We start from the raw sequence: 230,686 nt of genomic DNA on the forward strand, positions 1-230,686 counted from the left end.
AGCGCCAGATTGACCGCGGTGGTGGACTTGCCTACCCCCCCCTTGCCGGAAGCAACCACGATGATGTTGCGAATGCCCTGCACGGCATTGAGGCCCTGCGCCCGCGGCATGCTGGCGACGTCAATCTCCAATGCCCAGTCGATGCGGGAGGCGCCGGTGGCGCTGCGCAGCCTGGCATCGTAGTTCTCTTTGAGCTGATCGAGCAGCGAGAGACCGGCAAACGGCAATACCAGCCGGATAGTAAGCCCCTGACCCTGATTGATGATCTCGCGAACGAATCCGGCATCCACCAGCTCCTTGTGCCAGCCTGCTGGCTTAAATTCGGCGAGGATCTGTTTTACTGAATCAATCACCATTAACTCCTCATTATCTTGTCATTATCTTGAGGTGAACGGTTACCGCACACAAATCAGTGGCTTGCCTGCCATCGTAACAGCAGGTGCTGCCAAGGTTGGCATAGCCACAACCCTAGGCAGGCTACCCCCAATTCGGGTAACATGCACGGCACTCTATCATCCCAACAAGCACATCAAGAACGTAATATGGCAACTGATCCTCGTAAAATGCTGGTAACCTGCGCCCTCCCCTATGCCAATGGCTCCATCCATCTTGGCCACATGCTGGAACATATCCAGGCCGATATCTGGGTTCGTTATCAGCGAATGCGCGGTCATCAGGTGCACTTCATCTGTGCCGATGATGCCCACGGCACCCCGATCATGCTCAAGGCACAGCAAATGGGGATCACCCCGGAAGAGATGATTGCCGCTGTCTCCAAGGAGCACCAGGCCGATTTCGCCGGGTTCAACATCAGCTTTGACAACTATCACTCCACCCACAGCGACGAAAACCGCGAGCTGGCGGAGTTGATCTACGGCCGCCTGAAAAATGGTGGCTTTATCAAGAGCCGCACCATCTCCCAGCTGTTCGATCCGGAAAAATCCATGTTCCTGCCGGATCGTTTCGTCAAGGGTACCTGCCCCAAGTGCAAGTCTCCGGAGCAGTATGGCGACAACTGTGATAGCTGCGGCGCCACCTACAGCCCAACCGAGCTGATCGATCCGAAATCTGCCGTCTCCGGCGCGACTCCGGTAATGAAGGACTCCGAGCACTTCTTCTTCGACCTGCCACAGTTTGAAAAATGGCTCTCTGAGTGGGTGCGCGGCTCCGGCGCCATTCAGGAAGAGATGGCCAACAAGATGCAGGAGTGGTTCGAGAGCGGCCTGCAGCAGTGGGACATCACCCGCGACGCCCCCTACTTCGGTTTCGAAATTCCCGGCGCCCCGGGCAAGTACTTCTACGTCTGGCTGGATGCCCCCATCGGTTACATGGCTTCCTTCAAGAACCTGTGCAACAAGCGTGGCGACATCGACTTTGACAGCTACTGGAAAGCGGACTCCGACGCCGAGCTCTACCACTTCATCGGTAAAGATATCGCCTACTTCCACTGCCTGTTCTGGCCGTCCATGCTGGAAGGTGCCAACTTCCGCAAGCCGACCAAGGTCAACGTACACGGCTATGTGACCGTCAACGGCGCCAAGATGTCCAAGTCCAAGGGCACCTTTATCAAGGCATCCACCTACCTGAACCACCTGGATCCGGAGTGCCTGCGTTACTACTACGCCGCCAAGCTCAACAGCCGCATCGACGATCTGGACCTGAACCTCGAAGATTTCGTGCAGCGGGTCAACGCTGACGTGGTCAACAAGCTGGTTAACCTCGCCTCCCGCAACGCCGGCTTTATCGCCAAGCGTTTTGGCGGCAAGCTGGCGGCGACCTGCGCCGAACCCGAGCTCTACGCCGAATTCGCCAATGCCCGCACCGCCATTGCCGAGGCTTATGAGAGCCGCGAATTCAGCCGCGCCATCCGCGAAATCATGGCGCTGGCCGACAAGGCCAACCGCTATGTGGATGACAAGGCGCCCTGGGTTATCGCCAAGCAGGAAGGTGCTGACGCCGAGCTGCAAGCGGTTTGCTCGGTCGGCATCAACCTGTTCCGCGTGCTGATGGCCTACCTCAAGCCCGTCATGCCGCTGCTGGCCGAGCGTGCCGAAGCCTTCCTGGCCGAAACCCTCAGCTGGGATGGCATCGAGATGCCGCTGGTCGATCACACCGTTGCGCCGTTCAAGGCCCTCTTCTCCCGCATCGAGCCGGCGAAGATTGAAGCCATGATCGAGGCCTCCAAGGAAGACCTGGCCAAGGAGCAGGCACCGAAAATGAGCGGCCCGCTGGCTGATGACCCCATCAGCGAAACCATCACCTATGACGACTTCGCCAAGATTGACCTGCGCGTGGCGCTGATCAAGAAGGCCGAAGCGGTACCGGAAGCCGAGAAGCTGCTCAAGCTGCAACTGGATATCGGCGGCGAGACCCGTCAGGTGTTTGCCGGCATCAAGTCCGCTTACAACCCGGAAGATCTGGAAGGCAAGCTGACCGTGATGGTGGCCAACCTGGCGCCGCGCAAGATGCGTTTCGGCATGTCCGAAGGCATGGTGCTGGCCGCAGGCCCGGGCGGCAAGGATCTCTGGATCCTGGAGCCACAGGAAGGCGCCCAGCCTGGTATGCGCGTCAAGTAAGCATATCGCTGACTGCGACCACAGCCAGATAGAGAAGAGAGGCCAAACAGCCTCTCTTTTTTTGTCTCACCTGTTTGGCCTGGATAGTTTTTGTAGATGCTGGTCGCGGATGACGTCCGCAGATTGCGGTCTCGGGGCTATCCACAACAGGGATTCGCGGGCGATACATTTTGTTCTGAATACCTGACCAGCCGACTTGGCATGTCATTCATGTTGTGGCCTGCCAGCATCGCCAGTTTGAGCGCCACCAGCTCCGCCTGCTGGCAGTCCAGTTGACGCAAACGGGTGGTGATCTTCCCCTTCAACTGCTGCCGCAGTTTCGCCTGCTTGCGGGTGTTCCCCTGCTCTGCTCGCAACCTCCGCCGCCATTGACGCCAATCCTGCAACTGGCCGAGTCGCTCCTGCCAGTGAGTCAGGGTGCTCAACCAGCCGGGATCCCCACTCCCCAGATCCAGCAACAGTTCCACGCCATAACGGGCCTGCTTGATCTCGAGGCGCAGCCGATGCCAGCGGCGCAACTGTTGCTGACGGGAGCTGGCAGATTTCCCAACGCAGGGAATAGGTTCATCGAGAGCGCCCTGCGCCTCATCAAGGCGCAGGGCCAGATGCTGCTGATAGAGGAACGCCAATGCCCACGCATCCTGCACCTGCGCCACCGCAGCAAGCCAGCGGGCCAGTCGCCGCGACAACAGGGGAACGCGAATGGCCGATTTGTGGGTATTACCAGTGCTGGCAGGCGGCTTGCCAAAACGCTCGGCGTAGACCTGAGCATCCCGCAGCGCCGAGAGCCGCCCGACCGAGCGCAGCAGACGCCGCTCCAGCTCGGGATGATAGGTGAGTGGCCGCCACAGGGCGAGCAGCGCCAGCAGGCGGCGCGCCGCGATACGGTAGCCATGCACGGCCGATTCGCTGGCCTCTTCACGCACCGTCCGCGCTGCCTCCTGATAACGGGCGACCCAGCTTGTTGCCTGAGTCAGCAACAGACCTTCCTTGTCAGCGTCCATCTCATCTCCGCCCTTTCAGTTGGTGTGAAAGCCCTGACCGGTGGGCGGCAGCGCCTCTTCATACTCCATCCGGGTCACCCTGGCGGTGCGCGGGCCATGCTCCAACCAACCCAGCATCATCTGCACCCCCTGCGCGGGGCCGCTGATGAGGATCTCCACCGAGCCATCCTCCAGGTTGTAGGCATGGCCCCGCAAACCCAGTTGCAGGGCCCGCTCGCGGGTGAAATAGCGGAATCCCACCCCCTGCACCTGCCCCCACACCCGAATGACAAACGATTGCTCTCCCATTTCTCACACCTTCTGCTTAAGAAAAAAATTCCCGAGACGATAATGTGCCCGACACTCTATCTCTGCAGGATGCAGCTCCATTATGAAAGAAGTTAAATTCCGGTGGGTTGACCGCTATCTCATTCACCTCACCATCAGTGAAAAATTCCATATCGCGTTCTGGTTACCTCTCTTCATCATCGCCTTTCTCAGCTGGTATATGCTGGCGGCCAGCCATCAGCAGGAGATCTCCCTGCGGGTAGCGCAGTTGCAACAACGGGTCGAAACCACGGCGCAGCTGGTCAGCCAGCAGCCCACTCTGGTATTGCCTGCTGATCTGCATCTGACCCGGCAAGGCAGCAGCGGGTTGCAGCAGCAAGGAGATCACTACCTCTTTAGCGCGCCAGCGGGTCAGGCGGGCTACGTCACCGGTGATCTCGATACCGGCAACCTCTCCATGTGGGAGGGTCAGGGCTCGACCCTGCTCCTCATCGGCGCGCTGGCCGCCCTGATGGCGCTGGTGATCCACTACATGATGACCTTTGTCTCCGGTGCGCTCTACTCCACCAACAAGGCGCTGCAAACCGTGGCGGACGGGGATCTCACCTTCCGACTCAACTTCTTCCCGGTGCGGGACGAGTTCTCCACCCTGGCGGGCAGCATCGATCGCTTTACCGACCGCCAGCACCAGATCGTCAAACTGGTGGAGGAGTCTGCCGAAGCGCTGACCATGGCCGCCGACGAGTTTCGTGACCATGCCCGCGAAGGCGAGAGCATGGCGCGTTCCCAGCGCCAGCACATGGATTCGCTGGCCACCGCCATGGAGCAGATGTCGGCGGCGATCCGCGAAGTAGCTCGCAATGCCAACGACACCCTGCAGCAGACCCGTCAATCGAGCGAAGAGGCAGCCAATGGCGCCAACCGGGTGGCTCGCACCATCGAAGCGATCCGTACTCTGGCCGACGAGATTGGCAACGCCTCCGGCGCTGTCGAGCGGCTCACCCACAATGCCAACCGCATCAACGAGGTGGTCAACGTCATCAACGCCATCTCCCAGCAGACCAACTTGTTGGCCCTCAACGCCGCCATCGAAGCGGCCCGTGCCGGTGAGCAGGGTCGTGGCTTTGCAGTGGTAGCTGATGAGGTGCGTACCCTCGCCAGCCGTACCCAGCAGGCGACGGTGGAGATCCAGCAGATGATCGAAGAGCTGCAGACCGGTACCGGGGCGCTAAACGAGATCATGGAAAAAACTGTAGGGCGTGCCGCCAGCAGCCAGCAGCTCATCAGCGAGGTGGGGCTCGATATCGAGAAGCTGAGCAACCACAGCGATGCGGTACTGGAGATGAGCACCCAGATCGCCACCTCCAGCGAGGAGCAGAGCTCGGTCGCCGCCGAGATCACTCACAATCTGGATCAGGTACGCCATGAGGCGGCGCAGGTGGAGGAGTCTGCCAGCGCCTCGGTAGCCGGTACGCAGGGACTTAAAGCCACCGCCAGCGAGCTGACCCAGGCACTCAAGGGGATCACTCTCTGACGCTGCCGAATAGCATCCGGAAACAAGAAGCAATAAGAAAAGAGGCCACCCATTGGGTGGCCTCTTTGTCTTTATGGATAGTGACCATGAATGATAGCGACCAATTGCTATGCCGGCTGGCAGTCCCGCTCAGGATTGCAGCAAACTCAGGGCCGCATTGGGGCGACTGTTTGCCTGACTCAAAATCGAAGCACTCGCCTGCTGCAAGATTTGGGTGCTGACCAAGCGCGCCGATTCCACAGCCATATCGGCATCCCGGATCCTTGAGCGGGCAGCGCTGAGGTTCTCATTGGCATTGGCCAGATTGCGTACCCGTGAATCCAGCGCGTTGGCTTGGGCACCGAGCCGAGCGCGCTGAACCCCCAGCTGTTTCATACCCACATCCAGAGTTTTGATGGCCCTGCTGGCGTTGTCTTCACTAAGAACATCAATATTATCAACGGTATATTTCTTCTTGTCCTCTTGATAAAAGCCAAGCGCATGCAAGCTGGATCCCTGCATATCAATATTGGAATACTTGTCGCCTGATGAGCGCAGCTCCATCTGACCGATATACGTCGTCGATGTAACATCGGGTAACAGAGAGCTCAGAGAGGAACTACTGATCACCGGAGGCGCCGGTGGTGCTGGTTGCGGAGGGGGGGTTGTGCCATTGGCCAGCGCAAGGCTGTTGCCCTGAGCGCTATGCATGGTCAATGAATTGCTGGCGGGATTGCTGTTGTTGGAGGCACTCACATAAAAACCCAGACCTGCCGATTGCGCAGTACTGTTGATGCGTTGAACCACGGTTGCCATGATGGCACTATTTTTTGCTGTCGGATTGACCGGATCCCATCCGGTCATATCAATGCCTGTGGTCAAATCCACAGAGTGACCCGCTACATCGATATAGGAGGGTAATGCGGATAAATCGACCGCGGAGGCGACAGAAAATGGCAGTTGTTGCGCTTGTACCGGCCCCTGATTATTGGGAAAGGTGGTGCCATTAATATCTGCCACGAACGCTTCCAGGGTTGAATAGTCCTTGTCAAAAGTGACGCCATTAAGGGTGATAGGCTGAGATGAAAGCTTGAGATCAGCAATGTCATACGCCCCTGGCTTGCTTCCTGCCGGACTACGCGCTCGCCACTCCATCTCCCCCAGATTTTTGGTCTGGGCATTGAGATCGGTAATGACGGTATTCTGTCCTGCATAGGCACCGACCAAGAAGATACCTTCGTAACTCCCCGCCAGCAGGTCCTGTCCGGCAAACCGGGTACCTGTGGCAATCCGGTCCATCTCCAACTGCAGTTGCTTGAACTCAGCATTCAGGGCTACGCGATCCTCTGCCGTATTGGCACCGCTTCCCGACTGCAGTGCCAGGGTGCGCATCCGCTGCATCAGGTTCACCGACTCATCAAGCGCCCCATCGGCGACGTTGATCACCGAGATCCCATCATTGGCGTTGCGAATAGCGGTGTTGGTCCCGTTCACTTCACTGGTGAGGCGATTACTGATCTGCAAGCCTGCTGCATCATCAGCGGTACTGTTGATGCGCAAGCCGGATGAGAGTCGTCGATATACCGAATCCAGCGTGTTGGATGATTGACCAAGATGGCGAGAAGCATTGAGGGCAGAAATATTTGTAGCGATGGAGAGGAACATGGACAGCTCGATACAGGACAGATTCAAAATGGTCTCCCCCACTATCGACATCATCAAATGACTCTTTAGCGAAAATCACTATAAAGTAAGGTTAAAACGCTTTATTGACTAAATTGCGTACACATAACGACCAACACTGAACAAAAAACAAGCATAACCAACTGTGGCATATAAGATAAACAGCGTGAAACGCCAACATTGAGATTCTGCAAACCTTGCATATGCAACACTCGGGCGTTGTCCAGATGTACAACTCGTCACTCTGCCATATACCAGCAAAGGCTGGCTTAGCCGCACTATTGCACATAGAATGTGGCCCCTTTTCTTTCTACCATCGGCAAACATCCATGAGCGCTTCCATCTATCTCGTCAAAGGCCGCGAAAAATCCCTGCTGCGTCGCCACCCCTGGATCTTCTCCAAGGGGATTGAGCGGGTTCAGGGCAACCCCATTGACGGCGATACCGTCGAGATCTATGCCAACGATGGCAAGTGGCTCGCCCGTGGCGCCTGGTCAGGCAGCTCCCAGATCCGTGCCCGGGTCTGGACCTTCGACAAGGATGAGACCGTCGATCTCGACTTCTTTATCCGTCGTCTCAAATATGCGCAGGAGTCTCGCGATCCGCTGATCAAGCGTCAGGGCCTCACCGGTTATCGCCTCTGCGCCGCCGAATCCGACGGCCTGCCGGGTCTGACCATCGACCGTTATGCCGATTTTCTGGTGTGCCAGATCCTCTCTGCCGGCGCCGAGTTCCAGCGTGAGCTGATAACGCAAGCACTGCGTACCCTCTACCCCGTGTGCAGCATCTATGAGCGCTCCGATGTGGCAGTGCGCAAGAAGGAAGGGCTGAAAGAGCGCACCGGCGTCATCTATGGCGAGACCCCGAACGAGCCGGTGGTCATCGAGGAGAATGGCGGCGTCAAGATCCTGGTAGACATTCGCAACGGCCACAAAACCGGTTTCTATCTGGATCAGCGGGACAACCGTCAGGCTGCCGCCAAGTACACCGAAGGCAAGCGGGTGCTCAACTGCTTCTGCTACACCGGCGGTTTTGGCGTTTATGCCCTCAAGGGCGGCGCCAAGGAAGTGGTCAACGTCGATCTCTCCCAGAATGCGCTGGATATCGCCCGCCAGAATGCCGAGCTGAACGGGCTGGATACCAGCAACACCCAGTTTGTCCGTCACGACGTCTTCAAGCTGCTGCGTGAATATCGCGAGAAGGGCGAGAAGTTCGATGTCATCGTGCTGGATCCGCCCAAGTTTGCCGAGAGCAAGGCCCAGCTGCTGGGTGCCTGCCGCGGCTACAAGGACATCAACATGCTGGCGTTCCAGCTGCTGGCGCCGGGTGGCGTGCTATTGACCTACTCCTGCTCCGGCCTGATGGAGCAGAGCCTGTTCCAGAAGATCGTCGCCGATGCGGCGCTCGATGCCGGTCGCGATGCCCAGATCCTGGAGCTGCTCTCCCAGGCCTCCGATCACCCTATCGGTACCGCCTATCCGGAAGGCTTCTACCTCAAGGGTCTGGTGGTGCGCGCCCGCTGATCGGCAACCACCCTCCCCTTGTGATCAATCAGGCCCCTTGCGGGCCTGATTGTTTTGCCCGCGCCGTATAGGACTGAGCCTGACGCTCGCCCCGATGACCACCCTCTCTGCTTTATGGGTGTTCTCTCTCCTCCTCTTTCCCTGCCTGCGTCCCACGTCTTTATCTGTTTAAATTTCTTTGCACAATAACTGCACATTTATGATTTAAATCACACCCGTATGACTCTCTTTTCCGTAGTGTGATCCCGCCTGCGGCAGCCAAGCCGAGGCAACCGACCCATCAGGATTGATGGACGGTACAACAACAAAAATCGATGTCAGGCCAAGCTGAACATCACAAGGGATCCCGATATGAATCAATCATTGCCGCTGTTAACGCCGCTGCGGGGCATCGCTGCCCTGATGGTGGTGCTGTTCCATGCCCGATTATTACTCTTTCCCCAGTGGATGGAGCCGATCGCAGGCCACACCCAACTCATCGAGAACGGCTACCTCTGGGTCGATCTGTTCTTTATTTTGAGCGGCGTGGTGCTGGCCCATGTCTATGGGGAGGCCTTCACCCGCACACCCCGCACCGTGAGCTATGGCCGTTTTCTCTGGCTGCGGCTGACCCGCGTCTACCCCCTCTACCTGGTAACCCTGCTGTTGCTGGTCGGCTGGGAACTTTACAAGGCGCAGCACGGAGTAGGCTTCTATGCCGGCCCCTTGTTCAAGATGTGGGAGTGGGAAGGGATGCCGCCTTTCGGTTCGCCCTTCACGCCAGCCGAAGCGCTGCCCAGCGCCTTACTGCTGCTGCAGGTGGTAACCGATCACGGGTTGACCTGGAACTTCGCCGCCTGGTCGCTCAGCGTAGAGTGGATCAGCTACCTATTGTTCCCGCTGCTTATCCCGCTGGCGGTGACCCGCAGTCGCTGGAGCCATCTCGCCCCCCTGCTGGCGCTGACGGTGCTGGCCTTTATCGTACACAGTCGCGGCACCCTGGATGTCACCAGCGGGGCGCTGGCGGTGGGACGCGGGGTGAGTGAATTTGTGCTCGGCCTCTGGCTGCTGCCGAGGGTGAAGGCCGCGAAAGGCTCGCCCATGATGAAGCATGATCTGCCGCTCTTGATCGCCTTTGTGCTGCCCTTCGCGCTGATGCAGTTCACCATGACGCCGCAGCTGACACTGCTGCTGATCAGCTCCTACGTGCTGCTGATCTGGATTTCAGCCGCCCAGGGGGAGCGCCGGAGTCCGCTGCTGCGCCTTTTGGATAGCCGCTTCACCAACTGGCTGGGGGATCTCTCCTACTCCATCTACCTGCTCCATGCGCTGGTACTGCTCACCGGCTGCGAGCTCATCCACTATCTGGCGCCGGGGCTCACCGAGTGGTGGTATGCCCAAACCAATCCGCTATTGGGGGTAGTGGCAACCTTGCTGATGCTGGCAGTGCTGATCAGCCTCTCTGCCTTGAGCTACAACCTGCTGGAGCGACCACTACAACGGCGCCTGCGCCGCTGGGGCAAGTCACGGCAACCGGCGCTGGAGCAAGCCGGATAAGCTAATCTCGCCCTGTCTGGATGAGTTGACGGTTTTATGCCAACTCATCCAGTACCAGTTCATCCAGATTGCTCATCACCCAGGCGCTCGGGTGCTGGCTAAATCCGAGCTTGGGGTAGTACGCCACCGCCTGCGGTGCGGCCAGCAGGATCAGCTTGCAGCCCGGCTGCAATTGCAAAAACGTCTCGCGAATAAGGGCTTTGCCAATCCCCTGCCCCTGCACTGACTCGGCCACCGCCAGATCCGAGAGGTAGCAACAAAAACTAAAATCGGTCACCGAGCGGGCCACCCCGACCAGGGTCTCGCCCTGCCAGGCGGTGATCAGCAAATTGGCGTTATCCAGCATGCCCTGCAGGGTGGCCGGATGGTCCAGCGGCCGTCTCGCCCCCAGCGAGGTCTGCGCCAACAACGCCGCAAACTGTGCCGTGGTGATGGGGTGGTTAACCAAAAATGTGGTGGTCACTAAGCTCTCCTCCGCGGGGTTGTGGTTGCACGCGCTGTTGCACTTTGACGTTCTCTTTGCTGCATCTGTACTGCAATCAATCAGCCAGCGCCGGATCCAGCCCGATGACTGGCAAGTGCGGGCAATTCCCTGCTGTTTATGTGAATTCCTGTTCGAACCCCAAGGGGCAAATGTGGCATAATGCCCCGTCCTGTGGCCCTTGGCGGGGCTGCGCTGGCGCACCTTGTCGCCCTTTTCTTCCCCGTCCGGCCTGGCGGTCCTTCATAACTGCCAGTCATCGCTGCCCCTGTTGGCACCGAGGCCACCCATATTTGCGGCTTCTTGTCTTCCTCTCTACAAGGCCGCCCATTGACCAAGACGGCTCCACAGAGCCTCTGCTCTGTTTGCAAATAAAAGGGGTAAGTATGTCTTCCATTCGTCTGACCCAATACAGCCACGGCGCTGGCTGCGGCTGCAAAATTTCTCCCAAGGTACTCGACACCATCCTCAAGAGCCAGATCCCGGGCTTCAACGACCCGACCCTGATCGTTGGCAACAGCAGCAAGGATGACGCGGCCGTGGTCGATATCGGCAACGGTCAGGGCATTGTCTCCACCACCGACTTCTTCATGCCCATCGTCGATGACCCCTTCACCTTTGGCCGCATTGCCGCCACCAACGCCATCAGCGATATCTATGCCATGGGCGGCAAGCCCATCGTTGCCATCGCCATCCTCGGCTGGCCCATCAATACCCTGCCAGCCGAAGTGGCTCAGCAGGTGATCGACGGCGGCCGTCAGGTGTGCCACGAAGCGGGTATTTCGCTGGCCGGTGGCCACAGCATCGATGCCCCCGAGCCCATCTTCGGCCTCGCGGTGACCGGTATTGTGCCTCTGAATGCCATCAAGCAGAACGACACCGCCAAGGAGGGTGACACCCTCTACCTGACCAAGCCCCTCGGTATCGGTATCCTCACCACCGCCCAGAAGAAGGGCAAGCTGAAGCCTGAACACGAGCAGCTGGCCCCCAACGCCATGTGCACCCTCAACAAGATTGGTCAACGCTTTGCCGAGCTGCCGGGTGTGCACGCCATGACCGACGTGACCGGTTTTGGTCTGGCGGGCCATCTGCTGGAGATGTGCGAAGGATCTAATGTCAGCGCCCGCCTCGACTTCAAGGCGCTGCCGCTGCTGGATGAGGTGGATTACTACCTGAGTGAGGGCTGCGTCCCGGGCGGGACCCTGCGCAACCACGACTCCTACGGCCACAAGCTCGATGCCATGGACGATCGCACCCGCAACATCATGTGCGACCCGCAAACCAGCGGCGGCCTGCTGGTCGCCGTGGGTAAAGAGAGCGAAGCCGAGCTGCTCGCTATCGCGCAAGAAGCTGGCCTTACGCTCTCGCCCATCGGCCAGATCAAGCCCCTTGAGGGCTCCCGCTTTATCGAGATTGTCCAATGAGTGAATTGCCACTGGCCACGGACTACGCCCAGATTTTTTTAGGCGATGTGCCGTTGATTGATGTGCGCGCCCCCATCGAGTTCAAGGAGGGGGCCTTCCCCTGCTCGACCAGCCTGCCCTTGATGACAGACGATGAGCGCGCCCAGGTGGGGACCTGCTTCAAGAAGCAGGGTCAGGCCGCCGCCATTGAGCTTGGACACAAGCTGGTGGGGGGAGCTGTGCGTGCCGAACGACTCGAAGGCTGGCTGGCGCAGTTGCGCAAGCAGCCCGATGCCGTGCTCTACTGCTTTCGCGGCGGCCTGCGCTCGCAAACCGTACAACAGTGGCTGGCTGATGCGGGGGTGACTCGACCCCGCGTCGCCGGAGGCTACAAGGAGCTGCGCCGTTTCCTGATCGACACCCAGGACAAGGCCTCTGCCGAGTGTCGCTGGACTGTGCTGACCGGCATGACCGGCTCCGGCAAGACCCACATGCTCGATCAGGTGGCCCAGGCGCTCGATCTGGAGGGACATGCCCATCACAGGGGCTCGTCGTTTGGTCAGCTGCCCGGCGGCCAGCCGAGCAACATCAATTTTGAAAACAACATGGCCATCGAGCTGCTCAAGCGCCGCCATCAGGGCGAGCATGCCTTTGTGGTCGAAGATGAGAGCCGGCTGATTGGCCGCTGCTGCCTGCCCCTCTCCCTCCATGAGGCCATGAGTCAGGCACCGCTGGTGGTGGTAGATGTACCGCAGATCGATCGCGCCGAGCAGATCCGCGAAGATTACGTGCACGATCTCTGGCTGCGCTATCAAGCCATGTATGGCCAAGAAGCCGGTTGGCCGCTGTTTGCCGCCTACCTCACCGATGCGTTGGCCCGTCTCAAGCGCCGTCTTGGCGATCAGGCCCACCGCGAGCTGGATGCCCTGATGCAGACCGCCCTCACCGAGCAGGAAAAGAGCGGCGATACCGGACTGCATCTGGCCTGGATCACGTTGCTGCTGACCCGATACTACGACCCCATGTATCTCTACCAGCTTGGCAACAAGCAGGAGCGCATCGTATTCCGCGGTGACAAACAGGCCTGTCTCGACTATTTCGCCGAGCAGCATGCCAGCGCGCTGCGCGGCTGACCCATCCCAAGCGAGGAACTCTATGTTGAAATTCGAGGTGATCCCGGTCACCCAGTTCGCCCAGAACTGCTCCCTCATCTGGTGTGACGAGACCCATCAGGCCGCCCTGATCGATCCGGGCGGCGAAGCGGACAAACTGCTGGCGGCCATCGCCAAACGCGGCCTGACCCTGACCCACATCCTGCTGACCCACGGTCATCTGGATCATGTGGGTGCCGCCGCCGAGCTGCGGGAAAAGACCGGCGTCGCCATTACCGGCCCCCACAAGGAGGACGCCTTCTGGCTCGACATGCTGCCCCAGCAGAGCCAGATGTTCGGCTTCGCCCATACCCCCGCCTTCACGCCGGATCGCTGGCTTGAGCAGGGTGACAAGGTGCAGGTTGGCCAGTGCGAACTGGATGTCTACTTCTGCCCCGGCCACACCCCGGGCCATATCGTGCTGCTCTCCCAAGCCGAGCAGCTCGCCTGGGTTGGCGATGTGCTGTTTGCCGGCAGCATCGGCCGCACCGACTTTCCCCGTGGGGATCACGGTACGCTGATCAAGTCGATCACCGAGACCCTGCTGCCGCTGGGGGACGAGATCGTCTTTATCCCGGGCCACGGCCCCAGCTCCACCTTCGGTCGCGAGAAGGTGAGCAACCCCTACCTGACCCAGCCTATCTGGTGATCAAAAAAGGCAGCGGTGTTAGCCGCTGCCTTTTCTTCTCTGCTCTCTTTTTCATTCTCGACTCCTGCCATCCGGCCAGCCACGTCCCACCAGCGTTCCCCATTTCGGCATGCCCATTTGTCTCTTTCGCCCAATAAAAATCCCCACCCGAGGGTGAGGATTGATTTATGGGTGCAACCGTCTGGTGGCTTATTGTGCCAGCAGGTGACCGACCAGCTCATGACGCCACCCTTGCAGCAACATCGGCTTGTCGCTGCGGGCCCGCTCTTCGTTGTTCATCCGCCAGCTCCAGGTGAAGTACTGGTGAATGATCTTCTTGCTGGCAATCAGCTCGGGCGGAATATTGCTCGCCTTGGCCTTCTCTTCCACCATGGCTTTGATGCGCTTGAGCTCGGCCTTGTACTGGGGGAAGTCCACCAGCCGGCGAATGGGCTCGGGCCAGCTGTCAGGATCGCTCTGCTGCGCCTTGGCGACGATATCGAGCATCCGCTTGCCGTGGATCTTGATCTCGATGGGCGAGAGGCCGAGCTCGTTGAGATCCCGCAGGGAGGCAGGACGACGCTCTGCCACCTTGAACAGGTGCAGCTCTTTGACCACGAAGTTCAGAGCCAAATCGCGGCGCACCGCCTCTTGCTGGCGCCAGGCTGCCAGTTCACGCAGGATGGCGAGCTCGCGGCGACCCAGTTGCCAGGCGTTGACGATTTCAAGATATGCCTGACGGGGATCGCTACCCTGGGTCTTGCGGGCGGAGTGGTTCTGACACTCCTGCTCGAACCAGGCAAACTTGCCGCTTTCCCGCAGTTTGGCCATCACCTTCTCGTAGAGCGGCATCAGGTAGAAGACATCCGCTGCCGCGTATTCAAGCTGACGTGGCGTAAGCGGGCGGGCCAGCCAGTCGGTGCGCGCCTGATCTTTTTCCAGCTCGACCCCAAGGAATTCGTTCACCAGCGCACCAAAGCCGACCGAGACGCCGTAACCGAGAAAGGCGGTAGCCAGCTGGGTATCGTGCATCTGGTTGGGCAGGTGGCCCGCCTGATGCTGGATAAGCTCCAGATCTTCGCCAGAGGCGTGCAGGATGGCGATCTGCCCTTCCTTGCCCAGTCGTTGCCAGAGGGCGGAGAGATCCAGCGTCAGCGGATCCAGCAGCGCCAGATGCTCGCCGTCATAGATCTGGAACAGGCCAAGCTGGGGGTAGTAGGTACGGGTGCGAACGAATTCAGTATCGATAGCCAGGGGAACGTCGGCCAGAGAAGCGAGATACTGCTCAAGTTCGGCTTGCTGAGTGATAAGTTGATAGTGCATCTGTGCCTGCGCGGTTGATCAGGGCCAAAAAGAAAAAACCGTGGGATGACCCACGGTTTTGCATAACGACGGTGCTGGTTTGCAGAGGCTTCTGCAGCCGCAGTCCGGTTATTGCTTGGCAATCTCCTCGTCGCGCAGTACGCGCCGCAGGATCTTGCCCACATTGGTCTTGGGAAGTTCGTCACGAAATTCTACCAGTTTCGGCACCTTATAGGCAGTCAGATGTTTGCGGCAGTGGGCAATAATCTCGTCCTCCTGCAATTTTGCATCTTTCTTGACCACAAAGATCTTCACCAACTCGCCGGAGACCTTGTGTGGTACACCGACAGCGGCCACTTCCAGCACTTTCGGGTGCAGGGCAACGACATCTTCGATCTCGTTCGGATAGACGTTGAAACCGGAGACCAGGATCATGTCCTTCTTGCGGTCAACGATCTTGAAGAAGCCCTGCTCGTCGCACACCGCGATATCACCGGTACAGAGCCAGCCATCCTGCATCACTTCGGCGGTCGCCTCGGGACGCTGCCAGTAGCCCACCATCACCTGCGGGCCGCGCACCTGCATCTCGCCTGGGGTGCCGAGGGCGTGGATCACCTGACCGTTGTCATCCACCAGCCGGATCTCGGTAGAGCAGACCGGCAGACCGATGGAACCGTTGTAATCAGTCAGATCGTAGGGGCAGACGCTCACCAGTGGCGAACACTCGGTCAGGCCATAGCCTTCCAGCAGCGGGGTATCGGTCAGTGTCTTCCACTTCTCCGCAACCGCGCGCTGCACTGCCATGCCGCCGCCGATGGTGAGCTTGAGCTTGTCAAAGGCGATCCCCTGAAACTCTTCGTTGTTGACCAGCGCATTGAACAGGGTGTTGACCCCGGTAATACAGGTGAAGGGGTACTTCTTGATCTCTTTGACAAAGCCTGGGATGTCGCGCGGGTTGCTGATCAGCAGGTTGTAACCACCGATGCGCATAAAGAGCAGGCAGTTCACGGTCAGGGCGAAGACGTGATAGAGCGGCAGCGCGGTGACCACGAACTCCTTGCCGCGCTCCAGCATGGGGCCGTAGACGCCGAGGCATTGCTCGACGTTGGCAATCATGTTGCGATGGGTCAGCATGGCCCCTTTGGAGAGGCCGGTGGTGCCACCGGTGTACTGCAGGAAGGCGAGATCGTCGTTGGTGATCTCCGGCTTGATGTACTGCAGGAAACGCCCCTTGGAGAGGGCCTGACGCATGGTGGTGGCGTGGGGCAGATTGTATTTCGGCACCAGCTTCTTGACGTACTTGACCACGAAGTTGACCAGGGTGCCCTTGGCCAGCCCCAGGTTGTCACCCATCCGGGTCAGGATAACGTGCTTGATCGGGGTGTCGTAGACTACTTTTTCCAGGGTATGGGCGAAGTTGGAGACGATGACGATGGCTTTGGCACCGGAATCTTTGAGCTGATGCTCCAGCTCGCGCGGGGTATAGAGCGGGTTGACGTTGACCACGATCATGCCGGCGCGCAGGATGCCGAACACGGCGATGGGGTATTGCAGCAGGTTAGGCATCATCACCGCAACCCGATCCCCTTTCTCCAGCTTCAGCTCGTTTTGCAGGTAGGCAGCAAAGGCGCGGGACTGCTCTTCCAGCCGGCGGTAGGTGATGGTTTGGCCCATGTTGACGAAGGCGGGCTGATCGGCAAACTGGGTCACCGAGGATTCGAACATCTCGACCAGGGAGCTGTATTGGTCTGGATTGATCTCGGCGGGGACCCCTTCCGGATAACGTTTCAGCCAGACTCTTTCCACAAACTTCTCCTGCATAACTAGCACCTGTGCGCTCACTGTGTTGCCTCCGTCCCGGTTCACATCCATTTTAATCGGTTGTTTTAAGCTGATGCTCTAATGCCGCACATATTTACACAGCGCAACATCAATTAACAGCAAATTAACAACAGAAAAATGTGAGGGAGAAAACAAACCTGGAATTATTGAAAGCTGGCGATTCTACCGAACTTGACAAAACTTTACGATACAAACGGCCGTATCAACCGAATTTTCCATATGAAAATGGTGGTTTCCACCCAATATGACCCGCTCGATCTGCTGGAAGGCATCCTGACGGGCCTGCCATTGGGCTTCAAGCGCAGCAAAGCCCTGTTCCCCCTGAATCAACAGCACCGGACAACGGATAGCCGCCATCAGTGCACGAGCTTGTCCTTCGCTCATTCTCAGGGGCGACAGATCCCGCAAGCGGGGGTCGCTGCGCCAGTGCCAGCGCCCTGCCCGCTCTTCAAGCTGCCGTTCACAGATAAGACGCGCCGCCTGCGGCGTGATATCCGCCACCTTGCAACGGGCGGCGACAGCCTCATCGATGGAGGCAAAGCCGTTGGCACTGCGCTCCCGGGTGCGACTACGGTTTAAAATCGCACGTCGCAGCTGGGCAGGTACCTCCTCATCGGGCTGACTGAGCGGGCCCAGCCCCTCCAGCATGATCAACCGCTCCACCTGTTCGGGAAACACCCCGGCATAGGCGGATGCGATCAGCGCCCCGAGGGAGTGACCGAGCAGAGTGAAACGCGACCAGCCCGCCGCCTGCACGATCTGGTAGAGATCGTCCAGCCAGTCGACAAAGACATAGGGGGTGGCTTTGTGATCGGAGTGACCGTGCCCCGGCAGATCGACACAGATGAGGTGAAAATCACCCAGATGCGGCGCCAGCGGCAAGAAGCTGGCACTGTTGTCGAGCCAGCCGTGCAGGGCAATCAGCAGGGGTTTGCCCTGCTGAGCCTGACCCGCGAGTTGATTCTCAAGCAGGGCCACCTGCCGACCATCTGCCAAGGTGAGCAGACGTTCGTGCAGAGTGCTTTTGATGCTGTTGATCATGGCAAGCCTTAACGACGCAGCGGCCGTCTCGGCCAGAAGGGATCATAGAAGGGGTCGTAGAAGTAGGGGTCCATATAGCGCACCTCCACCTCCTTGACTGGCGGCCACAGCTTGCTGCCAGTCACATTGAGCACCGAGAAGCGGTACTTGTGCTCGCCAATCTGGCTATCCACCGGTTGGCCTATGGTGCCAAGCACTGTCAGGCTGCGCCCCTTGGCGTAGAGGGTCGGATCGACAAAACCCTTCATGATGGCCAGAAAACGGCCCGGGCTCTGTTCGGTCTGCTCCGGCACACCATTGGACTTGAGCGGCAGATAGACCACTTCAATAACGCTCTGATCCGCCTTGTTGTGCACCGCCGAGATAACACCGCTCCAGCGGGCCGGTTTGCCCTCCATCCCGCCAAGGGCGGGTTGATAGGCCACCAGCTGGTTTTCGGGCTCATAGGCCAGCTCCTTGGGGACCGAGCTGCAGGCCCCGAGCAGCAGAGCCAGCGCCCCGACCACCATCCCGCGTTTCATCATGTCGCTTCTGCTATTACGCATCATGTCTCTCTCCTGTTGCCAGCGTGGCCCGTCGGGCCACCCGCTTGTGTTGCAGCTGATGATCGGCAAGAGCGACATGACGTCAGTGCTCCTGCCCTTATTCGCGACCCGGCAGTTTTTTCCAGGTCACCTTGTCACGCAAATAGACCGGCGTCGCCTGCTCCACCGGCACCGCCTCCCCCGCCAGCCAGGCGGCGCGGGCCAGCGGCAGCATGTCCTCTGCCGCCGGGAAGCGCACCTGACTCTCCGCCAGCTCATCGGCCAGACCACTCAGGGTCTCGCCATAGGTTTCAAAACCGGTGCCGACGCAGGTCACCCTACCCGCCAGCTTGCCACGGGCGTCAACCAGCGCCGCGGGATCGCTCACCACCTCGTCCCCCACCAGCTGCATGCGGCCATCGATCAGCTCATAGCGGCCGAAATAGACCTCGTTCATCCGCGCATCGATGGCGGTCAGCACCTGCTCGGCGCCATCCAGTCGATAGGCGCCTTGCGCCATAGCGGCCAAGGTCGAGATGCCAATCAGCGGCACACCCGCACCAAACGCCAGACCTTGCGCCACACTGATGCCGATCCGCACGCCAGTAAAGGAGCCCGGGCCGCGACCGAACGCAATGGCATCGAGGTCACTCAAACTTATCCCGGCATCCTCTAACACAGCCTGAACCATGGGCAGGATTTTTCGGGTGTGATCCCGTGGCGCCTCCTCCCAGCGGGAGAACAGCTTGTCACCCACCAGCAAGGCGGCGGAGCAGGCTTCGGTGGCGGTATCAACGGCCAGGATCTTCAACTCGTTCATGCTTTCCAATCTCTATAAAATCAGTCAATTACATAACCGGCAAGCGAGATACGCTCACCCGTTGTTCAAATCTGTTAGCTGGCGGTACACTTATTCACCGCGTTCAGTGCGATCGAAAAAACGCCCCAGCGTTCCCAACTCCCGGGTACGGGGGATGGCGGGCAGACTCTTGATAAAGGTGGCGCCGTAAGGTTTGTTGACCATTCGTGGATCACAGATCACCAGCACCCCGTGATCACTGCGATCACGAATAAGCCGCCCCACCCCCTGCTTGAGGGCAATCACCGCTTTGGGCAACTGCAGCTCGGCGAAGGGATCACCCCCCTTGAGCTTGCAATCATCCACCCGCGCCTTGAGCAGCGGATCATCGGGGCTGGCAAACGGCAGCTTGTCGATGATAACACACGACAACGCCGCCCCTCGCACGTCGATCCCCTCCCAGAAGCTACTGGTCGCCACCAGCACGGCGCGGCCATTCTCGACAAACTCCTTGAGCAGCCGCTGCTTGTTGTCCTCCCCCTGCAACAAGACGGTTCGGCCAATCTCCCGGCGCAGCACCTCGGCCACCTGACGCATCACCTGATGACTGGTACAGAGGAAGAAACAGCCCCCCGGCGTCTTGTTGATGAGCGGGATCATCAGATTGGCCAACTGCTCGCCACGACCAAAGGCGTTGGGCTCGGGCAGGAAACGCGGCACGCAGAGCCGCGCCTGCTCGCCATAATCAAATGGACTGTCGAGGATCAGCTCAGCGCTGCCCGCCAGCCCCAGCTCGGCTTTGAAGTGATCAAACCGCATATCCACCGTCAGGGTGGCGGAGGTGAAGACCCAGGCCACTTCCGGTCTTTGCACCTCGGCACTGAATCGCTCGGCCACCGATAGCGGCGTCAGATTGAGGGTGAAATGAAGCCGTGAGCAATCGTACCAGTAGGAGAAACCGGTCTGGTTGACCGCCAGCACTTCACCCAGGCGGGTGCGCAGTTCACTGATCCGTTCGAAGGCGTGATCCAGCTGCTCGCCCCGGCCGAGAGCGAGTTTCAGCACCTCGTAGCAGAGCCCGATGGCGTCGTTAAGACGAGCCAGAGCCTGCCCCCAGAGCGGCTGGCGCAGCATGTCGCGGGTATTACCGCGACCGCCATCCACCCCGAAGGCGAGACGCAGATCCTGACTGGCGATAGCGAGCCGGTCCGCCGCCTTGCCGAGCTGGGCCATGTCGTGGGCCTCGGCCCGATAGGCCAGCTGGATATCCTGCGCAAGATCCTGAATCGTTCGGCTGCCTACCGACTTGCCGAAGTAGTTGGTGGCGATCTCCGGCAGCTGGTGCGCCTCGTCAAACACATAGACTTGCGCCTCCGGCACCAACTCGCCAAATCCGGTGTCTTTCACCGCCATATCGGCGAAGAAGAGGTGATGATTGATCACCACCACCTGGGCATCCATGGCGCGGCGTCGAGCCACCACCAGATGGCAATCATCGTAATAGGGGCAGTCGCGACCGAGACAGTTATCGTTGGTGCTGGTGACGTGGGCGAGGATCTCGGCGTTCTCCTGCAACCCCGGAATATCCCCCACATCGCCGTTATCGGTGGCGGTGGACCAGGATTTGACCTTCACCAGATCGTTCAGGATTTCAGGCTTTTGCAGATGGGATTCGCTCAAGAGCCTGTTCATCCGCTCGATGCAGAGATAATTGCTGCGCCCCTTGAGCAAGGCCACCGGCGGGGTGTAGGAGAGCGCGCCGGTAATGGTCGGGAGATCCCGATAGAAGAGCTGCTCCTGCAGGTTCTTGGAGCCGGTACTGATCACCACCCGCTTGCCGGACTCCAGCGCAGGCACCAGATAGGCATAGGTCTTGCCGGTACCGGTTCCTGCCTCAACCAGCAGACGGCCACCACTCTTGATGGCGCGCGCGACCGCTTCGGCCATCTCCAGTTGGGGAGCGCGGGCTTTGAAACCGTCGATATGGCTGGCCAGAGGGCCATCTGGCTTGAACAGGGTCTGGATGGTCAAAAGGGCGTCCCGCAGCAAAAGCGGCCATTATGCCAAAAGCGCGGCAAAAGCGGGACAGATAATCTGCCTAGACGAACAGATCGATCTGATGCTCGGGATCCGGCTTGTGATCGCCTTCCTCCGCCTTGGGCTGATCACGCTTGGCGGGCGTGCTATACGCCTGCTGGCGCTGCTGGGAGTCACTGTTGTCAGTGCTGGTCTTGCGCAGCTGGTGCTTTTTGCTGATCTGGTTCACTTCCCGCTTGATCTCTTCGCTGCCGGGCGCAGCAGGCGCCCGGGGCAAAATGGGGAACAACAGGTCCTGGCTGGGCATGATGGCTACTCCTGCAGGGGTTATTGTCTAGTTATCGACCAGAAAACCGTTTTCGCCACTTTAATCGATCAAATCACGATTTCGGGTTGCATTTTCTGTCAAGGCAGGTAGTTTAAATCAGGCGTCAATTACGACATTTGATTTTGTAAAGGATTGATTACATGAAGTTCACCACCCTGAAGACTCATCACCATCATCATCCCGACTAGTCTTTCAGGAGGTTGACTGCTGGAAGACACTTAACTGGTGACTTCCAAAAGGACCGCAAGATTCATAAACCCTCGGAAGCACCCACTTCCGAGGGTTTTTTCGTTTTTGACTAGAAGGAAATCGAGCAAATGGAAACACAACGTCTGCGTATCGCCATGCAAAAGTCCGGTCGTCTGAGCCAGGACTCCCAGGCCCTGTTCAAGAGCTGTGGCCTCAAGATCAACCTGCGCGAGCAGCGCCTTATCGCCCATGTCGAGAACATGCCCATCGATATCCTGCGGGTTCGTGATGACGACATCCCGGGGCTGGTGATGGAAGGGGTGGTCGATCTTGGCATCATCGGCGAGAACGTACTGGAAGAGGTGCAGCTTATTCGCGCCTCACAGGGCCTGCCGTTCGAGGTCAAAACCCTCAAACAACTCGATTTTGGCGGCTGCCGCCTCTCGCTGGCGGTGCCAGAAGATGTGACCTACACAGGGCCAGAAAGCCTGGCCGGCAAGCGCATCGCCACCTCCTACCCCGGGCTGCTCAAGCGCTTCTTTGACGAAAAGGGGCTCGGCTTCAAGAGCGTGATGCTGGGCGGCTCGGTGGAAGTGGCACCCCGTGCGGGTCTGGCCGATGCCATCTGCGATCTGGTCTCCACCGGCGCGACCCTGGAGGCCAATGGCCTCAAAGAGGTAGAGGTGATCTACCGCTCCAAGGCGGTGCTGGTTCAGGCCCCCAACCCCTTGTCTGATGCCAAGCAGAAGCTCATCGACAAACTGCTGCCCCGCATTCAAGGGATGCAGCAGGCCCGCGAGAGCAAGTACATCATGCTGCACGCCCCCAAAGACAAGCTCGATGCCATCACCGATCTGCTGCCGGGTGCCGAGCGCCCCACCATCATGCAGCTGGCCGGTGACACCAATCAGGTTGCCTTGCACGTCGTCTCCAGCGAGACCCTGTTCTGGGAGACCATGGAGCAGCTCAAGGCCCTCGGTGCCAGCTCCATTCTGGTGCTGCCCATCGAAAAGATGATGGAATAAGGAAGGGACATCATGCAGACCCTGATCTGGAAGACCCTCTCCCCCGCCCAGCAGGCCGATGTACTGACCCGGCCCGCTCTCAATGACGAGGCCGATATTGGCGCCGTGGTGCGGGATATCATCGCTGCGGTGCGCAGCCGTGGCGATGAGGCCCTGCGCGAGCTGAGCCTGCGCTTCGAGCGCGCCCCCCGTGAACAGTTGCGTGTTAGCGAGGATGAGATTGAAGCCGCCTGCGCGCGGCTGGATGGCGGCATCAAAAGCGCCATTGAAGCAGCGATTGCCAACATTCGTACCTTCCACGCCGCGCAAGTTCAGCCGGTAGTGCGGGTGGAAACCCAACCCGGGGTGGTGTGCGAGCTGCGCACCCAGCCCATCAGCCGGGTCGGCCTCTATGTGCCGGGGGGCAGCGCGCCGCTCCCCTCCACCGTGATGATGCTGGCCATTCCGGCGGCTATCGCCGGTTGCCGTGAAGTGGTGCTCTGCACCCCGTCCCCCGCCAGCGACGAGATCCTGTTTGCCGCCCGCGCCTGCGGGGTCGAGAAGGTGTTCGCCATCGGCGGCGCCCAGGCTATCGCCGCCATGGCGTACGGCACAGAAAGCATTCCCAAAGTGGACAAGATCTTCGGCCCAGGCAACGCCTATGTGACCGAAGCCAAGGGGCAGGTATCCCGCGACTGGCGCGGCGCCGCCATCGACATGCCCGCCGGCCCCTCCGAGGTGCTGGTGATTGCCGACGAGAGCGCCAATCCGGCCTTCGTTGCGGCGGATCTGCTCTCCCAGGCCGAGCATGGCCCCGACAGTCAGGTCGTGCTGGTGACCACCTCGCCGCTGCTGGCCGATGCCATCGCAGGGGAAATCAAGAGCCAGTTGGCCAAGTTGAGCCGCCGCGATATCGCCGCGCAGGCGCTCGGCAGCAGTCTGGTGATCCTCTGTGATGACCTGGCCGAGGCGTGTGCCATCTCCAACGCCTATGCGCCGGAGCACCTGATCGTGCAGACCCAGGCACCTCGCGATCTGCTGGATAAACTGGAGAACGCCGGTTCCATCTTTCTTGGCCAGTGGACGCCCGAGTCGGTTGGCGATTACGCCAGCGGCACCAACCACACCCTGCCCACCTATGGCTATGCCCGCACCTGCTCCAGCCTTGGCCTCGCCGATTATCAGCGCCGCTACACGGTGCAGGAGCTGAGCGCCGAAGGCATTCGCGGCCTTGGCCCTATCGTCGAGCGTATCGCCCAGGCCGAAGGGCTCGATGGCCACAAAAATGCCGTGACGCTGAGATTGAACGCCCTGGCCGCCGCGCCCCAACCAACAGCACAGCAGAAGGAATTGTCATGAACATTGCCAATCTGGCGCGCCGCGTGGTGCGGGCCCTCACCCCCTATCAATCCGCCCGCCGCATCGGCGGCAAGGGCCACGTCTGGCTCAACGCCAACGAGGCACCGCAGGCCTATCCCTTCACCATCGAGGGGAGCCGCCTCAACCGCTACCCCGAGTGCCAACCGGCCGAGGTGGTGAACGGCTATGCCGCCTACGCCGGGGTCAATCCCGATCAGGTGCTGGTGAGCCGCGGCGCCGACGAGGCCATCGAGCTCTTGATCCGCACCTTCTGCGAAGCGGGTGAAGATCAGATCCTCATCTGCCCGCCCACCTACGGCATGTACGCCATCAGCGCCGAGACCTGTGGCGTTGGCATCGTCGAGCAGCCGCTGACCGCCAGCCGCCAGCCGGACTGGCCCGCCATCGCCGATCGCCTCAGTGACGTGAAGCTGGTGTTTCTCTGCTCCCCCAACAACCCCACCGGGGATCTGGTGGGCCGCGACGGCCTTATCGCCCTGCTGGAAAAGGCGCGGGATCGCGCCATCGTGGTGGTGGATGAGGCCTATATCGAGTTCTGCCCCGAGGCGTCCGTAGTGGACCTGCTGGCCCGCTTCCCCAATCTGGTGGTGACCCGCACCCTCTCCAAGGCTTTTGCCCTGGCGGGGATCCGCTGCGGCTTTACGCTGGCAAGCTCCGAGGTGATCGCCATGCTGGCCAAGGTGATCGCCCCCTATCCCATCCCCGAGCCCATCGCCCAGATCGCGGCGCAGGCACTCTCCCCCATGGGGCTGGAGCTGATGCGCGAGCGAGTAATAGAGCTCAACAAGCAAAAAGCCACTTTCAAGGCAGAGCTGGCAAAGCTTGCCTGCGTAAGGGAAGTGTTCGAAGACAAGGGCAACTTCGTGCTGGTGCGCTTTGTGGATGGCGCCACCGTCTTTGCTGCCATGAAGGCCGCCGGCATCATACTGCGGGATTTCTCGACCAAACCCGGCTTGGATAACAGCATTCGCGTCACCATCGGCTATCAGGGCGAGATGGATGCCGTGCTGGCGGTACTGCGTGACCAGCCCTCTCCCACTTTGTAAAACAAGGATGTAGCGATGAAGACCCCGTTTTTGTTTATCGACCGCGACGGCACCCTGATTGAAGAGCCGGTGACCGACAAGCAGGTGGATAGCCTCGCCAAGCTGCGCTTCGAGCCCATGGTCATTCCGGTGCTGCGCGAGTTGCAGGCCGCCGGCTACGTGCTGGTGATGGTGACCAATCAGGATGGGCTGGGCACCGCCAGCCTGCCGCTGGAGAACTTCCAGCCACCCCACGACCTGATGATGCACCTGTTTGAATCGCAAGGGGTGAAGTGGGAGCAGGAGTTGATCTGCCCGCACTTCCCCACCGACGGCTGCAGTTGCCGCAAGCCCCACCTCGGGCTGGTGAAAGAGTACCTCGCCTCCGGTCGCATCGACTTTGCCAACTCCTTCGTGATTGGTGATCGCCAGACCGACCTGCAGCTGGCCGAGAACATGGGCATTGGCGGTATTCGCTACCACCCGCAGGATCACAACTGGCTCGCCATCCGTGATCAGCTGCTCTCCAAAGGACGAGTTGCCGAAGTAGAACGTTACACTAAAGAGACCCGCATCCAGGCGGCAGTGGATTTAGACAAGAGCGGCGGCAACCAGATCGCCACCGGCATCGGCTTCTTTGATCACATGCTGGATCAAATTGCCACCCACGCCGGTTTCCAGCTCAAGCTGAACGTCAGCGGCGATCTGCATATCGACGATCACCACACGGTAGAGGATGTGGGGCTGGCACTCGGTCAGGCGCTGCGTCAGGCCCTTGGCAACAAGCGCGGTATCGGCCGCTTCGGCTTTGTGCTGGCGATGGACGAGGTGCAAGCGGTGATCGATGCGCGCCCGCTGACCGAGCAGGAGGTGAGCACCGCGCTGGATCTCAGCGGTCGCCCCTACTTCGTATTCGACTGCCCGAGCGGCTTTGGCCGCGACAAGGTGGGCGAGATGGCCACCGAGATGGTGCCCCACTTCTTCCGCTCGCTGTCGGACGCCATGGCCATAACCCTGCAGATGAAGGTGGGCAGCGGCAACACCCACCATCAGGTGGAGGCGCTGTTCAAAGGCTTTGGCCGCGCCCTGCGTCAGGCTATTCGGGTGGAAGGGAGCGAGCTTCCCTCCAGCAAGGGAGTGCTGTGATGGATGTGAGCAAGCAGAAGCTGGTCATTATCGATACCGGCTGCGCGAATCTGGCCTCGGTCAGAATGGCGTTCGAGCGCCTCGGCGTGCGGCCGCTGGTCTCAAGCGTGGCGGCCGATATCGAGCAGGCGGACAAGCTGATCCTGCCCGGTGTCGGCACTGCGGTGGCCGCCATGAAAAACCTCAATGAACGGGGACTGGTGCCCCTTATTCGCGCCGCCAAGCAGCCGCTGCTGGGCTTTTGCCTCGGTATGCAGATGCTGGCGGAGGCCTCCGAAGAGAGCATGAGTGCCGATGGCAGTAAAGGCGATCTCATCGACTGCCTTGGCATAGTGCCGGGCAAAATCCGGCTGATGGAGGTCGGTAATCTGCGCCTGCCCCATATGGGCTGGAACCAGATTGAGCATGACGAAACCCATCCTCTGCTCAAGGGGATCCCGAGCGGCAGCTACTTCTACTTCGTCCACTCCTATGCGCTGGAGGTAACCGAAGCGACGCTGGCGACCTGCGACTACGGCCAGCCGTTTACCGCCATCGTCGGTGGGGTTGCAGAGCACAGCAACTTCTTCGGCGCCCAATTCCACCCGGAGCGCTCAGGCGCATCCGGTGCCCGTTTGCTGCAAAATTTTCTGGAGCTGTGACTAGCATGATCATTCCCGCAATTGACCTTATCAACGGTCAGGTAGTTCGCCTCTATCAGGGGGACTACCAGCAGAAGACCGAATACAGCAGCAGCCCGCAGGCCCGCTTTGACGAATATGTCTCCCAGGGGGCGGTGCAGCTCCATCTGGTGGATCTGGACGGTGCCAAGGATGCCAAGGCGCGCCAGCTGCCCCTGCTGACCCAACTGCTGTCAGCCACCGAAGCGCCTGTGCAAGTCGGTGGCGGCGTGCGCACCGAACAGGATGTGGCAGATCTCTTGGCCGCCGGTGCCAGCCGAGTGGTGATTGGATCCACCGCCGTCAAATCCCCGGATCTGGTGGCGAGCTGGATGGAGAAATACGGCCCCGAGCAGATCGTGCTGGCGCTGGACGTCAATATCGATGCACAGGGCAATCGCCATATCGCGGTAGCAGGCTGGCAGGAGAACAGCGGTGTGACCATCGAGGAGCTGATCGAGCGCTTCCTTCCCGCCGGGCTCAAGCATGTGCTCTGCACCGACATCAGCCGTGACGGCACCCTGGCTGGCACCAACGTCGAACTCTATCGGGATCTCTGTGCCCGCTACCCGAGCGTCGCCTTTCAGGCCTCCGGCGGCATTGGCGGCATCGCGGATATCGAGGCGCTCAAGGGCTCCGGCGTCAAGGGGATCATCCTTGGCCGCGCACTGCTGGAGGGCAAGTTCTCGGTGGGTGACGCCATCGCCTGCTGGCAAGCCCCTGCAGCCGACACAACAGGAGGCAACTGATGCTGGCAAGACGCATTATCCCCTGCCTCGACGTGAAAGATGGCGTGGTGGTCAAAGGGGTGCAGTTTCGCAATCACGAGGTGATGGGCGGTATTGTCGAGCTGGCGCGCCGCTACGCCGAAGAGGGCGCTGACGAGCTGGTGTTCTATGACATCACCGCCTCCAGCGATGCGCGGGTGGTGGACAAGAGCTGGGTGAGCCGGGTAGCGGAAGTGATCGATATCCCCTTCTGCGTCGCCGGTGGCATCAAAAGCGTGGAAGACGCCCGTCAGATCCTCGAATTTGGCGCCGACAAGGTCTCCATCAACTCTCCGGCGCTGGCCGACCCGACCCTTATCAGCCGACTGGCCGAGCGCTTTGGCGTGCAGTGCGTGGTGGTGGGCATTGACTCCTACTTCGACGCCGACACGGGCCACTATCAGGTCAAACAGTTTACTGGTGACGAGAGTCGCACCCGCATCACCGCCTGGCACACCCTCGATTGGGTGCAGGAGGTGCAAAAGCGCGGCGCAGGCGAAATCGTGCTGAACGTGATGAATCAGGACGGCATGCGTCAGGGTTATGATCTCGACCAGCTCAAGCTGGTACGCAGCGTCTGCAAGGTGCCGCTGATCGCCTCCGGCGGCGCCGGTGCCATGGCACACTTTCGCGATGCCTTTACCCTCGCCGATGTGGACGGGGCGCTGGCCGCCTCTGTGTTCCACAAGGGCCTTATCCCCATTCCCGAACTGAAACGCTGGCTGAAAACCGAAGGAGTCGCCATCCGTGAATAACTTCTCTGAAAATGCACAAACCACCGCCAGCGCGCGCCCTCTTGCCGAGCAGCTCGACTGGGAAAAATGCGATGGCATGATCCCCGCCATCGTCCAGCATGCCGCCAGTGGCGAGGTGCTGATGCAGGGCTTTATGACCCGTGAGGCACTGGAAAAGACCCAGACCACAGGTCAGGTCACCTTCTTTAGCCGCAGCAAACAACGGCTCTGGACCAAGGGTGAAAGCTCGGGCAATGTGCTCCAACTCGTGGCCATCAGCACCGACTGCGATCAGGACTCTCTGCTGATTGCCGCCAACCCCGTCGGTCCCACCTGCCACAAAGGGACGACCTCCTGCTTCCATGGTCACCCACTGCCGCCCCTCGGTTTTCTGGCAGAGCTGGAGCAGATACTGGCTTCTCGCAAAGGGGCCGATCCGGCCACCAGCTACACCGCCAGCCTCTATGGCAAAGGCACCAAGCGCATCGCCCAGAAGGTCGGTGAGGAAGGTGTCGAAGTGGCGCTGGCCGCCATGGCCAAGGATCGGGAGGAGCTCATTAACGAATCCGCCGATCTGCTCTACCACCTGACCGTGCTGTTGCAAAACGAAGGGTTGGGATTACAGGATGTGGTACAGCGGCTTTATAAGCGGCATAATAAATAAACTGATAATAAAGCCGGGTTATCCCGGCTTTACTCATTTAAGATAAAAAGAACGCTCAACTAAAATTCTATATATAGACATATCATCCTCTAATTCCGACAAGATCATTCTTACCCAATCATTTTCTTGAAAACCATATTCACCTTCCTCCGTCAAAATATCAACCATGATTTTCCTAATATCAATCTCCCCATGATTAATAGAGCGCATCCAATGATATGAATTAATCAAAAAGTGATCAACATAGATATATCTTTTATCTGTAGCCCCTTTAGAGATATAATCGGGCTCAACATCAACACACTCAGCGTCAGTTATTATATAAGTATGTAATTTGGTTCCATACATGTTCATCTTCAGTTTAAATTCATCAACATCAAGTCTGAAATTTACAACATCACTGTAAAAGTTAGTATCGACCTCATTCAAAGAGATCAAGAAAAGTAACAGCGGAAGATTTAACTCTCTTTCATCTGAATAACTTAATAAGACTATTTTTAATCTATCCAACACAAGAGTAGTCAATCTCAGGTTTAGCGAGAAATGCTCAAACATCATCGTAACGAAATCAGTTAGTGAAGCGTTTTTCTTAAAACATGGCCATATGCCATCCATATTAACACTGAGTAATACAAGTTCATTTTCTATAAAATTCTTCAATGAATCTGAGTTTAAAATGAACCTTCTATGAAAAAATCTACTTAGGTAATGTTGAGCGTTAAACCCTTCTCCATATATGGCTTTAACTGAATGCTGCAACTGCTCGGTATCTGTTGCCAGCACAAATACCACCCTGGGAATATCAAAAATATGCTTGATAGTCTCCAGCATTTCCACAGCATAGGAAGGACGACAACGATCAAGCTCATCTATCAAAATAAATGCGGGATAGTCCAGTTCTCCTTCACTTAAACCAACAGCACCTTCCACCCATTGCCGTATCTCTTGTTTAAGATACTGGATAGATTCATAACGCTCTTTCTGATTACTGCATAAGGCATCTACCAGCTGATTGGCATCATCCCCTTCCAGAGAAAAATCATCTTCTTCCAATCCAGCCTTCTTGATTGCCGCTTTCAACGCCAGTTTGCCGCCAACCTTAAATAATCCAAGCAGCCGCTGACGCATTCCTTCTGGAATCGGGTTTTCTTTTCCCGCAATCATTTTTAACTGGTCGATAATCGATGAAATAACCGTCAATAAAGGATCATCGGAAAAGTCTTGCTGCCAGGCATCGATATAGACGGTGGGATAGTGCGCTTTCAGCTCCATATACCAGCGCTTGATAAACCAGGTTTTTCCCGCCCCCCATTCGGCATTGAGGTTAAGCACATAGTTGCGTTGCTTGCCTTCGGCGGCGAGGTAGTTGGTCAGAAATTCGGCATAGCGGGCGCGATCCAGCCGGTCGGCACTCAAGATCTCTTCGCTACCCGCAATGGCCCCCGGCCCGTCCCACTGAACTGCGTCATTCCAATTAAACGGTGCCACTACCATCTCGTATCTCTCCATATTGCGTTGCTGGAGATGATATCAGGGACACCGAGGAAATAGTTTGACTAAAGACCTATTCGTTACCCTTTTTGCCACTCGGGGAGGTTTATTTAGCTGTTGTTCAACTTCTCTGTCGAGAGCCGATGATACGGGGTCGATACATGGTGGCAAGCTATCTCAACAACCATGGACTCAACTGATTTCCTTTGATTTGCTAAGAGGTTACAACCATGTGACATAACGCAGAACCTGCGGAAATAAATGAGAAATATGCCGTGAAGAGTGCTTAATTTAAAGCAGTTGATGCACGTTGGCCTCGCGTTCAGCCAACCCATCACAGCGACCCAAGGATGGCCAACTTCATGAAGGATGAACCCTTCTCCACCCGATTGCAGCACGAGCTGGATCACCTCAGATCCATCTTTAACGAGATGGGGGCTTACCTCTTTACCAAGGATCTGGATGGCCGTTATATCTATGCCAATCAGGCTGTGCTGGATCTCTTTGGTTGTACCCTGGCCGAACTGCAAGGCAAGGATGATCGCGCCTTTTTTGACCTCGACTTCTCGGAAGATCTGAGACGAAATGATCGTCAGGTGCTGGAGCAGCAGGTCGCCATCGCCCGGGAGGAGATCAACTACCTCAAACCCACGGGAGAGAAACGGGTCTACTGGAGCGTGAAAAAGCCGATGTACGACCGGGATGGCACGCTGATCGGTCTGTGCGGCATCTCCACCGATATCACGGAACACAAGCTGATTGAGGCCCGTATGGCCGAGCAGCATCAGTTGCTGGAGATCATCCTGGCCAACGTGGATGCCCATATCTATATGAAGGACAGCCAGCACCGCTTTCTCTACGTCAATCAGAAGGTGTGTGCCCTGCTCGGTTTACCCGCCGAACAGATCATCAACCGCAGCGATAATGAGCTGTTCTCCCCACACGGAGCCAACCAGCTGTGGCAGCTGGACAACCGGGTGTTCGAAACGGGTGAGCTGCAAGCCGGTGAAGAGTCACTGACCGATACCGAAGGCAAGCAACATTACTACTGGTCTGTCAAAGTCCCCTTCAAGCTGGCTGATGGTACCCCCACCCTGATCGGTATCTCCTCCGATATCACCGAGCTGCACCAGCTCAAGGAACAACTGCAATATCAATCGGTTCGTGACAGCCTCTCCGGACTTTATAACCGCCGTTTCTTCTTCGAGGTGTGCGAAAAGAACCTGAGTATGAACATGCGCCACCACCTCACCTCGGTGCTGATGGTGCTGGATGTGGATCAGTTCAAGTGCATCAACGATCGCTTCGGTCACCCCTCGGGGGATAGCGCGCTGGTGCATCTGGGCAGGGTGATGCAATCGGTGCTGCGCAGCGAAGATGTGCTGGCCCGCATCGGCGGTGACGAGTTTGCCATCTTGCTGCCCAACACCACCCTCTTGGCCGCCGCATCCCTGGCCGAGCGGCTGCGCCTGCAGGTGATGCAAAGCCCACTGCCCCTGCCCGATGGGGAGAAGCTGGTTATCACCATCAGCGCCGGACTGGTGGAAAATGGCGAAGGGGAGCTGATGGAGAGCCTCTACGCCCGCGCCGATCAGATGCTCTATCAGGCCAAACAGAGCGGCCGCAACTGCGTCGCCTGCAAGGCTCCCTAGCCACACAACGGGAGGGCCAGCAGCCCTCCAGACCTCTTGTATCTCCCTCCTATGAATGGCTGTGCTGGCTCCTTACGAACAGGCGGCTACCCCAACTGTTTGCGCAGCACGAATTTTTGCACCTTGCCGGTCGAGGTCTTCGGCAGCGGGGTGAAGATGATGCGTTTGGGGGCCTTGAAGTGGGCCATCTGCTCCCGGCAAAAGGCGATCAACTCCGCCTGGGTAGTCACTCGCCCCTCTTTCAATTTCACGAAGGCGCAGGGCACCTCCCCCCACTTCTCATCGGGCATGGCGATCACCGCCGCTTCGTCCACATCGGGATGGCGATAGAGCACATCTTCCACCTCCAGACTGGAAATGTTCTCCCCGCCGGAGATGATGATGTCCTTGGATCTGTCCTTGATCTCCACATAACCATCCGGGTGCCATACCGCCAGATCGCCACTGCGAAACCACCCCTCCGTCATCGCCTCGGCGCTGGCCGCCGGATTTTTCAGATAGCCTTTCATCACCACATTACCGCGCAGCACTATCTCCCCCATGGTTTTGCCATCTTTGGCTACCGGCTCGCCAGTGACCGGGTTGATGACCCGCATCTCCCCCTGAAGAGGCGACGCAACCCCCTGGCGCGCCTTGAGGCGGGAGAGCGCCGTGGCATCCTGCCCTTGCCAGCTTCTTTGCGGTTCGCACAACACGCAGGGGCCATAGGTTTCGGTCAGGCCATAGACGTGGGTCACGGCGATCCCCATCGCCTCCATGCCGGCGATCACGGTGGCGGGAGGCGCAGCGCCAGCGGTCATCACCTTGATGGGGTGATCCAGTCCCTGCTTGAGCGCCGGATCGGCATTATTGAGCATATTGAGCACGATGGGCGCTGCGCAGAAGTGGCTCACCTTGTGCTCGTGCAACGCCTCATAAATGGCGGCCGCCTGCACATGACGCAGGCAGACGCTCACCCCGGCGGTGGCCGCCAGCGTCCAGGGGAAACACCAGCCGTTGCAGTGAAACATCGGCAAGGTCCAGAGGTAGACGGGATGTTTGGGCAGCTCCCAGGAGAGTACGTTGTTGATGGCGTTGAGGTGAGCGCCGCGATGGTGATAGACCACACCCTTGGGGTTGCCGGTAGTGCCGGAGGTGTAGTTAAGGGAGATGGCCTGCCACTCATCCTCTGGCAACCAGCCGGGTTCATCGCCGTTACCAGTGGCAATAAAGGCCTCATAGGTCAGTTCACTGACAAGCGCCCCTTCCCGGTAGAGGGGATCGTCGATGGCGATGACCAGCGGTTGGCGCTCCAGCAGATCCAGCGCCTTGCGCACCACGGCGCCGAACTCCCTGTCCACCAGCACCACCTTGCTCTGGGCATGCTGGAAGATAAAGGCCATCGACTCGGCATCGAGCCGGGTATTGATGGTGTTGAGCACGGCGCCGCTCATGGGCACCCCGAAGTGGGCTTCAAACATCGCCGGGATATTGGGCGCAACGATGGAGACGGTATCCCCCTCCCCGATACCGCTAAGCCGCAGGGCCGAGGCCAGCTGGCGGCAACGGCGGGCGGTCTCGCCCCAGCTCTGGCGCAGCGGGCCGTGGATCAGCGCCGGATAGTCGGGATAGACCCGCTCCGCCCGCCCCAGAAAGCTGATGGGGGTCAGGGCCTCGAAATTGGCGGCGGTTTTGGCAAGGTCGCGCTCATAGATGTTCTGCACTGTCATCGGATTCCTTCCTCACAGGTGGCACAAAACGGGCAGTTTCGGGATGATTCAGAGATCAGACAGCGACATAGGCATCCTGCCCGTCACTGGTCTCTTATGGGGATGACAGCCTAACAGCGAGCCTGCGGCGACAGGTATTAGCAAAACGTCTTAGACAGGGGCAGCCTGCTGCCAACAGGGGTTCCCTGTTTTCGTTGCAAAAAATATTTCGTTACTGGAAAGCGTGCCATTTTTTTCACAGGCTGTTTTTGGCGAATAACGAAAAATGACGATAGTGGAATATTATTCCGTCAAAGCTGCCTTATATGTCATTTCATTCATCTCGGCACGCACTATTTTCATGACCTTTATTTAAGGCAAGCTGCGTAAAACGAAAGCTGAAATAGTTATTGCATAATAACTTTTATTTCATATCAGCTGTTAAATCCATGGAAAATAAATTTTGTGAGCCATCCCATAAAGCGAGCATGGCACCATGTTCATCCAGCCGCGCACGGGTTACGGTTACAACGTGAAACAATCTACCGGATGTCCAATATCAGGCCAGATTTCTCGCCAATCACTACGCAATACACAGTGAATTTGCGTACCTTGGATGTATGACGCAGAAACCCTATCGACCCGATATTCCGCCGAGCCCAAACCTGCTTTATCAAGGAGCATTTTATGTGTGCCGTGCCGAATACCACACCACGCAGACAATTTCCTACTGCATTTACCATTCTGTTTCTTATTATGTTGCTGGCCATTGCGCTGACCTGGATAATTCCGGCGGGCGCCTATGCCAAACTCTCTTATAATCCGGCCAGTGAAAGCCTGATGGTCAATAGCCCACAGGGGGAAATAAGCCGACTTCCCGCAACCCAGGATGCCCTGGCAAAACTCAATATCAATATTGCGGTAGAGCAATTTACCAACGGCACCATCCGCAAGCCCATCGCCATTCCCGGCACCTATGCACGGCTGGAGCAAGCGCCCAAGGGGCTCGGTGACGTGGCAGTCAGCATGGTCAAGGGCACCATAGAGGGGGCGGATATCATCGTCTTTATTCTGGTGCTCGGGGGGCTGATCGGCGTCATCAACAAGACAGGTGCCTTCAGTGCAGGGCTGGTGGCGTTGTCGCGCAAGACCCGGGGCAACGAGTTCCTGTTTGTGGCGCTGGTCTGCTTCGTAATGGCGCTGGGAGGCACCACCTGCGGACTGGAGGAAGAGGCGGTCGCCTTCTACCCCATACTGGTGCCCATCTTTCTGGCGCTCGGCTATGACTCCATCGTCTGCGTAGGGGCCATCTTCCTCGCCGCCTCCATGGGCACCACCTTCTCCACCATCAATCCCTTCTCGGTGGTGATCGCCTCCAATGCCGCTGGCATTCCCTTTACCGAGGGGCTGATCTTTCGCGCCATTGGCTGTCTGGTGGGTACCCTGGTGGTGATCGGTTATCTCTACTGGTACTGCAAGAAGATCAAGGCCAACCCGGCCTTCTCCTACACCTATGAGGACAGAGAGAGCTTTCGCGCCCGTTTTCTCAAAGAGGGCTCTATGGACGAAGGGGTGCCCTTCACCCTGCGCCGCAAGATCATTCTGACCCTGTTTATCCTCGCCTTCCCGCTGATGGTGTGGGGCGTCTCCATGGCCGGTTGGTGGTTTCCGCAGATGGCAGCCTCCTTCCTGACCATCGCCATCATCATCATTTTTATCTCGGGTCTCAAAGAGAAAGAGGCGGTCGAGGCCTTCACTCAGGGGGCGTCGGAGCTGGTGGCGGTGTCGCTCATCATCGGGCTGGCACGGGGGGTCAATCTGGTGCTGGATCAGGGGATGATCTCGGACACTATTCTGGCCTACGCCTCCGATCTGGTCTCCGGCATGCATGGCGCCGTGTTCGCGGTGGCGCAGATGCTGGTGTTCACCCTGCTGGGGCTGGTGGTGCCCTCCTCCTCGGGGCTCGCAGTGCTCTCCATGCCCATCATGGCGCCGCTGGCGGATACCATCATGATCCCCCGCTATATCGTGGTGTCGGCCTACAACTGGGGGCAATACGCCATGCTGTTCCTGGCTCCCACCGGACTGGTGCTGGTCACTCTGCAGATGCTCGGCATCCAGTTCAACAAGTGGGTCAAGTTCGTGCTGCCCATGGTGGGCTTTGTGCTGGGATTTGGCGCCCTGATGCTGGTGGCGCAAGTGATGTTGGCCTGATGGGCCTTTGATACATGAGTGACAACACCCCGAGCCTGGCGAGGGGTGTTCTTTTGCCAGCCTTAGTGACGCACACGCCCCTGCTGGTGGAAGCAGTAGAGCTTGAGGCTGATGTCGGCGATATCGGCGGGAAGCTCCTCTCCCTGCTCGGCCAGGGGCCGGTAGAGGGATGAGAGCAGACGTTCGGCCTGCTGCACCGTGATGATGTTGGCCTGGATGGCCGGGGTGATCCAGCTGGGTAACATTGACATATCTCCCCCTCGTTGATCCGGTGATCTCGGGTGAACCTCTTCATATCAGGTCTTACGCGGTTGTCTGCCGACCCGTTCACCCTTTGCTTCACTCAATCAAAGCAAAATGCTTGCCGTGATCTCTTATCGGCCAACATCCGATGGGGCTGGAGCCATTTATCAACCACTTGCGTGGCCATCTCAAAGAACAGCGCGCCCGTTCAAAACCTATCCCTTGACCTGCCACCGCCAACGCCTTGCCACTCTGGCATTCTGCTCACCGCCCGCCTTGCAAATTGCGACTCGAATTGCTCCTTATCACACAAGCAAAGCCCGCCATGCGCCGGAAACTGGTCACTTTTAGTTCGTTGTCGCCAAAGTCAGACACTTTTTTGTGGTGGCTATTTTTTGACCTTGCCAGCGCCTGTCGCAGGCCCATCCCCCTCGCCTTGTCCAGCCAACCGGTTGTGACAAGATGGCGCCAGATTGGAACAGCCCGGATGGGTATGCAGGAGAACAACAAGATGAACAGATCCATGATGGCAGGTATCGGTATTGGCATCGCCTCGGCCCTGGCGCTCTCGGCCGCGGCCAGCGGCTCCCTCTTTACACCCCAGCCCACCTTTGCCGAGGTGATCGCCAGCAAGCCGATCACCGAGACAATCAAGACTCCCCGACAGGAGTGTCGCAACGTCACCGTGACTCACCGCAAGCCGGTACAGGATGAGCACAAGATCCTCGGCACCGTGGTGGGCGCAGCGCTGGGTGGCGTGGTCGGCCACCAGTTTGGCGGTGGCAGCGGCAAGAAGGTGGCCACCGCAGCCGGGGCAGTCGCGGGTGGCTATGCCGGTAATCAGGTGCAGGGCAATATGCAGGCGGGCGATACCTACACCACCACCGAGCAGCGCTGCAAGACCGTGCAGGATACGAGCGTCAACACCATAGGTTATGACGTGACCTATCGCCTCGCAGGTCAGGAGGGGGTGATCCGCATGAAGCAAGCCCCGGGCGCCACCATTCCGGTCAAAGATGGCAAATTGGTGATCGACCAGCCAAAAGTGTGATTTCTCCTGACCGCACTCAGCAGCAGGCCCGCCTCTTTCGAGGCGGGCCTGTGTTTTTGGGCGGCTTGATTTCCTTTTTTCAAATAACGGCACGCACCACTCACGGCACCCGAACTATCACCCTTTGCAGCACTTCTTCACCGCCCGTACCACGTTCTGATAACCGGTACAGCGGCAGAGGTTGCCCGACAGCCCGCGGCGGATCTCCGCATCGGTCAGCGGACGGCGTTCGGTCTTGTCGAGCAAGGCGGCGCTCGCCATCACGAGGCCCGGGGTGCAAAAACCGCACTGCACCGCCCCCTCGTCGATAAAGGCCTGTTGCACGTCGGAGAGCTCATTGCCTTTGCGCTCCCCCTCCACGGTACGAATGGATTTGCCATCGGCCCAGACCGCCAGAAAGAGGCAGCTGTCGATAGCGGTGCCATCCACCCGCACGGTACAGGCGCCGCACTCACCGACACTGCACCCCTCTTTCACGCTGATAAGCCCCTGCCCGCGCAAAAAGTGGAGCAGCGACATGGTGGGCGGCACTGCATAGGAGTAAGGCTTGCCGTTGATCTCGCACTGGATCTCCACTGCGGGACAGCTTTGCGGTTGCATCATAGGATCTTGCCTCCGGCACGTTCGACTGCGCAGGCGACCACCCGCTGCGCCAGGGTTTTGATAAGGTGCAGGCGAAACTCTTTCTCCGCCCGCCAGGAGGATCGCGGCGCCACATCGGCTACCACCGCCTCGGCAATCGCTGCCAGTGTGGCGCGAGTCAGGGGTTGCCCTTCGGCCGCCGCTTCCGCGTGCGGGGTGCGCACCGGAGTCGGTGCCGCCACCCCATAGGCCAGCCGCAGACTCTTGAAGTGATCATCCTCAATCTGGCAATAGGCGGCGCAGCCGATGGTGGCGATATCCATGGCATCGCGCATGGCGTATTTGAAGTAGTGGGAGCCCACATGAGGGTGCGAGTCCGGGGCAAAGTGGAATGCCACCAGGATCTCCGCCGGTTGCAGCGCCACCTTGCCGGGACCGGTGTGAAAACCGGCGATGGGGATGCGGCGTGTGCCATCGGGCCCGGCAATCTCCAACTCAGCCTCAAGCGCGACGGTAGGCGCCGCCGAGTCGGCACTGGTGGCGCCGTTGCAGATGTTGCCGCCATAGGTGGCGACGTTGCGGATCTGCGGGCCCGCGATGGTGGCGGCCGCCTCGGCCAGCATCGGCAGGCGGCGCTGCACCAGTTCGTTCTCGATGAGCTCGGTAAAGGTGGTGCCGGAGCCGATGCGGATCGACCCATCAGGCAACTCGCTTACCCCTTTGAGCTCGGGCAAGTCGTGAATATCAACGATATGGCGATAGGCGGCGTTGAGGTGATGCAGCTGGATCATCACATCGGTGCCACCGGCCAAGAGACGCGCCTCGGGGTCAGCCTGACGCAGGGCGACCGCCTCGGCCACACTGTGCGCCTTGTAGTAACGGGCAATATCAAACATGGTGTTGCTCCTCCCCTGATCCCTCGCCAATCAGACCCGCCGCGACAAACTCCCGAAACAGGGTTTTGGGGGTGATAGGCAGCTCGTTGATGGCGACGCCGGTCGCCATGCGAATGGCGTTACGGATCGCCGGGCCCGGCGAGATGATGGGCGGTTCCCCCAGGGATTTGTGACCATAGACCGACTGGGGCTCATAGGTCTGCACGAAATCGCACTCAAGCTCTGGCAAATCCAGCATGGTGGGGAACTTGTAGTCGAGCAGGTTGGGGTTGCGCACCACGCCGCTCTTGGCGTCGATGATCATCTCCTCGAACAAAGACCAGCCGATCCCCATCCCCATGCCGCCATGCACCTGCCCCTGTGCCAGCTGCGGGTTGAGGATCTTGCCCGCATCGTGCAGGTTGAGGATGCGATTGATGGTCACCTTGCAGAGATCGATGTCGACACTGAGATCGACGAAGGTGCAGCCAAAGCTCGGTGGGTTGGTGGTGGTCTTGTGGGAGACCTCCGAGGTGATCTGGCCGCCGATGGTGAGGTGGTAGTAGGCGTTGACCGACACCTCGGCGACGCTGATCAGCACCTTGTCCGGCGCACCCGCCAGCACCACGTAGCCGTCGATCAGGGTGAGCGATCCCACATCCTGATGGCAGAGCTGGGCCGCCAGCGAGAGGATGCGGGCCCGCAGTTGCAGCGCCGCCTGATGGATGGCGGGGGCCGCCACATAGCTCTGGCGCGAGGCGAACGAACCCGGATCGTAGGCGGTGATGTCGGTATCCTGGGTCGAGATGACCCGGATCTGCTCAAACGGAATGCCTAACGTCTGGGCCGCCATCTGGGCAAAGACGGTGTCCGATCCCTGTCCTATCTCGGTGGCGCCGATCTGCAGATTGACGGTGCCATCCTGATTGAGCAGCATGCGGGCGCCGGCAATTTCGACCCCCACCGGGTAGGTGTTGGATCCATAACTGAAACAGGCCACCCCGATGCCGCGCCGCACCCGACTCGCCGGATCCTGTGCCAGACATTCGGCATTGAGCCGCTCCCACTGGAACTGCTCGCCGCCCCGGCGCAGACACTCGGGGAGCCCTGCGCTGTAGATGGTCTTCTGGTTGACCTGATTGACATCCCCCTCGCGGGCCACGTTGGCGATGCGAACTTCGAGCGGATCCAGACCCAGCTCGGCGCAGGCGTCATCCAGCATGCATTCGAGGGCAAACACCACCTGGGGCGCGCCGTAACCGCGCATGGCGCCGGCGGTGGGCAGGTTGCTGTAGAAGGTTTTGGCGTCGTAGCCAAAGGCGCTGCGCGGATAGAGGTAGCTTATCTTGTTGGCGCCGGCACTGGCGATGGAGTGGCCGTGGGAGGCATAGCCGCCGGTGTTGGAGAGCACATCGAGCTGATACCCCTTGAGGGTGCCATCCCGGTTGATGCCGAGGGTGCCGTCGATGGCAAAGCCGTGGCGGGTGCGGGAAGCAAAGAAACACTCCTCCCGGCTCAAGGAAACCTTGACCGGCACGCCGCCAAGCTTGTAGCTCAAAAATGCCGCCATCGGCTCTTCCAGCACATCCTGCTTGTTGCCAAAACCGCCTCCCATGTAGGGCTTGATCACCCGCACGCTCGACCAGGGCAGGCCGAGGGACTTGGCCACCCGGCTGCGCACAATCTGGGGGATCTGGGTGCTACTGACCACGATGATGTGGTCCGGCTGATCCATATAGGCGTAGCAGGTCACCGTCTCCAGATGGCAGTGCTGCACCACCGGCGTCCGGTAGTGCCCCTGAAACTGCAGATCGGCCGAAGCGATAGCATGCTCCGGGTCATTAGCACGAAGCTGGCTTTGGCGTAGCAGATTGCCGCTCGGGTGGATGGGATAAGCACCGTCGGCCAGCGCGCTTTGGGCATCCGTCATCACCGGCAGCGGCTCGTAAGTCACCTTGACCAGGGCGGCAGCCTTCTCGGCCACCAGCGGATCCCGGGCCACCACGATGGCGACGCCATCGCCGAAGTGGCGTACATGGTCGGTGAGCAGACGGCGGTCTTTCACGTCCCGTTTCGCCTCATCGAGAGACCAGGCGTGACCGGCGGTGCGAAAACAGGTGGTGGGCACATCTTCATGGGTAAACACGGCTTCGACCCCGTGCAGGGCCAGCGCTTCGGTCGCATCAATGGCAAGCACCTTGCCGTGGGCAATATTGCTGCGCACGTACTTGGCGTGGCGCATCCCGAGCATGATGTTGTCATCGGTATAGCGAGCGCTGCCGGTCACCTTGGCCTCGGCATCCACCCGCTTGAGCGGTAATCCTATGGACATATGCAAGTCCTTTTTCGAATGGAAAAATCTGGAACCGGCATAAAAAACAGCAAGATATGCGCCTGTTTCCCGCCATCGTCAGGAGAATGGGGAGAAGTGTGAAGGGGATCCCATCTAGCCCGCTTTTGTTGGCCCGAAGCGACAAGCCAAGCGTGGCCCCTTAGCAAACGGGGCCCGTCGGCGGTGAAAAAAGCGGCAGAGCGAGGAGAGCAAGGGTGGGAGCCTATCAATCTGGTAGGAGGATTTATCAAAATGGTATCGCGATGCCCCCCAACTGCGGAGACGGCCGAGGCGTGATAGCCAGCGTGGGCGGGCTGAGCGCCGCAAACATAAGCAGATATAAAAATGGGGCCGCCAGTGCGGCCCCAAACGGGCGGGTTATCCCTAAATAGCCCACCCCCCAGCATAAAAGAGTACCAGTGCCAGGGCGATGATCACGGTGCCGACGTTGAGCTTGTGCCACTCCTTCGAACAGATGCGGCCGATCACCAGCGAGCTGAAGCCAAGCATGATGCCGGTCACGATATTGCAGGTGAGCACGATAAAGACCGCGCACACCAACCCGGACATGGCACCGACCGAATCGTTGAAATCGAGCTTGGTGACGTTGCTCAGCATCAAGAGCCCTACATACATCAGGGCTGGTGCGGTGGCATAGGCGGGCACCAGATAGGAGAGCGGCGAGAGGAACAACATCAGCAGGAAGAGGCCGCCCACCACAGTCGCGGTGAGGCCGGTTTTGCCTCCCGCCGCCGTGCCCGCTGCCGATTCGATATAAACGGCAGCCGGTGCCGCCCCCACAAGGCCGGAGAAGATGCTGCTGACCGAGTCGGCACTGAGCGCCTTGCCGCTGTTGATAATGTGACCCTCCTTATCGAGCAGGTTGGCCTGCCCCGCCACGGCGCGAATGGTGCCGGTGGCATCAAATACCGCGGTCATCACCAGCGCCAGCACGCTGGGCAACACCAGCGGCGAGAGCGCCCCCATGATATCCAGACTGAAGATCAGGGACTTGCCCTGATCGTCCGAGAGGCTAGGCAGGGCGAACAATCCCTGATACTTCACCGCCGGATCGAAAATGAGACCAAAGATGGAGATGGCGATAATCACCAGCAGGATCCCCCCCGGTACTCTCAGCTTTTCCAGCCCGAAAATCACCGCAAGGCCGATCAGGGACATGATGACCGGCATGGAGGTAAAAGCCCCCAGCGCCACCGGCAGTCCCTCCAGCGGGTTCTTGATCACCAGCCCCACCCCGTTGGCGGCGATAAGCAGCAGAAAGAGACCGATCCCGATGCCGGTGCCGTGGGCAATCCCCATCGGCAGGTTGTCGAGGATCCAGCTACGCACCCCGGTCACCGAGATGGCGGTAAAGAGTACCCCCATCAGGAAGACGGCCCCCAGCGCCACCGGAATGGGGATCTGCTGCCCCAGCACCAGACTGAATGCAGTAAACGCCGTGAGGGAAATGGCGCAACCGATGGCCATCGGCAGCTTGGCCCAGAGCCCCATCAAGAGCGAACCGAACCCCGCTACCAGACAGGTGGCGACAAATACGGCGCCGGGGGGAAAGCCCGCCTTGCCGAGCATGCTCGGCACCACGATCACCGAGTAGACCATGGCAAGGAAGGTGGTGAGGCCCGCCAGCACCTCCTGTCTGACGTTGCTGCCCCGCTCGCTGATCATAAAGTAGTGATCAAGAGCCGTGAGCGGCTGTTGCTTTGCTGCGCTCTGGCTGGCGTCATCATTGGCCAGCTGTTCCACGCTGTTTGTCCTGCTGTTTGCTTGGGTCATACCCAACTCCTTCACACGCGCCTGAATGTTCCATGACGAAATGGCGACAGGATCTGCGGGTCTGCCTCGCGCCAGTCTGATGAGAAACAGGCGATGGTGGCAGAGGATGCGACAGACAGACCAGGGCAGGCAGCCTTGACTCAAACGTTTGCCTTGCTGGTCAAAAAACCGGGCCATTTCACGTTCTATGCGGGGAGATCCCCTGTGGTGCGGCAAGACTGGCCTCCTTTTGGGTACGCCAGCCGCCGTATTCGTTGGGGCTGCGCCGCGGCAGCCCACTACAAGCCCTACCCCCGTTCATGCACCAGTTGGCCATCCACATAGGTGCGATAAATGGATCTGTCATCCCCCAGGGTCAACAGCACAAAGAGCTTGTCCCGCAGGGTGGTGGAGTTGTCATAACGCAGTTGCTGCAGCGGGGTGGCGACCGGATCGAGCACCACGAAATCCGCCTCCTTGCCTACCGCAAAGCTGCCGATCTTCTCATCCAGCCCCAGCGAATGGGCACCGCCCAGGGTGGCTAGATAGAAGGCCTGATAGGCCGAGAGCCGCTCGCCCTGCAACTGCATCACCTTGTAGGCCTCGTTGAGGGTCTGCAGCATGTTGAAGGTGGTACCGGCGCCGATGTCGGTGCCCATCCCCACTTTCACCTGCTTGCGCCACGCCTTGTGCAGCTTGAAGAGGCCGCTGCCGAGATAAAGGTTGGAGGTGGGACAAAACGCGATAGTGGAGTTGGTCTCTTTCAGACAATCCCACTCCTGCTCTTCCAGATGGACGCAGTGGGCAAACACGCTGTTGTGGCCGGTGAGGCCGTGCTGGTGATAGACATCGAGATAACCCTTGTGCGCCGGGAAGAGGGATTTGACCCAGGCGATCTCGTCCTTGTTCTCGCACAGATGGGTGTGCAGATAGGTGGTGGGAAACTCTTCGCGCAGTCGCCGCGCCATCGTCAGCTGCTCGGGTGTCGAGGTGGGTGCAAATCGTGGTGTGATGGCATAGAGCAGTCGACCATTGCCGTGCCAGCGCTCGATAAGCTGCTTGCTCTGCACATAGCTGCTCTCGGCGGTATCGAGCAGATAGTCGGGCGCGTTGCGATCCATCATCACCTTGCCGGCGATCATCCGCATGTTGATGCGACTGGCCGCCTCGAACAAAGCATCCACCGACTCGGGGTGAACGGTGCCAAACACCAGCGCCGTGGTAGTGCCGTTACGCAGCAACTGCTTGATAAAGAAGGTGGACATCTCGCGGGCATACTCGAGATCGTTGTAACGCCGCTCGGCCGGGAAGGTGTGGCAGTTGAGCCACTCCAGCAGTTGCTCGCCATAGGCCCCCACCATCTCGCTCTGGGGATAGTGAATGTGGGTATCGACAAAGCCCGGCACTATCATCTTGCCGCGGTAATCGCGCACCCGCACCTCGGCCGGAATGCGATCTTTCCCCTCCTCCCACTCACCGAACCAGTCGATGCAGCCGTTGCGAATGATCAGCAGACCATCCTCGATAAGACGAGCGTTGGACTCAATCTCCTCGGGCTGATCCACCACCCGGGTGATGTCGAAGAAGCTGCCGCGCACGGCTTTGACGGAGTTGTCGTATTTCATACCTCGTTCCCCTACTTTTTTATTGTTCTGTTGTGACCATCAAACCCGTTCGATCTGGACGACGGCGACTGGTTTGGCATCGGCCAGAGCCTCTTCATCACGGCGGTTCGCGGTGCTGACAGGACGGGCGGTGAAAGTCACATCCGGTTTGTCGCTCAGCTGGATCACCTCCACCGCCTCGGCATCCTTGATGGCCGCCTTGCGTTTGCGGCTTTGCGGCAATACCAGATTCATGATGATGGCGGTGATGCCACCGGCACAGATGGGGTTCTCCACCAGCATGTAGATACCCGCCGGCAGCACCTTGAAGACGTTCGGGTCATAGGAGACACCAAGCCCAAGCCCCAGCGAGGTGGCAACAATCAAGGTCTCCCGCCGATCGAAACCGTGGCTGATGATGATGCGACCACCGGCGATGGCGATCATGGAGAACATGATGACCATGGCTCCCCCCATCACAGGTGACGGTATGGTGGTAAAGAAGCGCCCCACCACAGGGAAGAGCCCCAGCAGCACCAGAATGACGGCAATAAACTTGCCTACATGACGTGAGGCCACCCCGGTCATCTGGATCACCCCGTTGTTCTGGGCAAAGGTGGTGAGTGGCAAAGAGCCGAGGGCCGAGGCGATCACCGAGACCAGACCGTCCGCCAGCACACCGCCGGAGAGCCGTTTTTGAAATTCAGGCCCCTGAATATCCCGGTGGGAGACCATGGCGGTGGCGGTGATATCCCCCACCGCCTCCAGCACGCTCAACAGATAGATGGTGCCCGCCAACATAAAGGCGTGAAAGTCGAAGGAGAAACCGTACTTGAACGGGATCGGCACCGTAATAAGCGGCAGGTTCTCAAGGGCGGAGAAATCCACCATGCCGAGCATCAGGGCCACCGCATAACCCACCATCAGACCGATGGCAATGCCGCTCATCCGCAGCAGCGGGCTTCGGCTGCAGTTGAAGGCGACGATGACACAGAGCACCAAAAGCCCCAGCCCGATGTGCTCGTATTTGCCAAAGGTGCCGCTGCTCATGGCGGAGAAGCCGCCGCCAAAGTCGATGATCCCCACCTTGATAAGGCTCAGGCCAATCATCAGTACCACTACACCGCTCACGGTCGGGGTGATCACCCGCTTGAGGTAGGGCAGCACGAAGGAGGAGCCCATCACCAGAAAGGCGCCGACAAAGGAGACCCCGAGCAGGGTCGAGACAATCAGCTCCTCATGGATGCCATCTTTTTTCATGGCGCCGCCCAGGGCGATCATCACGGTGACGAAGGAGAAGTTGACCGACTGGATGGAGAGCAGCCCCGAACCGATGGGGCCATAACGGTTCACCTGCAGCCAGGTGCCGATACCGGAGGCGATCATCGCCATGGAGACCAGATAGGCGGTGATCTCGGTAGAGAGGCCCAAGGCGCCGCCGACGATCAGCGCCGGGGTCACCATGGGGACAAAAATAGCCAGCAGATGGGTCACTGCTCCCATCAGGGTTTGATAAAACGGAGGTTTGTCTTCCAGCTCGTAAATGAGATCCGAGTGCTTGCGTGTTGTTTTAGACATCATGTTTGTCCCATCACACAGAATGTAGGCGGAGTACTCATTCCGCCGTCAGGCGCTGGGGGCGAGCTGGCGCCCGCCCCTCACCTTTTCTTTTGTTATACCGACACGTTTTGCTCCAGCTTGCCCAGCTCGCGCAGGATCTGCTCCGGCGTGAAGTGCCACTTGCGCAACCAGACACCACAGGCGTCGTGGATGGCGGTGGCGATGGCAGGCGCGGCGCCATTGACCCCGATCTCCGAGATGGACTTGGCGCCGTAAGGGCCGACCTTGTCGTCACTCGGTACCAGGAAGGCCCGAAAATCGCGCGGAATATCGCCAATCTTGGGCGCGCCATAGCTCTTCAGATCCCGGGTGAGCGGAATGCCCTTGCCGTCGTAGCAGATCTCCTCGGTCAAGGAGTGACCGATGGCCCGCATGGTCGCCCCGTAGATCTGGCCGAGCGCCAGCTCCGGGTTGATGGGGGTGCCACAGTCAAGCAGGGCGTAGAACTTGTCGAGCCGGATCTCGCCGGTTCTGACGTTGACCGCCACCTCGGCGAAGTTGGCCCCATACGGGAAGGCAAGCTCCGAAGTGATGTAGCTGGCAGTGCCCACCAGAATGCCGAAGCCGGTACCTGTCTCCGCCTTGTGGGCCAGCTTGGCGAGGCTCACCTCCCCCTGCTTGCCGCGCACGATCCCCGGGTGAACCAGCTCTACGTCTTCGACCGGCTCGCCCAGCATGGCGGCGCCGTGGAACAGGATCTTAGCCTTGAGGTTCTCGGCCGCCATCTTGGCCGCGTTGCCGGAGAAGCAGGTACCGGACGAGGCGTAAGCCCCCTTGTCGAATAGCGCATGGTCGGTATCGCCAGAGATGACGTGCACATCGCTGAGCGGGCAACCGAGCACCTCGGCGGTCAGCTTGGCTACCACGGTATCGAGGCCGGTGCCGATATCGGCGCCACCGGAGTGGACGATAAAGGTACCGTCCGATTCCAGCTTGACCATGCAGTTGGCCTGATCGATATCCGGGATCCCCGATTTTTGCATGATGATGGCGACGCCACGGCCGATGCGCCAATCCCCGTCAGCGGGTTTGGGGCTATCCCAAGCAATCAGTTCGCGACCCTGTTTGAGGATGGGCTCGAGGGCGCAGCTGGCCGCATGGGGCACCGAGGTAGGCATCTTGCCCTCGCCGATGGCACCCAGCACCTTGAGGATGTCCCCTTCGTGCACCCGGTTGTGCTCCACCATGTCGAGCTGATCGATGCCCAGTTTCTCGGCAAGTTCGGCAATCGCCATGGTCAGGGCAAAGTTGCCCTTGGGCGCGCCGTAACCCTGATAGGCCCCGGTCGGACAGATGTTGCTGTAGTAGGTGTTGACGGTAAAGCGCACGTTGTCGCACGGATAGAGCGGCAGGGAGAGCGCCGGGCCATTGCTTGGCACCGTCAATGAGTGGTTGCCGTAAGGGCCGGTGTTGGCACGAAAATCCATCTCGATGGCGGTGATGGTGCCATCTTTCTTGGCCCCCACTTTCACCTTCACCTTGGCCACATGGCGGGAGGTGTTGCTGATGAACTCCTCTTCACGGGTGTAGCGGAAGGTAACCGGACGGCCTGTGACCTTGGTCGCCCAGGCGCACACCTCTTCCAGCAGGATATCCTGCTTGGAGCCAAAGCCGCCCCCTACCCGCTCCTTGATCACATGCACCTGGTGCTGCTTCATGCCGACGATGCGCGCCACCTGACGGCGCACGTGCCACGGCACCTGAGTGGAGGCGTGGATCACCAGACGATCGCCATCCATGTAGGTGAAGCAGATGTGTGGCTCGGTCGGGCACTGCTGGGCCTGGGTCGATTCGTAGGTGCGCTCGACAATCTCGTCCGCCTCGGCAAAGCCTTTGGCCACATCGCCGATCTGGCCATGGACGCTGGCGGCCAGGTTCTCGTGCGGGCGGGAACCGATGGGGAAGTTGATGATCATGTGCTCGTCGCCGCGGCGCACCGAGCAGGCGTTCTGCTGCTCCAGATCCGCCGGTGCCCCGGCCATGTAGACGATGGGCTCGTCGTGCACCAGCGGTGCATTGGGGGCCATCGCCTCGTCAATGCTCATGACCGCCGGCAGCACTTGATACTCGACCTCGATGAGCTTGAGCGCGGCCAATGCGATGGCTTCGCTCTCGGCCACCACGGCGGCCACCCGGTCACCTACGTGACGCAGCTTGCGGCCAAACATGCGGCGATCCAGCGGTGACGGCTCGGGCGCACTCTGGCCACCTGGGGTGTAGTAGATATCCGGGCAGTTGAGGTGAGTGATGACATGCACCACCCCCGGCATGGCTTCGGCGCGGCTCACGTCGAGCTTGGTGATCACCGCATGGGGATGGGGGCTGCGCAGCATCTTGATGACCAGCGCATCCTCGGTGACCCGATCCTCCACGTAGCAGGGTTTGGCCTGTACCATCTTGGCGGCGTCAACCTTGGGGCAGCTCTTGCCGATGTGGCGCAGGTCGTCACGAAACTCGGGGGCAATCTGGCACAGATAATCGGGATCCTTCATCCGTGAACTGGCAAGCTCGATGGCCTGATAGAACTGCTGGTAGCCGCCGTCCCGGTGAAAGAGGCCCGAGAGGGCATCGTCGATTTGATCACGGGTGGGCTCGGGGTGGCGATCAAGCAGGTCGGTGACGATGAGCGCCGCAGCCGGATCGTTGTAGCCGGACTGCACCACCCCCACATCTACCATCGCCTGCTGTACCAGACTGAGCTGGTTCCAGCTGCCCAGCGACTCGGCGGTGCGCACCTGCGCCCCATCCAGTTGTGCGGCGATCAGCAAGGAGGCGTTGATCACCTTGCCGTTGAAGAGAATGGCATCGGAGCCGGCAAAGCCAAAACCGTCGTCGCTGTTGCGCACCGAGTGCATCCGGCACTGGTTGAACAGCACCCGCTGGGCATTCTCGCCAGCCGGGGTGATGACGGTGCGCAGGGCACCGTTCAGTGTGAAGTTGAGTTCCATCATGCCTGTACCTCCTGCTGCTGGCACTCGACCAGCAGATCCGCCACCACTACCCCGCTGATATAGCGCTTGTAGGTCACGCTGCCGCCGAGATCCTCGCGCGGTGCAACCAGCTCGCCCACGGCCGCCTCCAGCGCGGCATCGTGCAGATCGCGGCGCTCCACATCACGCAGGCGCATCGGCTGCGGCGTAACACCAGCAACGGCGACCCGCATCTCGCCAAGGGCATCAAGGGCCACCGCGGCGGTCATCACCGTCAGACCGTCGGCGTTGCGGCTGATGCGGCGAGTGGCGCAGCGCAGCGCGGGCTCCGGCAGCACCACCCCCAGTACCAGCTCCTTGCGCTGGCCCGCCAGATAGGCATCGATGGGTTGCAACTGATTGTTCTCCAGCACTACCACGGCTTCGAGTACCAGCAGTACCGGCAACAGCGGGGAGTCCTGCTGCTGGCAGGCAATTTCGCCGCCAAGGGTGGCCTGATTGCGCACATGGCGGGAGTAGACAAACCCCAGCGCCTCGCACAGGGCGGCCGGGGTACGGGGGTCATCTTTGAGGGCTTGCAGGGTGACGGTGGCGCCGATGTGGAGTTGACCGTGCTGTTGCTCAATCTGGCCAAGTCCGAGCTTGTCCAGCGAGATGGCGACCTTCTTGTCGGTGCGGGTCGGGGCTGCGTTGAGCTTGCTGCCGCCCCCCATGTAGACGGCGTCGTTGCCAAAGCGGGCCTTGAGTTCCAAAGCCTGACCCAGTTGTTCGGGTCGGAAGAATTGCTCAATCATGTGTCGTCCTTACTCTTGCAGCCCGCCGCCGGGGAGATCCACAGGGCGGGCAATCCGGTCCAAAACTGTGGAGGGTGGCCCTAGGCCAGCTGATCCATCCGTTGCCACAGGCGGCTCGCCACCTTGCTGGCCTGCTCATAAATGGGCGCGACATCGAACGGGAACTCGCGGTCCTGATAGACCATGCGCCCCTCCACCATCACGCTGTTGACGCTGTTCGATCCCATACCAAAGGCGAGATGGCCACCGAGGTTGCGCGGCGCCAGCGGGGTCGGCGCGTCGTAGTCGCAGATGGTGAGGTCGGCCTTGTAGCCTAGCTCCAGGCGGCCAAATTTGGCGCCGAAGTTGCGCTCCAGCAGGGTGTTGCCGTTCCAGAGGAAGCGGGCAAAGCTGTCGGGCCACAGGGCGCCGCCGGCATCCTTGTGTTTGAAGTAGGCGAACTTGAGCTCTTCGAGCATGTCGGAGCCGATGCCATCGGTACCGAGCGCCAGATTGCGATACTCCGGCAGGTGCCTGTTGTAGCCCACATGGTTGTTCATGTTGGAGCGGGCGTTATGCACCAGGAAGGCATCGCGGCTGTTGAGTAGCTCGATGTCAGCCGGGCTCAGGTAGATGCCGTGGGCGACAAGCGACTTGCTGTCGATAAGACCAAACTCGTCCAGCCGGGCGATGGGTTCCTTGCCATAGTGGTGGTGACCGTGGGCCATGTCGTAGCGGTCTTCCGCCACATGGATATGCAGACCGCGACCGGTGACCTGCACCGCTTCGCGCAACATGGCTAGCCCCTCGTCGGGCACGGTGAAGGGGGCGTGGGCGCCGATATGGGCCTCCACCAGATAGGGTTCGTTCCCCTTGGCCTTGGCCGCATCGATCTGTTGGGCGAACAGGATGTTCTCCTCCACCCCGGCCTGCAGCTCGGCGAGACCGCCGTTGCGATCCGTGGTCTCGAAGCAGGTCATGCCGCGCAGACCCGCCTCCACAAACCCTTTGCGCAATACATTCAACGAGCCCTTGATGAAGTTGGGCGAGGCGTGGTGGTCGATCACCGCGCTGCAGCCGCTCTTGATCGCCTCCAGCGAGCAGATGAGGCCGCTGTAGTAGAGGGACTCTTCATCGAGCGCCCGATCGAGCCGCCACCAGAGGTTTTTCAGGGTGGAGATAAAGTCCGGGCAAGGGGCGATATTGGCCATGATCCCCCGCGACAGGCCGGAGTAGAAGTGGTTGTGGGCACAGACGATGCCCGGCATCACCAGCTTGCCCCCCATCTCCCGATAGTTGGCCTCCGGGTAGAGGGCCCGCAGATTGGGCCCCACCGCTTTGATAAGCGATCCTTCGATGGCGATATCCACCCCTTCCAGCACCCGGGTCGGCTCCAGCTGGACAGCGGTGACGTTCTTCAGAATAAACATGGTTTGCTCCTTCGCTTATTCGTGGTTCGCTCAGGCCTCGACGGCCCCCAGCAGGTAGTGGTGATGAGCATGGACATGGCTGATGATCCGGCACATGTCGCCAAGGGCCGCTGGCGCATCCTTGATCCGGCTCTGGGCATCTATGGTCAGGCGATAGGTCTCGCCATCCTGACGCACCCGTAGTTCGCCACCGTCAGCCAGATAGAAACCGGGGTTGCGGCTGTTGTCGAAGTCCTCGGGCAGGCTGAAGATGGTGACCTTGTCCTGATAGGGCTTGCCCTGCCACGGGCAGAACTGGGCGCAGTTGCCACATTCGTTGCAGTAGGCATCCAGGTGCAGGGTCTGGAACTGGTCTTTGAAGCCCGGCACCGCGATGGCGACGTTGGCCCGGTTGGGGCAGACATCCACGCACTTGCTGCAGAGGTAGTTGCACTCGAGGCAACGGTGCGCCTCTTGCGCCACGAAGGCATCGCGCTCGTTCTTGTCAACCATGGTGACGGCTATGCTCCCCTTGCGGCGGTAGATCTCATCCTTGCCCGACGGCTGGATGGTCACTTCACTCTGCTGGCTGGCGATATGCTCGCGAGAGAGCACCAGATCCGCGGCGCGGCGGGCACCACCGATGGCACCGACGATCGAGGATGGGCCGCTCTGCACGTCACCGATCAGGAAGACGTTGCGACGGCTGGTTTCGCCGGTCTGGCTATCCACCTCGGGCCAGCCATCGTTGCCAAGAGGAATCCCCATCGCTTTGAGCACCTCGCAGTCAGGCTGCTCGCCGATGGCGGTGATCAGGGCATCCATCTGCATCACTTCGGTCTGCTCGGTAGGCACCGGACGGCGGCGGCCCTGCTCGTCAGGATCCCCCAGCGCCATCATCCGCACGGTGAGCTTGCCATCTTTGTCAAAGCGCTCCGGATTGGTGAGGAAGCAGAAACGCACCCCATCCTCCACCGCTTCCAGATACTCCTCGCGATAGGCGGGCATCTCTTTTTCGCTGCGACGGTAGATAACGGTCACATCGCTGACACCGGGCACCTTGAGGGCAGCGCGGGCACAGTCCATGGCGGTGTTGCCGGCACCGATCACCGCCACATGGCGGCCCAGCGGCAGCGGTTTGCCCTGATTGAAGCTGCGCAGGAAGTGGAAGGATTTGTAAATCCGCTCGTGACCCCCCTCGAGGCGCATGCCGCCATTCTTGTCGGCACCGATGCCAACGAAAACATAGCTAAAGCCCTGGGCATGCAGCTTGTCGACGGTGAGCGCCGGATCGCAGCCAAACTCGAACTTGACCCCGTGGGCGGCGACAAAGTCGATGTCATGCTGGATAAGTTCGGCCGGAATGCGGAACTCGGGGATGATGTGCTTGACCACGCCACCGGCGTCCGCTTCGCGCTCGAACACGGTGACCGGGTGACCGGCGCGGGCCAGGAAGTAACCGGCGGAGAGACCGGCCGGGCCGGCGCCAATGACCGCCACCGGATGCTTGTCACCACTGCCTGCCGGTTTGTGCCAGCGGGCCTTGTACCCTTCCCAGCCGCGCTCCAGCGCCACTTTTTTCAGCTCGCGGATGTTGAGCGCGCTGTCGTAGTCGAGACGGGTGCAGTTGTACTGGCACTGGTGATCACAAATATGGCTGGTGATGGCGGGCAAGGCGTTGCGCTGATAAATCAGCTCAAGGGCTGCCACATACTCCCCCTCGCCCATCAGGCGAATGTACTCTGGGATATCCTGATGCACGGCGCAGGCGGTGACGCAGGGCGCCACGTAGCAGTCGGTCAGCGGCAGGCCACCACCCACTTCGATGCGATCCTCGGACTTCCACTCCTTCTGGGTGTAATCCATGGTGAGCGCCTTGGCGGCAAGCGCCTCCAGCTTAGCCACGTCCACCTGAGTCATGCCCCAGCTGTCAGAGGCGTCGATCTCTTTGAGGCACTCAATCTGGCGCAGGTAGCCACCCGGCTTGAGCAGATCGGTGGCCATGGTGATGGGACGGATACCGGTCTCGAAGATCTCGGCGATGTTGAACTTGCTGGCACCGCCCGAGTAGGAGATGGGCAGCTTGCCATCGAAGGCGCGGGACAGCACGGCCGCCACGTTGATGGAGAGCGGGAACAGCGCCCGGCCGGACATATACATCTCATCCCCTGGCAGCGCCCCTTTGCGGTTGATGGTGCCAAGGGTATTGGTGAGCTTGACCCCGAAGGTGAGCCCCTTCTCGGCTCCCAGCGCCATCAGACGGGTCAGCATCGCCTTGGCCTGATCCAGCTTGAGGTCGTGATCGAACGACTCTTCGCTCAGACCAATGTAATCAAAGCCACAGGTATCGAGGATCTCGCGCACCCGCGGGTAGCCCAGCAGGGTCGGGTTCAGTTTGACGAAGGTGTTGAGCCCCTTCTCTTCCAGCATGTAGCGGCAGATGGCCTCAATCTCGTTCGGCGGGCAGCCGTGCATGGTGGAGAGGGTGACACCGTGCACCAGCTCGGCCGGGATGCGATCCACCAGCTGTTGCAGACGATCGCTGCGCGCCCCCAGCCCCAGCTCGGCGATAAACTGCTCGTCGGCCACCAGCTCGCGCAGCACCTGCTGGTACTCGGCAAACTTCGGACTTTGGCTTGCATCCATCAGGCTGTGGATAAACTGCTGCATCGGTGGCTGTTTGATGCCATCGAGGTTGTACCCCACGCTCATGTTGAAGATGAAGGACTTGGCCTCTCCGTCGAGCCGCGGGTCGAACACCTCTTCTAACAGGTAGAGGGCAAACCAGGCTTTAAGATACTCGTCAAATGCCTTGGGCAGGGTGAACTCGGTAGACCACTCGGTGTTGAAGCACTCGTCTTCGGCGTCGATGCAGGGCTTTTCCAGTTCGAGACGGTCCAGGATCTGCACCGTCTTGAGCTCGATAAAGCGCCCGCCGGTCAGCCAGGAGGTGACGATGTTCTGGGCCAACTGGGTATGGGGGCCGGCTGCCGGGCCAATGGGGGTCTCGCAGGTTTCACCGAACACCTTGATCTTGCGCTCGTCCTGCTTGCGATAGAATTGCGCGGCGGGAATACCGAAAATGCTCTGACTCTCTTTATATTCCGCGAAAATACGGATCAGCAGATTCTTGAACGGAACGGGTCGCATAATATCGCCCATGGCTATCTCCTTGCAGCTGTTCTGCCCATTGGCAGCATGAATAAATGGGGTATCCCGCACGGGCATTACCCCTTGGCAAGGAGAAGAGCAACTATCAGGCCACTACAGTTACAAAACGAGCTACAAAACTATTTTTTAGGGTAAAAGCGTGAGACAGCTCCAATTAATGATGAGAAATTACGATGTCACCATTATGGGTATTGCGAGTAGTTATCAATCACTATGAAATTTACTTGATGAGCTGATTAAAAAGAGCTCGCCCTATCAGATCAAGTGCGAGAAATATCACTTTGATACGCCATTTATCTCCCCGTTATCTTTTTAAACAGGGTTATTTCGTGGGCTCGCTCTCATTTTCAAGAATGCCCCCCAGCAGCGCCTGATAGCGCTCCGGGGTATCCACATCAAACAGGATGGCGGGGCTGTCGACTGGCACCATACGGTGCGGATGCCCTTGCAACCAGCGCCGTACCGACGACTGCACCGGGGCCGCAGCCAGCTCGCGGGCAAGGGATTTTGGCAGCAACACCGGATGGCCCGCCTCCCCCAGCCAGGTGGGAAAGAGTATCTCACAGCCCCGTGCCTGCCAGAGCTGTTGATAGACATCGCGCGGGATACAGGGGAGATCCCCGTGGCTGATAAAGAGGTAGTTAGCGTCACTGGCCGCCAGGGCGCAGCGGATGGAGCTGCCCAGCCCCTGCCGATAGTCGGGGTTGTGGACGACAGCAATATCCGGCCGTGATCCGTAGCGCGCTTGAAGTTCCTCGCCACGATGGCCCACCACCAGAATAACGCGCTGACAAAAAGCCAGGGCATTTTTGAGACTTGCATCAAGCATTGTCCCCTGGCAATAAGGTAGCATCATTTTCCAAGTACCCATTCGGGAAGATAAACCCGCCGCCGTTATTATACAGTCACACTGCACTTGTTCCTGGCAACGTTGTTTTCCACTCCCTTCGATATTTATTTTGGTCGTCATTATGTCGCTACCACACGTTGTTGCTGTCGCATTTCCAGATATAGATCCACTATTAAACTCGCTCACCCAAAATATTGATAGCCATACCACCTTAATTAGCCTTTGCGGGGCCGGTGGAAAAACCAGCACTCTGTTCTGGCTGGCGGAATATTTTTATAAACAGGGTAAGAGGGTGCTAATTACCACCACCACCCGGATGTTTCTGCCTGCCCCGTCACACTATCGGGAATTGATTATCGAGACAGATCCCGTTCGTCAACTTACCCGTTGTCAGGCGCTACCGGATGAACCGACCCTGGTCGCCCTGTTCAGCCATATCGATCAGGCCAGCGGCAAGGTGGCGGGCCCCACGCCCCAGCAGATTGATCTCATCAAGGGGCAGCAGCGCTTCGATCTGATCCTGGTCGAGGCGGATGGCGCCAATCACAAGTTATTGAAAGTGCCCGCTTTGCACGAACCTTGCATTCCCCAGAGCAGTGATTGGGTGATCGCCCTGACAGGCGGCGCCATGGTGGGTGCCAAGGCCGACCCGCAGCAGATCCACCGCTGGGCAGAGCTTCAGGCCCTGTGCGGGATAGAGGCCGATGACCCCCTCGACTGGGCCCTGTTTCACCAGCTGCTCTCCCACCCCGAGGGGCTGTTCAAAGGCACCCCGGCCAGGGCGCGCCGGATCTGGTTTATCAATGGGGATTATCAAAATGAGGCGTCGTGGCTCGATGAATTGATAAAGCTGCATAGCCGCCACCCCGAGCTCCATGCCATCTGGCAGGGGGCGGTTCGCGAGCCACAGCCCATTCGCCTCGCACTCGGTTACTTCGCTCAGGATGAGGCACAGCCGCCTCACCCATGATGGTTTAAGGATAAGAAGAGGTACCTTATGAATCTGTTTGCACACGCAGCCCGACTGGAACAGGAGAACATTCCCTTTGCCATGGCCCAGATCATCGAGAGCCGTGGCTCCACCCCCCGCCATCAGGCCCAGATGCTGGTAATGGCCGATGGCCAGATCCTCGGCACCATCGGCGGCGGCATGATCGAGCGGCTGGTGATCGAGGAAGCGATGGCTGCCATTGCCGAGCGCAAGCCGCGCATCTTCCACGGCCGGATGGCGCGCAACGGTGAGCATGCGGTCGGGTCGGATTGCGGTGGTGCCATGTCGGTCTATATCGATGTCTATGGTCTGCGACCACGGCTGGTGCTCATTGGTGCCGGCCACGTCAACCGGGCTGTGGCCCATGCCGCGGCGCCGCTCGGCTTTGATGTCCATGTAGGGGATTGCTTCGAGGGGAGCCTCAACCCTGACCTCTTCCCCGCCGGTACCCATCTGATGCAGGCCGATACCATCAGCGCGGTGATCGAGAAACTGGCCATCGAGCCCGCCAACTTCGTCATCATCGCCACCAACCATCAGGACAAGGAGGCGCTGGATCGCCTCATCAGCCGTCCCCTCGCCTATCTGGGGCTGCTCGCCAGCAAGCGCAAGGTGCAGACCTTCACCCAGGCGCTGCGCCAGCAAGGGGTGAGCCAGGAGCAACTGCAGCAGCTGCACGCCCCCATCGGTTACAACATCGGAGCCGAAACCCCCGAGGAGATCGCCATCAGCATCCTCGCCGAGCTGCTGCAGGTGAAAAACGGCAAATCGGGTGGGCTGATGCAGGACGATGTGCGGCTCAAGCGGGATCAGCTGGTGGTGATGCGCGGCTCCGGCGATATCGCTACCGGCGTCGCGTTGCGGCTGCACAATGCCGGTTTCAAGGTGGTGATGCTGGATCTCGACAAGCCCACGGTGATCCGCCGCACCGTCGCCTTCGCTCAAGGGATGTTTGACGGCGAAACCAGTGTAGAGGGTGTGCGCGCCAAGCGGGTCGAGAGCGTTGAGCAAGCGTTCGAGCAGCTGGATCGGGGCATCATTCCGCTGCTGGTTGACCCCGACTGCACCACCCTCGCCGAGCTCAAGCCCCACTATCTGGTAGATGCCATCCTCGCCAAGCAGAATCTCGGCACCCACAAGGAGATGGCCCCCATTACGGTGGCCCTTGGCCCGGGGTTTGAGGCGGGGCGCGACTGCGATGCGGTCATTGAGACCAACCGCGGCCATCATCTGGGCCGGGTCATCTATCAGGGCCCCGCCCAACCCAATACCGGCATTCCCGGGGTGATCGAGGGGCACTCCGCCCGCCGGGTGGTGCGTGCCCCCGTCGCCGGGGTGATGAAGAGCATGATCAAGCTCGGTGATCTGGTGCAGGAGGGCGATGTGATCGCCCATGTAGGTGACACCCCCATTATCGCGCCGCTCTCCGGCATGGTGCGGGGGCTGCTCAGCGATGGCATCGAGGTGACCGTCGGCTTCAAGATCGGTGACATCGACCCCAGAGGCGAGCGCGCCGATGCCACCACCGTCTCTGACAAGGCACGCGCCATCGGCGGCGCCGTATTGGAAGCCATGATGCATCTGGCCCAGCGCCGATAACGGCTCTTCGCGTCCCTCTTCAGCACCAAGTTCAGCACCAAGCAAAAGCCCCACCATGATGGTGGGGCTTTTTTCCGCCTGTCGGTTGATGCAGCTCCTTTACATCAGGGGAACCTGCATCACGACCGGGTTCGTTGCAATCGCCAGGCTCGCACCGCCAGCACAACCAGAGTGATGGCGGTGAGCGGCAACACAAAACCGGTTAGCGCTGCACTGAACTGACCTTGCAGCGGACTGGACGTGGCGTGGAGGATCAGCCAGCAGGTGTAGCCGATGTAGTAGGCCAGAAACAGCGCCCCTTCCCAGCGGGCGATGGTGTAACCGGTAAAGAAGATGGGCAGGCAGGCAAGCGCCACCGCAATCATTACCGGAATATCGAACTGAAGGGCGGTGGCCGACACTTCAAGCCCACCGGGAGTGACGATGGAGGTGAGCCCCAGCACGCAGAGGATATTGAAGATATTGCTGCCCACCACGTTCCCCACAGCGATATCCCGCTCCCCGCGCAGGGCTGCGACGATGGAGGTCACCACTTCGGGCAAGGAGGTACCGGCCGCCACTATGGTCAAGCCGATGATCAGATCGCTCACCCCGAAGTAGTGGGCAATCTCAACCGCACTGCCAACCAGCAGACGGGAGCCGAGGATCAGCAGACCCAGACCTGCGGCAATAAAGAGCAGATTGCGCAACCAGTTGCCCGCCGTACTCGCTTCACGGGTACCAAACTCCTGCTCGTACTCCGCCTGCACCGCTTTATTTTCCCGTCGACTCTGGACAAAGAGAAACACGGTGTAGGCGATGATGCCGGCAAACAGCAGCGCCCCTTCCAGTGGCGCAATACGGCCATCGTAGCCCAGCAACAACACCAGAAAAGAGACCACTATCATCAAGGGAACGTCGAGACGTACCAGTTGCTGGGAGACGGTCAACGGTACGATCAGTGCCGAAATACCTAAAATAAACAGCACGTTGAAGATATTGCTGCCAACCACGTTCCCCACCGCTATCCCTGCCTGCCCCTCGAGGCCAGACTGGATGCTCACAGCCAGCTCGGGAGCACTGGTCCCAAAGGCCACTATGGTCAATCCCACCACCAGTGGCGATATCCCCATCATGGTGGCGAGGCGAGATGCGCCCCGCACCAGAGATTCGGCCCCCACAACCAGACACACCAGGCCTACAGCCAACCACACCAGCGTCATCATACGGTCTCATCCTTGCCGTTAGGTTCGTTGAAATAATCACAATAAATCAGATACCTGTGCTCCAGCACAGTCAGACCACGCCATTGTAACTAGGGGCTGGTCCCCTGTCGCGGGCTCTTTTGAGTGCCGTTTATCGTAGCACTGGCAGCTCAGTCACCACTCAACCCTGCTTGATACGGGTTTCCCCCGCCACCGACACCACAGAGCGCTTGCCCTTGCGGCTGATGACGAGAAGCGCCAGCACGATAAGGGCAATGCCGCTCCCCTCCACCGGCCCCGGATTTTCGCCCAGCAGCCACCAGGAGAGCAGCACGCCGCTCACCGGCACCGCCAGGGTACTGAGACTGGCGATACCCGCCGGCAGTTTTTTCAACACAAACAGCCAGAGACTCCAGGCAATGGCGGTGGCAAAAATAGCGCTATAGGCCAGCGCCCCCATCACGTAGGGCTGCCAGTCGATGGGGCGCTCCGGCACCAGCGCGGCCACCAGCGTCATCACCAGGGTGGCGTAGATCATCTGCCAGGTGGTGAGGGACATCAGATCCACCCCAGGATGGCGGGCATACATCCGTTTGGCGATGATGGCGCTGATCCCCCAGCTGATGCCGGAGAGGATCGCCAACAGCGCACTCTTGAGGGACTCAAGATGCAGCAACCAGGGCTGGATCACCAGCAGCAGGCCGCAGGCGGCCACCCCGACCGCCAGATAATGTAGCTTGCGCATCCGCTCGCCGAGAAAGAGCGCCGCGAAGATCACCACCCAGAACGGCATGGTGTAGCTCAGAATAGCCACCTTGCCCGCCCCGCCGCTGATCAGCGCCCACTGGGCCAACCCCACCATGCCGCAGGTCTGGAACAGGGCGATGGCGAGGGTATAGCGAAACGGGGTGGGTTTGAGATAACGCCGCCCGCGCAGGGCCAGTACCAGCAGCAGAACCAGAGACCCGCACAGGCAGCGCAGGGCGGTGAACTCGAAGGCCCCCGCGTAGAGCATCACCTGCTTCATCACGATCCAGCTGTAACTCCAGATGGCGGTGAGCAGGATCAATCCCACCAACGCCGCCATATTGATCTTTCCACTCATCTCTCACCACGCATAGCTCTGCCTTTCGCCTTTTGTTCCGATGGGCCAACCCTTATCGGGGTGGCTATCTTACCCCTGTGCTGGCGGGCTGCCCACGATCTATGGGAAATCGACCTCAGCAACAGTAGCGCCCGAGCCAAAAACATCAGGGGGCCAAGGCCCCCTGTCTATCACCCCGTCATCGCGTTGCACGCTACAGGCTGATCACGGTACCGGTCTTGCCAGCGATCCCCTCGGCTGCCTTTTCCAGCAGGGTGATGAGGGATTTTCGCCCCGGCAGAGATGTGGCAAACGAGAGCGCCGCCTCCACTTTGGGCAACATGGAGCCCTTGGCAAACTGTCCCTGTGCAATAAAGCTGTTGGCATCGGCCACGCTCAGGGTATCGAGCCACTGCACATCGGGTTTGCCGAAATTGATGGCGACTTTCTCTACCGCGGTAAGGATGATCAGCATGTCGGCATCAATCAGTTCAGCCAGCCTCGCACTGGCCCAATCCTTGTCGATCACCGCACTGGCACCGCGCAGGTGATTGCCCTCGCGCAGCACCGGAATGCCGCCGCCACCGACGGTGATCACCACCTGACCGGCGGCCAGCATGGCAGAGACAGTCTCCTTCTCGATGATATCTACGGGTTTGGGAGATGCGACCACTCTGCGATAGCCACGGCCGGCATCCTCTTTGAGCCGCTCGCCCTTGGCCATCAGCGCCTCGGCCTCCTCCTTGCTGAAGAAGCCGCCGATGGGCTTGCTCGGGTCAAGGAAGGCGGGATCGTTTTTATCCACCTCAACCTGGGTCACCAGAGTGGCAACCGGCTTGTGGATGCCGCGTTCCAGCAGGGCTTCACGCAGGGCATTTTGCAGGTCATAACCGATATAACCCTGACTCAGGGCCACGCAGACCGACATGGGCAGATGGGGGGATTTGGGCTCGTAGCGAGCCGCCACCTCGAACGCCTGCTGAATCATCCCCACCTGCGGCCCGTTGCCGTGGGTCACCACCACCTCGTGCCCCTGGGCGATCAGGTCGGCGATAGTGTGCGCCGTGCTCTGCACCGCCTTCATCTGCTCGGGCAGGTTGTTGCCCAGCGCATTGCCCCCCAGGGCCAGTACGATTCTCTGTTTCATCTTGATATCTCCAGTGATGGGACAAGCCGGCGCAATACCGGCCCACCTTTCGTTGTTCACATAACCTTGCTGCTCTGCCTGTTTCGAACGGGTTGTCAGCCTGCCACGGTGGGGCAAGGGGAGTGCAGATCCGGCGCCAACGCCGGATCAAAGGGCGCTCTGGCCAAAAAGCTGCCATGCCCCCGTTGCCCGGTAAATTCGCCGTCGCGAGCGACTATCTCGCCGCGACTGAGGGTCATCCTGATCTGGCCGGGACAGCGCATCCCCTCATAGGGGCTGTAGTCGCCGTTGTCGTGCAACTGTTGATGGGAAATCAGGGTCTCGCCACGGGGATCCATCAGCACCAGATCGGCGTCGGCCCCCGGTTGCAGATTGCCCTTGCGCGGCCAGAGGCCAAACAGGCGCGCCGGGTTGGCGCTGGTGAGGGCCACGAAGCGTGATGGCGAGATGCGCCCTCCGAGCACCCCGTGGGCAAACAGCAGCAGCATCCGGTTCTCGACCCCGGGCAAGCCGTTGGGGCAGCGGCTGAAATCGCCGCCCGAGAGGGTCATGCGCTGGGCGTGGGAGAAGTTGCAGTGATCGGTCGCCACCGTGTCGATATCGCCAGCTGCGATGCCGACCCACAGCTTGTCCTGCTCGCGGCGCGAGCGCAGCGGCGGGCTGAGCAGATAGTCGACTCCGTTCTCCCGGTAGTAGCAGGAATCATCCAAAAGCAGATATTGCGGGCAGGTCTCCACCCAGACCGGCTGACCCTGACGACGCGCCAGTTTCAGATACTCCAGTCCCAAGCCATTGGAGAGGTGGACGATATAGAGCGGCGCATTGCCAGCGAGCCCCGCCAGATTGATCATCCGGGCCACCGCCTCGGCTTCGCACTCCAGTGGGCGGCTTTGCGGGTGATACCAGGGTTCATGGTGACCGGCGGCCAATAGGGCCGCGCGGCGCGCCGCGATGGCGGCATCGTTCTCGGGATGGACGGTAGCAAGCGCCCCCACCTCCTTGAGGCGGGCCAGGGCGCGCAGCACGTCATGGTCCCCCAGCTTGTACTGGTAGGTGAGGTAGAGCTTGAAGCTGCTGATCCCCTCCTCCTGCACCATGGCGGCCATCTCGTCGAGGATGGCGTCATCCACATGCTGGATCACGCCGTGAAAGCTGTAGTCGATCACCGCCTGATCGGCGGCGTAGTCGTGATAGCGGGCCAGCTGGTGATGCAGATTGCACCGCGCCGGGCCAAATCCCATGTGGTCGATGATGGTGGTGGTGCCACCACAGGCGGCGGCACGGGTACCGCTGAAAAAGTCATCGCAACTGCGGGCAATCCCGACATCGATGTTGAAGTGGGTGTGGACGTCGATGCCACCCGGCATTACATAGCCGCCGCTGGCATCGATCACCTCGGTTTCGCTATCGGGCTGGATAGCGGCGGCGCGGGCGCGGATCACCCCGTTCTCGATCAGCAGATCCTGACGATATTCACCCTGTGCATCGACCAGCACACCGTTTTTGATCAGCCGTTTCATCCCCACCACCTCGAATGCTTTTTGCCTTCAAACAGCAAGGCCCCGCCTCAATGGAGACGGGGCACTTGCAACAGCCGTGCGGCGATGGCAGTCACCACCCGGCAGACCCCTTACTTGTCCAGCTCGGCCAGATAGAGCATGGGGATCACGGCGTACATGGCGGCGCACTTGACCAGATGCTCTTTCCAGGTCTTCTCGTTCGGTGCGTGGGCCTCCGGCTCTTTACCTGGGCCAAAACCGATGACCGGAATGCCGTGGCGACCCATGATGGAGACCCCGTTGGTCGAGAAGGTCCACTTGTCTACCACCGGCTCCTTGTTGAACAGCTCGCGATAAGCCTTGGAGAGGGTTTTGACGGTGATGTGATCCTCTTCCACCTTCCAGGTCGGGAAGTAACACTCGGTCGGGTAGACCAGACCGGTATAGGCCGGACGATCGTACTGATACATGGAGACCTCGGCACCGGCGGCTTGCACCGCTGGCAGGGCGCGGATCTCGTCGAGCGCCCCTTGCCAGGTCTCGCCCCAAGTCAGACGACGGTCGATGGAGATGGCGCAGCTGTCCGCCACGGCGCAGCGGCTTGGCGAAGTGAAGAAGATCTCGGAGACGGTCAGGGTGCCCTTGCCGAGGAAGTCATCGTTGCCAAGGTTTTGGCTCAGCTCCTGCAATTCACCGAGGATCGGGCCCATCTTGAAGATGGCGTTATCACCGCGCTCCGGCGCGGAGCCGTGGCAGCTCACCCCCTGCACTTCCACACGGATCTCCATGCGGCCGCGTTGGCCACGGTAGATCTGGCAGTCGGTAGGCTCGGTACTGACCACAAACTCGGGGCGGATCTTGCTCTGCTCGATGATGTACTGCCAGCAGAGACCGTCGCAGTCCTCCTCCTGCACGGTACCGGTCACCAGCAGGGTGTACTGATCTTCCAACCCCAGATCCTTGATGATCTTGCCCGCGTAGACCATGGAGGCCATGCCGCCTTCTTGGTCAGATGCACCGCGGCCACCGATGATCTCGTGATCTTCCATCCCCTCATAGGGGTCGAAGGTCCAGTTGGCGTGGTTGCCGACCCCCACGGTATCGATGTGGGCATCCATGGCGATCAGGTGCGGGCCGTGGCCGATATAGCCCAGCACGTTACCCATGGGGTCGATCTCGACCTTGTCAAAACCAACCTTCTCCATCTCCTGCTTGATGCGCAGCACGACGCGCTCTTCATCGCAGCTCTCGCTCGGGATGGCGATCATGTCGCGCAGGAACTGACTCATCTCGGCCTTGTACTGGTAGGCCTTCTCCAACACCATTTCAAACGGAATTTGCTTGCTCATTGTGATTCTCCATAACAACTGAGAGTGCGCGGCCTGTTCGTCGGCAGCGCCCTGTGCCCGTTACCGCACCCCATTGGCGAGGCGCGATCAATGCTTCAATTCGTGTCTCTGCTCTGGCGGGAGAGTTAGTCGCAGGCAGGATGCTTGCCTTCCCACACCACTTCCCGGTAGTGCTTCACATCGGTGTCCCCTTCGGTGTTGATGATCAGCACGACCGAGTTGCTATCCAGCCCGAGACGCGCCATCAGCGCCGCGCAATCCGGGTGGTGACGCACTGCCGCCAGCACGCCTGTACCGACCGAGCCGGATTCGCCGGAGATGATGCGCGGATCATTGCCAAGAGGGTTGCCGAGCACTCTCATCCCCAGCGCCGACACCTTGTCGTGGCAGGAGATAAACTGGGTGGTGCAGCTTCTGAGCAATGGCCAACCGAGGGGATTGGGTTCGCCGCAGGCAAGACCGGCCATGATGGTGCGCATGTCGCCCCCCACGTTGACCATCTCCCCCGCCACGCCAGAGCGGTAGATGCAGTCGGCCTGATCCGGCTCGACCACGATGCTGTGCAGGTTTTTCGCCCCGAAGCAGTCCACCAGATAACCGAGCACCCCGCCCGCCAGCGCCCCGACCCCGGCCTGCAGCAGCACATGGGTCGGCTGCTTGATGCCCATATCCTGCATCTGCTCGACCGCTTCGTCGGCCAGGGTGGAGTAACCCTGCATGATCCAGGTCGGGATCTTGGTGTAACCCTCCCAGGCAGTGTCCTGCACTATGTGCCAACCGCGCTCTTCGGCCATCTTCATGGTCAGGCGCACGGTGTCGTCGTAGTTCATGTCGGTGACGATGCACTCGGCACCGAGATTGAGAATGTGATCAACCCGCTCCTGGGCAGAGCCCTTGGGCATGTAGACCACCGCATGCTGACCCACCTGCTTGGCGGCCCAGGCAACGCCACGACCGTGGTTGCCATCTGTGGTGGTGGCGAAGGTCATCGGCTCCTTGATGGTGCGTTTGATGAGATCGAAAGAGAAATCCTCGATGGCCACCCCGTATTTTTCACAGAGCAGGTTGGCAATGGCGTAGACGCCACCCAGCATTTTGAAAGCGTTGAGGCCAAAGCGCTTTGACTCGTCCTTGACCAATATATTTTTTACCCCGATATAGGCGGCCAGATCTTTCAGGTCGCACAAGGGGGTCGGCTCATAACCGGCCAGTTTTTTATGAAAAGCGCGAGCCTTTTGTGCTTCGGCGCGAGAAAACAGCGGAGATGGCTCAGCGGTAAAAAAGCGGTTATCGGCAATATCCATCTTCAGCGAAAATTGGGACATGCTTACCTCACTAGGCGTTACCTGACAAAGAGCTGCCTCGCCGGGAGATCCGTTATTCAGATACCACGGGGAGAAAACTCGAAATAATGAATTCGACAGTATGGGCAGGATGAATATTCACCCTGCCCTGCCGTTATTTATTTCACCCGCTTTTGCGCCTCTTTAATCAGATTTTCCAGAGTTTCTGCCGGGGCGGAAAATTTACGGGCCATGATCATGGCGGCGATAATATAGGGCTTCCAGCTCGCCTCTTTGTAAGTGGCGATACGGTATTTCTCGAATACCCCTTCGGTCACTTCGCCCTCTTTGCAGGAGACGCCGGAAATATCGGCCGGCAGGCAGTGCATATAGAGCGCCTCGCCCCCCTTGGTGAGCTTCATCATCTCCTCAGTGCAGTGCCAATCCTTGTACTTGGCGTTCTGCTCAAGGCAGTGTTTCTCCAGCTCTTTGAGGCCAGCGTGGTCATTGGCGCGCAGCAACTCGGTGCGCTGCTCCATCACCTTGTAGGGGGCCCAAGACTTGGGATAGACGATATCGGCATCCTTGAACGCCTCTTCCATGGAGGTGACCTGACGGAAGCTGCCGCCGGAGGCCTTGGCGTTCTCTTTGGCCACTTCGATCACATCCGGGATCAGGTCATACCCTTCCGGATGGGCCAGGGTCACGTCCATACCGAAACGGGTCATCAGGCCGATGATGCCCTGCGGCACGGAGAGCGGCTTGCCGTAGCTCGGCGAGTAAGCCCAGGTCATCGCAATCTTCTTGCCCTTGAGGCTATCCAGGCTGCCGAAGTGCTCCTGCAACCAGGCCAGATCAGCCATGGACTGAGTCGGGTGATCAATGTCGCACTGCAGGTTGACCAGCGCCGGACGCTGGGGCAGCACCCCCTTCTCGAACCCTTCATCCAGCGCGGCGCCCACTTCGCGCATATAGGCGTTACCGGCACCGAGGAACATGTCGTCACGGATGCCGATGGCATCGGCGCAGAAGGAAATCATGTTGGCCGTTTCACGGACGGTCTCGCCGTGGGCGATCTGGGATTTACCCTCATCCAGATCCTGCTGGGCCAGACCGAGCAGGTTCAGCGCAGAGGCGTAAGAGAAGCGGGTTCGGGTGGAGTTATCGCGGAAAACCGAGATACCGAGCCCGCTGTTAAACAGTTTGGTGCAGATATTTTCGGCGCGCAGGGTCTTGAGGGATTCGGCCAGTTTCAATACCAGCTCCAGCTCCTGAGGCGTTTGCTCCCAGGTCAGCAGAAAATCTTTTTCATGCAGGTTGGATTTGAGTGCTCTGATCTCTTTGATTAATTCGTTAACTGCTTTCATCGTTCGCCCCAATCATTGGATGAGATATGGATAGCTCCCCTTTCACTCACGATGTCACCAGCATCCCGGTTGTGGGTGAGCGCGTCGGTTAGCGTCGATATGAGGCAATCAATAACCGTGCCAAACCAATAAAATGCAGGCAGATATTAATAAATGACGAAAGTGTGTGATGCCACCCACAAAATCAGTGGCTATTTCAGCGGTTTATTCCATAAAAGGATGGATAGGGTGGCCAAGCGATAAAATAGCTGGGTGATAATAATCAGAGGCGATATCTCGGCATCGGTGAGAATTATCATCAAAGGTCAGTTTCAGGGGCTGAAATGATATCGGCGGGGCCGCCGTTATCATTATGATAATGCCGTGCAGTACCTTGCTCTTTTGTTACGACCTCTTCTGCAGAAATGTCACGGCCATCTCGCCTCCCTTCCACTCCCCGCCCGTATCGCCTCTCGCCTTATCTTCTGGCCACATCGCTGGGCGCGGTTAGCCCAAGGTGCTAACGTGAATACGCCAGCTGCGCATCTGTCTCGGATGCTCAGAAGAGGCCGACGTTCACTGCCGCAACTGCGCGGATGAAGCTGCATGACTTACATCTTTGAGGGATTATCTATGTCCAGGAATGCTGCTCTGCTCATCACCCTGACCCTGCTCGGGATCGCCCCTGCCCACGCCATCAGCGCCAAATATGCCGAGCAGCTGGAGCGATCCGGCTGCACCCAGGTCACCGAGGCGCAGGGTTGTGACATTCACAAAACCAAAGCGGAAAATGCCAAGGCGGGATTTGGCACGGCCGCCCCGGCCGCGGAGGGCGGTCTGAATCTGAGCTATGAGCAGAAGCTGGAGCGCTCGGGCTGCACTCAGGTGGGCGAGCTCAATGGCTGCGATATCAACAAGACCAAGGCTGAGAACGCAGCTGCCGGTGTTGGCAATGCTCCGGCCGCGGCAACCAGCAGCAGCCCCTATGCGGGCAACTGGATCGCCACCTTCCCCCAAACCGGCGCCACCGTGGCCAATATCCGCATCGATGGCAAGGATCAGGTGTGGGTCAACGACAAGAAGGTCAATGCCAAGAAATCCGATGGCGCGCTGGTGTTCAAGGATGGCATGGTCATCTACACCATTCAGGGGGATCGCCGCATCAAGGGTGAAGATGGCTGGGTCGATAATGACGCCGGCACCAAGGGGCCCATCAACGCCAAATAAGCAGCTGACCACGAAATGACGGGGAGCGCGGACTCCCCGTTTCACACCTGATTGCCCATCTCCTCCAATGACCAGCTCCGCCAGTGAGGGGCCAGAATCAATACCTCCTGCTCCAGCCAAGTCCCGTCTGTGATCAGTTTATCAAGCCAGGGAACGTCTGCCGGCGAGCCATGATCATCGACCTGATCAGCCTGCGTCGTCACACGCCAGGGTACCTTGCCACTGTCCGTTGCAAAGGTGCGTACCGGACGGGCATAGTGATCCAGATAAGGTTGCAGCTCACAGGGAAGCCAGAGCATGGCCAGTCGATTTAGCTCGCGCGCCAGCTCGATGGCAATATCGATACCCCGTTGATCGAGATCGCCAAAATGTGCCCACTGCACGCCCACAGGCAGCAGCGGGATCAGCTGTTTGGCCAAGGTGGTATTGCGACCGGGGGCAAAGAGCAGCAGTTGCCCGGGTTGCAGCGGGTAGTCGACAAAGGCCCCCTTGTTCTCCACCGTAATGACCCACTTCCCTTGCCAGCCGATGGCAGCCAGCGTGCCCAGAGTCCGCTCCGGCAACGCCAATTCCCCCAGCAGCGCCATCATGGCCGTCATATCGTGCTGCTGACCCTGCAGATCGACCAGTGAGAGCGGCTCGAGGGTACGGATGCGGATCACCTCATCCTGCGTGAGCGCCAAGTTCGCAAGCTGTGGCGCTGCAAGGGGGGCTGATCGCGGATGCTTGCTGTCCCCATGCCAGAGAGCATAAAAGCAGGCCTGATTGAGCCGTGCAGGCAAACTCACTCCCAGACGTTGCAGCAGTTCACCCTTGTTCGGTTCGGGGGGCGCTGCCCGAGCCAGTTGTCCGGTCAGATAAGTCCGCCCCGCGTCGGTCAACGCATAATGAGCACCTCGGCCAACCGGCTTGATCCCGGCCACTGCCTGCAACAGATGCTTCAACTCGCGGCCATGCCGACTCTCAAGGGAGCAGCTCTTTCCGTTCTGGCTATCGAGCAACCGTGCACACAAATCCTGTACCCGCACCTCATCAAAGAGCGACATCCTCACCTCTCCATGTGGCTTCATATGACGAAGTAGAGGTGATTTTCCCTGTCATTACCGTGACCGGCTTCGCAAGCGGTTCTTATCAGCCCCGCCATGCATGGCCCGTTACTGGTAAACCCGCCACAAAGGGAGCAAGCTGGTTTGATATAGAGATACGCTGCGCTCTTCGCGGCACGACAACGCGATACCCGCTTCCACAAGGGCTTGCCATGACCGACGCCACAGACCCATCGCCATCCTCTTCCTGGCATCTTTCGGATATCCGCGAGCTGGCGCACCTGCTGACTTTGGCGCTGCCCGCCGCGGTAGAGATCACCGAAGCGGTACATCAGGCGGTACTGAGCGGTATGGGGCTCAAGGGACGGGATGAGGGAAAAACAGCCGGGATCACCGGGCTGGTCTACAAGGGGGTACATGGCGCCGCCAACAACCTAAGCAGCGGCATCAACCAACTGCTCAGCCGCCTGCCAGCCACACCGCCGCCCCACCAGATCCCCGAAACCCCGAAACGTGCAGCCCTGATCGCCACGCTCAACGGCGTGTTGGGGGACAAGCTGGTCGAGCACCACAATGCCCTCGCCACCCCCATGACCCTGCGCTATCAGGGCAAGCCCCTCGATTGGCAGGCGATGCCAAAGGATCTACCCCGCGAGGGACGGGTGCTGCTGATGGTCCATGGCCTCTGCATGAACGATCTGCAGTGGCAGACCGAGCATCAAGGCAAGCCGGTCAATCACGGAGAGCAACTTGCCAACACGCTTGGCTATCAGCCTCTTTACCTGCGCTACAACTCGGGCCTGCCCATCGCACAAAACGGGCAGCAACTTGCCCTGTTGCTGGAGCAACTGTTCGCCCACTGGCCGGGAGAGCTCAAAGAGATAACGATAATGGGCTACAGCATGGGGGGACTGGTTGCCCGCAGTGCCTGCCACCATGCCAGCCAGGCCGGGCTCACCTGGCCTGTGCACCTTGCCAATATGATCTTTATTGGCACGCCACACCACGGCGCGCCGCTCGAACACGCCGGACACTGGCTGGAGCAGTTGCTGCCCGCCACCGCCTACAGCGAACCCTTCGTCAGGCTGGCGCGGCTGCGCAGTGCAGGCATCAAGGATCTGCGCCACGGCAAGGTGATCGAGACGCTCGCCCCACCCGATCCCGCCGCGCCCTTGCGCGATCCCCGCGTCCCACTCCCCTTGCCCTGCCGTGTCAACTGCTATGCCATTGCCGCGACCACTGCCGCCAAGCGCAGCCTGCTGGCCGACCGGCTGATTGGTGATGGACTGGTGCCGCTACGCAGCGCCCTCGGTCAGCACAACGAAGCGCGCCATCAGCTGACTTTTCTTCCTGCCCATACCCTGATTGTCTATCGCACCAGCCATATGTCCCTGCTCGCCAACCCGCAGGTTGGCCAGCAACTGCTGCGCTGGCTCAGCACCTTGCAGTTATAGCGAGCTGGCTATTAAAGCAACAGAGTGCTGGTTCACAAAGGAGCCCTGTGGCACTCTGGGACGTCAAAGGGAAGACCCACACTGACACCTCATGTGTCCCCACTGCAAAGCAGCGCCACCGATGGCCAAAGCAAGCAAGAAAGAGATCAAGAAGAAGATCGCCGCTCATCTTGAGAAAATTGCCAAGCATGAAGGCAAGATCAAGAAGCTGAAGAAGGCCCTGAAGTAGGGCCCACCGCATAAGAAAAACCGCCAGCTGGCGGTTTTTTCATCCCCCTTTCACCCCTTTACCATCGTTTTGATACCGATGGCCTTAATGTAAACGCCTCAAGCGCACCTCAGCAAAACAACCCGACCGAAGCCATCGCGTTCTCATCACCGCTATTTGGTCTAACAGCGCCAATCGGGCGCCGCGCGCCCCCTTGCCAGCAACTACCTTCAACGGTGTGTTTGATATGAGCCAGCAGTGGAGCGCCATATGTACTCTTACACCCTCACCTTCAAGGAAGATGTCGATCGCCTGACCGCCCCCGAGCAGGAGATCACCTTGCAGAGCCCCGCTCAGGCGGGGGATTTTATTATCCTCTCCGACGGCAGCCGCCATCAGGTGATGTTTGTCACCCACCGCGCCCACTACAGCAGCCTCTATCTCGATAAAGGGGTCAGGGTGCCGCAAAGCTAGCGAATTCATCCCTCAGTTTGCGATAGCAAAAGAGCGGCACCTGGCCGCTCCTTGATCTCTCTTTATGTGGATTTGCTGTCACAGCACCTTGATCACCGGTTGGTGCACTATCTCGACATCGTCTTTATAAACCACCAGCTCACCCAGTGGCACGCCTCGCTCACCCAATACGGTGACGACGCACTCGTAGCGATAGGGGCCGCTCGTGAAGAGGTAGGTATGATTGCCCCCCGTCCCCTCCACCCTGACGGTGCCATTTTTCAGCACCAGATCCGGCTTGTCAGCGAGCGTCTTGCCCTTGGCCCAGGAGGCGTAGCGATAGTGGCCATCGTCCAACTCGTCGATGCGGATGGTAAATTTCTCGGTCTGCCACATCAGCTCGGGGCTCTTGTACTCTCGCACACTGGGATGCAGACCACTTTTCTGCCTGGCGATAAGCTCGGCTTTCAATTTGGCGGCCTGCGCCGTCTGATGATTGATACCGATGACCTTGCCATCAAAGTCCATCCAGACCTCGCCACTGCCCAGCATGATGCCGCGCCAGCCCATGGTCTGCCAATCCTGCCCGACCCGGGAGGTAGCGATGCTTGTTAAAATGACGTCATCAAATACCTCGTCAAAACGGGTCAGCATCTCCGCCGGGGTTTTGATGGCGGGAATGGGATACTCCTGCTTGAAGGGGTACTTCATCTGGTTGGCAAGGGCCTGATGATCCCGGGCTTCTGCCGCATCGACCAACTGCTGCACAAAGGGGCGATATTCGGCCGGCAGCTGCTCTTCATCGGCTGATACGGGGAGTGCGGCCCACAATGTTCCCAGCAACAGCAGGGCCTTCAGCCCATAACGTCCCCGCACCTCATTGCTATTGCGGCTAAACAGTGCCCTGACATTCCATCTTGCCACTTTCATTCTGCCTGCTCTCCACATAACTGAAACTGCCAGCCACTATCCGCAGATGTTAGCTGGCGGACTTCAGAGATTTTTTAACTCGTTTGAGTGCCATCTGCCGCTTGAGCGGTGACAGGTAATCAATGAACAAGTTGCCATCCAGATGATCAATTTCATGCTGCATGACAATGGCCAAAAAATCGCTGCTCTCAATCGTAATCGGATTGCCTTTGCGATCCAGTGCAGATACCACCACCGAGCTGTAACGCTCGACATCCGCGTAGTAATCCGGCACGGAGAGACAACCCTCTTGTCCAAACACCTTTTCAATACCGCTTATCACTTGTGGATTAATCAAAACCAGCGGCTGATCCCTGCTCTCGGACAAGTCGATAATAACGACTGCCTCTTTGCGCCCGACTTGAGTCGCGGCCAAGCCAATCCCGTTTTCCGTCGCATACAGGGTCTCCAGCATGTCATCGATCAGCACCTGTACGGCAGCGATATCCTCAACCCGCTCGGCCTTGAGCCTCAATTTGGGGTCGGGAGCCGTCAAAATATTCAAAATCGCCATAATTACTCTCCAAAATGTACGCGAACTGTGTCAATCCTCACCTTATAAAGAAGGGATATTCAATGCTTCAAGTGCTTTATTTAGTTCCACTTGATTATTATGGTCTTCTGAATAATTAAAAGTGGATGTATTGTTCAACTTGTTGCAAATCCAATAAATACTTGCCACATATTTAATTGCTCTTTTAAAATCCAGTGAGTTTTTATTTTTGCTAGAGATTAAGCTAATCAACTGACCATTAATCTCATTAAAGGCTTTAACAAGAGAAATCAATGCTTTGATAGCCTTGCGTTCATCAAAGCTAAGCCGTGAGTATGCTGTTTTAAGTACATCATTTAAAAAATAAACCTCTATAGTATTCAACCCATAAAACATAGCATAATTACTTTCACCAGACTTATACTTTTCCAGTGTTAGATGAGATGTATATAAATCAACAGATATATTCTTAGTCTGCATTTCAATATCTTTCAACTCTTCTTTATAATTAGATAAAAGTTGTGAAATAGCAGATTTATTTTTAATTCTCTCTATTATTGGTACTACATAGACCCCACAGGCTGCACCAATAAATGGGGATATAACTGTCACAATAGTGCTAACCACATCGGTTGTACTCATTACACTCAATCATCCTCTGGAAAATTACTATTCGTTTCTCTCAACATTTCAATAGATCAACTTTGACGCTAGGAGTTCCCTTACAACACCTCAACCTTTACCTTGATAACACCTTCGCGAATATTGGCGATGGAACTGAAGGCGGATTTGGAGAGATCGATAATACGCCCGCTTTTAAAGGCGCCGCGATCATTGACCTTGACCACTACGCTCTTGCCATTGGCGAGGTTGGTAACCCGCACCATGGAACCAAAGGGCAATTCCATATGGGCGGCGCTATTGAGATTGTTGCGATAGATCTCGCCGCTAGCAGTCTTTTTGCCATGATAGCGGTCAGCATAATAGCTGGCATAGCCGGTTTCGCTATAGCCGCGCCAGCTGCCGCCGTGACTCTCGTCATAACGGCTGCTACAGGCGGCCAGCAGCAGACAAAGAGATAACAGCAGCCCTTTCTGGATATGTTGCACCTTTCACTTCTCCTCTCTTCTTCTTTTCGCTATGCGCAATTTTTCTTCTCCGATACGGCAGGTGACGCTTGCGACACTTTGCAGGCGGGAGCTCTCACCTTGCCATAGCTCCAAGGCACTCACCATGTTACTCGCCTTGTTGTCAGGCAACAGCGACCGTGCGGCTACTTTGCCATATCTTCCATGCAAAAAGGGAGGCAAATGCCTCCCTTTCAACTAGTTACCGGTCATCCCGTGCCGGGATGAGCCAGAGACTTCTCAGGCGATCAGCTTGTCGTCGGCAAAGCCGAAGCCGCGCAGACCCACCACATGCACATGCTCGTGCTTGCCCTGCACCTTGCGGATGAGCTTGTAGGTGGTGCCCTTCTCGGGGCTGATGTTCTCGGGTGCCGCGATAAGCAGTTGCATATCCTGCCGCTCGCACAGCTCGAACAGGGTGGCGATGGATTTGCCATCCAGACGGGCCGCTTCGTCGAGGAACAACAGACGGCAGGGTGCGATATCCTTGCCGCGCAGACGGCGGGACTCCTCCTCCCAGCTGATCAGCACCATCAAGAGGATGGCCTGACCGGTACCGATCGCCTCACCGGTGGAGAGCGCACCGCTCTCGGCCCGCAGCCAGCCATCGGCCCCGCGCTGCACCTCGATCTCCAGCTCCAGATAGTTGCGATAGTCGAGCAGCACGTCGCCCATCACCTGATAGCTGCGATCCCCCTGCTCGATCTGCGGGTTCAGGCGCTGGAACAGCTTGGCCATCGCCTCGGAGAAGCTGAGCTCCTTGTCGGCGAACAGATCGTTGTGCATGGCAGTTTGATCGGCCAGCGCCGTCAGCAGACGGGTATGGGCCTCGCGGATATTGACGTTGAGGCGCACTCCGCGCACCAGACCAAAGGCGATGTTCTGCAAGCCCTGATTGAGCACCCGGATGCGGTTCTGCTCGCGGCGGATGATGTTGGTGATCTTGGCCGCCACCTCGTGAGAGGAGAGCGACAGGTGGGTTTCCCGCTGCTTGAGCTCGTCAGCCAGACGGGCCAGCTCGATCTCCATCTCCTCGATCGCTTCGACCGGATCATCGGAGCGGATGATGTCGTTGCGGATGCGATCCTTGAGGTAGCGGTAGACCTGCACGTAGAAGGCCACTTTCTGCTCGGTGCTGCGGTTGCCCTCAGAAAGACGCAGCGCATCGCGCAGGGCTTCGTCGTGCGCCACAGCCACCCGCAGGGCGCCGAGGGCCTTGTCCGACATGGAGCGCAGCTCGTCGCTGTCGAGGTACGCCAGTTCACGCTTGTTGAGGCGCTTCTCGACGTCGGTCTCCCGCGCCAGCCGCACCACCCGCGACCAGCTCGCCTTGTGGCCCACCAGAGATTTACGGGCGCTGTAGTAATCCTTGCCTTCGAGCTTGAGACGGCCGCCAAGGGATTCGATCTCGCGCTTGGTGACCTGCAACTGGGCCTCGGCGCTGGTGCGACGGGAACGGGTGCGGATCAGCAGCTCTTCAATCTCTTTCTTGTGGGCGCGCGCCTTCTCTTCCATATCGTCAGAGAGGGTCAGCCCCATGGCCGCAAGCTCCTGCTCGAACTCGGTCAAGGTCTGGCGCTTGGCCTCGACGCTGGAGTTGAGCGCGGTGCGCAGCTGCAACGCCTCGGTGTGGCGCTGGGCAATCTGCTTGTGCTGCTCGCCAGCGGTGCGGGCCGCCAGCTCGGCCGCTTTCAGCTTCTCTTTGAGTCGCTCGCTCATCTCGGAGGCCTTGCCCAGCAGGTCTTGTGCATCCTGATAGGCAAAGTGCGGCAGACGGGCCACCAGCTGATCGAGGGCGTAGCAACGGCGCTTCTGCTCGGCCAGCAGGTCGCTCACCTCATCATAGGCAGCCTGCAGCGCGGCCAGATCCTGCGGATCCTGACGCAGCACCTGCACCATGGTTTCCAGTTTTTCCAGCGACTTGCCGTGCTTGGCGATAAAGGCTTCGGCCTGTTTCAGCGCTTCCACATCGGCGTGAGCCGCCTCGAGGCGGGCCGCCAGATCAGTCTCGGCAAACAGGTGGGCAAAGGGCAGCATCCCCTGCACCAGCTGGATATGGCGAGTCAGCTGGGCTGCGGCCGCTTTGGCATCACTCAGCTGCTTGTCGCACTCGCCGATGGCTCCTTGCAGCGCGCGCAGCTCGGCCTGTTTGGCCTGCACTTCGGCTTCGGGGTCGGGGCGGAAGGCGATATCCAGATGCTGACCGATAAAGTCGCGGAAGTGACCGTAGAGACGGTGGTACTTCTGCTGCTCGAAGGCGGCCTTGGCGTAACCCTCGATGAGCCCTTCGCGTTCAAGGTCGAGCTGCTCGATCCGCTTTTCCCGGGCGGCGCGACCAAACAGCGGCAGCTCGGGGTAGCGGGAGAAGCGCACCTGACGCTTGCTGGTGCGCACCAGCACGGCGTCCCCCAGCTCGTCCGCTTCCACCAGATCCTCGTCAAAGGAGTCGGGGTTGCCCTGAATGAGGTAGATATCTTCCGGGCAATCTTCCAGCTTTTTCAGCCGCTCGATGGCGCCCTCAAGGTCGAGCACCACCAGGGCGCTGCGAGCCGGGCCGTAGAGCGCGGAGTAGTAAGGGGCATCGTCGATGGAGATGTCGTCGTAGACATCGGAGAGGAGCACCCCCCCCACCTGCTCGGCGATGCGAGCCAAGCGCGGATCCGCCTCGCCTGCCCCCAGCTGCAGATTGCGAATTTGCAGCTCCAGCGCCTGTTTCTGCGCCGCGATGCGGTTACTCTCCTGTTCGAACTCGCGCTCCTTGTCGAGCACTGTCTGCATACCGGCCGAAAGCTCCTCGGCGGTAGTCAGCGGCAGACCGCTCTGCTCGCGCAGTTGCTCGAGCTTTTCAAAGGATTTGAGCCAGCGCGGCGCCAGCTTGGTGAGCTCCGCAATATCACGGCCCAGCTGGGTGCCCTGATGCTCGAGGCTGGCGCGGCGCTGGTTCACCTCTGCCTGCTGCTCGGAGAGCTCCTCCTGACGGGTGCGCTGGGCTTCGAGGAAGATCTCCAGCTCATCGCTGCTGGCAATCAGCTGGCCAGAGGCCTGCTGCAGCTCGTCACGCAGCTTGAAGAGGCTCTTCTGGCTTTCGCTCTCTTTCTCGAGGCGAGCCAGCGCGGCGCGCAGCCCCTGCCCCTGGGCAATGCGAGCCTTGTCTTCGATATGACGCTTGAGCAGCGCCTGCGCGGTGGGCCAAGCGGCCTCGCGCACTGTTTCGGGGGCGATGCTCAAAAGCAGCGCCAGCGCCGCTTCGTGCTCGGCCACCGCCGCCTTGGCCAGCGCCAATTGCTGTTCGGCCCCCAGCACCCGGCTGGTGAGACTCTGCTCGGCTGCGCGGAACTGGTGCAGGGTGTCGCTCGCCTGTTCGGCGGTCAGCCCCGGCAGCTCGCACTGCTCGCGGGCAGCCTCCAGCGCCTGCACCGCCTGACGGTACTGGATTGCGCGAGTCTGCTGGATATCGAGCGCCTGCTGGTAGTCGGCCAGCTGGGTCTTGAGGCTGTCTACTTCTGCCTGTGCCAGCTCCTTGCGCTCTTCCACTTCCAGCAGCTGGCCGTGGATCTCCTCCACCACCGCTTGCTGCTGCTCGAGTTTGTCAGAGAGATCCGCCAGATCGGCGCGGTACATCTCGATCTTCTTCTGCAAGCTGACTGCGGCCATCACCTTGGCCAGATGCTCGGAGGCAGACTCCAGCTCGTCGGTCAGCAATTTTTCGCGGTTGGTGAGCTGCTCCACCTCGTCGGCCAGATAGATGGCGCGCTGTTTCTCTTCGGCCAGAATACGGCGCTTGTCGGCCAGCTCCTGGCGCGCCTTGAGGGCCAGCTCGGAGAGGCGGCTCTTCTCGGCGGCGTTGCGCACATAGTCAGCGGCCACATAGTGGGTAGTCTCGGTGATCAGGTTCTTGAACAGATCCCGCTGACCCTGGGTCTCCTTGATGGCCTCCAGCGTACGGCGGTTTTCATAGATGGCAGCCTCCATGTCTGCAAACGCCTTGCGCACCCCGGAGTTCTCCGGCAGCAGGTATTCGCGCAGGGAACGGCTGATGGACGAGGAGATGCCGCCGTAGAGGGAGGCCTCGATCAGGCGATAGAACTTGCCGCGATCTTTTTGATCACGCAGCTTCTTCGGGGTGATGCCGAACTCGAACATGAAGTTGTGATAGTCGGTCACCGTATTGAATTTGGCGACTTTCAGCGCCCCCAGCTCGGCGGCCGCCCCTTTCAGGTCGGTAAAGGCACGTACCCGCCCCTTGCCGCCATCGAGCTTCTCCAGCAGCAGATCGGTCGGTGCCAGATTTTCCGGCACATCCACCAGCGCAAACGGAGTGATGTTGACCTTGTTGTCGCGGTTGGCCACCTGCTCGAGGTGCACGCCGACCCAGATCCGCTGTTCGCGGCTATTCATCACTTCCAGAAGTGAGTAGCAGTGACCGCGCTGCAGTTTGCCGTAGAGCCCCTTGTCACGGGAGGCGCTGCTCGATCCCGCTTCCGTGGTGTTGCGGAAATGGAGCAGTGACTGGTCGGGGATGAGCGCTGCGATAAAGGCCGCCATGGTGGTGGACTTGCCCGCGCCGTTGCCGCCGGAAAGGGTAGTGACCAGTTGGTCGAGATCGAAGGTCCGGGCAAAGAAGCCGTTCCAGTTGACCATGGTCAGGGATTTGAACTTGCCTCGCACCGGTTATACCTCCAGATCCAGTTGTTCTTCATCGAGATCCGCCTCGATGTCATCAAAGAGCGAGTCGCTGCTCGGCATTTCGTCGTCGTGGAAGATGGCTTCACCCTCCTGGATCATCCGCAGCTGAACGGCGCGCGGATCTTCATCGGAACGCACGTCGGCGGCGAAACGGAACACCGATTCGTTAACCCGGAATTTATCCCCGTTGCCAAGGGCGGTGATCATGCCAAGGCGACGCAGACGGCGCATGGAGGTACGGATCTTTTCGAGCAACTTCTTCTTGTCGAGATCGGTACCGCCGGAGCGGCTGTTGACCATCCGCAGCAGCTGCTTCTCGTCGGCGAGGCTCAACACCTCTTCTTGCAGCTCGGCCATAGCAAATACCCCTTCCGAGGCGAGACGATCCGGGCTCAGGTAGAGGTAGCAGAGCACCTTGCCCACCAGCATATCGAGCTCGGAGAGCACAGTGGTGCCGATGTCGGAGCTCGGGCGCGGGCGCAGGTAAAAGAAGCCTTCCGGCGCCTTGATCAGCTCCACCTGATAGCGGCCGTAGAAGATCTCCAGCTCGCTGTGATATTCGACCAGCGCCGAGTGCTGCTCGAACTCGTCGGCACTGATGTGACGGCCGGAGCGCAAGGCGGTGTCGATGCGCGGAAACAAGGGGTTGGCAATCGCCTCTGCAAGGCGCAGCGGCAAGGGAAACTCAGAATTGATCAATGACATAGGCCTGAACCTTGGATCCAGCTTGGTTAATGGGTTTCCATGCGGGTTGGCGATGCAGTTCGCGCTCGCCGCTGGCATGGCCCAGGCGCACGGCCTGGTCGATCAGAAGACGCGCCACATCGAAGTGGGCATGAGCCGGGTAGTCCAGCAGGTATTCCCGCAGCACATCGGCCAAGTCCAGCTGCTGGCCCTGCTCGGGGTAGCGGGCCAGATAGCGCTCGATGCGCTCGGCCAGCTCCTGGTTGATGTCCACCATCTCGACGTATTCCATCTCGAGGGGCACCTCACCGGTCACCTCCTCGTCGTGGATGGCGATGGTTTCGTCGCGCAGCTCCAGCAGACGGGGCTCTTCGGCCACCCGCAGCTGCCAGTTGTGCTGCTCGAAATTGCGGATGGACTCGCGCAGCCGCTGGCTGAAGGCGCGGTTCTTGTCCATGTCGATGGCGTTGCGGATAAATTTGTGGACGTGTCTGTCGTAGCGGGACCAGAGCTCGATGCACTGCTGACCCCAGCTGGTGATCACGTCAAGGCGACCTTGCAAGGCGTGAGTCAGCTCCTCGACGTGGAACAGATCGTCGCGCCCCTGCGCCGCTTCCTGAATGTTGAGCAGCCCCGCCTGCAGGCGGTGGCCGGCAGCGTCCAGGGTATCCTGCAGCTCGCGCAGGGTCTGGCCGGTCTCGTGCAGCAGCTTTTCGCAACTGTGAATGGCATCGACCCAGTTCTGGGTCAGCAGGGCCGCAATCTCGCTTTTGACCTGATTCTGCTGCTCATCCATGGCGCGCTGGGTGAGATCGATCCGCCCCAGCGTCTCTTCCAGCGAGAAGGTGAGGCGCGGCAGCACCTCGGCATCCCACTGCTCGCGGGTGTTGGTCTCCAGCGCCGCCTTGCGGGCGGTGTCGAGCTCGGAAGCCAGGTGCTCGAGCAGAATGGAGAGCTTGATGGAGTCAACCTGACGCTGATCCATAAAGAAGTCGACGATGCTCACACCCAGGCGCGACAGGCGGTAGAGGCTCTCCCCCGCCACCATGTCGGTGTTGAAACGCGACAGCAGCTGCTGGCGAATGAGATCGTTGATGGCGTTGTTGGCGCGACCGGTGAGGGTCTCGTCCATCTGGCCGAAGGCGCTGCTGACATAGCCAAAGGCATCGTGCAGCGCCGCTTCCGACAGGTCCGACTCATCTTCGGACAGGGTCTTGATTGCAATCAGAAAGGCCAGCCGGTCGGTCGGCAGGCTCAACGCCAACCCCTCCTGCCTGACCCACCCTACTAGCTCCGGCAAAGAACGCTCTGGCAGGGTACGGGATGTACTCATCATGATGTTGTCATCTCGTTGTTGTATTGGGCGCAAAATCGTGCGCGCGGCTACATCCGGTAGCATCGAAAACATGGTTCACATCGACGTGAACCGCGAGCAATCAACTGGCCGGCTTCTGGGCCATCACATGGATATAGCGACCGAGGGAGACAAAAGGCTCCTGACGGCAATATTGCTGCTCCATGGCCAGCAGATCGTCGAACTTCTCCACCTGATCCTGCTTATGACGCATATAGTCGTGGATCACCCGCACCCCGGTCTTGCCGATGATGCGCAGCCCCCCGCGACCAATCCAGTCATAGACCTGCTCCGGCAGCTGGGGATTGGTGGGCGTAAGCGCAGTCTGACGCTTCTTGCGAAGACCAAGGCGCACATAGTCAAAATTGCCCACCACCAGGCTCTGGAACAGCAAACCATGACGGTTGTAAAAAAGCAGCGACAGTATGCCCCCGGCATTGACGAAAGGGAACAGACCCAGCAAGGTCTGGCGCGGCTCGGCAAGCCACTCCAGCACCGCATGGCAGAGCACCAGATCAAAGGTACCGGTCACGTGTTGCTTCAGATCCTGAATGGGGCAATGGATGAGACGAATTTTGTCTTCCAGCCCCTTCTCGGCGATCTGGCTGCGGGCCAGTTCCAGCATTTCTGCTGACAGATCGCACAGCTCCACCTGATGACCCATGGCCGCCAGCTTCTGGGCGAAATAGCCAAAACCGCCCCCCGCATCGAGGATGCGCAGCGGTCGGTTGCCAAGGCGGGCCAGGCAGGCTTCGATGTCGCTCCAGACAATGGTGGTGCGGATGCGCCCCTTGGTGGAGTCGTAAATGTTGCGGGCGAACTTGTCGGCGCGCCCGTCAAAACTCTGATCGTGCTTCAAGGAGAAACTCAACATTAGCGCCACAGGGTTGTGGCCATCCCAAAAAAGAGAGGTATTCTGTCACATCCCGAATTTGCTGAAAACTCAAGGAAGTGTCTGTCGTGTTTGTGCTCAAAAAGTGGCTGGGTCAGCTGTTGATGCCGCTCCCCTTCTCCCTCTCCCTGCTGCTGGTCGCCCTGCTGCTGCTCTGGTTCACCCGTTTTCAGAAAACCGGCAAACTGCTGGCCACCCTCTCGCTGCTCATTGTGGCGCTGATGGGGATGCGGCCGATGAGCTATGAACTGGCCCGCGGGCTGGAGCAGACCTACCCACCGTTCGAGGTGAGCCAGCATCCCAACGTCGAGGCCATCGTGGTGCTCGGCAACGGCCATGTCAGCGACCCGGCGGTGCCCGAGCGCTCCTGGCAAAACAATATTGCCCTGGCCCGCACTCTCGAAGGGGTTCGCCTCGCCCAGGCCTATCCCGACGCCGAACTGGTTTTCTCCGGCTATGTATCGGGGGATCCCCTCTCCAATGCCGAGGTCAATGCCCGGATGGCCGAGAGCCTCGGCATTCCCCGTTCGCGGATGACGTTGTTTGAAAACAACAAAGACACTCATGATGAGGCGGTCAGTATCAGCCGACATCTGAAAGGAAAAGAGGTGGCGCTGGTCAGTTCAGCAACCCACCTGCCGCGCGCCATGGCCCTCTATCAAGGTCAGGGACTCAATGCCGTGCCGGCCCCCACCGACTACACCGCCAAGCAGAGCCAGGTACCCCAGCCCCTCTACAGTTATTTACCCAAAGGGCGTTATTTGATGTATTCCGAAGCTGCCATCCACGAATGGATTGGGGTATGGTGGGCTCGCTTGCGGGGGCAGGTTAACGAATGAGCGATCAAGCGTTTCATTCCTGATTTGGATCAGGAAAGCGAAAAAAAATTACGTCATTTGCCGCCGGGTCAGCTATCTTGGGCTCGGTTCAATTCATATAATGTCGCGCAATCAAATGCCTAGGAGATATACAAGATGAGACAGCACCTGGTAATGGGTAACTGGAAACTGAACGGCACCAAAGCTTCTGTTGAAGCTCTGATCAAAGGACTGACCCCGGCTGCTGCCGCTCATCCTTCTGTGCAAGTCGCCGTCTGCCCGCCGGTTATCTTTTTGGGTCTGGTTGAGCAGCTGACCGCTGGCACCAAAATCGCCTACGGTGCCCAGAACGCCGACGTACACGAGTCTGGCGCCTTCACCGGTGAAAACGCCCCCTCCATGCTGAAAGCCTTTGGTTGCACCTACTCTCTGGTCGGCCACAGCGAGCGTCGTACCCTGCACGCAGAGAGTGACGACGTGGTTGCTGCCAAGTACGAAGCGATCCAGAAAGGCGGCCTGGTGCCGGTTCTGTGCATCGGTGAAACTCTGGAGCAGTTCGAAGCCGGCGTGACCAAGAACGTGGTTGAGACCCAGCTGAAAGCTGTTATCGACCGTTGCGGCATCGCCTCCTTCAACAACGCCGTTATCGCTTACGAGCCGGTATGGGCCATCGGTACCGGCAAGACTGCCACTCCGGAGATCGCTCAGTCCGTTCACGCTCACATCCGTCAGTACCTGGCCGGTTTTGATGCCGCCGTTGCTGCCAAAGTACAGATCCTGTACGGCGGTTCCGTCACTGGCGCCACTGCAGCCGACCTGTTCGGTCAGCCGGACATCGACGGTGGCCTGGTCGGTGGTGCGTCCCTGAAAGTGGACGACTTCTCCCAGATCATCGCTGGCGCTGCCAAGTAATCGCTGATTACGGCAAAGAGAGGGGCGCGTCCCCTCTCTTGTATCGCTTTTCCTATGGTGGCCCCCGCATCCCATATGAAAGCCGATATAGTAAAAGTGGCTTGTCTATTTAAACATTCGTATTTGACAACTCAGATCCAGAGGCACTCATGACCAAACAAATCAAACGTATTGGTGTTTTGACCAGTGGTGGCGACGCACCGGGTATGAACGCAGCCATTCGCGCCGTGGTTCGCGCCGGTTTGCATCATGGCCTGGAAGTTTACGGTATTTATGATGGCTACCTCGGTCTGCACCAGGATCGCATCGTCAAGCTGGAGCGTCACAGCGTCTCCGATGTGGTGAACCGTGGTGGTACTTTCCTTGGCTCCGCCCGTTTCCCTGCTTTCAAAGACCCCGCAGTGCGCGCCGAAGCGATCGAAAACCTGAAAAAACACGGTATCGATGCGCTGGTCGTCATCGGTGGTGACGGCTCCTACATGGGTGCCAAGAAGCTGACCGAAGAGGGTTTCCCCTGCATCGGCCTGCCGGGCACCATCGACAACGATATCGCTGGTACCGACTTCACCATCGGTTTTGATACCGCTCTGAACGTGGTGGTTGACGCCATCGACCGTCTGCGCGACACCTGCAGCTCCCACCACCGTATCTCAGTGGTCGAGATCATGGGCCGCCACTGTGGCGATCTGGCCATGTCCGCCGCCGTTGCCGGTGGTGCCGAATATGTGATCGTACCGGAAGTGGCTTTCGACAAAGAGAAGCTGCTCAAGCAGATCAAGGAAGGCGAAGCCAAAGGCAAGAAGCACGCCATCATCACCATCTGCGAGCACGTTACCGACGTGAACGCGCTGGCCAAGGACATCGAAGCCCTGACCGGTCGTGAAACCCGCGCCACCATCCTGGGTCATATCCAGCGTGGCGGTGCCCCGACTGCTCGTGACCGCATCATGTCCAGCCGTATGGGTGCCTACGCCGTTGAGCAGCTGCTGGCTGGCCACGGTGGTCGCTGCGTCGGTATCCAGCGCAACGAGCTGGTACACCACGACATCATCGACTGCATCGAGAACATGAAGCGTCCGTTCGATCAGGAGCTGTACAACCTCTCCACCACCCTGTTCTAAGCCTCGCGGCTTTTAACCGGCTGTTGATGACAAAAACCCTCCATCGGAGGGTTTTTTAATATTTTACAAAAACGGGGGCATTGACACGCTGTGTGCCCCTCACCATAAGGGTTGCCTGATCCCCAAGCCTTGCGCCATTTGACTGATCACTAGCCTTCCCCTCCTCAGACCAACCGGCATCAGCCTACGAACAGAGTTCCGGTATCGTCGTGGATCTTTTATCACTGCAAACCGGATTGCGTTGAACTGTGCTCTGTCGTCCCTGAAACGAGCTTGTTCAGCCTCCTCGTCATACGCCGCTTTTTATATCTCAATCTTGTAGAAGGGATTCAGATATCTTACCCAACCATGCTCCGGCGCTGCGCTCGTATTGCACTCACATGACTCACGCAGATGCACACGCAAATCGCTACTCGCGCCCAGCCCAGCCCAGCCCAGCCCAGCCCAGCCCAGCCCAGCCCAGCCAGAGAATACGCCTCTGGCCTATTGCGCACCTCACTCTTGCTGCGGCCATGTCTATTCCGAGGCCAACGGGGAAATTGGCGGTGATAAAACAGCCAGCTGCTACTCTGTATCCCCCCGATGCACGGCTCTCATCCCTATGAACCCAGTGTATTGCTGTAAAAATGCGGAGACTCTGGACTGATGAAGTGATGGTGTGACAAGGGTTGGCAACCAGACTCTCTCCATAGACTTCTTTTGGATGGGCTATCTACGCCAGGAATCGTCAAATCATTGCCTTGCGCAATTTTTATGGCCTCAATGACACTATTACGAGGGTGAAAACTTATAAAACGCCACTTGGGCTCCATACAAAGCCCTTTACCAAATCAGCCAACAGCTCACCAACCAATTGAATTTAAATGAAATAACCATAAAAACAGAATCTTGAATGCCTAACATGCCATAGCAGGTGATAAAATCAGCTCAATATGACAAAAATAGCCATCTCAACCAACCACACACACAAAGCAGTCATTTTATCAACTTACACCTTGTTTTACCCTCTTGTTATGGTATCTTGACTACATCAACCAACAACTTAGGGAGAGAAAAATGAAAGAGTTTATCGTTACTGCCGTTTTCACGGTGTTTTTCACCCTGGTTGCTGTCTCTCTGCCCTCACTGTCACAGTTCTGAGCCGGATAGAGAGGCATCAATCCGGACCGACCCTCTTTGCCATGTCTGTTTAATCGCCACCAACTGGCGCTTTTCAGTGACAATGCCGAGATGGTCAACATAGATATGATTTCATCACGTTGACGCTGTTTCTTTCGCCACAAGGGTGTAACCAGGATGGTTTAACCATATGGCCTGATGGAGTAGAACCTGCAGTAGATCATATCCGAGGGGAGCAAGGCTCCCCTTTTTGTTACCCGCCGTTTGACAATCCCCTACCCCGGCATCTACAACAGGCCGGTTGACGCCATACGGCCCATGCCCACAACTGATGTTTTCCCCTCCTGTACTCTCCATTCAACGCAGCTAAATCCGTCAGCAATCTCTTGTGCACACCTTTGCTCTGATACTTGTCCGGCAGATATAAAAAAGCCCCCGCCATCATGGCAGGGGCTCGCGTTACGCAGTGTCAGCTTAGGGCTGTTATATCTCAGTCCAGCTCAAAGCAGTTATGCCTTATTCCAGCGCTGTGGGTCATATTCCGGGCTGAAGCGGTCAACAATGACAGCACAGGCCGCATCGCCGGTGATATTGAGGGAGGTGCGGATCATGTCGAACAGACGATCCAGCGCGAACAGCAGCGGCAACCCTTCAATGGGGATCCCGGCCGCCAGCAGCACGGCAACCACCAGGAAGCTTGGGCCCGGCACACCGGCCTGACCGATCGCCCCCAGAGTGGAGGTCACAATGATGGCGGCCCAGGCACCGACGCTCAGATCGATGTTGTAAACCTGCGCGAAGAAGATGGCGACCAGACCGTAATAGATGGCGTTGCCGCTCATGTTGATAGTGGCACCCAGCGGCAACACGAAGGAGGCGGTCGCGTTGGTCACTTTCAGATCATGCTCGCAGGTCTCCATATTGACCGGCAGGGTCGCCATGGAAGAGGCGGTGGAGAAGGCCACGATCTGCGGCTTCTTCATGGCAGAGAGGTACTTCATTACCGGCGTGTTGGAGAACATCATCACCAGCAGCGGGTAGACCACAAAGCCGAAGATGAGGATGGCAGCCACATAAACCACGAATAGCTTGAGCACCAGGGTCAGCACGTCGAAGCCATAAGTACCGATGGCCTCAGCCATCAGACCGAACACCCCGAGCGGCGCGATGATCATCACCTTGTTGATCATCCAGACGAAGGCATCCACCAGGGTATTGAGCCCATCGACCAGCGGTTTTGCCCGCTCGCGCGGCTGTTTGGCCAGCGCAATGCCGAGGAACATGCAGAACACCAGGATCTGCAGGATGTTCGCTTCGTTGAGGGAGTTGAAGACGTTGGTGGGGATCATGCCAAGCAAGGTGGCGACTGCATCCGGCAACGCCCCTTTATCGGCATAGTCACCGCCAAACATGGAGGCAACGGAAGCGAAATCGACCCCGACACCCGGTTTGAAGATCTGCCCCATCACCAGCGCTAGCAACACGGCCAACGCTGAGGTCACGAGGAAGAAGGCCAGCGTAGCCGCACCGATCTTGCCCGCAGCCGGGCTGGCACCCAGATTGGCGGCGCCGGAGAGGATGGCAACTGCCACCAGCGGGATCACCAGCATCTTGATCAGCTGGATAAACAGGGTACCGAGCGGTGCAAACACGGTGGCTTGTTCACCCATGAACGCGCCGACCACTGCGCCCAGTACCATGGCGACCACAACCTGGAAGCCGATGTTTTTAATGAGTCCTTTAGTTAACACAATATGTTCCTTTATGTAGCAAAATTCACACTTTTCCCAGTGCAATTAACCAAACAGGGGAATGAGCGGCTGCCCATTCCCCTGTTTGCGCGTGTTATCTCACATTTAATTGCTGTTTTAAATCAGCAAATCATTAACCTTGGCTATTAATAAGTTTGCGAAAAAGTGAAGATTCAAAGCGGTCTCGGCGATTTTTACCTCATCCCCCATGACAACTGGCAAAAGATTGTGCTAGTTTGGCTGCACAAACGTACACACAGGGATGTAAAGATGCTGAAAGTTAACGAGTATTTCGACGGAAATGTAAAATCCATCGGTTTCGAACAAAAAGGCGAGAAATCAACCGTCGGGGTGATGAACGCCGGTGACTACCTGTTCAACACTGCCGCCCCCGAACGGATGACAGTGATCAAGGGCGCCCTCACCATCCAGCTGGCTGATGAAGATGAGTGGCACACCTACAGCCAGGGTGAATCCTTCCTGGTGGCCGGTCACTCTTCCTTCAAACTGGAAGTGAAAACCCCCACAGCTTATCTGTGCGAATTTCTCGACTGATCAGGCCGGTTGAAGGGGATCAGCCCCTTCAACCTTTTTGGTTCCCCCCAGCCCTATTATCTGTGTCCATGTCACAGCACCGCACATCCCCGCTTTCCATCCACGACAAAAATCCTAGAATAAACAGACATAAACCATCACCGGATTGATGTCATGATCAGCGTGTTTGACCTGTTTTCCATCGGAATTGGCCCCTCCTCTTCCCATACCGTCGGCCCCATGCGTGCCTCTTATGCCTTCGTCCAGCAGCTCAAGCTGCAAGGGCATCTGCCACAGGTCACGCGGGTCGAAGTGGAGTGTTACGGCTCGCTGGGCCAGACCGGCAAAGGGCACGGCACCGGCAAGGCGATCATTCTGGGGCTGTCGGGCTTTGAACCGGAATCGGTCGATATCGATGCCATCCCCGCCATTCTGGCGCAAGTGGAAAAGGAGCAGAACCTGCAGTTGGCTGGCGAACAGCCAAGCCATTTTCCCCGCACCGGTGCCATCATCTTCAACCGCCGCAAAACCCTGTCGGCCCACACCAACGGCATGACTCTGCGCGCCTTTGGTTCAGATGAAAACTTGCGCTTCAGCCAGACCTACTACTCCATCGGGGGCGGCTTCATCATTGAAGAGAGCCACTTTGCTACCGCCAAAGAAGAGGCCGCCAAGTCTGATGCCGAGCACCCTGTCCCCTACCCGTTCGACAGCGGCGCCCAACTGCTGGCCCACTGTCAGGAGAGCGGCCTCTCCATCTCTGGGCTGATCCTGGCCAATGAGCGGGTATTTCGCAGCGATGAGCAGATAAAAGCGGGGCTGCGCAAGATCTGGCAGGCGATGCAGGGCTGCGTCGAGCGAGGCTGCAAAAGCGAAGGGGTGCTGCCGGGCGGCCTCAAGGTTCGGCGCCGCGCCCCGGGGCTGTTCCGCCAGCTCAGCTGCGAGACCAACTTCAACAAGGATCCGCTGATGGTGATGGAGTGGGTCGATCTCTTTGCGCTGGCCGTCAATGAAGAGAACGCCGCCGGTGGCCGGGTGGTGACCGCCCCCACCAATGGCGCTGCGGGCATCATCCCCGCCGTGCTGCACTACTATGATCGCTTCGTGCACAAGGTGGATGACGAGACGCTGATCCGCTACTTCCTCACCGCGGCTGCCATCGGCATCTTATATAAGAAGAACGCCTCCCTCTCCGGGGCCGAAGTGGGCTGTCAGGGGGAAGTGGGAGTCGCCTGTTCCATGGCGGCTGGCGCCCTGACCGAACTGCTGGGGGGGAGTCCGGCCATGGTGGAGAACGCTGCCGAGATCGGCATGGAGCACAATCTCGGCCTCACCTGCGATCCTATAGGCGGACTGGTGCAGGTGCCCTGCATCGAGCGCAACGCCATGGGGGCGGTCAAGGCGATCAATGCCGCCCGCCTCGCCCTGCGCGGCACCGGCGAGCACAAGGTGTCACTGGACAAGGTGATCAAGACCATGTGGGAGACCGGCAACGACATGAAGACCAAATACAAGGAGACGGCCCGCGGCGGCCTCGCCGTTAACATTACCGAATGTTAAAAAACGGCAATTGACTCCATTTGGTTCCGAAATGCCCGGCATCGCCGGGTATTTTTATGGGCAAACGCTTAACAAAATGGATAAGCACCAAAATAAATTTTATACTCGCGCCTCAAACTCAACAAAAATAGATCTATTTCAACTTTTTTTATGTCGCGAGCCGTTACACTACGGTTATCTGGTTCAGTGACCTGCGCAAACCAGCGCGTTCCATGGATCTCCCAAATTTCTGTGAGTGGGCATGCCGCCCCCTTCTACCCTGAGGTAATAGTGACATGATCAGCGTTTTTGATATCTTCAAAATCGGTGTAGGCCCCTCTTCTTCCCACACTGTTGGCCCGATGAAAGCAGCCAAACAGTTTGTTGACGAACTGCGCGCAGGCGGCAAGATCCGCGATATCACCCGCATCAATGTCGATGTCTACGGCTCCCTCTCCTGGACCGGTAAAGGCCACCACACCGACACCGCCATCATCATGGGCTTGGCTGGCAACCTGCCGGAAAATGTCGATATCGATGCCATCCCTGAATTTATCTCCCGCGTAGAGCAGACCGAGCGTCTGCCGATCGGCCTGCACTGCCACACCGTCAGCTTCCCGCGCGATGCCATGGTATTCCACGATGAAGCCCTGCCCCTGCACGAAAACGGCATGAAGCTGACTGCGCTGATCGAAGATGAAGTGGTCTACAGCAAGACCTACTACTCCATCGGTGGCGGTTTCATCGTTGACGAAGAGAACTTCGGCAAGGCTGACAGCGGCGACATGTCCGTACGTTACCCGTTCAAGAGCGCCGCTGAACTGGTTGCCCACTGCAGCCAGACCGGTCTCTCCATCTCTGCCCTGATGATGGAAAACGAGAAGTGCTTCAATACCCCGGAAGAGATCTACAAGAAGTTCGGCAAGATCTGGAACACCATGCGTGAAGGTATCGAGCGCGGCTGCCGTACCGAAGGCGTTCTCTCCGGCCCGCTGCGCGTACCCCGTCGTGCGGCTCCGCTCTACCGCCAGCTCAACACCAACGAGAACCTCTCGAGCGACCCGATGAACATCGTTGACTGGGTCAACATGTTCGCTCTGGCCGTGAGTGAAGAGAACGCAGCCGGTGGCCGCGTAGTCACCGCTCCGACCAACGGCGCTGCCGGCATCATCCCGGCCGTACTGGCCTACTACGACAAGTTCATCCAGCCGGTTGGCCGCGACGAGTACACCCGTTTCTATCTGGCTGCCGGTGCCGTCGGCATCCTCTACAAGATGAACGCCTCCATCTCCGGCGCCGAAGTGGGCTGCCAGGGTGAAGTGGGTGTTTCCTGCTCCATGGCCGCTGCCGGTCTGACCGAGCTGATGGGCGGTAGCCCGGAGCACGTCTGCGAAGCCGCTGAAATCGGTATGGAACACAACCTGGGTCTGACCTGTGACCCGGTTGCCGGCCAGGTTCAGGTGCCCTGCATCGAGCGTAACGCCATCGCAGCCATGAAGGCGGTCAACGCCTCCCGTATGGCCCTGCGTCGTACCTCCAAGCCGCGCGTCTCGCTGGACAAGGTGATCGACACCATGTACGTCACCGGCAAGGACATGGACTCCAAGTACCGTGAAACCTCCCGTGGCGGTCTGGCCATCAAGGTGATGCAGGTTGCTTGCGAATAAGGGTTGCGACCCTCATCTGAACAAAGGCGGGATATCCCGCCTTTTTTATTGCCCGAATGGGATACCGGGCACTTATACCGGCATACCGACCATTTCACTGTAGGGCGTCGCTGATATTCCCCTGCTACGCCACCGCAATGCGGATTGCCTTGTCTGCATACCTCTCTAATTACATACCTTGATTAACTCTTCTCAATGCATTGAGAGGGACATTACGCCCCTACATGAAACCTGTACCTGCTATCTTGCCCCGGTCACGATTCCACAACTAATCGATATCGAGATGGCCCCTCGGCTCAATATCCTCACCTTTGGTCATACCCTTGTTTGGCAAGACGCGGTTACCACTCCCCCTGCGGATTATCACGCCGCCACATTGATTTCCACCTATGTGGCACTTTCGTGATCAGGGCAAACAATCAAGCAAACAAACAGGGGGTTAGCTCATCATTTTGGCCACAGCGCATCGCGAAAACCGAGTTCAGCGCAGCTATTACTGCCCTCTTTACGCCCCATTTCACGGACAACTCTTCGCGCAATAGAGGCTAAAGAGAGATCCCAAGGAAGGGGCTGAAAATAATCGATGAATGGGCCAATAGCCGTTGAAAAGGCGGATATGAGTGCGCGCCACTCGCTATTTTTGTGAGCGCCAGCAAAGGTTGACGATATGGTGTTGGGAGTAGATTGACTTTCTATTTAAACAGCGAAAAGTGAATATCACCAAAGGGAGGGTTTAATTTGGCCAGATCCTGTCACGGGATTATCGCAAGCTACCTCTCCGGAGCCGGAATGCGTCATGCAGAGTCACAAAGAATTAGCCCCGCTTGGCAGAACGCACAACGGGGCTGGATATTCAGGATGGTTTTTTCAGGCTGGCCTTGTGCTGCTCCAGCAAATTTTCGGGAGGCGGTGGCACCTGCAGGTAGAACCCCTGGTTGGTCAGCGCAGCCATCACCTTGCCGACATCAGCCAGACCCAAGGGCTTGGCCGGATCCAGCTTAGTCATCAGCACCAGCTCGGGACGCCCGAATGCGCTCAGCAATGGCGCGGGAACGCGGGAGAAATCCTCTCTTTTTTCAACAAAAAGGTAGGTCTCGGCTTTTTTGCGACTTTTATAGACTGCACACAACATGGAAATTGATATAATCCGACGAGTTTATTGCCTCTGATGGGGGCAAACTATAACATCAGGAATTGAATAACAATAACGGATTAGCATCTCTGCCTCGGGGAAGATTCATGGTTGAGCGCGATAACGAATTGAAAGGGACCACCTTCACTATTTCTGTGTTGCATATCAGCGATGGCGAGCCTGAGCGGATACGTCAGTTGTTGGCCGAAAAAGTGGCCCAGGCACCCTACTTTTTTAATTGTGCGCCGCTGGTGATCAATGTTTCCCGACTGGAACATATTCCCGATTTCGAACAGCTCAAGGAGCTGGTGGAGTCCGAAGAGTTTGTGCTGGTCGGCATCACGGGGGCACGCAGTGAAGAGATGAAGACAGCCGCCAAGGCGGTGGGACTGGCCGTGATGGCCTCGGGCAAGAGTCGCAAGAGCGAACCGGAACCCGAGCCTGCCCCCGCGCCAGCCGCCCCTGAGGTGGTTCCCGAGCCCGAACCCGCCCCCTTGATCCCGAGCAAGGTACATGTGGGGCCGGTTCGTTCCGGCCAGCAAATTTACGCCGCCGGCACCTCGCTGGTGGTGCTGGGGTCCGTCAGTCCGGGAGCTGAAGTGCTCGCCGACGACAGCATTCATATTTATGGCACCCTGCGTGGCAGAGCCATTGCCGGTGCCCGGGGAAACACCCAGGCCCGGATCTATTGCCAGCAATTACAGGCCGAGCTGCTCTCCATCGCGGGCACATTCCAGCTGAGCGATGCATTGCCAGCAGGCCTGATCCAGCAACCGGTACACGTCCGGCTGGACAACGAACAACTCCGAATAGACCGTATCAAATAGAGTTACAAGGAAGCGAGAATGGCGCGAATCATAGTCGTTACATCGGGTAAAGGTGGCGTTGGCAAGACCACAACCAGTGCGGCCCTGAGCACCGGCTTAGCCCAGCGTGGTCACAAGACAGTGGTCATTGACTTTGACATCGGTCTGAGAAACCTGGATCTCATCATGGGCTGCGAGCGGCGCGTGGTGTATGACTTCGTCAACGTCATCAATGGGGAAGCAAACCTCAATCAGGCGCTGATCAAGGACAAACGCTCGGAAAATCTGTTTATCCTGCCCGCCTCCCAGACCCGGGACAAAGATGCCCTCACCCGTGAGGGGGTCGAGAAGATCCTGGATCAGCTGGCGGAGATGAAGTTCGATTACATCGTCTGCGACTCCCCGGCAGGGATCGAGGCGGGCGCACTGATGGCACTCTATTTTGCCGATGAAGCGATCGTCACCACCAACCCGGAAGTCTCTTCCGTGCGTGACTCCGACCGCATCCTTGGCATCCTGGCCTCCAAGTCCCGTCGCGCCGAGCGTGGCGAAGACCCCATCAAGGAGCACCTGCTGCTGACCCGCTACTGCCCGACCCGCGTCAACCGCGGCGACATGCTGAGCGTGCAGGATGTGCAGGAGATCCTGGCCATTCCTCTGCTCGGGGTGATCCCGGAGTCCCAGGCGGTGCTGCGCGCCTCCAACTCAGGCGAACCGGTCATTCTGGACAAGGAGTCCGATGCCGGTCAGGCCTACGAAGATGCGGTGTCCCGCCTGCTGGGCGATGCCAAGGAATTTCGTTTTCTGGAAGAAGAGAAGAAGGGCTTCTTTAGCCGACTGTTCGGGAGTTAAACATGTCATTATTGGATTATTTTCGTTCCAACAAGAAACAGAACACCGCACAACTGGCCAAAGAGCGGTTGCAGATCATTGTTGCTCACGAGCGTTCATCCAGAGGGGGGCCGGATTACCTGCCCCAGCTCAAGCAGGATATCCTCGATGTGATCCGCAAATACGTCAACATTGATCCGGAGAAGATAACCGTCCAACTGGATCAGAAGAGTGATGAGCTGTCGGTACTGGAGCTCAACATCACCTTCGCCGATGACAAGAAGGGATGAGCTGACGCCCTATGCGTGACCCCTTCCCCCAATGAAGACCGGATCCTGTCACTGGATCCGGTTTTTTATTGGCACAAAAACAGGTCACAGCGGCTCGCCTCATCTCGCCAAGGGGTCCGCCGACCGCTAGAATAGCGCCGCCCCGCAGGCAGTGATCTGTGATGGCACCTTTTTCTCTTTTCTGGAACAGACCGCTTATGTCTATGAATGACGAAATGCACAGCGTCGAGGAACTGCTCGATACCGCCCTCGAACTCTTTATGGAGCTGGCCTCTGACAACCTGCCGGAGCAGGAGATCGCCCGCTTCAATCAGGAGTTCAACGACCGCGGCCTGCTGGCCGAAACCGACCCGGCCGATGACTGGGAAGCGGACGTGGGTTTTGCCGTGAGCGACACCGACTATGCCGAGATCTGGGTTGGCCTTGGCAATGAAGAACAAGAGTATGAGCACCTGTTTGCCCGCATGCTGCTCTCCCGCCGTGTTGACGAGAAGTTCTGCCACATCGAATGGCTGCCCCAATAATTCCTGATCCCGATGATCCCAGCCACTATCAGTGGGAGTCAGACCCTGCTGCCGTGGCCCCCGTGCGCCCATCTGCATCCCTTGGGCGCCGGGTGTTGAGGTGGGCAGGCAAGATCGCGCTGGCCGGGCTGCTCTGCTCGGTCGGCTCGGTCGCCTTGCTGCGTTTTATCGATCCGCCGATGTGGAGCTGGCGTATCGAGCGGGCCCTCTTTCCGCCCGCTAAGATCACCCAGGTACGCCATGAGTGGGTGGATCTGGAGTCCATCTCCAAGGAGCTGCAACTGGCGGTGATCGCCGCCGAGGATCAGCGCTTTGCCGAGCACAACGGCTTTGACATGGATGCCATCAACGCCGCGCTCAAACACAACCAGCACAGCGAGCGGGTGCGCGGCGCCAGCACCCTCAGCCAGCAGACCGCCAAGAACCTCTTTATGTGGAGTGATCGCAGCTTCCTGCGCAAGGGGCTGGAGGCCTGGTTTACCCTACTGATGGAGCTGGGTTGGGACAAGGCCCGCATTCTCGAGGTCTATCTCAATATCGTGGAGTTCGGCCCCGGCATCTATGGCGCCGAAGCCGCCGCCCGCACCTACTTTGGCAAACCGGCCAGCCGCTTGACCCGCTACGAGTCATCCCTGCTGGCTGCTGCCCTGCCCAATCCGTGGCGCTATCGGGTCAAGCCCCCTTCACCCTATGTGCAGAAGCGCTCGGTCTGGATCCGCCGCCAGATGGGACAACTGGGTCAGATCACCCTCAATCGGGTGCATCAGGCAGACTGATCCTCAGGGCTCATCGGGTTTCTCCGGTGGGCCCAGATGGCCGCCCACCGTCTCGCGGTGAAGCGGCAGATAGTGCCACCACCAGGCCTCGCGCCGTCGCTTGATCTGTTGCCGCCGTCCCCGCTGCTTCATCCCCTTACTCCCTGCCAGATGATCCGCGCCTTAACCATACTCCCCCAACGGCAACTTGGACAGGCCAGCCCCGCCCGGCGCACTGGTATGGCCGCCACAGCCAATAATTGTTACAGTAGCGAACCTCGATGTATCTGGAGTGATTTCATGGAACAGCGTACCCCGGATCAGCTGGTCGAATGGGCCTATGATCAGTTTCTTGAGCAGGCCGCCGATATGCTGGCCCCCGAACAAATAGTCGACATCACCCTGGAGTTTGAGCAGCGTGGCGCCGTGGAGGCGACTCTGCCCAATGCCGACTGGTCGACCGAGCTGGGTGAGCCGGTCGATATGGAGCGCTGGGTCGAAGTGTGGGTCGGTTTGCTGGATCATCAGGATGAGTTTGAGGTGATCTTCGCCACCTTCCTGCTGCCCCGTCTGCTGACCGAAGATCAAGTGCATGTGCGCTGGCATCGCCAGCAGCAGGCATAAGAAAGGCGCCATCGGCGCCTTTCTTGTTTCTATGCTCTTTTATTTCTGCTCTCTGCTAATCCTGAGCCGCGATGGCCTTGGCCAGACAGCGGCGGCACCAGCAAGCGCTGGCCTCCTGCATCGGTAATACCGGCAACTGGCTGCACCAGCACTGCGCAATGGTCTGACCGGCAGAGACGGCGCAATAGGCCGGTTCGCCACAACCCGGACAGCGGTGGGTGCTTTTCGAGCCATTCAGCTCGGCCATCACCGCCAGCTGGGCCTTGCTATCCATCGCCGACCAGTGGCCGATCTCGGTCAAGGTACGGCCACAACCAAGGCAAAGCCCATCTTTCGCCTTGCAGAGACCAACACAGGGACTCGGCATCTTATTCGCTATCCACTGCCGAGTCGGTCTCTGTGGCCACCAGAGTGATGGCGTTATCTTCGATGACAATCTTGCCCTGCTTGTAGAGGCCGCCGATCGCCTTCTTGAAGGTGCCCTTGCTCATGCTGAACAGCTTGTAGATGAGCTCGGGTTCGCTCTTGTCACCCACCGCCAGACTGCCGCCCTGCTTTTTCATCCGGCTCAGAATGCGCTCACCAGCGTCATCAACCCGCGCCAGACCCGGCTTTTGCAGGGTCAGATCGAGCTTGCCATCTTCGCGCACCTGCTTGACCCAGGCGGTTTGCGGCCGACCGGTCATCACCCGGCCAAACACCTCGTTCTTGAACAGCATGCCGGGATACTGACCGTTGACGATCACCTTGATACCTAGAGGAGAATGCTCCCCCGGCAGCGCGGTCACTTCGTCACCGACCTTGAAGTTGCTGCCGGCCGGGGTCAGGAAACGCTCTATGCGGCTGGTGCCGACCATGCGCCCTTCGTTATCCAGTTGCAGGCGCACCAGATAGACGTGGCCCACCTGCATCGGCTTGTTCTGCTCACGGCTGGGCACAAACAGATCCTTTTTCATGCCCCAGTCGAGGAAAGCACCAATCTTGTTGGCATTGACCACTTTCAGACCGGCAAATTCGTCCACCATGGCAAATGGCTTGTCGGTGGTGATCACCGGCTCGCAATCGGCATCCAGATAGAGGAAAACCTGCACGCTATCCCCCTCTTTCACCCCTTCCGGCAGTTGACGCTTGGGCAGCAGCAGTTCACCGTACTCATCGGCCGCAAGCCAGGCGCCACGGTCTTCGAGTTCAACAACGGTGAGGGTGTTCATCTTGCCAATCTGTATCATGGTGCTCTCTTTTTTCATTACCCGGATGGGCCAACTGAACATGGCCCCTATGGGCGCGCATGTTACCTCAAGAGCGGTGATCCGGCCTAGTCCCCAAGCCACCACGAGCCGCCCTTTCGCCCCTATCTTATCCGCCAATGGTGATTAAATCGCCAAACAGGCGGCCATTTGCTGCAAATAACCCCACTTTTAGGTAGACTTCGCGGCTGTTCAAATCCAGAGGAACTGTCGATGAACCCATCCACTCGTACCCGCCATCTTAATCAATGGATCCAGAGCCACAGCGATCAGGATATGACCTACCCGGCCCTGCACGGTTTTCTCTGTGCTCGTCTGGTGGGGCCGGAAAGCCCTGACTGGCAACGCCCGCTGGCTGGTCTGCTGGAACAGGATGCCGAGTTGGATGAAAAAAGCGCAGAAGCCCTCAACCACCTGATCGCCGAGCTGGAATCCCAGGCCGACGACGCCCAGCTGGCCCTGCCGAGCCAATGCCGCCTGCCCAGCGATAACCCCGAGCAGGTGTTCGAACAGAGCCACCCCCTCGGTCAATGGTGTTATGGCTTCAGCATGGGTTTTGCCACCTGGCCCAAGCCGAAGGATTTGAACGACCCGACCACCCAGTACCGCTTCAGTCTGGCCGCCGAGCTGAGCCTGTTTCGCGACAAGCAGATGGCCCAGATGCTCTATAGCGCCGCCGCCAGTGAACTCCCCTTTGTCGAGTTCTGCAAACGCCAGCGCCAGAATATGAAAACCGCCCTCAACCAGCTGCTCAACCTCGACCAGTATCAGGCCGCCCCCAGCGCTGATGTCACCCTCAATGGCGAGCAGGCCCAGCAGTGGCAGACCTGGTTCGAGCTGGCCGACAGCTGCCGCGATCATCAGGCCCGCCTCGGCTGGTTCGAGAAGATCATCGCCGATGCCACTCCGCTGTTTGATGAAGCCTTCTGGCAGCAAATCGCCGGCCACGGCTGGAGTGCCCCCGAGCTGCGTCCTCTGCTGGCCGCCAGAGCCGGCCGCGCCGACTGCCTGCTACGCCTTGGCAAGCTGGGCGAGGCCAAAGCGGAGTATCTAGCGCTGCTGACAATCTGCGTGGCCGATGAGCTGGGTTGCCGCTACAACCTCTCCAGCCTCTATGCACTGCAAGGGGATTGGCAGGCGTTGGCCGCCCTGCTGGTGCGCTTCGATGAAGCCTCCAGCTGGTTGCTCTATAACAAGGCACTGATGGTCTTTGCTACCGAGGGTGCCGAGGCAGCCAAGCCCCATCTGCTGGTCGCCATCGAGGCCAACCCGCACATTCCGGCCTGCCTGCTGGGTCAGCGCAAGCTGCCCAAACAGGAGCCACAAAGCTGGCAAGCGGGTAGCCGCGACGAGGCCGCGCTCTACGCTATCCACACTCGCGAGGCCTGGCTCAAGCAGAACGCCCTCATCTGGTTGCGTAAAGGCTGAACAGCGTTGGCTTAAAATCCCGTCGGTCAGACCCGGTTTTTCCTTGAGGGCGTGCGCCACCGCACATTTCATCGCAACTGGGTCAGACAAATCAGCTTGAGTTTCGTATCATCAATGTCAAAGTATCAAAAGAAACTGCATCTTATGCAGCCGTCACAGCAGGGTGTAATATGTCAAAAATCATAGCGTTACTCGCTCACTACCCGCCCTATCAGTTGGTACATGCCGCCGAGATGCTACGGGATACCTTCGAACAGTTTTATGAACAGCGTTACCAGCTGACCGTGCCGCAGTGGCGCCTGATGATGGTGCTCGGCCCCAACTACCCCATCAGCCAGAAAGAGCTGGTCGAGGCGAGCGGCATGGACAAGGTGCGCATCTCCCGCGAGATCCGCCGTCTGGTCGAAAAAGGGATCATCTTCACCGAGAGCAGCGAGCAGGACAAACGCATCAGCCTGGTCTCCCTCACCAATGCCGGGCTCGCCCTCTTCCTGCAGCTCAAGAGTGAAGCGGGCAGCTGGCAACATACCCTGACAGACTATTTGCCTAGCGAATCCCGCGAGGCGATCCGCCAGCATCTGCACAGCGTCAGCGCCGCCATCGAGCAGCTGCAATCACTGGATCGGGAGAAATAATCATGGATTTGAAAAAGTTCGCCACCATGGACATCAACATGCTGCTGAGCGTCGTCAATATGCAGCTGCGTGATCGCTATGACGATCTGGATGATCTCTGCAAGGCGCAGGAGATCGATCAGGCCGCACTGGAAGCGCGGCTCGCCAGCGGCGATTTTCACTACCAGCCAGCGCAGAAACAGTTCAGATAAAGAGAGCTAGCGGGATCGGGATCACAGCGCCAGTGATGGCGCTGGCTCTGCGGTAAAAACCTGATATGGTCTGAAGAGCCCCAACAGAGTGATGCACGGATACATCACCCTGTCACAAGAGGGCATTAAAATCGTTTCAGGTGAGCAAACCAAGGATGACCCCATGATATTGATGACCCGACAGAGCCTGTTGATCACGCTCTGCACCCTGTTGATGATCAGCCTATTCACGCCCCACTTGCCACAATGTACCGAACAGTGGCTGACCACCCTCTTGCTTGGCCTGCTGGTCGCGGTGGCATTGCTGCTGGTGCGCGGTTGTCGCCGCTTTATGATGGAGTAGTGACTCCGCCGGAACGTCTGTACCGACCGCTTGCCGCGATACTCTCTGTAGCAGCAACGTCTGTCGCAATCATATCTAGCCAAAAAACAAACGCAGCCTGATGGCTGCGTTCTTGTATCTCGCGGGGCAACCCCTTGAAGAGATAACCCCTGACGGGATAAAGAGCCCTTATAGAGAGAGCCCTTAGATAGCCAAGGCCTCAAGCTGCGCTTTGGCCGCTTCCATCCCCTTGCTCTGGGCATCCGGGCCCATCCCCATCCCCTCGGCGTAGATGAAATCCACCTCTTTGATACCGATGAAACCGAGCACGGTACGCATGTAGGGAGTGACCAGATCGGTGGCGCTGCCGACGTGCATGCCGCCGCGGGGGCTGATCACCAGCGCGCGGGTATTTTCAACCATACCGACCGGACCGGTCTCGGTGTAGCGGAAGGTGACGCCAGCGCGAGCAACCAGATCGATCCAGTTTTTCAGCTGGGTCGGGATGTTGAAGTTGTACATGGGGGCCGCAATCACCACCAGATCGCTCGCTTTGAGTTCGGCGATCAGCTCGTCGGACTGGGCTATCACCGCCAGTTGACGTTCATTGAGGTTGTCACCACCGCGCAGGCCGGAGGCCAGCTCGCCATCCAGCACCGGCAGGTTGAGGGCTGCCAGATCCCGCACGGTCACGGTATCGCTCTGATGCTGGGCAAGGAAGCCGTCGATCAGGGCGTTGGATTGGGAATATTGACCCAGGATGCTGGATTTGAGTACGAGGATATTGGCCATGGTGAAACTCCATTTGGTTGTCGGTTGAACAGCGTTGCTGTCGATGGAGGTCACTCTAAACATTGTGCTTATTTGCTGATAGCGAAAATAGATGCTCAACTTGTTCAAAATTTTTGATGCAAGGCCACTTCCTCGCCAGCCAGCCCCGCGGCCGCGCTTCAACCCTTGGCAGAACAAACGATTGCCGTTATGATCCGCCGCACTTTTTTCCAGCGACCCGGATCCCATGATACCCTCGCGCAGGCACTCTCCTCTGGCCGGTGCAGTCTGGATGATGGTGGCAGGACTCTGCTTCGCCGCCGTCAACAGCCTGAGCCAGTATGTCAGCTTCAAGCTTGGCCTCCCATCGACTCAGGTCGCTTTTCATCAATACCTGATCGCCCTGATCTGCCTGCTGCCCTGGCTGGTTCGCCATGGCTTGCGCCAATCCCTGATGACCAATCAGTTCCGGTTGCACCTGTTGCGGGTATTGCTGGCAGTGATCGGCATCCAGCTCTGGCTCTGGGCACTGGCGTACCCCGTCCCCATCTGGCAGGGGATCGCCCTGCTGATGACCTCGCCGCTGTTTGCCACCCTAGGCTCCGCGCTGCTGCTCAAGGAGCAGGTGAGCCGCACCCGCATTCTGGCCACCCTGGCGGGCTTTGCCGGCGCCATGCTGATCCTCGCCCCTTGGACTGACGAGTTCAACTGGGCTTCCCTGCTGCCGGTGGCGGCGGCGTTGTTCTGGGCAGGTTACTCCCTGATGGTGCGCTATCAGGCGGCCAACGAATCATCCCACACCATTGTGGTCTACCTGCTTATTTTCAGTACCCCGTTCAACGTCATGCTGGCACTGCCGGAGTGGCAGTGGCCGAGCGAGAGCCAATGGCTGCTGGTAGCCGCCTCCGGCGTGCTGACGGCGCTGGCCCAGATGTCCATCGCGCGCGCTTACAGCGTGGCGGAGGCCTCCTTCGTACAACCTTTCGATTTTGCCAAGTTGCCGATGAACGTGCTGGCGGGCTGGCTGGTATTTGGCTGGGCGCCCCCCGGCCGTCTGTGGCTTGGCGCCGCCATCATCATTGGTGCCATTACCTTGCTGACCCATCTGGAGCAACGCGCTCACAAACCCGTTTCCTGAGGTACGCCATGCGTGCCTCTTTTTTTGTCCGCTATTCGTGCGATAGCGATCATCAACAATGACCATCGACATCAGGAGAGATCGTATGTTTGGAACCGCAACCCGCCCCGGCGCCACCCGTGCCCTGCTGCTGGGCTCCGGCGAACTTGGCAAGGAGGTCGCCATCGAGTTGCAACGGTTCGGGATCGAAGTGATCGCCGCCGACCGCTACCCCAATGCCCCCGCCATGCAGGTGGCCCACGCAGCCCACGTGCTGGACATGCTCGATGGCAACGCCCTGCGTGCCCTGGTTGCCGAGGTTAAACCCGACCTCATCATCCCCGAGATTGAAGCGATCGCCACCGATACGCTGGCTGCTCTTGAGCAAGAAGGGGTCAAGGTAGTGCCCAACGCCCGCGCTACCCAGCTCACCATGAATCGGGAAGGGATCCGCCGTCTCGCCGCCGAGACCCTGGGTCTGCCCACCTCACCCTACCGTTTTGCCCAAAGCAAAGAGGAGTTTGTCGCCGCCGTCGAGGCTATCGGCCTGCCCTGCGTGGTGAAACCTGTGAGGAGCTCGTCCGGCAAGGGGCAGAGCGTACTGCGCGATCTCGCCAAGCTGGATGAGAGCTGGACCTACGCCCAGGAAGGCGGCCGCGCCGGTCGTGGCAAGGTGATCGTCGAGGGCTTCGTTCCCTTCGAGTACGAGATCACCCTGCTCACGGTACGCGCCGTCGATGGCATTCACTTCTGCGAGCCTATCGGCCACCGGCAGGAAGATGGCGACTACCGCGAATCCTGGCAGCCACAGTTGATGAGCGAACTGGCGCTGGCCCGATCCAAAGAAGTAGCGGCCAAGGTAGTCGAGGCCCTCGGTGGCTACGGCCTGTTCGGGGTCGAGCTCTTCATCAAGGGGGATGAGGTGTGGTTCAGTGAAGTCTCCCCCCGCCCCCACGATACCGGCATGGTGACCCTGATCTCGCAGGACCTCTCCGAGTTCGCCCTGCATGTGCGCGCCATTCTGGGGCTGCCGGTCGGCACCATCACCCAGTACGGGCCGAGTGCCTCTGCCGTGGTACTGCGCGAAGGGCACAGCCAGGATATCCGCTATCAGGGAATTGGTGAGGCATTGGCACTGGTGCCGGGCGCCCAGCTGCGGCTATTTGGCAAGCCGGAGATCGCCGGTCGCCGCCGTCTTGGCGTGGCGCTGGCCCGCGCAGCGGATTGCCAGGATGCGGTGGAAAAAGCCAAAGCCGTGGCCGCCAAGGTCGAAGTACTGTTCTAAGGGCTTTTTTGCCACAGCAAAACAAACGTTTGCCGATGTGATCGGGCGCAAGGGGCATGGCAATGCCCCTTTTGCATTTCCCCGTCAGGCTTATAATCCCCTCTTCAAATTTGTCAGGAGTACAAGATGTTAGCTGCCGTGATCTTCGATATGGATGGTGTTCTGATCGACTCGGAACCCTTTTGGCAACGGGCCCAGATCGCCGTTTTCTCCGAACTGGGTCACCCCCACACGGTAGAGGATTGCGAATCGACCATCGGCGTGCGCATCGATCAGCTGGTTGCCCACTGGTATCGCCTGCGCCCGTGGAGCGGCCCAACTCAGGAAGAGGTGGTACAGCGCATTCTGGATCGGGTCAACGCCCTGATCCTCTCCGAAGGTCAGGCCAAAGCAGGTGTGCTGGAGGCGCTCGACCTTATCGAAGCCCGCGGGCTGAAAGTGGGCCTGGCCACCTCCTCCCCCTTTGCGATGGTAGAAGCGGTGCTCGGCAAACTTGGTATTCGCGATCGCTTTATGGCGGTGCACTCCGCAGAGGTGGAGCGTTTCGGCAAACCGCACCCGGATGTCTATATCCACGCCGCCGAGAAACTGGGGGTAGATCCGGTTCATTGTCTGGCCATCGAAGACAGTTTTACCGGCCTGCTGGCGGCCAAGGCGGCCTCCATGACAGCGCTGATCGTGCCGGATCCCGCTTTAGTGGGTGACCCACGCTTGGCCATCGCCAACTACCAGCTCGGCTCGCTGGCCGAGCTGAATGCCGACATGTTGGCCAGCTGGGTCAAGTAGCGCCTATCGCTGCCTTGCTGCGCTCGCGTTCTCATACCCGCAGGGGGCTCCTGCCCCCTGTGATTGCCAAACAACCGTTGGCAATGTCCCTCTTTTCACCTGTCATTCTCAACCAGATTGTTCCTCTCGCACACGACCAGTCCAACCGGTTGCACCTTGCCATCCCTCAGGCTTGATCTCTGTCATAAACGTGCGTTTGCTCGCGGTTAACCCCCTGCAGCCCGACTAGAATCAGGGTAGATAGGCGGCCTCAGGGCCCGAGGAGGTTATCATGATCGAGTACACCAGCAAGCGCATCGTCTGCCCCCACTGCGGTCACCATACCCGGGTCGAGCTGGATGCCAGCCAGGGTGATCAGGAGTTTTACGAAGATTGCATGGCCTGTTGCAATCCGATCCACCTGCGGCTTCACCGCGACGAAGCCCGCGACTGTTTGCAGTTGTTTGTGGATGCAGACGACGAGCAACTGTTTTGATTACGAGTCACAAAAGGCCGAACAGCTGTTTTGCCTGCAAGTCGCAAAGAGCTGAGCAGATGTTGTGACTGCGAGTCATAAAAAGTTGAGTAGATATTTTCACCATGTAAATAACAAGGGCCTGCACACTGCAGGCCCTTGCTTATGAGGCGATTAACACCGAGCCGTTTCCTTTCAGTGACCCCCGCGTGACGCCAGTACCCGCTCCACCGTATCGACGATGGCCTGGGTCTGGGGATCGATCTCGATATTGGTCTGCCAGCCAGCCTTGACCCAACCTAGGTTGGTGCGAGCCAAGGTCTCGGGGATCAGGTGAACGCAGAACTCCCGCTCGCGCACCTCGCCGATGGTCAGGCTGATGCCGTCGATGCCGATGTATCCCTTGGTCAGCACATATTTCATCAGCTCGGGAGCAAGGCGATACCACACCTGACGGTTGTTGGGGGTGTCGATCACCGAGGTAACCTCTGCCATGCCGATGATATGGCCAGACATGGCATGACCGCCGATCTCGTCACCAAAGCGGGCAGCCCGCTCCACATTGACCTTGTCCCCCACCTTTAGCAGGCCGAGGTTGGTGAGACGCAGAGTCTCCTGCATCAGATCGAAGCTGACCAGATCCCCCTCAACCCGGGTGACGGTCAAGCAGCAACCGTTGTGAGCGACCGAGGCGCCGAGGGCCAGCCCTTCCCCCCACGCCAAGCTTGGCATGCGGATCACGTGGGTACGAAATGAAGCACTCTCTTCGATGGCGACCAGTTCGGCCACACCTTGCACAATTCCGGTAAACATCATCACCTCTTTGTTTCTGGTAACACGCTCTGTTTTTTATCGCGGCCTGTGGCCGCTTCTTTTACATGATCCGTTTTTTACACAATTCGTTTCGTACAAACTGTCACACCTGCTCCGCCGCCTCAGACCGCGCCAGCACTCGAGCCCGGCGCTGGGAATGGATGACCACTATGCCAGCCAGCACGATGAGCAGACACCCCGCCATACTACTGAGGGTCGGCATTTCACCAAACATCAGATAGCCGCAGAGGGTAGAAAAAAAGATCTGGAAATAGAAGAAGGGCGCCAGAGTAGAGGCCTGCGCATACTGCATCGCCTTTATAAGGCAATATTGGGAGAGCAGGGTCACCACTGGTAGCGCCAGCAGATAGGGCAAGTCAGCAAGCCCAGGGTAGCGCCACAGTGCAGGCTGCCAGCAGAGTGCGACCATTGCCACCATCCCCAGCATGAAGCAGGTGACGATCAGGATATCGAGGGTGGTCAAACGTGGATCCACCAGCTTGGTGATGAGGTTGTAGCCGGTGTTGGCCAGTACAATGACCAGTGGCAGCAGATAGTAGAGGTTCGCGTCGCCCCCGTCAGGATGGGTCACCACCAGCACGCCAAACAACCCCAACAGCACGGCCGCCACCTTGGTCCGGGTCAGACGCTCCCTGAAAAAGATCACGCCCGCCACCACGAAGGCCAGCGAACCAAGCTGGCAAATGATGGTGTAGACGTTGAGCGGTACATGGGCCAGCGCAATCACCGAGACCAACGCACAGACCAGAAACAGCAGCGAGCGCAACAATAGCCAGCGATCCACCGCCAGCAGCGCCGACATGGTGCGCCTTGGCAACAACAGCAGCAGACCGAGGAAAGGAACAAAGAAGCGAAACCAGACCATCTCCATCACGGAGTAGCCATGGAGTACCAGATATTTGTCCGCGCCATCCTTGAGCGTCAGGGCGAGAAGTGCAAACAGCGTCAGAAAGATCGCCAGTGAGTTGCGCGAAGAGAGCAGCATCAAAGAGGCCGAAACAGGAAAAGGGGGTAATCAAACTAACGGGCTTGCCGCAAATTACAACCGCGAGACTGACAAAATGGGAGCAAAACCGCTATATTTGCTCGCCTTTTTACTTTCAAGGAAGCAAATCATGATGGTTTATGAGTGCTGTGAAGCGATCCGTATCGCCTATAACCAGATTGGCTCCGGCGAACAGGGCTATGTGCCAAACGCCATTGCCGCCACTATTCGCGCCCTCAACGCGGTCGCCGCCGATGAGCGGGTACCCGCCGAGCTGCGTGAACAGGCTGCCTATGCTGCCGCCAACCTGCTGATCAGCGATCACGAAGACGCCTGATCCTGCCCCTTGGGGTGGCAACTATTTCGTCCTGGCTGAATTTCAGGCTAGAATGCCTCCCCCACCCTTTGCACTTTCGTCCGAAAGTGCAAAGGCTCTTCCCGATTTCCGTTCTTTCTCTATCTATCTGATCCACTCGGAGGTGTCAGTGCAACGTTATTGGTCCGAGGCGAAGCAGCTCGTCCGTCTAGCCAGCCCCATTCTGGTCGCCCAAGTGGCCCAGGTCGCCATGAACTTCGTCGATACCGTGATGGCGGGACAGGTGAGTGCGGTCGATCTGGCTGCCGTGTCGGTGGCGTCCAGCTTCTGGCTACCGGTGATCCTGCTGGTGCAAGGGATCATCATGGCGCTCACCCCCATCGTCTCCCAGCTCAATGGCGCCCGTAAACGGGAGGCCATTCGCCCGGCCGTTCATCAGGGGTTCTGGCTGGCACTGATCGTCACCCCGCTGGCGATGATCGCGCTTTATTACAGCCCGCTGGCGTTGCAATTCATGGATGTGGAGCCGGTGATGGCCGCCAAGACCACTGGTTATCTGCACGCAATTCTGTGGGGCCTGCCCGCCTTCGTGCTGTTCCAGGTGTTGCGCAACTTCAGTGAGGGGCTCTCCCACACCATGCCTACCATGGTGATCGGCTTTGTCGGGCTGGCGGTCAATATTCCCGCCAACTACATCTTCATTCACGGCCACTTCGGCATGCCGAAACTGGGCGGGGTGGGTTGTGGCGTGGCCACGGCCATCGTGCTGTGGGCCATGCTGCTGGCGATGATCCTCTATGTGAAGCTCTCCCGTCACTTCACCGAGATCCGCCTCTTCTCCCAGCTGGCTCGCCCCAACGGTAGCCGGATCTGGCGCTTGTTCCGCCTAGGCTTCCCCATCGCCATGGCGATCTTCTGCGAGGTGACCCTGTTTACCGTAGTGGCCCTGATGCTGGCCCCCTTCGGTGCCGAGACGGTGGCGAGTCACCAGATTGCCCTCAACTTCTCCAGCCTGGTCTTTATGCTGCCCCTCTCCATCGGGGTGGGTGTCACCATCCGGGTAGGCCACAGTATCGGTGAAGGGCAGCCCCATCATGCCCGGGTAGCGGCTCGCACCGGTTTGATGCTGGGGATGGCCATCGCCGCTGCTACTGCCGCCATGACGGTGCTACTGCGCGAGCAGATCGCCTCCATCTATACCGATGATCAGCAGGTGATCGTCCTGGCGGCCATCTTGCTGTTCTTCGCCGCCATCTATCAAATCTCGGACTCGGTGCAGGTGGTCGCGGCCGCCGCACTGCGCGGTTACAAGGATACCCAGGCGATCTTCTACGTCACCATCGTCGCCTACTGGGGACTGGGGCTGCCCACCGGCATGATCCTGGGTCTCACCGACTGGCTGGTGCCGCGGATGGGGCCGCAGGGCTTCTGGATCGGCTTTATCGTCGGCCTCACCAGTGCTGCCCTGATGCTGGGGGCGAGATTGCGCTACATCTATGGCCGTTTTGCCACTCCGGAAGCCTGCACGACCCTGTCGAGATCTCAGTAACAGGGCTTGGCGAGCGACAACTCGCCTGCAAAATCAACAGGCTGCGCAAGAACTGGGCAAACAGTCTCCTTTGTGCATATGGCCTGTTGACAGCCTTGGGGGGCATGGGTAGTATGCCGACCACGTCAGCAGCGCTGGCGTAGTGAAGTAAGAGAAAGTGGGTTTATAGCTCAGTTGGTTAGAGCACTACCTTGACATGGTAGGGGTCGTTGGTTCGAATCCAATTAAACCCACCACTTTTTCTGTGATGCGTCCTTAGCTCAGCTGGTTAGAGCACCACCTTGACATGGTGGGGGTCGGTGGTTCGAATCCACTAGGACGCACCATCACAAAACACTGATTATGCGTCCTTAGCTCAGCTGGTTAGAGCATCACCTTGACATGGTGGGGGTCGGTGGTTCGAATCCACTAGGACGCACCATTCAGCATTGAAAGAAATGCAGATGTGGGTTTATAGCTCAGTTGGTTAGAGCACTACCTTGACATGGTAGGGGTCGTTGGTTCGAATCCAATTAAACCCACCACTTCTGCATAAAGAAATAAAAGTCGCATTGCGCACCCTGCGTCCTTAGCTCAGCTGGTTAGAGCATCACCTTGACATGGTGGGGGTCGGTGGTTCGAATCCACTAGGACGCACCAGATTAAAAAAGCCCGCTCATAGAGCGGGCTTTTTGCATTCTGCCATGCAGCCACTCCCCTGCCCCGCCAATCCGTTCAGCACAATTCGGCAATGGCGCAGAGCCTTGTTCCCATAAAAAGCCCGTCTCATCCGATAAACGACACGGGCCAGATCTATGCCGCCAGCGCCTCAGCTCTGCACGGCAATCTCGTACTTCTTTATCTTGCGATAGAGGGTGGCAATCCCAATCCCCAGCGCCTGTGCGGCCAGTTTTTTGTTGCCAAGCCGCTGCAGGGTCTCTTCAATCATCTGTTTTTCCATGCTCTCAAGGCCGCTCTCACCCGGTACGGGTTCAGGCAGTTTCTCCGGCGTGGCGGAAAGCGGCGCTGTGGCAGGCACATTGAACGCCGCATCCAGGTTGGTCACCGGGATCGACTGGGCCGCCACGCGATGGGGCTCCTGATTGCGGATGATATTGGGGGGCAGTAGGCTGGCGTCAATCACCTCGCCCGCCTGGCTGACGTTGACCAGATATTCGATGAGGTTGCTGAGCTCGCGCACGTTGCCCGGCCAGCGATACCCCTTGAGCAGCGCCATCACCTCGGGCGCCAGACCGGGATAGACGATACCGATACGGCTGGTGTGGAGGTTGAGGAAGTAGTGGGTCAGCAGCTCCACGTCCCCTTCCCGCTCCCGCAGCGGCGGCAGGTTGAGAGGGATGACGTTGATGCGGTAGTAGAGATCCTCGCGAAACTTCCCTTCGGCGATGTATTGGTCGAGATGCTGGTGGGTGGCGGCGATGATGCGGATATCCACCGGCACCGGTCGGCTGGCACCGATGGGGGTCACCTCCCGCAGCTCCAGCACCCGCAGCAGCTTGGCCTGCATGGTGAGCGGCATGTCGCCAATCTCGTCGAGGAACAGGGTGCCCTGATGGGCCGCCTGAATAAGGCCCTGCTTGCCGCCGCTGGAGGCGCCGGTAAAGGAGCCCTTCACATAACCAAACAGCTCGCTCTCCAGCAGTTGTTCGGGAATGGCGGCACAGTTGATGGCAATAAAAGGCTTGTCCTGCCGCGGACTCAGGCGATGGACGGCGCGGGCCACCACCTCTTTACCGGTGCCGCTCTCGCCACAAATCAGCACGCTGGAGGGACTCTGGGCGATGCGGTGCAGCAGTCGTTTGAGGGTGCGCATCGGCTTGCTCTCGCCTATGAGCTGATCGATCCGCACATCCGGATCCGGCTCCTGAACCTGACCGGAGTGGGACTGGTGAAACGCCATCAGAAAGAGCTGCTGCCCCTGCACATGATGTAGCTGGCCGATGATCAGCTCCTGACGACCTTCAAAGGTGATGATGTGCTGAAGATGACCACTCAGTCCCTGTTGGGAAAAGGTGAGCGGGCGGATCCCCACTTCGCGCCCCTGCAGCTGTTCCTGCTGGCAACCCAGATGATGGAGCGCCGCCTCGTTGGCGTAGAGAAGTTGACTCTTGTCATCGAGCAGCAGGCAACCCTGATCCATGTTGGTCATCAGATTGAGGAACACCTTGTTGACCCCGTCCGACAGCCCGCGTGAATCGAGCAACTTGGCCACAAAGATGGTGGAGATGTGGCGCACATAGTCGCACACATCCTGAAGATTGTTGTTGAGGCGCGCCTGCTGCTCGTCGCTGAAGGCCACCAGACTGATCACCCCGATGCAGCGCTCGTCCACCATGATGGGCACCCCGAGGAAGGCGCGCTCACGGCAGCTCTCCTTGCAGGTACAACCGTCACACACGGGATCATCGCTGGTGTGGGTAACGATCTTCTCCCGCTGATTATCAATCACATAGCGCAGCAGGCGGGAATCCCCCTCCAGCTGACGTCCGAAGAACTTGCCATAGGGCCCGGTACCAGCCACCCGGACCATATCGGCATCCACAATTTCGACCTCAAGCTGCAGCACACTCGCCAGCATCTTGGCAAAGCGCAAGATGGTCGGCTGGATCTGCATCAACAGACACTGGTTGCTCACGGATCTCATCCATCATTCCTTTTTGTTCTTGTTATCCTCCCCCTAAAGGGAGTCATGCTGGCCAGATACTAAGGGATATCAGGGGGAACTACTTCGGGGGGGATCACGAAAAGGGAAAATGATCTGCATCCTCCGCGACTTCAGAGGCACAGATAAAATTCAATAAAAACATAAAGATGAAAACACATGCAGTGAGATAAACCACTCGGGTCAGCCAAGCCTGCTGATCTGCGGACTCCATCAACGGATCATGCTGACTGTGGGGAAAACAACCTCTGAAATGGCATCTGGTTCACGCACCACGTACCTGTTTCAAGACTTGGCACTCATGGTCGAAATCCGCTTTATCTTGCGGCTGAATGTAACTTTGCCAGCGGGCAAACAGCTCGGCCGTCGGATAACGATGCAGACGAATACCGGTGCGATAGAGTTTGGGAAAAAGTGGGTCTGGCTGGGATCTCACGACCAGACCGCGCAGCTTTTCGCCAGAGGGAATGGTAATCACCAGCTCATCCCCCTCTTTCAACCGTATGGCCCCAAGAATGCCGATGCCGCCGATGGCTATGTCGCGCACCACCACATAGGGCACCGGATTGAGCAACTCCAGAAACCAGTTGCGACGGCGACATTCCGCCTTGTAACCACCGCCACTAAGGATAAAACGGCGGTGTCTGCGCCAGTCATAACCGGTAGGCAATGCCGGGTCATATCGCGATTTTGCCTGCCCCACAGGATCAGATTGCTCACTTGTGCCCATCCGGTTTCCCTCACTGGCATTGGTTAAACAGTGTCAGTCAGCTCTTTTTCATACTATAGCTGTCGCCGTTAGCCCTGGGGCTCAGGGCCGGATACGGGGACGACAGATGTATCACGGAGGCAATGATTTGGTACGAACCGTTTCCACGAGAAGAGCCGCAGCGATGCAATCTGACTTAGCCAGGCAGATGAAGTGCCAGCCAGACCACTAGCGGGATCACCAGCACAGAGAGGGCATTGCCGCCGAGCACGATACTGGCCACCTTGTCCGGCTGGCAGTGATACTGTTCGCAGAGCATGTAATTCAAGACCGCAGGGGGCAAGGAAACCGACAACATCAACAGCGGGATCCACTCCGTCTTGAGCGGCAACAGCCAGATCGCCAGCAGCAGCGACAATCCCCCCGCCAGCAGATAGAGCAGGTTGCACTTGAGCGCGAGGCCAAGGTGATCGAGCTCCCCCTCCATCAGGCGAATACCCAGCGCAAAGAGCATCAGGGGCACCGAGATCTGGCCGAGCAGCGAGGCCGTGGTCACCACATATTCCGGCAGCGTGATATGCAGGTTGGCCACTAGCAAACCGGCCAGCGCGGCCCACAACACCGGGCTGCGCAGCCACAGCCAGCGGGAGGTATTGGCCGAGAGGATAAACATGCCGACCGAGAAGTGCAGCAGATTGGAGAGCACAAAGAGGATCACGATGGCCCCCAGTTGCTGCTCGCCAAATGCCAGCACCATCAAGGGGATACCGAGATTGCCGGTATTTCGGAACATGGCGGGCAAGATCAGGGCTGCCCGCTCAATTCCTTTGAGTTTGAGCAGCGCGAGCAGCAGACCGGGTAACAGAATAACCAGCGCCCCCGCCGCAATCAGCGGCATATGCTCCGCCAGCGCCAGCGGATACTTGACCAGCGCGGAGAAGACCAGCGCCGGGGTAAACAGCTCGATATTGGCCCGATTGACGTAACCGAGCGCGGCCCCCGGTCGCAATCGCCCGTAGAGGGCGCCGAGCCCGACCACACCGAACACCGGAATGACGATATTGAGCAAGGCGCTGAACATGGGCGGCGTCCGTTACAGTTCGCGGGCCGGTTTGCCCATCAGCACCACCGGATCCAGCGTCACTTCCAGTGCGCCGTTACTGACCCAGAGCTGACCATCGGAGATAGTGCAGGTGAGCTGCATGGTGCGCTCGACCATGGCGGTCAGCGGCAGAGTCTGGCTGTCGGAGAGTTCGATGATGCTGAGGTTGTCATGCTGGCTCAGCTTGCCCTGGTTCTGCTTCCACCAAACGCTGGTGCCACGACCACCGTAGAGATAGAGCACCACCTGACGGGCGCGGTTGCAGGCTTTTTTGAGCCGTTTTTCATCGGGTTGGCCCAGCTCGATCCAGAGCTCTATTTCGTCCGAGTAGTTCTTGCACCAGAGCTCGGGTTCATCATCGGCGCTCAATCCCTTGGTGAACTCCAGTCGCTCGGCGGCGTGCCAGGCAAAGGCCGCCAGCCGGATCATCATCCGCTCATCGGTTTCGGAGGGGTGGCGCGCCAGCGTGAGGGAGAAGTCCTGATACAGATTGCGATCCATATCAGACAAACTGATCTGGGCCTTGAATACGGTTGCCTTGAGAGCCATAGAAAACCTTGAACACCTGATAAGAGAAGGGTGAGTGGGAAATACGGGCGCCAGTGTAATCAAAATCGGCGGCAGGTTCGACCATCCTGACCAAAGATTTCCCCTTCCCTGCCGGGATAAGTGCTTTAAAAGACACAAAAAACAAATGCCAGTCCGAAGACTGGCATTTGGCGGCATGGAGAAGCGACTCACTTCTCGGCGGACTGTACCCCGAACGCATTCAGCAGCATGCAACAGGTCACTGCCACCGCCACGAATCCGCTCAGAAAGATAAAGGGCATGGCCCCATATCCCAGTACTGTCCAGATGGTGTGTTCAAGAAGACTCATTGTTGTGTCCTTCATCCGGTGAAAGGTGTGTTCCTTCTGGCGGATATTGGCTCCGCTCTTGATGCCTCCATTTGACCTCAATCAGCGGTTGGGTCCTATGCCACCAAAGTGATAAATGCAGGGTTCATTTGCGCTGGATCAAGCTTTTTGGCCAAATATCCATGTAGTTCAAGCAATTACCACCGCCAATCAAGGATAGACACAAACACGGCAGAATAAAAAAACGCGCCGGATGGCGCGTTTCTTGGGCAGCACAGGCAAGGGATCAGTTGTCGCACAGATCGCTTGGCATGTCCTGACGCAGGCGGGTCCACAGCTTGCCGGACTCGATACCGTACTGACGCACCGTCATGAACACGGCTTCGTGGTTCTTGGTCTCCGCCAGATTGAGCAGGGTCTTGTAGTAGGCATCTGCGGTCTCGCGGGCCTGCTTGTCGGAGAAGTAGTAGCTGCCAACCCGGCTGTACAACCCTTTGAAACCGTTCAGGATCAAAGCATAGATCGGATTGCCGGAAGCAAACGCCAGCTGGTGGTGCAGGCGATAATCGAACTCGGCATAAGCCTGGGCGTTGTTCTCGACCCCATCGGCGCCACGCAGGATCTCGGCGGCCTGTTCCGGATTGTGACGGATCGCCCCGCGGATAAAGATGGTGCAGATATGGGTACGGGCGGAGAGCAGCTGAGCTATCAGATCAGGTACCTTATCCTGATCCAGACGGGCCAACGTCTCCAGAATATTGAGGCCGGAGGTTTCCCAGAAATTGTTCACCTTGGTCGGCTTGCCATGCTGTATGGTCAACCAGCCATCACGGGCCAGTCGCTGCAGCACTTCGCGCAAGGTAGTCCGCGTCACCCCGATCAACTCGGATAATTCACGCTCGGCGGGCAGAATAGATCCGGGAGGAAAGCGATTGTTCCAGATGGACTCGATGATGTATTCCTCGGCAAACCCAGCTGGGCTCTGCGCTTTTATAACCATGAATTGACTCTGTTGTAATGCGTAAAAAGGCTGACGAATGATATCAAAGCGATGATGGCTGGCAAGCATAAGGTCAGTCCTCTGCTCACATATGGCAAATATAGTGTTGGGAATATGTATCTAATCGCCACGAGGGAGCCAGCCAACCCCGACAAGGTGGTTATAAAACAGACAGATGGGCAGAGATCCATCGGCTATCATTTATAATCGTCACGCTTTTTGATTAAAATCACGAGGAATCAGACAGATAAAGGCCAACATCCGGAGGCACAGGTCGAATCATCCTTGACTGCATAGAAGCAGATCCTAACAACAAAGTTGAGACCCATTATCATGCCAATAAGCCTAGGGCAGGCATTCGCCAAGAACTTCTTGGGCAATGCACCACAGTGGTATAAAAGCGCCATCTTGCTATTTCTGGTGATCAATCCGATTGCCTTCCATCTTGATCCTTTCATTGCGGGCTGGTTACTGGTCGTTGAGTTTATCTTCACCCTGGCCATGGCCCTCAAGTGCTACCCCCTGCAACCGGGTGGTCTGCTCGCGATCGAAGCCGTGTTGATCGGCATGACCTCCGCTGATCAGGTCAAACACGAGTTAGTCGCCAATATCGAAGTGCTGCTGTTGCTGGTGTTTATGGTGGCAGGCATCTATTTCATGAAGCAGCTGCTGCTCTATGTCTTCACCAAGCTGCTGATCGGCGTACGCTCCAAGATCCTGCTCTCCCTCTCCTTCTGTCTGGTCTCCGCCTTCCTGTCAGCTTTTCTCGATGCACTGACGGTCATTGCCGTGGTGATCAGCGTTGCCACCGGTTTCTATGCCATCTATCACAAGGTCTCTTCCGGCAAGGGATTTGGACATGCACATGACCACACCCATGATCAGGAAGTAAAGGAAGACCACTATCAGGCTCTCGAGCAGTTCCGCGCCTTCCTGCGCAGCCTGATGATGCATGCCGCCATCGGTACCGCGCTGGGTGGTGTCTGCACCCTGGTGGGCGAGCCGCAAAACCTCATCATCGGCGAGCAGGCTGGCTGGCACTTTGGCGAGTTTGCCATTCGTATGTCCCCCGTCTCGCTCCCCGTCTTTATTTGCGGTTTGCTTACCTGTGTGCTGGTCGAGAAGATGGGATGGTTCGGTTATGGAGCCAAATTGCCGGAGTCGGTGCGCGCCATCATGGAGGAGTACAACCTGCATGAGAATGCCAAACGCACCCAGCAGGACAAGGCCAAGCTAATGGTACAGGCTCTGATCGCCATCTGGTTGATCGTCGGCCTGGCTCTGCATCTTGCAGCGGTAGGATTGATTGGCCTCTCGGTCATCGTGCTGGCAACCTCGTTCACCGGTATTACCGAAGAGCATGCTCTGGGCAAGGCCTTTGAAGAGGCGCTGCCCTTTACCGCCCTGCTGGCTGTGTTTTTCAGCGTGGTCGCCGTCATCATCGATCAGCAGTTGTTCAAGCCGGTGATCCAGTGGGTTCTTTCGGCGGAACAAGAGCAACAATTGGCGCTTTTCTATGTAGCCAACGGTCTACTCTCCATGGTCAGTGACAACGTCTTTGTCGGCACCGTCTACATCAATGAGGTGAAGACTGCTCTGCTCAACGGTGCCATCGACCGCGCCCAGTTCGATCTGCTGGCGGTAGCCATCAACACAGGTACCAACCTGCCGTCGGTCGCCACCCCCAATGGTCAGGCCGCCTTCCTGTTTATGCTCACCTCGGCATTGGCTCCGCTGCTGCGCCTCTCCTATGGCCGCATGGTCTGGATGGCGCTGCCCTACACCCTGGTGCTGGGGCTGGTCGGCTTTTTCTCTGTCGAATTACTGCTTGGCCCTGCCACAGAGTGGTTCTATCAGCACGGATGGCTGGTGATGGAGAGTGCGCTGCCAGCGGTACAGCCAGCGCTGCATTAATCCATTGAGATGGTTTCCGAGGGCCCTTTCTGGGCCCTTTTCTTTTCGGTTCCGCTCTGCTCTAATTCAGCCACTGTTTTTTCTGAGAGATCAATTAGATGATCGAGTTTCTCCGCCGTATCGCCGCCCATCGGCTGGCCTGGGGTCTGTTGGCAGCATCAGCCCTGTTCCTCGAGTTGTGCGCCCTCTTCTTCCAGCATGTGCTGGGCCTCTCCCCGTGCGTGATGTGTGTTTACGAACGGTTGGCGACCCTGGGTGTGCTGGCCGCTGGTCTGCTCGGCATGGTGGCGCCGGATAAGTGGTATGTTCGCTGGAGTGCCATGTTGCTATGGGGCTACAGTGCCTTCCGCGGCTTCCAGCTGGCCCTCAAGCATGTGGACTATCAGGTTAACCCCTCCCCGTTCAACGTCTGCAGCCCGTTTGCCGACTTCCCGAGCTGGGCTCCGCTCGATCAGTGGCTCCCCTGGCTCTTTATGCCGGAAGGGGATTGTGCCCAGATCACCTGGCAGTTCTTCGGTTACTCCATGCCCCAGTGGCTGGTCGTCATCTTCGCCGCTTACCTGTTGGTCTTCACCGTAGTGGCCATCGGCAATCTGGTGAAAGGGCGCTGCTGCAACTGAGTGTCATGCCCGCGTGGAGATAAAAAGGGGGAGCCATAATGGCTCCCCCTTCTCATTCTGGTTGACCGTATTTCTGGTTATGCCTTGGCTGTACTCATCTTGGCCTTGACCGCGCCGATTACCATGGGCAACAGGGAGATACCGATGATGCCGAAGATCAGCAGGGTAAAGTTGTGACGCACCACCGGCAGATTGCCAAAGAAGTGGCCAGCATAGACGAAGGAGAGTACCCACAGCAGGCCGCCAACCAGGTTGAACGCCAGGAAGCGCGGATAGGTCATGGCCCCCATCCCTGCCACGAACGGCGCAAAGGTACGCACGATAGGCAGGAAGCGGGTGATGATGATGGTCTTGCCACCATGCTTGGCATAGAAGGCGTGGGTCTTCTCCAGATAATCCCGGCGGAAGATTTTGGAGTCCGGGTTGCGGAACAGCTGCTCGCCGAAGAAGTGACCAATGGTGTAGTTGACCACGTTGCCCAGCACGGCAGCGATGATCAGCACGGCCGCCAGGGTATGGACGTCCAGCACGCTGCCCACAGTAAGCGCACCGGCGGCAAACAGCAGGGAGTCACCCGGCAGGAACGGCGTCACTACCAACCCGGTTTCACAGAAGATGATCAGAAACAGGATGGCGTAAACCCAGACGCCATAGTTCTCGAACAGCTCTTTCAAGTGCACGTCAACGTGCAGGATAAAGTCGATTGCAAAGAGGATCAGATCCATTTTTTCCATACCCATAAAGTGAACGGCGTGGAGTCTACGCCAATGCCATCCGGGCGACAATCACCGGGCCAGCCTCTTTTTCATCCCGCAGCGCCCACCTTCAAATGAAACCGTTTTTCCGCTTCCTTCGAGGGTGGGGGCACAAAGAGTGATGTCGAGCGTGGTGTTGAAAAGGTGAACTAGGAGGCCTGTTCCAGATCGCTGCGCACTGCGGGGGGCAAACAACGCTCCCAACCCCATAGCAACACCAGCAGCAGGGTCACATCATCGAACCAACCCAGCAAGGGCACCACGTCGGGGATAAGATCCACTGGACTGATGCCATAGAGCAGAATAAGGATCACCAGGCCCCTCGCCCACCAGGGGGTACCGGGATGGCGAAAACCCTGATAGAGACGACGAAGTCGTTGCCAAATCAGCCAGCGTTTGCGGCTCATGATTCGATCAACTCGCTGCGCAACTGCTGGATCTGATCCCGTAGTGCCGCCGCCTGTTCGAACTCCAGATCACGGGCATGTTGGAACATCTGCTCCTCCATCCGTTTGATCTCTTTGGCAATCTCGCTGGCAGAGCGAACATGGTACTCCCCTTGCGGCTCGGCCGCCTTGCGCATCCCCTTGCCAGGTTTGCCTGCCGTGCGGCTGCCTCCCATGTCCATCACATCGCCAATGGACTTGTTGAGCCCTTTGGGGGTGATGCCATGCTTGAGGTTATGGGCATGCTGCAAGGCGCGGCGCCGCTCGGTCTCCTCAATGGCGACCTTCATCGAGTTGGTGATGGTATCGCCGTAGAGAATGACCTTGCCGTTGAGGTTACGCGCCGCCCGGCCGATGGTCTGGATCAGCGAGCGGGTGGAGCGCAGGAAGCCCTCTTTATCTGCATCGAGAATTGCCACCAGCGACACTTCCGGCATGTCGAGACCTTCCCGCAGCAGGTTGATGCCCACCAGCACATCGAACTTGCCGAGGCGCAGATCGCGAATTATCTCCACCCGCTCCACAGTATCGATGTCGGAGTGGAGGTAGCGCACCTTGACGTCGTGCTCCGCCAGATACTCGGTCAAGTCTTCCGCCATCCGCTTGGTCAGGGTAGTAACCAGCACCCGCTCCTCGACGGCGACCCGCTTGCGGATCTCGGAAAGGAGATCGTCCACCTGAGTGGTCACCGGACGCACCTCGATCTCCGGATCGAGCAGGCCGGTAGGGCGCACCACCTGCTGCACCACATCGCCGCCGGACTTCTCCAGCTCGTAGGGGCCGGGAGTCGCCGAAACAAACACAGTCTGCGGCATCAGCGCTTCAAATTCGTCGAACTTGAGCGGCCGGTTGTCCAGCGCCGAGGGGAGCCGGAAGCCGTACTCCACCAGGGTCTCCTTGCGGGAGCGGTCCCCTTTGAACATGGCGCCGATCTGCGGCACCGTGACGTGGGACTCGTCGATGATGAGCAGACCGTCCCCCGGCAGGTAGTCAAACAGGGTGGGCGGCGGCTCCCCCGGCGCACGGCCGGAGAGGTAGCGGCTGTAGTTCTCGATGCCGGAACAGTAACCCAGCTCCTGCATCATCTCCATGTCGAACTGGGTACGCTGGCTGATGCGCTGCTCTTCAACCAGCTTGTTGAGGGACAACAGCTGCTCGCGGCGGCTGCGCAGCTCCTCCTTGATATGCTCGATAGCCCCCAGAATGGTCTCGCGCGGGGTAGCGTAGTGGGTCTTGGGATAGATAGTGTAACGCACTACCGTCTGCTCGATAGCGCCGGTCAGGGGATCGAACTGGGAGAGGCGCTCCACCTCTTCATCAAAGAGTTCTACCCGCAGGGCCAGCTTGTCCGATTCGGCAGGGTAGATGTCGATCACTTCACCGCGTACCCGGAAAGTACCGCGTTGAAACGCCATGTCGTTGCGGGTGTACTGCAACTCGGCGAGGCGACGCAGGATATCCCGCTGGTTGATCACATCCCCCACTTTGAGATGCAGCATCATGCTCAGATAAGCCTGGGGATCCCCCAGACCATAGATGGCCGACACCGAAGCAACGATCACCACGTCGCGCCGCTCCAGCAGTGCCTTGGTGGCGGACAATCGCATCTGCTCGATGTGATCGTTGATCGAGGCATCCTTCTCTATAAAGGTGTCGGTGGTCGGCACATAGGCTTCGGGCTGGTAATAGTCGTAGTAGGAGACGAAATACTCTACAGCGTTGTCGGGGAAGAACTCCTTCATCTCACCATAGAGCTGGGCGGCCAGGGTCTTGTTGGGAGCCAGGATCATGGTCGGGCGGTTCAGGGTGGCGATGACGTTGGCCATGGTGAAGGTCTTGCCCGAACCGGTCACCCCGAGCAGGGTCTGGTGGGCCAGCCCCGACTCGATGCCATCCAGCAGTTGGGCAATCGCCGTGGGCTGATCCCCGGCGGGTTGAAACTGGCTGGCTAACTTGAACAATTTGCTCATGAACACTCCCGACACAAAACAGCAGAGGAGCAGTGTAACCGAGGGTTTGGCAGCGGTACACCCGTGCCATCATCCCGCGAATGGCTTGACCACCCCGGACACCTTCTGTATGATGCTCCTCCTTGCCTGATGTTCCCCCGTAGTTCAGTCGGTAGAACGGCGGACTGTTAATCCGTATGTCACTGGTTCAAGTCCAGTCGGGGGAGCCAAATCCTCACCATCTCGGTGCAAGTTATCCACTTTAGTGCCCTCCTCTGCCAATTTTAATGCACAAGATCCTTCTTGCTGCTGACGCTCCTTTTTGTTACCCGTCCCGGCTCGACAGAGTTTTCTCCTGTCGCATATAACTATTTGATTTTTATACAAACATTTTTCTTCCGGTATTTTTTGAACAGCCCTTGCATCCCAGTGCTGGCGCGGCTTTCAGGGCGATGAACAAGTTTCATAAACAGGGTTATCCACAGATTCTGTGGGTAAGTGCAGCAAGCCCTGTCAGGACGCGGGATTGCCCTTGATGGCCCCCGGCGAAGAGTCATTTTGCTGGCCAACCTGATTTTATGCTGTTTTTTTGCTCCCTCCGGAACCACCTAGTGACAGGCTCTATTGGCACTTTTCAGAAGCATCTTTTTGCCAACCCTTTTCCCGTGGGCAAACGGGCAAATATCAAGCTGACTTGCCCCTCAGCCAACCATGGCGGCCATCGGTTGAATCTGCTGAAACTGATCCCCGCCAAGCGGCTGAACAGCAGAATCTAAAAAATCGTCCTGCGCCAGAGCACTTCGGTAGCGAGCAGCAGATTTCACTAATTGACAACGGCGGTTACAGCAAAAATTGCCAGATTTCATCCGCTTGTCTCCCTATCACGCCGCCGGCTCCATAAATAGCGTCCGATAACGTCCGATTAATCGCACCCTTGCGCTTCTTTATTGGGGATAGATCCGGCACAATATCGACCCCACTTTTTTCCTCGGTTTTTCCGGGCATGACCATAGATTTCGTGACACTGCTACATCAAAGCGACTCCCTGCTGCTGTTCGTGGTATTGGCCTTCGGCCTGCTGCTGGGCAAGGTGCGAATTGGCAACTTTCAGATTGGCAACACCATAGGTGTGCTGTTTACCGCCCTGCTGTTCGGCCAGATGGGCTTCGAGTTTACTGCCACCACAGAAAACGTCGGCTTTATGCTGTTCATCTTCTGTGTGGGGATCGAGGCGGGCCCTCACTTCTTCAGCGTCTTCCTGCGCGATGGCATTCACTACATCACTCTCACCCTGGTGATCTTGCTGACCGCCCTGCTGCTGACGGTGGGGCTGGCCAAGTTCTTCAATCTGGGGCCGGGCATGGCGGCGGGGATCCTGGCGGGTTCCCTCACCTCGACTCCGGCGCTAGTGGGTGCCCAGGATGCCTTGCGCAGCGGTCTGCTCAACCTGCCCCATCAGACCGATATGCAGGCGGTGCTCGACAACATGGGCATCGGCTACGCCCTGACCTATCTGGTGGGTCTGGTGGGCCTGATGCTGGTAGTGCGCTATCTCCCCTCGCTGGCACGCCTTGACCTCAATACCGAGGCGCAAAAAATCGCCCGTGAGCGGGGTCTCTCCGACAGCGAAAGTCGCAAGACCTATCTGCCCATCATCCGCGCCTATCGGGTTGGCCCCGAGCTGGCAGCATGGATAGGTGGTCGTACCCTACGAGAGACCGGCATCTATCCCCATACCGGTTGCTATGTAGAGCGGATCCGCCGCAACGGCATTCTGGCCAGTCCCGATGGTGATGCCGTTATTCAGGAAGGGGACGAGATCGCCCTGGTGGGCTATCCCGAGAGCCACGAGAAGCTGGACGTCAACTATCGCAACGGTAAAGAGGTGTTTGACCGCAACCTGCTCGACCTGCAGATCGTCACCGAAGAGATAGTGGTAAAGAATGACTCCGTGGTAGGCCGCCATCTGGTGGAGCTCAACCTCACCGAGAAAGGGTGCTTCCTCAACCGGGTAGTGCGCTCCCAGATCGAGATGCCGTTCGATCGCAACATCATGCTGCAAAAAGGCGACGTGCTGCAGATCAGCGGCGAGAAGCAGCGGGTCAAACTGCTGGCCAACAAGATCGGCTTTATCAGCATTCACAGTCAGACCACGGATCTCGTGGCCTTCACCACCTTCTTTGTGTTGGGACTGCTGATCGGCTCCGTTTCGCTGGTGTTCGGTCAGATCGAGTTTGGCCTCGGCAACGCCGTCGGCCTGCTGTTGGCTGGTATTCTGATGGGGTATCTGCGGGCCAACCACCCGACGGTCGGCTATGTGCCGCCCGGCGCGCTCAGATTGGCCAAGGATCTTGGTCTGGCGGTCTTTATGGTGAGCACGGGCCTGAAAGCCGGTGGCGGCATTCTGGATCACCTCAGCGAGGTGGGTACGGTAGTGCTCTTCTCCGGCATGCTGGTGACCACCTTGCCGGTGCTGGTTGGCTATCTGTTCGGGGTCTGGGTGCTCAAGATGAACCCGGCGCTGCTGCTCGGTGCCATCACAGGTGCCCGTACTTGTGCCCCGGCGATGGATGTGGTCAACGAGGCAGCCAACAGCTCCATTCCGGCGCTCGGTTATGCCGGTACCTATGCGGTGGCCAACGTGATGCTGACCCTGGCGGGCTCCTTTATCATCGGCTTCTGGTTCTAGCCAACAGCCATCACATTACCGCTAACAAAGAAGGGAGCCTCAGGCTCCCTTCTTGCTATCTGCCCCGCTAGAGAGATGTAGATCAGGTTCATTGGTGTGGCGTCACCTCCCCCCACCATCTGCGCTGAAATCTGCCACCAACCCACTCTTCCTATTCCACAATGGCCGATGCTCTGCTCTGCTCAGCTCTGCTCTGCTCTGCTCTGCTCTGCTCTGCTCTGCTCTGCTCTGCTCTGCTCTGCTCTGCTCTGCTCTGCTCTGCTCTGCTCTGCTCTGCAATGAGTGATGGTAGATCCCGAAGACAAAAAAAGCGCCCTGAGGCGCTTTTTTCATATCAACCGGATGATCAAGCTTTGAACTTGCTGAACACCAGAGAGGCGTTGGTACCGCCAAAGCCGAAACTGTTGGACATGACGGTGTTGAGCTCGGCCGCTTCGTACTCGCGCACGATGGGCAGACCTTCAGCCTTCTCGTCCAGGGTCTCGATGTTGATGCTAGGGGCGATAAAGCCGTGTTCCATCATCAGCAGGGAGTAGACAGCCTCGTGCACGCCCGCAGCGCCCAGCGCATGGCCGGTCATCGCCTTGGTAGCAGAGATCTTGGGACCGTTGGCGCCAAACAGAGTCTGGATAGCTTCCAGCTCTTTGGTATCACCCACCGGAGTGGAAGTGCCGTGGGTGTTGATGTAATCAACCTTGCCCACCCCCTGCATTGCCATCTTCATGCAACGCACCGCGCCTTCACCGCTCGGCGCGACCATGTCGTAGCCGTCGGAGGTAGCACCGTAACCGGTCAGCTCGGCATAGATGTGAGCACCACGAGCCAGCGCGTGCTCCAGCTCTTCGATCACCAGAATGCCGCCGCCACCGGAGATGACGAAACCATCGCGGTTCGCATCATAGGTACGGGACGCCTTTTCCGGCGTGTCGTTGTATTTGGTAGACAGCGCGCCCATGGCGTCAAACTGGATGGTAGAAGACCAGTCCAGCTCTTCACCGCCACCAGCGAAGACTACATCCTGTTTGCCAAGCTGGATCAGCTCAAGCGCGTGACCGATGCAATGAGCAGAGGTGGCGCAAGCTGAGCTGATGGAGTAGTTGACACCCTTGATCTGGAACGGGGTCGCGAGGCAAGCAGAGGTGGTGGAAGACATGGTGCGCGGCACCATGTAAGGGCCCACACGCTTGACCCCTTTCTCGCGGGCGATGTCCACAGATTCCGAGGTGTTCTTGCCGGAGGCACCACCTGAACCGACCACCAGGCCGGTACGCTCGTTGGAGACCTGATCTTCCGCCAGACCAGCATCTTCAATGGCCTGCTGCATGGAGAGGTAGGCGTAGGCCGCAGCGTCGCCCATGAAACGCATGACTTTACGGTCGATCAGTTCAGACGGATCGAGTTTGATGTTACCCCAGACACGGCTGCGCAGGTTGTGCTGCTCGAACTGCTCGGAATAGGTGATGCCGGATTTACCTGCTTTCAGGGAGGCCAGCACTTCTTCCTTGTTGTTGCCGATACTGGAGATGACGCCGATACCGGTGATCACTGCTCTTCTCATTAATTCATCTCGTCTGGAAAAACTGGCGCCAAGTCTACCCGCTTTCGGCTGCCAAACTGGTCTGCTTTCACGTAGAATGCCCGCGATTTTGTGACGCGAGCCGAGGAAAACGTGAGTCAAACATCCTTACATCATGCCCGATTGGACTGGAATGAAGCGGGAACTCCTGTCTCCAGTGACTTCGGGGATGTGTACTTTTCCAATGATAACGGTCTAAGTGAAACCCGCTACGTCTTTTTGCAGCAAAACCGGCTACCTGCGCGATTTTCGCACCACGATAGTGACAGTTTCGTGATAGGTGAAACAGGTTTCGGCACAGGTCTTAACTTTCTGGCGACAATGCAAGCCTTCCTGGAACAGGCGCCCCAATTCGGCAACGGCTCCCGTCTGCACTTCATCAGTTTCGAGAAATACCCCCTGACCCAAGACGATCTGCGCAAGGCGCTGGCCGCCTGGCCTGAAATTGGCCACTTGAGTCAGGATCTTGTCGCCCAATGGCCGCTGCCGGTCTCCGGTTGCCACCGCCTGCATTTTGCGGGTGGCCGCATTCGCCTCGATCTCTGGTTTGGCGACATCAAGGATATGCTGCCGCAGGTGCCTCACCGGGCAGAAGGTCTGGTGGATGCCTGGTATCTGGATGGTTTCTCCCCGGCCAAGAACCCGGAGATGTGGACACAGGAGCTGTTTGATGGTCTCGCTCGCCTCGCCCGTCCCGATTGCTCCATCGCCACCTTTACCTGTGCCGGTTTTGTCCGTCGCGGCCTGATTGCCGCCGGTTTTGCCATGAAGAAGGTGAAGGGCCACGGTAGCAAGCGGGAGATGCTGGTGGGGGATCGCACCGACAAGCAACCGCAGCAGACCATCGCCCCCTGGTATGCCCGTCCTGCCGGACGCGCTGGCGAGGTAGTGATCATCGGCGGCGGCATCGCCTCGGCCATGACGGCGCTTTCTCTGGTGGAGCGGGGTCGCAAGGTGACGTTGCTGTGTGCAGATGGCGAACCGGCCACCGGCGCCTCCGGCAACCGCCAGGGCGCGCTCTATCCCCTGCTCAACGGCGAGCACGATGCCCTGTCACGCTTCTATTCGCTCGCCTTTGGCTATGCCCGCCAACGGCTGCTGGCGTTGGCCGAACGCCATCCTATCGCTTTCGAATTATGCGGAGTGACCCAGCTCGGTTATGACGACAAATCGGCAGCCAAGTTGGTGAAAATGAACCTGGGCCCCTTCCCGTCCGAACTGATGCATCCCCTCTCTACAGCAGAGGTAGAGCAGGTGGTTGGCCTGCCCTGTGGCCACAGCGGCGTCAGTTACCCACAGGGGGGCTGGCTCTGTCCGGCCGCTCTCACCCGAGCAGCCATCAAGGAGGCGCAAGCCCGTGGTCTGCTGCAGGTGGAGTACCACACCCAAGTAAGCGCCATTGCCGAGCAGACCGATGGCTGGCAAGTAGAGAGCCAGGATGGCCGCCACTGGCTGGCTCCCAATCTGGTGGTCGCCGCCGGTCACCAGTTGCCAGCACTGCTCCCCTTTGCCGAGCTGCCCCTCTATCCGGTGCGCGGTCAGGTGAGCCATGTGCCGACCTCAGCCAGCCTGAGCCGGCTCAATACCGTGCTCTGCTACGATGGCTACCTCACGCCAATGCACAACGATCACCACTGCATCGGTGCCAGTTATGGCCGTAACCAGAGCAGCCTTGAGTTTCGTGCCGAGGAGCAAATCCAGAATCAGGTGCGGTTGCAAGCCTGCCTGCCGGAGCAAACCTGGCCCGCCGAAGTGGATGTGAGCGGCAACGAGGCGCGCGTAGGGGTGCGTTGTGCCAGCCGGGATCACCTTCCGGTGGTGGGGCCAGTGGCCAGATTGCAAGGTCTGGCGGATCACTATGCGCAGCTGCAGCATGATCAGCACAACGCCCAGCCGCTCCCCCTTCACCCCGGCCTCTATGTGCTGGGGGCGCTCGGCTCTCGGGGTCTCTGCTCGGCGCCGCTCTGTGGCGAGCTGCTCGCCAGCGAGATCTGCGGCGATCCCCTACCGCTGGCCGCCGATCTGCTGGAAGCGCTCCACCCAGCCCGTTACTGGGTGCGCAAACTGCTCAAAGGCAAGGCGCTGGTCTGAACCGGACTCTGCAAGCAAATAGAATGGCCGCCCATCGGGCGGCCATTCTATTTATCAAATCGTGCGATGCTGGATATTGCGTCTTGAGATAGCGCTCACTTGGGCCAGTGCACCCCGAGCTGTTCGCCGTAACCTGTCTGGCGCTGGAATCCATCGAGCCGTCCCTTAATCTTGTTCAGCTCGCCACTACCTGCTGCCCACGCGGCATAGCGCAGCGCCTGACAATCTGCATGGCCCGGTAACGCCGCAATGGCGCCCCCCACCTGATTGGCCCCTTGCAGCACCATCTCCTTGAAGCGGGATTCGTAGTCAAACATGCTGGAGAGCAGCCGCCCCCAGCGCTGACGGGCAGGATCGTTACTGTTAGCACTCTGACGCCAGCGGGGCAGCAACACAGTGGCGTTGGTGGTCACCGTCACCCGGTTAAGCTGGCAGCGCCCCGGCAACTGCTCGGTATCCAGCTGCCAGTCCACTTGATAACTCGCCTTGCCGAGCACGGGCTTGCCATTCACCTTGGGAGCACTCTGGGCAATCGCCCGGGCAAGCTGCTCCGGACCGGTTGCATTGACCTCATAAAAACGGACATTGATGCGGGACTCTGGCACCACTTGCGGCCGGCTCGGCTGAGCCTGACTCATCAGGGGCAACAACAACAATCCGACCCCCACTACTCCATAAACCTTGCTGACCATGCCAGACTACCTTCCTTGATTGCACGGGTGGAGTACCAACCTTGGTGAACCCCACCGCCACACAGATGACGGGTATAGCCTATGTGTGACGACGAGGCGGCGCAATACAATGATGCGCCCAGAAATCAGAGCACGCTCACAGGTTGCGTGAGCAGAGTATGGCACAAGGCCAAAACTGTATTTTTATTGAGCATGACGGCTGATGCGCTGCCAGTCGAGGTGATAGTTTTTCACATTGATGTCATGACCATCTATCTGAATAAAATGATCATTTTTAAGACGGTTGGCAAAAAAGTCCTGATCTGCCCCCTCATTGAGCCACAGCTCGCAAAGTCCCCGTTTTCCCTCTTTGGCATAGAATCTCGGAGTAACCAGCAGCGCGACTCCATCTACCCGGATGGCACGACGGGCCAGGCAGTTTGCTTCCGTGGTTTTGGATGCCAGCGCGGCAAAACGGGGTCTGTTCCCCTCGGCAACTACCAGAACGCCGTAAGAGTGAGGAGCCATGAGACGCCGCATGGCGACCGCCTGATGAGGACCGGTTTGATGAAAACCGTCATTGGTTACCGCAAACACGCAAGTAGGTGAAAATAGCATCGCAAGCAGGAAAATAGAGCGTTTAATGCCTAAAAAATCACCAGTCACCATATAAAAGCCTCAAAAGACAACCAAGGCTGGCAAGGGTAGGTAGCCAAACCCGCTGGGTAAAGTACCTTTACCTTTCTTTAATTCTGTTCATGGGGTTAAACGTTGATTTAGCTCACACAACATCCTGTTTCCAGTCGCCACTCTACCCCTATCGGAATAGACTCCCTCCACTCTCATCCAATCAGAAGGCAACATATGCTGGAACTCATCGTTGGCACCCTGATCACCCTGGTGGTGGGCCGTGCCATTTTCAAAGGATACTCCGCGACCGGGGTGCTGCTGAGCGGCGGCTTGCTGCTGCTGGTCATCACCGCCATGATGGGCAAGCCGGTACTGCCGAGCAAGGTGGTCAGCACCGGTTATATCGCTACCGATATCTTCGAATACGTCCGCTTCCTGCTCAATGACCGTGGCGGTGGACTGGGGATGCTAATCATGGTGCTGTGCGGCTTCGCCGGCTACATGAGCCATATCGGCGCCAACACCATTCTGGTCAAGCTGGCCAGCAAACCGCTCGGCATCATCAAGTCCCCCTATATCCTGCTGGTGGCTGCCTATCTGGTGGCCTGCGCCATGTCGCTGGCGGTCAGCTCCGCTACCGGCCTCGGCGTGCTGTTGATGGCAACCCTGTTTCCGCTGATGGTCAACATGGGGATCTCCCGTGGCGCGGCTGCAGCCGTGTGCGCCTCGCCAGCCGCCATCATTCTGGCACCGACCTCCGGTGACGTGGTAATGGCTGCTCAGGCCGCCAACATGCCGCTGCTGGATTTTGCCTTCAAGCTGACCCTGCCCATCTCGCTGGTGGCGATCGCCTTTATGGCGGTGACCCACTTCTTCTGGCAGCGCTACCTTGATCAGAAATCCGGCGAGCACAACGAGCCGGTTGCACCGGGCGATCTGGTGACTACCGCCCCCGCTTTCTACGCCATCCTGCCGTTCACCCCCATCATCGGGGTACTGATATTTGACGGCAAATGGGGCCCGCAGCTGGATATCGTCACCATCATAGTGATGTGCATGGTGCTGGCCAGCCTGCTGGAACTCGTGCGTATCCGCAATGGCAAGGAGCTGCTGGACGGTCTGCAGGTCTGCTGGCGCAACATGGCTGACGCCTTTGCCGGTGTGGTCATGTTGCTGGTCGGTGCCGGTGTCTTCGCCCAGGGTCTGATGACCATCGGCTTTATCGACACCCTGCTGACCCACGCCCAGGATCTCGGCTCGGGTGGCATGATCATGATGCTGTCACTGGTGGTGATCACCACCCTGGCCGCCTTCACCACTGGCTCGGGCAACGCCCCCTTCTACGCCTTCGTGGAGCTGATCCCCAACCTGGCCAGCAGCCTGGGCATCAACCCGGCCTATCTGGTGATCCCGATGCTGCAAGCCTCCAACCTGGGTCGCACCATTTCGCCGGTCTCCGGTGTGGTGGTCGCCTGTGCGGGGATGGGCAAACTCTCGCCGTTCGAGGTGGTCAAACGTACCTCCCTGCCGGTGGGCGTCGGCCTGCTGGTGGTGATCATTGCCACCCAGATCATGGTGCCCGCCTGATCGCTGACCAGCCCGGCACCCTGCCGGGCTGGTATCCTGCCCCCCCTTTGCAGTAGACTCGGTGCTCATTTTCCCCTAAGGAGGACCGAGATGAGTATTACGGTTCAACTTGCCCATTTCAGTGATTGCCACTCCCACTTCGATGGCGCGCCCATGAGCTTCTCCCCGGTCGGTGAAAGCCAGTGGCGCACCCAGTGCGGCGGTTATGCCCGGATCCTGACCCGACTGACCCAACTGCGTGCCCGAGCCGCAGCAGCCGGCCAGCGTTTTCTGTTTCTGCACGGTGGCGACTCCTTTCAGGGCTCGCTCTATTTCAACCGCTTCAAAGGGCGCGCCAACGCCGATCTGCTCGCCATGCTGGCCCCCGATGCTATGGTGCTCGGCAACCACGAGTTCGATCTGGGCAACGGCCCGCTGGTGGAGTTTTTGCGCCAGCTCGATTTTCCGGTGCTGGCCGCCAATCTGGACAACAGCCAGGAGCCTGCCGACACAACCCTCGGGTTGTGGGATATCCCTCACCTCTACGACGCCCATCAGCCCTGGCATCGCCGGGTGATCGACGGGGTTCCCTTTGCGCTGCTCGGCATCACCCTCGCCCAGATGGCCGCCATCGCCAACCCGGATCCTCACACCCGTTTCCACGCGGTGGCCGACACCCTCACCAAGGTTCTGCGGGAGATCAAGAGCGAAGGGATCCAGCATATCGTGCTGCTGAGTCACCTCGGGCTGGATCAGGACAAGCTGCTGGCCGAGCGCTTCCCCGAGCTCAGCCTCATCATCGGCGGCCACACCCACAGCCTGCTGGGGGATCTCGCGCCGCTGGGTCTGCCAAGTGAAGGCAGCTATCCGCTGATGAACAACGGGGTGGCCATTTTGCACGCTGGCCACAGCGCACTTTGCCTCGGTGTCTGCGAGCTTACCTTCGATGAGGCGGGCCGCGTCGTGCAAAGTGAGGGGCAGCTGGAGTGGCTCCCCTGGCAGCCCTGGCCATTCGCCTCCACCCCACCCGCCGGGCTCACCTTCTGCGAGCCGGATCCACAGCTTGAACAACATCTGGCCAAACGCTACCGGCCGGAGATCGAGACCATGAGCCAGCGCATCGTCACCCGGCTGGCGGCGCCACTGCCCCATCAGCGGCTGCCGGATGCCGCCCAGCCCCACGGCAGCCAGCTCGCCCCGCTGGTGGCCCGTGCCATGCTGACGGCCGCCCGTGAACAGGTGGGTGAAGTGGACTTTGCCCTGCACAACGCCGGTGGCGTGCGCTGCTCGCTGGAGCCGGGCCCCTTGAGCGAAGCGGATATCGCCGGTCGCCTGCTGCCCTTTGCCATCCCACTGACTCTCTATCGGGTGCACGGTCACGAGCTGGCGGAAGCGCTGGAGAATGCCATCGACAACGCCACCAACAACGGCGTGGTCGGCAATGGTAACGGCAGCTTCCCCTACACCGCGGGAATACGATTCACCTATCAGGCCGATCTGCCCAAGGGCCAGCGCATCACCCGACTGGAGTGGGAAGCCACCCCCGGCCAGTGGCAAGCGGTCAATGCCGAACAGGTCTATCGCGGGGTGTCGAGCGCCTATACCGCCTCCGGCAAGGAGGGCTACACCGCACTGGCGCGTACCCTGACCCAGCACAATCAGGAGCTCGGCATCACCCTGGCCGACGCTTTTATCCGCTGGGCTCGCCACCTGCCAGCGCTGGAAGCACAGCCGCCCCTGATTGAGTACATCCGTTGATGCAAAGGGGGGATGGCTTTGCCACATCCCCCTGACGGCCAATATTGCCGCAGCCAGCGCCCGGTTCCCTTCCAGAGCCGGGCTTTTTCGAGAATATTTGCCCCACACGGGCCCGCCCCATTGCATCGCACTCACTAGCTCGGCAAGATAGGCCCGCTTTCAAGACCAGCTGCAGGAACAGGCGACTTCATGAATCACTCCATCCGTTTCACCCCTCCTCGCGTCAACCCGGGCATCAAGCCAGCCATCGTGCTGCTGACCGCCCTGCTGGCGCTGCTCTTCTGTCTGCGCAACCCGCTCTTCCACGCCATGGCGCCGGGCTTTGATGCCTCGCTGTTCGCGGTGATGGGCAAGATGTGGAGCGAAGGGGGGGTGCTCTATCGCGACATGATCGACATCAAGGGACCGATGATCTTCGCCCTCGATGCGCTGGGCTACGGTCTGGGGGGATTTGTCGGGATCTGGGCGCTGGAGTGGGTGCTCTGCTGGCTCGGACTGCTGGCCAGCTGGCAGGCCTTTGCCCAGCTTGGCCTCTCGTTCAAAGCGCGGCTCGGCGCCATGCTGGCGGTGTTGGCTCTCTACGGCACCCGTTACTACTACGGCAACATGACCGAGGACTGGACCTTCCACCTCGCCCTCATCGCCCAGTGGGCTTTCATCACCCTGCTGCTGGACAAGGGATTTCGCTGGTGGCCCGCGCTGGTGGCGGCCCTTACCTTTGCCATCGTCGCCTGGATGCGCACCAACAACGGCGCCTTCTGGGGTGCCTGGTATCTGGTGCTGTTCTGCCACTGGTGCCTGCACGAGAAGTGGCGTGACGCCATCCTGCTGCTCATCTCCAGCCTGCTGGGGCTGGCGCTGATTGGCGGCCCACTTTACGCCTACTTCCAGCAGCATGATCTGTTGGCGGCCTTCAAATACTACGCATTCGACATCTTCTTCGAGGGGAGCTACGGCAATGGCTTCTCCCCCATGGTGGGCGCCGTCGGCCTGCTGCGCACCGGCCTGGTGATGCTGCTGCCCGCCTTCATTATTCTGATGCTGAGCCGCCGTCAGGAGTGGTATCTGCCCGCCCTGCTGGCGACCCTGTTTGGGGTGCTGTTTACCCTGATCGCCAACTCGGTCTCCGGCCATGTGTTCGATCACTACGACGTGCTCTATCTGCAACTGGCAGTGCTGCCGCTAGCGGTATTGCTGGATCGCAGCGAACAGCAGGCAGATGCCATCGGCCTGCTCTGCATCTCGCTGGTCGTCTTGACCGCCAGTTGGCTGCTGGCCCAGCAGCTCGCCTTTGGCTGGAGCACCAAGGAGTGGTCCCTCGAGCGGGTCAACGAGGTGCTCGGCACCAGCCTGCTGTGGGCGCTGCCGGTGCTGATCCTCATCCCCCTCTGGCGCGCCTGGGATGTGCGCAGTGCCACCCCCTGGCTGGCAACGCTGGCCATGCTGCTGCTGATGATCAACAACGCCTGGGAAGGCACCCTCAAGGGTCGCCCTTTCAATCCGGCCGCGCAGGTACGGGTTGATCGCATCAAGGCCGAGACAGTCCCGAGCGACAAGATCTGGGTCGATGGCATCCAGCCGCAATATTATCTCTGGACCGATCGCCAGCCGGCGTCCGCCTACCTCTTCTTTGCCAACGTCAATCCGCCCTATGACGTGCGCGAGCGAGTGCTGGCCGATATCCAGCGCCAGAATCCGAAGTTCATCATCGCCAAGCCGGACCGGGTGAGCGAGGAGCTGAAAAAACCGAGCACCCCTTCCCATCTCGCCTTCTATCAATACCTGACCAGCCACTACGAAGAGGTGGATCCGGGTCTCTATCGCCGACGCTGATCGTCAATACGCCTCGCAGGGCGGCCATTGTTGCAATGGCCGCCCTTTTTCTTGCGCCAGAACCCCTTGCAGCAGCGGCCCGCAGTAGGCAAGCCCGCCCGAGATAACTACAATGACGCTCTTTTTGATGTAACGAGTGACACCATGGCGGAACTGACTTATCTGGGCGGCTATCCCGACCCTCTCAAGGCTCAGGTACAGCAGCTGATTGCGGCAGGCAAGCTGGGGGAGATGCTGGCCAAACGCTATCCGGAAAGCCACCAGATCCAGAGCGACAAGGCGCTGCTTGCCTACACCATGGAGCTGAAGAACCGCTACCTCAAGAGCTCGGCGCCCCTGTCAAAGGTGGTGTTCGATGGCAAGATCAACGTGATCAAGGATGCCCTCGGCCTGCACACCTACGTCAGCCGGGTACAGGGCAGCAAGCTCAAGGCCAAGAACGAGATCCGCATCGCCGCCCTGTTCAAGGAGGCGCCGCCCCCGTTCCTGAAAATGATCGTGGTGCACGAGCTGGCCCATATCAAAGAGAAGGATCACAACAAGAGCTTCTACCAGCTCTGCCAGCACATGGAGCCCGACTATCATCAACTGGAGTTTGATCTCAGGCTCTGGCTCACCTGGCGTGATATCGACAAGGCCAACCGCTAGGCTGACAACCGTTTCAGGGAGGAAACATGTCATTCGCCGCAACCCCCTTTGGTGCCACCCGCTTTATTGCCACTTTGGTAATGACCAGCTTGGGCCGCGCTACCAGTCCCCGCCGCGCGTCACGCGGGCTGCTGGCGCTGCTGCTTCTGCTCGCGGGCCACGGCGCCCGTGCCGATGAGCACTGGCAGAGCGACAGCTATCTGGTCGAGAGCTTTATGGCCATCGCCATGGAGCGGGAGTATGGCGAAGCCAGGCAGACCCGTTTTGCCCGCTGGCAGCAGCCGATCCGGCTGCAACTTATCAACGAATCGGGTGACAAGCCGCTGCAGGCCGACGTGGTGAAGGTACAGGCGGCCCATCTGGCCCGCATCACCGGCCACTCCATCAGCATGGTGGCCGCAAAGCCCAACCTCACCCTGATCATGACCGACTACAGCAAGATGAAGAGCTGGGCCAACCGCACCATGGGGGGCGATCCATCGGTCAAGATGGCGCTCAAGGAGGGGCTCTGCCTTGCCAACTTCGCAACCAATGCGAAACACGAGATCAGCCGTGCCACCATCATCATTCCGGTAGACTACAGCCGGGCCAAGGGACGCTTTCTCGACTGCGTGGTGGAGGAGTTCACCCAGGTGATGGGGCTGCCCAACGACTCGGACAAGGTGTTTCCCTCCATCTTCAATGACAACAGCATCGACAGCTTTTTGACCGGGCTGGACTATGTGCTGCTCAAGATGGCCTATCACCCGGCCCTCAAAACCGGAATGAGCAGTGACGAGATCCGCGCCGCACTGCCCATTGCGCTGGCCGACCTGCGCGCCAAAGGGGAGATCCGCGAAGCCAATCGCCGGGTGCAGCAGCAGAGCCTGAAAAGCTGGGCGGGGTTGTAACGGGCCTGGCTCAACCAGAGCCAGAAACCACCGCGAGCCTCTCACCACCAACAAAAAACGCAGCCACCTGGCTGCGTTTTTGTTGTCCGGGGCTCTGCGAATCGTTAGCGGGCATGCCCGTTTTTCAGCTACCCATTTATCCACCGCCCAGAATTATCCACTGACCATGGGGATCAGGAGGCAACGTTCTCTTCCGGCATCCAGCTCTCGGCGTTCTCCCACACCTCTTGCACCATGGCTTCGGCCAGCTCTTTGTCTTCCTTGCTGGCACGGCTAACGGTCAGGGCCATGGCACTGCCCGGCGCGACCCGCACATGGATGTCGGGGAATTTTTCGCCAAGCTGCTTGAGCAGCTCCTGACGCAGCGCCTCCATGGTCGAGGTCGGGATCTGATGTTTTCTGTCGATGATGATTTCAAGACGCATAGGAAACTTCTCCATGATTTACGACTGTATTTTTATCCAGTATTTATGGGAAGTAAAGTGCCAACTTGCACCAATCAGAAAAGATCCAGCTGCTGACCGCAGATCCGGTCGAACGACTCGCCGATAAAGGGGAGGATGGCGTCGGCAATGGGTCGCAACTGCTTGTCGATATAGTGTTCGTAATCGATGGCACTGCGCCGGTACTCCAGCGGCTCGGGGCCATTGAGGGTCATCAGATAGGCGATGGCGCCCCGATGCTGATAGCGCTGGGGCAGACCGCGGCGCAGGTTCTCCTCATCGGCCAGCCGCGCCGCTCGCACATGGGGCGGTACATTCTTCTGATACTCCTCGAGCTTCTGGCGCAGCCGTTTGCGGTAGATAAGCAGATCGTCGTGACGACCGGCGCGAGTCTCATCCACCATGGTGCGCACATAGCCGCTGGGATCTTCATCGTGAAACACCAGCTCATAGAGGCGAGTCTGAAACTGCTTGGCCAGCATGGTCCAGTCGGTGCGCACCGATTCGAGCCCCTTGAATACCAGCTGTTCACTCCCCTCACTGGCCTTGCCAACCAGACCGGCATAGCGCTTCTTGCTCCCCTTCTCCAGCCCGCGGATGGTGGGCATCAGAAAGCGGCGATAGTGGGTCTCGTACTGGATCTCGAGATAACTCGGCAGGTCGAACTCGCGCTTGATCAGCGCAGCCCAGTTGTCGTTGATCATCTTCGCCAGCCGCCGCCCAATCTCGTCCGCCTCATCGGGGCTGGTCTCGCGCCCCAGATGGACAAAGGTGGAGTCGGTATCGCCATAGATCACCTCGAACCCCTTCTCTTCAATCCACTCGCGGGTCTGCTGCATGATGCTGTGGCCACGTAGGGTGATAGATGAGGCTAGGCGCGGATCATAGAAACGGCAGCCCCCCGACCCCAGCACGCCGTAGAAGGAGTTCATGATGATCTTGATGGCCTGGGAGAGTGCCTTGTTGCTGGCAGACTTGGCTCTGTCCCGTGCCGCCCACAAGGTAGCGATGAGATCCGGCAAGAAGTGCCGTTCGCGGGAAAACATGGCGCCGCGAAAGCCGGGAATCGCGTGCTCAGGATGCTGCAGCCCTTCGATGAGCCCCATGGGGTCGATGCAGAAGGTTCGGATGATGCTGGGATAGAGGCTCTTGAAATCGAGCACCAGCACATGGCGATAGAGACCGGGTTTGGAGTCCATCACATAACCGCCGGGGCTTGCCAACCCACCGTCGGCCGGCAGATTGGGGGCCACGTAGCCGCCACGATGGAGCCGCGGCAGATAGAGGTTGGTAAAGGCCGCCACCGAGCCCCCTACCCTGTCCAGCTCAAGGCCAGTGAGGGAGGCTCGCTCGATGGCAAACGGGATAAGGTGGCAGTAGTCGAAGATCTCCCACACCAGCTTGCAATCTTCCAGGTTGTAGCGGGCGAGCGCCTCCTTGTCGGAGTGGAACAGCTCGGTGATCTTCTCCCCCCGATTGGCCACGTCCTCGATATCCTTGCCACGGCCAAGCAGTTCGCTCGCCACCGCATCCAGGCTGTAGCTGGCAAACTGCCAGGTGGCGCTTTTGAGGGTATCGATGCCGTCGAGCACCATGCGCCCGGGGATAATGACGTTGCCGGTTTGGGGATCGCCCCGTGACGAGCGCCAGAAGCAGAGCTCGTGGCCACGACCCAGCCGCAGCCGCCGCTTGTTGAGCTCGGCGCGGCGCAGCAGCAGGCGAAAATCGAAGTTGACCACGTTCCAGCCGATGACCAGATCGGGGTCATGCAGGCTGAACCAGCTCTCCAGCGCACTCAGCAGGGCGCTCTCGTCCTCTACCCACTGGACTTGGGTGCCCCAACTCTCGGCATCCGCTTCCGGGGTGCCGATCATGATGACCCGCGCGTCCTGCTCGCTGTAAAGACCGACCGAGAAGAGGGCCCCGTCCATGGCGCACTCCACATCCAGTGACACCCAGGAGAGGGTTGGCGTCACCGCCTGGGGCGCGCAGCGTGCCTCGTTCACCTCCCAGTAGCCCTGCTTGCCCCCCTTCTTCACCGCCCGGCCATCGAAGCGCACGCCAGCGGTGATGAAACGCTCCATCAGGAAGCGCTCCGGCAGCCGGATATCCGCCTCGAAGTGCTCCAGACCGCGAATAAGCAGCAGCTCGATGGCGCGGTGAAAGGCGCTCAGGGTAGCGAAATAGCAGCCCACCACAGGGCGACCGTCGAAGGTGTGCATCGGCAGGCGGCGAAACCGCCCGCTCACCCCGGCCCCCTTGAACAGCTCGGCGGCTTCTGCCATGTGGCTCTGTGGCAAAAAGAACACCGGCTCCTGCCCCGGCACCACCACCCGCACCGGCCCCTGCGCGCTCCAGAGCCACATCACGATTTCGGTGGTGGCAGGCAGCCCGTTGCGACCGCGCACGTCCCGACCGTGGCGGGTCAGGATAAAACCGTCGAGGGGCGGAGTGGCGGGTACGGAGGGCTGGGTTGCAGTCATGAAGCGTAAAGGGGCTGTCCGAGAATGGGACTATTGTACGTTCATACAGTGCCTGCTCGCAATCGTCACGCTGGCTGCGAGGCGGGAGTCAAACTGGTAAGCTCGATCCGGTCGTTATTCCCGCCCATCCCGTTCTGACCACTCTTCGCCGACGAAAGGAGTCTTTGTGGCAATCTATTCCCTGCTGGATCAGCTGGCTATCCCCTACCAGCGTGTTGACCATCCCCCGGTGTTTACCTGTGAGGAAGCGAGCAGGCTGCTGCCCGACCTGCCCGCCGCCAAGACCAAGAACCTCTTTTTGCGCGACCCGAAAAGCGAGCGGCTGTTTCTGGTGGTAACACCGGAGGAGAGGCGGGTCGATCTCAAGGCGCTGGCAACCGCCCTTGGCGTCAAGCGGCTGAGTTTTGGTTCCCCCGAGCGGCTCGATGCGGTGCTCGGCCTCACCCCGGGATCGGTGACCCTGCTCGCCATGGTGCGCGACAGGGAAAAAGCGGTAGAGCTGGTGGTGGACGAGGCCATCTGGCAGGCCGAACAGGTGCAGTGCCATCCGCTGGTCAACACCGCGACTCTGATCATCCGCCTCGACGACGTGCGCCGTCTGCTGGCCCACCTCGGTCGGGAGGCCAACGTCATGCGGCTGCCTGCTGCAACCTGCAATTAGCACAACGTCTGGCGGTTGGGTTCACCTTGCCGCCAACACAACCACCTTTCACGCAGCGAAATTGACTGACAAGACAATAAAATGGCTTCTTGTGCGCTGATAAATCGAGTCAGTAGTTGCCATCGTGCAAGAAGTCGGAGGTAAGCATATTCAGCCATTTAACCAATTGATAATAGGCTGGATTCATGTTGTGATCGGCCACTGCCAGCGGGCGATACCCCATCGCCTGTTCGTTCACAGGTGACTTCCCAGAGAGCCCCTTGATGCCAAGTCTGTTTTCCTCAGCCCAGTTGTTGAGTCTGGTACTATTCGTCACGCTGTCACATGTGGGGGTCGCCACCATTTTCGCCGCCATGTGGCACACCCATCGCCAGATCAGGGCATTGATCTACTGGTCAGCGGGGGAACTGGTTATCGCGGGGGCTTTTTGCTGCCTGCTGCTGCGCCCTCTTGAGGGAAATGCATCCCTTGCCAATATTCTCTGCACCAACCTGCTGTTGATGTCGACCACCCTGCTCTATGAACGGGGGATGCGCCACTTCTTTCGCCGTGAAGCCGACCAACTGGGCTGGCTGCTGCCCGCCGTTACCCTCGGCGGTTTCGTTCTGTTTGCCATGACCGCCCTGCAGCAACCCCTCTTTGATGTGCACAGCCGGATCATCGTGCTCTCCGGCGTGCTCTCGCTGCAGATTGCGCTGCTTATCTGGCAGCTCTGGCGCTACCAGCGGCTGGCCCCCGTCTATCGGGTGCTGCGCTTTGCCATTCTGCTGCTCGGCCTGCAACTGCTGTTGCAACTACTGCGGATCGCCAAACACCTCTGGCAGCCGGAGCTGGCGGCCAACTCCTTCACCGATCCGCTGCTCGGGCCTGTGATCCTGCTCAGCCTGCTCTTTACCATCGCCCGCAGTTATCTGCTGCTGAGTTTGGTCCACACCCGCCAACAGCAAGCCCTGCTGGCCACCCAGCGCAAGCTGGAGCGGCGCGCCAATCAGGACGAGCTGACTGGCCTGTTCAGCCGCCACTATTTCGAACGCCAGGTGGCCCTGCGTGCCCGCGAGGTGAGGAGCCCCGGCCAGCTGCTGCTGATCGATCTGGACAACTTCAAGCAGATCAACGACCGCCACGGCCACCCCGCCGGTGATGCCATGCTGCGGGCCGTGGGTCGGGTGATCACCAATACCCTGCCTTCTGAGGGCATGGCCGGTCGGCTTGGCGGCGATGAGCTGGCCCTGCTGTTGATGGCGGACCCGCAGACCCTGCCCGACTACTGCCACAGCCTGCAACAGCAGATCGCCGAGGCGACCCGGGAGCTGGCCGGTGGCCCCATCAGCCTCAGCATCGGCCTCACCTCGCTGCACCCTGACGAGGGGTTTGAAGCGGCCTACCTGCGCGCGGATCGGGCCCTTTACGCCGCCAAACAGGCTGGAAGGCAACGGGCCTGCGTGCAGGAGCTCCACCACAACGAGCCGCAACCGCTGCCGCCCTGTGCGCTCCTGTCATGAGCGCAGTGCTCGCTCTGCAGTGCCGACCGGCCAGGCTGGCAGATGCCCCGGCTTACCGGCGCTATGTCACCGAATGCGCCAAAGACGGACAGCCGCTCTATCAGGTGGCACAATTTGACCCGGAGGGCTGGCGACAGAGCCTGCTGGATCACGCCGAAGGGCGCAACTTGCCCAGTGGATACCTGCCGACCACCACCTATTTTGCCCTCGATGGCGAGGAGATCATCGCCACCCTGCGTCTGCGTCACGGTGACAATGAGGCAACCCGCCAGTGGCTGGGTCATATCGGTTACGAAACTCGCCCCTCTCGCCGTGGCGAAGGGACCGCGACCGTGCTGCTGCGCTGGGTGCAACAACAGGTACTGGCGGCGCCGGTGCTGATCTGCTGTGACCTAGACAATCTGGCTTCCCGCAAGGTCATTACGGCCGCCGGGGGCGTGTTGCTGGGGCGGCGCTTCCATCCGGGGGATCGCAACTGGCTGGAGATGTATCAGCTAGCCCCCTGCCCCAGCCGAGCATAGCCGCAGCAGTAATAAAAAGAGCGCCCCGAAGGCGCTCCTTTTTGCGAACGTGGCAAGACCGTTAGTAGCTGTCTTCCTGCTCCGCCTTCATCCGGGCCTGACGGGCATAGGCCTCCTCCTCGGCGCTCTCAATCTCCTGCAGCACCGAATCGAGATCGATGGCGGCGCGACTCTCTTCAAAGTGACCGGTCAGTTCGCTATCGGGGGTGAGTTTGCCATCTTCAAACAGCGCCCACATTTCCTGGGCATAACGGGTCTTGAGCAGCTCGGGGGCATACATACCGTAGTAGTTGCGCATATTGTTGACGTCCCGCTCCAGCATCGCCTTGGCCTGGTTGTTGGCGGCGGCATCCACCACCTGGGGCAGGTCGATGATGACAGGGCCCTGTTCATCCACCAGCACATTGAACTCGGAGAGATCGCCGTGGATAAGACCGGCGCAGAGCATGCGCACCATATAGCGGATCACCTTGTGGTGATCGATGACCGCTTGCTCAGGGGTGAGAGCCACATCGTTGAGGCGCGGCGCGACATTGCCATCCTCATCGGTGATAAGTTCCATCAAGAGGACACCATCGAGGCAGACATAGGGCTGCGGCACCCGCACACCGGCCGCCGCCAGCTTGAACAGGGCGTCGACCTCGGTGTTCTGCCACACCTCTTCATGCTGTTTGCGGCCGTACTTGGAGCCCTTCTCCATGGCGCGAGCGCTGCGGCTGTTACGCACCTTGCGCCCCTCCTGATAGACCACGGCCTGCTTGAAGCTGCGCTTGGACGCCTCTTTATAGACTTTGGCGCAGCGGATCTCGTCGCCGCAGCGCACCACATAGACGTCGGCCTCTTTGCCGCTCATCAACCGGCTGACGACCTCATCGACCAGGCCGTCATCAACCAGAGGTTGGATTCGATTTGGAATTTTCATGGCCGCCCTTTTACCCTATTTCCGCTCTCGAAGATAGCTCCGCGCACGCTCACCTGCCTCTCCCTTTCATAAGACACCCTGTTATCCCCTGTTTGCGCTGTTTTTGTCCACCTGTTCGCCTTAAAAACCACCAGCAGCAGACCAAATACGAAAGGCCCCTGCACCAACAAAAATGGCCCGCAAGCGGGCCAATTTTCAAGGTTCGGGCGGCAAACCCTGACGAATGCGCTGGATCCCCGCTTCATAGAGGCCGTCATCCCCCTCCTGATGCTCCAGGGTTTCGAAGATCTTGAGAAACCACATGTACTGCTCGGGATGGCGGGCCACCTGCATCTCCACCACCCGGTTCATGGCATTGACGTCTGCCAGCAGATCGGCGGTGGGATAAGGGTCAAACGGCGGCTCGATCTCCAGCAGATAGCGTCCCGCATCCTCGTCATAGCTTGCGAAGATGGGCACCGCTCTTGCACCAGTCAGCTTCACCAGCTTGGGCAAGGCTGGCAGGGTTGCCTTGGGGCGGCCAAAGAAGGGAACAAACACGCTCGCCTCGCGGCCGTGATCCTGATCCGGTAGATAGAAGAAACTGGCACCGGCGCGGATCGACTTGATCGCCGGTTTGATGCCGGCGCTGCGCTCGTACACTTTACCTCCTTTGGCCCGCTCGCGGTTGATGTACCAGTCGAACACCTGATCTTTCGGGCTCTTCATCATGGTGCACATCTCGATGCCCATCATGGAGAAGTAGCGGCCAATCATGTCGACCGCCCAGGTGTGAGGCACCACCAGGATCACCGGACGGCCTTCTGCCTGCTCGGTTTGCACATGCTCCCAGCCGGTGACCTTGATGCGGCGGGTCAGCCGCGCCTTGCTGCGCCAGCTGAGCTCGCCAAAGCCCATAAAGGTCTTGAGCCCGACCCGGATCGATTTGAGCAGCAGCGCCTGCCGTGCAGCGGCATCCAGCTCGGGAAAGCAGATCTTGAGATTGGTATCGGCGATATAGGCCTGCTTTTTCGAAAAACGCAGCAGGGTCGGAGAGACCAGATCGGCAAAGCGATCCCTCAGTCTCGCGGGGGTAAATGCCAGCAGGGAAAGCAGGCCCAGCGCACACCAGCTGCCCCACCATTTGGGATGCAGCAGGCGGCTATGAAATGAGGTATCAAATACCGGATCTAACGCAGACATGGCGGCCATCAAGTCATCAAAAACAAACGGTTATTGTAGTTATCCTGACATTTTTTTCTACCCTGGGGAGGCTGGCCATCAGCCTGCAAGGCACTGATCAGACTAGTTATCATAAAAAATGGCCCACCTGGGGCCATTTTAATCAATCCAAATTCTGGTCAGCCGTGGGGCGACAATCCCTTGCGGATCCGCTGGATCCCCGCCTCGTAAAGGCCATCCAGCCCCTCCTGATCCTGACGGGTATCGAAGATCTTGAGGAACCACATGTACTGGCCCGGATGGCGCATCAGCTGCTGTTGCACCATGTCGTTCATGCGACAGGTATCGGCCATCACATCCTCGGTGGGATAGTTGTCGAACGGTGCCTCAATCTCCAGCCGGTAGCAGTGGTTCGCTTCGTCATAGCAGGCGAGCAGCGGCACCGCCTTGGCGCCACTGACCTGCACCAGACGGGGCAAGGCAGGCAGGGTCGCTTTGGGATAGCCAAAGAAGGGGGCGAAGATGCTCTTCTCGCGGCCATGATCCTGATCCGGCAGATAGAAGAAGCTGCGACCGCTCTTGATGGTCCTGATCACCGCCTTGATCCCGGCGCTGCGCTCATAGACGCGGCAACCGTTCTTGGCCCGTGCACGGTTGAGGTGCCAGTCAAACACCGGATTGCGCGCCCGTTTCATCATGGTGCACATGGGCACCCCGCGCTGGGTGAAGCAGTAACCGGCGGCATCCACCGGCCAGGTATGGGGCACCACCAGGATCACCGGACGGCCGGCCGTCCGCTCCGCCTCGATATGCTCCCAACCGATCACCTGCATCCGGCTCATCAGATAACGCTGACTGCGCATGGTGAACTCGCCAAATCCCAACAGACTCTTGAGGCCGACCCGGATCGAGGTCAGTGCAATGGCATCCCGCTCTTCCGGGCTCTTATCCGGGAAGCAGATCTCCAGATTGGTTCTGGCGATATAAATCTGTTTTTTCGAGATACGAAACACCAGCGGAGCCAAGGCTTCGGCCAAACGGTCGCGCAATCGCACCGGCACAAAGGCGAGCAACATCAGCACGCCGAGCGCCAGCCAGCTGAACCAGTAGCGGGGATGCAGAAAACGGGCTTCAAAAGAGGAGTCAAATACGGGATCTTGGGACGACATGTATTGGGGTCGAGCGAAAAAGTGGTGCTGCATTGTAGTCGTCCTGACAGGTAATACCAGTTAAATCCATGGCAAATAGCCCGCCACGGGCGCCACATCAAAAAACCATAAAAAAATGCCCCGCACTGCGGGGCATTTTGCTCGTTACACAACCAGGGTGGAGGATCTTTGTCCATCCATCGTATGACTGGTCGTTTATCCCGTCGCTCTCGGAGCGCACTGCTTATCCATTTCCCGATGTCACATCTTCTTCAAGATTTAACGGTGAGCACCCTGGCGGGCCATGCCGTTATTCATTTCGGTATTACGCTGCGGCAGAAAAAACATCAGGTAACGCAGTGCCACATACCCGACGATCACGGTAGCCACCCCAAGCTCGAAGTGGGCCAGCAGTCTGATCTGCTCGACGTAGTGACTCCCTTGCGCAAACCCTTCAACCAGATGGGCCACTTTGAACAGGGCGGTAGCACCGATCACCAGCGGGAAGGTGAAGGCGGCATAACCCGGCGAGAAGGGCAGACGCAGCAGTTTGATGAAGGCCAGATAGATGATGCCGGTCATCAGGATGGCAATCCCCAACAGCACGGCCACCAGCAGCAGTGACGGCTCCTGACTGACGGTCAGGTAACCGGCCAGAGAGAGGCTGGCAGGAGCCGCCAGAATGGCGATGGTCGGTTTGGCGGCATCCGGCACTTCATGGCTGAAGATCAGGCGATAGAGCATCAGCGGCAGCATCAGGCCGTAGCAGATGATCCCGAACCAGAGCAGACCGCTGGCCAGCGGGGCAAACTGACCACCCGGGAAGGCGACGTCAGCCACGATGATCCCCACTGGCGGCACGAACCAGCTCGGCACCATGTGGTGGATTTCAAACTCTTTGGCGCGATGCCAGATAAAGGTGGCTAGGAACAGCAGGTGAACCGCCACGGCAAACAGCCAGAGGGCCTCACCCGCTTGCGGCGCAATCATACCGAGCGCTTTGGAGACCACCATGGTGCCCATGGCATAGGTCGGAACCACACTGCCCACCACGGGGTGAGCGAGATCCTGCAACAGCAGGCGGGGGTGAAGCAGAAACTTGAAGGTCAGGATCACCAGCAGCACGGCCGCAATGGCAGCGCCCAGCAGTTGCATCCGGCCATCGAAGTGACCGGCATTTTCCCAACACCAACCAAGGCTGGCGATGCCCAGCGCCAGACCCGCCATGGGGGTTGGGGCGGCAGCCAGTGATTTACGGGTTCTTGCGATCATGATGACACCTTTCTATTGATGACTATGGCGATAGGATAATGGTCCCTTATCGTTTACGATATCTAAATGAATTAAATCAATCATTCAGGAAAACCAAACACGATGAAACTGACCCTGCAGCAGCTGAAAGTGTTCGCCACCATTGCCCGTTATGGAAACCTTGGCCTTGCCGCCAACGAGCTCTGCCTGAGCAAGGGGGCTGTCTCCCAGTCGCTGCAGGAGCTGGAGCGCCAGCTCTCCACCCCGCTGTTTGACCGCATTCACCCCAGATTGCAGCTCAACAACGAGGGACGCCTGCTGCAACCGGCCGCCGAAGAGCTGCTGACCCGGATGCAGGATATCGAGAACCTGTTCAGCCCCGATGCCGAACCCAGCGGCCAGCTTCGCCTTGGTGCCAGCCAGACCATCGGCAACTACCTGCTCCCCACCCTGCTCGCCAGCAGCAAACAGGAGTTGGGGCTCCCCCCCAAGGTGACCATCAACAACACTCACCTGCTCTGCCATGCGCTGGCCAACTTCGAGCTGGATATGGCGTTGATTGAGGGGGAGAACCACCACCCCGACCTGCTCGCCGAACCCTGGCTGCAGGACGAGATGCTGGTGGTGGCCCCACCCGGTCACCCGCTTGCCAACAAGAAGGAGCTCACCCTCTCCCGACTGGGGGGCGAGACCTGGGTATTGCGTGAAGCACAATCGGGCAGTCGCGAGCAGTTTATCCAGCAGATCCAGCCCGAGCTGCCCCGCTGGCAACCAGGGCTTGAACTCAACACCTTGGAGGCGGTGATGCTGGCGGTGGAGAAAGGGCTTGGTATCTCCTTTATCTCCCGGCTGGCAGCCTCGGATCGCCTGGCAGATGGGCGGCTGATCGCCCTGCCCCTCACCCGCCGCTTCCCGCGCCAGCTCTCCCTTATCTGGCACAAGCAGAAGTACCACTCCACCTCCCTGCGCCACTTTATCCACTTCTGCCGGGCTCAGGTGAAGGATGCCGAGGTGAGCCGCGCAGAGTAACGCGCGCTCGGAGCGCCGCTGGCAGACCTGCACCCCAATGGAAAAAAGCAGAGAGGGAGCCACGGCTCCCTCTCTTTGATTCGCTTCTGAGTATCACTTTTCCAGACTGCGCAACCAGCTGATCTCCTCGCCCCAAATGGACTCGTCGATGGTCTCGAGGATCAGCGGAATGCGATCGAAGCGATCATCATTCATGATGTGGTGGAATACCGCCTCTCCCAGATTGCCCTCCCGCAAGCTGTGGTGGCGATCGACCCGGCTACCGAAGGTGCACTTGGCGCCGTTGATATGCATCCCCTTGAGATAGTGAAAACCCACCGTGCGGTCGAACTCGGCAAAGACGGCAGCGCAGCTCTCGGCAGTGCGCAGATCGTAGCCAGCGGCAAAGGCGTGGCAAGTATCGAAACAGATCCCGACCCGGCTCTTGTCCTCCACCCCCTCGATGATGGTGGCGAGGTGCTCGAACGACCAGCCGAGGTTGGTCCCCTGCCCGGCGGTATTCTCGATCACCGCCGTCACCCCTTCACTGCGCTCCAGCGCCCAGTTGATGGACTCGCTCACCAGCTTGAGGCTGGCCGCCTCAGGGATCTGCTTGAGATGGCTACCGGGGTGGAAGTTCAGATAGCAAAGCCCCAGCTGCTCGCAGCGCTTCATCTCGTCGAGAAACGCATCGCGGGATTTGGCCAGACCATCGGGATCCGGGTGGCCCAGATTGATGAGATAGCTGTCGTGGGGCAGGATCTGCTCCGGCAGAAAACCGGCCTTGTCACAAGCCGCCTTGAAGGCACGGATGGTGGCATCCGACAAGGGGGCCGCCTGCCACTGACGTTGATTCTTGGTAAAGAGGGCAAACGCGTTGGCCCCGATGGCCTGGGCGCGGGCGATGGTATTCTCCACCCCGCCGGCCGCACTGACGTGGGCTCCAATATATTTCATACAATCTCCTCGATACGGCAAGCCGCCATTATGCCGATCCAGCCCGGCCACGCCAAACCGGGATATCCGATAGCGGGTATCGACAAAAAGTGCTGCCTTAGCAAGGCGGCTGCGTTTCATGGCGCAATCGGCCTGCGCTGTAGCAACCTCTCCCCAGAAGGGATAGTTAGAGCCCATCCACGCCAGCATGGCGCCCATAAAAAAACGCAGCGTATCGCCTGAGCAATAACGCTGCGTCTTTGGGTCTCTCGGCCGTCCCCCTTGCCGTGACCCGAATGGCCAGCGACAAGGGAGCAAGAATGCGCGGGGAGAGTCGCCTTAGAAGGGCATCTTGAAGCCTGGCGGCAGTTGCATGCCACCGGTCAGTTCGCCCATCTTGGCCTTGTTCTGCTCTTCCACACGACGCACGGCATCGTTGCAAGCGGCGGCAACCAGATCTTCCAGCAGCTCCTTGTCATCTTCCATCAGGGAGGGGTCGATCTCGATGCGACGGACGCTGTGGCTACCGGTCATGGTGACCTTGACCATGCCAGCACCGGCTTCACCGGTCACTTCCATCTGAGCCAGCTGCTCCTGCGCCTTCTGCATACGCTCTTGCATCTGTTGGGCCTGTTTCATCAGGTTCCCCATTCCACCTTTACCAAACATATGTCGTCTCTCGTCTTGAAATCCGGCATCCAGCGCCGGGCTGTGGGCTTGTCTGTCCTAGATGGGGACAGCCAAACTGCTTTTCAACCGGAAGCAAGCTCCCGGCCACGGAATTTAGCGGTTGAGGGGCTCGATGCTCTCGTGATGAAGCACGGCACCAAACCGCTGAACTAAAAACTGTACGTTGGGATCCTGCTCCAGATCCCGGGTCACCTGCTCGCGCACCCCGAGATAGAGGCGGTGTTCGATCTCGAGGGGGGTCTCCTGGTCAGGCACCACACCAAGCGTCACCTCGACCTGCACCGGTTGACCCAGCGCTGGCCCAATGATCTCGGCCAGATCGGCGCGCGCCTTGTCGCTCACCAGATGGCGCTGTTCAGGCTTGAGGGTTAGCAGTACCTTGTCCCCTTCCCGCGTCATCACCGAGTTGATGGCCAACTGGCGCAGCCGCCCTCCCACCTGAGTGTGAGCGATCAACTCGGCCCAAGGGTCGCCGCAACCATTGAGCAGCGAGGAGGGGATAAGGCGAGTCGCCTCTCCCTCTTGCGGCTCGCTGTCGCTCTCGAGCTCATCCCAGTCGATGGTCTCCATCACCGGCTGAGCGGGCTCGCTCTGTATCACAGGGGCAGCAGCCACTGCCGTGATGGCAACGGGCGGCTGGGTCGCTGGGGTGGGCGTCACCGCAGGCACCCCAGCACTGCGCTCACCGGGTCGATAGCTCGGCTGTACGTCGAGATCCCAGGGGGGCAGATCGGTTGGCTGGGCCGGAGCCGTGACGGGGGCGTGGCTCATCACCGGAGTCTGCTCGGCAAAGCCCTGATTGAGGTACTCTTCGTATTCCCCGTTGTCACCCTGCGGCTCGTAACCGTCGTTATAGAGATCCACTGGCGGCAGATCATCATAGTGACCCATCGCCGGCATCCCCTGCCCGGCCGGTTGGCTGACCGGAGCTGGCTGTTGCGCTACGGTCGGTGCGGCGGCGGGCGCGACAGGACGAGCTGGCGCAACCGGCACCGCGCGCGGCGCGGGCGCCGCCGGGGCATCCTGACCACGCTGGCGGCTGCGCAACATGTTTCGCTTACCAAGCAGGCTTTGCATGCTCGATACCGCAGACACGGCTTCAGGTGCGCTAACCGGCGCGGTTGTCGGTTCGAGCGCGGGCTCGAAGGGGGCGGTCAGCGGCTCGCCACGGGAATAGTCCATATCGGCTGCGGCAGGCGCTCGATCATCAGCATCAGCATCAGCAGATTGTTCGGCTGAGTGCGCTGGCACATCGGGCTGCGCATGTGGCAACGCGGGCTCGGGTTGATACCCCATGCCCGCAGCCTCGCGCAGCAGCTCATCCTGCTGGCTGAACAGCTCGGCGGCTTGCGCCTCCTCCTCGCTGTCGGCGGGGTTGCCGATGTCATCCGTCATCGAAGGCAGGGAGACATCAACCGCGGGCACGGCGCCGCTGATCGGTGCCAGTGCGGCCGATTCAGCGGCCGGGCGCTTTCCCGGCAAGGAGGCTACCGGAGTGGCACTGCTCGCCGCACTGCTCGTCATTGACGGGGGCAACGCAGTGAGGCTGGCCGGATGCAGGGCATCACGCCTTGGGGAGAAGGCGAGCATCCGCAGGCAGGTCATCTCCAGCGCGGTGCGGCCATCGGGAGCCCAGGGAAGATCTTTACGACCACCCAGCACGATCTGGTAGCAGAGCTGCACCTCTTCCGGGCTCATCGCCTTGGCCAGTTGCAGCAGGGAATCGGCATCCGCCCCCTGCTCCTGCACACTGGCAGGCAGCAGCTGCGCCATGGCGATGCGATGGAGCAAGCCTTCCAGCTCGGCGTGGAGCTGATCAAAATCGGGGCCCAGGGTGGCGATCTCGGTGATCTTGGCCATGGTCGCGGGGGCATCTTGCCGCAAAATGGCTTCCAGCAGCTGGTGCAGATGGCGGTGATCGAGCGTGCCCAGCATCGCCAGCACGCTGTCGAGGCGCACGCTGCCGTTACCGTGGGCCAGCGCCTGATCGGTCAAGCTCAGGGCATCGCGCATACTGCCGTCAGCGGCTTTGGCCAAAGCCAGCAGGGCGCGGGGCTCGAAGGGCTGCCCCTCCTGATCCAGCACCCATTCGAGCTGCTTGGCAATCTGGGTCTGATCCAGACTCTTCAGATGAAACTGCAGGCAGCGCGAGAGAATGGTAATGGGCAGCTTCTGCGGATCCGTGGTGGCCAGCAGAAACTTCACATAGGGGGGGGGCTCTTCGAGGGTTTTCAGCAGCGCGTTGAAGCTGTGACGCGACAACATGTGCACTTCATCGATAAGGTAGACCTTGAAGCGGCCGCGGGCCGGACGGTACTGCACGTTGTCGAGCAGCTCGCGGGTATCTTCCACCTTGGTTCGCGACGCCGCGTCAATCTCCAGCAAGTCGACAAAGTTGCCCTGATCGATCTCGCGGCAGGTATCGCAGACACCGCACGGGTGGCTGCTGATCCCCTGCTCGCAGTTGAGGCTCTTGGCCAGAATACGGGCGATGGTGGTCTTGCCGACCCCGCGGGTACCGCTCAGCAGATAGGCGTGATGCAGCCGTCCCTGATCCAGGGCGTTGGTCAAGGCGGTCAGCACATGTTGCTGGCCTACCACTTGTTCAAACGTATGGGGGCGCCATTTACGCGCCAGAACCTGATAGCTCATAAATCCATCATGCAGGGAAGACAGGGCATTGAGGCCGGATGCTAACACAAATGGCGGGCTGGCTGTATCGGCTATCGGTCAGAGCGGGAGGGATCGCTTGATTTTCAAACCGATGCCCGCACGGGCACCGGTTCAATGCAGGCCCGATGCAGAGGATCGGGCCGAAGAGGCATTACTCGCCGGCCAGCTCGACCAGTGAGACCACCTTGATGCCAGCGGCAGTCAGGCGAGCATCGCCACCCAGAGACGGCAGGGAGATGATAAAGGCCGCATCGGCAACTTCACCACCGGCACGGCGGATCAGCTTGACGGTCGCATCGACGGTACCGCCGGTCGCCAGCAGATCGTCCACGACCAGCACTTTGTCACCGGGCACGATGGCATCGGTGTGCAGTTGCAGGGTGTCGGTGCCGTATTCGAGGGCATAGGACTCCTCGATCACTTCGCGCGGCAGCTTGCCCGGCTTGCGGACCGGTACGAAGCCCAGCCCCATGGCATAGGCAACCGGCGCGCCAAAGATGAAGCCGCGAGCTTCGGTGCCAACAATCTTGGTGATCCCTTGATCACGATAATGATTGGCCAGCAGATCGATGGTGGCCTTGAAGGCCTCGGCGTTCTCGATCAGGCTGGTGATGTCACGAAACAGAATGCCCGGCTTCGGATAGTCGGGAATGGTCTTGATGCTTGCTTCGATAAATTTCAGGGTTTCCGGATTCATGTGTTGACCGCTTATTTTTTTGACCCAGGGGTGGCCATTTTTTCTCAATTCCCTTCTGCGGGAAATAAAAAAGCCTGTCACGCAAAAATGACAGGCCGACTCCATAGCATTATTGCTGCAATAGCTTAGGGACTTCACTTCACCATTGCAACTGGCTCCAGCACCGGCAGGCGCATTAACCAGGTGAGCAGGATCACCATTATGACAACCAGCAGCCCCTTGACCCACAGCAGTGGCACCACCGCCAGCGACACCGAAAAGGTGAGCAAAATGAAGATAATGGCGCGCCGTCTGGCCTGACGACGAATGCCGCGATACTGTTGCCAATCCACGATGGGCGGGCCAAACCAGGGATGGGTCAGCAACCAGCGATGAAAACGGGGCGATGAGCGGGCAAACAGGGCGGCAGCCAGCAACATGAAGGGGGTAGTCGGCAATAGCGGCAGCACAATGCCCACAATACCGGTGGCAAATGCCAGCCACCCGAGCGCCATCAGACACCAACGCTTCATTCCTTCTCCTTGCGTGATTTATCTCCCTCTAGCCTAACAGAGTTTGAGCGGGTGCTGACAGCGGGCCGCAACCCCACTACAATCTGCGCTCTTTTTTCTTGCCACTCTCGTCGGAAAGCCGTTATGCGCGTTATTTTGGCCCCCATGCAGGGGGTACTGGATCACCTGATGCGGGAGGTACTCACCTCCGTCAATGATTACGATCTCTGCGTGAGCGAGTTTATCCGGGTCGTCGATCAGCTGCTACCCGCCAAGGTGTTCTACCGCCTCTGCCCTGAACTGCTGCAAGATGGCAAAACCCGCGCAGGCACCCCGGTGCGGGTACAACTGCTGGGGCAACACCCCGAGTGGCTGGCCGAGAACGCCCTGCGCGCCATCGAGCTGGGCTCCCCCGGAGTCGATCTCAACTTCGGCTGTCCCGCCCCTACGGTCAACAAGAGCAAGGGCGGTGCGGTGCTGCTCAAAGAGCCCGAGACCATCTACCGCATCGTCAAGGCGGTACGTGACGCAGTGCCCGCCCATCTGCCGGTGAGCGCCAAAATTCGCCTCGGTTACGATGACAAGGATCTCTATCTGGAGAACGCTCAGGCGGTCTTCCAGGGGGGCGCCAACGAGCTGGCCGTTCATGCCCGCACCAAGCGCGAAGGGTACAAGGCCCCCGCCCACTGGGAGTATGTGGACGCCATTCGCCGCGCCCTGCCCATCCCCGTCACCGCCAACGGCGAAATTTGGGATCACAAAGATGCCCTCGCCTGCGCCAGGGTCTCGGGTTGCGATGCCCTGATGGTCGGGCGCGGCGCCATCTCCCTGCCCAATCTGGCCAACGTGATGAAAACCGGCTGCCCGCACATGAGCTGGGCCGAGGTGCTGCAGTTGATGGTGAGCTATACCGAGCAGGATCTGGCCAGCGAAAAAGCCGACTACTACCCCAGCCGCATCAAACAGTGGTTCAGCTATCTCAAGCGGGAATATCCCGAAGCGGACCTGCTGTTTCAGGAGATCCGGGTGCTCAAAGAGACGGCTCCCATCCGCGATGCCCTGCTGCAAGCAGCCAAAAGCCACGGCTAACCACGTTTAACTTGACGCATATCATCTTGATAGAGTTATCGGATCCCTATACTGCCCCGAATCTGTCGTCTGTCCTGTGGGGGATAATGTGTGTGAAATGACGCAAGCACAGTTGACTGTCTGGCGTAATCGCCTGCTGTCAGACTGGGCCCAAGTACGAGAAACGCTGATCGGTCAGCTCAAAGCCTGCCGCCGTGACGAGTGGGCCGAACAGGTCGGTCACTGCGAGCAGGATCAACTGGTGGAACTGACCAGCCGGCTGGATCTGCCGAAGGTAGAGCAGAGCGTGGCCCGCCTCAAGCGGATCGACGCGGCACTCTGCCAGATGGATCTCGGCCTCTATGGCCTCTGCTCCGATTGTGAAGAGCCGCTTTCCATCGAACAGCTGGAACAGGATCCGACTCTGCAACGCTGCCCGCGCTGCGAAGCCCGCTATCGCAAGGGATTCCACGCCCACGAACTGTGAGGGATGCACCTCTGTGCATCCACTCACCCCTCAGCACTGGTTACTCCGTCGTTCCTGTCCAATACTCAACCGTATCAGCCTGTTCGAGGGTATGCGTTGTGTACAGACTCTTGTTGTTATGGTGTTTGTGTTGCCAGGCTACGGCACAAGAGTCATTGGTCGTGGGCTGGGTCGACTGGCAGCCCTTCAGTTATCGCAATGAACAACAACAGCTCCGTGGACTTGATGTGGAGCTGCTCAACGCCATCTTCCTGCGGGCCGGTTATCAGGCCAAATTCAGTGAAATGCCCTGGGCTCGCGTGCTGCACGAGCTGAAATTCGGCACGGTTCAACTGGCCATGTCAGCCAATATCACCGCCGAGCGGCAGCAATATGCCCGCTTCAGCCACCCCTATCGGGAAGAGGAGACGGCCATCGTCATCCGTCGGCAAGATGCCGATCGCTGGCGCGGGATCAACACCCTGGAGCAGTTGATCAACACCCCCGACTTCCATATCGGGGTGCTCAAGGGCTTTGATTATGGCAATACCTTCCGCCAGTTGATGGCAAGGCCCGAGCTGCAGCCCCGTCTGCAGATGCGCCTGCGGCTGGATCAGCTGCTGAAGATGTTGCAAGGGGGACGGATCCAAGGGTTTATTCTGGATCCCCACGGACTGCAGGAGTGGCAGGGTAAGGATGGCGTGCAGGACAAGCTGTATATTCTGCTGCATATCGAACAGACACCAGTTCACCTGATGCTTAGCAAAGAGAGCACCACAGAAGCGCAACTGCAGCGGATCAATCATGCTATCGATCAATTGAAACAGAGCCCCGACTATCAGCAGATCCTCGATCGCTACCAGTTCAGATCCCTGCATTCACAGGAAAACACTCATAAGTAAGGGGAGCATCTGCTCCCCTTACTGTCTCAAGCAAACCCAATCCGTTCTCAAACAACCCTGGTTGCAACTTGCCAGGACGCTTTGGTCATCGATAACGTGATGGGTTAAGCCTGGCTATCAGCGTCCCAGCACAATGTCGGCAAGGTGGGCGAAGTGGTGGATTTCGTGTGTGGCATCGCACTCGCCCGCTTGCCGCGCCGGGTTGTACCAGCAGGTTGCCAGCCCCTGCGCCGCCGCCCCGGCAATATCGGTTTTCGGATTATCCCCCACCATCAGCACCCGGGCCGGATCTGGCTGTCCCATCAAGGAAAGAGTGTGCTGGAAAATAGCTGGCGCCGGCTTGGTCACCCGAATTTCGTCGGAGATCACCAGCGGCTCGAACCACTCGCTCCAGCCCAGTTTGCCGAGCCGCCCCCGCTGAGGCACGCTGAAACCATTGGTAATGATCCCCATCCGCACCTTGCTGCGCAGCTGCTGCAGGGTCTCGACCACCCCTTCGAGAGGCATGCTAAGGGCAATGATTTGCTCCAGAAAGGTGTTGTTCATCGCCATGGGATCGGCGGCAACCTGCTGGGCAAAGAGGGAGAAGCGGGTCTGCTGCAACGCCGTTGCATCGATCTCGCCGTCGTTGTACTGCTGCCAGAGCCCGTGGTTGAGGACGTGGTACTGCGCCATGCTGGCGTCATCAGCCTGTACGCCATAGATCTGCAAGGTGTGAGTCAGCGCAGAGGCGACCGGAAAATCGAGCAGGGTTTCATCCAAATCGAACAGCACCCAGTCATAACTTGGTTTTTTTCACATAACTCCTTGTTATCATTCAGATTATTCAGAGGCTTGGCGACCAACTCTGCCAAGCGGACTGGCCAGCAGATCCAGCGTGAGACGCACGCCGAAGCCGGTCACTTCGCTGGAGACCACCCCATTGCCCCCTTTGTTGCGAAAACCGCTCAGGTCGAAGTGCAGCCAGGGGGTCTGCTCGGGCACGAAGTGGGCGAGGAAACGGGCCGCATCAATGTGATCCGGCGAACTGCCCGGCGCACACTGCAACAGATCGGCCCACTCGCTCTCGATATTGTCGTCGTAATCGTCATCAAGCGGGAAGGGCCAGATCCGCTCACCGCTGCGCTGACCCAGATTGACCAGTGATGCCATCCATTCGCTGCGATTGGTAAAGACCCCGCTGTAGCGGCCACCCAGCGCCCGTTTGCAGGCCCCGGTCAGGGTCGCGTAATCGAGCAGCAGATCAGGGGTATCCTGCACCGCCATCGCCAAGGTGTCGGCCAATACCATCCGCCCTTCGGCATCGGTATCGACCACCTCGATGGAGGTGCCATTGATGGCGGTCACCACCTCGCCGGGGCGATAGGCGTGAGGGCCGATATGGTTCTCGGCAATGGCCAGCCAGCAGTGTACCTCGTAGGGCAACTGGGCTCGGCTGATAGCGTAGAGGGTACCAAGCGCCACTGCACTGCCCCCCATGTCCAGATGCATGCCATACATGCTGCCAGAGACCTTGAGGTTGTAACCGCCAGAGTCGTGGCAGATCCCCTTGCCCACCAACGCAATGCGGCGCACTGGCTTGGGTGGATAGTAGCTGAGCTTGACCATGGCCCCCTGATTGTCTTCCGAACCACGAGCAACGGCCAAAAACGCCCCCGCCCCCAACTCGGCCAGCTGCGCCTGATCATAGTGATGGCACTGCCACCCCTCATCTTGCGCCAGCTTGCTGACAAACTCACGATAGCTGGCGGCCGTCAGCTCGGAGGCAGGCAACACCGCCAGATGGCGAGCCAGCCCGTTGCCCCCCGCTTCGCTGTAGAGGCGCGCCAAGTCCAGCACCACCGCGGGTGAAACCTTGATCTGCTGATAGCTCCAGCTGCTTTCACTGCGGCGCTTGCTGGTGGGCAACGAAATATTGGCGGCAAGCAGGGCCGACAACATCACTTCGGCCAGCATCACTCGCTCGGAGGGGGAAAAACCTTCCAGATGCAGCCCGAGGCGCTCCACATTGAGCCCAGAAAGAGGAGCAATCCAGCCTCTGATCTGTTTATAGAGGCGGTGATCCCGCGTCACACTGCCGGCCACAAACATCACCTGCAACAGGGTATTGCCATGCATCAGGGTAAAGGGCGCTTTTTTCCCCAGCGCAAGCTGGGTCTGGAGACCCGCAAGAGCGGGGAGCGAAAGCAAGGACTCCTTCTGCTCTTCGGCGATCAGCAGCAGTTGCAACGGCAGCCCTTGGGCAAGGGCTTCGGCCAGCGTGGCATCCCGGCTTTCAATAGCAGGAGGAAGATAGGTGAAGGGAGTGATCACAGGCGCGCGCCTCATCCATGAAGAGATACCTGATGATACCCAACAAATGGTTGATACGACCAGTTTTGGTCTTGAAAAAGCGTCAGAAATAGCAGCAATCACCAGATGGTGACGAGCATCAAGAAGGATTGTTTAATGATTGGCAATGCAGGAAGGGAACGTACAGAAAGTTGGTTGCGGGGGCCGGATTTGAACCGACGACCTTCGGGTTATGAGCCCGACGAGCTACCGAGCTGCTCCACCCCGCGTCCGAATTGTCACCCTCAAGCCGAGCAGTAGCTTGGTGGCCTTTGTCTGCCTTCGACTGTTTGCACAATCGCAAGCTGACGAAAAAGTTGGTTGCGGGGGCCGGATTTGAACCGACGACCTTCGGGTTATGAGCCCGACGAGCTACCGAGCTGCTCCACCCCGCGTCCGAATTGTCACCGTCAAGCCGAGCAGTAGCTTGATGGCGTTTGTCTGCTTTCGACTATTTATACAATCGCAAGCTGACGAAAAAGTTGGTTGCGGGGGCCGGATTTGAACCGACGACCTTCGGGTTATGAGCCCGACGAGCTACCGAGCTGCTCCACCCCGCGTCCGAATTGTCACCCTCAAGCCGAGCAGTAGCTTGGTGGCGTTTGTCTGCTTTCGACTATTTATACAATCGCAAGCTGACGAAAAAGTTGGTTGCGGGGGCCGGATTTGAACCGACGACCTTCGGGTTATGAGCCCGACGAGCTACCGAGCTGCTCCACCCCGCGTCCGAATTGTCACCCTCAAGCCGAGCAGTAGCTTGATGGCGTTTGTCTGCCTTCGACTGTTTACACAATCGCAAGCTGACGAAAAGTTGGTTGCGGGGGCCGGATTTGAACCGACGACCTTCGGGTTATGAGCCCGACGAGCTACCGAGCTGCTCCACCCCGCGTCCGAATTGTCACCCCAAGCCGAGCAGTAGCTTGGTGGCGTTTGTCTGCTTTCGACTGTTTACACAATCACAAGCTGACGAAAGAGTTGGTTGCGGGGGCCGGATTTGAACCGACGACCTTCGGGTTATGAGCCCGACGAGCTACCGAGCTGCTCCACCCCGCGTCCGAATTTTTCTCGAAGTGGCCGATCAGTAGCCAGTTCGATTTCTCCTTTCCCACCAACCGGTTACACCGGCTTGACTGGTCAGGATCTCAGATGGTTGCGGGGGCCAGATTTGAACTGACGACCTTCGGGTTATGAGCCCGACGAGCTACCGGGCTGCTCCACCCCGCGTCTGAGGTCGCCAATAATAGGCGCCAGCGCACAGATTGCAAGTAAATATCTCAAAAAAAGTTTATTCGTAGATTAATCGGACAAATAGTGCGGTCATTAGCAGCATCATGCTGTTTTTTCAGGCAATCGAGTCCTTGCCAGGCATCCGGCACTACACTCAATAAGGTGAACACTCCTCATTTTGGGTAGGTAGAATATGCGCATCTCCGCCGGTCACTGCCGTCAGTTGGGGGCCACACCCGACAGTAACGGCGTCAACTTCGCGATCTGGGCACGCCTCGCCAGCCGGGTCGAACTGCTGCTCTTCGCAAGCGCAGACGATGCGACCCCCGAGGTGATCCCCCTCTCCCCGCGCCTAAACCGCACCGCCTACTACTGGCATATCCATGTGGAGGGGATCTCGGTCGGGCAACGTTACGCCTATCGCATTCAGGGCCCGTGGCGCCCATATGGCGGCACCCGCTTCGATGCCGAGAAGGTGTTGCTCGACCCTTACGGCCGCAGCATCGAGCTTGGCGCCAATTACGATCGATGGGCGGCGGCCCGTCCAGGCAGCAATCTGGCTTGTTGCGCCAAGAACAAGGTGGTCGATACTCGCCACTACGACTGGGAAGGAGACAAACTGCCCGCTCACTCCCTCTCCCGCTCGGTGATCTACGAACTGCATCTGGGGGGCTTTACCAAGTCCCCGAGCTCCGGGGTCGATCCGGCGCTACGTGGCACCTATCTCGGGCTGATTGAGAAGATCCCCTATCTGCAATCTCTCGGCGTCACCGCCGTCGAGCTGCTGCCGGTATTCCAGTTCGATCCTCAGGATGCGCCCAAAGGACTCTCCAACTACTGGGGTTACAGCCCCATGTCCTTTTTCGCCCCCCACGCCCAATACGCCTGCGGCGATGATCCGCTGACCGAATTTCGCGACATGGTCAAGGCGCTGCACAAGGCCAATATCGAGGTGATCCTGGACGTGGTTTACAACCACACCGCCGAAGGAGGAGATGATGGCCCCACCTTCTCGTTTCGCGGCATCGACAACGAGGCCTACTACATCCTCGACAACAACCAGAAGGACACCAACTATTCGGGCTGCGGCAACACCTTCAACGGCGCTCATCCGGTGGTGCTGCGGATGATCATGGACAGCCTCCACTTCTGGCGTCAGGAGATGCACGTCGATGGCTTTCGGTTTGATCTGGCTGCCATTCTGTCGCGGGATGAATCGGGTCAGCCGCAGGCCAATGCCCCCACTCTACGCACCATAGATACCGACCCCAACATCGCCGACATCAAGCTGATTGCCGAAGCCTGGGACGCGGGGGGACTCTATCAGGTGGGGTCACTGGCCGGCGCCCGCTGGCGTGAGTGGAACGGCCAGTTCCGGGATGATGTGCGCCGCTTCCTGCGCGGGGATGACAACAGCGTCACCGCCTTTGTCGAGCGGCTCTGCGGCAGTCCCGACATCTACCACTATCACCACGCCGATCCCGAGAAGAGTATCAACTTCGTCACCTGTCACGACGGTTTTACCCTGTGGGACTGGGCCAGTTACAACAGCAAGCACAACGAGGCCAACGGGGAGGAGAACCGTGACGGCTGCGATCACAACTTCAGCTGGAACCACGGCCATGAAGGGGTAACGGAAGATCCCCAGATCAACGCCCTGCGGATGCGCCAGGCCAAAAACATGATGGTGGCGACCCTGCTCTCGGTGGGCTCCCCCATGCTGCTGATGGGGGATGAGCTGCTGCGCACCCAGCGGGGTAACAACAACGGCTACTGTCAGGACAATGCCACCTGCTGGATGAACTGGCTGCCCAATGCCCGCAGTCAGGAGATGTTCCGCTTTATGAAGGAGCTGATCCAATACCGCAAACACCTGTTCCAGCGCCCGGAGCAGGAGAGCATGCCGCTGTCGCTCACCGAGATCCTGCGCCACAGCGAGATCTGCTGGCACGGGGTCAACGCCGGGCAACCGGATTTCAGCCCCCACTCCCACGCCATCGCCATGTCGGCGCTGTCGAGCGAAACCAAGCTGGCGCTCTATGTGCTGTTCAACGCCTACTGGGAGCCCCTCACCTTCAACCTGCCGAGCCCGCCAAAGGGGGTCGGCGGCTACTGGCGGCGGATCCTCGATACCGCCCTCCCCTCGCCGCAAGATATCTGCACCTTCGGCATGCCGCTGGAGGGATTGACCCGCGAATATCTGGCCCAGCCGCGCAGCAGTTGCCTCTTTATCTGCGGGGCCGACGATTTCTATTGATCGATTGCTGTGAATTGATAGCAGCGATACCTGCAAGCCAGATATGGAAAAGCCCCGAGTGTTGGCTCGGGGCTTTCTCTTTTCAGCGCCAGTGTCAGATCAGCTGGTGCAACACGCTGGTAGCGGCAATCTGGGCGATCAGCAGGCCACACAGGGAGGTGGAGACCACCACAGGCGCGGTATCACGCTGTAAGTAGAGCGGGCTGAACCAGAGCAGCAGAGAGGCCACCAGCAACGCTGCCTGGGTCACCACCGCCGGGATCAGGGCATCGAGATTGACCTCACTCCCTTGCCAGCCCACCAGCACTGCCAGCCAGACAAGGCTGGCCATCGCCCCCACCAGACCGGCCAGTGGCAACAGGGTGTTGAATGCCTTGAGACGATGACGGGCCCGCAGCAGCATCAGGTGGGCAAAGGCCGCCCCCAGCATCGCCATCTGCAGTAGACCGCTCACCCAGCCCTGCAGTTGCAGCAGCCCGATGCCATAGAGAGCGAGCGGCAACGCCGGTAGCCAGAGCAGTGTCGAGGGGACTGAACGCTTGCCCTCCAGCCGTGACTGGGCCAACGACAAGCCAACCCCGAGCACCAGTGCGGCCCCACCACTCCAGATGAGCCAGCTGGCCGCCTTGGCCTCGACCGCCAGCATCAGGGAGAGGGCGGTAATGACCCAGATGGAGAAGAGCTGCTGACTGATGCGCGAGCGTTGGCCAGGGCAGATATCACCGCGCCACAGCACGATACCGAGGGCGATCAGGGCGCCAAGCGCCATCAATCCGGTGAGGGGAAAGAGCCAAAAAGGGAGTTGGACGAACACGATGCCTCCAGCAGTAAAGATTCGAGGTGCGCCACCGGGGCGCCAGAGAGGGGCGAGTATACCCAAACCGGCGGCTATCCCCAATCGCGACAAACAATCGTGGGCAAACAATCCGGGGCAATTTGCTGCCAGCAGAGCCCACCTTGAGGGGCGCCCTGCAGGCAGCCATATCCATAGTGACGAGATGCAGCGCTGGCTTTAGCCCTGACCGCGGGCCAGCGCCACCACCCGGGCAAACATCTGGCGGATCACCGGCGGAATATGTTCGGCGCCGAGCCGCTCCGCCTCTTCCACCACCGCCAGCGCCATTCCCGGCTTGCTGCGGTGATGGATAGCCTTGTTGATGATGTGACTGGCACTCCACATGGCGCGCCCGCCCACCCCGGCCTCGCGGCGAAACACAGCTTCAAAACCGTTGTGATAGAGGTAGTGCTCAATGTCTGCGGCAGGGAGCTGGGTCAGTCGGTCCCGTTCCCGCTCTCCCTTGAGCTGGCCCCGGGCCGAGGTGGCATACTTGAGCCCCGCCTCGTCGCCATCGGTCAGCAGGTGCCACTCGATGCCAAAATCCCGTGCCACCTTGATGAGCGGCGACTGGCCGCACTGGGCAAACTCGATGATCCGCACCCCTTCGGCCCGCAGACTGTAACCGCAGATCTGGGCCAGCTCGGAGAGCAGCCAGATCTCGGTCTCCCCCTCCACCAGCAGCCAGCAACGGGCAAACAGCGACATGGGGCGGTTGATCCGCACATGGAAGGCGATCTTGCGCAGATCGTCGCTGCTGTAGCGCTCGCCCCCCAGCTGGTGACAGAGGATATCCTGCTGACGGCGCACCAGCCGCCGCACCTGATTGAGCGGCAGGGAAGAGAGCAAGTCCCCCGAGTTGGTGGTGAGCAGCTTCTGACCCGGCAGTTGTTCCAGCAGCCCCCACGCCAGCGCCAGCATGGTTGGGTGCAGCCGGCTCTCCGGGTCCTCCAGGATCATGATGGGGCGAGCCCCCTCCTCCAGCTCGCGGTTGCCACGCGCCTGCAGCAGGGTCGCCGCCATCCCCGCCATCGCCAGCTGCAGGGCGCGGTTATCGGCGTGGCGCAGCAGGGTGTGCAGGTTGCCCGGATTGCGCAATGTCATGGGGCGATTGATGATGTCGCGCTGACTGCGCGGCTTGTTCTTGATGGGGGCCAGGGCGTTGAAGTAGTGATCCATCAGCTGGCGCACCGCCTGCAGCGCCTCTTTGAGCTCCGGCTCGCCGATCCGCTGGGGTTCGTCGATCAGCTTGTCTGCCAGCTCGCTCAGGCGATGCTCGGAGAGATCTCCCCACTGCAATGTCTCCACCCCGTTGCGAGCGGTACGGGCGTCCCGCAGCCGGAACACCGGGTTCATGGTGATGAGCAGGCAGACCAGCTCGTGGGTGTTGGCGATGGGCAGGCTCTTGCCTACCCCGTCGAGAAAGTCGTGAATGGTGAGCACAGAGCCATCCGCCTGCAGCTCGGCGCTGGCGCGATAGTGAATGCGGTGGAATTTGTCCTTGTGCAGCACCCAGGAGGGGCAAAGACGGGCCAGGCGACGGGAGTGCTGACACATCTGGGGTCTGTGCTCACTGAAGGTGAGCACCAGTTGCAAGTGGCGCGCCGGGGCCAATTCGGGATCTTCCGGTTGGTGAAAATCCTCGGCGGTGAACTGATAGGGCTCGGCATCCTGCCCCAGCAGACACCAGAGGGCGCGCAACAGGCTCGATTTACCCCAGGTATTCTCGCCGATCAGCACTGTGGTCTGATCCAGCCCGAGCGACAGGCGATTTATACCGCGAAAACCTTTGACTTCAATACGTTCCAGAAACATCCAGCCATGTCCACATCATTGTGATGGGGCAATAGTGGCAAAGTTACCGGAAAAATCCTATCGCAGGCGGGGCTTTTTCAACGTGAACTGTGAGGCACTGCAGGTTCGGGAGGGGTAACAACAGCGGTGCGATCTTGCGGGGCATTCCAGTGGCTGAACCAGAGATGACGGGTACGGATTTGACGTTTGCGATAATTCAATGGGCATTCCTTTCAATGGATAAGTGGTAGAGAGTACACCTCTTTTGTCCAAAGTCTCAGGGTTATCTGTGACGAGAAGATGACAATTGCGCCCGCCACTGCCCCGGCGTCAAACCAAACGCCTCGCGAAAACGATTACCGAAATGGGCCTGGGAAGAAAAGCCACACTGACTGGCGATGCTGGCCAGCGGCTCGGGGCCAGCCAACAGCTGCTTGGCCCGTTTGAGCCGCAGCCCAAGCAGATAACGGTGGGGCGGGCAGCCGAGACTCTGGCCGAACATGCGGGCGAAGTGGTACTCGCTCAGCCCCGCCTGCTGCGCCAGCTCTGCCAGCGTGACCGAATCGGCCAGATGGGCCTGCAGATACTCCTGCACCCGCTTGATCACCACGGGCGCCAGCCCGCCGCGCAGAGGCGGCAAACCGGGAGCCTCCTCGGTGTGGTGGCGGTAGGCGTGGAGGATCAACATCCAGGCGCCGTGGGAGAGTGCCAGCCGATCGACCCCGTGCTGCCACTGAAGCTGCATCAACTGGCGCTGCACCAGCGAAGCCGCCTGCGGATCGTCGATAAAGGTCTTGTCCACCAGTTGCAGGTGGCGCCCCTCCTTGTCACACACCTCCTCGGCGATACGGGTGAGGTGAGCCGGGGTGAAGTAGAGATGAAAGAAGCGAAACTCTTCGCGCACCAGCCACTCGGATCTGTGGTGATCCGGCATGATACACACCTTGCCGGTACCGCCGTGGCCACCCGGCCCATCGAGTCGCTCGGTCTGCTCGCCCCCTTGCAGATAAACGCTCAAGGTGTGGTGGCCCGGCTTGTGATAGCGGGTCTGGTCATAGCAGTTGCGCCAACTGGCGACGCCAAGCCCGGGTTCGAGCCAGCAGGCGTCCTCCAGCCGGGCGCCGGTGCTGACCAGTGCATCAAATACCCCTGCTGTTTTCATTCGCCCCTGCCGCCTGTTCCGGTGTACGTGTTATGCCGCTGCCATCCATCTTACCGACCGCGCCCGCAGATGACAGCGCAAGGCGATGAAAAACCGCAAGATGGTGCAATCCAGCCATCAGGGCTCGCCCCATAGTGGGTCATCTCTCCCTGACTCACCGGAAATGTGATGAATCTGATGCTCTATCTTGCCACCGTGCTTATCTGGGGCAGCACCTGGATTGCCATCGCCTGGCAACTTGGCCCCATCCCCATCGAGGTGTCGGTGCTCTACCGCTTCCTGCTGGCAGCGGTGGCACTGTTTGCCCTGCTCACCGCCAGCGGCCGCTTTACGCGCCTGCCGTGGCATGGCCAGCGCTATGCGGCGCTGCTCGGTGCCCTGCTCTTTTCCACCAACTTTCTCTGCTTTTACCACGCCACACGCTATATCCCGAGCGGCATGTCGGCGGTGATCTTCGCCAGTGCCAGCATCTTCAACGGCATGAACCTCTGGCTGTTCGAGAACAAGCGCCCCACCCTGCGCTGGCTGCAAGGCTCCTTGCTGGGGCTCTTTGGCACCCTGTTACTGTTCTGGCCGGTGCTGGCAGATGCGCAACTGGGTGCAAACGGCTGGAAGGGGCTGCTGCTCGCCTGCGGCGGCACCCTCTGCTTTTCGCTGGGCAATCTGGTCTCGGCCCGGGGCCAGCGCCACGGCTACCACGTACTGCAACTGGTGCCCTGGGGCATGGTTTACGGCGTGGTGCTGTTGCTGGGCTGGGTCACATTGCTCGGGCAGCAACTGGTGGTGCCGACCGATGGCCACTATCTGGCGGCCATGGTCTACCTCGCCCTGTTTGGCTCGGTGATCGCTTTTACCGCCTACCTGACGCTGGTGGGGCGCATCGGTGCCAGCAAGGCTTCCTACGCCACCGTGCTCTTTCCGTTGGTGGCGCTTACCCTCTCCACCTTCTATGAAGGCTTTGTCTGGCAGCCGGTCTCGGTGGCCGGAGTGGTGATCAGCCTCATCGGCAATCTGGTGATCTTCGCGCCGCCCTTGAGCGAGTGGCGCATTCGACCGGCCAAGGCAGCAAACGCCCCTTGCTCCTGAGCCAGTCAGCCCCTAAGGTAGCGCTGATCAATCTGTGACGATCCTGATGGCGATAAACAAGGGGGCGAGATGTTACTGGAAGGGCTGGAGACGCTGGGCCTGCTGGCGAGCGAAGGGACCATGGCCAAGGTGGCCAGCCACCTCTATATCAGCCAGTCGGCGGTAAGCAAGCGGATTGCCCAACTGGAGCAGCGCCTTGGCAAGAAGCTGATCGAGCCGGAGGGGCGCCAGATCCGGCTCACCCCGCAGGCGCAGGAGCTGCTGGAGAGAGTGGCCCCGAGTCTGGCAGAGATGAAGGGGGTGCTGGCCGATAGTCAGGATCTGGCGGATCAGAGCCCCCTCCCCATCGCCTGCTCTGAAACCCTGCTGGCGGGTTATCTCGCCCATTTTATGCGCGACTTTCTGGAGCGCGATCCCCACCTTGCCCTCTCCACCCACCACACCCCGGTCATTCTGGCGCGGGTGCGCAGCGGTGATGCCCTGCTCGGCATCTGCGCCGGTCGGCTCCCGCCCGGCCATGGCCTCGGCGCCGATCTGCTGCTTGAGGAGCCCTTCTATCTGGTGGGCGAGGCGCAGCAGAGCCTGCCGCCAGCCAGCGTAGAAAGCAGGCGCAAAATCCTCACCATGGATCTGGAGAACCCCTCCAACCGCTACCTGCGCGAACCGCTGGCAGATTTGGGGCTGGAGCCCGCCATGGAGCTCGACTCCTATCTGGCGCTCATCGAACTCGCCAAGGCAGGTATTGGCCCTGTGCTGCTCCCCGCTGGCCTGCTGGGGCTGGTGGGAGAACAGGGGGAGATGGCGCGCCCACTTCCCGGACTGGGCCGCCCCCTTCATCTGGTCTACCGGCCAAACAGCCTAAAGCGAGAGCGGATCGCCAGGCTGGTGAGCGCCCTGCACCAACACTTTCGCCACTGCAGCGACATACCGCGCTAGCGCTGTAAAACACCAGATATGACAACGGGGCCCGAGGGCCCCGTTAACAATTGCGATGCGGCAAGCAAGGCGCACATCAGATCCAGGCAAACAGCTCCGGATACTGGCTCCACACCAGCTTGGCAGACATCAGCAAGGAGACTGTCACCAACAGTGGTTTGATCAGCTTCACCCCTTTTTTCAGCACCATCTTGGAGCCAAAGCGGGCGCCGATAAACTGCCCCAGCGCCATGCAAAAACCGACACTCCACACCACCTTGCCGCCGAGAGCAAAGAACAGCAGGGAGGCGATATTCGAGGTGAAGTTGAGCAGCTTGGTATGGGCGGTGGCGCGAGCCATGCCAAAGCCCGCCAGCGCCACGAAACCGATGGCAAAAAACGAACCAGTACCCGGCCCGAAAAAACCGTCATAAAAGCCGACACCGCCCCCCACCAGCAGCGCAAACAGCATGGGAGTCAGACGGCGGGAGCTCTCGGCATCGCTTACCCGCGGCGAGAAGTAGAAGTAGCAGGCAAAGGCCATAAGCAGGAAAGGGAGCAGGCGCTCGAGAATGGCGGCGTCTATGGTCTGTACCGCCAGCGTGCCGATGGCCGCACCGATAAAGGTGCAGATCACCGCAGGCCAGATCATCGCCCACTCCAGCAGCCCCTTGCGGGCATAGAACCAAGTGGCGGAGAAGGAGCCAAAACTGCTCTGCAGCTTGTTGGTGCCGAGCACCAACGCGGGCGGCATGCCGGTGGCCAGCAGGGCCGGCACCGTCAGCAGACCGCCCCCACCGGCGATGGCATCGATAAAGCCGGCGACAAGCGCTACACCGAACAGGGCAAAAAGGGTAACCAGTTCCAATTCCATCCATAGACCTCACGAGAGTGGGTTGCCCGAAGGGCAACCGGAGATAACCAAAACGACGTTGTGCGGGGGCTGCACAGGCTGTCCGCTATCCTAACGGGCCACTGACCATGAATCTAACGAAACAATGGCAGCCAATTGATTCCTGATTTTCATTAATTTGAGCGGCCACGTCCCTGGCCCAACCCTCAGAGTGCCCGTTAGCAAGCCGTTGAAGCGACGTTCGCTTCCTTGATGGCCGCCAGCGCCTCACAGAGATGCTCCTCATCGGCACCGGGGAAACGGCTGACCCGCCCGGCCATGTAGCGGCTGCTGAACAGATTGAACCAGTGCTGCAGTGCCTGCCCCGCCTTGAGCTCCCCAGCTACTTCCAGCACGCAGGCCGCCACTTCGGCGGTGCAGAGGTGCTCCTCGCTGTTGGCCACCCGCATACCATAGGTGGAGAGCGTATCGGGTTTGATGGCGAGCACCGGAAAACCGTCCAGATAGGGGCTCTTGTTGAACATCTTGCGCGCCTCCGGCCAGGTGCCATCGAGCAGGATAAAGAGCGGTTTTTTACCCGGTGCCAGCGCCACCTCGCCGGTCAGGCGGGCAGGCTCCTTCTCGCAAGCGGGAAAGACCACATAGGGCTGCCACGCGGGATCGGCCAGCAGGGTCAGCAGCTCGGGATGGGGCTGGGTGCGCGACCAGAGAAACGCCCAGGTGGTATCCGGCAACACATCGGCGATCAGGCGACCGGTGTTGGAGGGCTTCATCGGCTCGCTGTCATACATCAGCAGGCAGAAACCGGCCTCCGCTTTGAGCTCGGGGCGCCACTCGCAGGCACACCAATCCTCGCGCAGCTGACAGGCCGGACAGCGGGCCAGGGTGCCGCCACGGGCAAGAAACGGTCGGGTAGAGATACTCTTGCGCCAGGCCCGCAGGCGGTTGACGGCGTGATCAGGAACAGGCTTCATCTAGGTTCACAACTGGAGTCAAAACAGGAACGGCAGCTGTGCCAACATGTCACGGCGCCATAGGGCGCGATAACAGGGGGCTGCCGGAAAAGCGCAAGATTGTACCCAGTTACGCGCTGGCGGAACAGCAATCCCTGCCCCTTTCGCCAGATGCAGTGCCCACTCCTCTTGCCTTACGACTCCTGACAGCTGCGCAGCAGCTCCAGCAACAGACTGCCATCGCGCAGTGCCTTGTGCACCTGCACCGAGGTGGGCTTGGTGGGATCTTCGTAGAAGTGGGTGGATTCAATCTGCAGCCGCACCAGATATTCGGCGGGCAACTGGCTGGCCAGCGACTGGTGCAGCATGGGGAACAGCAGCCGATCGGCACGGGTGATCTCGCCCCCGAGCAGCAGCTTGCCCGGATTGAGCAGGCAGATGAGATTGGAGAGCACCTTGGAGAGACGACCCGCCGCTTGATGGAGAATATCCTGACAGAGGCCGTTGCCCGCCAGCGCCAGCTCGCACAGCTCGCGGATGGTGACGATCTCGGGCAAGTCGTGCTCCTGCATCCGCTCGCGCAGATCCCGGTATTGCGCCTCCAGCGCCTGATTGGTCACCAGGGTGCAGGCGCAGCCAAAACCGCCGCAGTAGCAGCGCTGGCCATAGGGCTCGAGCTGCAGGTGGCTGAGATCGCCGAGCAGCGCATTCTCGCTCTCGATGAGCTGGCCATTGACCACCATGCCAACCCCGATGTCGTTGTGGACAAACACCAGCACCGCATCGGCGCAATTCTTGGCAGCCCCCCACTCTCGCTCGGCCTGGATCCAGGTGCGCACGTCTCCGCTCACCAGCACAGGTACCGAGAACGCCTGTTGCAGAGTCGGGCCAAGGGGCCAGTTGCGCAGATCGTAAAAGGGGAAGTGCTTGACCATGCCGGAGTGGCGCTCTACCTGACCTGGCAGACAGAGGGCTATACAGGCCAGACTGAGGGACTTTCTCGGCAAAAACACCTTGATGGCATGCACCAGACTGCCCAGCAGATCGGCGCGCTCCTCCTCGGTAAAGAGGTGGCGCTGGCGAGCCAGCGAGCGACCGGAGAAGTCAAACAGCGCCATATCCACGTAACCACGGCCAAGACGCATGGAGAGAAACTGGAAGCGGCGCTCGTTAATGCGCAGCAAGGTCTGACGACGGCCGCGCCCCACCGAACTTTCACCACAGGTAACCACCAGCCCCCCATCGAGCAGTTCCCGGGTGATCTTGGTGATACTGGCTGGCGAGAGACCGGTCAGGCGGGAGAGATCGGTGCGCGACAGCTCCTTGTGCTCTTCCAGGCTGGCATAGACCAGGCCGTAGTTGAGCTGCCGGATCAAATCGATACTACCTTTCACGATCTCATTCATAGGGTATGGGGCAAAGGCTGAAAAAAAGAGGCTGGCAATTTTCACACATTATTGGTCAATCCCCAAATAAAGTGCGGCCTGAACCGGGGGTCAGGCCGCATCTTGTGGTTGCCGTCACGGACCATTGCAAGATCAATAACGGAATTGCGAGACCAGTTTGCGCAATTTGTCACCGGTATTGGCCAGATCGCGGGTGGTGCTGTTGGATTCCACCGCCGCGCTGGTCAGCTCGCTGACAATCTGCTGAATGGCCACCAGGTTCTTGTTGATCTCCTCCGATACCGCGTGTTGCTCCTCGGCGGCGGTGGCGATCTGGATGTTCATGTCGTTGATGGTACTGACCGCCATCACCATGCTGTCGAGGGAGCTGGCGATATGGCTCGCCTCCTGCACCGTCTCCTGGCTGCGATCCTCGCTCGCCTGCATCACCTCCACCGCCTGCTTCACCCCGCCCTGCAGACGTTGCAGCATCTCGTTGATCTCCTTGGTGCTTTGTTGGGTACGACCGGCCAGCGAACGCACCTCGTCCGCCACCACCGCAAAGCCGCGTCCCTGCTCACCGGCACGGGCCGCCTCGATGGCAGCGTTCAGCGCCAGCAGGTTGGTCTGTTCGGCAATGCCGCGAATGACCTCCACCACCGAGCCGATCTTGGCGGTCTCTTGCGCCAATTGTTCGATAACGCCGGAGGCAGTATGCACCTCCCCCACCAGCCGGTTGATACTGTTGATGGCCCCGCTCACCACACCCCGGGCGGCGTCCGATTCACGGGCCGCATCGCTGGTTGCCGTCGCGGCATTGGAGGCACTGGCCGCCACCTCCTGCGCGGTGGAGCTCATTTCGGTCACCGCTGTGACCACCTGATCGGTCTCGCGACTGTGACCCTGCATCTGATGGTCATAGTGCTCGCTCAGATGGTGCAACTTGTCGACCGCGCTAAAGAGGTGGTTGCTGGTCTCGCCCACCTGACTTACCACCGACTGGATCCGCTCGACAAAGCGGTTGAAAGCGCTGGCCAGCTGGCCAATCTCATCCTGGCTCTGCACCTTGAGGCGCTGGGTCAGATCCCCGTCGCCGTTGGCGATATCGTTCAATGCCAGTACCGCATCCGCCAGCGGCTTGGTGACCCGGTTGCCCACAATAACGGTCGCCGCCAGGGTGATACCGAGGATCAGCAGGATCACCAGCACACTGCTCTGCAACGAGGCATGCATGTTGCTCTCGCGCTCTGCCCGCAAGGCTGCAAGTTCGTTGTCGATATCATCGATATAAAAACCGGTGCCAATGGCCCACTGGTATTTGTCCAGCACCAGAGTAAAGGCCAGTTTAGGTGCATCGCGACCGATGGAGGGCTTGGCCGTCCAGTATTCGGTAAATCCATCCCCCTGACGGGCCGACTTGAGGATCTCCTGGATCAGCAACTTGCCCTTGGCATCCTTGTCGTTCCAGCGGTTTTTCCCCTCCAGCTCGGTACGCACCGGCAACAGTATGGTGTTGCCCTCGAAGTCATAGACAAAGAAGTAGCCATCACTGCTGTAACGCAGCGGTCTGAGCAACTCTTTGACCTTTTGACGATTTTCCGGAGAATCCGGCAGAGAATACACGGCATCGACGGCGGTTTTGGCCATCATGATGTAACTGCTGAGCAGCGCTTTACGCTCTTTGATGGCATTTTCCCTCGCCACCACCAGATCAGACTCCAGATCGCGCTTGGAGACCATGTAGTTACTGAGATTGACCACCAGGGCCATCAGCAGCACGGGTACTGCACCCAGTAACAGGATTTTCTGCTTTAGCGTCATCTTTCACATCCTTGCAGCTGTTTTTATTGGAATTCCTTGCTTACTCATCAGTATAGGTGCTGGCAGGGCGAGCCCAGCTTTCGTTACAATTCCCTTAAACAAATCGGCCAGAACGTGAAAATCATGAATCTTTGTCCTTGCGGCTCAACCCTTTCTCTCGAATTGTGCTGTGGCTCACATCACAGTGGCGCTGTGGCTGACACCCCGGAACAGCTGATGCGCTCTCGCTACAGCGCTTTTGTGCTCAGTCTGGGGGAGTATCTGGTCCATAGCTGGCACCCGGCCCACCTTGGCGGCCTCACCGCCGAAGAGCTTTCACGCATCGACACCCGTTGGGATGGTCTCGAGATCATCGCCAGCCAGGGCGGCCCGGAGGATGAAACCGGGATGGTGGAGTTCAAAGCCTGGTTTCTGGAGGGGGATGAGCGTCACTGCCTCCATGAGCGTTCCCGCTTCGTGCGTTATCAGGGACGCTGGGTCTACACCGAGGGAGAGCAGGATCCGGCCCCCCTCAAAACCGGCCGCAACGATCCCTGTCCCTGTGGCAGCGGCAAAAAGCACAAGAAGTGCTGCGGCTGACCCATAACACACCCACCAGACTCGTCAAACAGTGACAAGGGGCATCCGATGCCCCTTTTTTGTGCCTGTTGTCCCGTCCTGAATATGGTTTACACCTTTCCCCCCCAATAAATGGAGAACCCGATGGGACAAGGTGTGAAACGGACACAGCGCGATTACTCGCTGACTTTTAAACTGGCACTGGTCGAGCAGATTGAAAAAGGCGAGCTCACCTACAAACAGGCTCAGGTGCGTTATGGCATTCAGGGCCGCTCCACCGTTCTGGTATGGTTGCGTAAACATGGTCGGCAAGATTGGAGCCAGGGGGCTTCTGTGCGTGCCGGCAGGAGCATCACCATGCCTGACCCCGACAACCAGACGCCCGAGCAGCGTATCAAGGAACTCGAGCAACAGCTGGCGCTGATGAGCCAGAAGGCCCAGTTCTTTGAGGCCGTCGTCGATGTACTGAAGAATGACTACGGCGTCTCCATCGTAAAAAAGCGACCCGGCAAGTCCTCTCGCAGCGGCAAGTCGAGAGGCTGACCATTGTCAGGGCTTGCCTGTTTCTGGGGATAAGCCGGCAGGCTTACTACAAGCGCAATCGGGTCGCCGACGAGCGCCATGCACAAGGATTGCAGGTGGTGCGCTTCGTGCGTCAGGTTCGACTGCGACAACCGCGGGTGGGCACGCGCAAGCTGCATTATCTGCTGCTGGGTCAGGATGATAGCGGGCTCAAGGTCGGGCGGGACAGGCTGTTTCAGATATTGGCCGAGCACCGCCTGCTGGTGCCACCCAGACGGGCGTATCACAAGACCACCCACAGTTTTCACCGTTTCTACCGTCATCCCAACTTGCTCAAGGCGGGGCCAGAGCAGGTCACGCCGGTAGCACCGGAGCAGGTCTGGGTCGCAGATATCACCTATCTGCCAGCCAGGAGCGGACCGCTGTACCTGAGCCTGGTGACGGATGTGTACTCACGCAAGATAGTGGGCCACCACGTACACGAAGGAATGCATGCCGAATCGGTGGCGATGGCGTTCAAGAAAGCGCTGAGGCAACGGCGTGGCGGCGGTGAACTCATCCATCACTCGGACCGCGGCGTGCAGTATTGCTCGGTGCTGTATCAGTCACTACATGAACGGTACGGGTGAAATGCTCGATGACGGATGGGTATGACTGTTACCAGAATGCGTTGGCGGAGCAGGTGAACGGGATTTTGAAAGGAGAATTGTTGTTGCAAAGCCCGCAGGATTTGACTCAAGCGCGGGAAATGATGCGTGAAGCGGTGGATATTTACAACGCGGAGCGGCCGCATCATGCCTTGAAATACAGAACCCCCGATGCGGTACATAGGGGGTTCTGGGTAGAGAAATGCTAGTTGAAAATGTGTAAACCTATTTCAGGACTAGACATGTTATTCGCCACCAGCCCATTAACCGCTGCGATAACAAGCGTGACAAATGTCACATAATGCTCATTAACGCGCGAGCAAATGAGCGTTTGCGAGCGCAAATTTGGCCCATATCAAACATTTTCACTCAGAAGTAGGCCACACTGGCCTCATCTGGAAGAGATGAGACGGGCAACAATGAAAAGAATAACTACACAAGTCGTCATCATAGGCGGCGGTGCCACAGGGGCCGGCATCATGCGCGATTGCGCACTGCGCGGCATCGACTGCATCCTGCTCGAGCGCGATGATATCGCCGCTGGCACCACCGGCCGCAACCACGGCCTGCTCCACTCCGGTGCCCGCTACGCGGTGACGGATCAGGAGTCCGCCCGCGAATGCATCCAGGAAAACCGCATCCTCAAGCGGATCGCCAGCCACTGTGTCGAAGACACGGGCGGCCTCTTCCTCACCCTGCCGGAAGATGACATCAATTTCCAAACCACCTTTATGGATGCCTGCGCCCTGGCCGGTATCGAAACCCGCCAGCTCGATCCCGGTGAAGCCCTGCGCATGGAGCCCAACGCCAACCCGGCGATGATCGGCGCCATCCATGTGCCGGATGGCACGGTCGATCCGTTCCGCCTCGCTGCCGCCAACGTGCTGGACGCGAAAGAGCACGGCGCCCGCATTTTCACCCACTGCAAGGTGCTGGGGCTGCTGCGCACGCAAGATCGGGTACACGGGGTCAAGGCGATCAATACCCGCACCGGCGAAGCGTTCGAGGTGGAGTGTCAGGAGGTGATTAACGCCGCCGGCATCTGGGGCCAGCAAATTTGCGAATACGCCGATCTCGGCATCCGCATGTTCCCGGCCAAGGGATCCCTGCTCATCATGGATTACCGCATCAACCAGCTGGTGCTCAACCGCGCCCGCAAACCGGCGGATGCGGACATTCTGGTGCCGGGCGACACCATCTCCCTCATCGGCACCACCTCCAGTCGCATCGATTACAACAAGATTGACCAGCTCACCGTCGAACCCGAAGAGGTCGAAGTGTTGCTGCGCGAGGGGATCAAGCTCGCTCCCATCATGGCGCGCACCCGCCTGCTGCGCGCCTATGCCGGGGTACGCCCGCTGGTAGCGGTGGACGGTGACGACACCGGCCGCAACATCAGTCGCGGCATCGTGCTGCTGGATCACGCCGAGCGTGACGGCCTCAAGGGCTTCAACACCATCACCGGCGGCAAGCTGATGACCTACCGCCTGATGGCGGAGTGGGCCACCGATCTGCTGGCCAAGAAACTCGGCAACAGCAAACCCTGCCAGACCGCCGAACTGAGCCTGCCCGGCTCGCGGGATCCGGAAAAGGTCTCCGCCCCCGGTCTCTCGGTGCCGGTCGAAGGCTCAGCCCAATACCGCCACGGCGAGCGGGTCATCGCCTTCTTCCGTGACAACCCCAAGGCCAACGCCCTTATCTGCGAGTGCGAAATGGTCACCGCGGGTGAAATCGAATACGCCCTGCGCGAGCTGGATGTGGACAACCTCATCGATCTGCGCCGTCGAACCCGCCTGGGCATGGGCCCCTGTCAGGGCGAGCTGTGCGCCTACCGCGCCGCCGGACTGATGCAGGAGTACGGCAAGGCAGACGGCCGTCAAGCCTGTGTAATGCTGCGCCAGTTCCTGGAGGAGCGTTACAAGGGAACCCGCCCCGTCCTGTGGGGCGATGCCCTGCGCGAGGCCGAGTTCACCTACTGGATCTACGAAGGGCTGTTTGGCCTGGGAGAGTGGACGGCGCCGCAGCTGGTTGCCGATACCCCACGCGGCCCAACCAGCGAGACCACTCACAAGGAGAGCCGTCATGAAGTTTGACAATATCGTTATCGGCGGTGGTATGGCGGGACTCTCGGCCGCCCTGCGGCTGGTAGAGGCGGGCCAGAAGACCCTGCTGATGGCCTCCGGCCAGAGTGCCCTGCACTTCTCCTCCGGCTCGGTCGATCTGCTCGAAAGCGAGGGAGATCCCCGCGCTGCCCTGCCCGCTTTTATGGCCGCCCATCCGGATCACCCCTACAGCAAAGTCGGAATGCAAAATATCGAGGCAAGTCTGGCCGATCTGCAGCGCCACTGCGCCGAACAGGGATTGCCACTGGTGCGCCACGACACCAATCACCAGCGCCTGACCCCCATCGGTACCCTCAAGCGCACCTGGCTCTCCCCCGATACTTGCGCCTGCGTCACCGATGCACCGATCCCGGATGTACTGCTGCTGGCCACCCTCGAGGGCTTTCGCGACTTTCATCCGGCACTGGCGGCTGCCAATCTGGCGACCCATCCGCGTTTTGCCCACTGCCGCATTCTGACCGGCGAAATCCGCCTGCCCCAGCTGGCGGAATTCAGCCGCAATCCCCACGAGTTTCGCTCAGCCGACATCGCGCGCCTGTGTGACAAGCACCATCTGGTGGCCGATCTGGCCCGCGAGATCAGCCGCATGGTGCAGGAGAGCGGTGTACCCGGTTGCCGCCATATCGTGCTGCCCGCCTGTCTTTCGCTGGGGCTGGTTGGCCCGCGTCTGGCGGAGCTGGAACAGCGTACCGGCTGCACCATCAAGGAGGTGGCCACCATGCCGCCGTCTCTGATCGGAATGAGAATGCAGGAGGCGCTCAAACGCCGCTTTATGGCCCTTGGTGGCACCTTCCTCACCAGCGAGCGGGTGCTGGGAGCCCGTTACGAAGGTGACCGGGTGGTCGGCGTACATACCCAGAATGGCGATGATCAGCTGTTTGAGGCGGACAACTTCGTGCTTGCCTCCGGCAGCTTTTTCAGCCGTGGGCTGGAGTCCCGTCTGCGCGGCATCCGCGAGCCAATCTTCGATGCCGATGTGTTGAGTCTGGAGGAGCGTGACGCCTGGGCCGGTCGCCGCCTGTTCGACCACCACCCGTTTATGGGCTTCGGGGTCAAGACCGACGACAAGCTCAGAGTGCTGCGTGGCGGCAAGCCGCTCACCAACCTCTATGGCGCGGGCAGTGTCTTGGCCCATTACGACCCAATTCGTGAAGGTTCCGGCTCCGGTGTTGCCGTTGCCACCGGCTGGCAGGCTGCCGGCCATATTCTGGGCGCGGCCCAATGATTACTACGTCCCATATCCCGTGTCTTCATCATCGCCGGGAGGAGAACTGACATGCTACTGGATCACGCCAACCAAACTTTCGATCAGTGCATCAAATGCACCGTCTGTACCGCCTACTGCCCGGTGGCCAAGGCCAACCCCGCCTACCCAGGCCCGAAACAGGCAGGCCCGGATGGGGAGCGGCTGCGGATCAAGAGCCCGGAGCTCTTTGACAGCGCCCTCAAGCACTGCACCAACTGCAAGCGTTGCGAAGTAGCCTGCCCGAGCGGAGTGCGCATCGGCGACATCATCGCCAAGGCCAAGCACCAGTACAGCGGTTTCAAACCGGGGATCCGCGAGTTCGTGCTCTCCCACACCGATCTGATGGGCAGCATGTCTACCCTGATGGCCCCGGTGGTCAACTTCACCACCGGCCTCAAGCCGATGAAACTGGTGCTGGACAAGGCGCTGGGGGTCTCATCCCACCGCGACCTGCCCAAATACTCCCAGGGCACCTTCCGCGGCTGGTACAAGAAGCAAAAAGAAGCGCAGGCCCGTTATGAGCGCCAAATAGCCTATTTCCACGGCTGCTATGTCAACTACAACCACCCGCAGCTTGGCAAGGAGCTGGTGCAGGTGCTCAACGCCATGAACATCGGTGTGCAGTTGCTGGAGCGGGAGAAGTGCTGTGGCGTGCCGCTCATTGCCAACGGCTTCATGGACAAGGCCAAGCAACAGGCGGCCTTCAACATCAAGCAGATGGAAAACTCCCTGCTGGGCAACGAGATGCCGCTGCTGGCCACCTCCTCCACCTGCGGCTTTACCCTGCGCGATGAATATCCCCACCTGCTGGAGCAGGACAACCACAAGGTGCGGGATCGCATCTCGCTGGTGACCCGCTTCCTGTGGAACGAGTTCTACAAGGGCAACAAACCGGCGATGAAACCGCTCAATCTGCACATCGCCTACCACACCCCCTGCCACATGGAAAAAATGGGGGGCGTCATCTACACCCTCGAATTGCTGCGCGCCATTCCCGGGGTCAAGGTGACGGTACTGGAGTCCCAGTGCTGCGGCATCGCCGGTACCTACGGCTTCAAGTCGGAGAACTACCAGACCAGCCAGACCATCGGCGAGGGGCTGTTTGATCAAATCAACCGCCTCTCCCCCGATCTGGTGATCACCGATTGCGAGACCTGCAAATGGCAGATCGAGATGAGCACCAGTTTTCGCTGTGAACATCCGATCCACCTGTTGGCCCAGGCGTTGGCCTGAATCCCCCGGCCCTTACGGCCGCATAAGAACAATCCACGCAGAGATAAACAAAGAGCCGGCAATTGCCGGCTCTTCTTTTTTACGCTTCACACACGCTATCAGGGGTGCTGGATGATCAGGCTATGCTGATCTTCCAGCATGCTCTGCAGGATATCGTGGGACGAGGTGCTGGTGAGATTCCAGCTGGTCAGGTCCACATCCTTCAGGGTGATCTGCTGAGTTATCTGGCCATCACCCGCGGGGGAAACCGAGAGATTCACATCGCTCAGGCCATTGCTCCCTGTGGTCACCGAGGCTGAGAGATGCTTGAGCAGATCATCGACACCATTGCCAGTGACCCCTTGCAGCATGTCAGCCAGATCGATCTTGTCCCCCTGTTCCGGATGGAAGTCGGTGATGGTATCGATGGCGGGCTGCCCCTGACTCCCCTCATCCCCGTGCTGCCAAACGAAGAGATCGCTGCCAGCCCCGCCGGTGAGAATGTCGTTGCCATGCCCCCCCAATAGACGGTCATCGCCAGAGGAGCCAAACAGCCAATCCCCCTGATCGGAACCGACCAGCTCATGACCACTCTGGCCGTGCACCGTAATGGTCTCAAGGGGCGTGCTGACGGTTGAGCCGCCGACACTCGACTCGGCACTGATCCCCAGCACATGGTCACCGTCACCAAAACCGCTGAAGAAGAGCGGAACCGAGTGATCGGCTGGGATCAGCCAGTCGCCATTGCCATCGGCATGACCAACGCTCTGGCCATGCTCGTCATGCACTTGCGCCCCATTCAGGCCGCTGATGCGGATGGAGAGCTCGCCGGTGGCCGGATTGACCACGCTGGCATTGATGCCAAGGGGGATAACGGCCCCCTGCAAGGCATGGAACGCATGCTGATCCACCGTCAGACCCGGCATATCCGGCTCGGGAGTGACAGTGATGGTCACCTGATCGGTGTCGCTCAGAGAACCGCCCGCACCGCTGTTGCCCTGATCGGAGGTAGTGACGGTAAGGGTATCCTCTCCCCAGAAATCTTTGGCCGGTTCATAGTGCAGGTTGCTTGCCAGCAGCTGATTGAGATCAGCCAGCGACCCCACCAGGGTGATCTCGCTGGTACCCGCCCCCTGCACCATCACGGCACCGGTTGCACCCAGCAAGGTCAGTACACCATGTTCGACCCGCAGCACCATGGAGACAGGCGCACTGCCTGCATCCACATCCTTCACGCTGACACCGGAGAGCGACAGGGAGCCATCTTCCTTCACCGTCATGCTGCCAGGCAGCTGATTGACCGGCGCATCGTTGACCGGCTGCACCTCGATGGGCAGCACATCGGTATCGCTGAGTGCCCCGCCAGTACCCGTGTTCCCCTGATCGTTGGTGACCATGGTCAGGGCGTCATTGCCGTAGAAATCACTGTTGCCCTGATAGGTGACCCCACCAGAGAACAAGGCATTGAGATCGGCCAGCGTGCCGGTCAGCACCAGCGAACCGGTGCCGTTGCCGACTACCGTCACGCCGCTGCCAGCAGGCAGCGTCAGGGTGCCATGCTCCACCGACAGGGTGATCTTGATGGGGCTGTTGCCTGCATCCACATCTTTCACCTGCAAACCGTGGATGACAAAAGGCTGATCTTCCTGCGCGACCTGAGGGGTTGTTGGCATTACGTTGATTGGCGCATCGTTGACCGGACTCACCTCCACATGGATGGTGCCATTGACCTCGGGGCCAAGGGCGCCGTTGTCGAGGCTCTGGGCGGTGATCTTGAGATCCAGTGCACCGTTGGCATCATTGGTCACCAGCTCGACAGCACCCAGCTTGCCTCCCTCGGTAGTGACCTGCCAGCGACCGCCACCCAGATCAACAACCGTCCCCGCCACGCCGTTTGGCAAGCGGATCTCGGCGCCATCAGGCACCCCTTCGATGGTGACCCGTACCTGCTCGGGCTTGTTCTCATGCACATTACCCGCACTGCCGCCGGTTGGCTGGGTATCCCGGGTCTCCAGCCCCAGATCCAGCGTGATCACATCCCCTTCGGTGCCACTCGCCTGCCCTTGAATATCGGCAATGAGGGCATCCCCCACCGGATTGACGGTCACGGTGAAGCTGCCGCTGGTTTCAAGAGGAATGGTGAGCCCCTTGTCCAAGGTAAAGGCGCTCAGCGACAGATCCACGGTGCCGCTGAAATCGGCCGGCGGGATCAGGGTCAGCTTGGAGAAATCGGTCCCCACGGGTACCTGCCAGACGCCGCCGCCATTGTTGACCGCCGGAGCCGACAGGGTAAAGCCATCCGGTACCCCCTTGATCTGCAGCGCGACGATCTGCTCCGAGCCATCGTTATCGATTAGGGTTGCGCCAAATCCGGCAAGGTTGACCGTGCCATCCTCGCTCCCCGTGACGCTGTGCACCGAGAGCTGGGCCGGATCGTTGACTGGTCTCACCTCAAAGCCGACCTGGCCGCTCCAGCTGCCGCTGTCAGTCACCTGTTGGCCGCCGACCAGCGCGGTATCGACGATATCGACCTTGATGTCGAGCGGTACCTGACCGCTGAAATGCTCTTTGGGCACAAACACCAAATCCTTAAGTGCCGCCATATCACTCACAACCAGAATGTTGACCGGCTTGCCGCTGCCATCGAGGAAGTAACCATATTTCGCATCCACCGTGATGGTGACCCGCTCCACGGTTTCGAGGCCGCCACCCGCGATGGAGGGGCTGATATCGGCCAGTTTCACCGAGAGATCGAGGTGGATCTCGCTATCTTCCAGATTGTCCGGCTGTCCATCCTGGTTGGTATCCAGTACGGTCAGCGTCAGTTCCGGATGCTCGCCACGACCACCATTCACATCGACTACGGGGGCCACATCGACCCTAACCGTGCTGCTGTCAACCTTGATGTCGCCACTGGCGGTATCGGTATTCACCACCTTCACCTCGATATTGAGCGAACCGGCAAAGTCTTGCGGCAAGCCGAGGGTCAACCCTTCCAGGCCCGCCAGTGACGGCGGCACCTTGATGACGTATTCACCGGTCGAGATGTTGTACTCGGCCCCGCTGATGGTCACGCCCGCCGGCAACCCCTTGAGGACAATGGTCACCTCGTCGCTGGCCTGATCGGCGGCGCCGATATGGATCACGCCTTTGAGCTGCTGACCAAAATCAACCCGGATATCCTCCTTGCCCACCAGCACGGTGTTGTCGTCGATATCGACGGTCGCTGCCGGTGTCTTGGGCGTCACTGGCTTGTTCTCAAATTCGGCACTGGTTTCCAGGCTCACTTTGACATGGGCACTGGCATCGCCATCATCGCCCCGGTCGATCACCATGGCATCGATGCGGATCGGTTCGACCTTGCCGACAAACCCGTCCGGCGCATGCAGCTTGAAGCTGCCGAGGTTGCCCGCCGGCACGATCCAGCTGCCGTTACCGTTGTTGATACCGCCAACCACCACGAACTGATCGCCTGCACCACCGTTCAACACCGGCAGGTTGATCACCAGATAGTCGATCTCCTCCACGCTCGAGGGATCGAGGTCGGTAAAGACGAAGCGTCCAGTCAGGTCTATATCAGCACCACTCTGCCCCACGAGAGCTCCACCGCTCTGGGTCAGCACGCCATCGGGCTCCACCACGGCCTGGATATCGATATGCAGATTGCCATCGATCACCTTCTCAGCCACCGCGCCCGAATCCACATCATGCTGGGTCACGGTGACGTGGCTCTGGATAGTGGTATCCCGATCGCTATCCTCCGGTGCCTTCACCAGCAGTTGCCCCCCGTTGAGCAGGCTGTCGAGCTGGGCAGCCGTCAGGGTGACCTTGCCAGCCACCACGGTCAGCTGGCTCTCGACACTGCCGACTCGCAGCCAGATCTGGTAGCCATCCTCCACCCCGGAGAGACTCAGTGCCGTGACCTTCTCGGCGCCGTCAGTAAGGGTCGGATGCCAGTCCAGCACTGTGAACTGATCTTCCAGGCCATGACTGGTCTTGCTGTAGTCGGTGGCGTCAATCTCCGGTTCCACCTTGATATGCAGCGGCACATCGAAGCTCTTGTGATCGCCATCGTTCTCGGTCACCACCACCTTGGCGATCAGGTTCAAATCCGCCGTGCTGTTATGGGGCGGCTGAATAAGCAGGTTGCCAAAATCGGAGACATCGACCTGATAGGTCGGCTTGCCATGGGCGTCGAGTCCGGCAAAGGTGAGGGTCAGCTCCTTGCCATTGGCATCAAAGACCCGGGCACCTTCCGGCAGCCCTTGCAGCACCACGTTGAGGCTCTCGGAGGTATCGTGCGGGGTATCGGCCCACTCGCCCGAGGTGAGGGTAAAGTTGAGCGGTGCCTGTCCATCCTCACCCACTGTGGTGGCATAGCCTGTCCCCTCTACCTCCCAGCCGGTATTGCCAAGCTCGAAATGGGGCTGATCCACCACCCCCACCAGATCCACATGAATGGTCTGGGAGCCCGTCTCCTTCTCGTTCACCACGGTATGGGTCTGGCCACTGGCATCGGTCAAGGTCGCCGTGTCTTTCACCACCCCCTTGATGGTCAGGTCGAAATCGACGTTGCTGTTTTTCGGCGGTTGCAGCTTGAGTTCGCCAATCCGATCAAAAGGAACCTCATAGTAACCGGCTATGTTCTGTGCAACGGCGGAACCACCCAGCAACAAGGTTGCACCGTCAGGCAGGCCACTGATGCGGACAAACATCTGTTCGGAGCCATCGAGTTTGTCACCCAGATGAGCAAGGGCGATCTTGCTGCCCAGATCGAGCAGGGTGTCTTCCTTGCCCTGAATGTCACGCACGGTGAGCTTGGCGTCATCGGCCACCGGACTGACGTTGATCACCAGATCAATCTTATCTCCCTGCGCCGTACCCTGACTCTGAGCGATCGGGTTCTTCTCGGTGCTGATCGGCGTCACCGACAGCTTGATGTCACCACTGAAATCCTTGCCGGGAACCACAGTTACCTTGTTGATGTTGCCTGCCGAAACGGTGTAGATGCCACTGCTATTTGGCTTGAGCTCGACTCCGTTGAGCATCAGGGTTCCCTTGCCCGCTTCCAGCTTGATCTGATAGGTCAACGTCTCGGATCTGTCGGTATCCGTCAGGCTCGCCTTGACGTCCAGCTTGATACCCGTGCTGTCTTCATTGGTGTCATAGTGGCGAGTGGTGTTGGCTGTGTCCCACATCGGCTTGTCGGCCACACCGCGCACCGTCACAGCCAGATCCCCCGTTACGGCCGCAGGTGCCGCCCCTTCGGTGACACCGACCTGCAGTTGCACCTGGAAGTGCAGCGGCTGACCGCCATTGCTCCAGCTCGACCAGTTGCTTGAAGGCACAAAGGTCACCCCCTGAGTGGTGTAGTGAACATTATCACTGGTCACCATGGCCGCTGGCGGCACGATAAACCACTTGCCATCAGCCGTGGTGGTGAGGGCAACGCCGTTGTAATAGAAGGTGCCATGGGCATTGGTGGACGCCTGGATAAGCAACTGATCCACATGCTCACCGCGATCGAAATCGCCAATATCGAGCTGCATGTTGATAGGGATACCCAGCCTCGGGTCTTGCGCCCCCTGATCTTCGTTACCAATGGCTGCGCTAACGGTAAAGCGCACCGCTTCATCCTGCAGATTGAGGGTCAGGGTGCTGTCTGCACGGTCGTCATCGCCATCGACCAGATGGGCTGTCACCACCTGACTGAGCTGACTTGCATCGTGATTGAAACCGGCCGCAGGCTTGAAGGAGTAGGAGCCATCCGCAGAGATGGTCAGGGTTCCCATCACCTGCTTGCCATCGGGGCTCATCACATCTTGTATCAAAGAGCCATTGATGGCGTACGTCTGGCCATTGATGGTAATCGACTCGACGCGGGCACCATCCGCACCTTCATTGGCGGTAGGCAGCAGATCGCCGGTCACGGTACTGCTCCCCTCGCTCAGGGTATGTGCCAGCACAGTGCCGATAGGCATGTCATCTTGTACCGTCACGGTCACACTGACGTTCGGACTGCGATCGCCATCATGATCGGTGACAAACAGCGGCACTTCGATGGTCAACTCATCCTTGCCCTGTGCACCGTGATCAAGCTGGCCTACCAGATGGACGCTGTAACTGCCGTTAACATCGAGGTGGACCCAGAAAACGGGTTTGCCCCCCTCGGCCGTAGCCAGATACCAACCGATGCTGTGTGCAGCCAGCGTAACCGCTTTGCCACCCGACGTGAGGTGATTGGCCTGATTGAATGCAGCCACATCCAGCTCAAGAGAGGCAACCCGATCCGAACCGGCAGTGATGGTCACCTTGCCACTATCGGTTTCTCCATTCTCTGCAGGTGTGGTCCCCGGATGCTGACCGTTCACTGCATCGAGATCAGACTCCTCGACCCGAACCGGTTCAATGGCGGATATGATCGGGTTGATGCCATCAGTCACAGTGACAGTGGCGGTGCCCTGATTTTTGCTGCCGTCGCTGTCGGTGACTTCGACCGGAAGGGTCAGCTCCAGCTTGTTATCCGCCCCGTGATCCAGGTTGGTATGCACCGTCACCTGATAACCGATCTCTGCGCTGGTGTGAGCGGCGATGGTGGCAGGGACAGTGGGGATAGATACCGTCATCACTACCAGACCGCCACTGGTCACCGCCTGGAAGGTGTGACCATCGGTGCCAACCGCTTTCCAGGTCAGGGTCTCGCCGTTATGGGTGATGGGCTTGCCGCTGGCATCCATGACCTGACCGGAGAGGGTCAGTCGTACATCGGTCACCGGATCCGAGTCAGCCTTGATGGTGATCTTGCCGCTCGCCTGCTGGTCATCCACGGTCGAGTTGGCGCCATCGAAGCGCCCTTCATTGAGGGTTACATCGGTCAGGGTGAGGGTTGGTTTCTCCCCTTCCCCAATCTGGATATTGAGGGTGCCGCTGGTGCTGTCGTTGTTGCCGCCCGCCTTGTCGTAGTCGTTGACGATCACCTTGATGGGCAGCTCGGTCACGGCGTTGCCGCCCTGATGAAGCCCCTGATAGAGGGTGACCTGATAGTCAAACCCGTTTTTGCCCGCCTGATCGAGGCTGCCAACCAGCTTGACCTCGAACACCTCGACCCGCTGGCCATCCACCATCACATAGCCCTTGAGCTGCTGGCTGCCCGGGATCAGCGGGTCACCATCCACCAGCTCGTACTGCACCGGTTTACCCAATGCGGTCAGCGCAGGTTGTTCGCTGCCATCGGCAAACACCACCTCCACCACCCGATCCGACCCGGCTTGCACATCGAAGTGACCGGTTTGACTCAGGCTGTTGCTGCCGGTGAGGTCCCCCTCATCCAGGGACACGCCTTTGCCCGGAATAAAGCTAGGTGCCTTGCCATCCACGATGGTGAGCGGCAACGTGGTACCGATGCGATCGCCATCCTTGTCGGCCAGGGTGACGGCAAGCGGCAGGTTGAGGGATTCACTCCCCTTGTGATCCAGCTCGCCGCTCAGGGTGACCTTGGCGGTGACGCTCCAGTTGCCGTTGTTATCGACCAGGCTCAACTCGGCGCGCAGCACCACCTGGCCACCGGCGGTTCCGACCAGCTGGCCGGTTGTGGGATCAACGGCGAAAGTGACCGGGTTACCGTGGCTGGTCAGTCCGGTCAGGGTGCTCTGGATAGCGGCGATATCAAAACCAAGAGAGTTGGGGTCAAGGGCATCGCTGCCGTGCGCGACCGAGAAACTCATGGTGCTGACGGCAGCCGTCTCCCCTTGCGCCATCTCGGTGATGGTGGTGCCGGTCACGGCGGAGATGGTCGGATTGGCACCATCACCCACCGCCACGGTAATGGTGGAGGATACCTTGTCACCATCGCTGTCGAGCAGGGTAAAGCCCGCCTTGAGCAGGCTGTCGGCACTGCCCTGATCCAGCGGTTGATGGAGGGTAACGCTGTATTTGCCATCGTTGCCAAGGGTCAGCTCAAACACCAGCTTGCCATCTGGGGTACGCCCCTCGATACGATGATCGGCCACCGCGATGGTCACGGCCTGCTTGCCCGAGGTGAACCCTTGCAGCCCCGGCTGATTGGCGTCGAAAGTGATGCTGGCCAGCGGATCGCTGCCCGCTGTGATAGTCAGATCACCGTCAAGGGTCTGGCCCTGCTGCCAGTTGCTATCTTCGGTGAGCGTGAGGGAGACAGGATTAACCTGCGGCAAGGCACCATCGGTAATGGTGATATTGAGGGTGCCGAGGTTGCTCTTGTCGCCGTCAAAATCTGAACCCTGTACCTTCAGGCCAAGATTGAGGCTGTTGGTCGCTTCCGGCTCGTCAAACACCCCGGTCAGGGAGACGTTGTATTTGCCATCCAGTCCGATGGTAACGGTGAGGATTGCCTTGCCCAGCCAATCCTTGACGATCAGCTGGTTGTCTTGAACCTCGTAACTCGTCGCCTTGCCCTGGCTGGTGAGCCCCGCCAACGCTGGTTGGCTCGCCTCAAAGTTGAGGGAGACCAGACGATCGCTCCCCACCGTCACCGGCAGCTGACCATCGATGCTCTGGTTGCCCCCCTCTTGCAGGGCAACCCCCTTGTCGATGCCCAATGCGGGATCACTGCCATCATTGACGGTCAGGGTCAGGTTGGCGCTGGTGCTGTCGCCATCGATCTCGTTGGCGCTCACCTGCAAACCGAGGGAAAGCGTGTCGCTACCCTGATGATCGAGCGGGCCGGTGAGGGTGACCACCACCCGCCCAGCCAGATCGCTGCCCTGCTGCTGCGCATTCAATTCGGCGCGTAGCACCTCCACCCGTTGGCCACTGCCATCCAGGTAGTAACCCACCAGGGTGCGATCATCGGCAAATTCAAACGTCAGCGGATGACCATCGCTGGCAAGACCCGAGCCGTTGAGGGTAGTCAGGGTGCTGCTCTGATTGCTGAACACCAACGAATCCACCAGCAGAGGATCGGCGGTGTGTTTGACCACAAAGCTGCTCTCGCCCACCACGGCGGCGCCGTTGGTAAAGGCATCTTCGGTCAGGGGAATGGCCGGGATCTCGAAACTGGGCGGATTGCTGTCCACCAGATTGATCACCAGCGGCGCCTTCACCAGATCGCCGTCACTGTCGCGATATTCGAGGTTGAATGGCAGGCGCAACGCGTCCTGACCGTGATCCAGGCTTTGACTCCAGACGATGCGGTAACTGCCGTCATTGTTGAGGGTCAGGGTGAAGACAGTCGCCCCACCAGCACTGGCGGTCAGGGTCTGACCGTTGATGGTGTAGCCAAGAGGCGCGCCATGGCTGACGAGCCCCAGCCCTTCCAAGGCACTCTGATCAGCGGCAAACTGGACTTGCAGATTGCCATCTTGGCCGGCACCGGTATTTAGACTACCGGTCGCGGTGATCGGGCCACCGGCCAATCCGGCTTCAGAGAGCGTCAGAGTTTCGTTCTGACCGATCAGCGGCGCCCCATCGCTGGCGCTGTTGCCCGCCAGATCGGTGACACTGGCACGTACTTCAAAGGATTGATTGATACCGGAGAGATCAAGACCTGATACCTGCCAGCGGCCATCGGCCCCGACCTGTGCCGAGGTGGTCAACAGCAGTTGGCCATTGCTGTCGACCAGAGTGATGATGACACTCTGACCCGCCTCCACATTGCTGGTGGAGCCGCTCAGGGTGGCGCTGCTGTTGCCAAACAGGGCAGTGGTATCGAGATCATCGATATCGATGAAGGCCCGGGTATCGACATTGATAACGAGGGTATCGCTGGCGCGGTTGCCGGCAATATCCACAGAATTGACCTGAAACTGGTACTGACCATCGGCCAGGGTTTGCGGCAACTGATATTGCCAGTTACCGGCGGCATCCACCGTCAGGACGGTGAGCACGCTGCCGCCAAGGCTCAGGGTCACGGTGGCGCCGGGCTCCCCCTTCCCTTGCAGCAGCGGGGTATTGTCGCGGGTCAGATCATCGGTCTGGCTGGCGCCGGTGTCGCTCTCATCGGCGAGATCGAGGGTAATGGTGGTGATGGTATCAAGCAGAGTCTGTCCGGTATCGCTGGCGTTGTTGCCCGCCTGATCCTGGGTATTGGCCACAATCTGCAACGGGCCATCCACCAACTTGCCGGTCACATCGCCAAAATTGGCTTCCCACACCAGGCCGGGCAGCACCACTGTCGTCACCGTCAGTGAATTGCCCGCCTGATCGATAAGGGTCACAGTGACTGGCTGGCCTACCTCCACATCATCCACCACACCACGAATGATGACGCCAGCCGCTTCATCGGCGTTGATAATGTTGTCGCTGGTTTGGGGCTCGGTGATGGTGATGGCGGCAAAGAAATCGCGCTCTTCGGAAAACAGCAGCTCATAGTCAACAGGTTGCACCGCATGATCGGTATCAAAACCGGCCTCGGCCAGGGTGGCGTCATTGGTACGATCGACCACCACAAATCCACCCGAGCTGGAACCTGCTACACCACCGATATTACCGGCAGCGGCTGCATTGCCGGCGGCGGTCTCCTGGAACAATTCGGTCGGGTCAATACCCTGACGGATCGCCTCTTGCAATGAGGCCAGTTCCGGATCGGTCGGTTGTCCATCAGCAGCAGGTGTGGCGGGCTCAGGTTTGGCGGCCATATCATGCTCACCAGCAGGATCACTGCCCGGCTCGGCTAGTTGAAAGTGGCCACCTTGGGCAGCTTGCAGGCGATCCCCCGGCTGCAATGCCATCCCCACCTTTGCTCGTATGACAGATCCATCTGCACTGATGACAAACACGGAGCCCTCGAGTTGGGTGATCACCGTGGACTTTTCAATTTGCAACTCTGCCATACAACCTCCAGCAAAACCTTAACCACCAACATCAGTACCTACAGGGTACTCGTCTGTTCAATAATCATACCGCACCAGACTAAGTGGGTCTTTTCGCTATTTTCGACAATGATTGCCATAAAATGGCCATAACTTACAAGATTGTGCATCTAACAGGCCCTTTTTAATAAAATGAGATTTGTATGAACCTAATCCCATCACCTTTATTAACAGGTCTACCAGACTGCATGTAACCATTTCTGTCGTTTGACGATAAATCCACTGTAGCTTCAATAAATGAATCATAATCCGAAGGTCAAAAGATCACACCGCAACACCGCAAATTTGCATATTCAATCAATTATTAGCATAAGTCATTGCCAGAATCTGTGAACAATACGGCAGCAATCCAGCTCAGCTGGCAAAATTGCCAGTACGTAACTGTATCGATCAAACGCCTGCCATCGAATGCTCGGCAATTAACAAGAAGTTGAGTTTCCATAAAATTTAATCCAGATCTCATTTCAGCGATCAATCCTGTTCACCAATTGATCTGGCACAACTCTCCCTCCGATAAATCATCATTAAATTTACCTATTTGTTAGGGTAACCCTCGAGCAATCATATATTGCGCGGTTTTATTCACCCGCAAGCGAATGTCTGCCCACCCCGCCCGACGGGGGGAAGATCCACACCAAGATGGAACGGGTCAGACGAGACCAAAACATTTATCTGGGAGTGATAAACGTGGGTTCACAACACAGGCATATCAAACTGGGCCTCGCCGCCCTGCTGCTGACTACCAGCCTTGGCGCCAGCGGCTGGGCACTGGCTGATGAAGCAACCACCAAGGGCAAGATAGAGGCGCGCAGCGAGCTGTTCGCCAAGGATCACGCCGATCAGTTCACCAGCTGGCAAGCCACCAGCGAAAGCAAGGAACGCACCGACGCGCTGGCGGAAGATCCCAACATGGTGGTGCTGTGGGGCGGTTACCCCTTTTCCAAGGATTACAACAAGCCGCGCGGTCACTTCTATGCGCTGACCGATGTGCGCGAAACCCTGCGTACCGGCGCCCCGAAAACAGCCGAAGATGGCCCCCTGCCCATGGCCTGCTGGAGCTGCAAAGGCCCGGATGTGGCCCGCGTCATCGACGAGAAGGGTGAGGATGGCTACTTCAAGGGGATGTGGGCAAAAGGCGGGCCGGAAGTAGTCAACACCATCGGCTGCGCCGACTGCCACGATACCGCCTCGAAGGAGTTCAAGGAGGGCAAACCTGCCCTGCACCTCTCCCGTCCCTATGCCGATCGGGCCATGACCGCCATCGGCAAGCCGTTCAAGGAGCAGGGGCGCTTTGATCAGCAGTCCCAGGTGTGCGGCCAGTGCCACGTGGAGTATTACTTCAGCGGCCCCACCAAGGCGGTCAAATTCCCCTGGGACAAGGGCACCACGGTTGAGCAGATGGAGGCCTATTACGATGAAATCGGCTTTGCCGACTGGACCCATGCCCTCTCCAAAACCCCCATGCTGAAAGCCCAGCACCCCGAGTACGAAACCTGGCGCGCCGGCATTCACGGCCAGAACAACGTCGCCTGTGTCGATTGTCACATGCCCAAGGTGCAGAACGAGCAGGGCAAGGTCTACACCGATCACAAAGTGGGCAACCCCTTCGATCGTTTCGAGCAGACCTGCCGCAACTGCCACACCCAGAGCAAGGAGATGCTGCAAGGGATCGTCAAGCAGCGCAAAGAGGCGGTGATCGAAACCAAGCTGAAGGTCGAGAAGCAGCTGGTACACGCCCACTTTGAAGCCAAGGCGGCCTGGGATGCCGGCGCCACCGAGGCAGAGATGAAGGATATTCTGCAGGACATCCGTCACGCCCAGTGGCGCTGGGACTACGCCATCGCCTCCCACGGGGTACAGATGCACGCCCCCGAAGTGGCCCTCAAGGTACTTGGCAGCGCGCTGGATAAAGCCGCTGACGCCCGCACCAAGCTGGCACGCCTGTTGGCCAGCAAGGGGATCAGCCACGAAATCACCATCCCCGACATCTCCACCAAGGAGAAAGCGCAAGCGGCCCTTGGCATGGATATGAAGCAGTTCAACAGCGACAAGGCCCAGTTCCTCAAGACCACGGTCCCCGCTTGGGATGCCGAGGCTAAAGCGGCCGGACGGCTGGCACAGTAACGGCGCCTGCGGGCCCGACGCCAAGTCGGGCCCGCAGCGGATGGAGGCTTCCTATGGGTGATTTAACGATGGATTTTTTACGACTGATGCTGATGGCAGCCATGCTGCTCACCAGCCTGCAGGGTCAGGCGGCCGAGCCGGCAGCAGCCCCTGTTCCAGCTACACATGAGGTGGAATTTTTACGCAATCCCGACAAGGCCTGCACCGACTGTCACAAGGAGCAGAGCGAGGGAATGCACGGCAAGCATGGTCAGGCGACCAATCCCAACAACCTGGCACATGTCACCTGCACCAACTGCCACGGTCAGCCCTCCCCTCAGCATCGGGAAGGGGTCAAAGATGTGATGCGCTTTAGCCACAGCCTGAAGGATAAAGAGAGCATCAAGCTTTATCCCATCAGCGAGCAGAACGGCGTCTGCATGAGCTGCCACGAGCCCAAACCACTGCGCGAGGCGCTCTGGGCCCACGACGTGCACGCCACCAAGCTCACCTGCACCAGCTGTCACCAGTTGCATCCGGCCAAGGAGCCCATGGTGGGGATCCCGGAAAAATCCCGCATCAAGCTCTGCGTCGACTGCCACAGCAAGCAGCATGAGGCCAGCAAGGCCCGGCAGGAGCAGTCCAAACCGGCTACCGGCAAGGAGGCCTCATGAGCTGCTCTCGCCGTAATTTTATGGCGGGCATGGGCGCGGGGGCCCTTATCATGATGACGGGGTCGACTCGCTCCCTTGCCACCCCCCTCGCCCACAGCCAGACCATCGACGGGATCCGCTATGGCATGATCCACGATGAGACGGCCTGCATCGGCTGCACCGCCTGCATGGACGCCTGCCGGGAGGTAAACAAAGTGCCGGAAGGGGTCTCGCGCCTCGAGATCATCCGCTCAGGCCCCCTCGGTGAATTTCCAGACGCCGAGTACCGCTTCTTTCGCAAGTCCTGCCAGCACTGCGACAACGCCCCCTGCGTGCATGTCTGCCCCACCGGCGCCTCCCATATCCGCAAGGAGGATGGCATCGTCGATGTCAACGCGGATCTCTGCGTCGGCTGCATGTATTGCCTCGCCGCCTGCCCCTATCAGGTACGCTTTATCAACCCTGTGACCCGGGTGGCAGACAAGTGCGACTTTTGCCGCAAGACCAACCTGGCGGCGGGCAAGGAGCCGGCGTGCGTGGAATCCTGCCCCACCAAGGCGCTGGTGTTCGGTAATCTGGATGATCCGGACAGCCCCATCGCCCAACGGCTGGTGAAGGAGACCAACTATCGCTACAAGCAGGCGCTCGGCACCTCGCCCAAGATGTACCGCGTGCCCAAAGGGGAGATAACGTCATGACCATGCAAGCGGCATTTTATTTTCCCTCCCTTGTCTGGGGATTTGTCCGATCGCCATCTACCGCAGTAACAGAGGGAGGAATGGATCATGTTGCATGACGCATTTCACTTCCCTTCCCTTGTCTGGGACTGGCCCATCGCTATCTATCTCTTTCTGCTCGGCATCTCCGCCGGGGCTACCACCCTCTCGGTGCTGTTGCGCCGCAAGGGGGCAGGCAGCGAGAGCGGCATCATCAAGGCAACCGCCATTCTGGCGCCAGCGAGCGTGATCCTGGGGTTACTGATCCTTATCTTCCATCTGGCCCGCCCCTGGACCTTCTGGAAGCTGATGTTCCACTACCAGTTCGACTCAGTGATGTCGATGGGGGTCATGCTGTTTCAGCTCTATATGGCGGTGCTGTTCGCCTGGCTGGCGGTGGTGTTTCGCGCCGAGATTGAGACCTTGCGTCGTCACCTGCTGCAAGAGAAGTTCGCATTTGTGGATGGGCTGATTGGCTGGCTTGCCCGCATCGAACGGCTGCTGGCGCCGCTCTTGCTGCTGCTTGCCGTACTGCTGGGGGCCTATACCGGCTTTCTGCTCTCGGCACTCAAGACCTATCCGCTGTTGAACAACCCGGTGCTGCCGGTGTTGTTTCTGGTCTCGGGCATCAGCTCAGGTATCGCCTCCACCATCTTGCTGGCGGTGACGCTCTTCAAGGAGAACCATCACACCCAAGGGGTGAGCTTCGTGCATCGCTTCGAGCGGCCGGTGCTGGTGGTGGAGGTGTTGCTGCTGGTCTGCTTCTTTACCGGCCTCTACTTCGGTGGCGGCCAGAAAGAGGTGGCGATGTGGGCGGCCATCGGCAGCGGCTTCTGGGCTCAGGTGTTCTGGGTCGGCGTGGTGGGGGTCGGCATGCTGCTGCCCCAGCTGCTGGCCCTGCTGACCCCGGCGCCCCTGCGGGAGCGAAACGGCCATCTGGTGCTGGTCTGCAGCCTGACCCTGGTGGGGATCCTGTTGCTGCGCTACTTCGTGCTTTATGCCGGTCAAATGACGGTCGTTTAAAGATATGATCACCAGCGCCAGCCGCCCTCGGGTGACTGGCGCTGGCTTGTTGCTGGCCCAATGAATTTCTGGTGATGCCACACCCGTTGCTTGACAATGTTCTCCGCCAAAGGGAGACGACGCGGCGTGTGTGTCATGACATGAATGAGATCAAAGATTGAACCGGAGGTTGTGTGCTGGCGGAGCTCGGCTATCTCTCACTGTTGCTGGCGGCGGCACTCTCCTTGCTGCAGGGCACACTGCCCTGGCTGGGATTGCGCCTCGCCTCCCCGACCCTGCTGCGCAGCGCCACGCCGCTGGCGCTGATCAATGCCATCCTGCTGTTGACCGCCCTGCTGCTGCTCGCCAGCTGCTTTGGCCAGGATGACTTCACTCTGGTCTATGTGGCCCAGCACGCCAACAGCGCCCTGCCTCTTGGCTTCAAGCTGGCGGCGGTATGGGGTGGCCACGAGGGCTCCATGCTCTTCTTCGTCTTTGCGCTGGGGCTGTGGGGCGCGCTGGTGGCACTTTGCTCCAAGCGGGTCGATCCGCTCATCCGCACCCGGGTATTGGCCATCATGGGGCTGATCGTCGGGCTGTTCGGCCTCTATACCCTGATCTTCTCCAGCCCGTTTGACCGCCAGTTCCCGGGGCCGCTGGAGGGGCGTGATCTCAACCCCATGCTGCAGGATATCGGCCTCATCATCCACCCACCCCTGCTCTATCTCGGTTACGTCGGCTTTGCGGTCAACTTCGCCTTCGCCATGGCGGCGCTGCACTCGGGCAGGCTCGATGGCGCCGTGGCCCACTGGAGCCGACCCTGGGCGCTCGGCTCCTGGGTGTTTCTCACCGCCGGCATCGTGCTGGGCTCCTGGTGGGCCTATTACGAGCTCGGCTGGGGCGGCTGGTGGTTCTGGGATCCGGTGGAAAATGCCTCCCTCTTGCCCTGGCTGCTCGGCACCGCTCTGCTGCACGCCCTGATTGTCTGCGAGAAGCGCGGCGCCTACGGCCACGCCGTGCTGTTGCTCTCTATCTTCACCTTCGCCTTGAGCCTGCTCGGCACCTTCGTGGTGCGCTCCGGGATACTCACCTCGGTGCACGCCTTTGCGGTGGACCCCAGCCGCGGCCTCACCCTCTTGTTGCTGCTCGGCTTGCTATTGACCTGCGCCCTCACCCTGTTTGCCCTGCGGGCGGACATTCGCGCCCCCTACGCCCGCTTTGGCTTGCTGTCAAAGGAGGGGCTGCTCGGCGCCGCCATCCTGCTGCTCAGCGTGGCCTGCGCCAGCGTGCTGCTCGGCACCTTCTACCCCATGGTGTTCCAGTCGCTCCATCTTGGCTCGCTCTCGGTGGGCGCCCCCTATTTCAATACCATCTTCGTGCCGCTGGCCCTCTGCCTGATGGGGCTGATGACCCAGCTGCCGCGCCTGCGCTGGCAGCAGCTTGCGGCACATTCCCGACTCAACGCGCTGTTACCGCCGCTGTTTGGCCTGCTTGGCGGCGGGCTGCTTAGCCTTGCCTATCTGGAACAGGGATCGTTTTCCGGTGGCTGGATTGGCATCCTCGCCAATATGGTGAGCCTCTGGCTGATGGCCAGCCTGCTGCTCCCGCTCATGCAACCGACATTGCTGCGCGAGTTCACCCTCAATCGGTTTGGCAGCTTGCTGGCCCACCTCGGGGTGGCGGTGTGCGCCCTTGGCATCGCGCAGGTGAGTCACCAAAGTCAGGAAGGAGGCACAGTGCTAAGTGCCAACCAGCCCTACCAGCTCGGCGCGTTCGAGTTTCGTTATGAGAGGCGCGAGCCGGTGATCGGCCCCAACTATACCGCCGAGCGGATCACACTTAGCGTGCACAAGAACGGTAAAGAGGTGGCGCGGCTGACACCGGAGCGGCGCCACTACAGCGTGCGCACCATGAACATGAATGAACCCGGCATCGCGTGGGGAATGCTCGGCGATCTCTACGTGGTGCTGGGTGAGAAGATGGGACCAGATGCCTATGCCATGCGGCTGCACTACAAGCCGCTGGTGCGCTGGATCTGGTTCGGTGGCCTGTTGATGATGACAGGCGGCACCTTGCGCCTGCTCGCCCGTCGCCCTTTGCTAGCCTCTCGTTCCATTGCGGTTCGTAGCTCCCATCAACGGCTCGAACAGGAGGCGTTATGAGATCCCGCCTGCGCCTCTTTCTTCCACTGCTGCTGACCCTGGGCCTCGGCGCCCTGCTCTGGCTCGGCCTTGGCAACAATCCCTACAGCCAGGATGAGGCAACGCTCGGACGTACCCTGCCTGCGTGGCAGAGCGACAATCTGCTGGATGGGCGTCCGATCCAGACCGCCAGCCTCAAGGGCGAGCCCTTTGTGCTTAACGTCTGGGCCAGCTGGTGCACCAACTGCCGCGCCGAGCATCCGCTGCTCAGCGAGCTCGCGGCAACAGTGCCCCTCTACGGTCTCAACTACCGGGACAAGGGGGATGCGGCCCGCGCCTGGCTTATCCAGGCGGGCAACCCCTATCGCGCCGTGCTGGCGGACCCCGACGGCAAACTGGCCCTTGAGCTCGGCGTCTACGGCACGCCAGAGACCTATCTGTTTGATGCCGATGGTGCCCTGCTTGCCCGCCATACCGGCGAGCTCACCAAAGGGATCTGGCAACGTCAGTTTGCCCCCCTGCTCGACCAGGCGCGAGCGGATGCGCGAATGAAGGCCGCCACTACTGCACCAACTATTGCAATATCAGCTCGGGAGACACAGCCATGATGCGCCGTTCTCTTGCCTGCGCCCTGCTGGCCCTCGGCATGCTGCTGAGTGCAACTGCATATTCCAGCGGGGTCGATACCTATCAGTTTCGCAACCCCGAGCTGCAAAATCGGGCGCAAGAGCTGGCCCGCGCCCTGCGCTGCCCCCAGTGCCAGAACCAGAATCTGGTGGAGTCCAACTCCCCCATCGCGCGGGATCTGCGACTCGAGGTCTACCGCTGGGTAGACGAGGGGCAGTCTGATGAGCAGGTGATCGCCCGCATGACGGAGCGCTTCGGCGATTTCGTGCGCTACGATCCCCCCTTCAAGGCCAGCACAGCGCTGCTATGGGGCGGCCCCGCCTTTATCCTGTTGTTGGCACTCAATCACCTGCGCAGGAGCCTGCATCGCCGGCAACCGGCGCGGGTGCCGCTTGTCGGCGACAGAGCAGAGGGGATGCTCGCCCACGACCCCAGAGCCGAGCTGAACCGCCTCATCATGGCTGAGCAGCAGGTGGGACTTGCCTCCACTAGCCGCCTCTATCGGGAACTGGAGCTGGCTCGCCTCGCCAACGCCCTCCCACCAGCCGAACAGGCCCTGCACGAGCGGCTGGTAAGGGATCGCACTGCCCGTCCGCTGCTCTGGTTGTGCTCCTGGATACTGCTTGGGGCCCTGCTGCTGGCGCTGGTTGCCGGCATCTATGCCGGCACCGGCCGCTATCAGGCGTGGCAGACCTATCAGTCACGCCCCGATCCGCTGGCGGGATTGAGCCCGCGGGATCTGCAGGACAAGGAGCTGGGCGCCCTGCATCAACGTCTGCAAGCCAACCCCACCGATCTCGACGCTTGGGCGGCGCTCGGCCAGCTCTATCTCTATCGGAACGAGTATGACAACGCCCTGCTCGCCTACCAGCGTCTCGCCCTGCTGGAAGGGGGCGCCAGCGCTGCGACTCAAGCCGCTCAGGCGACCGTGCTCTACTACCGGGCGGGCCAGCAGCTGACTCCCGAGGCAACCGGCCTGCTGGAGAGCGCCCTCAAACAGGACAAAGGCGAGGTGAGCGCCCTGATGCTGCTTGCCTCCGATCACTTCCTGCATGGTCGCTACAGCCAGGCCATTACGCTGTGGCAGCAACTGCTCGATGAAGAGCGGCCCCGCATCAACCGAACCGCGCTGATCGAGGCAATTCAGACTGCGCGGATGATGGGTGGCTAGCCCGACAGATCCGTTGCTTCTTGTCAGGACGCTAGCGCCTTCTTCCTGCCAAGCCCTGCGCAATGCCAATCAATGCAAAACACCCCCGTGCGGGGGTGTTTTGTTATTGGTTCACCTTGGCAGGTTTATCTCGACGTGCGCTTAAGGTCGCTCGCCAGCGGCAAGTCGGCGGTTGATATCGGCGATTACCGGGGCGATATCGGCCAAGGTGTCGATGACGTAGTGAGCACCCGCCGCCCGCAGTTTGGCCTCGGCCGGTGCGCGCCGGGCGGCGATCTCCGGCTCGCTCATGGCGGCAAACTCGTCCCTGGTGGCACCAAATTCGTTGCCGGAAACCGACAATCCCACCGTCCACATGCCGGCTTTCAACCCTTCGCTGATACCCGGCACGGCGTCATCCACCTTGATACAGCGATGCACGGCGCTTATTCCCAGCTCAATTACGTTGGCCAGCGCCATCCAGGGGCCGGGGCGCCCACCGGCTTTGAGGTCATCGGTGGCGACCCAGTGATCCGGCCGATAGCCGTGATCGGCCGCAGCAGGCACCAGCGCCTCCATCACCGGACGGGGATAACCGGAGCAGGATCCGATACGCAGCCCTTGTGCTCGCAGAGCATCCAGCACCGGCAGCACACCGGGAATGGGGGCTGCAAAGCGGGTCACCGCTGCAATCTGCAGCGGCATAAAGGTGTGATAAATGTGGTCCACCTCGGCGTGGCTCATGGGGTGGCCGAAGCGGGCCTGCCAGCGCGCATCCACCGAGGGCAGACGGCCCAGCGCGGCGATATGATCCCACTTGCCAAGGCCCATGGGCTGGCGCGCCTCATCCAGAGTAACGGGGAAGTCATAGGCGCGGGCGAAGGCCTCGACGAAGATGGAGGTGGGGGCGAAGGAGCCGAAATCGACGACGGTGCCGGCCCAGTCGAGGATCAGCGCCTCTACGTCGGTGGTCGGGTCTACAGCAATCTGCAAGTCAGTCATGGGGGTGTTCCTGTTTCGGTGAAAGTGTGATCTCGCCAAGGGCGCGATCGAGAATGGTGATGGCCCGCACCAGATCGGCGCGAGCGATATTGAGCGGCGGCGAAAGCTGGATGACATTGCCCTGAGAGACCTTGAAGCTGAGCCCCAGTTCCAGACAGCGGTAGAGCAGCCGCTCGGCGGCTTGGCTATTGCGGGTGCGACTCTGGTGATCGACCACCAGATCGAGCGCCCAGAGCATACCTATGCCGCGCACCTGCCCGATCAGCGGGTGACGCTCGGCAAGCGCCGCGAGCTCTGTCGCCATAAAACGGCCATCCTCCCGCACCTTGGCCAGCAACCCCTCTTCACGGATGGTACTGATGGTGGCGAGGGCCGCCGCGCAGCCGATGGGGCTCTTCTCGTGGGTGTAGTGACCGAGCGAAATAGCTGCCGCCTGATTGAAACGGTCGCGGGTGATGAGCGCGGCAAACGGCACCACCCCGCCCCCCAACCCCTTGCCCAGACAGATGATGTCGGGTTCGATGCCGAACTCTTCAAAGCTGAACCAGTGGCCGGTGCGGCCCAGGGCATTCGGGATCTCGTCGACGATCAGCAGCACCTTGTGGCGATCACAGATCTCCCGCACCCGCTGCCAGTAGACCTTCGAGGGCACCTGTACATCGGTATTGCGGATGGGCTCGGCGATAAAGGCGCCGATCCCTCCCTCCTTCTCGATGACGTACTCCAGATAATCGGCGTAGTGCAGGTCATCCCCCTCCCCGCGATACCAGACGCCGCGATAACGGGTGGGCGGCGGGATGCGCTCTACGCCGGCCATCAATGGGCCCATACCGGCGCGAAAACAGGCCTCGCCGCCGACCGAGATGGCATCGAGGGAGGCGCCGTGAAAGGCATCCCAGAGGGACACCACCTTGCTGTTGCCGGTAATAAAGCGGGCAAGCTTCAGGGCAATCCCCACTACCTCGCTGCCGCCGGGGGCGAACAGCACCCGGTTGAGATCGCCAGGAGCCAGCTCGGCCAGAGTGCGGGCGCAGTCGATGGCGACCTGATGGGTGTAGCGGCGGGGTGCGAACGGCAGATCGGCGAGTTGCTGCTGCACCGCGGCCACCACTCTGGGGTAGCCGTGGCCCAGCTGATGGACGCTGTTGCCGTGAAAATCGAGGTAACGCGCGCCCGATACACTGGTCAGCCAGCTCCCCTGCGCGCGCTCAATCAGATCCAAACAGGGGGTGGAGAGCGCCTGATGGAGAAAGTAGCGGCTATCCTCCGCCAATCCGGCCTGTACATCTTCGCTCTGGCCCGCCCACCAGCGCGCCCGCCCCTCGCCAAGGTTGATATCCCCTTCGCTGTCGGCGCGGCCGCTGCCGTGCAGCTTATGGTCTTGCTGATCGCAACCGTGAGGCGCCATGCTGGTCATCGCGCAGCCCCCTGCCAGTAGCAGGCGCTGGCCATGGCGGCGAGCAGATCCCGCACCCGCTCAGGGGTCACATCGCCGATATTGCCGATACGGAAGCAGTCGGCCTGCGAGACCTTGCCCGGGTAGATGACAAAGCCCTGCGCCTTGAGCCGCTGGTAGAAGTCGGCGAAGCGGTAGTCAGGGTGGGTCGGAGAGTAGAAGGCGGTGATGATGGGAGACTGCCATTTTTCTGGCAGCAGCGGCGCAAAGCCCAGCTCAGCCATCCCCGCCACCAGCGTGTGCTGATTCTCACGGTAGCGCTGATGGCGGACGGCAATGCCTCCCTCTTCGTCCAGCTCGCGCAGGGCCTGGGCAAAGGCGAGCACGGTATGGGTGGGCGAGGTAAAGCGCCACTTGCCCCCCTGCTGCTCCATGGTCTGCCACTGGGCATGCAGGTCGAGGGAGACCGAGCGGGCGCGACCGGCGCAGGCCGTCAGCGCGGCGCGGCGAGCGATGACGAAGCCAAAGCCCGGCACCCCCTGAATGCACTTGTTGGCCGAGCTGATGAGAAACTCGATGCCAAGGCGCCCCATATCGATGGGGATACCGCCAAAGCTGCTCATGGCATCGACGATCAGGCGAATGCCGCGGCGCTGGCAGAGCGCAGCCACCTCCTCAAGGGGGTTAAGCATGCCGGTGGTAGTCTCGCAGTGCACCAATGCCAGATGGGTGATCTCGGGGTGGCGCGCCAGCATCGCCTCGATGGCGGCGGGCTCCGGGCGGGTGGTCTCGCCGCAGTCCAGCTCATGGTGACGCAGGCCAAGACAGCGGGCCATCTCCCCCATGCGGGCACCGTAGGCACCGTTGTTGATGATCAGCAGACACTCATCGCTACCTATCGCCGAGCCCAGCACGCTCTCCACCACATAGCTGCCACTCCCTTGCAGCAGCACAGCGCTGTAGTCACTTTGATATTCAGGGCCAGTGGCGAGGCGCACCAGCTCGCGTCGGATGGGCTCCACCACACCCTGGTTGTAGTCCGCATCCCAGGTGCAGCTGTCTTGCAGCATGGCGGCGCGCACCGTGGCGGTGGTCGAGAGGGGGCCCGGGGTCAGCAGCAGGTAATCGACGGCGGCGGGGGCCGCAGGAATATGGGTCATGACTTCGCTCCTTTTGGTATATACCAGAATGAGCGCATTGTGGGTAACTGCCCCGCCAAGGTCAAAGGGGTGGCGCTACGTGCAACAAAAAATTCATTTTCAGCGCCGGGATCGCGATAATCTAGGAAGCCTGAACAGCAGGGGCGATTCTGGTATCTACCAACGCATGTTGATGTTGCCGTGTAACGACCGGGCAGATGACCTGCCCTGTGCCCAGCCCATTGCCCAACTCATTGCACAACTTATTGCACAACCAGGGATTTTCATGAGCAAACCGCAATATCTGCAGATCAAGGATGCCCTCGCCAACCAGATCCTGGCGGGAGGGCTGGCCCCCAACGACAAGCTCCCCTCCGAGCGACTGCTGGGGGAACTCTATGGCACCACAAGGGTCACCATCCGCGAGGCGCTGGTGCAGCTGGAGGCGAACGGCCTTATCTATCGGGAGGATCGCCGCGGCTGGTTCGTCACCCCGCCGCGTTTCAGTCTCAACCCCAGACGCACCTCCAACTTTCACCAGATAGTGCGGGAGCAAGGGGGCGAGCCGCGCACCGAGCTGCTGGAAAAAAGCCGCCAGGCGGTGCCGCCCGCGTTGATGGCGCAGTTGCAACTCAAGCCGTTCGACAGCCTGTTTCTGCTAAAACGGCTGCGCTATGCCAATGGGCGCGCCATCTGCTACTGCGAGAACCACTGCCTGCCAGAGCGGGTACCGGGCCTGCTGGAGCTGGATCTCAACGGCAGCCTGACCGAGATCTATCAGGCCCATTACGATCTCCACTATGCCCGCATGCAGGTACGTTTCTTCCCCACCGCCCTGCCGGACGAAGTGGCCAAGGCGCTGGGGGCCACCGCCGGTCTGCCCGCCCTGCGCCTTGAGCGACTCAACTTCGATCAGCACGGCCGGGTGCTCGACTTCGATCTGGAGTACTGGCGCCACGACAGTCTGGAGATCGAGGTGGATACCCAGGATTAGTCACGGGCAGATCAGGAACGGCAAATCGCACACGGCAAAACGTCACGGGGCTGTCACAGTCACGTCATAAAGATCCCCTAGCCTCTCTCTCGACCAATCTGGTTTATACCAAGCCAACTTATATGGAGAAGAGGATGAAACAGGGAACCCATCTGCTGGCCGCCGCCGTGCTGGCTGCCACGACAGCCCCGGCACTGGCCGCAACCGATCTCACCGTCTATACCGCCTTCGAACCGGAGCAGCTCAGCGAGCTGAAAACCGCGTTCGAGCGCCAGCATCCGGACATCAACATCAAGTGGGTGCGTGACTCCACCGGCGTGGTCACCGCCCGCTTGCTGGCAGAAAAAGCCCAGCCCAAAGCGGATGTGGTATGGGGACTGGCTGCCACCAGCCTGATGCAGCTCGATCAGCAGCAGATGCTCAATGCCTATGCACCGAAAGGACTGGATAAGCTCGACAGCCGCTTTCGCGACAGCAAGGCCGAGCCGCACTGGATCGGTCTGGACGCCTTCTTCAGCGCCATCTGCTTCAACAAGGTAGAGGCGGAAAAACAGGGGATCCCGGCCCCCACCAGCTGGGCCGACCTCACCAAGCCCATCTACAAGGGCAAGGTGATCATGCCCAACCCCAGCTCCTCCGGCACCGGTTACCTGAGCGTTGCTGGCTGGCTGCAGACCATGGGTGAGAAGCAGGGCTGGCAATTCATGAACGGCCTGCACCAGAACATCGACCGTTACACCCACTCGGGTTCAGCCCCCTGTAAGTTGGCTGCCAGCGGCGAGACGGTGATCGGTATCTCCTTCGACTTCCCGGCCACCAGCCTCAAGGCCAAGGGTGCCCCCATCGAGGTGGTGTTCCCGAAAGAGGGTTCGGGCTGGGATATGGAAGCTGCCGCCATCATCAAGGGCACCCCCAGGCTGGATGCCGCCAAACAGCTGCTCGACTTTGCCGCCACCGAACAGGCCAACGCCCTCTACAACAAGTCGTTCGCAGTGGTCGCCATTCCGGATGTGGCCAAGCCCAGAGCCGGCTATCCCGCCAACATCAAGGGCCAGATGATCGACAACGACTTTGGCTGGGCCGCCCGCGAGCGCAATACCATTTTGGCCCAGTGGAGCGCCAGCTTCGACGGCAAGACCGAAGCCAAGCAGTAAGCTTGAAGGGCTGCGGTTTGTTCACACCCCACACACAGCCACCAATAAACTGCCAGTCGAAGGCCAACAGGTGTTGGCCTTCGCTTTTTGGTTTTAACTTCCCGAGTTTGTATTGCCTTCAATTAGCGACGCCTCACCCATCCGCACGGTGCCAAGCCACTTGCTGGTGACCCGTCGTCATCTGACTGTCATCAAGCTGTCATCCCCCGATCACCTGATCGTCACACTTCACCCGCAAACTGGTATATACCAAATCAGTAGCGAGTCGAACCATGACCCAGCCCTATCTGGACATTCAACATCTCAACAAGCAGTTCGGTGCTTTTCAGGCCCTCAAGGGGATCTCTCTGACCATTGAGCCGGGGGAGTTTATCTGCTTTCTCGGCCCCTCCGGCTGCGGCAAGACCACCTTGCTCAGAGCCATCGCCGGGCTGGATCTGCCGGACAGCGGCGAGATCTGGCAAGGAGGGCGCAATATCTCCCGCCTGCCGCCCCAGGAGCGCGATTTTGGCATCGTGTTTCAGTCCTATGCTCTCTTCCCCAACCTGACGGTGGCCCAGAACATCGCCTTCGGCCTTGAGAATCAGGGGCTGGCACGGGATCTCATCAAGGAGCGGGTGGACCACTGGCTGGGGCTGGTGGATCTCACTGCCCAGTCCCACAAATACCCGAGCCAGATCTCCGGCGGCCAGCAGCAGCGGGTGGCGCTGGCCCGGGCGCTCGCCCTCTCCCCCGGTCTGTTGTTGCTGGACGAACCGCTCAGCGCGCTGGATGCGCTGGTGCGCACCCACCTTCGCAGCGAGATCCGCGCCCTGCAGCAGCGCCTTGGCATCACCACCATCATGGTGACCCACGATCAGGAAGAGGCGCTGACCATGGCCGATCGCATCGTGGTGATGGAGGGTGGCCGTATCGTGCAGGTGGGCACCCCGCAGGAGATCTACCACCAGCCTGCCAGCCGTTTCGTGGCAAGCTTTGTCGGCATCATGAACTTCCTCGACACCCTGGTGCTGAGCCCCACTCAGGTGCGCCTTAACGAGCAGCCGCTGCAACTTGCCAACCGGGCCGCCGCCGGCAGCAAATTGCAGGTGGCGATCCGCCCCGAGGCGATCACCCTGAGTGCGCCGAGCGAGCCGTATCTTGGGCAGCACGGCATCGAAGCACAGATCGATCAGGTGGAGTTTCTCGGCGCCGCCCAGCGCCTAATCTGCACCGCCGACACCTACCTGGGCCCGCAGCAAATTTTGGTGGAGCGCCCGACCCACGAGCTACCCCGCCACGAACAGGGTGGCTGGCGCAGCGGCATGCGCTGCTCGCTGCACTGGCCTGCCGGGGCGATGCAGCTGTTTGAAGGAGAACGCCCATGACTGCCCCCTTTGCGACCTCCTCTCTGCTGCCGCCAGCGACAGCCCGCCAAGACGCCCGCTGGCAGCGGCTTTGTCGCGGCTGGAGCCGGGATCAGCTGCTGCAACTGATCCTGCTGGTGCTCGGCATTGCCCTGCTCACCGGCGGTCTGCTGCTGCCGCTGCTCACCATGCTGCAAAAGAGCCTGCAGGTTGAGAACGGCCTCTGGGTGGGCCTTGCCAACTTCAGCGCCTACTTCGACTCCCCTCATCTGGGGCGCACCATAGGCAACACCCTCTGGCTCGGGGGGCTGATCACCGCGCTGGTGGTGACCATCGCCTTTGGCTACGCCTACGCCCTCACCCGCACCTGTATGCCGGGCAAGAGCCTGTTTCGCCTCATCGGTTTGATCCCGCTGTTGATGCCTTCCCTGTTGCCCGCCATCAGTCTGGTCTACTGGTTTGGCAATCAGGGGATCGCCAAGGGGCTGCTCGGCGGCGAGAGCATCTACGGCCCCATCGGCATTGTCATTGGTCTGGGCTTCTGGTGCTTTCCCCACGCCCTGATGATCCTTATCACGGCGCTAGGGCAGAGCGACGCCCGCCTCTATGAAGCCTCCCGGGTGCTGGGCAGCAGCGGCTGGCGTACCTTTGTCACCGTCACCCTGCCCACCGCCCGTTATGGCCTGCTCAGCGCCGCCATCGCGGTCTTCACCCTCACCATCTGCGACTTCGGGGTTGCCAAGGTGATTGGCGGCCAGTACAGCGTGCTGGCTACCGATATCTACCGGCAGGTGATCGGGATGCAGAACTTCTCGCTGGGCGCAGTGGCCAGCGTCACCCTGCTGCTGCCGGCGCTCTTGAGCTTTGCCCTGGAACACAGGGTACGCAGCAAGATGCAGGAGCAGAGCAGCACCAAGGCGGTGCCCTATCAGCCCAAACCCCATCGGCTGCGTGATCTGCTGGCGCTCGGCTGGTGCACGCTCTGGGCCCTGCTGTTTCTGGCGCTGGTGGGGATGGCCGTTTACGGCTCCCTGGTACAGTTCTGGCCCTACAATCTCGGGCTGACGCTGGATCACTACGCCTTTGACAGCAACAGTGTCTACGGCTGGCAGCCCTTTACCAACACCTTGCAGCTGGGCCTCTATACCGCGCTGATCGGCACAGTGCTGGTGATGGTGCTGGCCTGGGCACAGGAGAAGGGGCGCCACTTCGCGCCGCTGCGCCAGCTGCTGCATCTGCTCGCCATGCTGTCGCTGGCGGTACCCGGCATGGTGCTGGGGCTGGGTTACATCTTCTTTTTCAACGGCAATCCGCTCTTTGGCAGCCTCTATGGCACTCTGCCGCTGATGGTGCTCTCCTGCGTCATCCACTACTACACGGTGGGCCATATGACGGCGCTGACCAGCCTCAAGCAGCTGCCCAAGGAGCTGGAGCTGGTGGCCATCTCATTGCGCATTCCGCTCTGGAAGGCGTTCTGGCGGGTCACCCTGCCCGCCTCCCTGCCCGCGCTGCTGGAGATCTTCATCTATCTGTTCGTCAACGCCATGACCACCACCTCGGCGGTGATCTTCCTCTACTCGAGCGACAGCGTGCTCGCCTCCATCGCCGTGCTGAACATGGAGGATTCCGGCGATACCGCCGCGGCCGCCGCCATGGCCACCCTGATCCTGCTGGCCGCCGCCACCGTCAAGCTGCTCCAGCTCTTTTTGAGCCGCGCCCTACTGGATCGCACCCAGCGCTGGCGCCACCAATAACCTTATCGAGGAGTCATCATGTCCACTCTCCCCTTCTGGCTGGCCGAAGCGCTCGCCGCCGAACAGCCCGCGCCGCCCACGCCCCTAGTCGGCAACCACGAGGCCGATGTCTGTATCGTCGGCGGCGGCTTTACCGGGCTGTGGAGCGCCATCGCCCTTAAACAGGCCGAGCCCCACCTGCACGTCATAGTGCTGGAAAAAGATCGCTGCGGCAGCGGCGCCTCCGGGCGCAACGGCGGCTGTTTGCTCACCTGGTCGGCCAAGTATTTGACGTTAAGGCGCCTCTTTGGCGAGCAGCAGGCAGCCTGGCTGGTACAAAGATCCGAGCAGGCGGTGCACGAGATCGCCCACTTCTGCGAAACGCACAACATAGAGGCAGAGCTGAGGGTCGAGGGCACCTGCTACACCGCCACCAGCGAGGCGCAGCGTGGCCTGATGGAGCCGGTATTGCAGGAACTCAAGCGCGCAGACCTTAACCAGTGGCAGGCGATTGGGCAGGCGATTGAAGAGGGTGAACTGGCGAGCCAGTGCGGTTCCCACGTTCATCTGGAGGGGCTCTACAGCCCCCACGCGGGCTCGGTGCAACCGGCGCTCTTGGTGCGCGGCCTGCTGCGGGTAGCGCGGGAACTGGGGATCGAGGTCTATGAGCACTCCCCCATGCAGCGCCTTGAGGCGGGCCAGCCAGCGCGGGTGCAAACGCCGCAGGGTGAGGTGCGTGCCAGCAAGGTGGTGCTGGCCCTCAACAGCGCCATGGTGCAGCACTTTCGCGAGTTTCGCCGCAGTATCGTGCTGGTCTCCTCCGATATGGTGATAACCGATCCCGCGCCGGATGCACTGGCTGCCCAGCAGCTTGAGCACGGCCGCTCCGTGGTGGATGGCCGCACCTTTGTCCACTACTACCGCTCCACCCCGCAAGGGCGGCTGATGCTGGGCAAGGGGGGCAACACCTTCGCCTTTGCCAACCGCCATCTGGCCGAGTTTGATGCCCCCAGCCGTTATCTTGCTCCCCTCACCCGCACCCTGCGCCGCTTCTTTCCGGCGCTCAAAGAGGTGCCCATCGCCGCCAGCTGGTGCGGCGCCTCCGACCGCTCGGTGGATGGCCTCCCCTTCTTCGGCCACTGGCGAGGGCAGCCCAATATCGTCTATGGTCTCGGCTACTCCGGCAACGGAGTGGCGCAAAGCTGGATCGGCGGCCAGATCCTGGCGGCTTTGGTGCGCGATGAAGCTCGGGGATCAGATAAGCCGTGGCGCGAATGCGCGCTGGTAAGCGGCCCGCGCGGCTACTTCCCGCCCGAGCCCTTTCGCTGGCTGGGCGCCATGGCGGTGCGCAATGCCATCCGGCGCAAGGAGCGGGCGGAAGATGAGAACCGCCCGGTGGCCTGGTATGACAAACAGCTGGCCAAACTTGCCGATGCGGCGGGCAAGTCGGATAAATAGCCCGGTGATAACGGACAAACATTACCCATACTGTTCGCCCCACACCCTATTTCTTGAAACTGCCGACCCGAGGGTCGGCATTTTTACAGGTGAAATCTGAGGGGGCATTATCGCCAAGCGTGATCAGCTGATTGGCCCCTGCGGCGGCAGGATTGAGATAGCGTGATTTGTAGGTTGGCACAGAGCGTAGCGAAGCCCAACAGGCGAGCATGATTACGCCAACCAGAGTGGAATAAACAAGGATGTGGCTAAACCATAAAACTGATTGACAGGCATATTCCACGGTAAACGTTGGGCTTCACTTCGTTCAGCACCAACCTACCTTTTTAGCCCAACATACGAGATGACTTTTATCAAGTTTAAAAGATTGATCTGCCACAATGAGATTCATGTAGGTCCTGTGGCATACTATCTTCTTTGAGTGTAACGATTAGCATCTATTTTGACACTTATCAACCGCCTATTAAAATGATTCGTAAAACACCAACCAATATATAGCAGGCATCTTACTTCACTCGTTAGGAAAATAAAATGAAAGCTTTTCTAAAGAAAATAAATGAAGCCGCATTGGATAGCGCTTGGGTGTTTGACTTGGCAAGATCAGCAGAGAAAATGTTAGATCCAAATTGCTGTGGAGACGATAATTTGGCGTGGAAAGATGGGCCATATCTATCTGCCCCTGCAAATGAAAAAGAAATCATAAGAACTCACCCCTACTGTTTTAAAACAAGTAATGAAATGTCTATTCTATCTGCCATGATTCTTGGTGATAATCCAACTAGAAATAAAAACGGTGGCATTAAAGCACCATTCAAAAGTATTCCTAACGGCGTATCTAGGGCTGAACCTGTAATTGCAAAACTTGCTATCATTGAACTTTTTGAGATATTTAAAGATTTCCTTGTATCTTTCAATGGCCCATACAACAAGAAAAAACTAACTGAATGGAACAACAAGATCGATGATGATGACATAGATAAAATAACCAAATTGGTTGATAGACGAAATGAATTAACTCATGATGATGCAGGTACTGCTCTACCAACAATGAAGGAAGCTGTCGATTACTATCGGATGATAAGAGCCTATGGTATTTATCTTTGGATGGTAGCAACCGACTGTGAAAGTGAAGAGGTTGATAGAATAATGGCCGATGTTGCTGAGCAAAGATTTTAATACTCAGATGAGCTAAAATTTTTGAGACAATTAGACTGTACAGATCTAGTTATCACCTGACACCGGCCTCAAACCGGTGTCTTGTTTACGCTACTTTAGTGCGCACTTCCTTCGGTATCAATTTCAGACCCTTCTTGAACATGTTGTAGGGGGTTTGACCCTCCATCATCCTGCCCTGATGTGGCCGTTGGGTGTTGTAGTGCTCCAGATAGCTATCCAGGTCTGTCTGCATCTGCTCTACCGACTCATACCAGGTCGTCCTTCCCTTGATACGGAAGTGTTCATCCAGCAAGGTTCGATGCAGTCGCTCGATAAAGCCGTTGCTCTGCGGCCTGCGCACCTTGGTGGTTCGGTGCTCAATCCCCTCCAGTTGCAGGAACAGCTCGTAGGGATGGTGATCAGGTCGTCCACAGAACTCGCGCCCGTTGTCCGACAGGATGGTATAGACCCGTGCCTCGTGGGCCTCGAAAAACGGCAGCACCGTTTCATTGAGTACATGAACCGAGGTCACCGGCAGCTTGCTGGTGTAGAGCCTTCCCCAGGCGTGGTGACTGTAGCAGTCCAGCGCGGTTTGTAGATACACCTTGCCAACCCCCTTGAGCGCGCCGACGAAGAAGGTGTCGATCGCCACCAGTTCCCGGTGTAGTGAACCTCTATCTGGCGTTCGCGGAACTCGGGGCTAAAGCGTTCTAACAGCCGAATTTGCTCGTCATTGAGCTCAATAGTCTGCTCGCGGTGGGTTTTCTCGAGGCGCAACAAGCGGTCGTGTTTGGAGAGCAGGTCATGACGTTGCCACACGCCACGCACCCCACCGGCACTGACGTTGATGCCTTGCAGAGCCAGTTCTTGTGCGACCCGCAGCTGGCCATGGGTTGGTCTGGTGAGGGAGTAATCGAGGATGGCCTGTTCAATCTCGGGCGCAACCCGGTTGGGATGAGCCCCTTTACAGCCGGGTAATTTATCGAGCAATCCCTCGGCGCCATAGGTCTGGTAATTACGGCGAATTTCGTAGAACTGCTGACGGCTGTAGCCGATGAGCTTGCAGGCTTTGCTGACGTTATTGAGCTCTTTGGCGAGCGCTAGCAGGCTGAGTTTGCGACGTGCTACTTTCTCGTTGGTGGTCATACGGTGACTCCAGATAACACGGTAGGGGTACCGTTTTGTTATCCGGTTTGAAGCCGTATGACCACTCCCTACCATCTCCATACAGACCACAATTAAGCATTTCCACTGTTTTACCATTTTTGTTGTGCATTGATGTCACAGAATTCCGTAACCTCCCTCCCCCGCCAGCAAGCGGGTCGCAGGAAAACGCTGCGCGGGATCCTGGCTAAAGAACTGGCTCAGTTGCCGGTATACCGCAGGATAAACCTGCTGCAGCCGAAGCGGATCGGTAAAGAAACACTCGCAGCTGACGGCAAAAAACTCGGCGGGATGTTCAGCAGCATAGGGATCGATGGCGGTTACCTCATCCCGATCTAGCTGCTGGCACAGCGCATCGAAGGCAGTCTGAAATGCCTGTTGCCACAGCTGGCTGCTCATCTGCCCCGGCAACGGCGGCGCACCGTCCGCCTCCCCCCCCAGCATGTCGAGCTTGTGGGCCAGCTCGTGGATCATCAGATTAAAACCGTCCCAGTCGCCATCCTGCTGCAGTTCGCTCCAGGCCAGCACCAGCGGCCCTTGCGGCCAGGATTCGCCTGCGTTCTCCTCTTCAAACTCGCTCACCAGCCCGAACTCATCCTGCACCTCCTGGCGCCGGGTGACGGGCTCGGGAATAATGATGATTTCGTGAAAGCCGCGATACCAGTCAAGGCCAAGGTGCAAGATGGGCAACGCCGCCTGCAGCGCCAGCACCGCCTGTTGGCGTGGGCTGAGCTCTACCCCGATCAGGGTCAGGGTCTTGCGCTTGAGCAGCTGTTGCCCCAAGCCGATAAGCATTGTCTGCTCGGCGTCGCTGAGCCCTTGCAAGATGGGCACAGCCGCCAGCGCCTGACGCCACAGCGCCAACTCATCCTCACTCATGGGCGTTTGCGGGCGACCACCCAGCCATTTGAACCATCCCAGCACGCCTACTCCTTCTTTTGATGCAAAAAACAGGTCACAGCAGTTTGACGAACCGTTTCGGCCGCTCCTGATAATCCTGCGCCAGATAGAAACGGTGGGCCGCCTCGCGCTTGAGACTGCTGGAGAGTTCCAGCTGGGCGCAACCTGCGGCCCGCGCCATCGCTTCGGCTCCCTTGAGCAAGGCAGCGCCCACTCCCGCCCCTCTTGCCCCTTGATCGACAACCAGCGCCGAGATCAGGCCCCAAGCTGGTGCAACATGCAGCGGTGCCAGCTTGTGCCACACCAGCACGCCGACCACCTTGTCGCCTTGGGATGCGAGCAGCACAACGCTCGCGGGATCCGGCGCCAACAGGCGCGCCGTCACGTCAGCGCCTTCGGCAGGATACCCCAATTGGGTGAACAGGTGGGCGATGGCGCTCCCGTCGTCGGCCTCAGGGGGACGGATCGTCAAGGTCTCAGGGTCATTTTTCATTGTTGGCCTCATGTTTGCTTTCCATTGTGTTACCCCCGTCACATTGTCTGGCGCAGATCAACAAGGAGGATCTCATCTTTACTCATAGAAAACGCTGCCTGCCATTATCCCCCCACCCTTGTCAATTCACAAATTTGCAACAAGACAACATTTTTCGCTGGGAAGCACCGATACAACTCGATATGTTACAAGCCATGCATGGCGCGTGTTTGCGCTCTGCTTAACCCCTCAACCTAGCGCTCATTTGTTAACTGGATTGTTAACAAACAGGGCCGAAAACAGTGACAGAGAGCGAGGCCAAGATCTCGCCAAGACAGCGCCACAAACACAACAAAGGAGTTGTTGTACATGAATGAAATCGTCAATGCCATCAATGGTGTAATCTGGAGCCCTGCGCTCATCTACCTGTGTCTGGGGGTCGGTCTCTACTTCTCCCTGCGCACCCGTTTCTTGCAGTTGCGTCACATGGCCGAAATGGTACGGCTGATGTTTGATGGCAAGAGCACCGATGCCGGTGTCTCCTCCTTCCAGGCGCTGGCCATGACCCTGGCCGGTCGCGTCGGCACCGGCAACATTGCCGGCGTCGCCACCGCCATCACCTTCGGTGGCCCGGGCGCCATGTTCTGGATGTGGATGGTCGCCTTCCTCGGCGCCAGCTCTGCTTTCGTGGAGTCCACCCTGGGTCAGGTTTACAAAGAGAAGATCAACGGCGAATACCGCGGCGGCCCGGCCTTCTACATCGAGAAAGGGCTCGGCATGAAGTGGTACGCCTGGACCTTCGCCATCGCCACCATCTTCGCCTGCGGCGTGCTGCTGCCGGGGGTGCAGGCCAACTCCATCGGCGCCAGCCTGCAGACCGCCTTTGATATCGATCCGAACGTCACCGCCGCCGGTCTGGCGCTGCTGCTCGGCTTTATCATCTTTGGTGGCGTCAAGCGTATCGCCAACTTCGCCAGTACCGTGGTGCCCTTTATGGCGCTCGGCTACATCATCGTGGCCTGCGTCATCATCGCCCTCAACATCTCTGCCCTGCCGGGCGTGATCCTGCTGATCTGGAAGAGCGCCTTCGGTCTGGATGCCGGTTTCGGTGCCATTCTGGGTCTGGCCATCATGTGGGGGGTTAAACGCGGGGTCTACTCCAACGAAGCGGGTCAGGGTACCGGGCCGCACGCCTCCTCTGCTGCGGCAGTGAGTCACCCGGCCAAGCAGGGTCTGGTACAGGCGTTCTCCGTCTATATCGACACCCTGTTCGTCTGCTCCGCCACCGGCTTTATGCTGCTGATCACCGGCCTCTATAACGTACAAGGGCCGGACGGCGCCGCCCTCTACACGGGTATCGCCGGTGTGGCTGCGGGCCCGGGCTATGTGCAGACCGCCATGGAGAGCATGATGCCGGGCTTTGGCAGCATGTTCGTGGCCATCGCGCTGTTCTTCTTCGCGTTCACCACCATCGTTGCCTACTACTACATCGCAGAGACCAACATCGCCTACATCAACCGCAAGGTGAATCGCCCCTGGCTGACCTTCGTGCTGAAATTGACCCTGATGGCCTCCACCGTCTATGGCACCGTCAAGACCGCCGAGCTGGCATGGGGCATGGGTGATATCGGAGTCGGTCTGATGGCCTGGCTCAACATCGTCGCCATCCTGCTGCTGCAAAAGACCGCCTTCACCTGTCTGAAGGATTATGAAGCGCAGCAGGCCAAGGGACTGGATCCGGTGTTCCACCCGGAGAAGCTCGGTATCAAGAACGCCGATTACTGGGTGGGCAAGCGCTCCGAAGAGAACCTGGCGCTGGAGAAATCGGGCCATCAGTTCGAGCCGGATCAGGATCGCAAGACCTCCTGAACCAGAACGACATAAGACATCAATAAAAATGGCAGCCTCGGCTGCCATTTCTTTTTCCTGTCACCTCATCTCAGAGCGGATTGCGGCGCGGCCCGAAGGGCAGACGCCAACGAAACAGGCTGTTAAGGGTGGCCCGCCACTGGTTGGGTCGCCCCAGGATCTGCTTTTGCAGCCGGGTTTCCTCTTTGAGCATCGCCTCGTCACTGCGGGCCCAGGCCTGGCTGTAGAGCTGCTTGATCCCCGCCAGTGCATCCGGCGACTTGGTGATAAGGGTGCGGGCAAACTCCCGCGCCTCCACCAGCGGATCGGCGCAGACCCGGCTCACCATCCCGATAGCTTTGGCCTCGACGGCATCCAGCTCGCGCCCGCTCATGGCCAGCTCCATGGCGGTATCCAGCCCCATCAGGTTGCGCATGGTGACGCTGCCGCTCATGTCGGGAATGATGCCCCACTTGATCTCCATCACCGAGAAGCGGCAATCGGGGGTGCTGAAGCGAAAATCGGCGCCGAGCGCAATCTGCAAGCCACCACCAAAACAGACTCCCTGGGTCACCGCAATCACCGGCACCGGCAGCTGGTGCCAACCATAGGCAACCCGCTGGGCCAGATTGGTCGCCTCGTCCGCTTCACGCTTGAGAATATCGAGCGCCGCCACCGGCTGTCTCAGCATGGACTTCACATCCAGCCCAGCGCAGAAGGCCCGCCCCTCGCCGTGCAGGATCACCGCCCGCAGCCCCTTGTGCCGGGCGAGTTGCGTCAGCGTCTCATCGATGGCGCTGAACATGGCGCGGTCAAGCGCATTGAGTTTGTCCCCCCGCGTCAACATCACTTCGGCAATCCCGTCGTGGATCTCGCACTTGATCCTTGGTTTTTCCATCTCCCTTATCCTCTCCTTGATCCCTGAAACTGACTCACTGGTCATACCACTACGTTATCAGAGTGTGAACAGGTGGTACAGCTGAGACTAAAGTCGGCTGGTCGCCTCCCCCTCCCTTTGTCACACTGGGAGCTGCATGAGTGCCGCAAGCCAGCAGAGGACGCTGTCATGTCAACCCTGTTCAATTTTGCCAGACCACCGTTCGACCGACTGGATGAGGAGGCGCGCGAGCGGCTCTCCCGCCACCTCTCGCTCTGCTATTTTCGGGCCGGGGATCTGCTGCTCCAGGAGGGGGACGAGCCTCCCGGCCTCTATCTCATCATCAAGGGGGCGGTGGAAGAGTCTGCTCCCCACCACCAGTTTGGTGATTACGGGGTTGATGACCTGTTCGATGTGCGCGCCCAGTTTGATGGTCGCTGCCGCCACCGCTTCACCGCGCTGGAAGATAGCCTCTGCCAACTCATTCCTCGCCACACCTTTCTGGCGCTCTGTGAGCAGGATCCGCAGTTTGCCAGCTACTTCACCGCCAATCTGGCCGAGCGTCAGCGCCAGCAGGAGCAGCGCGAACAACTGGGTCAGAAGAATCTGGCGGAATTTATCCTGACCCGCATCGAACCGGGCCACCTGCAGGCACCGCTTATCGTCGATAGCAAGCTGTCACTGCTCGCGGCGACCGAAGCCATGGTGAGCAAGGGAACCGATTGCCTGCTCTACCCGGCCCACGACGGCTCCCTCACGCTGGCAACCCGCAAGACCCTGCTCCACGCCCTGACCCTCAAGGGATTGCCGCTGACGACCCCCCTTTCGGTGCTGACCCCCACGCCCCTGATTGGTCTGCCGCTGGAGAGCTATCTGTTTGATGCCCTGCTGCTGATGACCCGCCATCGTATCAAGCGACTGGTGGTGTGGCGCGGCAATGAGGTGGCGGGGATCCTGCAACTGACTCAGGTGCTGGGGCTCTTCTCTACCCACTCCCACGTGCTGACCCTGCGCATTGCCCGAGCCGACAGCCTGCCCGCGCTGGAGGCGGTGGCCCGTGAACAGCAGCAATTGACCCGCTCGCTGTTTGCCCAAGGGATCCACACCGCCTTTTTGATGAAACTCATCGCCACCATCAACGAACAGCTGATCGCCAAAGCCTTTGCGCTGGTGATCACCCCCGAGGTGCAGGATAAGGTCTGCCTGCTGATGCTGGGCTCGGAGGGGCGCGGCGAGCAGATCCTCAAAACCGATCAGGACAACGCCCTGATCCTGCCAGAGGGGCTAGCATGGCCCATGCAGGCAGCCGATCTCGCCGAATTCAGCGCCCTGCTGGAACGCCTCGGCTACCCGCTGTGCCCCGGGCAGGTGATGGTGAACAATCCGGCCTGGGTAAAAACAGGCAGCGAGTGGCAAAGCGCCATTGCCAGCGCCTGCACCACGGCAAAAGAGGATGAGCTGCTATGGCTCGCCACCCTGGCCGATGCTCACCCCATCGCGGGAGATCGCCAACTCCATCTGCCGGTTGCCAGAGCGCTGCGCGAGCAGTTGGCGGACAGGCGGGATCTGCTGGCGGAGATGGTGCGACCGGCGGTGGCCTTCCATGCCCCCCTCACCCTGTTTGGCCGACTGGAGCAGCCACCGGAAGGGCTGGATCTGAAGCGGGGCGGCCTGTTCCCGCTGGTACACGGTATCCGCATGTTGGCCCTTGAGGCAGGCATTCTGGAGACCTCGACCCTGGGGCGTATCGATGCGCTGGTGGCTGCCGATCGGCTCAGTGCCGACTATGGCAGCAATCTCGCAGAGGCGTTCCGGCTCTTTATCCGGCTGAGGCTGCGCAGCCAGCTCAAGGGAGGCAATAGTCGGGTGCAGACAAGCGAGCTTAGCCACAGCGAGCGGGATCTGTTGCGTCAGGCGCTGCATCAGGTGAAGAAGTTCCAGCAGTGGCTCACCTTGCACTTTCGTCTGAGACAATAGCCATGTTGAGCCGCGCTCGACGCTACTGGTATGGCCGCGCGTTCCGAACGGGCGAGTTCGCGCCACTCTTTGCCACCCCACCGAAAGATGAACGGATCGCCCTCGATTTCGAGACCACCAGTCTCGATCCCGAGCAGGCCGAGATCGTCTCCATCGGGGCAGTGCGCATTCAGGGCAACCGGCTGCTGACCGGTGAGGCCCTCGCCATCAAAGTACAGCCACCGGCCAGCCTGACCAGCCAATCTGTGGTGATCCATGGTCTGCGCCATCAGGATCTGCAACAGGGGATGGAGCTGGAAGCCGCGCTGCGCCTGCTACTCGACTATATCGGCCCACGCGAACTGGTGGGCTATCACATCGCCTACGATCTGCGTATTCTCAATCTCGCCTGCCAGAAATTGTGGGGATTGACCCTGCCCCAGCGAGGGATCGAGGTAAGCCAGCTCTATCACGACCACCTCTATCGCCGCTACCCCGATGCTGCGATTGACCTCCACTTGAGTGCCATCTGCCGTCACTTGGCGCTGCCCGCCCTGCCCGCCCACGATGCCCTTGCCGATGCCACCACGGCCGCGCTCATCTACCTGCGCCTGACCTGCGGCTCGCCGCTCACTTATCCCAAAGTCTAATTGTCGAGAAATAACATTTGATTCACATTTTGCTTACATGAGCAGATTGCCTGCTCGTCGGGGTTACCCCATCCACCGCTGACACTCATGTCATGGAGAACTGCAATGGAACAGCAAAGCTATCTGAGGATCCAGCAAGATCCCAACTTCCAGGAGCTGGTCGCCAAGCGCCAGCGTTTTGCCTGGGCCCTCTCGGCTCTGATGCTGGGACTCTACCTGGCGTTTATTCTGCTCATCGCCTTTGCCCCCGGTTGGCTCGGCACCCCCTTGAGCGAAGGGTCGACCATTACTCGCGGCATTCCTGTCGGGGTAGGATTGATCCTCTCCTCCTTCGTGTTGACCGGCGTCTATGTCTTTCGCGCCAACGGCGAGTTTGATGAACTGAACCAGAAGATCCTCAAAGGGGTGCAATCATGAAAGGCAAGTTGCTGCTGTTGACCTCACTGGCCTCCTCTCCCCTGCTGGCAGCGGATGCGCTGACCGGCGAAGTACAACGCCAACCCCTCAATGTATCGGCCATCGTGATGTTCGTGGTCTTTGTAGCCGCCACCCTGTTCATCACCTACTGGGCCTCCAAGCGCAACCGCTCGGCTTCCGACTACTATGCTGCCGGTGGCCGTATCACCGGCTTCCAGAACGGTCTAGCCATCGCCGGTGACTATATGTCCGCCGCCTCCTTCCTCGGGATCTCCGCGCTGGTCTACACCTCCGGCTATGACGGCCTCATCTACTCCATCGGCTTTCTGGTGGGCTGGCCCATCATTCTGTTCCTGATCGCCGAACGGCTGCGCAATCTCGGCAAATACACCTTCGCCGATGTTGCCTCCTATCGTCTGAAGCAGACTGAAGTGCGTACCCTCTCCGCCTGCGGCTCGCTGGTGGTGGTCGCCCTCTACCTGATCGCCCAAATGGTCGGTGCCGGCAAACTGATCGAGCTGCTGTTTGGCCTGCAATACCATGTGGCCGTGGTGCTGGTCGGTATCCTGATGGTGCTCTACGTGCTGTTTGGCGGCATGCTGGCCACCACCTGGGTGCAGATCATCAAGGCAGTGATGCTGCTCTCCGGTGCTAGCTTTATGGCCATCATGGTGATGAAGTCAGTCAACTTCGACATCGGCGCCCTGTTTAGCGAAGCGGTCAAAGTGCACGAGAAAGGCTCCGCCATCATGAGCCCGGGCGGGCTGGTCTCCGACCCCATCTCCGCCATCTCGCTCGGTCTGGCATTGATGTTCGGTACCGCCGGCCTGCCCCACATCCTGATGCGCTTCTTCACCGTAAGTGACGCCAAAGAGGCGCGTAAATCGGTGTTCTACGCCACAGGCTTTATCGGTTACTTCTACATTCTCACCTTCATCATCGGTTTTGGCGCCATCTTGCTGGTGAGCACCAACCCGGCCTTCAAGGATGCCACCGGCGCCCTGCTGGGCGGCACAAACATGGCAGCCGTCCACCTGGCTGATGCAGTGGGTGGAAGTCTGTTCCTCGGCTTCATCTCTGCCGTGGCATTTGCCACCATTCTGGCGGTAGTCGCCGGATTGACCCTGGCCGGTGCCTCTGCGGTCTCCCATGACCTCTATGCCAGCGTGTTGAAGAAGGGCAAGGCCAACGAGACCGATGAACTGCGCGTCTCCAAGATGACGACTCTGGTGCTGGGTGTGGTTGCCATTGGTCTGGGGATCCTGTTCGAGAAGCAGAACATCGCCTTCATGGTCGGTCTGGCCTTCTCCATCGCCGCCAGCTGCAACTTCCCGGTGCTGTTCCTCTCCATGTTCTGGTCACGCCTGACCACCCGTGGCGCCGTCTACGGTGGCTGGCTGGGACTGGCGAGCGCAGTGACCCTGATGATCCTGGGTCCGACCGTGTGGGTGAAAGTGCTGGGCCATGCCCAGGCCATCTTCCCCTACGAATACCCTGCCCTCTTCTCCATGGGGTTGGCCTTCGTCGGGATCTGGTTCTTCTCCATCACTGACAGCTCCCAGAACGCCGCCGACGAGCATGCCAAGTTCCTGCCGCAGTTCGTTCGCTCCCAAACCGGGCTGGGGGCCTCTGGCGCAACTTCCCACTAACAGATCAAGTTCATCCTTCCAAGCCGGCTTCAAGCCGGCTTTTTTTATTGCCCATCAATCGGCTGCACGCCCCGCTTGCCCCGATCAAGATCACACTTCTCGCTAAAACTTTCGGGGGATCTGTGCCATAATGCGCGCCATTTGACAGACCAATCGGGACACATACCTTGTTAAGTAGCAACAACATCACCATGCAGTTCGGCGCCAAGCCGCTGTTTGAGAACATCAACGTCAAGTTTGGCGGCGGCAACCGCTATGGCCTTATCGGCGCCAACGGCTGTGGCAAGTCCACCTTTATGAAGATCCTCGGTGGTGATCTGGAGCCCACTGGCGGTAATGTGAGCCTGGACGTCAACGAGCGCATCGGTAAGCTGCGTCAGGATCAGTTCGCCTACGAAGATATGCGCGTACTGGACGTGGTCATGATGGGCCACACCGAGCTGTGGGCAGCCATCGCCGAGCGCGATGCCATCTACGCCAACCTCGAAGCCACCGACGAAGACTATATGAAGGCCGCCGAGCTGGAAGGTCTGGTCGCCGAATATGACGGCTACACCGCTGAAGCGCGTGCAGGCGAGCTGCTGCTGGGTGTCGGCATTCCCCTTGAGCAGCACAACGGCCCGATGAGCGAAGTGGCCCCGGGCTGGAAACTGCGTGTACTGCTGGCACAGGCGCTGTTCTCCAACCCCGACATCCTGCTGCTGGACGAACCGACCAACAACCTGGATATCAACACCATTCGCTGGCTGGAGCAGGTGCTCAACGAACGTGAAAGCACCATGATCATCATCTCTCACGACCGTCACTTCCTGAACTCCGTCTGTACCCACATGGCGGATCTGGACTACGGCGAGCTGCGCGTTTACCCGGGCAACTACGACGACTACATGCTGGCCGCCACCCAGGCGCGCGAGCGCCTGCTGGCTGACAACGCCAAGAAGAAGGCCCAGATCGCCGATCTGCAATCCTTCGTCTCCCGTTTCAGCGCCAACGCCTCCAAGTCCCGTCAGGCGACCTCCCGTCTCAAGCAGATCGACAAGATCAAGATTGAGGACGTCAAGGTCTCCAGCCGCCAGAACCCCTTCATCCGCTTCGAGCAGGACAAAAAGCTCTATCGCAACATCCTGGAAGTGGAAGGTGTATCCAAGGGTTATGGCGATGGTCCCCTGTTCAAGGGCCTCAACATGATGATGGAAGTGGGCGAGAAGGTCGCCATTCTGGGTACCAACGGTATCGGTAAATCGACTCTGATCAAGACCTTGGTGGGCGCACTGGCTCCGGATACCGGCACCATCAAGTGGTCCGAGAACGCCCAGATCGGTTACTACGCTCAGGATCACGCCGAAGACTTCGACACTGATCTCAACGTGTTCGACTGGATGGCCCAGTGGAAACAGGAGAACGAAGACGAGCAGGCTGTACGCTCCATACTGGGCCGTCTGCTCTTCTCTCAGGACGACATCAAGAAGCCGGTCAAGGTGCTCTCCGGTGGTGAACAGGGTCGCATGCTGTTCGGCAAGCTGATGATGCAGCGCCCCAACATCCTGATCATGGATGAGCCGACCAACCACCTGGACATGGAATCCATCGAATCCTTGAACATGGCACTGGAGCTCTACCAGGGGACCCTGATCTTCGTCTCCCACGACCGCGAATTCGTCTCCTCCCTGGCGACCCGCATCCTGGAGCTGACCGAAGATGGCATCCGCGACTTCGGCGGCACCTACGAGGATTACCTGCGCACCCAGGGCGTGGTATAACCCCGCACCTGCGCAAGTTCGCAATGAAAAACCGGCACACACGTGCCGGTTTTTTTATATTCCGTATTTAGACGATTGAGATGGCGTATAGCAGTGATGTGACTACACACCACAGAGCAAAGAGCAAAGCTTGAGTCTCCCCCCTCTTTTGCCCACAGATAAAAAAACGGCTCCATCAAGGAGCCGTTTTCAATGGGTTGCGCAGTGCCGATTACTCGACGGTCGCTTCCACACTGGTGAAGTACTCGATCTTGGCCGCTTTGCGCAGCTCGTCGATCAGAGACTTGTAATCCACCTGGGCTTTGCCCTGACCCAGCTGAGCTTGCAGCATGGCAGCCATACCGGATGCGGCGGCAGGGACGTTAACCTTGTCCAGCGCAACCACAACGCGGTCACCATTGGTCTCGGCAACCAAAGCCACGCTCGGCTTGCCGTCGATCGGATGGGGCAGCGTGAACGCCTGGGCAATCAGGTTCTGATCCAGCTCGCGATCGAAGCGGGCAACCCCTTTGTGGGTCTCCACTTTCAGACCGAGTGCAGTCAGATCGGCGGTGATGCTCTCACCGACTTTCAGCTTGTCCAGCAGGCCCTGGGCCTTGCCACGGGCCACTTCACTGGCCTTGTCATGCTTGATGGCGGCAATCACCTGCTCTTTCACCTCGGCCAGCGGCTTGACCGCTTTGGGCTTGTGACCCGTGATGTGCAGCACCAGCGCCTTGCCGTCAGCCAGCTCGATCACGTCGGAGTTGGTGTTGTCATCGCGCAGCTGTTCGGAGAACGCCACGGAGAGCACCTTGGGATCGTTCAGCGGAGCCGGAGCAGTGGCCTGGGTGAAGAAATCGGAAGATTGAACCTTCATCCCCATGGCATCAGCGGTCAGATCCAGCGAGTCCGGGTTTTCGAAGCTGTTGTCAGCCATCTTCTGCTGCTCGGCGAAGAACTTCTCCTTGGCCTTGTCAGCTTGCAGACGAGTGATGGTCTCTTCTTTCACATCGGCAAACGGCTTGGTCTGGGCTGCTTCAACCCCCAGCAGCTTGATGATGTGGAAACCGAACGGGCTCTTCACCACGCCGGAGAGATCGCCAGCCTTGTTCAGGGCGAACGCGGCTTTCTCGAAGGCCGGATCCATCACCCCTTTCTCGAACCAGTCCAGCTCGCCGCCTTTTTTGGCAGAGAAGGTATCGGAAGAGTCAGCCTTGGCCAGCGCAGCGAAATCATCGCCCGCCTTGGCTTTGGCCAGCACGGCTTCTGCTTTCTGCTCGGCCGCTTTCTCGTCCTTGCCAAACGGGATCAGGATGTGAGCCACGTGGCGACGCTCGGCACGCTGGAACAGATCCTGGTGCTGATCGTAGTAATCCTGGGCATCCTGCTCGGTGACCTTGATATCCTTGGCGAGGTTGGCAGCGTCCAGCAGCAGATAGTCGACCTTGACCTGCTCATCGTTCATAAAACGGGCACCATTGGTCTTGTAGTACTGCTCCAGCTCGTTGTCGGATACCTGAACGTCAGCCATGTAGTTGGCAGCAGCCAGACGCACCAGCCGCAGATCGCGAGTCTGGTTGTAGAGCTTGTCGAGCTGCTCCGCTTCGCCCTTGAGGGAGAATTCGGTGCCCAGCAGGGCGCTCATCAACTGTTGACGCACCATGTCCTGACGCAGGGAATCACGGAACATTTCAGGAGTCATGCCGGCACGACGGATCAACTGCAGATAGCGGTCATTGTTGAACTTGCCATTCTCGGCAAACTCCGGCATGGCCACGATGGCTTGCTTGATCTGTTCATCGCTGATGCGCAGACCCAGTTCACGGGCCTTGCTGTCCAGCAGAGCCTGATCGATCAGGCGATCCAGCACACCGCGACGGAACTGTTTCATGTAATCGGGGTTCGCGGCCAGCTGGCTGAATGCCTCTCCCATCTGGGATTCCATGCGGGCGCGCTCGTTGCGGTAGGCATTTTCCAGTGCGGTTGCACTGATTTCTGTGCCATTGACGGTGGCGGGGGCGGTACGGGCCGGGCCGTTCAGGTAACTACCTACACCAGCCAAGGCAAAGGAGAGGATGATCAGGCCCAAGATAACCTTGGCTACCTTGCCCTGCGCCCCTTCGCGTAGTTTATCCAACATCATGTTTGTACTTATGCTCCCGAACTCGATGGGCGTAAACAATAAAAAGGCGCACCGATTGCGATGCGCCTTGGTCAATCAGTATGAGAGAAGACTCTCTAACTTGTCTGGTCTGCGACCAAGGACGGTAGCCGACGGATATCAGCGACCGACTTAGTTAACAGCGTCTTTCAGGGCCTTACCGGCTTTGAAGGCAGGAACTTTACCAGCAGCGATTTCGATGGTCGCGCCAGTCTGCGGGTTACGGCCTGAACGGGCAGCACGCTCGCGTACAGCGAAAGTACCAAAACCAACCAGAGCAACCTGGTCACCCTCTTTCAGCGCTTCACCAACAGCATCAATGAAGGCATCCAACGCACGGCCAGCGGCAGCTTTGGAGATATCGGCACCGTCTGCAATCTTGTCAATCAGTTGAGATTTATTCACTCTTATATTCCCCTTTTATCAAACACCGCTGCGGCGCTGATTTCCCTGGCCACAACAAGTGGAGGTTTTATAGCAAGCCTCCTGATCAGTTGCAAGTGACAATCTGGCGCAAACCCGCGCCACACAACGCATTGCGACTCATCACGAGTACCCGATCGGTGGTCAAGGCTACTTCCGTTATCGGGCGCATGCAAGCCTTAACCACCCGCCGAATGCGCCAAATTTGCGGCGCATCAACATTTACACGACAGAAACGCGCTCAAACCCCTGTGGATTGTCCTGCAACGCCAGTTCCAGCACCTCGTCAATCCAGCGAACCGGATAAATTTCAAGGTCTTGTTTGACGTTTGCCGGGATCTCCTCAAGGTCACGCTCGTTCTCTTTCGGAATAAGCACTCGCTTGATGCCGCCACGATGGGCTGCCAGCAACTTCTCCTTGAGACCACCGATGGGCAGCACTTCGCCGCGCAAGGTGATCTCCCCTGTCATCGCCACATCAGCACGAACCGGATTACCGGTCAAGCTGGAGACCAGGGCGGTACACATGGCGATACCGGCGCTCGGACCATCTTTCGGGGTGGCCCCTTCCGGTACGTGCACGTGGATATCGCGCTTCTCGTAGAAGTCGGCGTTGATGCGCAGCTTCTCGGCACGAGCCCGTACGACCGTCATGGCCGCCTGGATGGACTCCTGCATCACGTCACCGAGGGAACCGGTATAAGTGAGCTTGCCCTTGCCAGGCATGTTGGTGGTCTCGATGGTGAGCAGATCGCCTCCCACTTCGGTCCACGCCAGACCACACACCTGACCCACCTGGTTCTGGTCGGTGGCCTTGCCGTAATCGAAACGCTGCACCCCGAGGAACTCCTTGAGGTTCTCCTGATTGACCTGAACATGCTTGATGCTCTTGTCCAGCAGGATGCGCTTGACCGCCTTGCGACAAATCTTGGAGATCTCGCGCTCCAGACTCCGCACCCCCGCCTCGCGGGTGTAGTAGCGGATCACTCCGACCAGGGCAGAATCTTCGATGGTGATCTCGGACTCTTTCAGGCCGTTGCGCTGGATCTGCTTGGCAACCAGATGCTGCTTGGCAATGTTGAGCTTCTCATCTTCGGTGTAACCGGAGAGACGGATCACTTCCATCCGGTCCAGCAAGGGGCCCGGGATGTTCATGGAGTTGGAGGTGGCCACGAACATGACGTCCGACAGGTCATAATCCACTTCCAGATAGTGATCGTTGAAGCTGTTGTTCTGTTCCGGATCCAGCACTTCCAGCAAGGCGGATGCAGGATCGCCACGCATGTCCGAGCTCATCTTGTCGATCTCGTCGAGCAGGAACAGCGGGTTCTTCACGCCGACTTTCGCCATCTTCTGGATGAGTTTGCCGGGCATGGAACCGATATAGGTACGGCGGTGACCGCGGATCTCCGCTTCGTCACGCACCCCACCCAAGGCCATCCGCACATATTTGCGGCCTGTCGCCTTGGCGATGGATTGGCCCAGCGAGGTCTTGCCCACACCGGGAGGCCCAACCAGACAGAGGATGGGGCCCTTGAGCTTGTTCACCCGTGCCTGTACCGCCAGATATTCGAGGATGCGATCCTTGACCTTCTCGAGGCCATAGTGATCGGCATCCAGCACCTCTTGCGCCTTGCCAAGGTCTTTTTTGACCTTGGAGCGCGCCTTCCAGGGCACCTGTACCATCCAGTCCACATAGCTGCGAACCACGGTAGCCTCGGCGGACATGGGAGACATCATCTTCAGCTTGGCAAGCTCGGCCTGGGCCTTTTCACGGGCATCTTCCGGCATGCCAACCTCTTCAATCTTGCGATTGAGGGCTTCAAACTCATCCGGGCTATCTTCCAGCTCACCCAGCTCTTTCTGGATGGCCTTCATCTGCTCGTTGAGGTAATACTCGCGCTGACTCTTTTCCATCTGCTTCTTGACGCGAGTACGGATGCGCTTCTCGACCTGCAGCAGGTCAATTTCCGACTCCATCATCGCCATCAGGAATTCGATGCGCTCGGAGACAGAGACGATCTCCAGCACCTTCTGCTTGTCTTCCAGCTTGAGCGGCATGTGGGCCGCCATGGTGTCAGCCAGACGCGCAGCATCGTCGATCGCCGATATCGAGGTCAGTACCTCGGGCGGGATCTTCTTGTTGAGCTTGATATAGCCTTCAAACTGGCCGATGGCGGAGCGAACCAGTACTTCCTGATCCTTCTCCTCAATAGCTTGGGAGGGGATGTACTGAGCCTCGCAGACAAAGAAATCCTTGTCGTCGATCATCCGCTCCAGGCGGGCACGCTGCCCACCCTCTACCAGCACCTTGACGGTGCCGTCCGGCAGCTTGAGCATCTGCAGAATATTGGCCACTGTCCCGACGGTGAAGATCTCCTCCACAGTCGGCTCATCGGTTGACGCATCCTTCTGGGCCACCAGCAGAACTTTCTTGTCCTGCTCCATGGCCGCTTCCAGACAGCGAATGGATTTTTCCCGCCCCACAAAGAGTGGAATGACCATGTGGGGATAAACCACCACGTCACGAAGAGGCAGGACGGGAATCTCGATGCGTTCTGAACGCTCTAGGTTCATATATGTCCTCTCGGCTTGTTATACCGTTGGCAAAGCGCTTGGCTGAGTATATGGGGGCGCTGAGATGAGATTCAATCGCCGAAACCGTAAAAAGCATGAAAGGGGCAAAAAGCCCCTTCCATTCGATTAAAAATCAGACATTTACTCTGATGCAGCAGCCTGAGTTTCGGGATTTTCGTAAATCATCAAGGGCGCGGAGTCCCCTTTGATCACGGTCTCGTCGATCACCACCTTGCTGACCCCTTCCAGAGAAGGCAGGTCATACATGGTATCCAGCAGCACGGCTTCCACGATGGAACGCAGACCACGAGCACCGGTTTTACGCTCCATCGCCTTGCGGGCAATGGCGTTGAGTGCGTCGTCACGGAACTCCAGCTCAACACCTTCCAGATCGAACAACGCCGCGTACTGTTTGGTCAACGCGTTTTTCGGCTCTTTCAGGATCTGGATAAGGGCAGACTCGTCCAGCTCGGTCAGGGTCGCGACCACCGGCAGACGGCCGATGAACTCGGGGATCAGACCATACTTGATCAGATCTTCCGGCTCTACCTTGGCGAAGGTCTCGCTCAGGGTGGCCTTGGCATCCTTGGATTTCACCTCGGCGCCAAAACCGATACCGGTTCCCTTCACGGAACGCTGCTCGATCACCTTGTCCAGACCGGCAAAGGCACCGCCGCAGATGAAGAGTATCTTGGAGGTATCAACCTGCAAGAACTCCTGCTGCGGATGCTTGCGACCACCTTGCGGCGGCACGGAAGCGATGGTCCCTTCGATCAGCTTGAGCAGTGCCTGCTGTACCCCTTCCCCGGAGACATCGCGGGTGATGGAGGGGTTGTCCGACTTGCGGGAGATCTTGTCGATCTCGTCGATGTAGACGATGCCACGCTGGGCTTTCTCTACGTCGTAGTCGCACTTTTGTAGCAGCTTCTGGATGATGTTCTCCACGTCCTCGCCCACATAACCGGCTTCGGTCAGGGTGGTCGCATCGGCCATGGTGAACGGCACATCCAGCAGACGAGCCAGAGTCTCGGCCAGCAGGGTCTTGCCGCTACCGGTCGGGCCAATCAGCAGGATGTTGGATTTGCCGAGCTCCACACCACTGTTTTCGCCGCTGTTGCGCAGACGCTTGTAGTGGTTGTAGACGGCAACGGCCAACACCTTCTTGGCGTACTCCTGCCCGATCACATAGTCATCGAGATGAGCGCGGATCTGATGAGGGGTCGGCAGCTCGTTACCATCGCGCTTGGGCGAGATCTCGCGGATCTCTTCGCGGATGATGTCGTTGCACAGCTCGACGCACTCATCACATATGTAGACGGAAGGGCCAGCGATCAGCTTGCGCACTTCATGCTGGCTTTTGCCGCAAAAAGAGCAGTAGAGCAGCTTATCACCCTCACCCTTGCGTTTCTCTGTCATTCAGCAACCTCGTTTTATCAATAGAGGATGGATCGGCCTGTTGAGTTTACAACAGACCGGGACACCCTGCTCAGCTACGCTGGCTCAGAACACCGTCAACCAGACCATAGGCCACGGCCTGCTCGGCGGACATGAAGTTGTCACGATCGGTGTCACGCTCGATGGTAGCCATGTCCTGACCGGTGTGGAACGCCAGGCGCTCGTTCAGGGTATTTTTGATCTTCAGGATCTCCTGGGCGTGGATCTGGATATCAGATGCCTGACCCTGGAAGCCACCTAGCGGCTGGTGGATCATCACGCGGGCGTTAGGCAGGCAGAAACGCTTGCCCTTGGCACCGCCAGCCAGCAGGAAGGCACCCATGGAGCAGGCCTGCCCCATGCAGACGGTGCTGACATCCGGCTTGATGAACTGCATGGTGTCATAGATGGACATGCCCGCAGTCACCGAACCACCCGGCGAGTTGATGTAGATATAGATGTCCTTGTCCGGATTCTCGGACTCGAGGAACAGCAACTGGGCAACCACCAGATTGGCCATGTGATCTTCAACCTGACCAGTCAGGAAGATCACCCGCTCTTTCAGCAGACGGGAGTAAATATCGTAGGAACGTTCACCCTTGGCAGTCTGTTCGACCACGATGGGGACCAGCGCATTGCTGGGAGAATCGGTCATATCGTTATAGTTCTTGTACATAAGGCATTGTCCCTAAAATAAAATGGCCCGAGTGGAGATCACACGAGCCATTATACTTAACAGTCTTGACCTTAAGTCAAATGTTCTTAGGCAGCGGCGCCAGACTTGTTGATCACTTCGTCAAAGGCAACTTCTTTTTCGGTCACTTGCGCTTTGGACAGGATCAGGTCGATGGCTTGATCTTCTACTGCCAGGTTACGAACGCCGTTCAGCATCTGTTCGTTCTTCTGGTAGTACTCGATCACTTCCTTCGGATCTTCGTAGGCAGTCGCCATGGACTCGATGATGCTGTTTACACGGGCATCGTCAGCCTTGATCTCGTTGGTACGGATCACGTCACCCAGCAGCAGGCCTACGCGTACACGACGCTCGGCTTGAGCCTGGAACAGTTCAGCCGGCAGCTCGGGAGCGTTGCCGCCCTGGAAGCCACCGAAGCGCTGCAGAGCCTGCTGACGCAGTGCGTCGATCTCTTGCGCAACGGCAGCTTTCGGCAGGTCGATTTGGTTGGCTTCAACCAGACCGTTCAGAACCTGCTCTTTCACGCTGTTTTTCAGGGCTTGAGCCAGTTCGCGCTCCATGTTCTTGCGCACTTCGGCTTTCAGCTCTTCAACAGAACCGCTTTCGATACCGAAACGCTTCACGAACTCTTCGGTCAGCTCAGGCAGGATCTGCTCTTCAACCTTGATCAGCTTGGAAGCGAACTTGGCTTCTTTGCCTTTCAGGTTTTCAGCGTGGTAGTCAGCCGGGAAGGTCACTTCAATGGTGAACTCGTCGCCCGCTTTCTTGCCCAGGATGGCGTCTTCGAAGCCCGGGATCATACGGCCAGCGCCCAGCACCAGGTTGAAGCCTTCAGCTTTGCCGCCGTCGAACTCTTCACCGTCGATGGAACCGACGAAGTCCATGGTCACACGCATGCCATTGGCAGCGGCAACATCGGCATCAGCCCAGGTAGCATGCTGCTTGCGCAGGGTGTCGATCATGTTGGCCAGATCTTCATCCTTCACGGTCGCAACCGGCTTCTCGACCTTGATGGTCTCGAGACCTGCAACTTCAAACTCCGGATACACTTCGAAAGTGGCGGTGAATTCGAAATCCTGACCTTCTTTGATCTCTTTCGGATCCATGGTCGGGGCACCGGCCGGGCTCAGTTTGTTTTCGATGATGGCTTTGATGAAGTTGCTCTGCATCATTTCATCAGCAACGCGGGCGTGAGCCATGGCGCCGAACATCTTCTTGATGATGGCAACCGGAGCCTTGCCAGGACGGAAACCGTCGATGCGACGAGTTTTGGCCAGGCCATTCAATTCTTTACGCACAGCGGCGTCTACGGTAGCAGCCGGTACAGTGATGGTAAGACGGCGTTCCAGACCCTGGGTTGTCTCTACAGAAACTTGCATTCTTCTACCTCGTTCAACTCAGCACTGTGTGCTGACCCTTTATTGCCCCTGGGCAAAGCCCGGAGTCTTCCTGTTTATAAAGACAACGATATGTCTTTGTGATGAGAAAATATGACGCGGCATTATAGCGGCGCACTTTGGTCGAGTCGAGCCACACATCCCCCACATTGAGCGGCGTGCAAGCACAATTCGTGCAAAACTACCCTTTATATGGGGAGAGAGGTGCCCGACTTCAACTATCCGATGGCAATAATTTTGCGTTTGCTCACCTTTTTTCATCCGAACGCCGCTTTATTGCCCATCTTTCGCCGAAAAACAGCCCACCGTTGCGGGCGGCGACTCAATTTGTCCAGCCAAATGGCGATTGGGCCAATCAACCATTGCGTCCCTACCCCTCCCTCGTTATGGTGACAACCAAATTGATGATCTGGAGTCACTCACATGGCCTTTTTCCGCTTCTTGTTCAATCTGCTCTGGTTTGTACTGGGAGGTGTCTTTATGGGCCTGGCCTGGTGGCTGGCCGGTCTTGTCTGCTTTATCTCGCTGGTCGGTATCCCCTGGGGACGAGCCTGCTTCGTGATCGGCACCTTTACCTTCTTCCCGTTTGGCAAGCAGGCGGTCAATCGCAAAACCATGACTGGCCAGAGCGATATCGGCACCGGCACGCTGGGGCTGATTGGCAACATCCTCTGGTTCGTGCTGATCGGTGTCTGGCTGGCCATCGGCCACATCGCTTCCGCGCTGGCCTGCTTCGTGACCATTATCGGTATCCCGTTCGGTATCCAGCACCTCAAGCTGGCGCTGATCAGCCTGGCTCCTATCGGCCAGATGATTGTGACCAACCAGGAGGCGGAATCGGGCCGCTATATCCGCTAAACACGGGAAATGCGCGGGCAGACGCTGCCCTGCAACGAAAAAAAGGGCAGACTAGGGTCTGCCCTTTTCTATTCTCTTTCGTTGAGGCCATCATGTTACCCAGCCACTTTTTCGCCAATCTCGCCCGCATGAAACTCATCTACCGCTGGCCCCTGATGCGCAACATCCAGCCGGAAAATATTGCCGAGCACAGCCTGCAGGTCGCCATGGTGGCCCATGCCCTCGGCATCATCAAAAACCGGCTTTTTGGCGGCAGCGTGAATGCCGACCGCGCCGCCGTCATGGCCCTCTACCACGACAGCAGTGAGGTGCTGACCGGCGATCTGCCTACCCCGGTCAAATACTTCAACCCCGAAATTGCCCGCGAGTACAAGAAGATAGAACTGGCCGCCGAACAGCGTCTGCTTGGCATGCTGCCGCCAGAACTGATCGATGACTTTCGCCCCCTGCTCGATTCGGCAGCCCAGGATGACGAGCTGGCCAGACTGGTCAAGGATGCCGACACCCTCTGCGCCTATACCAAGTGTCTGGAGGAGATCAACGCGGGCAACCGGGAGTTCGAACCGGCTCGCAAACGCCTTGAGGCCATGCTGGCAGCGCGGATGAGCGAGGAGATGCGCTACTTTATCGACACCTTTGTGGCCAGCTTCTCTCTGCCGCTCGATGAGCTTAACGCTCACTAAGCCAGTCCACGCGACCGGAAAACAGCAGGGCCCGCCGGTTTTCACCGACGGGCCCTTCGTTATTTATGGCGCATTAGATGCAGCGCATCAGTGACCCAGCTCGCGGGAAGGTACCAGACCGCTCGCCCGCCAGGCGGGATAGAGGGTAGCCACTAGGCTCATCAGGATGGCGGCGCCCGTCACGATGAGCAAATCCTGCATATGCAACTCGGTCGGCAAAAAGTCGATAAAGTAGATATCCGGATTAAGGAAGCGGTGGCCAATGAGCTTCTCGATGACACCCAGGATCTGGGTCAGCTTGCTCGAAAGCAGCCCGCCCAGCAGCGCACCGAGCAGGGCACCGGCTACACCGTTGACCATCCCCTGAATGACGAAGGTGAGCCGGATCTGGCCGGGGCTCGCCCCCATGGTTTTCAGGATGGCGATTTCGCTGCGCTTCTCGTTCACCGCCATCACCAGAGTGGAGACGATGTTGAAGCAGGCGACGGCCACCACCATCAGCATCACCACATACATGACGGTACGCACCATCTGGATGTCCTGATAGAGATAACCCTGGCTGTTCATCCAGCTGCGGATATAGACGTGATGGGGGAACTGCTGCGCGGCGGCGATCGTAATATTTTGTGCATTAAGCACATCGTTCACCCGCAGGCTGAAGCCCTCTACATCGCTGCCCATGCCGGTGATCGCTTGCGCATCGGCCAGATGCATAAAGCCGAGTAGGCCGTCGAGCTGACCGCCGATCTCCAGCAGCCCCACCACGGTCAGGGCTTCGCGCCGAGGATTCTTGATCCCCGCCTGATCGCCCCCTTGCGGCAGCAGCAGGGCGACCGAATCCCCCACCTTGACCCCCAGCTTGTCGGCAATAGTCTTGCCCAAGATCACCCCACGTTCACCCGGTTGCAGCTCACGCAGACCACGGCCCGTCATGTATTTGCCTGCATCCGACAGATTGGCCTCCAGATCGGGTAACACAGCGCGCAGTTGTACCCCCTTGAGGGCGGAGCCATGCTCCAGCAGGCCATTGAGGCGAATGACCGGGGCAGCCGCCTCAACGCCCGGCTGGGCCAGCAGGTAGTCACGCAGACGCGGCCAATCCGGCAAGGGCCGCTCGACGGCGTCCAGCTCACCTTGCGGCACCACGGAGAGCACCCTGTCTTTGAGCTCCCGCTCGAAACCGTTCATGGCGGAGAGGCCCAAAATCAGCGCCATCACCCCGAGGGCGATACCGATCAGGGAAGAGGCGGAGATAAAGGCGATAAACCCGTTGCGACGACGGGAGCGGCTATAGCGCAGGCCCAGAAAAAGGGGCAGCGGTTTTAACATCAGGCAACCTCCGCCATCACGCCGCTCACCAGCGTGACACGACGATGGAGCTTGGCCGCCAGACTCAGATCGTGGGTGACCACCACAAACGCAGTGCCCAGCTCACGGTTGAGCTCACAGAGCAGCTCGTAGACGGCGGTAGCGCTGGCGTGATCCAGATTACCGGTCGGCTCGTCCGCCAGCACCAGGCTCGGTTCGTTGACCAGCGCACGGGCAATCGCCACCCGCTGGCGCTCACCACCGGAGAGCTCGGACGGTCTGTGGTTGAGACGGTGGGAGAGCCCTACACGCCCCAGCATCCGGGTCGCCTTCTCGGTAGCGACCGCTACCGATTCACCGGCGATCAGCAGCGGCATGGCCGCATTTTCCAGCGCACTGAACTCGGAGAGCAGGTGGTGGAACTGGTAGACAAAGCCCAGCTCGCGGTTGCGAAAGCGAGCCTGGGTACGGCTGTCCCAATGGTGGATATCCTCCCCCTTGAACAGCACGGCGCCACTGGAGGGGTTGTCGAGGGCCCCCATCAGATGCAGCAGAGTGGTCTTGCCGGAGCCGGAGCTCCCCACCACCGCCAGCATTTCACCGGGTGCGACGCAGAGATCGATCCCCTTGAGCACCTGAGTCTCCAGCTCCCCCTCTTTATA

General features: G+C 59.4%; 189 protein-coding genes, 13 tRNA genes, 2 pseudogenes and 1 other annotated feature (2 of these 205 only partly in view). Of the genes and pseudogenes, 97 read left to right on the top strand and 107 right to left on the bottom strand.

Going from position 1 to position 230,686, the window contains the following annotated elements:
• A protein-coding gene (gene apbC / locus I6L41_RS06620) for an iron-sulfur cluster carrier protein ApbC (protein WP_216962833.1) crosses the window boundary here: on the bottom strand, window positions 1-356 show its 5' end (the start). 727 nt of this gene lie to the left of the window's left edge; only the first 356 of its 1,083 coding nucleotides appear in the window; it begins with the start codon at window positions 354-356; its stop codon lies off the left edge, out of view.
• A gap of 186 nt (window positions 357-542) precedes the next feature.
• Here apbC and metG point away from each other — a divergent pair, with 186 nt between their 5' ends.
• The gene (metG, locus tag I6L41_RS06625) at window positions 543-2,576 is read left to right on the top strand and encodes a methionine--tRNA ligase (RefSeq protein ID WP_216962836.1); all 2,034 of its coding nucleotides are present in this window, start codon (window positions 543-545) and stop codon (window positions 2,574-2,576) included.
• 137 nt (window positions 2,577-2,713) lie between these two features.
• Here metG and I6L41_RS06630 read toward each other — a convergent pair whose 3' ends face one another.
• Together I6L41_RS06630 and I6L41_RS06635 are read right to left on the bottom strand one after the other, a co-directional pair.
• Complete coding sequence (locus I6L41_RS06630; RefSeq protein ID WP_216962838.1) at window positions 2,714-3,580, bottom strand: CHAD domain-containing protein; 867 nt, start codon at window positions 3,578-3,580, stop codon at window positions 2,714-2,716.
• 15 nt (window positions 3,581-3,595) lie between these two features.
• On the bottom strand, window positions 3,596-3,868 hold the full coding sequence (locus I6L41_RS06635; protein ID WP_005345583.1) for an acylphosphatase: 273 nt from the start codon (window positions 3,866-3,868) through the stop codon (window positions 3,596-3,598).
• An 82-nt stretch (window positions 3,869-3,950) separates the two neighbouring features.
• Between I6L41_RS06635 and I6L41_RS06640 the strand changes: the two genes are divergently transcribed.
• Complete coding sequence (locus I6L41_RS06640; RefSeq protein WP_216962840.1) at window positions 3,951-5,381, top strand: methyl-accepting chemotaxis protein; 1,431 nt, start codon at window positions 3,951-3,953, stop codon at window positions 5,379-5,381.
• Between the two features lie 129 nt (window positions 5,382-5,510).
• Here the strand turns inward: I6L41_RS06640 and I6L41_RS06645 are convergent, their stop codons facing one another.
• Window positions 5,511-7,079: a flagellin gene (locus I6L41_RS06645; RefSeq protein WP_216962843.1), complete on the bottom strand. Its 1,569-nt coding sequence runs from the start codon at window positions 7,077-7,079 to the stop codon at window positions 5,511-5,513.
• A 293-nt stretch (window positions 7,080-7,372) separates the two neighbouring features.
• Here I6L41_RS06645 and I6L41_RS06650 point away from each other — a divergent pair, with 293 nt between their 5' ends.
• Complete coding sequence (locus I6L41_RS06650) at window positions 7,373-8,566, top strand: class I SAM-dependent methyltransferase (protein WP_204383193.1); 1,194 nt, start codon at window positions 7,373-7,375, stop codon at window positions 8,564-8,566.
• 351 nt (window positions 8,567-8,917) lie between these two features.
• Window positions 8,918-10,102 (top strand): acyltransferase, encoded by a 1,185-nt coding sequence (locus I6L41_RS06655; protein ID WP_216962846.1) that lies wholly within the window; start codon window positions 8,918-8,920, stop codon window positions 10,100-10,102.
• A 34-nt stretch (window positions 10,103-10,136) separates the two neighbouring features.
• On the opposite strand, the gene I6L41_RS06660 is transcribed toward I6L41_RS06655, so the two are convergent.
• Window positions 10,137-10,565, bottom strand: coding sequence for a GNAT family N-acetyltransferase (locus I6L41_RS06660; protein ID WP_128815503.1), 429 nt, complete (start codon window positions 10,563-10,565; stop codon window positions 10,137-10,139).
• A gap of 404 nt (window positions 10,566-10,969) precedes the next feature.
• Between I6L41_RS06660 and selD the strand changes: the two genes are divergently transcribed.
• The 3 genes from selD to I6L41_RS06675 are packed head-to-tail and all read left to right on the top strand — an operon-like array spanning window position 10,970 to window position 13,786.
• Entirely contained in the window at window positions 10,970-12,007 is a 1,038-nt protein-coding gene (selD, locus tag I6L41_RS06665) for a selenide, water dikinase SelD (protein WP_216962848.1), read from the top strand.
• Window positions 12,004-13,119 carry a tRNA 2-selenouridine(34) synthase MnmH gene (mnmH, locus tag I6L41_RS06670; RefSeq protein WP_216962849.1) on the top strand — a complete coding sequence of 372 codons (1,116 nt, stop codon included), beginning with the start codon at window positions 12,004-12,006 and terminating at the stop codon, window positions 13,117-13,119. Before selD ends, mnmH begins: the two co-directional genes overlap by 4 nt.
• A gap of 22 nt (window positions 13,120-13,141) precedes the next feature.
• Complete coding sequence (locus I6L41_RS06675; protein ID WP_216962851.1) at window positions 13,142-13,786, top strand: MBL fold metallo-hydrolase; 645 nt, start codon at window positions 13,142-13,144, stop codon at window positions 13,784-13,786.
• Between the two features lie 189 nt (window positions 13,787-13,975).
• Here the strand turns inward: I6L41_RS06675 and rnd are convergent, their stop codons facing one another.
• The 7 genes from rnd to I6L41_RS06710 all read right to left on the bottom strand — a co-directional run bounded on the left by rnd (window position 13,976) and on the right by I6L41_RS06710 (window position 21,617).
• Entirely contained in the window at window positions 13,976-15,088 is a 1,113-nt protein-coding gene (rnd, locus tag I6L41_RS06680; protein ID WP_216962853.1) for a ribonuclease D, read from the bottom strand.
• Window positions 15,089-15,196: 108 nt separating this feature from the next.
• Window positions 15,197-16,873 (bottom strand): long-chain-fatty-acid--CoA ligase FadD, encoded by a 1,677-nt coding sequence (gene fadD, locus I6L41_RS06685; RefSeq protein WP_302054526.1) that lies wholly within the window; start codon window positions 16,871-16,873, stop codon window positions 15,197-15,199.
• A 198-nt stretch (window positions 16,874-17,071) separates the two neighbouring features.
• A complete protein-coding gene (locus I6L41_RS06690; protein ID WP_216962855.1) occupies window positions 17,072-17,950 on the bottom strand; it encodes an alpha/beta fold hydrolase in 879 nt (292 codons plus the stop codon).
• An 8-nt stretch (window positions 17,951-17,958) separates the two neighbouring features.
• Complete coding sequence (locus I6L41_RS06695) at window positions 17,959-18,474, bottom strand: Slp family lipoprotein (protein WP_076491763.1); 516 nt, start codon at window positions 18,472-18,474, stop codon at window positions 17,959-17,961.
• Window positions 18,475-18,592: 118 nt separating this feature from the next.
• Window positions 18,593-19,294: a tRNA (adenosine(37)-N6)-threonylcarbamoyltransferase complex dimerization subunit type 1 TsaB gene (gene tsaB, locus I6L41_RS06700; RefSeq protein ID WP_216962857.1), complete on the bottom strand. Its 702-nt coding sequence runs from the start codon at window positions 19,292-19,294 to the stop codon at window positions 18,593-18,595.
• Window positions 19,295-19,384: 90 nt separating this feature from the next.
• Window positions 19,385-21,304, bottom strand: a complete 1,920-nt coding sequence (locus tag I6L41_RS06705; protein WP_216962860.1) for an ATP-dependent DNA helicase — start codon at window positions 21,302-21,304, stop codon at window positions 19,385-19,387.
• Between the two features lie 67 nt (window positions 21,305-21,371).
• On the bottom strand, window positions 21,372-21,617 hold the full coding sequence (locus I6L41_RS06710) for a hypothetical protein (protein WP_005336755.1): 246 nt from the start codon (window positions 21,615-21,617) through the stop codon (window positions 21,372-21,374).
• A gap of 184 nt (window positions 21,618-21,801) precedes the next feature.
• Window positions 21,802-21,926: a sequence feature (His leader region), on the top strand.
• Between the two features lie 29 nt (window positions 21,927-21,955).
• Here I6L41_RS06710 and hisG point away from each other — a divergent pair.
• The 8 genes from hisG to hisIE are packed head-to-tail and all read left to right on the top strand — an operon-like array spanning window position 21,956 to window position 29,206.
• Window positions 21,956-22,852, top strand: a complete 897-nt coding sequence (gene hisG / locus I6L41_RS06715) for an ATP phosphoribosyltransferase (protein WP_071910208.1) — start codon at window positions 21,956-21,958, stop codon at window positions 22,850-22,852.
• A gap of 12 nt (window positions 22,853-22,864) precedes the next feature.
• A complete protein-coding gene (gene hisD / locus I6L41_RS06720; protein WP_216962864.1) occupies window positions 22,865-24,190 on the top strand; it encodes a histidinol dehydrogenase in 1,326 nt (441 codons plus the stop codon).
• Window positions 24,187-25,257, top strand: a complete 1,071-nt coding sequence (hisC, locus tag I6L41_RS06725; protein ID WP_216962868.1) for a histidinol-phosphate transaminase — start codon at window positions 24,187-24,189, stop codon at window positions 25,255-25,257. The genes hisD and hisC overlap by 4 nt, the downstream gene beginning before the upstream one ends.
• Before the next feature lie 15 nt (window positions 25,258-25,272).
• Window positions 25,273-26,382 (top strand): bifunctional histidinol-phosphatase/imidazoleglycerol-phosphate dehydratase HisB, encoded by a 1,110-nt coding sequence (gene hisB / locus I6L41_RS06730; RefSeq protein ID WP_216962871.1) that lies wholly within the window; start codon window positions 25,273-25,275, stop codon window positions 26,380-26,382.
• Window positions 26,382-27,023, top strand: coding sequence for an imidazole glycerol phosphate synthase subunit HisH (hisH, locus tag I6L41_RS06735; RefSeq protein ID WP_216962875.1), 642 nt, complete (start codon window positions 26,382-26,384; stop codon window positions 27,021-27,023). Before hisB ends, hisH begins: the two co-directional genes overlap by 1 nt.
• 5 nt (window positions 27,024-27,028) lie before the next feature.
• A complete protein-coding gene (gene hisA / locus I6L41_RS06740; RefSeq protein WP_216962879.1) occupies window positions 27,029-27,790 on the top strand; it encodes a 1-(5-phosphoribosyl)-5-[(5-phosphoribosylamino)methylideneamino]imidazole-4-carboxamide isomerase in 762 nt (253 codons plus the stop codon).
• On the top strand, window positions 27,790-28,563 hold the full coding sequence (gene hisF, locus I6L41_RS06745; protein WP_216962882.1) for an imidazole glycerol phosphate synthase subunit HisF: 774 nt from the start codon (window positions 27,790-27,792) through the stop codon (window positions 28,561-28,563). Before hisA ends, hisF begins: the two co-directional genes overlap by 1 nt.
• Window positions 28,556-29,206: a bifunctional phosphoribosyl-AMP cyclohydrolase/phosphoribosyl-ATP diphosphatase HisIE gene (hisIE, locus tag I6L41_RS06750; protein WP_216962885.1), complete on the top strand. Its 651-nt coding sequence runs from the start codon at window positions 28,556-28,558 to the stop codon at window positions 29,204-29,206. Before hisF ends, hisIE begins: the two co-directional genes overlap by 8 nt.
• 33 nt (window positions 29,207-29,239) lie before the next feature.
• Here the strand turns inward: hisIE and I6L41_RS06755 are convergent, their stop codons facing one another.
• On the bottom strand, window positions 29,240-30,700 hold the full coding sequence (locus I6L41_RS06755; protein ID WP_216962888.1) for a P-loop NTPase fold protein: 1,461 nt from the start codon (window positions 30,698-30,700) through the stop codon (window positions 29,240-29,242).
• A 359-nt stretch (window positions 30,701-31,059) separates the two neighbouring features.
• Here I6L41_RS06755 and I6L41_RS06760 point away from each other — a divergent pair, with 359 nt between their 5' ends.
• Window positions 31,060-32,349, top strand: coding sequence for a diguanylate cyclase (locus I6L41_RS06760; RefSeq protein WP_216962891.1), 1,290 nt, complete (start codon window positions 31,060-31,062; stop codon window positions 32,347-32,349).
• Window positions 32,350-32,435: 86 nt separating this feature from the next.
• Here the strand turns inward: I6L41_RS06760 and I6L41_RS06765 are convergent, their stop codons facing one another.
• Complete coding sequence (locus I6L41_RS06765) at window positions 32,436-34,058, bottom strand: acyl-CoA synthetase (RefSeq protein ID WP_216962894.1); 1,623 nt, start codon at window positions 34,056-34,058, stop codon at window positions 32,436-32,438.
• Window positions 34,059-34,724: 666 nt separating this feature from the next.
• Here I6L41_RS06765 and I6L41_RS06770 point away from each other — a divergent pair.
• A complete protein-coding gene (locus I6L41_RS06770) occupies window positions 34,725-36,251 on the top strand; it encodes a YfcC family protein (RefSeq protein WP_216962897.1) in 1,527 nt (508 codons plus the stop codon).
• Between the two features lie 62 nt (window positions 36,252-36,313).
• On the opposite strand, the gene I6L41_RS06775 is transcribed toward I6L41_RS06770, so the two are convergent.
• A complete protein-coding gene (locus tag I6L41_RS06775; protein WP_216962900.1) occupies window positions 36,314-36,502 on the bottom strand; it encodes a hypothetical protein in 189 nt (62 codons plus the stop codon).
• A 503-nt stretch (window positions 36,503-37,005) separates the two neighbouring features.
• Here I6L41_RS06775 and I6L41_RS06780 point away from each other — a divergent pair.
• A complete protein-coding gene (locus I6L41_RS06780; protein ID WP_026035120.1) occupies window positions 37,006-37,545 on the top strand; it encodes a glycine zipper 2TM domain-containing protein in 540 nt (179 codons plus the stop codon).
• Between the two features lie 117 nt (window positions 37,546-37,662).
• Here I6L41_RS06780 and xdhC read toward each other — a convergent pair whose 3' ends face one another.
• The 11 genes from xdhC to I6L41_RS06835 all read right to left on the bottom strand — a co-directional run bounded on the left by xdhC (window position 37,663) and on the right by I6L41_RS06835 (window position 55,485).
• Window positions 37,663-38,148, bottom strand: coding sequence for a xanthine dehydrogenase iron sulfur-binding subunit XdhC (xdhC, locus tag I6L41_RS06785; RefSeq protein ID WP_139408254.1), 486 nt, complete (start codon window positions 38,146-38,148; stop codon window positions 37,663-37,665).
• Window positions 38,145-39,023 (bottom strand): xanthine dehydrogenase FAD-binding subunit XdhB, encoded by an 879-nt coding sequence (xdhB, locus tag I6L41_RS06790; protein ID WP_139408256.1) that lies wholly within the window; start codon window positions 39,021-39,023, stop codon window positions 38,145-38,147. Before xdhB ends, xdhC begins: the two co-directional genes overlap by 4 nt.
• Window positions 39,016-41,334 (bottom strand): xanthine dehydrogenase molybdenum-binding subunit XdhA, encoded by a 2,319-nt coding sequence (xdhA, locus tag I6L41_RS06795; protein WP_216962903.1) that lies wholly within the window; start codon window positions 41,332-41,334, stop codon window positions 39,016-39,018. Before xdhA ends, xdhB begins: the two co-directional genes overlap by 8 nt.
• Before the next feature lie 384 nt (window positions 41,335-41,718).
• Window positions 41,719-43,020 carry an NCS2 family permease gene (locus I6L41_RS06800; protein WP_254203418.1) on the bottom strand — a complete coding sequence of 434 codons (1,302 nt, stop codon included), beginning with the start codon at window positions 43,018-43,020 and terminating at the stop codon, window positions 41,719-41,721.
• A 395-nt stretch (window positions 43,021-43,415) separates the two neighbouring features.
• A complete protein-coding gene (guaD, locus tag I6L41_RS06805; RefSeq protein WP_216962907.1) occupies window positions 43,416-44,732 on the bottom strand; it encodes a guanine deaminase in 1,317 nt (438 codons plus the stop codon).
• Window positions 44,733-44,771: 39 nt separating this feature from the next.
• Window positions 44,772-46,289, bottom strand: coding sequence for a nucleobase:cation symporter-2 family protein (locus I6L41_RS06810; RefSeq protein ID WP_254203419.1), 1,518 nt, complete (start codon window positions 46,287-46,289; stop codon window positions 44,772-44,774).
• A 95-nt stretch (window positions 46,290-46,384) separates the two neighbouring features.
• Window positions 46,385-49,282, bottom strand: coding sequence for a molybdopterin-dependent oxidoreductase Mo/Fe-S-binding subunit (locus I6L41_RS06815; protein WP_216962910.1), 2,898 nt, complete (start codon window positions 49,280-49,282; stop codon window positions 46,385-46,387).
• Window positions 49,279-50,055 carry a molybdopterin-dependent oxidoreductase FAD-binding subunit gene (ygfM, locus tag I6L41_RS06820; RefSeq protein ID WP_216962913.1) on the bottom strand — a complete coding sequence of 259 codons (777 nt, stop codon included), beginning with the start codon at window positions 50,053-50,055 and terminating at the stop codon, window positions 49,279-49,281. Before ygfM ends, I6L41_RS06815 begins: the two co-directional genes overlap by 4 nt.
• A gap of 80 nt (window positions 50,056-50,135) precedes the next feature.
• Window positions 50,136-51,464: a putative aminohydrolase SsnA gene (gene ssnA, locus I6L41_RS06825; protein WP_216962916.1), complete on the bottom strand. Its 1,329-nt coding sequence runs from the start codon at window positions 51,462-51,464 to the stop codon at window positions 50,136-50,138.
• 30 nt (window positions 51,465-51,494) lie between these two features.
• Window positions 51,495-54,605 (bottom strand): putative selenate reductase subunit YgfK, encoded by a 3,111-nt coding sequence (gene ygfK, locus I6L41_RS06830; protein WP_216962919.1) that lies wholly within the window; start codon window positions 54,603-54,605, stop codon window positions 51,495-51,497.
• A 331-nt stretch (window positions 54,606-54,936) separates the two neighbouring features.
• Window positions 54,937-55,485, bottom strand: coding sequence for an NTP transferase domain-containing protein (locus I6L41_RS06835; RefSeq protein ID WP_216962922.1), 549 nt, complete (start codon window positions 55,483-55,485; stop codon window positions 54,937-54,939).
• A 100-nt stretch (window positions 55,486-55,585) separates the two neighbouring features.
• Between I6L41_RS06835 and yqeC the strand changes: the two genes are divergently transcribed.
• Both yqeC and yqeB read left to right on the top strand, forming a co-directional pair.
• Window positions 55,586-56,434: a selenium cofactor biosynthesis protein YqeC gene (gene yqeC / locus I6L41_RS06840; RefSeq protein WP_216962925.1), complete on the top strand. Its 849-nt coding sequence runs from the start codon at window positions 55,586-55,588 to the stop codon at window positions 56,432-56,434.
• 27 nt (window positions 56,435-56,461) lie between these two features.
• On the top strand, window positions 56,462-58,054 hold the full coding sequence (yqeB, locus tag I6L41_RS06845) for a selenium-dependent molybdenum cofactor biosynthesis protein YqeB (protein ID WP_216962928.1): 1,593 nt from the start codon (window positions 56,462-56,464) through the stop codon (window positions 58,052-58,054).
• A 119-nt stretch (window positions 58,055-58,173) separates the two neighbouring features.
• Here the strand turns inward: yqeB and I6L41_RS06850 are convergent, their stop codons facing one another.
• From I6L41_RS06850 to ygeW, 7 genes are all read right to left on the bottom strand, one after another.
• Entirely contained in the window at window positions 58,174-59,259 is a 1,086-nt protein-coding gene (locus tag I6L41_RS06850; RefSeq protein WP_151285962.1) for a calcium/sodium antiporter, read from the bottom strand.
• A gap of 160 nt (window positions 59,260-59,419) precedes the next feature.
• A complete protein-coding gene (locus I6L41_RS06855; protein ID WP_216962931.1) occupies window positions 59,420-60,343 on the bottom strand; it encodes a DMT family transporter in 924 nt (307 codons plus the stop codon).
• A 193-nt stretch (window positions 60,344-60,536) separates the two neighbouring features.
• Window positions 60,537-61,469, bottom strand: a complete 933-nt coding sequence (gene arcC, locus I6L41_RS06860; protein WP_216962935.1) for a carbamate kinase — start codon at window positions 61,467-61,469, stop codon at window positions 60,537-60,539.
• A gap of 95 nt (window positions 61,470-61,564) precedes the next feature.
• The gene (gene hydA / locus I6L41_RS06865) at window positions 61,565-62,989 is read right to left on the bottom strand and encodes a dihydropyrimidinase (protein ID WP_216962937.1); all 1,425 of its coding nucleotides are present in this window, start codon (window positions 62,987-62,989) and stop codon (window positions 61,565-61,567) included.
• 110 nt (window positions 62,990-63,099) lie between these two features.
• Window positions 63,100-64,317 (bottom strand): YgeY family selenium metabolism-linked hydrolase, encoded by a 1,218-nt coding sequence (locus tag I6L41_RS06870; RefSeq protein ID WP_216962940.1) that lies wholly within the window; start codon window positions 64,315-64,317, stop codon window positions 63,100-63,102.
• A gap of 125 nt (window positions 64,318-64,442) precedes the next feature.
• Complete coding sequence (gene dpaL, locus I6L41_RS06875; protein WP_216962945.1) at window positions 64,443-65,642, bottom strand: diaminopropionate ammonia-lyase; 1,200 nt, start codon at window positions 65,640-65,642, stop codon at window positions 64,443-64,445.
• A gap of 137 nt (window positions 65,643-65,779) precedes the next feature.
• A complete protein-coding gene (ygeW, locus tag I6L41_RS06880) occupies window positions 65,780-66,967 on the bottom strand; it encodes a knotted carbamoyltransferase YgeW (protein WP_216962948.1) in 1,188 nt (395 codons plus the stop codon).
• A 612-nt stretch (window positions 66,968-67,579) separates the two neighbouring features.
• Between ygeW and I6L41_RS06885 the strand changes: the two genes are divergently transcribed.
• Window positions 67,580-68,173, top strand: coding sequence for a hypothetical protein (locus I6L41_RS06885; protein WP_216962951.1), 594 nt, complete (start codon window positions 67,580-67,582; stop codon window positions 68,171-68,173).
• A gap of 41 nt (window positions 68,174-68,214) precedes the next feature.
• Here I6L41_RS06885 and I6L41_RS06890 read toward each other — a convergent pair whose 3' ends face one another.
• Window positions 68,215-69,219 carry a Wadjet anti-phage system protein JetD domain-containing protein gene (locus tag I6L41_RS06890; RefSeq protein ID WP_216962954.1) on the bottom strand — a complete coding sequence of 335 codons (1,005 nt, stop codon included), beginning with the start codon at window positions 69,217-69,219 and terminating at the stop codon, window positions 68,215-68,217.
• A 212-nt stretch (window positions 69,220-69,431) separates the two neighbouring features.
• Here I6L41_RS06890 and I6L41_RS06895 point away from each other — a divergent pair, with 212 nt between their 5' ends.
• Window positions 69,432-70,673, top strand: a complete 1,242-nt coding sequence (locus tag I6L41_RS06895) for a triacylglycerol lipase (protein ID WP_216962957.1) — start codon at window positions 69,432-69,434, stop codon at window positions 70,671-70,673.
• A 478-nt stretch (window positions 70,674-71,151) separates the two neighbouring features.
• On the top strand, window positions 71,152-71,355 hold the full coding sequence (locus tag I6L41_RS06900; RefSeq protein WP_005352285.1) for a hypothetical protein: 204 nt from the start codon (window positions 71,152-71,154) through the stop codon (window positions 71,353-71,355).
• Between the two features lie 78 nt (window positions 71,356-71,433).
• Here I6L41_RS06900 and I6L41_RS06905 read toward each other — a convergent pair whose 3' ends face one another.
• From I6L41_RS06905 to cmoM, 8 genes are all read right to left on the bottom strand, one after another.
• Window positions 71,434-72,264 (bottom strand): hypothetical protein, encoded by an 831-nt coding sequence (locus tag I6L41_RS06905; RefSeq protein ID WP_216962959.1) that lies wholly within the window; start codon window positions 72,262-72,264, stop codon window positions 71,434-71,436.
• Between the two features lie 49 nt (window positions 72,265-72,313).
• Complete coding sequence (gene def, locus I6L41_RS06910) at window positions 72,314-72,817, bottom strand: peptide deformylase (protein ID WP_206874683.1); 504 nt, start codon at window positions 72,815-72,817, stop codon at window positions 72,314-72,316.
• A gap of 42 nt (window positions 72,818-72,859) precedes the next feature.
• Window positions 72,860-73,438 carry a hypothetical protein gene (locus tag I6L41_RS06915; RefSeq protein ID WP_216962962.1) on the bottom strand — a complete coding sequence of 193 codons (579 nt, stop codon included), beginning with the start codon at window positions 73,436-73,438 and terminating at the stop codon, window positions 72,860-72,862.
• A gap of 80 nt (window positions 73,439-73,518) precedes the next feature.
• Complete coding sequence (locus tag I6L41_RS06920) at window positions 73,519-73,905, bottom strand: septal ring lytic transglycosylase RlpA family protein (protein WP_216962965.1); 387 nt, start codon at window positions 73,903-73,905, stop codon at window positions 73,519-73,521.
• A 258-nt stretch (window positions 73,906-74,163) separates the two neighbouring features.
• Complete coding sequence (mukB, locus tag I6L41_RS06925; RefSeq protein ID WP_216962968.1) at window positions 74,164-78,591, bottom strand: chromosome partition protein MukB; 4,428 nt, start codon at window positions 78,589-78,591, stop codon at window positions 74,164-74,166.
• A gap of 3 nt (window positions 78,592-78,594) precedes the next feature.
• On the bottom strand, window positions 78,595-79,314 hold the full coding sequence (gene mukE / locus I6L41_RS06930; protein WP_005336835.1) for a chromosome partition protein MukE: 720 nt from the start codon (window positions 79,312-79,314) through the stop codon (window positions 78,595-78,597).
• Window positions 79,295-80,629 (bottom strand): chromosome partition protein MukF, encoded by a 1,335-nt coding sequence (gene mukF, locus I6L41_RS06935; RefSeq protein ID WP_111901131.1) that lies wholly within the window; start codon window positions 80,627-80,629, stop codon window positions 79,295-79,297. Before mukF ends, mukE begins: the two co-directional genes overlap by 20 nt.
• A 100-nt stretch (window positions 80,630-80,729) precedes the next feature.
• A complete protein-coding gene (gene cmoM, locus I6L41_RS06940; RefSeq protein ID WP_033113262.1) occupies window positions 80,730-81,506 on the bottom strand; it encodes a tRNA uridine 5-oxyacetic acid(34) methyltransferase CmoM in 777 nt (258 codons plus the stop codon).
• A 101-nt stretch (window positions 81,507-81,607) separates the two neighbouring features.
• On the opposite strand from cmoM, the gene elyC reads away from it, so the two are divergent.
• The 3 genes from elyC (at window position 81,608) to pfkA (ending at window position 84,390) form a co-directional block, all read left to right on the top strand.
• The gene (gene elyC, locus I6L41_RS06945) at window positions 81,608-82,378 is read left to right on the top strand and encodes an envelope biogenesis factor ElyC (RefSeq protein ID WP_216962971.1); all 771 of its coding nucleotides are present in this window, start codon (window positions 81,608-81,610) and stop codon (window positions 82,376-82,378) included.
• Window positions 82,379-82,513: 135 nt separating this feature from the next.
• Window positions 82,514-83,269: a triose-phosphate isomerase gene (gene tpiA / locus I6L41_RS06950; RefSeq protein WP_041207655.1), complete on the top strand. Its 756-nt coding sequence runs from the start codon at window positions 82,514-82,516 to the stop codon at window positions 83,267-83,269.
• A gap of 149 nt (window positions 83,270-83,418) precedes the next feature.
• Window positions 83,419-84,390 carry a 6-phosphofructokinase gene (gene pfkA / locus I6L41_RS06955; RefSeq protein ID WP_005336840.1) on the top strand — a complete coding sequence of 324 codons (972 nt, stop codon included), beginning with the start codon at window positions 83,419-83,421 and terminating at the stop codon, window positions 84,388-84,390.
• Between the two features lie 1,628 nt (window positions 84,391-86,018).
• Here pfkA and I6L41_RS06960 read toward each other — a convergent pair.
• Window positions 86,019-87,260: a dicarboxylate/amino acid:cation symporter gene (locus I6L41_RS06960; RefSeq protein ID WP_005352303.1), complete on the bottom strand. Its 1,242-nt coding sequence runs from the start codon at window positions 87,258-87,260 to the stop codon at window positions 86,019-86,021.
• 270 nt (window positions 87,261-87,530) lie between these two features.
• On the opposite strand from I6L41_RS06960, the gene I6L41_RS06965 reads away from it, so the two are divergent.
• From I6L41_RS06965 to I6L41_RS06975, 3 genes are all read left to right on the top strand, one after another.
• Window positions 87,531-87,815 carry a pyrimidine/purine nucleoside phosphorylase gene (locus tag I6L41_RS06965; RefSeq protein WP_005336842.1) on the top strand — a complete coding sequence of 95 codons (285 nt, stop codon included), beginning with the start codon at window positions 87,531-87,533 and terminating at the stop codon, window positions 87,813-87,815.
• A gap of 153 nt (window positions 87,816-87,968) precedes the next feature.
• Window positions 87,969-89,354 (top strand): L-serine ammonia-lyase, encoded by a 1,386-nt coding sequence (locus I6L41_RS06970; protein WP_216962974.1) that lies wholly within the window; start codon window positions 87,969-87,971, stop codon window positions 89,352-89,354.
• Window positions 89,355-89,629: 275 nt separating this feature from the next.
• Window positions 89,630-91,000, top strand: coding sequence for an L-serine ammonia-lyase (locus I6L41_RS06975; RefSeq protein ID WP_108541207.1), 1,371 nt, complete (start codon window positions 89,630-89,632; stop codon window positions 90,998-91,000).
• 853 nt (window positions 91,001-91,853) lie between these two features.
• Here the strand turns inward: I6L41_RS06975 and I6L41_RS06980 are convergent.
• Complete coding sequence (locus tag I6L41_RS06980) at window positions 91,854-92,132, bottom strand: YcgL domain-containing protein (RefSeq protein WP_005352312.1); 279 nt, start codon at window positions 92,130-92,132, stop codon at window positions 91,854-91,856.
• A 107-nt stretch (window positions 92,133-92,239) separates the two neighbouring features.
• Here I6L41_RS06980 and minC point away from each other — a divergent pair, with 107 nt between their 5' ends.
• From minC to mtgA, 5 genes are all read left to right on the top strand, one after another.
• Window positions 92,240-92,959 (top strand): septum site-determining protein MinC, encoded by a 720-nt coding sequence (gene minC / locus I6L41_RS06985; RefSeq protein ID WP_013723728.1) that lies wholly within the window; start codon window positions 92,240-92,242, stop codon window positions 92,957-92,959.
• An 18-nt stretch (window positions 92,960-92,977) separates the two neighbouring features.
• Window positions 92,978-93,790: a septum site-determining protein MinD gene (minD, locus tag I6L41_RS06990; RefSeq protein ID WP_005336847.1), complete on the top strand. Its 813-nt coding sequence runs from the start codon at window positions 92,978-92,980 to the stop codon at window positions 93,788-93,790.
• Between the two features lie 2 nt (window positions 93,791-93,792).
• Complete coding sequence (minE, locus tag I6L41_RS06995) at window positions 93,793-94,059, top strand: cell division topological specificity factor MinE (RefSeq protein WP_005336848.1); 267 nt, start codon at window positions 93,793-93,795, stop codon at window positions 94,057-94,059.
• A gap of 197 nt (window positions 94,060-94,256) precedes the next feature.
• Window positions 94,257-94,583, top strand: coding sequence for an HI1450 family dsDNA-mimic protein (locus I6L41_RS07000; protein ID WP_005352317.1), 327 nt, complete (start codon window positions 94,257-94,259; stop codon window positions 94,581-94,583).
• Between the two features lie 62 nt (window positions 94,584-94,645).
• Entirely contained in the window at window positions 94,646-95,359 is a 714-nt protein-coding gene (mtgA, locus tag I6L41_RS07005; RefSeq protein ID WP_103252217.1) for a monofunctional biosynthetic peptidoglycan transglycosylase, read from the top strand.
• Window positions 95,360-95,362: 3 nt separating this feature from the next.
• On the opposite strand, the gene I6L41_RS20820 is transcribed toward mtgA, so the two are convergent.
• Window positions 95,363-95,491, bottom strand: a complete 129-nt coding sequence (locus I6L41_RS20820; RefSeq protein WP_019445852.1) for a hypothetical protein — start codon at window positions 95,489-95,491, stop codon at window positions 95,363-95,365.
• Between the two features lie 147 nt (window positions 95,492-95,638).
• Here I6L41_RS20820 and I6L41_RS07010 point away from each other — a divergent pair, with 147 nt between their 5' ends.
• Complete coding sequence (locus I6L41_RS07010; RefSeq protein ID WP_005336851.1) at window positions 95,639-95,962, top strand: HI1450 family dsDNA-mimic protein; 324 nt, start codon at window positions 95,639-95,641, stop codon at window positions 95,960-95,962.
• A 55-nt stretch (window positions 95,963-96,017) separates the two neighbouring features.
• Here I6L41_RS07010 and I6L41_RS07015 read toward each other — a convergent pair whose 3' ends face one another.
• On the bottom strand, window positions 96,018-96,329 hold the full coding sequence (locus tag I6L41_RS07015) for a DUF1289 domain-containing protein (protein ID WP_005360950.1): 312 nt from the start codon (window positions 96,327-96,329) through the stop codon (window positions 96,018-96,020).
• Window position 96,330: 1 nt separating this feature from the next.
• Window positions 96,331-97,191 (bottom strand): S1 RNA-binding domain-containing protein, encoded by an 861-nt coding sequence (locus I6L41_RS07020; RefSeq protein WP_005336853.1) that lies wholly within the window; start codon window positions 97,189-97,191, stop codon window positions 96,331-96,333.
• A gap of 231 nt (window positions 97,192-97,422) precedes the next feature.
• Here I6L41_RS07020 and I6L41_RS07025 point away from each other — a divergent pair, with 231 nt between their 5' ends.
• The 4 genes from I6L41_RS07025 (at window position 97,423) to I6L41_RS07040 (ending at window position 99,806) form a co-directional block, all read left to right on the top strand.
• Window positions 97,423-98,637, top strand: coding sequence for a UPF0149 family protein (locus tag I6L41_RS07025; RefSeq protein ID WP_216950856.1), 1,215 nt, complete (start codon window positions 97,423-97,425; stop codon window positions 98,635-98,637).
• Between the two features lie 170 nt (window positions 98,638-98,807).
• Window positions 98,808-99,272 (top strand): MarR family winged helix-turn-helix transcriptional regulator, encoded by a 465-nt coding sequence (locus tag I6L41_RS07030; protein WP_005336856.1) that lies wholly within the window; start codon window positions 98,808-98,810, stop codon window positions 99,270-99,272.
• Window positions 99,273-99,274: 2 nt separating this feature from the next.
• On the top strand, window positions 99,275-99,463 hold the full coding sequence (locus I6L41_RS07035) for a DUF4250 domain-containing protein (protein WP_019445848.1): 189 nt from the start codon (window positions 99,275-99,277) through the stop codon (window positions 99,461-99,463).
• A gap of 163 nt (window positions 99,464-99,626) precedes the next feature.
• Entirely contained in the window at window positions 99,627-99,806 is a 180-nt protein-coding gene (locus I6L41_RS07040; RefSeq protein ID WP_216962976.1) for a hypothetical protein, read from the top strand.
• Between the two features lie 183 nt (window positions 99,807-99,989).
• Here the strand turns inward: I6L41_RS07040 and I6L41_RS07045 are convergent, their stop codons facing one another.
• The gene (locus tag I6L41_RS07045) at window positions 99,990-100,577 is read right to left on the bottom strand and encodes an FMN-dependent NADH-azoreductase (RefSeq protein WP_204383255.1); all 588 of its coding nucleotides are present in this window, start codon (window positions 100,575-100,577) and stop codon (window positions 99,990-99,992) included.
• 226 nt (window positions 100,578-100,803) lie between these two features.
• On the opposite strand from I6L41_RS07045, the gene I6L41_RS07050 reads away from it, so the two are divergent.
• From I6L41_RS07050 to I6L41_RS07065, 4 genes are all read left to right on the top strand, one after another.
• Window positions 100,804-101,694: a DMT family transporter gene (locus I6L41_RS07050; RefSeq protein ID WP_069528158.1), complete on the top strand. Its 891-nt coding sequence runs from the start codon at window positions 100,804-100,806 to the stop codon at window positions 101,692-101,694.
• A gap of 85 nt (window positions 101,695-101,779) precedes the next feature.
• Window positions 101,780-102,958, top strand: coding sequence for a formate-dependent phosphoribosylglycinamide formyltransferase (gene purT, locus I6L41_RS07055; RefSeq protein ID WP_216962980.1), 1,179 nt, complete (start codon window positions 101,780-101,782; stop codon window positions 102,956-102,958).
• Window positions 102,959-103,084: 126 nt separating this feature from the next.
• Entirely contained in the window at window positions 103,085-103,744 is a 660-nt protein-coding gene (gene hxpB / locus I6L41_RS07060) for a hexitol phosphatase HxpB (protein ID WP_042080854.1), read from the top strand.
• A gap of 271 nt (window positions 103,745-104,015) precedes the next feature.
• Window positions 104,016-104,219 (top strand): CPXCG motif-containing cysteine-rich protein, encoded by a 204-nt coding sequence (locus I6L41_RS07065; RefSeq protein ID WP_005336871.1) that lies wholly within the window; start codon window positions 104,016-104,018, stop codon window positions 104,217-104,219.
• Between the two features lie 174 nt (window positions 104,220-104,393).
• Here I6L41_RS07065 and I6L41_RS07070 read toward each other — a convergent pair whose 3' ends face one another.
• Both I6L41_RS07070 and I6L41_RS07075 read right to left on the bottom strand, forming a co-directional pair.
• Window positions 104,394-105,011 carry a riboflavin synthase subunit alpha gene (locus I6L41_RS07070; RefSeq protein ID WP_216963876.1) on the bottom strand — a complete coding sequence of 206 codons (618 nt, stop codon included), beginning with the start codon at window positions 105,009-105,011 and terminating at the stop codon, window positions 104,394-104,396.
• Between the two features lie 103 nt (window positions 105,012-105,114).
• Window positions 105,115-106,017 carry a DMT family transporter gene (locus tag I6L41_RS07075; RefSeq protein ID WP_216962983.1) on the bottom strand — a complete coding sequence of 301 codons (903 nt, stop codon included), beginning with the start codon at window positions 106,015-106,017 and terminating at the stop codon, window positions 105,115-105,117.
• 130 nt (window positions 106,018-106,147) lie between these two features.
• Between I6L41_RS07075 and I6L41_RS07080 the strand changes: the two genes are divergently transcribed.
• The 7 genes from I6L41_RS07080 to I6L41_RS07110 all read left to right on the top strand — a co-directional run bounded on the left by I6L41_RS07080 (window position 106,148) and on the right by I6L41_RS07110 (window position 108,521).
• Entirely contained in the window at window positions 106,148-106,354 is a 207-nt protein-coding gene (locus I6L41_RS07080) for a YaeP family protein (RefSeq protein ID WP_005336882.1), read from the top strand.
• 148 nt (window positions 106,355-106,502) lie between these two features.
• The gene (locus tag I6L41_RS07085; RefSeq protein ID WP_005360967.1) at window positions 106,503-107,882 is read left to right on the top strand and encodes an MATE family efflux transporter; all 1,380 of its coding nucleotides are present in this window, start codon (window positions 106,503-106,505) and stop codon (window positions 107,880-107,882) included.
• A gap of 159 nt (window positions 107,883-108,041) precedes the next feature.
• Window positions 108,042-108,118, top strand: a tRNA-Val gene (locus I6L41_RS07090).
• Window positions 108,119-108,131: 13 nt separating this feature from the next.
• Window positions 108,132-108,208: transfer RNA gene (locus tag I6L41_RS07095), tRNA-Val, on the top strand.
• A gap of 18 nt (window positions 108,209-108,226) precedes the next feature.
• A tRNA-Val gene (locus tag I6L41_RS07100) sits at window positions 108,227-108,303 on the top strand.
• Between the two features lie 26 nt (window positions 108,304-108,329).
• Window positions 108,330-108,406: transfer RNA gene (locus I6L41_RS07105), tRNA-Val, on the top strand.
• 38 nt (window positions 108,407-108,444) lie between these two features.
• A tRNA-Val gene (locus I6L41_RS07110) sits at window positions 108,445-108,521 on the top strand.
• A 169-nt stretch (window positions 108,522-108,690) separates the two neighbouring features.
• Here I6L41_RS07110 and I6L41_RS07115 read toward each other — a convergent pair.
• From I6L41_RS07115 to fadR, 6 genes are all read right to left on the bottom strand, one after another.
• Window positions 108,691-110,526, bottom strand: a complete 1,836-nt coding sequence (locus tag I6L41_RS07115) for a sigma 54-interacting transcriptional regulator (protein ID WP_106843627.1) — start codon at window positions 110,524-110,526, stop codon at window positions 108,691-108,693.
• Window positions 110,527-110,809: 283 nt separating this feature from the next.
• Entirely contained in the window at window positions 110,810-111,274 is a 465-nt protein-coding gene (locus tag I6L41_RS07120; protein WP_058056875.1) for a hypothetical protein, read from the bottom strand.
• A 175-nt stretch (window positions 111,275-111,449) separates the two neighbouring features.
• Window positions 111,450-112,334 carry an AEC family transporter gene (locus I6L41_RS07125; protein WP_216962987.1) on the bottom strand — a complete coding sequence of 295 codons (885 nt, stop codon included), beginning with the start codon at window positions 112,332-112,334 and terminating at the stop codon, window positions 111,450-111,452.
• A 12-nt stretch (window positions 112,335-112,346) separates the two neighbouring features.
• Entirely contained in the window at window positions 112,347-112,904 is a 558-nt protein-coding gene (locus I6L41_RS07130) for a YaeQ family protein (RefSeq protein WP_005336887.1), read from the bottom strand.
• A gap of 188 nt (window positions 112,905-113,092) precedes the next feature.
• Entirely contained in the window at window positions 113,093-113,233 is a 141-nt protein-coding gene (locus tag I6L41_RS07135) for a TIGR02808 family protein (RefSeq protein ID WP_005345965.1), read from the bottom strand.
• Between the two features lie 265 nt (window positions 113,234-113,498).
• Window positions 113,499-114,212: a fatty acid metabolism transcriptional regulator FadR gene (gene fadR, locus I6L41_RS07140; RefSeq protein ID WP_026034983.1), complete on the bottom strand. Its 714-nt coding sequence runs from the start codon at window positions 114,210-114,212 to the stop codon at window positions 113,499-113,501.
• Between the two features lie 333 nt (window positions 114,213-114,545).
• Here fadR and nhaB point away from each other — a divergent pair, with 333 nt between their 5' ends.
• Together nhaB and dsbB are read left to right on the top strand one after the other, a co-directional pair.
• Window positions 114,546-116,126 (top strand): sodium/proton antiporter NhaB, encoded by a 1,581-nt coding sequence (gene nhaB / locus I6L41_RS07145; RefSeq protein ID WP_216962989.1) that lies wholly within the window; start codon window positions 114,546-114,548, stop codon window positions 116,124-116,126.
• Between the two features lie 98 nt (window positions 116,127-116,224).
• Window positions 116,225-116,746, top strand: a complete 522-nt coding sequence (gene dsbB / locus I6L41_RS07150) for a disulfide bond formation protein DsbB (RefSeq protein WP_005336895.1) — start codon at window positions 116,225-116,227, stop codon at window positions 116,744-116,746.
• A 77-nt stretch (window positions 116,747-116,823) separates the two neighbouring features.
• Here the strand turns inward: dsbB and I6L41_RS07155 are convergent, their stop codons facing one another.
• The 3 genes from I6L41_RS07155 to uvrB form a co-directional block, all read right to left on the bottom strand.
• Window positions 116,824-117,471 (bottom strand): DedA family protein, encoded by a 648-nt coding sequence (locus tag I6L41_RS07155; protein ID WP_041202713.1) that lies wholly within the window; start codon window positions 117,469-117,471, stop codon window positions 116,824-116,826.
• Between the two features lie 179 nt (window positions 117,472-117,650).
• Window positions 117,651-117,908, bottom strand: a complete 258-nt coding sequence (locus I6L41_RS07160; protein WP_005360976.1) for a YkvA family protein — start codon at window positions 117,906-117,908, stop codon at window positions 117,651-117,653.
• Complete coding sequence (uvrB, locus tag I6L41_RS07165) at window positions 117,905-119,917, bottom strand: excinuclease ABC subunit UvrB (RefSeq protein WP_005336898.1); 2,013 nt, start codon at window positions 119,915-119,917, stop codon at window positions 117,905-117,907. Before uvrB ends, I6L41_RS07160 begins: the two co-directional genes overlap by 4 nt.
• 133 nt (window positions 119,918-120,050) lie before the next feature.
• Here uvrB and I6L41_RS07170 point away from each other — a divergent pair.
• A tRNA-Asn gene (locus I6L41_RS07170) sits at window positions 120,051-120,126 on the top strand.
• Between the two features lie 471 nt (window positions 120,127-120,597).
• Here the strand turns inward: I6L41_RS07170 and I6L41_RS07175 are convergent.
• Complete coding sequence (locus I6L41_RS07175; RefSeq protein WP_155521816.1) at window positions 120,598-120,762, bottom strand: hypothetical protein; 165 nt, start codon at window positions 120,760-120,762, stop codon at window positions 120,598-120,600.
• A gap of 137 nt (window positions 120,763-120,899) precedes the next feature.
• Between I6L41_RS07175 and I6L41_RS07180 the strand changes: the two genes are divergently transcribed.
• A complete protein-coding gene (locus I6L41_RS07180; RefSeq protein WP_019445829.1) occupies window positions 120,900-122,585 on the top strand; it encodes an aspartate:alanine antiporter in 1,686 nt (561 codons plus the stop codon).
• Between the two features lie 346 nt (window positions 122,586-122,931).
• Here I6L41_RS07180 and fabB read toward each other — a convergent pair whose 3' ends face one another.
• Window positions 122,932-124,143 carry a beta-ketoacyl-ACP synthase I gene (gene fabB, locus I6L41_RS07185; protein WP_005336905.1) on the bottom strand — a complete coding sequence of 404 codons (1,212 nt, stop codon included), beginning with the start codon at window positions 124,141-124,143 and terminating at the stop codon, window positions 122,932-122,934.
• A gap of 90 nt (window positions 124,144-124,233) precedes the next feature.
• On the opposite strand from fabB, the gene mnmC reads away from it, so the two are divergent.
• Window positions 124,234-126,252, top strand: a complete 2,019-nt coding sequence (gene mnmC / locus I6L41_RS07190; protein ID WP_216962993.1) for a bifunctional tRNA (5-methylaminomethyl-2-thiouridine)(34)-methyltransferase MnmD/FAD-dependent 5-carboxymethylaminomethyl-2-thiouridine(34) oxidoreductase MnmC — start codon at window positions 124,234-124,236, stop codon at window positions 126,250-126,252.
• A 95-nt stretch (window positions 126,253-126,347) separates the two neighbouring features.
• Here the strand turns inward: mnmC and I6L41_RS07195 are convergent, their stop codons facing one another.
• Together I6L41_RS07195 and I6L41_RS07200 are read right to left on the bottom strand one after the other, a co-directional pair.
• Window positions 126,348-126,944, bottom strand: a complete 597-nt coding sequence (locus I6L41_RS07195; RefSeq protein WP_216962996.1) for a DUF922 domain-containing protein — start codon at window positions 126,942-126,944, stop codon at window positions 126,348-126,350.
• Between the two features lie 183 nt (window positions 126,945-127,127).
• Window positions 127,128-127,592, bottom strand: coding sequence for a hypothetical protein (locus I6L41_RS07200; RefSeq protein WP_216962998.1), 465 nt, complete (start codon window positions 127,590-127,592; stop codon window positions 127,128-127,130).
• A 195-nt stretch (window positions 127,593-127,787) separates the two neighbouring features.
• Between I6L41_RS07200 and dcuC the strand changes: the two genes are divergently transcribed.
• The 5 genes from dcuC to I6L41_RS07225 all read left to right on the top strand — a co-directional run bounded on the left by dcuC (window position 127,788) and on the right by I6L41_RS07225 (window position 134,248).
• A complete protein-coding gene (gene dcuC / locus I6L41_RS07205; RefSeq protein WP_216963001.1) occupies window positions 127,788-129,140 on the top strand; it encodes an anaerobic C4-dicarboxylate transporter DcuC in 1,353 nt (450 codons plus the stop codon).
• A 90-nt stretch (window positions 129,141-129,230) separates the two neighbouring features.
• The gene (locus I6L41_RS07210; RefSeq protein WP_216963004.1) at window positions 129,231-130,877 is read left to right on the top strand and encodes a bifunctional UDP-sugar hydrolase/5'-nucleotidase; all 1,647 of its coding nucleotides are present in this window, start codon (window positions 129,231-129,233) and stop codon (window positions 130,875-130,877) included.
• A gap of 189 nt (window positions 130,878-131,066) precedes the next feature.
• Window positions 131,067-132,710 (top strand): hypothetical protein, encoded by a 1,644-nt coding sequence (locus I6L41_RS07215; RefSeq protein WP_216963007.1) that lies wholly within the window; start codon window positions 131,067-131,069, stop codon window positions 132,708-132,710.
• Window positions 132,711-132,854: 144 nt separating this feature from the next.
• A complete protein-coding gene (locus tag I6L41_RS07220) occupies window positions 132,855-133,358 on the top strand; it encodes a M48 family metallopeptidase (protein ID WP_005333421.1) in 504 nt (167 codons plus the stop codon).
• Window positions 133,359-133,384: 26 nt separating this feature from the next.
• Window positions 133,385-134,248, top strand: coding sequence for a DUF2927 domain-containing protein (locus tag I6L41_RS07225; protein WP_216963010.1), 864 nt, complete (start codon window positions 133,385-133,387; stop codon window positions 134,246-134,248).
• Between the two features lie 173 nt (window positions 134,249-134,421).
• On the opposite strand, the gene I6L41_RS07230 is transcribed toward I6L41_RS07225, so the two are convergent.
• Together I6L41_RS07230 and I6L41_RS07235 are read right to left on the bottom strand one after the other, a co-directional pair.
• Window positions 134,422-134,673 carry a DinI family protein gene (locus I6L41_RS07230; protein ID WP_005333426.1) on the bottom strand — a complete coding sequence of 84 codons (252 nt, stop codon included), beginning with the start codon at window positions 134,671-134,673 and terminating at the stop codon, window positions 134,422-134,424.
• A 74-nt stretch (window positions 134,674-134,747) separates the two neighbouring features.
• Complete coding sequence (locus I6L41_RS07235) at window positions 134,748-137,174, bottom strand: DNA polymerase II (protein ID WP_202004132.1); 2,427 nt, start codon at window positions 137,172-137,174, stop codon at window positions 134,748-134,750.
• Between the two features lie 166 nt (window positions 137,175-137,340).
• Here I6L41_RS07235 and I6L41_RS07240 point away from each other — a divergent pair, with 166 nt between their 5' ends.
• On the top strand, window positions 137,341-137,835 hold the full coding sequence (locus I6L41_RS07240) for a prolyl-tRNA synthetase associated domain-containing protein (protein ID WP_204383294.1): 495 nt from the start codon (window positions 137,341-137,343) through the stop codon (window positions 137,833-137,835).
• 109 nt (window positions 137,836-137,944) lie between these two features.
• Here the strand turns inward: I6L41_RS07240 and I6L41_RS20825 are convergent, their stop codons facing one another.
• Window positions 137,945-138,073, bottom strand: a complete 129-nt coding sequence (locus I6L41_RS20825) for a hypothetical protein (protein ID WP_302054527.1) — start codon at window positions 138,071-138,073, stop codon at window positions 137,945-137,947.
• Between the two features lie 25 nt (window positions 138,074-138,098).
• Here I6L41_RS20825 and I6L41_RS07245 point away from each other — a divergent pair, with 25 nt between their 5' ends.
• Both I6L41_RS07245 and I6L41_RS07250 read left to right on the top strand, forming a co-directional pair.
• Window positions 138,099-139,337: a GGDEF domain-containing protein gene (locus I6L41_RS07245; protein WP_216963013.1), complete on the top strand. Its 1,239-nt coding sequence runs from the start codon at window positions 138,099-138,101 to the stop codon at window positions 139,335-139,337.
• On the top strand, window positions 139,334-139,858 hold the full coding sequence (locus I6L41_RS07250; protein ID WP_216963017.1) for a GNAT family N-acetyltransferase: 525 nt from the start codon (window positions 139,334-139,336) through the stop codon (window positions 139,856-139,858). Before I6L41_RS07245 ends, I6L41_RS07250 begins: the two co-directional genes overlap by 4 nt.
• A gap of 61 nt (window positions 139,859-139,919) precedes the next feature.
• Here I6L41_RS07250 and I6L41_RS07255 read toward each other — a convergent pair whose 3' ends face one another.
• The 4 genes from I6L41_RS07255 to I6L41_RS07270 all read right to left on the bottom strand — a co-directional run bounded on the left by I6L41_RS07255 (window position 139,920) and on the right by I6L41_RS07270 (window position 144,361).
• A complete protein-coding gene (locus I6L41_RS07255) occupies window positions 139,920-140,780 on the bottom strand; it encodes a PA4780 family RIO1-like protein kinase (RefSeq protein WP_216963020.1) in 861 nt (286 codons plus the stop codon).
• Window positions 140,781-140,975: 195 nt separating this feature from the next.
• Entirely contained in the window at window positions 140,976-141,971 is a 996-nt protein-coding gene (locus I6L41_RS07260; RefSeq protein WP_042055420.1) for a lipid A biosynthesis acyltransferase, read from the bottom strand.
• 149 nt (window positions 141,972-142,120) lie between these two features.
• A complete protein-coding gene (gene lpxM, locus I6L41_RS07265; RefSeq protein WP_216963023.1) occupies window positions 142,121-143,110 on the bottom strand; it encodes a lauroyl-Kdo(2)-lipid IV(A) myristoyltransferase in 990 nt (329 codons plus the stop codon).
• 258 nt (window positions 143,111-143,368) lie between these two features.
• Entirely contained in the window at window positions 143,369-144,361 is a 993-nt protein-coding gene (locus I6L41_RS07270; RefSeq protein WP_201956362.1) for a TDT family transporter, read from the bottom strand.
• A gap of 102 nt (window positions 144,362-144,463) precedes the next feature.
• Here I6L41_RS07270 and I6L41_RS07275 point away from each other — a divergent pair, with 102 nt between their 5' ends.
• Window positions 144,464-145,369 (top strand): LysR substrate-binding domain-containing protein, encoded by a 906-nt coding sequence (locus I6L41_RS07275; RefSeq protein WP_042055426.1) that lies wholly within the window; start codon window positions 144,464-144,466, stop codon window positions 145,367-145,369.
• A 93-nt stretch (window positions 145,370-145,462) separates the two neighbouring features.
• On the opposite strand, the gene nfo is transcribed toward I6L41_RS07275, so the two are convergent.
• From nfo to I6L41_RS07300, 5 genes are all read right to left on the bottom strand, one after another.
• Window positions 145,463-146,305, bottom strand: coding sequence for a deoxyribonuclease IV (nfo, locus tag I6L41_RS07280; protein ID WP_042055429.1), 843 nt, complete (start codon window positions 146,303-146,305; stop codon window positions 145,463-145,465).
• Between the two features lie 318 nt (window positions 146,306-146,623).
• Window positions 146,624-146,953, bottom strand: coding sequence for a YbaB/EbfC family nucleoid-associated protein (locus I6L41_RS07285; protein ID WP_005333445.1), 330 nt, complete (start codon window positions 146,951-146,953; stop codon window positions 146,624-146,626).
• A gap of 114 nt (window positions 146,954-147,067) precedes the next feature.
• Window positions 147,068-149,626 carry a DNA polymerase III subunit gamma/tau gene (dnaX, locus tag I6L41_RS07290; protein ID WP_216963025.1) on the bottom strand — a complete coding sequence of 853 codons (2,559 nt, stop codon included), beginning with the start codon at window positions 149,624-149,626 and terminating at the stop codon, window positions 147,068-147,070.
• A gap of 172 nt (window positions 149,627-149,798) precedes the next feature.
• On the bottom strand, window positions 149,799-150,344 hold the full coding sequence (gene apt, locus I6L41_RS07295) for an adenine phosphoribosyltransferase (protein WP_005352403.1): 546 nt from the start codon (window positions 150,342-150,344) through the stop codon (window positions 149,799-149,801).
• A gap of 134 nt (window positions 150,345-150,478) precedes the next feature.
• Window positions 150,479-150,856 (bottom strand): YbaN family protein, encoded by a 378-nt coding sequence (locus I6L41_RS07300; protein WP_005352406.1) that lies wholly within the window; start codon window positions 150,854-150,856, stop codon window positions 150,479-150,481.
• Window positions 150,857-150,979: 123 nt separating this feature from the next.
• Between I6L41_RS07300 and dusC the strand changes: the two genes are divergently transcribed.
• The 3 genes from dusC (at window position 150,980) to I6L41_RS07315 (ending at window position 153,271) form a co-directional block, all read left to right on the top strand.
• A complete protein-coding gene (gene dusC / locus I6L41_RS07305) occupies window positions 150,980-151,924 on the top strand; it encodes a tRNA dihydrouridine(16) synthase DusC (RefSeq protein ID WP_106843568.1) in 945 nt (314 codons plus the stop codon).
• A 97-nt stretch (window positions 151,925-152,021) separates the two neighbouring features.
• Window positions 152,022-152,390 carry an RNA polymerase-binding protein DksA gene (locus I6L41_RS07310; RefSeq protein WP_019445807.1) on the top strand — a complete coding sequence of 123 codons (369 nt, stop codon included), beginning with the start codon at window positions 152,022-152,024 and terminating at the stop codon, window positions 152,388-152,390.
• Between the two features lie 161 nt (window positions 152,391-152,551).
• Window positions 152,552-153,271, top strand: a complete 720-nt coding sequence (locus tag I6L41_RS07315; protein ID WP_216963027.1) for an ABC transporter substrate-binding protein — start codon at window positions 152,552-152,554, stop codon at window positions 153,269-153,271.
• Between the two features lie 117 nt (window positions 153,272-153,388).
• On the opposite strand, the gene yjjG is transcribed toward I6L41_RS07315, so the two are convergent.
• Together yjjG and I6L41_RS07325 are read right to left on the bottom strand one after the other, a co-directional pair.
• A complete protein-coding gene (yjjG, locus tag I6L41_RS07320) occupies window positions 153,389-154,042 on the bottom strand; it encodes a pyrimidine 5'-nucleotidase (RefSeq protein ID WP_216963877.1) in 654 nt (217 codons plus the stop codon).
• 51 nt (window positions 154,043-154,093) lie between these two features.
• Window positions 154,094-155,584: a leucyl aminopeptidase family protein gene (locus I6L41_RS07325; protein WP_216963029.1), complete on the bottom strand. Its 1,491-nt coding sequence runs from the start codon at window positions 155,582-155,584 to the stop codon at window positions 154,094-154,096.
• On the opposite strand from I6L41_RS07325, the gene I6L41_RS20830 reads away from it, so the two are divergent.
• Window positions 155,568-155,696: a hypothetical protein gene (locus I6L41_RS20830; protein WP_302054528.1), complete on the top strand. Its 129-nt coding sequence runs from the start codon at window positions 155,568-155,570 to the stop codon at window positions 155,694-155,696. The genes I6L41_RS07325 and I6L41_RS20830 overlap by 17 nt on opposite strands.
• A 59-nt stretch (window positions 155,697-155,755) precedes the next feature.
• On the opposite strand, the gene I6L41_RS07330 is transcribed toward I6L41_RS20830, so the two are convergent.
• The 7 genes from I6L41_RS07330 to I6L41_RS07360 all read right to left on the bottom strand — a co-directional run bounded on the left by I6L41_RS07330 (window position 155,756) and on the right by I6L41_RS07360 (window position 156,826).
• Window positions 155,756-155,832: transfer RNA gene (locus I6L41_RS07330), tRNA-Met, on the bottom strand.
• A gap of 88 nt (window positions 155,833-155,920) precedes the next feature.
• A tRNA-Met gene (locus I6L41_RS07335) sits at window positions 155,921-155,997 on the bottom strand.
• Between the two features lie 88 nt (window positions 155,998-156,085).
• Window positions 156,086-156,162: transfer RNA gene (locus tag I6L41_RS07340), tRNA-Met, on the bottom strand.
• Window positions 156,163-156,250: 88 nt separating this feature from the next.
• Window positions 156,251-156,327: transfer RNA gene (locus I6L41_RS07345), tRNA-Met, on the bottom strand.
• Between the two features lie 87 nt (window positions 156,328-156,414).
• Window positions 156,415-156,491: transfer RNA gene (locus I6L41_RS07350), tRNA-Met, on the bottom strand.
• 87 nt (window positions 156,492-156,578) lie between these two features.
• A tRNA-Met gene (locus I6L41_RS07355) sits at window positions 156,579-156,655 on the bottom strand.
• 94 nt (window positions 156,656-156,749) lie between these two features.
• Window positions 156,750-156,826: transfer RNA gene (locus I6L41_RS07360), tRNA-Met, on the bottom strand.
• A 196-nt stretch (window positions 156,827-157,022) separates the two neighbouring features.
• Between I6L41_RS07360 and glgX the strand changes: the two genes are divergently transcribed.
• Window positions 157,023-159,086: a glycogen debranching protein GlgX gene (glgX, locus tag I6L41_RS07365; RefSeq protein WP_058058466.1), complete on the top strand. Its 2,064-nt coding sequence runs from the start codon at window positions 157,023-157,025 to the stop codon at window positions 159,084-159,086.
• A 94-nt stretch (window positions 159,087-159,180) separates the two neighbouring features.
• Here the strand turns inward: glgX and I6L41_RS07370 are convergent, their stop codons facing one another.
• The 3 genes from I6L41_RS07370 to I6L41_RS07380 form a co-directional block, all read right to left on the bottom strand.
• The gene (locus I6L41_RS07370) at window positions 159,181-159,900 is read right to left on the bottom strand and encodes a hypothetical protein (protein WP_216963031.1); all 720 of its coding nucleotides are present in this window, start codon (window positions 159,898-159,900) and stop codon (window positions 159,181-159,183) included.
• A gap of 198 nt (window positions 159,901-160,098) precedes the next feature.
• Window positions 160,099-161,736, bottom strand: a complete 1,638-nt coding sequence (locus I6L41_RS07375) for an ATP-dependent endonuclease (RefSeq protein WP_216963033.1) — start codon at window positions 161,734-161,736, stop codon at window positions 160,099-160,101.
• Window positions 161,737-161,998: 262 nt separating this feature from the next.
• The gene (locus tag I6L41_RS07380; protein WP_005352438.1) at window positions 161,999-162,877 is read right to left on the bottom strand and encodes a helix-turn-helix domain-containing protein; all 879 of its coding nucleotides are present in this window, start codon (window positions 162,875-162,877) and stop codon (window positions 161,999-162,001) included.
• Window positions 162,878-163,045: 168 nt separating this feature from the next.
• On the opposite strand from I6L41_RS07380, the gene I6L41_RS07385 reads away from it, so the two are divergent.
• Both I6L41_RS07385 and I6L41_RS07390 read left to right on the top strand, forming a co-directional pair.
• Entirely contained in the window at window positions 163,046-163,963 is a 918-nt protein-coding gene (locus tag I6L41_RS07385; protein WP_216963036.1) for a DMT family transporter, read from the top strand.
• Window positions 163,964-164,032: 69 nt separating this feature from the next.
• Entirely contained in the window at window positions 164,033-164,899 is an 867-nt protein-coding gene (locus tag I6L41_RS07390; RefSeq protein ID WP_216963040.1) for a LysR family transcriptional regulator, read from the top strand.
• A 76-nt stretch (window positions 164,900-164,975) separates the two neighbouring features.
• On the opposite strand, the gene I6L41_RS07395 is transcribed toward I6L41_RS07390, so the two are convergent.
• From I6L41_RS07395 to I6L41_RS07410, 4 genes are all read right to left on the bottom strand, one after another.
• Window positions 164,976-165,752 carry a TSUP family transporter gene (locus I6L41_RS07395; protein ID WP_005333472.1) on the bottom strand — a complete coding sequence of 259 codons (777 nt, stop codon included), beginning with the start codon at window positions 165,750-165,752 and terminating at the stop codon, window positions 164,976-164,978.
• A gap of 197 nt (window positions 165,753-165,949) precedes the next feature.
• The gene (locus tag I6L41_RS07400; protein WP_216963043.1) at window positions 165,950-166,705 is read right to left on the bottom strand and encodes a tRNA-uridine aminocarboxypropyltransferase; all 756 of its coding nucleotides are present in this window, start codon (window positions 166,703-166,705) and stop codon (window positions 165,950-165,952) included.
• Window positions 166,706-166,878: 173 nt separating this feature from the next.
• Window positions 166,879-168,090 carry an ROK family protein gene (locus tag I6L41_RS07405; RefSeq protein ID WP_069529348.1) on the bottom strand — a complete coding sequence of 404 codons (1,212 nt, stop codon included), beginning with the start codon at window positions 168,088-168,090 and terminating at the stop codon, window positions 166,879-166,881.
• A 132-nt stretch (window positions 168,091-168,222) separates the two neighbouring features.
• Complete coding sequence (locus tag I6L41_RS07410) at window positions 168,223-169,890, bottom strand: methyl-accepting chemotaxis protein (RefSeq protein WP_069529311.1); 1,668 nt, start codon at window positions 169,888-169,890, stop codon at window positions 168,223-168,225.
• A 123-nt stretch (window positions 169,891-170,013) separates the two neighbouring features.
• On the opposite strand from I6L41_RS07410, the gene I6L41_RS07415 reads away from it, so the two are divergent.
• The 5 genes and pseudogenes from I6L41_RS07415 (at window position 170,014) to glpC (ending at window position 176,219) form a co-directional block, all read left to right on the top strand.
• Complete coding sequence (locus I6L41_RS07415; RefSeq protein ID WP_083250005.1) at window positions 170,014-170,469, top strand: YchJ family protein; 456 nt, start codon at window positions 170,014-170,016, stop codon at window positions 170,467-170,469.
• Window positions 170,470-170,592: 123 nt separating this feature from the next.
• Window positions 170,593-171,826: pseudogene (locus I6L41_RS07420) on the top strand (IS3 family transposase).
• Window positions 171,827-172,036: 210 nt separating this feature from the next.
• Window positions 172,037-173,710: an anaerobic glycerol-3-phosphate dehydrogenase subunit A gene (glpA, locus tag I6L41_RS07425; RefSeq protein ID WP_136502201.1), complete on the top strand. Its 1,674-nt coding sequence runs from the start codon at window positions 172,037-172,039 to the stop codon at window positions 173,708-173,710.
• Complete coding sequence (gene glpB / locus I6L41_RS07430; protein WP_005361049.1) at window positions 173,700-174,965, top strand: glycerol-3-phosphate dehydrogenase subunit GlpB; 1,266 nt, start codon at window positions 173,700-173,702, stop codon at window positions 174,963-174,965. Before glpA ends, glpB begins: the two co-directional genes overlap by 11 nt.
• Window positions 174,966-175,016: 51 nt before the next feature.
• A complete protein-coding gene (glpC, locus tag I6L41_RS07435) occupies window positions 175,017-176,219 on the top strand; it encodes an anaerobic glycerol-3-phosphate dehydrogenase subunit GlpC (protein WP_040069181.1) in 1,203 nt (400 codons plus the stop codon).
• Window positions 176,220-176,317: 98 nt separating this feature from the next.
• On the opposite strand, the gene I6L41_RS07440 is transcribed toward glpC, so the two are convergent.
• Complete coding sequence (locus I6L41_RS07440) at window positions 176,318-187,006, bottom strand: retention module-containing protein (protein WP_216963047.1); 10,689 nt, start codon at window positions 187,004-187,006, stop codon at window positions 176,318-176,320.
• Window positions 187,007-187,726: 720 nt separating this feature from the next.
• Here I6L41_RS07440 and nrfA point away from each other — a divergent pair.
• The 7 genes from nrfA to nrfF all read left to right on the top strand — a co-directional run bounded on the left by nrfA (window position 187,727) and on the right by nrfF (window position 195,458).
• The gene (gene nrfA, locus I6L41_RS07445) at window positions 187,727-189,169 is read left to right on the top strand and encodes an ammonia-forming nitrite reductase cytochrome c552 subunit (RefSeq protein WP_216963880.1); all 1,443 of its coding nucleotides are present in this window, start codon (window positions 187,727-187,729) and stop codon (window positions 189,167-189,169) included.
• Window positions 189,170-189,222: 53 nt separating this feature from the next.
• Window positions 189,223-189,822: a cytochrome c nitrite reductase pentaheme subunit gene (gene nrfB, locus I6L41_RS07450; protein WP_216963050.1), complete on the top strand. Its 600-nt coding sequence runs from the start codon at window positions 189,223-189,225 to the stop codon at window positions 189,820-189,822.
• Window positions 189,819-190,499 (top strand): cytochrome c nitrite reductase Fe-S protein, encoded by a 681-nt coding sequence (gene nrfC, locus I6L41_RS07455; RefSeq protein ID WP_216963053.1) that lies wholly within the window; start codon window positions 189,819-189,821, stop codon window positions 190,497-190,499. The genes nrfB and nrfC overlap by 4 nt, the downstream gene beginning before the upstream one ends.
• An 87-nt stretch (window positions 190,500-190,586) precedes the next feature.
• Window positions 190,587-191,540, top strand: a complete 954-nt coding sequence (nrfD, locus tag I6L41_RS07460) for a cytochrome c nitrite reductase subunit NrfD (protein ID WP_216963056.1) — start codon at window positions 190,587-190,589, stop codon at window positions 191,538-191,540.
• Between the two features lie 173 nt (window positions 191,541-191,713).
• Entirely contained in the window at window positions 191,714-193,681 is a 1,968-nt protein-coding gene (gene nrfE / locus I6L41_RS07465) for a heme lyase NrfEFG subunit NrfE (RefSeq protein ID WP_216963060.1), read from the top strand.
• Window positions 193,678-194,268: a DsbE family thiol:disulfide interchange protein gene (locus tag I6L41_RS07470; protein ID WP_216963063.1), complete on the top strand. Its 591-nt coding sequence runs from the start codon at window positions 193,678-193,680 to the stop codon at window positions 194,266-194,268. The genes nrfE and I6L41_RS07470 overlap by 4 nt, the downstream gene beginning before the upstream one ends.
• Before the next feature lie 38 nt (window positions 194,269-194,306).
• Window positions 194,307-195,458 carry a heme lyase NrfEFG subunit NrfF gene (gene nrfF, locus I6L41_RS07475; RefSeq protein ID WP_254203421.1) on the top strand — a complete coding sequence of 384 codons (1,152 nt, stop codon included), beginning with the start codon at window positions 194,307-194,309 and terminating at the stop codon, window positions 195,456-195,458.
• Window positions 195,459-195,599: 141 nt separating this feature from the next.
• On the opposite strand, the gene phnX is transcribed toward nrfF, so the two are convergent.
• Genes phnX through phnW form a run of 3 tightly spaced genes read right to left on the bottom strand, consistent with a single transcriptional unit; the run spans window position 195,600 to window position 198,995 of the window.
• Window positions 195,600-196,439, bottom strand: a complete 840-nt coding sequence (gene phnX / locus I6L41_RS07480; RefSeq protein WP_209298424.1) for a phosphonoacetaldehyde hydrolase — start codon at window positions 196,437-196,439, stop codon at window positions 195,600-195,602.
• Window positions 196,432-197,856: an aspartate aminotransferase family protein gene (locus tag I6L41_RS07485; protein ID WP_216963070.1), complete on the bottom strand. Its 1,425-nt coding sequence runs from the start codon at window positions 197,854-197,856 to the stop codon at window positions 196,432-196,434. The genes phnX and I6L41_RS07485 overlap by 8 nt, the downstream gene beginning before the upstream one ends.
• Window positions 197,853-198,995, bottom strand: coding sequence for a 2-aminoethylphosphonate--pyruvate transaminase (gene phnW / locus I6L41_RS07490; protein ID WP_216963073.1), 1,143 nt, complete (start codon window positions 198,993-198,995; stop codon window positions 197,853-197,855). Before phnW ends, I6L41_RS07485 begins: the two co-directional genes overlap by 4 nt.
• Before the next feature lie 265 nt (window positions 198,996-199,260).
• Between phnW and phnR the strand changes: the two genes are divergently transcribed.
• The 6 genes from phnR (at window position 199,261) to I6L41_RS07520 (ending at window position 206,835) form a co-directional block, all read left to right on the top strand.
• Window positions 199,261-199,968, top strand: coding sequence for a phosphonate utilization transcriptional regulator PhnR (gene phnR / locus I6L41_RS07495; RefSeq protein ID WP_029303195.1), 708 nt, complete (start codon window positions 199,261-199,263; stop codon window positions 199,966-199,968).
• Between the two features lie 134 nt (window positions 199,969-200,102).
• Window positions 200,103-201,122, top strand: a complete 1,020-nt coding sequence (locus tag I6L41_RS07500) for a putative 2-aminoethylphosphonate ABC transporter substrate-binding protein (protein WP_216963076.1) — start codon at window positions 200,103-200,105, stop codon at window positions 201,120-201,122.
• Window positions 201,123-201,394: 272 nt separating this feature from the next.
• Window positions 201,395-202,489: a putative 2-aminoethylphosphonate ABC transporter ATP-binding protein gene (locus I6L41_RS07505; RefSeq protein ID WP_216963078.1), complete on the top strand. Its 1,095-nt coding sequence runs from the start codon at window positions 201,395-201,397 to the stop codon at window positions 202,487-202,489.
• Window positions 202,486-204,222 carry a putative 2-aminoethylphosphonate ABC transporter permease subunit gene (locus tag I6L41_RS07510; protein ID WP_216963083.1) on the top strand — a complete coding sequence of 579 codons (1,737 nt, stop codon included), beginning with the start codon at window positions 202,486-202,488 and terminating at the stop codon, window positions 204,220-204,222. Before I6L41_RS07505 ends, I6L41_RS07510 begins: the two co-directional genes overlap by 4 nt.
• Window positions 204,223-204,240: 18 nt before the next feature.
• Window positions 204,241-205,659 carry an FAD-dependent oxidoreductase gene (locus I6L41_RS07515; RefSeq protein WP_216963086.1) on the top strand — a complete coding sequence of 473 codons (1,419 nt, stop codon included), beginning with the start codon at window positions 204,241-204,243 and terminating at the stop codon, window positions 205,657-205,659.
• A 531-nt stretch (window positions 205,660-206,190) separates the two neighbouring features.
• Entirely contained in the window at window positions 206,191-206,835 is a 645-nt protein-coding gene (locus I6L41_RS07520; protein WP_216963088.1) for a hypothetical protein, read from the top strand.
• An 85-nt stretch (window positions 206,836-206,920) separates the two neighbouring features.
• Here I6L41_RS07520 and I6L41_RS07525 read toward each other — a convergent pair.
• The 3 genes and pseudogenes from I6L41_RS07525 to I6L41_RS07535 form a co-directional block, all read right to left on the bottom strand.
• A pseudogene (locus I6L41_RS07525) lies at window positions 206,921-207,960 on the bottom strand (IS481 family transposase).
• Between the two features lie 135 nt (window positions 207,961-208,095).
• Window positions 208,096-208,857 (bottom strand): zinc-dependent peptidase, encoded by a 762-nt coding sequence (locus tag I6L41_RS07530; protein ID WP_254203422.1) that lies wholly within the window; start codon window positions 208,855-208,857, stop codon window positions 208,096-208,098.
• Window positions 208,858-208,933: 76 nt separating this feature from the next.
• Window positions 208,934-209,371, bottom strand: coding sequence for a GNAT family N-acetyltransferase (locus I6L41_RS07535; protein ID WP_216963094.1), 438 nt, complete (start codon window positions 209,369-209,371; stop codon window positions 208,934-208,936).
• Window positions 209,372-209,719: 348 nt separating this feature from the next.
• Between I6L41_RS07535 and I6L41_RS07540 the strand changes: the two genes are divergently transcribed.
• Window positions 209,720-211,219, top strand: coding sequence for a sodium:alanine symporter family protein (locus I6L41_RS07540; protein WP_216963098.1), 1,500 nt, complete (start codon window positions 209,720-209,722; stop codon window positions 211,217-211,219).
• 70 nt (window positions 211,220-211,289) lie between these two features.
• Here I6L41_RS07540 and I6L41_RS07545 read toward each other — a convergent pair whose 3' ends face one another.
• A complete protein-coding gene (locus I6L41_RS07545) occupies window positions 211,290-212,096 on the bottom strand; it encodes a crotonase/enoyl-CoA hydratase family protein (RefSeq protein ID WP_216963101.1) in 807 nt (268 codons plus the stop codon).
• A 168-nt stretch (window positions 212,097-212,264) separates the two neighbouring features.
• Here I6L41_RS07545 and I6L41_RS07550 point away from each other — a divergent pair, with 168 nt between their 5' ends.
• From I6L41_RS07550 to I6L41_RS07570, 5 genes are all read left to right on the top strand, one after another.
• Entirely contained in the window at window positions 212,265-214,052 is a 1,788-nt protein-coding gene (locus I6L41_RS07550; RefSeq protein ID WP_216963104.1) for a putative nucleotidyltransferase substrate binding domain-containing protein, read from the top strand.
• 2 nt (window positions 214,053-214,054) lie between these two features.
• Complete coding sequence (locus tag I6L41_RS07555) at window positions 214,055-214,681, top strand: 3'-5' exonuclease (RefSeq protein WP_203118013.1); 627 nt, start codon at window positions 214,055-214,057, stop codon at window positions 214,679-214,681.
• Between the two features lie 105 nt (window positions 214,682-214,786).
• Window positions 214,787-215,098 carry a DUF485 domain-containing protein gene (locus I6L41_RS07560; protein ID WP_040068110.1) on the top strand — a complete coding sequence of 104 codons (312 nt, stop codon included), beginning with the start codon at window positions 214,787-214,789 and terminating at the stop codon, window positions 215,096-215,098.
• A complete protein-coding gene (locus tag I6L41_RS07565) occupies window positions 215,095-216,747 on the top strand; it encodes a cation acetate symporter (RefSeq protein ID WP_216963106.1) in 1,653 nt (550 codons plus the stop codon). Before I6L41_RS07560 ends, I6L41_RS07565 begins: the two co-directional genes overlap by 4 nt.
• 167 nt (window positions 216,748-216,914) lie before the next feature.
• Entirely contained in the window at window positions 216,915-218,507 is a 1,593-nt protein-coding gene (locus I6L41_RS07570; RefSeq protein WP_040068106.1) for an ABC-F family ATPase, read from the top strand.
• A 211-nt stretch (window positions 218,508-218,718) separates the two neighbouring features.
• Here the strand turns inward: I6L41_RS07570 and ppiD are convergent, their stop codons facing one another.
• From ppiD to tig, 6 genes are all read right to left on the bottom strand, one after another.
• A complete protein-coding gene (ppiD, locus tag I6L41_RS07575; RefSeq protein ID WP_216963110.1) occupies window positions 218,719-220,632 on the bottom strand; it encodes a peptidylprolyl isomerase in 1,914 nt (637 codons plus the stop codon).
• 150 nt (window positions 220,633-220,782) lie between these two features.
• Window positions 220,783-221,055: a nucleoid-associated protein HU-beta gene (gene hupB / locus I6L41_RS07580; RefSeq protein WP_005315375.1), complete on the bottom strand. Its 273-nt coding sequence runs from the start codon at window positions 221,053-221,055 to the stop codon at window positions 220,783-220,785.
• Window positions 221,056-221,295: 240 nt separating this feature from the next.
• Window positions 221,296-223,650 carry an endopeptidase La gene (gene lon, locus I6L41_RS07585; RefSeq protein ID WP_216963112.1) on the bottom strand — a complete coding sequence of 785 codons (2,355 nt, stop codon included), beginning with the start codon at window positions 223,648-223,650 and terminating at the stop codon, window positions 221,296-221,298.
• 141 nt (window positions 223,651-223,791) lie between these two features.
• Window positions 223,792-225,066 carry an ATP-dependent protease ATP-binding subunit ClpX gene (clpX, locus tag I6L41_RS07590; RefSeq protein WP_005336977.1) on the bottom strand — a complete coding sequence of 425 codons (1,275 nt, stop codon included), beginning with the start codon at window positions 225,064-225,066 and terminating at the stop codon, window positions 223,792-223,794.
• Window positions 225,067-225,136: 70 nt separating this feature from the next.
• The gene (clpP, locus tag I6L41_RS07595) at window positions 225,137-225,760 is read right to left on the bottom strand and encodes an ATP-dependent Clp endopeptidase proteolytic subunit ClpP (protein ID WP_005336979.1); all 624 of its coding nucleotides are present in this window, start codon (window positions 225,758-225,760) and stop codon (window positions 225,137-225,139) included.
• Window positions 225,761-225,846: 86 nt separating this feature from the next.
• On the bottom strand, window positions 225,847-227,157 hold the full coding sequence (tig, locus tag I6L41_RS07600; RefSeq protein ID WP_005345092.1) for a trigger factor: 1,311 nt from the start codon (window positions 227,155-227,157) through the stop codon (window positions 225,847-225,849).
• 441 nt (window positions 227,158-227,598) lie between these two features.
• Here tig and I6L41_RS07605 point away from each other — a divergent pair, with 441 nt between their 5' ends.
• Both I6L41_RS07605 and yfbR read left to right on the top strand, forming a co-directional pair.
• Complete coding sequence (locus tag I6L41_RS07605; RefSeq protein WP_005336982.1) at window positions 227,599-228,033, top strand: YccF domain-containing protein; 435 nt, start codon at window positions 227,599-227,601, stop codon at window positions 228,031-228,033.
• 92 nt (window positions 228,034-228,125) lie between these two features.
• Complete coding sequence (gene yfbR / locus I6L41_RS07610; protein ID WP_043825506.1) at window positions 228,126-228,716, top strand: 5'-deoxynucleotidase; 591 nt, start codon at window positions 228,126-228,128, stop codon at window positions 228,714-228,716.
• A gap of 87 nt (window positions 228,717-228,803) precedes the next feature.
• Here yfbR and lolE read toward each other — a convergent pair whose 3' ends face one another.
• Entirely contained in the window at window positions 228,804-230,045 is a 1,242-nt protein-coding gene (gene lolE / locus I6L41_RS07615) for a lipoprotein-releasing ABC transporter permease subunit LolE (RefSeq protein ID WP_216963114.1), read from the bottom strand.
• Window positions 230,045-230,686 carry the 3' portion of a lipoprotein-releasing ABC transporter ATP-binding protein LolD gene (lolD, locus tag I6L41_RS07620; RefSeq protein WP_005360062.1) on the bottom strand. 57 nt of this gene lie beyond the right edge of the window, so the window shows 642 of its 699 coding nt (coding positions 58-699); its start codon lies beyond the right edge, outside the window — the gene reads right to left on this strand; its stop codon occupies window positions 230,045-230,047. Before lolD ends, lolE begins: the two co-directional genes overlap by 1 nt.

The organism is Aeromonas sp. FDAARGOS 1411 (assembly GCF_019047125.1).
GTDB classification, from domain to species: domain Bacteria; phylum Pseudomonadota; class Gammaproteobacteria; order Enterobacterales; family Aeromonadaceae; genus Aeromonas; species Aeromonas veronii.

What these genes read in the sequence shown, in the direction of transcription:
- I6L41_RS07215 (WP_216963007.1), top strand. Translation starts at nt 131,067, where the DNA reads ATGAATCACTCCATCCGTTTCACCCCTCCTCGCGTCAACCCGGGCATC.
- I6L41_RS07405 (WP_069529348.1), bottom strand. Translation starts at nt 168,090, where the DNA reads ATGAATGAGATCGTGAAAGGTAGTATCGATTTGATCCGGCAGCTCAAC.
- I6L41_RS06835 (WP_216962922.1), bottom strand. Translation starts at nt 55,485, where the DNA reads ATGGGTACTTGGAAAATGATGCTACCTTATTGCCAGGGGACAATGCTT.
- I6L41_RS07075 (WP_216962983.1), bottom strand. Translation starts at nt 106,017, where the DNA reads ATGCTGCTCTCTTCGCGCAACTCACTGGCGATCTTTCTGACGCTGTTT.
- I6L41_RS07195 (WP_216962996.1), bottom strand. Translation starts at nt 126,944, where the DNA reads ATGGTCAGCAAGGTTTATGGAGTAGTGGGGGTCGGATTGTTGTTGTTG.
- hisH (WP_216962875.1), top strand. Translation starts at nt 26,382, where the DNA reads ATGGATGTGAGCAAGCAGAAGCTGGTCATTATCGATACCGGCTGCGCG.
- I6L41_RS07175 (WP_155521816.1), bottom strand. Translation starts at nt 120,762, where the DNA reads ATGAAATCTGGCAATTTTTGCTGTAACCGCCGTTGTCAATTAGTGAAA.
- I6L41_RS07250 (WP_216963017.1), top strand. Translation starts at nt 139,334, where the DNA reads ATGAGCGCAGTGCTCGCTCTGCAGTGCCGACCGGCCAGGCTGGCAGAT.
- I6L41_RS06810 (WP_254203419.1), bottom strand. Translation starts at nt 46,289, where the DNA reads ATGTCTAAAACAACACGCAAGCACTCGGATCTCATTTACGAGCTGGAA.
- I6L41_RS07230 (WP_005333426.1), bottom strand. Translation starts at nt 134,673, where the DNA reads ATGCGTCTTGAAATCATCATCGACAGAAAACATCAGATCCCGACCTCG.
- hisF (WP_216962882.1), top strand. Translation starts at nt 27,790, where the DNA reads ATGCTGGCAAGACGCATTATCCCCTGCCTCGACGTGAAAGATGGCGTG.
- I6L41_RS06640 (WP_216962840.1), top strand. Translation starts at nt 3,951, where the DNA reads ATGAAAGAAGTTAAATTCCGGTGGGTTGACCGCTATCTCATTCACCTC.
- I6L41_RS06710 (WP_005336755.1), bottom strand. Translation starts at nt 21,617, where the DNA reads ATGCCCAGCCAGGACCTGTTGTTCCCCATTTTGCCCCGGGCGCCTGCT.
- uvrB (WP_005336898.1), bottom strand. Translation starts at nt 119,917, where the DNA reads ATGAGCAAATTGTTCAAGTTAGCCAGCCAGTTTCAACCCGCCGGGGAT.
- I6L41_RS07530 (WP_254203422.1), bottom strand. Translation starts at nt 208,857, where the DNA reads ATGAGTGAGGATGAGTTGGCGCTGTGGCGTCAGGCGCTGGCGGCTGTG.
- I6L41_RS07270 (WP_201956362.1), bottom strand. Translation starts at nt 144,361, where the DNA reads ATGATCGCAAGAACCCGTAAATCACTGGCTGCCGCCCCAACCCCCATG.
- purT (WP_216962980.1), top strand. Translation starts at nt 101,780, where the DNA reads ATGTTTGGAACCGCAACCCGCCCCGGCGCCACCCGTGCCCTGCTGCTG.
- I6L41_RS07550 (WP_216963104.1), top strand. Translation starts at nt 212,265, where the DNA reads ATGTCAACCCTGTTCAATTTTGCCAGACCACCGTTCGACCGACTGGAT.
- I6L41_RS07375 (WP_216963033.1), bottom strand. Translation starts at nt 161,736, where the DNA reads ATGTTTCTGGAACGTATTGAAGTCAAAGGTTTTCGCGGTATAAATCGC.
- phnX (WP_209298424.1), bottom strand. Translation starts at nt 196,439, where the DNA reads ATGACTGACTTGCAGATTGCTGTAGACCCGACCACCGACGTAGAGGCG.
- arcC (WP_216962935.1), bottom strand. Translation starts at nt 61,469, where the DNA reads ATGAAACAGAGAATCGTACTGGCCCTGGGGGGCAATGCGCTGGGCAAC.
- ssnA (WP_216962916.1), bottom strand. Translation starts at nt 51,464, where the DNA reads ATGTTTATTCTGAAGAACGTCACCGCTGTCCAGCTGGAGCCGACCCGG.
- I6L41_RS07535 (WP_216963094.1), bottom strand. Translation starts at nt 209,371, where the DNA reads ATGAAAAATGACCCTGAGACCTTGACGATCCGTCCCCCTGAGGCCGAC.
- I6L41_RS07010 (WP_005336851.1), top strand. Translation starts at nt 95,639, where the DNA reads ATGGAACAGCGTACCCCGGATCAGCTGGTCGAATGGGCCTATGATCAG.
- dnaX (WP_216963025.1), bottom strand. Translation starts at nt 149,626, where the DNA reads ATGAGCTATCAGGTTCTGGCGCGTAAATGGCGCCCCCATACGTTTGAA.
- tig (WP_005345092.1), bottom strand. Translation starts at nt 227,157, where the DNA reads ATGCAAGTTTCTGTAGAGACAACCCAGGGTCTGGAACGCCGTCTTACC.
- I6L41_RS07000 (WP_005352317.1), top strand. Translation starts at nt 94,257, where the DNA reads ATGTCTATGAATGACGAAATGCACAGCGTCGAGGAACTGCTCGATACC.
- I6L41_RS06635 (WP_005345583.1), bottom strand. Translation starts at nt 3,868, where the DNA reads ATGGGAGAGCAATCGTTTGTCATTCGGGTGTGGGGGCAGGTGCAGGGG.
- I6L41_RS06800 (WP_254203418.1), bottom strand. Translation starts at nt 43,020, where the DNA reads ATGATCAGCGAGCGGGGCAGCAACGTCAGACAGGAGGTGCTGGCGGGC.
- I6L41_RS06850 (WP_151285962.1), bottom strand. Translation starts at nt 59,259, where the DNA reads ATGATGACGCTGGTGTGGTTGGCTGTAGGCCTGGTGTGTCTGGTTGTG.
- xdhA (WP_216962903.1), bottom strand. Translation starts at nt 41,334, where the DNA reads ATGTCCATAGGATTACCGCTCAAGCGGGTGGATGCCGAGGCCAAGGTG.
- I6L41_RS06780 (WP_026035120.1), top strand. Translation starts at nt 37,006, where the DNA reads ATGAACAGATCCATGATGGCAGGTATCGGTATTGGCATCGCCTCGGCC.
- I6L41_RS06895 (WP_216962957.1), top strand. Translation starts at nt 69,432, where the DNA reads ATGACCGACGCCACAGACCCATCGCCATCCTCTTCCTGGCATCTTTCG.
- I6L41_RS07410 (WP_069529311.1), bottom strand. Translation starts at nt 169,890, where the DNA reads ATGACGCTAAAGCAGAAAATCCTGTTACTGGGTGCAGTACCCGTGCTG.
- I6L41_RS07200 (WP_216962998.1), bottom strand. Translation starts at nt 127,592, where the DNA reads ATGGTGACTGGTGATTTTTTAGGCATTAAACGCTCTATTTTCCTGCTT.
- I6L41_RS06775 (WP_216962900.1), bottom strand. Translation starts at nt 36,502, where the DNA reads ATGTCAATGTTACCCAGCTGGATCACCCCGGCCATCCAGGCCAACATC.
- I6L41_RS07310 (WP_019445807.1), top strand. Translation starts at nt 152,022, where the DNA reads ATGACGCAAGCACAGTTGACTGTCTGGCGTAATCGCCTGCTGTCAGAC.
- I6L41_RS07415 (WP_083250005.1), top strand. Translation starts at nt 170,014, where the DNA reads ATGAATCTTTGTCCTTGCGGCTCAACCCTTTCTCTCGAATTGTGCTGT.
- I6L41_RS06915 (WP_216962962.1), bottom strand. Translation starts at nt 73,438, where the DNA reads ATGAGTACAACCGATGTGGTTAGCACTATTGTGACAGTTATATCCCCA.
- I6L41_RS07500 (WP_216963076.1), top strand. Translation starts at nt 200,103, where the DNA reads ATGAAACAGGGAACCCATCTGCTGGCCGCCGCCGTGCTGGCTGCCACG.
- I6L41_RS20820 (WP_019445852.1), bottom strand. Translation starts at nt 95,491, where the DNA reads ATGAAGCAGCGGGGACGGCGGCAACAGATCAAGCGACGGCGCGAGGCC.
- I6L41_RS07235 (WP_202004132.1), bottom strand. Translation starts at nt 137,174, where the DNA reads ATGACTGCAACCCAGCCCTCCGTACCCGCCACTCCGCCCCTCGACGGT.
- phnW (WP_216963073.1), bottom strand. Translation starts at nt 198,995, where the DNA reads ATGACCCATATTCCTGCGGCCCCCGCCGCCGTCGATTACCTGCTGCTG.
- I6L41_RS07255 (WP_216963020.1), bottom strand. Translation starts at nt 140,780, where the DNA reads ATGAAAATTCCAAATCGAATCCAACCTCTGGTTGATGACGGCCTGGTC.
- I6L41_RS07565 (WP_216963106.1), top strand. Translation starts at nt 215,095, where the DNA reads ATGAAAGGCAAGTTGCTGCTGTTGACCTCACTGGCCTCCTCTCCCCTG.
- I6L41_RS07035 (WP_019445848.1), top strand. Translation starts at nt 99,275, where the DNA reads ATGGATTTGAAAAAGTTCGCCACCATGGACATCAACATGCTGCTGAGC.
- I6L41_RS07070 (WP_216963876.1), bottom strand. Translation starts at nt 105,011, where the DNA reads ATGTTTACCGGAATTGTGCAAGGTGTGGCCGAACTGGTCGCCATCGAA.
- I6L41_RS07130 (WP_005336887.1), bottom strand. Translation starts at nt 112,904, where the DNA reads ATGGCTCTCAAGGCAACCGTATTCAAGGCCCAGATCAGTTTGTCTGAT.
- nrfB (WP_216963050.1), top strand. Translation starts at nt 189,223, where the DNA reads ATGGGTGATTTAACGATGGATTTTTTACGACTGATGCTGATGGCAGCC.
- I6L41_RS07135 (WP_005345965.1), bottom strand. Translation starts at nt 113,233, where the DNA reads ATGAGTCTTCTTGAACACACCATCTGGACAGTACTGGGATATGGGGCC.
- guaD (WP_216962907.1), bottom strand. Translation starts at nt 44,732, where the DNA reads ATGAAATACGACAACTCCGTCAAAGCCGTGCGCGGCAGCTTCTTCGAC.
- minC (WP_013723728.1), top strand. Translation starts at nt 92,240, where the DNA reads ATGGTTGAGCGCGATAACGAATTGAAAGGGACCACCTTCACTATTTCT.
- ygfM (WP_216962913.1), bottom strand. Translation starts at nt 50,055, where the DNA reads ATGATTGAGCAATTCTTCCGACCCGAACAACTGGGTCAGGCTTTGGAA.
- I6L41_RS07225 (WP_216963010.1), top strand. Translation starts at nt 133,385, where the DNA reads ATGTCATTCGCCGCAACCCCCTTTGGTGCCACCCGCTTTATTGCCACT.
- I6L41_RS07395 (WP_005333472.1), bottom strand. Translation starts at nt 165,752, where the DNA reads ATGGAATTGGAACTGGTTACCCTTTTTGCCCTGTTCGGTGTAGCGCTT.
- I6L41_RS06765 (WP_216962894.1), bottom strand. Translation starts at nt 34,058, where the DNA reads ATGACAGTGCAGAACATCTATGAGCGCGACCTTGCCAAAACCGCCGCC.
- dpaL (WP_216962945.1), bottom strand. Translation starts at nt 65,642, where the DNA reads ATGTCCCAATTTTCGCTGAAGATGGATATTGCCGATAACCGCTTTTTT.
- glpA (WP_136502201.1), top strand. Translation starts at nt 172,037, where the DNA reads ATGAAAAGAATAACTACACAAGTCGTCATCATAGGCGGCGGTGCCACA.
- ygfK (WP_216962919.1), bottom strand. Translation starts at nt 54,605, where the DNA reads ATGGGCGATATTATGCGACCCGTTCCGTTCAAGAATCTGCTGATCCGT.
- I6L41_RS07560 (WP_040068110.1), top strand. Translation starts at nt 214,787, where the DNA reads ATGGAACAGCAAAGCTATCTGAGGATCCAGCAAGATCCCAACTTCCAG.
- hisB (WP_216962871.1), top strand. Translation starts at nt 25,273, where the DNA reads ATGAAGACCCCGTTTTTGTTTATCGACCGCGACGGCACCCTGATTGAA.
- I6L41_RS07605 (WP_005336982.1), top strand. Translation starts at nt 227,599, where the DNA reads ATGGCCTTTTTCCGCTTCTTGTTCAATCTGCTCTGGTTTGTACTGGGA.
- I6L41_RS07155 (WP_041202713.1), bottom strand. Translation starts at nt 117,471, where the DNA reads ATGGATCTGATCCTCTTTGCAATCGACTTTATCCTGCACGTTGACGTG.
- I6L41_RS06870 (WP_216962940.1), bottom strand. Translation starts at nt 64,317, where the DNA reads ATGAGCAAGCAAATTCCGTTTGAAATGGTGTTGGAGAAGGCCTACCAG.
- I6L41_RS06975 (WP_108541207.1), top strand. Translation starts at nt 89,630, where the DNA reads ATGATCAGCGTTTTTGATATCTTCAAAATCGGTGTAGGCCCCTCTTCT.
- I6L41_RS07220 (WP_005333421.1), top strand. Translation starts at nt 132,855, where the DNA reads ATGGCGGAACTGACTTATCTGGGCGGCTATCCCGACCCTCTCAAGGCT.
- I6L41_RS06760 (WP_216962891.1), top strand. Translation starts at nt 31,060, where the DNA reads ATGAAGGATGAACCCTTCTCCACCCGATTGCAGCACGAGCTGGATCAC.
- I6L41_RS06970 (WP_216962974.1), top strand. Translation starts at nt 87,969, where the DNA reads ATGATCAGCGTGTTTGACCTGTTTTCCATCGGAATTGGCCCCTCCTCT.
- I6L41_RS06645 (WP_216962843.1), bottom strand. Translation starts at nt 7,079, where the DNA reads ATGATGTCGATAGTGGGGGAGACCATTTTGAATCTGTCCTGTATCGAG.
- dsbB (WP_005336895.1), top strand. Translation starts at nt 116,225, where the DNA reads ATGATCGAGTTTCTCCGCCGTATCGCCGCCCATCGGCTGGCCTGGGGT.
- metG (WP_216962836.1), top strand. Translation starts at nt 543, where the DNA reads ATGGCAACTGATCCTCGTAAAATGCTGGTAACCTGCGCCCTCCCCTAT.
- I6L41_RS07440 (WP_216963047.1), bottom strand. Translation starts at nt 187,006, where the DNA reads ATGGCAGAGTTGCAAATTGAAAAGTCCACGGTGATCACCCAACTCGAG.
- ppiD (WP_216963110.1), bottom strand. Translation starts at nt 220,632, where the DNA reads ATGATGTTGGATAAACTACGCGAAGGGGCGCAGGGCAAGGTAGCCAAG.
- I6L41_RS07485 (WP_216963070.1), bottom strand. Translation starts at nt 197,856, where the DNA reads ATGACCAGCATGGCGCCTCACGGTTGCGATCAGCAAGACCATAAGCTG.
- pfkA (WP_005336840.1), top strand. Translation starts at nt 83,419, where the DNA reads ATGACCAAACAAATCAAACGTATTGGTGTTTTGACCAGTGGTGGCGAC.
- nrfD (WP_216963056.1), top strand. Translation starts at nt 190,587, where the DNA reads ATGTTGCATGACGCATTTCACTTCCCTTCCCTTGTCTGGGACTGGCCC.
- nrfF (WP_254203421.1), top strand. Translation starts at nt 194,307, where the DNA reads ATGCTGCTGAGTGCAACTGCATATTCCAGCGGGGTCGATACCTATCAG.
- I6L41_RS06890 (WP_216962954.1), bottom strand. Translation starts at nt 69,219, where the DNA reads ATGTCGCTCTTTGATGAGGTGCGGGTACAGGATTTGTGTGCACGGTTG.
- I6L41_RS07510 (WP_216963083.1), top strand. Translation starts at nt 202,486, where the DNA reads ATGACTGCCCCCTTTGCGACCTCCTCTCTGCTGCCGCCAGCGACAGCC.
- I6L41_RS07400 (WP_216963043.1), bottom strand. Translation starts at nt 166,705, where the DNA reads ATGAAGCCTGTTCCTGATCACGCCGTCAACCGCCTGCGGGCCTGGCGC.
- minD (WP_005336847.1), top strand. Translation starts at nt 92,978, where the DNA reads ATGGCGCGAATCATAGTCGTTACATCGGGTAAAGGTGGCGTTGGCAAG.
- I6L41_RS06855 (WP_216962931.1), bottom strand. Translation starts at nt 60,343, where the DNA reads ATGAGTGGAAAGATCAATATGGCGGCGTTGGTGGGATTGATCCTGCTC.
- I6L41_RS06755 (WP_216962888.1), bottom strand. Translation starts at nt 30,700, where the DNA reads ATGGTAGTGGCACCGTTTAATTGGAATGACGCAGTTCAGTGGGACGGG.
- I6L41_RS07505 (WP_216963078.1), top strand. Translation starts at nt 201,395, where the DNA reads ATGACCCAGCCCTATCTGGACATTCAACATCTCAACAAGCAGTTCGGT.
- I6L41_RS06980 (WP_005352312.1), bottom strand. Translation starts at nt 92,132, where the DNA reads ATGTTGTGTGCAGTCTATAAAAGTCGCAAAAAAGCCGAGACCTACCTT.
- I6L41_RS07385 (WP_216963036.1), top strand. Translation starts at nt 163,046, where the DNA reads ATGAATCTGATGCTCTATCTTGCCACCGTGCTTATCTGGGGCAGCACC.
- I6L41_RS06690 (WP_216962855.1), bottom strand. Translation starts at nt 17,950, where the DNA reads ATGATCAACAGCATCAAAAGCACTCTGCACGAACGTCTGCTCACCTTG.
- I6L41_RS07015 (WP_005360950.1), bottom strand. Translation starts at nt 96,329, where the DNA reads ATGCCGAGTCCCTGTGTTGGTCTCTGCAAGGCGAAAGATGGGCTTTGC.
- xdhC (WP_139408254.1), bottom strand. Translation starts at nt 38,148, where the DNA reads ATGATGCAACCGCAAAGCTGTCCCGCAGTGGAGATCCAGTGCGAGATC.
- glpC (WP_040069181.1), top strand. Translation starts at nt 175,017, where the DNA reads ATGCTACTGGATCACGCCAACCAAACTTTCGATCAGTGCATCAAATGC.
- I6L41_RS06885 (WP_216962951.1), top strand. Translation starts at nt 67,580, where the DNA reads ATGTCCAGGAATGCTGCTCTGCTCATCACCCTGACCCTGCTCGGGATC.
- I6L41_RS07515 (WP_216963086.1), top strand. Translation starts at nt 204,241, where the DNA reads ATGTCCACTCTCCCCTTCTGGCTGGCCGAAGCGCTCGCCGCCGAACAG.
- I6L41_RS07545 (WP_216963101.1), bottom strand. Translation starts at nt 212,096, where the DNA reads ATGGAAAAACCAAGGATCAAGTGCGAGATCCACGACGGGATTGCCGAA.
- I6L41_RS07125 (WP_216962987.1), bottom strand. Translation starts at nt 112,334, where the DNA reads ATGTTCAGCGCCTTGCTCAATATCGTCATTCCGGTGTTCGGTGTGGTC.
- I6L41_RS07040 (WP_216962976.1), top strand. Translation starts at nt 99,627, where the DNA reads ATGATATTGATGACCCGACAGAGCCTGTTGATCACGCTCTGCACCCTG.
- I6L41_RS07065 (WP_005336871.1), top strand. Translation starts at nt 104,016, where the DNA reads ATGATCGAGTACACCAGCAAGCGCATCGTCTGCCCCCACTGCGGTCAC.
- I6L41_RS07080 (WP_005336882.1), top strand. Translation starts at nt 106,148, where the DNA reads ATGATGGTTTATGAGTGCTGTGAAGCGATCCGTATCGCCTATAACCAG.
- fabB (WP_005336905.1), bottom strand. Translation starts at nt 124,143, where the DNA reads ATGAGAAGAGCAGTGATCACCGGTATCGGCGTCATCTCCAGTATCGGC.
- I6L41_RS07030 (WP_005336856.1), top strand. Translation starts at nt 98,808, where the DNA reads ATGTCAAAAATCATAGCGTTACTCGCTCACTACCCGCCCTATCAGTTG.
- rnd (WP_216962853.1), bottom strand. Translation starts at nt 15,088, where the DNA reads ATGCACTATCAACTTATCACTCAGCAAGCCGAACTTGAGCAGTATCTC.
- hydA (WP_216962937.1), bottom strand. Translation starts at nt 62,989, where the DNA reads ATGAAACGGCTGATCAAAAACGGTGTGCTGGTCGATGCACAGGGTGAA.
- I6L41_RS07025 (WP_216950856.1), top strand. Translation starts at nt 97,423, where the DNA reads ATGAACCCATCCACTCGTACCCGCCATCTTAATCAATGGATCCAGAGC.
- lolE (WP_216963114.1), bottom strand. Translation starts at nt 230,045, where the DNA reads ATGTTAAAACCGCTGCCCCTTTTTCTGGGCCTGCGCTATAGCCGCTCC.
- xdhB (WP_139408256.1), bottom strand. Translation starts at nt 39,023, where the DNA reads ATGTTTGATATTGCCCGTTACTACAAGGCGCACAGTGTGGCCGAGGCG.
- I6L41_RS06770 (WP_216962897.1), top strand. Translation starts at nt 34,725, where the DNA reads ATGTGTGCCGTGCCGAATACCACACCACGCAGACAATTTCCTACTGCA.
- apt (WP_005352403.1), bottom strand. Translation starts at nt 150,344, where the DNA reads ATGAATCCGGAAACCCTGAAATTTATCGAAGCAAGCATCAAGACCATT.
- hisD (WP_216962864.1), top strand. Translation starts at nt 22,865, where the DNA reads ATGCAGACCCTGATCTGGAAGACCCTCTCCCCCGCCCAGCAGGCCGAT.
- yfbR (WP_043825506.1), top strand. Translation starts at nt 228,126, where the DNA reads ATGTTACCCAGCCACTTTTTCGCCAATCTCGCCCGCATGAAACTCATC.
- I6L41_RS06965 (WP_005336842.1), top strand. Translation starts at nt 87,531, where the DNA reads ATGCTGAAAGTTAACGAGTATTTCGACGGAAATGTAAAATCCATCGGT.
- lon (WP_216963112.1), bottom strand. Translation starts at nt 223,650, where the DNA reads ATGAACCTAGAGCGTTCAGAACGCATCGAGATTCCCGTCCTGCCTCTT.
- I6L41_RS07245 (WP_216963013.1), top strand. Translation starts at nt 138,099, where the DNA reads ATGCCAAGTCTGTTTTCCTCAGCCCAGTTGTTGAGTCTGGTACTATTC.
- I6L41_RS06900 (WP_005352285.1), top strand. Translation starts at nt 71,152, where the DNA reads ATGTACTCTTACACCCTCACCTTCAAGGAAGATGTCGATCGCCTGACC.
- I6L41_RS07045 (WP_204383255.1), bottom strand. Translation starts at nt 100,577, where the DNA reads ATGGCCAATATCCTCGTACTCAAATCCAGCATCCTGGGTCAATATTCC.
- fadR (WP_026034983.1), bottom strand. Translation starts at nt 114,212, where the DNA reads ATGGTTATAAAAGCGCAGAGCCCAGCTGGGTTTGCCGAGGAATACATC.
- I6L41_RS07050 (WP_069528158.1), top strand. Translation starts at nt 100,804, where the DNA reads ATGATACCCTCGCGCAGGCACTCTCCTCTGGCCGGTGCAGTCTGGATG.
- minE (WP_005336848.1), top strand. Translation starts at nt 93,793, where the DNA reads ATGTCATTATTGGATTATTTTCGTTCCAACAAGAAACAGAACACCGCA.
- I6L41_RS07120 (WP_058056875.1), bottom strand. Translation starts at nt 111,274, where the DNA reads ATGGGCACAAGTGAGCAATCTGATCCTGTGGGGCAGGCAAAATCGCGA.
- I6L41_RS06630 (WP_216962838.1), bottom strand. Translation starts at nt 3,580, where the DNA reads ATGGACGCTGACAAGGAAGGTCTGTTGCTGACTCAGGCAACAAGCTGG.
- tsaB (WP_216962857.1), bottom strand. Translation starts at nt 19,294, where the DNA reads ATGAACGAGTTGAAGATCCTGGCCGTTGATACCGCCACCGAAGCCTGC.
- phnR (WP_029303195.1), top strand. Translation starts at nt 199,261, where the DNA reads ATGAGCAAACCGCAATATCTGCAGATCAAGGATGCCCTCGCCAACCAG.
- I6L41_RS07020 (WP_005336853.1), bottom strand. Translation starts at nt 97,191, where the DNA reads ATGATACAGATTGGCAAGATGAACACCCTCACCGTTGTTGAACTCGAA.
- glpB (WP_005361049.1), top strand. Translation starts at nt 173,700, where the DNA reads ATGAAGTTTGACAATATCGTTATCGGCGGTGGTATGGCGGGACTCTCG.
- I6L41_RS06675 (WP_216962851.1), top strand. Translation starts at nt 13,142, where the DNA reads ATGTTGAAATTCGAGGTGATCCCGGTCACCCAGTTCGCCCAGAACTGC.
- selD (WP_216962848.1), top strand. Translation starts at nt 10,970, where the DNA reads ATGTCTTCCATTCGTCTGACCCAATACAGCCACGGCGCTGGCTGCGGC.
- I6L41_RS07180 (WP_019445829.1), top strand. Translation starts at nt 120,900, where the DNA reads ATGACCATAGATTTCGTGACACTGCTACATCAAAGCGACTCCCTGCTG.
- glgX (WP_058058466.1), top strand. Translation starts at nt 157,023, where the DNA reads ATGCGCATCTCCGCCGGTCACTGCCGTCAGTTGGGGGCCACACCCGAC.
- hisC (WP_216962868.1), top strand. Translation starts at nt 24,187, where the DNA reads ATGAACATTGCCAATCTGGCGCGCCGCGTGGTGCGGGCCCTCACCCCC.
- I6L41_RS07470 (WP_216963063.1), top strand. Translation starts at nt 193,678, where the DNA reads ATGAGATCCCGCCTGCGCCTCTTTCTTCCACTGCTGCTGACCCTGGGC.
- I6L41_RS07300 (WP_005352406.1), bottom strand. Translation starts at nt 150,856, where the DNA reads ATGAAGCGTTGGTGTCTGATGGCGCTCGGGTGGCTGGCATTTGCCACC.
- I6L41_RS07260 (WP_042055420.1), bottom strand. Translation starts at nt 141,971, where the DNA reads ATGGCCGCCATGTCTGCGTTAGATCCGGTATTTGATACCTCATTTCAT.
- clpP (WP_005336979.1), bottom strand. Translation starts at nt 225,760, where the DNA reads ATGTACAAGAACTATAACGATATGACCGATTCTCCCAGCAATGCGCTG.
- hisA (WP_216962879.1), top strand. Translation starts at nt 27,029, where the DNA reads ATGATCATTCCCGCAATTGACCTTATCAACGGTCAGGTAGTTCGCCTC.
- I6L41_RS07285 (WP_005333445.1), bottom strand. Translation starts at nt 146,953, where the DNA reads ATGTTTGGTAAAGGTGGAATGGGGAACCTGATGAAACAGGCCCAACAG.
- mukF (WP_111901131.1), bottom strand. Translation starts at nt 80,629, where the DNA reads ATGATGAGTACATCCCGTACCCTGCCAGAGCGTTCTTTGCCGGAGCTA.
- nrfC (WP_216963053.1), top strand. Translation starts at nt 189,819, where the DNA reads ATGAGCTGCTCTCGCCGTAATTTTATGGCGGGCATGGGCGCGGGGGCC.
- dcuC (WP_216963001.1), top strand. Translation starts at nt 127,788, where the DNA reads ATGCTGGAACTCATCGTTGGCACCCTGATCACCCTGGTGGTGGGCCGT.
- ygeW (WP_216962948.1), bottom strand. Translation starts at nt 66,967, where the DNA reads ATGAAAGCAGTTAACGAATTAATCAAAGAGATCAGAGCACTCAAATCC.
- dusC (WP_106843568.1), top strand. Translation starts at nt 150,980, where the DNA reads ATGCGCGTTATTTTGGCCCCCATGCAGGGGGTACTGGATCACCTGATG.
- clpX (WP_005336977.1), bottom strand. Translation starts at nt 225,066, where the DNA reads ATGACAGAGAAACGCAAGGGTGAGGGTGATAAGCTGCTCTACTGCTCT.
- nfo (WP_042055429.1), bottom strand. Translation starts at nt 146,305, where the DNA reads ATGAAATATATTGGAGCCCACGTCAGTGCGGCCGGCGGGGTGGAGAAT.
- I6L41_RS06650 (WP_204383193.1), top strand. Translation starts at nt 7,373, where the DNA reads ATGAGCGCTTCCATCTATCTCGTCAAAGGCCGCGAAAAATCCCTGCTG.
- yqeB (WP_216962928.1), top strand. Translation starts at nt 56,462, where the DNA reads ATGAATCTGTTTGCACACGCAGCCCGACTGGAACAGGAGAACATTCCC.
- I6L41_RS07520 (WP_216963088.1), top strand. Translation starts at nt 206,191, where the DNA reads ATGAAAGCTTTTCTAAAGAAAATAAATGAAGCCGCATTGGATAGCGCT.
- I6L41_RS06905 (WP_216962959.1), bottom strand. Translation starts at nt 72,264, where the DNA reads ATGAAAGTGGCAAGATGGAATGTCAGGGCACTGTTTAGCCGCAATAGC.
- nhaB (WP_216962989.1), top strand. Translation starts at nt 114,546, where the DNA reads ATGCCAATAAGCCTAGGGCAGGCATTCGCCAAGAACTTCTTGGGCAAT.
- I6L41_RS06655 (WP_216962846.1), top strand. Translation starts at nt 8,918, where the DNA reads ATGAATCAATCATTGCCGCTGTTAACGCCGCTGCGGGGCATCGCTGCC.
- I6L41_RS07210 (WP_216963004.1), top strand. Translation starts at nt 129,231, where the DNA reads ATGAGTATTACGGTTCAACTTGCCCATTTCAGTGATTGCCACTCCCAC.
- I6L41_RS07115 (WP_106843627.1), bottom strand. Translation starts at nt 110,526, where the DNA reads ATGAGATCCGTGAGCAACCAGTGTCTGTTGATGCAGATCCAGCCGACC.
- mnmH (WP_216962849.1), top strand. Translation starts at nt 12,004, where the DNA reads ATGAGTGAATTGCCACTGGCCACGGACTACGCCCAGATTTTTTTAGGC.
- I6L41_RS07555 (WP_203118013.1), top strand. Translation starts at nt 214,055, where the DNA reads ATGTTGAGCCGCGCTCGACGCTACTGGTATGGCCGCGCGTTCCGAACG.
- tpiA (WP_041207655.1), top strand. Translation starts at nt 82,514, where the DNA reads ATGAGACAGCACCTGGTAATGGGTAACTGGAAACTGAACGGCACCAAA.
- I6L41_RS07390 (WP_216963040.1), top strand. Translation starts at nt 164,033, where the DNA reads ATGTTACTGGAAGGGCTGGAGACGCTGGGCCTGCTGGCGAGCGAAGGG.
- hisG (WP_071910208.1), top strand. Translation starts at nt 21,956, where the DNA reads ATGGAAACACAACGTCTGCGTATCGCCATGCAAAAGTCCGGTCGTCTG.
- mukE (WP_005336835.1), bottom strand. Translation starts at nt 79,314, where the DNA reads ATGTCATTGATCAATTCTGAGTTTCCCTTGCCGCTGCGCCTTGCAGAG.
- def (WP_206874683.1), bottom strand. Translation starts at nt 72,817, where the DNA reads ATGGCGATTTTGAATATTTTGACGGCTCCCGACCCCAAATTGAGGCTC.
- I6L41_RS06815 (WP_216962910.1), bottom strand. Translation starts at nt 49,282, where the DNA reads ATGATGGAACTCAACTTCACACTGAACGGTGCCCTGCGCACCGTCATC.
- I6L41_RS07160 (WP_005360976.1), bottom strand. Translation starts at nt 117,908, where the DNA reads ATGAGCCGCAAACGCTGGCTGATTTGGCAACGACTTCGTCGTCTCTAT.
- yqeC (WP_216962925.1), top strand. Translation starts at nt 55,586, where the DNA reads ATGTCGCTACCACACGTTGTTGCTGTCGCATTTCCAGATATAGATCCA.
- I6L41_RS07380 (WP_005352438.1), bottom strand. Translation starts at nt 162,877, where the DNA reads ATGAAAACAGCAGGGGTATTTGATGCACTGGTCAGCACCGGCGCCCGG.
- I6L41_RS06695 (WP_076491763.1), bottom strand. Translation starts at nt 18,474, where the DNA reads ATGATGAAACGCGGGATGGTGGTCGGGGCGCTGGCTCTGCTGCTCGGG.
- I6L41_RS07275 (WP_042055426.1), top strand. Translation starts at nt 144,464, where the DNA reads ATGAAACTGACCCTGCAGCAGCTGAAAGTGTTCGCCACCATTGCCCGT.
- lpxM (WP_216963023.1), bottom strand. Translation starts at nt 143,110, where the DNA reads ATGTCGTCCCAAGATCCCGTATTTGACTCCTCTTTTGAAGCCCGTTTT.
- I6L41_RS07540 (WP_216963098.1), top strand. Translation starts at nt 209,720, where the DNA reads ATGAATGAAATCGTCAATGCCATCAATGGTGTAATCTGGAGCCCTGCG.
- hxpB (WP_042080854.1), top strand. Translation starts at nt 103,085, where the DNA reads ATGTTAGCTGCCGTGATCTTCGATATGGATGGTGTTCTGATCGACTCG.